This window comes from Lentzea sp. NPDC051213 (assembly GCF_044455585.1).
Taxonomy (GTDB): domain Bacteria; phylum Actinomycetota; class Actinomycetes; order Mycobacteriales; family Pseudonocardiaceae; genus Lentzea.
This window is the reverse complement of record NZ_JBITEX010000002.1, coordinates 145941-373887: the sequence shown is the minus strand read 5'-3', so window position 1 is coordinate 373887 and position 227947 is coordinate 145941. Positions and strand designations below refer to the sequence as shown.

General features: G+C 69.3%; 211 protein-coding genes and 2 pseudogenes (1 of these 213 running past the window's edge). 104 read left to right on the top strand and 109 right to left on the bottom strand.

The features are described 5' to 3' along the window. The 3 genes in view from ACIA8G_RS08560 to ACIA8G_RS08550 are tightly spaced (each overlapping or abutting the next) and all read left to right on the top strand, a layout consistent with a single transcriptional unit that may run on beyond the window. On the top strand, positions 1 to 414 hold the 3' portion of the coding sequence (locus ACIA8G_RS08560) for a hypothetical protein (RefSeq protein ID WP_396417710.1). 336 nt of this gene lie to the left of the window's left edge; 414 of the gene's 750 nt are visible here — the last part of the coding sequence; its start codon lies beyond the left edge, outside the window; its stop codon occupies positions 412 to 414. Further along, positions 414 to 2159, top strand: coding sequence for a dynamin family protein (locus ACIA8G_RS08555; RefSeq protein WP_396417709.1), 1746 nt, complete (start codon positions 414 to 416; stop codon positions 2157 to 2159). Before ACIA8G_RS08560 ends, ACIA8G_RS08555 begins: the two co-directional genes overlap by 1 nt. After that, on the top strand, positions 2156 to 3922 hold the full coding sequence (locus ACIA8G_RS08550) for an Hsp70 family protein (protein WP_396417708.1): 1767 nt from the start codon (positions 2156 to 2158) through the stop codon (positions 3920 to 3922). Before ACIA8G_RS08555 ends, ACIA8G_RS08550 begins: the two co-directional genes overlap by 4 nt. A gap of 4 nt (positions 3923 to 3926) precedes the next feature. Here the strand turns inward: ACIA8G_RS08550 and ACIA8G_RS08545 are convergent, their stop codons facing one another. The 5 genes from ACIA8G_RS08545 to ACIA8G_RS08525 all read right to left on the bottom strand — a co-directional run bounded on the left by ACIA8G_RS08545 (position 3927) and on the right by ACIA8G_RS08525 (position 8736). After that, on the bottom strand, positions 3927 to 4613 hold the full coding sequence (locus tag ACIA8G_RS08545) for a phytanoyl-CoA dioxygenase family protein (RefSeq protein ID WP_396417707.1): 687 nt from the start codon (positions 4611 to 4613) through the stop codon (positions 3927 to 3929). Between the two features lie 4 nt (positions 4614 to 4617). Then, a complete protein-coding gene (locus ACIA8G_RS08540; RefSeq protein WP_396417706.1) occupies positions 4618 to 5568 on the bottom strand; it encodes an ABC transporter ATP-binding protein in 951 nt (316 codons plus the stop codon). Positions 5569 to 5600: 32 nt separating this feature from the next. Then, the gene (locus ACIA8G_RS08535; RefSeq protein WP_396417705.1) at positions 5601 to 6422 is read right to left on the bottom strand and encodes a carbohydrate ABC transporter permease; all 822 of its coding nucleotides are present in this window, start codon (positions 6420 to 6422) and stop codon (positions 5601 to 5603) included. After that, entirely contained in the window at positions 6419 to 7285 is an 867-nt protein-coding gene (locus ACIA8G_RS08530; RefSeq protein ID WP_396417704.1) for a carbohydrate ABC transporter permease, read from the bottom strand. Before ACIA8G_RS08530 ends, ACIA8G_RS08535 begins: the two co-directional genes overlap by 4 nt. Before the next feature lie 71 nt (positions 7286 to 7356). Then, entirely contained in the window at positions 7357 to 8736 is a 1380-nt protein-coding gene (locus ACIA8G_RS08525; RefSeq protein WP_396417703.1) for an extracellular solute-binding protein, read from the bottom strand. A 294-nt stretch (positions 8737 to 9030) separates the two neighbouring features. On the opposite strand from ACIA8G_RS08525, the gene ACIA8G_RS08520 reads away from it, so the two are divergent. The 4 genes from ACIA8G_RS08520 to ACIA8G_RS08505 all read left to right on the top strand — a co-directional run bounded on the left by ACIA8G_RS08520 (position 9031) and on the right by ACIA8G_RS08505 (position 18343). Then, positions 9031 to 10002 (top strand): alpha/beta hydrolase family protein, encoded by a 972-nt coding sequence (locus ACIA8G_RS08520; protein ID WP_396417702.1) that lies wholly within the window; start codon positions 9031 to 9033, stop codon positions 10000 to 10002. A gap of 49 nt (positions 10003 to 10051) precedes the next feature. Further along, the gene (locus tag ACIA8G_RS08515) at positions 10052 to 13576 is read left to right on the top strand and encodes a BTAD domain-containing putative transcriptional regulator (RefSeq protein ID WP_396417701.1); all 3525 of its coding nucleotides are present in this window, start codon (positions 10052 to 10054) and stop codon (positions 13574 to 13576) included. 9 nt (positions 13577 to 13585) lie between these two features. Then, on the top strand, positions 13586 to 14266 hold the full coding sequence (locus ACIA8G_RS08510) for a GntR family transcriptional regulator (RefSeq protein WP_396417700.1): 681 nt from the start codon (positions 13586 to 13588) through the stop codon (positions 14264 to 14266). A 150-nt stretch (positions 14267 to 14416) separates the two neighbouring features. Further along, positions 14417 to 18343 (top strand): amino acid adenylation domain-containing protein, encoded by a 3927-nt coding sequence (locus ACIA8G_RS08505; protein ID WP_396417699.1) that lies wholly within the window; start codon positions 14417 to 14419, stop codon positions 18341 to 18343. A 4-nt stretch (positions 18344 to 18347) separates the two neighbouring features. Here the strand turns inward: ACIA8G_RS08505 and ACIA8G_RS08500 are convergent, their stop codons facing one another. Both ACIA8G_RS08500 and ACIA8G_RS08495 read right to left on the bottom strand, forming a co-directional pair. Then, the gene (locus tag ACIA8G_RS08500) at positions 18348 to 18749 is read right to left on the bottom strand and encodes an ATP-binding protein (protein WP_396417698.1); all 402 of its coding nucleotides are present in this window, start codon (positions 18747 to 18749) and stop codon (positions 18348 to 18350) included. A gap of 83 nt (positions 18750 to 18832) precedes the next feature. Beyond that, positions 18833 to 19228 (bottom strand): ATP-binding protein, encoded by a 396-nt coding sequence (locus tag ACIA8G_RS08495; protein ID WP_396417697.1) that lies wholly within the window; start codon positions 19226 to 19228, stop codon positions 18833 to 18835. Between the two features lie 271 nt (positions 19229 to 19499). Here ACIA8G_RS08495 and ACIA8G_RS08490 point away from each other — a divergent pair, with 271 nt between their 5' ends. Further along, a complete protein-coding gene (locus tag ACIA8G_RS08490; RefSeq protein ID WP_396417696.1) occupies positions 19500 to 20000 on the top strand; it encodes a 2'-5' RNA ligase family protein in 501 nt (166 codons plus the stop codon). Here the strand turns inward: ACIA8G_RS08490 and ACIA8G_RS08485 are convergent. Beyond that, on the bottom strand, positions 19968 to 20450 hold the full coding sequence (locus tag ACIA8G_RS08485) for a sigma-70 family RNA polymerase sigma factor (protein WP_396417695.1): 483 nt from the start codon (positions 20448 to 20450) through the stop codon (positions 19968 to 19970). The genes ACIA8G_RS08490 and ACIA8G_RS08485 overlap by 33 nt on opposite strands. Positions 20451 to 20545: 95 nt before the next feature. Here ACIA8G_RS08485 and ACIA8G_RS08480 point away from each other — a divergent pair, with 95 nt between their 5' ends. Further along, positions 20546 to 21100: a copper resistance protein CopC gene (locus ACIA8G_RS08480; RefSeq protein ID WP_396417694.1), complete on the top strand. Its 555-nt coding sequence runs from the start codon at positions 20546 to 20548 to the stop codon at positions 21098 to 21100. Here the strand turns inward: ACIA8G_RS08480 and ACIA8G_RS08475 are convergent. Both ACIA8G_RS08475 and ACIA8G_RS08470 read right to left on the bottom strand, forming a co-directional pair. After that, a complete protein-coding gene (locus tag ACIA8G_RS08475) occupies positions 21044 to 22234 on the bottom strand; it encodes an RNA polymerase sigma factor (RefSeq protein ID WP_396417693.1) in 1191 nt (396 codons plus the stop codon). The genes ACIA8G_RS08480 and ACIA8G_RS08475 overlap by 57 nt on opposite strands. Continuing rightward, the gene (locus ACIA8G_RS08470) at positions 22234 to 22581 is read right to left on the bottom strand and encodes a YciI family protein (protein ID WP_396417692.1); all 348 of its coding nucleotides are present in this window, start codon (positions 22579 to 22581) and stop codon (positions 22234 to 22236) included. The genes ACIA8G_RS08475 and ACIA8G_RS08470 overlap by 1 nt, the downstream gene beginning before the upstream one ends. Before the next feature lie 61 nt (positions 22582 to 22642). Here ACIA8G_RS08470 and ACIA8G_RS08465 point away from each other — a divergent pair, with 61 nt between their 5' ends. Then, positions 22643 to 24871 carry a PEP/pyruvate-binding domain-containing protein gene (locus tag ACIA8G_RS08465; protein WP_396417691.1) on the top strand — a complete coding sequence of 743 codons (2229 nt, stop codon included), beginning with the start codon at positions 22643 to 22645 and terminating at the stop codon, positions 24869 to 24871. A gap of 46 nt (positions 24872 to 24917) precedes the next feature. On the opposite strand, the gene ACIA8G_RS08460 is transcribed toward ACIA8G_RS08465, so the two are convergent. From ACIA8G_RS08460 to ACIA8G_RS08450, 3 genes are all read right to left on the bottom strand, one after another. Then, a complete protein-coding gene (locus ACIA8G_RS08460; RefSeq protein ID WP_396417690.1) occupies positions 24918 to 25211 on the bottom strand; it encodes an HPF/RaiA family ribosome-associated protein in 294 nt (97 codons plus the stop codon). A gap of 137 nt (positions 25212 to 25348) precedes the next feature. After that, positions 25349 to 25825: a redoxin domain-containing protein gene (locus ACIA8G_RS08455; RefSeq protein WP_396417689.1), complete on the bottom strand. Its 477-nt coding sequence runs from the start codon at positions 25823 to 25825 to the stop codon at positions 25349 to 25351. A gap of 7 nt (positions 25826 to 25832) precedes the next feature. Further along, the gene (locus tag ACIA8G_RS08450; protein WP_396417688.1) at positions 25833 to 26624 is read right to left on the bottom strand and encodes a cytochrome c biogenesis CcdA family protein; all 792 of its coding nucleotides are present in this window, start codon (positions 26622 to 26624) and stop codon (positions 25833 to 25835) included. 23 nt (positions 26625 to 26647) lie between these two features. Here ACIA8G_RS08450 and ACIA8G_RS08445 point away from each other — a divergent pair, with 23 nt between their 5' ends. Then, positions 26648 to 27292, top strand: a complete 645-nt coding sequence (locus tag ACIA8G_RS08445) for a DedA family protein (RefSeq protein WP_396417687.1) — start codon at positions 26648 to 26650, stop codon at positions 27290 to 27292. Here ACIA8G_RS08445 and ACIA8G_RS08440 read toward each other — a convergent pair. Both ACIA8G_RS08440 and ACIA8G_RS08435 read right to left on the bottom strand, forming a co-directional pair. Next, positions 27279 to 28577, bottom strand: coding sequence for a LuxR C-terminal-related transcriptional regulator (locus ACIA8G_RS08440; protein WP_396417686.1), 1299 nt, complete (start codon positions 28575 to 28577; stop codon positions 27279 to 27281). The two genes, ACIA8G_RS08445 and ACIA8G_RS08440, sit on opposite strands and share 14 nt — an antisense overlap. Positions 28578 to 28597: 20 nt before the next feature. Continuing rightward, complete coding sequence (locus ACIA8G_RS08435; protein ID WP_396417685.1) at positions 28598 to 30640, bottom strand: ATP-binding protein; 2043 nt, start codon at positions 30638 to 30640, stop codon at positions 28598 to 28600. A gap of 568 nt (positions 30641 to 31208) precedes the next feature. Here ACIA8G_RS08435 and ACIA8G_RS08430 point away from each other — a divergent pair. Further along, positions 31209 to 31724, top strand: coding sequence for a lytic polysaccharide monooxygenase auxiliary activity family 9 protein (locus ACIA8G_RS08430; RefSeq protein WP_396417684.1), 516 nt, complete (start codon positions 31209 to 31211; stop codon positions 31722 to 31724). Positions 31725 to 31734: 10 nt separating this feature from the next. On the opposite strand, the gene ACIA8G_RS08425 is transcribed toward ACIA8G_RS08430, so the two are convergent. From ACIA8G_RS08425 to ACIA8G_RS08395, 7 genes and pseudogenes are all read right to left on the bottom strand, one after another. Further along, a complete protein-coding gene (locus ACIA8G_RS08425) occupies positions 31735 to 32139 on the bottom strand; it encodes a DUF1992 domain-containing protein (RefSeq protein ID WP_396417683.1) in 405 nt (134 codons plus the stop codon). Further along, positions 32136 to 32354, bottom strand: a complete 219-nt coding sequence (locus tag ACIA8G_RS08420; RefSeq protein ID WP_396418708.1) for a hypothetical protein — start codon at positions 32352 to 32354, stop codon at positions 32136 to 32138. The genes ACIA8G_RS08425 and ACIA8G_RS08420 overlap by 4 nt, the downstream gene beginning before the upstream one ends. Beyond that, positions 32354 to 32604 (bottom strand): annotated as a pseudogene (locus ACIA8G_RS08415) (alpha/beta fold hydrolase); the annotation flags it as partial. The gene ACIA8G_RS08420 and the pseudogene ACIA8G_RS08415, both read right to left, overlap by 1 nt. A gap of 47 nt (positions 32605 to 32651) precedes the next feature. After that, the gene (locus tag ACIA8G_RS08410) at positions 32652 to 33764 is read right to left on the bottom strand and encodes a glycosyltransferase (protein ID WP_396418672.1); all 1113 of its coding nucleotides are present in this window, start codon (positions 33762 to 33764) and stop codon (positions 32652 to 32654) included. Positions 33765 to 33994: 230 nt separating this feature from the next. Next, positions 33995 to 34999 (bottom strand): hypothetical protein, encoded by a 1005-nt coding sequence (locus tag ACIA8G_RS08405; protein ID WP_396417682.1) that lies wholly within the window; start codon positions 34997 to 34999, stop codon positions 33995 to 33997. 12 nt (positions 35000 to 35011) lie between these two features. Then, complete coding sequence (locus tag ACIA8G_RS08400) at positions 35012 to 36211, bottom strand: MFS transporter (protein WP_396417681.1); 1200 nt, start codon at positions 36209 to 36211, stop codon at positions 35012 to 35014. A gap of 4 nt (positions 36212 to 36215) precedes the next feature. After that, positions 36216 to 37205 (bottom strand): ABC transporter substrate-binding protein, encoded by a 990-nt coding sequence (locus tag ACIA8G_RS08395; protein WP_396417680.1) that lies wholly within the window; start codon positions 37203 to 37205, stop codon positions 36216 to 36218. A gap of 78 nt (positions 37206 to 37283) precedes the next feature. On the opposite strand from ACIA8G_RS08395, the gene ACIA8G_RS08390 reads away from it, so the two are divergent. From ACIA8G_RS08390 to ACIA8G_RS08365, 6 genes are all read left to right on the top strand, one after another. Further along, positions 37284 to 37631, top strand: coding sequence for a hypothetical protein (locus ACIA8G_RS08390; RefSeq protein WP_396417679.1), 348 nt, complete (start codon positions 37284 to 37286; stop codon positions 37629 to 37631). Between the two features lie 103 nt (positions 37632 to 37734). Further along, positions 37735 to 38802: a PLP-dependent cysteine synthase family protein gene (locus ACIA8G_RS08385; RefSeq protein WP_396417678.1), complete on the top strand. Its 1068-nt coding sequence runs from the start codon at positions 37735 to 37737 to the stop codon at positions 38800 to 38802. Further along, positions 38799 to 39986, top strand: a complete 1188-nt coding sequence (locus tag ACIA8G_RS08380) for an MFS transporter (RefSeq protein WP_396417677.1) — start codon at positions 38799 to 38801, stop codon at positions 39984 to 39986. The genes ACIA8G_RS08385 and ACIA8G_RS08380 overlap by 4 nt, the downstream gene beginning before the upstream one ends. Positions 39987 to 40011: 25 nt before the next feature. After that, complete coding sequence (locus tag ACIA8G_RS08375; RefSeq protein WP_396417676.1) at positions 40012 to 40329, top strand: hypothetical protein; 318 nt, start codon at positions 40012 to 40014, stop codon at positions 40327 to 40329. Positions 40330 to 40401: 72 nt separating this feature from the next. After that, complete coding sequence (locus ACIA8G_RS08370) at positions 40402 to 41370, top strand: C40 family peptidase (RefSeq protein WP_396417675.1); 969 nt, start codon at positions 40402 to 40404, stop codon at positions 41368 to 41370. A gap of 221 nt (positions 41371 to 41591) precedes the next feature. Beyond that, positions 41592 to 42578, top strand: coding sequence for a C40 family peptidase (locus ACIA8G_RS08365; RefSeq protein WP_396417674.1), 987 nt, complete (start codon positions 41592 to 41594; stop codon positions 42576 to 42578). A 345-nt stretch (positions 42579 to 42923) separates the two neighbouring features. On the opposite strand, the gene ACIA8G_RS08360 is transcribed toward ACIA8G_RS08365, so the two are convergent. The 3 genes from ACIA8G_RS08360 to ACIA8G_RS08350 form a co-directional block, all read right to left on the bottom strand. After that, positions 42924 to 43217, bottom strand: a complete 294-nt coding sequence (locus tag ACIA8G_RS08360; RefSeq protein ID WP_396417673.1) for an iron-sulfur cluster biosynthesis protein — start codon at positions 43215 to 43217, stop codon at positions 42924 to 42926. Between the two features lie 109 nt (positions 43218 to 43326). Beyond that, positions 43327 to 43977 (bottom strand): hypothetical protein, encoded by a 651-nt coding sequence (locus ACIA8G_RS08355; protein WP_396417672.1) that lies wholly within the window; start codon positions 43975 to 43977, stop codon positions 43327 to 43329. A gap of 93 nt (positions 43978 to 44070) precedes the next feature. Next, positions 44071 to 45027, bottom strand: a complete 957-nt coding sequence (locus tag ACIA8G_RS08350) for a zinc-binding alcohol dehydrogenase family protein (protein WP_396417671.1) — start codon at positions 45025 to 45027, stop codon at positions 44071 to 44073. A gap of 23 nt (positions 45028 to 45050) precedes the next feature. Here ACIA8G_RS08350 and ACIA8G_RS08345 point away from each other — a divergent pair, with 23 nt between their 5' ends. Genes ACIA8G_RS08345 through ACIA8G_RS08330 form a run of 4 tightly spaced genes read left to right on the top strand, consistent with a single transcriptional unit; the run spans position 45051 to position 49023 of the window. After that, positions 45051 to 45752, top strand: coding sequence for a VIT family protein (locus ACIA8G_RS08345; RefSeq protein WP_396417670.1), 702 nt, complete (start codon positions 45051 to 45053; stop codon positions 45750 to 45752). 25 nt (positions 45753 to 45777) lie between these two features. Beyond that, a complete protein-coding gene (locus tag ACIA8G_RS08340) occupies positions 45778 to 46023 on the top strand; it encodes a hypothetical protein (protein ID WP_396417669.1) in 246 nt (81 codons plus the stop codon). Positions 46024 to 46030: 7 nt separating this feature from the next. Further along, a complete protein-coding gene (locus tag ACIA8G_RS08335; RefSeq protein ID WP_396417668.1) occupies positions 46031 to 46708 on the top strand; it encodes an HAD family hydrolase in 678 nt (225 codons plus the stop codon). Further along, a complete protein-coding gene (locus tag ACIA8G_RS08330) occupies positions 46705 to 49023 on the top strand; it encodes a glycoside hydrolase family 65 protein (RefSeq protein ID WP_396417667.1) in 2319 nt (772 codons plus the stop codon). Before ACIA8G_RS08335 ends, ACIA8G_RS08330 begins: the two co-directional genes overlap by 4 nt. Here ACIA8G_RS08330 and ACIA8G_RS08325 read toward each other — a convergent pair. The 3 genes from ACIA8G_RS08325 to ACIA8G_RS08315 form a co-directional block, all read right to left on the bottom strand. Then, complete coding sequence (locus tag ACIA8G_RS08325; RefSeq protein ID WP_396417666.1) at positions 49020 to 49352, bottom strand: YybH family protein; 333 nt, start codon at positions 49350 to 49352, stop codon at positions 49020 to 49022. The genes ACIA8G_RS08330 and ACIA8G_RS08325 overlap by 4 nt on opposite strands. 2 nt (positions 49353 to 49354) lie before the next feature. Further along, complete coding sequence (locus ACIA8G_RS08320; RefSeq protein WP_396417665.1) at positions 49355 to 50056, bottom strand: SDR family NAD(P)-dependent oxidoreductase; 702 nt, start codon at positions 50054 to 50056, stop codon at positions 49355 to 49357. A 107-nt stretch (positions 50057 to 50163) separates the two neighbouring features. Continuing rightward, complete coding sequence (locus ACIA8G_RS08315; RefSeq protein WP_396417664.1) at positions 50164 to 51096, bottom strand: LysR family transcriptional regulator; 933 nt, start codon at positions 51094 to 51096, stop codon at positions 50164 to 50166. Between the two features lie 76 nt (positions 51097 to 51172). Here ACIA8G_RS08315 and ACIA8G_RS08310 point away from each other — a divergent pair, with 76 nt between their 5' ends. Then, positions 51173 to 51469, top strand: a complete 297-nt coding sequence (locus tag ACIA8G_RS08310) for a muconolactone Delta-isomerase family protein (protein ID WP_396417663.1) — start codon at positions 51173 to 51175, stop codon at positions 51467 to 51469. A 10-nt stretch (positions 51470 to 51479) separates the two neighbouring features. Here the strand turns inward: ACIA8G_RS08310 and ACIA8G_RS08305 are convergent, their stop codons facing one another. Then, positions 51480 to 52451, bottom strand: a complete 972-nt coding sequence (locus ACIA8G_RS08305; RefSeq protein WP_396417662.1) for an alcohol dehydrogenase catalytic domain-containing protein — start codon at positions 52449 to 52451, stop codon at positions 51480 to 51482. An 84-nt stretch (positions 52452 to 52535) separates the two neighbouring features. Here ACIA8G_RS08305 and ACIA8G_RS08300 point away from each other — a divergent pair, with 84 nt between their 5' ends. The 4 genes from ACIA8G_RS08300 to ACIA8G_RS08285 all read left to right on the top strand — a co-directional run bounded on the left by ACIA8G_RS08300 (position 52536) and on the right by ACIA8G_RS08285 (position 56886). Next, positions 52536 to 53702: a beta-1,3-glucanase family protein gene (locus ACIA8G_RS08300; protein WP_396417661.1), complete on the top strand. Its 1167-nt coding sequence runs from the start codon at positions 52536 to 52538 to the stop codon at positions 53700 to 53702. Positions 53703 to 53783: 81 nt separating this feature from the next. Then, complete coding sequence (locus ACIA8G_RS08295; protein WP_396417660.1) at positions 53784 to 54455, top strand: response regulator transcription factor; 672 nt, start codon at positions 53784 to 53786, stop codon at positions 54453 to 54455. After that, positions 54452 to 55768 (top strand): ATP-binding protein, encoded by a 1317-nt coding sequence (locus ACIA8G_RS08290; protein ID WP_396417659.1) that lies wholly within the window; start codon positions 54452 to 54454, stop codon positions 55766 to 55768. Before ACIA8G_RS08295 ends, ACIA8G_RS08290 begins: the two co-directional genes overlap by 4 nt. Positions 55769 to 55845: 77 nt before the next feature. After that, a complete protein-coding gene (locus tag ACIA8G_RS08285) occupies positions 55846 to 56886 on the top strand; it encodes an NAD-dependent epimerase/dehydratase family protein (RefSeq protein ID WP_396417658.1) in 1041 nt (346 codons plus the stop codon). On the opposite strand, the gene ACIA8G_RS08280 is transcribed toward ACIA8G_RS08285, so the two are convergent. Continuing rightward, entirely contained in the window at positions 56873 to 58021 is a 1149-nt protein-coding gene (locus ACIA8G_RS08280; protein ID WP_396417657.1) for a hypothetical protein, read from the bottom strand. The two genes, ACIA8G_RS08285 and ACIA8G_RS08280, sit on opposite strands and share 14 nt — an antisense overlap. 122 nt (positions 58022 to 58143) lie before the next feature. Between ACIA8G_RS08280 and ACIA8G_RS08275 the strand changes: the two genes are divergently transcribed. The 4 genes from ACIA8G_RS08275 to ACIA8G_RS08260 all read left to right on the top strand — a co-directional run bounded on the left by ACIA8G_RS08275 (position 58144) and on the right by ACIA8G_RS08260 (position 61307). Continuing rightward, positions 58144 to 58782 (top strand): glycosyltransferase family 2 protein, encoded by a 639-nt coding sequence (locus ACIA8G_RS08275; protein ID WP_396417656.1) that lies wholly within the window; start codon positions 58144 to 58146, stop codon positions 58780 to 58782. After that, entirely contained in the window at positions 58779 to 59423 is a 645-nt protein-coding gene (locus tag ACIA8G_RS08270; protein WP_396417655.1) for a DUF2064 domain-containing protein, read from the top strand. The genes ACIA8G_RS08275 and ACIA8G_RS08270 overlap by 4 nt, the downstream gene beginning before the upstream one ends. A gap of 244 nt (positions 59424 to 59667) precedes the next feature. After that, on the top strand, positions 59668 to 60267 hold the full coding sequence (locus ACIA8G_RS08265; protein WP_396417654.1) for a class I SAM-dependent methyltransferase: 600 nt from the start codon (positions 59668 to 59670) through the stop codon (positions 60265 to 60267). After that, positions 60264 to 61307: a molybdopterin-dependent oxidoreductase gene (locus ACIA8G_RS08260; protein ID WP_396417653.1), complete on the top strand. Its 1044-nt coding sequence runs from the start codon at positions 60264 to 60266 to the stop codon at positions 61305 to 61307. The genes ACIA8G_RS08265 and ACIA8G_RS08260 overlap by 4 nt, the downstream gene beginning before the upstream one ends. Before the next feature lie 326 nt (positions 61308 to 61633). On the opposite strand, the gene ACIA8G_RS08255 is transcribed toward ACIA8G_RS08260, so the two are convergent. Continuing rightward, the gene (locus ACIA8G_RS08255; RefSeq protein WP_396417652.1) at positions 61634 to 62449 is read right to left on the bottom strand and encodes a hypothetical protein; all 816 of its coding nucleotides are present in this window, start codon (positions 62447 to 62449) and stop codon (positions 61634 to 61636) included. Further along, positions 62449 to 63309, bottom strand: coding sequence for an ABC transporter ATP-binding protein (locus ACIA8G_RS08250; protein WP_396417651.1), 861 nt, complete (start codon positions 63307 to 63309; stop codon positions 62449 to 62451). Before ACIA8G_RS08250 ends, ACIA8G_RS08255 begins: the two co-directional genes overlap by 1 nt. 99 nt (positions 63310 to 63408) lie before the next feature. On the opposite strand from ACIA8G_RS08250, the gene ACIA8G_RS08245 reads away from it, so the two are divergent. Together ACIA8G_RS08245 and ACIA8G_RS08240 are read left to right on the top strand one after the other, a co-directional pair. After that, positions 63409 to 64464, top strand: a complete 1056-nt coding sequence (locus ACIA8G_RS08245) for a sensor histidine kinase (protein ID WP_396417650.1) — start codon at positions 63409 to 63411, stop codon at positions 64462 to 64464. Then, positions 64461 to 65105, top strand: coding sequence for a response regulator (locus ACIA8G_RS08240; protein ID WP_396417649.1), 645 nt, complete (start codon positions 64461 to 64463; stop codon positions 65103 to 65105). The genes ACIA8G_RS08245 and ACIA8G_RS08240 overlap by 4 nt, the downstream gene beginning before the upstream one ends. Here the strand turns inward: ACIA8G_RS08240 and ACIA8G_RS08235 are convergent. Beyond that, positions 65098 to 66834, bottom strand: coding sequence for a collagen binding domain-containing protein (locus tag ACIA8G_RS08235; protein WP_396417648.1), 1737 nt, complete (start codon positions 66832 to 66834; stop codon positions 65098 to 65100). The genes ACIA8G_RS08240 and ACIA8G_RS08235 overlap by 8 nt on opposite strands. 178 nt (positions 66835 to 67012) lie before the next feature. Here ACIA8G_RS08235 and ACIA8G_RS08230 point away from each other — a divergent pair, with 178 nt between their 5' ends. The 5 genes from ACIA8G_RS08230 to ACIA8G_RS08210 all read left to right on the top strand — a co-directional run bounded on the left by ACIA8G_RS08230 (position 67013) and on the right by ACIA8G_RS08210 (position 69580). After that, positions 67013 to 67246 (top strand): hypothetical protein, encoded by a 234-nt coding sequence (locus tag ACIA8G_RS08230; protein ID WP_396417647.1) that lies wholly within the window; start codon positions 67013 to 67015, stop codon positions 67244 to 67246. Beyond that, positions 67243 to 67791 (top strand): DUF6879 family protein, encoded by a 549-nt coding sequence (locus tag ACIA8G_RS08225; protein WP_396418671.1) that lies wholly within the window; start codon positions 67243 to 67245, stop codon positions 67789 to 67791. Before ACIA8G_RS08230 ends, ACIA8G_RS08225 begins: the two co-directional genes overlap by 4 nt. Beyond that, complete coding sequence (locus ACIA8G_RS08220; protein ID WP_396417646.1) at positions 67721 to 68650, top strand: helix-turn-helix domain-containing protein; 930 nt, start codon at positions 67721 to 67723, stop codon at positions 68648 to 68650. Before ACIA8G_RS08225 ends, ACIA8G_RS08220 begins: the two co-directional genes overlap by 71 nt. Before the next feature lie 37 nt (positions 68651 to 68687). Further along, entirely contained in the window at positions 68688 to 69278 is a 591-nt protein-coding gene (locus ACIA8G_RS08215; RefSeq protein WP_396417645.1) for a DUF5753 domain-containing protein, read from the top strand. A 62-nt stretch (positions 69279 to 69340) separates the two neighbouring features. Beyond that, complete coding sequence (locus ACIA8G_RS08210; RefSeq protein WP_396417644.1) at positions 69341 to 69580, top strand: AMED_5909 family protein; 240 nt, start codon at positions 69341 to 69343, stop codon at positions 69578 to 69580. On the opposite strand, the gene ACIA8G_RS08205 is transcribed toward ACIA8G_RS08210, so the two are convergent. Beyond that, positions 69566 to 70186 carry a DJ-1/PfpI family protein gene (locus ACIA8G_RS08205; protein WP_396417643.1) on the bottom strand — a complete coding sequence of 207 codons (621 nt, stop codon included), beginning with the start codon at positions 70184 to 70186 and terminating at the stop codon, positions 69566 to 69568. The two genes, ACIA8G_RS08210 and ACIA8G_RS08205, sit on opposite strands and share 15 nt — an antisense overlap. Beyond that, positions 70186 to 71124: a GlxA family transcriptional regulator gene (locus ACIA8G_RS08200; RefSeq protein WP_396417642.1), complete on the bottom strand. Its 939-nt coding sequence runs from the start codon at positions 71122 to 71124 to the stop codon at positions 70186 to 70188. Before ACIA8G_RS08200 ends, ACIA8G_RS08205 begins: the two co-directional genes overlap by 1 nt. Before the next feature lie 105 nt (positions 71125 to 71229). On the opposite strand from ACIA8G_RS08200, the gene ACIA8G_RS08195 reads away from it, so the two are divergent. Continuing rightward, complete coding sequence (locus tag ACIA8G_RS08195) at positions 71230 to 72234, top strand: GDSL-type esterase/lipase family protein (RefSeq protein WP_396417641.1); 1005 nt, start codon at positions 71230 to 71232, stop codon at positions 72232 to 72234. Here the strand turns inward: ACIA8G_RS08195 and ACIA8G_RS08190 are convergent. The 4 genes from ACIA8G_RS08190 to ACIA8G_RS08175 all read right to left on the bottom strand — a co-directional run bounded on the left by ACIA8G_RS08190 (position 72218) and on the right by ACIA8G_RS08175 (position 77286). Then, positions 72218 to 73294, bottom strand: coding sequence for a carboxylesterase family protein (locus ACIA8G_RS08190; protein WP_396417640.1), 1077 nt, complete (start codon positions 73292 to 73294; stop codon positions 72218 to 72220). The genes ACIA8G_RS08195 and ACIA8G_RS08190 overlap by 17 nt on opposite strands. 397 nt (positions 73295 to 73691) lie before the next feature. Further along, positions 73692 to 75992: a hypothetical protein gene (locus ACIA8G_RS08185; RefSeq protein WP_396417639.1), complete on the bottom strand. Its 2301-nt coding sequence runs from the start codon at positions 75990 to 75992 to the stop codon at positions 73692 to 73694. A 242-nt stretch (positions 75993 to 76234) separates the two neighbouring features. After that, the gene (locus tag ACIA8G_RS08180) at positions 76235 to 76924 is read right to left on the bottom strand and encodes a hypothetical protein (RefSeq protein WP_396417638.1); all 690 of its coding nucleotides are present in this window, start codon (positions 76922 to 76924) and stop codon (positions 76235 to 76237) included. Then, a complete protein-coding gene (locus ACIA8G_RS08175) occupies positions 76921 to 77286 on the bottom strand; it encodes a YchJ family protein (protein WP_396417637.1) in 366 nt (121 codons plus the stop codon). The genes ACIA8G_RS08180 and ACIA8G_RS08175 overlap by 4 nt, the downstream gene beginning before the upstream one ends. Positions 77287 to 77382: 96 nt before the next feature. Between ACIA8G_RS08175 and ACIA8G_RS08170 the strand changes: the two genes are divergently transcribed. Continuing rightward, positions 77383 to 77934, top strand: coding sequence for a DivIVA domain-containing protein (locus ACIA8G_RS08170; RefSeq protein ID WP_396417636.1), 552 nt, complete (start codon positions 77383 to 77385; stop codon positions 77932 to 77934). Between the two features lie 135 nt (positions 77935 to 78069). On the opposite strand, the gene ACIA8G_RS08165 is transcribed toward ACIA8G_RS08170, so the two are convergent. The 4 genes from ACIA8G_RS08165 to ACIA8G_RS08150 all read right to left on the bottom strand — a co-directional run bounded on the left by ACIA8G_RS08165 (position 78070) and on the right by ACIA8G_RS08150 (position 85125). Continuing rightward, complete coding sequence (locus ACIA8G_RS08165; RefSeq protein WP_396417635.1) at positions 78070 to 78585, bottom strand: GNAT family N-acetyltransferase; 516 nt, start codon at positions 78583 to 78585, stop codon at positions 78070 to 78072. After that, on the bottom strand, positions 78586 to 81066 hold the full coding sequence (locus ACIA8G_RS08160) for a DNA topoisomerase (ATP-hydrolyzing) subunit A (RefSeq protein WP_396417634.1): 2481 nt from the start codon (positions 81064 to 81066) through the stop codon (positions 78586 to 78588). 32 nt (positions 81067 to 81098) lie between these two features. Further along, positions 81099 to 83732 (bottom strand): ATP-binding protein, encoded by a 2634-nt coding sequence (locus ACIA8G_RS08155; RefSeq protein WP_396417633.1) that lies wholly within the window; start codon positions 83730 to 83732, stop codon positions 81099 to 81101. Positions 83733 to 83808: 76 nt separating this feature from the next. Further along, complete coding sequence (locus tag ACIA8G_RS08150; protein ID WP_396417632.1) at positions 83809 to 85125, bottom strand: hypothetical protein; 1317 nt, start codon at positions 85123 to 85125, stop codon at positions 83809 to 83811. A 176-nt stretch (positions 85126 to 85301) separates the two neighbouring features. Here ACIA8G_RS08150 and ACIA8G_RS08145 point away from each other — a divergent pair, with 176 nt between their 5' ends. From ACIA8G_RS08145 to ACIA8G_RS08130, 4 genes are read left to right on the top strand one after another with little or no spacing between them, the layout of a single operon-like run. Then, positions 85302 to 86489, top strand: coding sequence for a pyridoxal phosphate-dependent aminotransferase (locus ACIA8G_RS08145; RefSeq protein ID WP_396417631.1), 1188 nt, complete (start codon positions 85302 to 85304; stop codon positions 86487 to 86489). A 46-nt stretch (positions 86490 to 86535) separates the two neighbouring features. Beyond that, entirely contained in the window at positions 86536 to 88134 is a 1599-nt protein-coding gene (locus tag ACIA8G_RS08140) for a DUF4331 domain-containing protein (protein ID WP_396417630.1), read from the top strand. Continuing rightward, positions 88131 to 89423 carry a tetratricopeptide repeat protein gene (locus ACIA8G_RS08135; RefSeq protein ID WP_396417629.1) on the top strand — a complete coding sequence of 431 codons (1293 nt, stop codon included), beginning with the start codon at positions 88131 to 88133 and terminating at the stop codon, positions 89421 to 89423. The genes ACIA8G_RS08140 and ACIA8G_RS08135 overlap by 4 nt, the downstream gene beginning before the upstream one ends. After that, positions 89420 to 90811 carry a nickel/cobalt transporter gene (locus tag ACIA8G_RS08130; RefSeq protein WP_396417628.1) on the top strand — a complete coding sequence of 464 codons (1392 nt, stop codon included), beginning with the start codon at positions 89420 to 89422 and terminating at the stop codon, positions 90809 to 90811. Before ACIA8G_RS08135 ends, ACIA8G_RS08130 begins: the two co-directional genes overlap by 4 nt. Positions 90812 to 90878: 67 nt before the next feature. On the opposite strand, the gene ACIA8G_RS08125 is transcribed toward ACIA8G_RS08130, so the two are convergent. Next, positions 90879 to 91643, bottom strand: coding sequence for an anti-sigma factor family protein (locus tag ACIA8G_RS08125; RefSeq protein ID WP_396417627.1), 765 nt, complete (start codon positions 91641 to 91643; stop codon positions 90879 to 90881). Positions 91644 to 91849: 206 nt separating this feature from the next. Continuing rightward, positions 91850 to 92602 carry a TetR/AcrR family transcriptional regulator gene (locus tag ACIA8G_RS08120; protein WP_396417626.1) on the bottom strand — a complete coding sequence of 251 codons (753 nt, stop codon included), beginning with the start codon at positions 92600 to 92602 and terminating at the stop codon, positions 91850 to 91852. Positions 92603 to 92704: 102 nt separating this feature from the next. Here ACIA8G_RS08120 and ACIA8G_RS08115 point away from each other — a divergent pair, with 102 nt between their 5' ends. Both ACIA8G_RS08115 and ACIA8G_RS08110 read left to right on the top strand, forming a co-directional pair. Continuing rightward, positions 92705 to 93646, top strand: a complete 942-nt coding sequence (locus ACIA8G_RS08115; protein ID WP_396417625.1) for an ATP-binding cassette domain-containing protein — start codon at positions 92705 to 92707, stop codon at positions 93644 to 93646. Then, positions 93643 to 94431, top strand: a complete 789-nt coding sequence (locus ACIA8G_RS08110; RefSeq protein WP_396417624.1) for an ABC transporter permease — start codon at positions 93643 to 93645, stop codon at positions 94429 to 94431. Before ACIA8G_RS08115 ends, ACIA8G_RS08110 begins: the two co-directional genes overlap by 4 nt. On the opposite strand, the gene ACIA8G_RS08105 is transcribed toward ACIA8G_RS08110, so the two are convergent. After that, entirely contained in the window at positions 94345 to 95088 is a 744-nt protein-coding gene (locus ACIA8G_RS08105; RefSeq protein WP_396417623.1) for a lipopolysaccharide kinase InaA family protein, read from the bottom strand. The two genes, ACIA8G_RS08110 and ACIA8G_RS08105, sit on opposite strands and share 87 nt — an antisense overlap. Before the next feature lie 164 nt (positions 95089 to 95252). Here ACIA8G_RS08105 and ACIA8G_RS08100 point away from each other — a divergent pair, with 164 nt between their 5' ends. Then, a complete protein-coding gene (locus ACIA8G_RS08100; protein ID WP_396417622.1) occupies positions 95253 to 96704 on the top strand; it encodes a M20/M25/M40 family metallo-hydrolase in 1452 nt (483 codons plus the stop codon). Here the strand turns inward: ACIA8G_RS08100 and ACIA8G_RS08095 are convergent. Next, on the bottom strand, positions 96693 to 98060 hold the full coding sequence (locus tag ACIA8G_RS08095) for a carboxylesterase/lipase family protein (RefSeq protein ID WP_396417621.1): 1368 nt from the start codon (positions 98058 to 98060) through the stop codon (positions 96693 to 96695). The genes ACIA8G_RS08100 and ACIA8G_RS08095 overlap by 12 nt on opposite strands. Before the next feature lie 114 nt (positions 98061 to 98174). Continuing rightward, positions 98175 to 99029 (bottom strand): bile acid:sodium symporter family protein, encoded by an 855-nt coding sequence (locus tag ACIA8G_RS08090; protein WP_396417620.1) that lies wholly within the window; start codon positions 99027 to 99029, stop codon positions 98175 to 98177. 85 nt (positions 99030 to 99114) lie between these two features. Between ACIA8G_RS08090 and ACIA8G_RS08085 the strand changes: the two genes are divergently transcribed. The 4 genes from ACIA8G_RS08085 (at position 99115) to ACIA8G_RS08070 (ending at position 102514) form a co-directional block, all read left to right on the top strand. After that, on the top strand, positions 99115 to 99435 hold the full coding sequence (locus ACIA8G_RS08085; protein ID WP_396417619.1) for a hypothetical protein: 321 nt from the start codon (positions 99115 to 99117) through the stop codon (positions 99433 to 99435). A 106-nt stretch (positions 99436 to 99541) separates the two neighbouring features. After that, complete coding sequence (locus ACIA8G_RS08080) at positions 99542 to 100918, top strand: MFS transporter (protein ID WP_396418670.1); 1377 nt, start codon at positions 99542 to 99544, stop codon at positions 100916 to 100918. A gap of 4 nt (positions 100919 to 100922) precedes the next feature. Next, positions 100923 to 101570 carry an LLM class flavin-dependent oxidoreductase gene (locus ACIA8G_RS08075; protein ID WP_396417618.1) on the top strand — a complete coding sequence of 216 codons (648 nt, stop codon included), beginning with the start codon at positions 100923 to 100925 and terminating at the stop codon, positions 101568 to 101570. Positions 101571 to 101890: 320 nt separating this feature from the next. Continuing rightward, positions 101891 to 102514: a DUF1152 domain-containing protein gene (locus ACIA8G_RS08070; protein WP_396417617.1), complete on the top strand. Its 624-nt coding sequence runs from the start codon at positions 101891 to 101893 to the stop codon at positions 102512 to 102514. Here the strand turns inward: ACIA8G_RS08070 and ACIA8G_RS08065 are convergent. From ACIA8G_RS08065 to ACIA8G_RS08025, 9 genes are all read right to left on the bottom strand, one after another. Further along, a complete protein-coding gene (locus ACIA8G_RS08065) occupies positions 102508 to 103530 on the bottom strand; it encodes an MFS transporter (RefSeq protein ID WP_396417616.1) in 1023 nt (340 codons plus the stop codon). The genes ACIA8G_RS08070 and ACIA8G_RS08065 overlap by 7 nt on opposite strands. 164 nt (positions 103531 to 103694) lie before the next feature. Continuing rightward, positions 103695 to 105023: a cellulose binding domain-containing protein gene (locus ACIA8G_RS08060; protein ID WP_396417615.1), complete on the bottom strand. Its 1329-nt coding sequence runs from the start codon at positions 105021 to 105023 to the stop codon at positions 103695 to 103697. 128 nt (positions 105024 to 105151) lie between these two features. After that, positions 105152 to 105457, bottom strand: a complete 306-nt coding sequence (locus tag ACIA8G_RS08055) for a hypothetical protein (protein ID WP_396417614.1) — start codon at positions 105455 to 105457, stop codon at positions 105152 to 105154. A gap of 6 nt (positions 105458 to 105463) precedes the next feature. After that, positions 105464 to 106714: a choice-of-anchor P family protein gene (locus tag ACIA8G_RS08050; protein WP_396417613.1), complete on the bottom strand. Its 1251-nt coding sequence runs from the start codon at positions 106712 to 106714 to the stop codon at positions 105464 to 105466. Beyond that, positions 106711 to 107361 (bottom strand): ABC transporter ATP-binding protein, encoded by a 651-nt coding sequence (locus ACIA8G_RS08045; protein WP_396417612.1) that lies wholly within the window; start codon positions 107359 to 107361, stop codon positions 106711 to 106713. Before ACIA8G_RS08045 ends, ACIA8G_RS08050 begins: the two co-directional genes overlap by 4 nt. Next, a complete protein-coding gene (locus tag ACIA8G_RS08040) occupies positions 107358 to 108050 on the bottom strand; it encodes an ABC transporter ATP-binding protein (RefSeq protein ID WP_396417611.1) in 693 nt (230 codons plus the stop codon). Before ACIA8G_RS08040 ends, ACIA8G_RS08045 begins: the two co-directional genes overlap by 4 nt. Beyond that, positions 108047 to 109864 carry an ABC transporter permease gene (locus ACIA8G_RS08035; RefSeq protein ID WP_396417610.1) on the bottom strand — a complete coding sequence of 606 codons (1818 nt, stop codon included), beginning with the start codon at positions 109862 to 109864 and terminating at the stop codon, positions 108047 to 108049. The genes ACIA8G_RS08040 and ACIA8G_RS08035 overlap by 4 nt, the downstream gene beginning before the upstream one ends. Beyond that, entirely contained in the window at positions 109861 to 111264 is a 1404-nt protein-coding gene (locus tag ACIA8G_RS08030) for an ABC transporter substrate-binding protein (protein WP_396417609.1), read from the bottom strand. The genes ACIA8G_RS08035 and ACIA8G_RS08030 overlap by 4 nt, the downstream gene beginning before the upstream one ends. Positions 111265 to 111439: 175 nt before the next feature. After that, positions 111440 to 112198, bottom strand: a complete 759-nt coding sequence (locus tag ACIA8G_RS08025) for an SGNH/GDSL hydrolase family protein (RefSeq protein WP_396417608.1) — start codon at positions 112196 to 112198, stop codon at positions 111440 to 111442. A 127-nt stretch (positions 112199 to 112325) separates the two neighbouring features. On the opposite strand from ACIA8G_RS08025, the gene ACIA8G_RS08020 reads away from it, so the two are divergent. The 4 genes from ACIA8G_RS08020 to ilvD all read left to right on the top strand — a co-directional run bounded on the left by ACIA8G_RS08020 (position 112326) and on the right by ilvD (position 117796). Beyond that, the gene (locus ACIA8G_RS08020) at positions 112326 to 113222 is read left to right on the top strand and encodes a DUF4142 domain-containing protein (protein ID WP_396417607.1); all 897 of its coding nucleotides are present in this window, start codon (positions 112326 to 112328) and stop codon (positions 113220 to 113222) included. A gap of 87 nt (positions 113223 to 113309) precedes the next feature. Then, a complete protein-coding gene (locus tag ACIA8G_RS08015; RefSeq protein WP_396417606.1) occupies positions 113310 to 114773 on the top strand; it encodes a DUF1996 domain-containing protein in 1464 nt (487 codons plus the stop codon). A 142-nt stretch (positions 114774 to 114915) separates the two neighbouring features. Further along, on the top strand, positions 114916 to 116088 hold the full coding sequence (locus ACIA8G_RS08010) for an alginate lyase family protein (protein ID WP_396417605.1): 1173 nt from the start codon (positions 114916 to 114918) through the stop codon (positions 116086 to 116088). Between the two features lie 19 nt (positions 116089 to 116107). After that, complete coding sequence (gene ilvD, locus ACIA8G_RS08005) at positions 116108 to 117796, top strand: dihydroxy-acid dehydratase (protein ID WP_396417604.1); 1689 nt, start codon at positions 116108 to 116110, stop codon at positions 117794 to 117796. On the opposite strand, the gene ACIA8G_RS08000 is transcribed toward ilvD, so the two are convergent. Then, positions 117793 to 119391, bottom strand: a complete 1599-nt coding sequence (locus ACIA8G_RS08000; protein WP_396417603.1) for an AMP-dependent synthetase/ligase — start codon at positions 119389 to 119391, stop codon at positions 117793 to 117795. The two genes, ilvD and ACIA8G_RS08000, sit on opposite strands and share 4 nt — an antisense overlap. A 49-nt stretch (positions 119392 to 119440) precedes the next feature. Here ACIA8G_RS08000 and ACIA8G_RS07995 point away from each other — a divergent pair, with 49 nt between their 5' ends. Both ACIA8G_RS07995 and ACIA8G_RS07990 read left to right on the top strand, forming a co-directional pair. Beyond that, positions 119441 to 119980, top strand: coding sequence for a TetR/AcrR family transcriptional regulator (locus tag ACIA8G_RS07995; RefSeq protein WP_396417602.1), 540 nt, complete (start codon positions 119441 to 119443; stop codon positions 119978 to 119980). A gap of 33 nt (positions 119981 to 120013) precedes the next feature. Continuing rightward, positions 120014 to 120622 (top strand): alpha-ketoglutarate-dependent dioxygenase AlkB, encoded by a 609-nt coding sequence (locus ACIA8G_RS07990; RefSeq protein ID WP_396417601.1) that lies wholly within the window; start codon positions 120014 to 120016, stop codon positions 120620 to 120622. On the opposite strand, the gene ACIA8G_RS07985 is transcribed toward ACIA8G_RS07990, so the two are convergent. The 3 genes from ACIA8G_RS07985 to ACIA8G_RS07975 all read right to left on the bottom strand — a co-directional run bounded on the left by ACIA8G_RS07985 (position 120588) and on the right by ACIA8G_RS07975 (position 124291). Next, on the bottom strand, positions 120588 to 121160 hold the full coding sequence (locus ACIA8G_RS07985; RefSeq protein WP_396418669.1) for a TMEM175 family protein: 573 nt from the start codon (positions 121158 to 121160) through the stop codon (positions 120588 to 120590). The genes ACIA8G_RS07990 and ACIA8G_RS07985 overlap by 35 nt on opposite strands. Before the next feature lie 44 nt (positions 121161 to 121204). Continuing rightward, a complete protein-coding gene (locus tag ACIA8G_RS07980; protein ID WP_396417600.1) occupies positions 121205 to 122833 on the bottom strand; it encodes a PHP domain-containing protein in 1629 nt (542 codons plus the stop codon). 72 nt (positions 122834 to 122905) lie between these two features. After that, positions 122906 to 124291 carry a PP2C family protein-serine/threonine phosphatase gene (locus ACIA8G_RS07975; protein WP_396417599.1) on the bottom strand — a complete coding sequence of 462 codons (1386 nt, stop codon included), beginning with the start codon at positions 124289 to 124291 and terminating at the stop codon, positions 122906 to 122908. A gap of 215 nt (positions 124292 to 124506) precedes the next feature. On the opposite strand from ACIA8G_RS07975, the gene ACIA8G_RS07970 reads away from it, so the two are divergent. Next, the gene (locus tag ACIA8G_RS07970) at positions 124507 to 128601 is read left to right on the top strand and encodes a HAMP domain-containing protein (protein WP_396417598.1); all 4095 of its coding nucleotides are present in this window, start codon (positions 124507 to 124509) and stop codon (positions 128599 to 128601) included. A 69-nt stretch (positions 128602 to 128670) separates the two neighbouring features. On the opposite strand, the gene ACIA8G_RS07965 is transcribed toward ACIA8G_RS07970, so the two are convergent. Then, on the bottom strand, positions 128671 to 129039 hold the full coding sequence (locus ACIA8G_RS07965; RefSeq protein WP_396417597.1) for an STAS domain-containing protein: 369 nt from the start codon (positions 129037 to 129039) through the stop codon (positions 128671 to 128673). A 95-nt stretch (positions 129040 to 129134) separates the two neighbouring features. On the opposite strand from ACIA8G_RS07965, the gene ACIA8G_RS07960 reads away from it, so the two are divergent. Continuing rightward, positions 129135 to 129530 (top strand): ATP-binding protein, encoded by a 396-nt coding sequence (locus ACIA8G_RS07960; RefSeq protein ID WP_396417596.1) that lies wholly within the window; start codon positions 129135 to 129137, stop codon positions 129528 to 129530. Positions 129531 to 129601: 71 nt separating this feature from the next. Then, entirely contained in the window at positions 129602 to 129949 is a 348-nt protein-coding gene (locus tag ACIA8G_RS07955) for an STAS domain-containing protein (RefSeq protein WP_396417595.1), read from the top strand. Here ACIA8G_RS07955 and ACIA8G_RS07950 read toward each other — a convergent pair. Next, positions 129938 to 130822, bottom strand: coding sequence for a Ppx/GppA phosphatase family protein (locus tag ACIA8G_RS07950; protein ID WP_396417594.1), 885 nt, complete (start codon positions 130820 to 130822; stop codon positions 129938 to 129940). The two genes, ACIA8G_RS07955 and ACIA8G_RS07950, sit on opposite strands and share 12 nt — an antisense overlap. Positions 130823 to 131030: 208 nt before the next feature. Here ACIA8G_RS07950 and ACIA8G_RS07945 point away from each other — a divergent pair, with 208 nt between their 5' ends. From ACIA8G_RS07945 to ACIA8G_RS07935, 3 genes are all read left to right on the top strand, one after another. After that, positions 131031 to 131912 (top strand): alkaline phosphatase family protein, encoded by an 882-nt coding sequence (locus ACIA8G_RS07945; RefSeq protein ID WP_396417593.1) that lies wholly within the window; start codon positions 131031 to 131033, stop codon positions 131910 to 131912. Between the two features lie 105 nt (positions 131913 to 132017). After that, positions 132018 to 132956 carry a GNAT family N-acetyltransferase gene (locus ACIA8G_RS07940; protein ID WP_396417592.1) on the top strand — a complete coding sequence of 313 codons (939 nt, stop codon included), beginning with the start codon at positions 132018 to 132020 and terminating at the stop codon, positions 132954 to 132956. A gap of 251 nt (positions 132957 to 133207) precedes the next feature. Continuing rightward, positions 133208 to 134413, top strand: coding sequence for a glycoside hydrolase family 88 protein (locus ACIA8G_RS07935; protein ID WP_396417591.1), 1206 nt, complete (start codon positions 133208 to 133210; stop codon positions 134411 to 134413). 80 nt (positions 134414 to 134493) lie between these two features. Here the strand turns inward: ACIA8G_RS07935 and ACIA8G_RS07930 are convergent, their stop codons facing one another. Beyond that, positions 134494 to 135045 carry a hypothetical protein gene (locus ACIA8G_RS07930; RefSeq protein ID WP_396417590.1) on the bottom strand — a complete coding sequence of 184 codons (552 nt, stop codon included), beginning with the start codon at positions 135043 to 135045 and terminating at the stop codon, positions 134494 to 134496. 25 nt (positions 135046 to 135070) lie between these two features. Between ACIA8G_RS07930 and ACIA8G_RS07925 the strand changes: the two genes are divergently transcribed. The 5 genes from ACIA8G_RS07925 (at position 135071) to ACIA8G_RS07905 (ending at position 139815) form a co-directional block, all read left to right on the top strand. Continuing rightward, positions 135071 to 135736, top strand: a complete 666-nt coding sequence (locus tag ACIA8G_RS07925; protein WP_396417589.1) for a response regulator transcription factor — start codon at positions 135071 to 135073, stop codon at positions 135734 to 135736. After that, on the top strand, positions 135733 to 137013 hold the full coding sequence (locus tag ACIA8G_RS07920) for an ATP-binding protein (RefSeq protein ID WP_396417588.1): 1281 nt from the start codon (positions 135733 to 135735) through the stop codon (positions 137011 to 137013). The genes ACIA8G_RS07925 and ACIA8G_RS07920 overlap by 4 nt, the downstream gene beginning before the upstream one ends. Positions 137014 to 137450: 437 nt before the next feature. Continuing rightward, positions 137451 to 138074, top strand: a complete 624-nt coding sequence (locus tag ACIA8G_RS07915) for a DUF4360 domain-containing protein (RefSeq protein ID WP_396417587.1) — start codon at positions 137451 to 137453, stop codon at positions 138072 to 138074. 201 nt (positions 138075 to 138275) lie between these two features. After that, entirely contained in the window at positions 138276 to 138785 is a 510-nt protein-coding gene (locus ACIA8G_RS07910) for an ATP-binding protein (protein WP_396417586.1), read from the top strand. A gap of 400 nt (positions 138786 to 139185) precedes the next feature. Next, positions 139186 to 139815: a DUF4360 domain-containing protein gene (locus ACIA8G_RS07905; protein ID WP_396417585.1), complete on the top strand. Its 630-nt coding sequence runs from the start codon at positions 139186 to 139188 to the stop codon at positions 139813 to 139815. A 73-nt stretch (positions 139816 to 139888) separates the two neighbouring features. Here the strand turns inward: ACIA8G_RS07905 and ACIA8G_RS07900 are convergent, their stop codons facing one another. The 8 genes from ACIA8G_RS07900 to ACIA8G_RS07865 all read right to left on the bottom strand — a co-directional run bounded on the left by ACIA8G_RS07900 (position 139889) and on the right by ACIA8G_RS07865 (position 150457). After that, entirely contained in the window at positions 139889 to 140713 is an 825-nt protein-coding gene (locus ACIA8G_RS07900; RefSeq protein WP_396417584.1) for an extensin family protein, read from the bottom strand. Positions 140714 to 140843: 130 nt separating this feature from the next. After that, positions 140844 to 141746, bottom strand: coding sequence for an SRPBCC family protein (locus ACIA8G_RS07895; RefSeq protein ID WP_396417583.1), 903 nt, complete (start codon positions 141744 to 141746; stop codon positions 140844 to 140846). 33 nt (positions 141747 to 141779) lie between these two features. Beyond that, complete coding sequence (locus ACIA8G_RS07890; protein WP_396417582.1) at positions 141780 to 142286, bottom strand: helix-turn-helix domain-containing protein; 507 nt, start codon at positions 142284 to 142286, stop codon at positions 141780 to 141782. A 137-nt stretch (positions 142287 to 142423) separates the two neighbouring features. Beyond that, positions 142424 to 144445 (bottom strand): phenylacetic acid degradation bifunctional protein PaaZ, encoded by a 2022-nt coding sequence (gene paaZ / locus ACIA8G_RS07885; RefSeq protein ID WP_396417581.1) that lies wholly within the window; start codon positions 144443 to 144445, stop codon positions 142424 to 142426. 112 nt (positions 144446 to 144557) lie between these two features. After that, positions 144558 to 147242, bottom strand: a complete 2685-nt coding sequence (locus ACIA8G_RS07880; protein ID WP_396417580.1) for an alpha/beta hydrolase family protein — start codon at positions 147240 to 147242, stop codon at positions 144558 to 144560. Between the two features lie 136 nt (positions 147243 to 147378). Further along, positions 147379 to 147834: a RidA family protein gene (locus ACIA8G_RS07875; RefSeq protein WP_396417579.1), complete on the bottom strand. Its 456-nt coding sequence runs from the start codon at positions 147832 to 147834 to the stop codon at positions 147379 to 147381. Next, complete coding sequence (locus ACIA8G_RS07870) at positions 147831 to 149138, bottom strand: amidase (protein ID WP_396417578.1); 1308 nt, start codon at positions 149136 to 149138, stop codon at positions 147831 to 147833. The genes ACIA8G_RS07875 and ACIA8G_RS07870 overlap by 4 nt, the downstream gene beginning before the upstream one ends. Beyond that, positions 149135 to 150457, bottom strand: a complete 1323-nt coding sequence (locus ACIA8G_RS07865) for an MFS transporter (protein ID WP_396417577.1) — start codon at positions 150455 to 150457, stop codon at positions 149135 to 149137. The genes ACIA8G_RS07870 and ACIA8G_RS07865 overlap by 4 nt, the downstream gene beginning before the upstream one ends. 138 nt (positions 150458 to 150595) lie before the next feature. On the opposite strand from ACIA8G_RS07865, the gene ACIA8G_RS07860 reads away from it, so the two are divergent. Then, positions 150596 to 151600, top strand: a complete 1005-nt coding sequence (locus ACIA8G_RS07860) for a LacI family DNA-binding transcriptional regulator (protein ID WP_396417576.1) — start codon at positions 150596 to 150598, stop codon at positions 151598 to 151600. 15 nt (positions 151601 to 151615) lie between these two features. On the opposite strand, the gene ACIA8G_RS07855 is transcribed toward ACIA8G_RS07860, so the two are convergent. After that, complete coding sequence (locus ACIA8G_RS07855) at positions 151616 to 152524, bottom strand: LysR family transcriptional regulator (protein ID WP_396417575.1); 909 nt, start codon at positions 152522 to 152524, stop codon at positions 151616 to 151618. Between the two features lie 71 nt (positions 152525 to 152595). Here ACIA8G_RS07855 and ACIA8G_RS07850 point away from each other — a divergent pair, with 71 nt between their 5' ends. Then, positions 152596 to 153264, top strand: coding sequence for a nitroreductase family protein (locus ACIA8G_RS07850; RefSeq protein WP_396417574.1), 669 nt, complete (start codon positions 152596 to 152598; stop codon positions 153262 to 153264). Between the two features lie 28 nt (positions 153265 to 153292). Continuing rightward, the gene (locus ACIA8G_RS07845; RefSeq protein WP_396417573.1) at positions 153293 to 154153 is read left to right on the top strand and encodes an AraC family transcriptional regulator N-terminal domain-containing protein; all 861 of its coding nucleotides are present in this window, start codon (positions 153293 to 153295) and stop codon (positions 154151 to 154153) included. On the opposite strand, the gene ACIA8G_RS07840 is transcribed toward ACIA8G_RS07845, so the two are convergent. Genes ACIA8G_RS07840 through ACIA8G_RS07830 form a run of 3 tightly spaced genes read right to left on the bottom strand, consistent with a single transcriptional unit; the run spans position 154131 to position 157840 of the window. Next, on the bottom strand, positions 154131 to 155300 hold the full coding sequence (locus tag ACIA8G_RS07840) for a hypothetical protein (RefSeq protein WP_396417572.1): 1170 nt from the start codon (positions 155298 to 155300) through the stop codon (positions 154131 to 154133). The two genes, ACIA8G_RS07845 and ACIA8G_RS07840, sit on opposite strands and share 23 nt — an antisense overlap. 15 nt (positions 155301 to 155315) lie before the next feature. Then, on the bottom strand, positions 155316 to 156131 hold the full coding sequence (locus ACIA8G_RS07835) for an SDR family NAD(P)-dependent oxidoreductase (RefSeq protein ID WP_396417571.1): 816 nt from the start codon (positions 156129 to 156131) through the stop codon (positions 155316 to 155318). Between the two features lie 56 nt (positions 156132 to 156187). After that, positions 156188 to 157840, bottom strand: a complete 1653-nt coding sequence (locus tag ACIA8G_RS07830; protein ID WP_396417570.1) for an AMP-binding protein — start codon at positions 157838 to 157840, stop codon at positions 156188 to 156190. Between the two features lie 158 nt (positions 157841 to 157998). Here ACIA8G_RS07830 and ACIA8G_RS07825 point away from each other — a divergent pair, with 158 nt between their 5' ends. Both ACIA8G_RS07825 and ACIA8G_RS07820 read left to right on the top strand, forming a co-directional pair. Continuing rightward, positions 157999 to 158718, top strand: a complete 720-nt coding sequence (locus ACIA8G_RS07825; protein WP_396417569.1) for a LuxR C-terminal-related transcriptional regulator — start codon at positions 157999 to 158001, stop codon at positions 158716 to 158718. Further along, a complete protein-coding gene (locus ACIA8G_RS07820) occupies positions 158719 to 159147 on the top strand; it encodes a nitroreductase family deazaflavin-dependent oxidoreductase (RefSeq protein WP_396417568.1) in 429 nt (142 codons plus the stop codon). Here the strand turns inward: ACIA8G_RS07820 and ACIA8G_RS07815 are convergent. The 3 genes from ACIA8G_RS07815 to ACIA8G_RS07805 are packed head-to-tail and all read right to left on the bottom strand — an operon-like array spanning position 159097 to position 161408. Continuing rightward, positions 159097 to 159654: a hypothetical protein gene (locus ACIA8G_RS07815; protein ID WP_396417567.1), complete on the bottom strand. Its 558-nt coding sequence runs from the start codon at positions 159652 to 159654 to the stop codon at positions 159097 to 159099. The two genes, ACIA8G_RS07820 and ACIA8G_RS07815, sit on opposite strands and share 51 nt — an antisense overlap. Then, complete coding sequence (locus ACIA8G_RS07810) at positions 159651 to 160214, bottom strand: TetR/AcrR family transcriptional regulator (protein WP_396417566.1); 564 nt, start codon at positions 160212 to 160214, stop codon at positions 159651 to 159653. Before ACIA8G_RS07810 ends, ACIA8G_RS07815 begins: the two co-directional genes overlap by 4 nt. A 24-nt stretch (positions 160215 to 160238) precedes the next feature. Continuing rightward, positions 160239 to 161408 carry an MFS transporter gene (locus ACIA8G_RS07805; protein WP_396417565.1) on the bottom strand — a complete coding sequence of 390 codons (1170 nt, stop codon included), beginning with the start codon at positions 161406 to 161408 and terminating at the stop codon, positions 160239 to 160241. Between the two features lie 199 nt (positions 161409 to 161607). On the opposite strand from ACIA8G_RS07805, the gene ACIA8G_RS07800 reads away from it, so the two are divergent. Further along, the gene (locus tag ACIA8G_RS07800) at positions 161608 to 162828 is read left to right on the top strand and encodes an RICIN domain-containing protein (protein WP_396417564.1); all 1221 of its coding nucleotides are present in this window, start codon (positions 161608 to 161610) and stop codon (positions 162826 to 162828) included. Positions 162829 to 162915: 87 nt separating this feature from the next. On the opposite strand, the gene ACIA8G_RS07795 is transcribed toward ACIA8G_RS07800, so the two are convergent. The 3 genes from ACIA8G_RS07795 to ACIA8G_RS07785 are packed head-to-tail and all read right to left on the bottom strand — an operon-like array spanning position 162916 to position 164828. Beyond that, positions 162916 to 163773, bottom strand: coding sequence for an ornithine cyclodeaminase family protein (locus ACIA8G_RS07795; RefSeq protein ID WP_396417563.1), 858 nt, complete (start codon positions 163771 to 163773; stop codon positions 162916 to 162918). 43 nt (positions 163774 to 163816) lie between these two features. Beyond that, positions 163817 to 163987: a DUF397 domain-containing protein gene (locus tag ACIA8G_RS07790; protein ID WP_396417562.1), complete on the bottom strand. Its 171-nt coding sequence runs from the start codon at positions 163985 to 163987 to the stop codon at positions 163817 to 163819. Between the two features lie 10 nt (positions 163988 to 163997). Next, positions 163998 to 164828 (bottom strand): helix-turn-helix domain-containing protein, encoded by an 831-nt coding sequence (locus tag ACIA8G_RS07785; RefSeq protein ID WP_396417561.1) that lies wholly within the window; start codon positions 164826 to 164828, stop codon positions 163998 to 164000. A gap of 103 nt (positions 164829 to 164931) precedes the next feature. Here ACIA8G_RS07785 and ACIA8G_RS07780 point away from each other — a divergent pair, with 103 nt between their 5' ends. Both ACIA8G_RS07780 and ACIA8G_RS07775 read left to right on the top strand, forming a co-directional pair. Then, positions 164932 to 165144 (top strand): zinc finger protein, encoded by a 213-nt coding sequence (locus tag ACIA8G_RS07780; protein ID WP_396417560.1) that lies wholly within the window; start codon positions 164932 to 164934, stop codon positions 165142 to 165144. Next, complete coding sequence (locus ACIA8G_RS07775) at positions 165126 to 165374, top strand: hypothetical protein (protein ID WP_396417559.1); 249 nt, start codon at positions 165126 to 165128, stop codon at positions 165372 to 165374. Before ACIA8G_RS07780 ends, ACIA8G_RS07775 begins: the two co-directional genes overlap by 19 nt. Positions 165375 to 165390: 16 nt before the next feature. Here ACIA8G_RS07775 and ACIA8G_RS07770 read toward each other — a convergent pair whose 3' ends face one another. From ACIA8G_RS07770 to ACIA8G_RS07760, 3 genes are read right to left on the bottom strand one after another with little or no spacing between them, the layout of a single operon-like run. Beyond that, a complete protein-coding gene (locus ACIA8G_RS07770; RefSeq protein WP_396417558.1) occupies positions 165391 to 168273 on the bottom strand; it encodes a hypothetical protein in 2883 nt (960 codons plus the stop codon). An 11-nt stretch (positions 168274 to 168284) separates the two neighbouring features. Continuing rightward, positions 168285 to 171134, bottom strand: a complete 2850-nt coding sequence (locus ACIA8G_RS07765; RefSeq protein ID WP_396417557.1) for an ATP-binding protein — start codon at positions 171132 to 171134, stop codon at positions 168285 to 168287. After that, positions 171118 to 173010, bottom strand: coding sequence for a hypothetical protein (locus ACIA8G_RS07760; RefSeq protein WP_396417556.1), 1893 nt, complete (start codon positions 173008 to 173010; stop codon positions 171118 to 171120). Before ACIA8G_RS07760 ends, ACIA8G_RS07765 begins: the two co-directional genes overlap by 17 nt. Before the next feature lie 103 nt (positions 173011 to 173113). Between ACIA8G_RS07760 and ACIA8G_RS07755 the strand changes: the two genes are divergently transcribed. After that, positions 173114 to 173431, top strand: coding sequence for a DUF4190 domain-containing protein (locus tag ACIA8G_RS07755; protein ID WP_396417555.1), 318 nt, complete (start codon positions 173114 to 173116; stop codon positions 173429 to 173431). Here ACIA8G_RS07755 and ACIA8G_RS07750 read toward each other — a convergent pair. Next, positions 173421 to 174263 carry a hypothetical protein gene (locus tag ACIA8G_RS07750; RefSeq protein WP_396417554.1) on the bottom strand — a complete coding sequence of 281 codons (843 nt, stop codon included), beginning with the start codon at positions 174261 to 174263 and terminating at the stop codon, positions 173421 to 173423. The two genes, ACIA8G_RS07755 and ACIA8G_RS07750, sit on opposite strands and share 11 nt — an antisense overlap. A 23-nt stretch (positions 174264 to 174286) precedes the next feature. On the opposite strand from ACIA8G_RS07750, the gene ACIA8G_RS07745 reads away from it, so the two are divergent. The 3 genes from ACIA8G_RS07745 to ACIA8G_RS07735 all read left to right on the top strand — a co-directional run bounded on the left by ACIA8G_RS07745 (position 174287) and on the right by ACIA8G_RS07735 (position 179785). Further along, positions 174287 to 177400: a phosphodiester glycosidase family protein gene (locus ACIA8G_RS07745; RefSeq protein WP_396417553.1), complete on the top strand. Its 3114-nt coding sequence runs from the start codon at positions 174287 to 174289 to the stop codon at positions 177398 to 177400. 48 nt (positions 177401 to 177448) lie between these two features. Beyond that, positions 177449 to 179113, top strand: coding sequence for a DEAD/DEAH box helicase (locus ACIA8G_RS07740; RefSeq protein WP_396417552.1), 1665 nt, complete (start codon positions 177449 to 177451; stop codon positions 179111 to 179113). Between the two features lie 162 nt (positions 179114 to 179275). Continuing rightward, entirely contained in the window at positions 179276 to 179785 is a 510-nt protein-coding gene (locus ACIA8G_RS07735) for a hypothetical protein (protein ID WP_396417551.1), read from the top strand. A gap of 10 nt (positions 179786 to 179795) precedes the next feature. On the opposite strand, the gene ACIA8G_RS07730 is transcribed toward ACIA8G_RS07735, so the two are convergent. The 6 genes from ACIA8G_RS07730 to ACIA8G_RS07705 form a co-directional block, all read right to left on the bottom strand. Continuing rightward, positions 179796 to 180539 carry a methyltransferase domain-containing protein gene (locus ACIA8G_RS07730; protein WP_396417550.1) on the bottom strand — a complete coding sequence of 248 codons (744 nt, stop codon included), beginning with the start codon at positions 180537 to 180539 and terminating at the stop codon, positions 179796 to 179798. Between the two features lie 114 nt (positions 180540 to 180653). Then, positions 180654 to 184058: a S8 family serine peptidase gene (locus ACIA8G_RS07725; protein ID WP_396417549.1), complete on the bottom strand. Its 3405-nt coding sequence runs from the start codon at positions 184056 to 184058 to the stop codon at positions 180654 to 180656. An 84-nt stretch (positions 184059 to 184142) separates the two neighbouring features. Next, positions 184143 to 184541 carry a VOC family protein gene (locus ACIA8G_RS07720; protein ID WP_396417548.1) on the bottom strand — a complete coding sequence of 133 codons (399 nt, stop codon included), beginning with the start codon at positions 184539 to 184541 and terminating at the stop codon, positions 184143 to 184145. A gap of 17 nt (positions 184542 to 184558) precedes the next feature. Next, positions 184559 to 185338, bottom strand: a complete 780-nt coding sequence (locus ACIA8G_RS07715) for a helix-turn-helix domain-containing protein (RefSeq protein ID WP_396417547.1) — start codon at positions 185336 to 185338, stop codon at positions 184559 to 184561. A 9-nt stretch (positions 185339 to 185347) separates the two neighbouring features. After that, a complete protein-coding gene (locus ACIA8G_RS07710; protein WP_396417546.1) occupies positions 185348 to 186148 on the bottom strand; it encodes an alpha/beta fold hydrolase in 801 nt (266 codons plus the stop codon). A gap of 10 nt (positions 186149 to 186158) precedes the next feature. Further along, positions 186159 to 187130 (bottom strand): ROK family transcriptional regulator, encoded by a 972-nt coding sequence (locus ACIA8G_RS07705; protein WP_396417545.1) that lies wholly within the window; start codon positions 187128 to 187130, stop codon positions 186159 to 186161. Between the two features lie 37 nt (positions 187131 to 187167). Between ACIA8G_RS07705 and ACIA8G_RS07700 the strand changes: the two genes are divergently transcribed. The 9 genes from ACIA8G_RS07700 to ACIA8G_RS07660 all read left to right on the top strand — a co-directional run bounded on the left by ACIA8G_RS07700 (position 187168) and on the right by ACIA8G_RS07660 (position 197684). Continuing rightward, positions 187168 to 188175 (top strand): Gfo/Idh/MocA family oxidoreductase, encoded by a 1008-nt coding sequence (locus tag ACIA8G_RS07700; protein WP_396417544.1) that lies wholly within the window; start codon positions 187168 to 187170, stop codon positions 188173 to 188175. Continuing rightward, complete coding sequence (locus ACIA8G_RS07695; RefSeq protein ID WP_396417543.1) at positions 188172 to 188639, top strand: heme-degrading domain-containing protein; 468 nt, start codon at positions 188172 to 188174, stop codon at positions 188637 to 188639. The genes ACIA8G_RS07700 and ACIA8G_RS07695 overlap by 4 nt, the downstream gene beginning before the upstream one ends. A gap of 405 nt (positions 188640 to 189044) precedes the next feature. After that, a complete protein-coding gene (locus ACIA8G_RS07690; protein ID WP_396417542.1) occupies positions 189045 to 190451 on the top strand; it encodes a family 2B encapsulin nanocompartment shell protein in 1407 nt (468 codons plus the stop codon). 1 nt (position 190452) lies between these two features. After that, positions 190453 to 191535, top strand: coding sequence for a hypothetical protein (locus ACIA8G_RS07685; protein WP_396417541.1), 1083 nt, complete (start codon positions 190453 to 190455; stop codon positions 191533 to 191535). 16 nt (positions 191536 to 191551) lie between these two features. Further along, on the top strand, positions 191552 to 192538 hold the full coding sequence (locus tag ACIA8G_RS07680; protein WP_396417540.1) for a hypothetical protein: 987 nt from the start codon (positions 191552 to 191554) through the stop codon (positions 192536 to 192538). Positions 192539 to 192574: 36 nt separating this feature from the next. After that, positions 192575 to 193975, top strand: a complete 1401-nt coding sequence (locus tag ACIA8G_RS07675) for a family 2B encapsulin nanocompartment shell protein (RefSeq protein WP_396417539.1) — start codon at positions 192575 to 192577, stop codon at positions 193973 to 193975. A gap of 2 nt (positions 193976 to 193977) precedes the next feature. After that, entirely contained in the window at positions 193978 to 195036 is a 1059-nt protein-coding gene (locus tag ACIA8G_RS07670) for a family 2 encapsulin nanocompartment cargo protein polyprenyl transferase (RefSeq protein WP_396417538.1), read from the top strand. A 10-nt stretch (positions 195037 to 195046) separates the two neighbouring features. Next, positions 195047 to 195988, top strand: a complete 942-nt coding sequence (locus tag ACIA8G_RS07665; RefSeq protein ID WP_396417537.1) for a 4-hydroxy-3-methylbut-2-enyl diphosphate reductase — start codon at positions 195047 to 195049, stop codon at positions 195986 to 195988. Further along, entirely contained in the window at positions 195978 to 197684 is a 1707-nt protein-coding gene (locus ACIA8G_RS07660) for a 1-deoxy-D-xylulose-5-phosphate synthase (RefSeq protein WP_396417536.1), read from the top strand. Before ACIA8G_RS07665 ends, ACIA8G_RS07660 begins: the two co-directional genes overlap by 11 nt. Here the strand turns inward: ACIA8G_RS07660 and ACIA8G_RS07655 are convergent. Both ACIA8G_RS07655 and ACIA8G_RS07650 read right to left on the bottom strand, forming a co-directional pair. Then, positions 197647 to 198744: an acyltransferase gene (locus tag ACIA8G_RS07655; protein ID WP_396417535.1), complete on the bottom strand. Its 1098-nt coding sequence runs from the start codon at positions 198742 to 198744 to the stop codon at positions 197647 to 197649. The two genes, ACIA8G_RS07660 and ACIA8G_RS07655, sit on opposite strands and share 38 nt — an antisense overlap. 204 nt (positions 198745 to 198948) lie before the next feature. Next, the gene (locus tag ACIA8G_RS07650; RefSeq protein ID WP_396417534.1) at positions 198949 to 200070 is read right to left on the bottom strand and encodes a citrate synthase; all 1122 of its coding nucleotides are present in this window, start codon (positions 200068 to 200070) and stop codon (positions 198949 to 198951) included. Between the two features lie 42 nt (positions 200071 to 200112). Here ACIA8G_RS07650 and ACIA8G_RS07645 point away from each other — a divergent pair, with 42 nt between their 5' ends. Further along, positions 200113 to 201237: a citrate/2-methylcitrate synthase gene (locus ACIA8G_RS07645; protein ID WP_396417533.1), complete on the top strand. Its 1125-nt coding sequence runs from the start codon at positions 200113 to 200115 to the stop codon at positions 201235 to 201237. On the opposite strand, the gene ACIA8G_RS07640 is transcribed toward ACIA8G_RS07645, so the two are convergent. Beyond that, positions 201230 to 201379 (bottom strand): hypothetical protein, encoded by a 150-nt coding sequence (locus ACIA8G_RS07640; protein ID WP_396417532.1) that lies wholly within the window; start codon positions 201377 to 201379, stop codon positions 201230 to 201232. The genes ACIA8G_RS07645 and ACIA8G_RS07640 overlap by 8 nt on opposite strands. Before the next feature lie 71 nt (positions 201380 to 201450). On the opposite strand from ACIA8G_RS07640, the gene ACIA8G_RS07635 reads away from it, so the two are divergent. Further along, complete coding sequence (locus ACIA8G_RS07635) at positions 201451 to 202395, top strand: helix-turn-helix domain-containing protein (protein ID WP_396417531.1); 945 nt, start codon at positions 201451 to 201453, stop codon at positions 202393 to 202395. On the opposite strand, the gene ACIA8G_RS07630 is transcribed toward ACIA8G_RS07635, so the two are convergent. Beyond that, complete coding sequence (locus tag ACIA8G_RS07630) at positions 202300 to 202833, bottom strand: MarR family winged helix-turn-helix transcriptional regulator (RefSeq protein ID WP_396417530.1); 534 nt, start codon at positions 202831 to 202833, stop codon at positions 202300 to 202302. The genes ACIA8G_RS07635 and ACIA8G_RS07630 overlap by 96 nt on opposite strands. A gap of 97 nt (positions 202834 to 202930) precedes the next feature. Here ACIA8G_RS07630 and ACIA8G_RS07625 point away from each other — a divergent pair, with 97 nt between their 5' ends. After that, the gene (locus tag ACIA8G_RS07625; protein WP_396417529.1) at positions 202931 to 203488 is read left to right on the top strand and encodes a YceI family protein; all 558 of its coding nucleotides are present in this window, start codon (positions 202931 to 202933) and stop codon (positions 203486 to 203488) included. Here the strand turns inward: ACIA8G_RS07625 and ACIA8G_RS07620 are convergent. Then, entirely contained in the window at positions 203475 to 204278 is an 804-nt protein-coding gene (locus ACIA8G_RS07620; RefSeq protein ID WP_396417528.1) for a universal stress protein, read from the bottom strand. The two genes, ACIA8G_RS07625 and ACIA8G_RS07620, sit on opposite strands and share 14 nt — an antisense overlap. Before the next feature lie 83 nt (positions 204279 to 204361). Between ACIA8G_RS07620 and ACIA8G_RS07615 the strand changes: the two genes are divergently transcribed. Next, positions 204362 to 205006, top strand: coding sequence for a response regulator (locus ACIA8G_RS07615; protein ID WP_396417527.1), 645 nt, complete (start codon positions 204362 to 204364; stop codon positions 205004 to 205006). Here the strand turns inward: ACIA8G_RS07615 and ACIA8G_RS07610 are convergent. Further along, the gene (locus ACIA8G_RS07610) at positions 205003 to 206565 is read right to left on the bottom strand and encodes a GAF domain-containing protein (RefSeq protein ID WP_396418668.1); all 1563 of its coding nucleotides are present in this window, start codon (positions 206563 to 206565) and stop codon (positions 205003 to 205005) included. The genes ACIA8G_RS07615 and ACIA8G_RS07610 overlap by 4 nt on opposite strands. A 158-nt stretch (positions 206566 to 206723) precedes the next feature. Between ACIA8G_RS07610 and ACIA8G_RS07605 the strand changes: the two genes are divergently transcribed. Beyond that, positions 206724 to 207374, top strand: coding sequence for a hypothetical protein (locus ACIA8G_RS07605; protein WP_396417526.1), 651 nt, complete (start codon positions 206724 to 206726; stop codon positions 207372 to 207374). A 69-nt stretch (positions 207375 to 207443) separates the two neighbouring features. On the opposite strand, the gene ACIA8G_RS07600 is transcribed toward ACIA8G_RS07605, so the two are convergent. From ACIA8G_RS07600 to ACIA8G_RS07590, 3 genes are all read right to left on the bottom strand, one after another. After that, complete coding sequence (locus tag ACIA8G_RS07600) at positions 207444 to 208133, bottom strand: family 16 glycoside hydrolase (protein WP_396417525.1); 690 nt, start codon at positions 208131 to 208133, stop codon at positions 207444 to 207446. Between the two features lie 109 nt (positions 208134 to 208242). Next, positions 208243 to 209400, bottom strand: coding sequence for a hypothetical protein (locus tag ACIA8G_RS07595; protein ID WP_396417524.1), 1158 nt, complete (start codon positions 209398 to 209400; stop codon positions 208243 to 208245). Positions 209401 to 209512: 112 nt separating this feature from the next. Continuing rightward, a complete protein-coding gene (locus ACIA8G_RS07590; protein WP_396417522.1) occupies positions 209513 to 210022 on the bottom strand; it encodes a CGNR zinc finger domain-containing protein in 510 nt (169 codons plus the stop codon). Between the two features lie 124 nt (positions 210023 to 210146). Between ACIA8G_RS07590 and ACIA8G_RS07585 the strand changes: the two genes are divergently transcribed. Beyond that, on the top strand, positions 210147 to 210581 hold the full coding sequence (locus ACIA8G_RS07585; protein ID WP_396417520.1) for a nuclear transport factor 2 family protein: 435 nt from the start codon (positions 210147 to 210149) through the stop codon (positions 210579 to 210581). A gap of 4 nt (positions 210582 to 210585) precedes the next feature. After that, positions 210586 to 211266, top strand: coding sequence for an MOSC domain-containing protein (locus ACIA8G_RS07580; protein WP_396417518.1), 681 nt, complete (start codon positions 210586 to 210588; stop codon positions 211264 to 211266). Between the two features lie 7 nt (positions 211267 to 211273). Here ACIA8G_RS07580 and ACIA8G_RS07575 read toward each other — a convergent pair whose 3' ends face one another. The 3 genes from ACIA8G_RS07575 to ACIA8G_RS07565 all read right to left on the bottom strand — a co-directional run bounded on the left by ACIA8G_RS07575 (position 211274) and on the right by ACIA8G_RS07565 (position 216600). Then, positions 211274 to 211837 (bottom strand): hypothetical protein, encoded by a 564-nt coding sequence (locus ACIA8G_RS07575; protein WP_396417516.1) that lies wholly within the window; start codon positions 211835 to 211837, stop codon positions 211274 to 211276. Positions 211838 to 211991: 154 nt separating this feature from the next. Further along, positions 211992 to 215198 (bottom strand): fused isobutyryl-CoA mutase/GTPase IcmF, encoded by a 3207-nt coding sequence (icmF, locus tag ACIA8G_RS07570; RefSeq protein ID WP_396417514.1) that lies wholly within the window; start codon positions 215196 to 215198, stop codon positions 211992 to 211994. Positions 215199 to 215343: 145 nt separating this feature from the next. Beyond that, positions 215344 to 216600, bottom strand: a complete 1257-nt coding sequence (locus ACIA8G_RS07565; protein WP_396417513.1) for a LuxR C-terminal-related transcriptional regulator — start codon at positions 216598 to 216600, stop codon at positions 215344 to 215346. 137 nt (positions 216601 to 216737) lie between these two features. Between ACIA8G_RS07565 and ACIA8G_RS07560 the strand changes: the two genes are divergently transcribed. Both ACIA8G_RS07560 and ACIA8G_RS07555 read left to right on the top strand, forming a co-directional pair. Continuing rightward, positions 216738 to 217640: an NADP-dependent oxidoreductase gene (locus ACIA8G_RS07560; protein ID WP_396417511.1), complete on the top strand. Its 903-nt coding sequence runs from the start codon at positions 216738 to 216740 to the stop codon at positions 217638 to 217640. Positions 217641 to 217691: 51 nt separating this feature from the next. Continuing rightward, on the top strand, positions 217692 to 218543 hold the full coding sequence (locus ACIA8G_RS07555) for an NAD-dependent epimerase/dehydratase family protein (protein ID WP_396417509.1): 852 nt from the start codon (positions 217692 to 217694) through the stop codon (positions 218541 to 218543). Here ACIA8G_RS07555 and ACIA8G_RS07550 read toward each other — a convergent pair. After that, a complete protein-coding gene (locus ACIA8G_RS07550) occupies positions 218449 to 219465 on the bottom strand; it encodes a polyprenyl synthetase family protein (RefSeq protein WP_396417507.1) in 1017 nt (338 codons plus the stop codon). The two genes, ACIA8G_RS07555 and ACIA8G_RS07550, sit on opposite strands and share 95 nt — an antisense overlap. 178 nt (positions 219466 to 219643) lie before the next feature. Between ACIA8G_RS07550 and ACIA8G_RS07545 the strand changes: the two genes are divergently transcribed. Further along, positions 219644 to 220609: an aldo/keto reductase gene (locus tag ACIA8G_RS07545; RefSeq protein WP_396418667.1), complete on the top strand. Its 966-nt coding sequence runs from the start codon at positions 219644 to 219646 to the stop codon at positions 220607 to 220609. Here ACIA8G_RS07545 and ACIA8G_RS07540 read toward each other — a convergent pair. Both ACIA8G_RS07540 and ACIA8G_RS07535 read right to left on the bottom strand, forming a co-directional pair. Continuing rightward, on the bottom strand, positions 220606 to 221754 hold the full coding sequence (locus ACIA8G_RS07540) for an ABC transporter substrate-binding protein (RefSeq protein ID WP_396417505.1): 1149 nt from the start codon (positions 221752 to 221754) through the stop codon (positions 220606 to 220608). The genes ACIA8G_RS07545 and ACIA8G_RS07540 overlap by 4 nt on opposite strands. Positions 221755 to 221846: 92 nt before the next feature. Further along, positions 221847 to 222308, bottom strand: coding sequence for a molybdopterin-binding protein (locus ACIA8G_RS07535; protein WP_396417504.1), 462 nt, complete (start codon positions 222306 to 222308; stop codon positions 221847 to 221849). Between the two features lie 76 nt (positions 222309 to 222384). On the opposite strand from ACIA8G_RS07535, the gene ACIA8G_RS07530 reads away from it, so the two are divergent. The 5 genes from ACIA8G_RS07530 to ACIA8G_RS07510 are packed head-to-tail and all read left to right on the top strand — an operon-like array spanning position 222385 to position 226035. Next, complete coding sequence (locus ACIA8G_RS07530) at positions 222385 to 222783, top strand: molybdopterin-binding protein (RefSeq protein ID WP_396417502.1); 399 nt, start codon at positions 222385 to 222387, stop codon at positions 222781 to 222783. 1 nt (position 222784) lies between these two features. Continuing rightward, a complete protein-coding gene (gene modA / locus ACIA8G_RS07525) occupies positions 222785 to 223561 on the top strand; it encodes a molybdate ABC transporter substrate-binding protein (RefSeq protein WP_396417500.1) in 777 nt (258 codons plus the stop codon). Then, positions 223558 to 224361 (top strand): molybdate ABC transporter permease subunit, encoded by an 804-nt coding sequence (gene modB, locus ACIA8G_RS07520; protein WP_396417498.1) that lies wholly within the window; start codon positions 223558 to 223560, stop codon positions 224359 to 224361. The genes modA and modB overlap by 4 nt, the downstream gene beginning before the upstream one ends. Then, complete coding sequence (locus ACIA8G_RS07515) at positions 224358 to 225386, top strand: ABC transporter ATP-binding protein (RefSeq protein ID WP_396417496.1); 1029 nt, start codon at positions 224358 to 224360, stop codon at positions 225384 to 225386. The genes modB and ACIA8G_RS07515 overlap by 4 nt, the downstream gene beginning before the upstream one ends. Positions 225387 to 225396: 10 nt before the next feature. Beyond that, positions 225397 to 226035 (top strand): pyridoxal 5'-phosphate synthase, encoded by a 639-nt coding sequence (locus tag ACIA8G_RS07510; RefSeq protein WP_396417494.1) that lies wholly within the window; start codon positions 225397 to 225399, stop codon positions 226033 to 226035. Positions 226036 to 226038: 3 nt separating this feature from the next. On the opposite strand, the gene ACIA8G_RS07505 is transcribed toward ACIA8G_RS07510, so the two are convergent. Next, on the bottom strand, positions 226039 to 226890 hold the full coding sequence (locus ACIA8G_RS07505; RefSeq protein WP_396417492.1) for an alpha/beta fold hydrolase: 852 nt from the start codon (positions 226888 to 226890) through the stop codon (positions 226039 to 226041). A gap of 53 nt (positions 226891 to 226943) precedes the next feature. Further along, positions 226944 to 227947, bottom strand: a pseudogene (locus tag ACIA8G_RS07500) (hypothetical protein); the annotation flags it as partial.

The window sequence follows — 227947 nt, the reverse complement described above, 5'->3', positions numbered from 1 at the left end:
GCGGTACCTCGCCCATCGCCGGCGGCCGCGGTGCTGCTCGGAATCGGCGTCGCGGTGGGCGGTTGCGGTCTCGGGCTGCTCGTGAGACCCCGCCCGGCGGTTCGCCGGGTCGAGGCCGAGAACACCGGCAGGCACGACGCCGTGGTGCGCGCGGTCGCCGAGATCGTTCCGCTGGTGCCGGAAGGTGTTGCGTGGCAGCTGGAGAACGCGCTCACCGCGGGCGGCGCGCTGCCGTTCTCACCGGACGGGCAGCAGGTGACAACCGATCACCACGTCGTCGGCGTCGAGCCCACCGGTGACCTGGTGCGGGTCGCGACCGTCGCACGAACGGTCCGCCCCGGATACGCGGACCACGGCCGGGTCGTCGTGCATCCCAAGGTCGTCGCCTACGTGGCAGAGGAAGTGGTGTCGTGATGCTGGACGAACTTCGTACCGAGGTACGACGACTTGCCGCTGCGTCCGGCCGGGACGACATCCTCTCCGCGATCGACGACCACCGCGTGCCGAACGACGCGCCGGTGCGGGTGCTCGTAGCGGGTGAGACCAAACGCGGGAAGTCCACTTTGGTCAACACGCTGATCGGACGACCGTTGCTGAGCCCGGTGGGCACGGACGTGACAACCGCCTGCTGGGTGGAGTTCGCCTGGGGCCCCAAGGACGACGCGGTGGCGTTGATCGCCGATCCAGCGGCACCTGGCACGCCCCGGCGAGTGCGGTTCGACGTTCGTGAGGTCGAGCGGTACGTGTCCGTCAACCACACCACCGACGCCGTGCTGGGCGTGGAGATCCGGGTGCCGTCACCGTTGCTCGAAGGACTGGTCCTGGTCGACACACCCGGTGTCGGTGGGTTGCGGGCAGGCCACTCGGCGATCACGCTCGCCGCGCTCAGGCACGCCGATGCGCTGCTGTTCGTCTGCGACGCCACCCAGCCGGTGCTGGCTCCCGAGGTCGAGTTCCTCGCGGCCGCCGTGGTGCGGGTGCCGACGGTGGCGGTCGCGGTGACGAAGTGCGACGCGAACCCCGGCTTCGCCGACGTGGTCGAGGAGACCAGGGAACGGCTGGCCGAGCACCCCGCGCTGGCGCACGTACCGGTGTTCGCCGTAGCCGCTCCGCTGGCCGACCGGGCCGCAGAGACCGAGGACCCAGCGGTGGCGGCCAAGCTGACCGAGATCTCCGGGATCGACCAGCTCGTGCGAACGATCAAGGCGAACGCGGCGGTAGGCGGAGAGGCGCTGCGCACCGCCAACGCGGCCCGCCGGATCAGCGCGGCGGCTCAGGTGCTGGCGTGGCAGGCACGGGAGTCCACGCTGGCCGACCGCGACGGTGGCAGCGACCTGCGCGCCCGAATCGAGCAACTCTCCCGGGAACTGGCGGACGGCCAGGCGGTGTCGGACCTGATCCGCGCCCGCCTCGCCGGCCTGCGCACCGACTCGCCGCACTCGTTCCGGGTGGCCGCCCGCAAGATCCACGCCGGCTACCGGACAGAGGCGGAACGGGGCCCGGCCACGCAGCTCAGCACGCTCGCGCCGCGGATGGTCGCGGACCTCACCGCGTGCGCCACCGAAACGTTCGAGTCGGTGGCGGTCGATACCCGTGCGCTGCTGCGCGGTGTGCTGGGCGACCTCGGCGTCGACCTGCCGCCCGCCGTGCTGGACCTCGAGCTTGCCGCGCCCGATCTCACCCGCCGCGACAAGGGAGTGCAGTCCACGTACTCGGTCGAGGTGTTCAAGACCGTCGTGGGTCTGGCCGTCGCGGTGCCCGCCGTGCTGTCCGTGCTGTCCGGCGCCGGTCTGGTGGCCGCGGGCATCGTGCTCGCGGCGAGCGCGGGCTGGTGGCGACTGCGCGGCGAGACCGAGCAGCAGCGCCGCACCCAGCTCCGTACCTGGGTGGACACGGCCCTCGACGACGCTGTCGAGGGCTTCGACGCGGAGATCCACCGCCGCATCCGTTCGGTCGAAGCCCACCTCGACGCGGTGGTCCCGCACCTGCTGCGCGCCCGGCGTGACGAACTCGTCCGGCTCGAACACGAGCGGACCGACGAACACGCGGCGACCGAACGGCACCGCGTGGAGACGCAGCTGCGCCTGGAATCCACCATCGCGCAGCTCACCGGTCTAGCCGCACGAGCCGACCGCATCGCAGAAGGGGTACGACCATGACCACACCCTGGGTGCTCGCTGTCGATTTCGGCACCACCAACACCGTCGCTTCGGTCGCCGACGCCACCTCGATGCGCACGTTGACGATCAACGGCAGGCCGGTGATGCCGTCGGCCGTCCTGCTGAACCGGGACGGGTCGTGGACGGTCGGCGACGCTGCCGTCCGGTTCGCCCGAGGACAACGCGGCTGGTTCGAACCGTGCCCCAAGTACTGGGTCCGCGACGAGATGCTGTTCCTGGGTGGTAAAGACGTCCGGGTCACCGACGCGATCACCGCCCTCCTGCGGCCCATCGTCGAAGAGGCCACGCGGCAGCACGGAGACACCGCTCCCGCCGTCTTCGTGGTGACGCACCCGGCCACCTGGCTGGCGGAACGAGTCGGGCGGCTCGTCGCGGCGGCCCGCTCGGCCACCGCGCAGCTGAGCGGCTGGCCCGACCCGCTCCCGGTGGCCGAGCCCGTAGCGGCCGCGCAGCGCGTGCTCGATCTGGATTCGGTACCGGCGCAGGCCAGGATCGTGGTGCTCGACCTCGGCGGCGGCACCGTCGACGTGAGCGTGGTCGACCGTGACGGACCGCGACTGACCGTGGTCGGCCGGCCCACCGGGATCGAAGACCTCGGCGGCGAGGACTTCGACCTGCGACTCGCCAACTGGATGACCGCTGAGGCCGGATCGCCCGGCCTCTACACGCGACTCGCCGAATCGACGGACCCCGACCAGAACGAGCTGGCCAACGACATCCGCGGCCACGCCCGTGCCGTGAAGGAACAGCTGTCGCGGCAGACCGTCGTGTCCGCGCACCTGCCCAAGTCCCCGCCCGACCTGCCCGACGGCACACCCGTGCAGGTCACGAAGGCGACCCTGGAGGACCTCGTGCGCGGCGGCCCAGGCCGCGACCAGGGACTCACCGATGCCGTCGACCTGGTGGAGGCAGCACTCGCCGACGCACCTCCTGGTCCGCCGTTCGCCGGTGTCTTCCTGGCCGGTGGAGGCGCACGCTTCCCGTTGCTCGGATCACTGGTCAGCGCACGCACCGCCAAGGTTCCGCTCGACCACGGTGATCCCACGACCGCGGTCGCGGACGGCGCGGCTCAGTTCGCGTTGACCCAGATCAGCAAACAGGTCAGCGCGGTGCCGGAAGACCGGACGAAAGCCAAGAGGATCGTCGCTGTCGCGGTCCTCGTGGCAGCAGCGCTCGGCGGAACGACCTGGTATTCCCTGAGCAAGGACTCTTGTGACCCGAACGCGACCGCCGCGCAGCAGCAAAAGAAGTGTGAGCCGCCGACGTCCAGCCCCTCCAGCCCAACAACAACAACAACAACAACAACAACTCCGTCGCCTTCCCCCACTGACTTGCTGATCGCGCACATCCCGAGCGCGCTCGCCACCGGATGCACCGCGTTCACGGCGCCGGATCGGATCAACACCGGAGTCGTCGCCGCCGTCCGATGCACACCGCACGGCTCACCGACCGCCGTCTTCGTCTACGAGTACTCCACGCCGGCTGCTATGAACGCGGCGTTCGACAACTGGACGGCTCTGCCGAAGGGCAGCGACTGCACATCGCTTGGGAAAGTCAGCGGTTACCGGACCTCCACCACTGGCCCCGATGCGGGTCGGTACGCCTGTTACCCCAGCGCGACCGAGGGAGCTGCGGTCGCCTGGACCTACGATCGGCTGAACATCATGGCAGCCAGCGTGGGTGGGACGCTGACGATGGCCCAGATGGAGGATTGGTTCCTCGGTTCGACCAACTTCAGGTGAGCGGTCAGGGCACCGGCGCGTAGGTATTTCCCGCGTGGTCGGCCCCACGCGCCAGATAGATCTTGTGCGAGTCCGCCTTCAGGAACCGGACCGTCGTCGGCATGTACCGCATCGTGTAACCGCAGCGCCGCAACGTGCTGCGGTTCGGCGGGCTGCCGTGCACCAGCATGGCCGAGTGGATGCTGCACCCGCCGCGCTCCAGCTCCACGTCGACGGCGCGGGATTCGTCGACCGACGTTTCCTGGTTGAAGAACGAGTCGGCGTTGCCGTGATGAGAGACCGCGGCACGGTGGCTGCCCGGGATCACGCGCAGGCAGCCGTTCTCGACGGTCGACGGGTCGATGGCCAGCCACACGGTGATGGCGTCGCCGGCGGGCGAGATGCTGTCGCGCCAGAAGTGCGCGTCCTGGTGCCACGGCACGGGTTTGCCGTCGCCCGCGGGCTTGCAGATGAAGTGCGAGGAGAACAGGGCGATGTCCGGGCCGATCAGCGACTCGACGAGGTCCAACACGTCCGGATCCAGCAGCCACGAGAACAGCGCCGGATCGGTCAGGTGCGGCACGTCCATGTGCTCGGGGCGCTGGCCTTCCGGCAGGGCCGCGAGCTTGGCCTCGAAGTGTGCAGCCAGCGCCTCGAACTTCGCCGGGGCGAGCACGCTGGAGTGCGTCTCGTAACCGTCGGTCTGGAACATCGGGTCACCTCACGAGTAGGCCGGTCTCCTTGTCATAGCGCAGCACGCGGGCGGGCGGAGCATCCACCGTCACCACCGCACCGACGGAAGGCTCGTCGTCCTCCGGCACGATGTAGCCGATCTGGTCCTCGCCGCAGTCCAGCGTCACCAGCGACGTGACGCCGAGGTTCTCCACAATGGACACCGAGCCGGTGAACAGGCCCTCGTCCGAAGGAGACAGGTATTCCGGTCGCACACCGACGATCTCGGAACCGCGCGGCACCAGGTTCATGGGCGTCGAGCCGATGAAGTTCGCGACGAACGTGTCCGAGGGGCGCTGGAACACTTCGCGCGGTGTGCCGAGCTGCCTGATCCGGCCGGCGTCCATCACCGCGATCCGGTCGGCCAGCGCCAGCGCCTCGGCCTGGTCGTGCGTCACGAACACGGTCGTCAGTTCCAGTTCGCGCTGCAGCTTCTTCAGGAACGTGCGTGCTTCCAGTCGCAGTCGTGCGTCCAGATTGGACAGTGGCTCGTCCAGCAGCAGCACCTCGGCCGACGCCGCGACGGCGCGGGCCAGCGCCACGCGTTGCTGCTGGCCGCCCGAGAGCTGGCCGGGTCGCCTGTCCAGCAACGCTCCCAGGCTCAGGCCGCCGGCCGTCCGCACCGCGGTCTCCTGCTGCACCGCCTTCGCGACGCCGCGCACCCGCAGTGGGTAGGCGATGTTCTCCGCCACGGTCATGTGCGGGAACAACGCGTAGTCCTGGAACACCATCGCGACCTTGCGATCACCGGGCTGCAGCCGGGTGACGTCCCGCGGGCCGATCGACACGGCTCCCTCGGAGGCACCTTCCAGGCCCGCAATGGTGCGCAGCAACGTGGTCTTGCCGCAGCCCGAAGGGCCCAGCAGGGCGAACAGTTCGCCGTCGAAGATCTCCAGGTCCAGCGCGTCCACCGCCCGCACCCCGTTGGGGTACACGGTGGAGAGACTTTCGATCGAGATGCCCGCCATCAGCTCTTGATGCCTCCGTGGAATCGGAACCCGTACCGCTTGCTCACGAACAGGTACAGCACGACCACCGGGATCGAGTACAGCAAGGAGAACACCGGGATCACGGTCAGGTTGGCGCTGCCGCCCTCGTCGAACAGGGTGAGCAGCAGCACCGACGCCGGCTGCCTGCCGATGTCGCGCAGCAGCAGGAACGGCAGCAAGAAGTTGCCCCAGGCGTTGACGAACGCCCACACGAAGATCGTCGCCACGCCGGGCCGCGCGATCGGCAGCACGACGTGGCCGAGGACCTGGCGCGGCGAGGCGCCGAACACCCGCGCCGACTCCTCGTAGGAACGCGGCACGGCGTCCACGAAGTCCTTCAGGATGAAAATGGCGGCGGGCAGCATGCCGCCCGCGATCACCAGTGCCGTGCCGAAGTGCGAGTTGATCAGGCCGAGCTGCAGCATCATCACGAAGATCGGCACCATCGCCGCCGTGCCCGTCACCACGCTCGACAGCAACAGCAGCAGGTACAGCAGCACGTCGCGGCCGGGAATCCGCACCCTGGACAACGCGTACGCGGCCAGCGCCGCCAGCGCCGTCGTGACCACGGTCGCGATCACCGTGATGATGATCGAGTTCACCAGCGACGACAGCGCGTACGGGTGGCCGAAGGTCGCCGAGACGTTCCCGAGCGTCCAGTCCGGCCACCGCAGCCCGAGTCCGGGTTTGCTGTCGAACGGCGCACTGGCGAGCCACAGCATCGGTACCGCGAAGAACGCGAGCACCACGGCCACCAGCACGTAGAAGCCGATCCGGCGGATCATCCACAGAGGACTCATGCGCGCCTCCTCAGCAGCCGCAGGTACACCAGCGCGATCGCCAGGTTGCCCAGCAGCAGCAACAGCGAGATCGCGGACGCGTAGCCGAGCTGCCCGCTCTCGAGCGCCTGCCGGTAGATCAGCACCGGCAGCACCTCGGACTGGTGGTTCGGTCCGCCCGCCGTCAGCAGGAACGGCGTGAAGTCGTTCGCCGTCCACAGGCTGATCAGCAGCGTGTTCGTCAGCACGTGCCCGCGAATGTGCGGGAACACCACGTCTCGCACGGTCTGCCACCCCGACGCGCCGACCAGCCGCGCCGTTTCGAGCTGCGACGGCGGCACCGCGGCCAGCGCCGAGGTGTAGAGCAGCATCGAGAACGCCGTGCCGCGCCAGATGTTGAAGATGATCAGGCTGATCATCGGGTACTGCACCAGCCACGCCGTCTCCGGTTGCCCGAGCAGCATGCCGAGTGTGCCGGTGTCGCGGCTCAGCACGGCGTACCAGAGATACGCCACGACCGTGCCGGGCAGGATCCACGACAGCAGCACGAGTCCCTCGGCGGTCCGGCGCAGCCACGGCCGTACGGTGCGCAGCAGCCACGCCAGCGCGAACCCGAGGACGTTCTGCCCGATCACCGCCGAGAACAGCACGAACATCGCCGTCAGCCACAACGAGTTCGTGAACAACGGGTCGCGCACCGCGTTCATCAAGTTGTCCAGCCCGACGACCCGCGGGTTGGCCGCCGCGGGTCCGGTCAGCTGGTAGTTCGTGATGCCGATGTAGAGCGTCCACAGCGCGGGGAAGACCAGGAACGCCCCGATCAGCACCAGCGCCGGCGCGACGAACCCGATGGCGCGCCGGACGCCCAGCCCCGCACTATCCATCCCGCCCCCGCCTGCTGTTCGAGTGTGTACAAGTACCGCCAACAGCGAGTTGGTGGTACTTGCAGACGCCGTTAGCCAACGTTGCCCTCGCCCACGGCCTTCACCAGCGCCTCGCGATACGTGCGAGCGACCTCGTCCGGGCTCTTGCCCGACACGACGTCCGCGGTCGCCTGCTGCAGCGCCGCCGACACCTTCGGGTAGTCCGCGAGCCCCGGCCGGTACCGGGTGATCGGCAGGACCTTCTCCGCGATGAACGTCAGCATCGGGTCGCCCTCGAGCACCTCGTCGTTGACGTCCTGGCGCTGGGTCAGCTGCGCGGTGCCCGCGAGCGACTCCTTCACGGCCTCGGCGGAGTTGAGGAACTGCATGAACTCCCACGCCTGCCTGGGGTACTTGGTGTTCGGGTTGATCACCCGCACACCACCGCCGGACATGCTCACGAAGTCCTGGCCGCCCACGCCCGCGCCTGCTTGACGAGCCGGCACCAGCGCCCAGCCGACGGCGGTGTCGCGGTCGGCCATCTTCGTCACGCCGTTCTTCGGTTCCACCACGGAACGCCAGAAGTAGTCGCTCTCCAGCAGGATGCCGATCTTGTTCTCGCTGAACAGCTGGAACGACCGGTCGCGGCCCTTGGCCTCCTGCTGCAGCACGGGATCGCCGAGCCCGCCGCCGTAGACCTTCTGGTACAGCCCGAGAACGTCCTTGACCTGAGCCGAATCCCCTTGCCACTTCCCGTTCTCGTAGATCGGCTTGCCGGTGCCGACGAGCGCGGGCAGCACACCCTGCATGGTGGTGGCCTCGCCCATCGCGGAGCCCGCGTTGAGCTGGATCGGCGTCACGCCCGGCAACGCCTTCAACTTCGCGCCCGCGTCCAGCAGGTCCTGCCAGCTGCGAGGCTGCCAGTCGGCGGGCAGCCCGGCCTGCGCGAAGAGCTTCTTGTTGAAGAACAGCACGCGCCCGTCCGTCCCCATCGGGACGCCGTACCGCTTGCCGTCGAACTCGCCGAGCCCCTGCACGGCCTTGGGGATCTGGTCCCAGCCGTCCCAGTCGGTGTTGCCGACCACCTCGTCCAGCGGCTTGATCTGCCCTGCCTGCGCGAACTCGCCGAGCCAGATGCCGTCGAGCTCGAGGATGTCGCCGCCACCGCCGGTCTTGAGGTCGAGCGCGACCTTGGTCTTGAAGGCCTCGTCGCCGGTGCCGTTCTGCTCGAAGTTGATCGTCGCGGTGACGCCCTTGGCCTTCTGCAGCTCGGTGAACTTCGGGATCACCCAGTTCTGGATCCAGTTCGCCCCGCGCGCGTTCTTCCCGCCGGCCGCCGCGTTGGCGACGATCGTCAGGGTGATCTCCTTGGCGTCGGCGTTCTGCTTCTGATCACCCTCCTGCGTCTGCCCCAAACAGCCCGCGAGCAACCCGCACACCGCCAGCAGCCCGAACATCGTCGTCCGTCGCATCCGTGATCTCCCCACCCAGAGGACCAGCTGGTACGTCAGCGTTTTACTTCTGGGCCCAACATGGCACTTGATCACCCCGGCCACAAGCTCTCAGCACCCTCTCAGTGGGCTGCTGGCAGGCTGCCCCGCGGAGGGGGTAGATCAACTGTGCAACTGCTCATGGCGGCTGTCCTGGCCGCGTCAACTCTGGTGTCACCGCAGCTCACCGGGCCTTTCCCGGTCGGCACGTTCGACGCTCACCTGGTCGATTCCACGCGACCTGACCCGTTCCAACCGTCAAAGAACCGGGAATTGATGGTGACCGTCAGCTACCCGGCCCAGCGCTCGGGAGCGCGGGCGCCGTGGCTCGCTCCCGGTTTTGCGGCGGCCGCCGACCCGATCATCTCGAGCCCGGCGTTCCTCGACGTTCCCACCGGGACGGTCGACTGGGCCGGAACGCTCCGACAGGCCCGTGTGGACGCTCCGGCGGTGCCGGGCAAGTGGCCGGTCGTGCTGTTCTCGCCTGCACTCCAGGCACCGCGCGAGTTCTACACGTCGACCGCGGACGACCTGGCGAGCCGCGGCTACGTCGTGGTGACCGTGAGCCACACCTACGAGTCGCTGCTCGTGGAGTTCCCCGGCAACCGCCTCGTGCACGGCGGGATCGACGGCAGTCCGGAAACGATGAAGAAGGTCATCGACGCACGGGTCGCCGACATGCGGTTCGTGCTCGACAGGCTGCCGGGCCTGCACAGGTGGATCGACAAGAACCGCGTGGGCATCGCCGGGCACTCGTCCGGTGGCTACACGGCGGGCGAGACGATGGTGCACGACCGGCGGTTCGACGCGGGCATCAACATCGACGGCGGAATGGAACACACCGGCGACGGCGGGACCTACGCACCGGGCGAGGTCGTGACGCGGGGCCTCGACCGGCCGTTCCTGCTGTTCGGTGGTGACACGGACGAGCGCGAGCTGTCGCACGTCGACACGAGCCTCACCAGGACGTGGGCCGACTTCTGGCCGAACCAGCGCGGCTGGAAGCGGGACGTGCACCTCGACAACGGCGCGCACCTCGGGTTCAGCAGCGACCTGCAGTGGGCGGTGCCGCAGATCGCCGCGATCTCGCCGGAGCGCCGGGCCGGTCTGATCGGCACGATCGAGCCGCGGGACGCGTTGCGGGCGCAGCACGACTACGTGGCCGCGTTCTTCGATCTGCACCTGAAGCACCGGAGCACCACGCTGTTCGACCGACCGCGCCATCCGGGCATCCGTCTGGTGGACTGACCCGGCGGACACAGCGGGCTCACAGAAATCAGCGCTATGGTCCGCGCCGATGTCTGTCGAGTTCGACGTCCTCGGCCCGCTGCAGGTCCGCGTGGACGGCAGAGAGCTGCTCCTCGGTGGGTTCACCCGCCGGGCGGCCCTGGGTTTCCTGCTGCTCAACGCGGGCCGGGTGGTGTCGATCAGCGAGCTGACCGAGGCGTTGTGGGCGGACGGCCCTCCACCGACGGCGCGCGGGATCCTGCTCAACGTCGTGTCCGCGCTGCGCAAGAGCGGCATCGACCTGGTCACCCGCAAACCCGGCTACCTGCTCCGCGTGGAACCGGATCGCGTCGATCTGCACCGGTTCCGCGCGGGAATCGCCCGTGCCGCCACCGCGCCGGGCCCCGAGCAGGCCGCCGTGGCGCTGCGGGAGGCACTCTCGTTGTGGCGCGGCCCGGCGCTCGCGGATCTGGTGGCGGACGGCGTCGCGTGGCCGGCGCTGGTGGAGATCTCGCGCCTGCACGACGTGGCCGTGGAGGACCGGTTCGACGCCGAGCTGGCGTGCGGGCGGCACCGCGAGATCACCGCCGAACTGGAAGCGCTGGTGCACGACCACCCGTTGCGCGAACGAGTGCAGGGCCAGCTGATGCTCGCCCTGTACCGCTCGGGACGGCAGGCCGACGCGCTCGCGGTCTTCCGCGCGGCCCGCGACCGGTTCGACGCGGAGCTCGGCATCGATCCCGGACGCGACCTGGTGGCGCTGGAACAGGCGATCCTCACCCAGGACCCGGCCCTGGCGATGACCACCGCCCACGCACCGACGGTGCTGGAACGCAAGAAGGTCAGCGTTCTGGTGGTCCGGCTGGCGCTGCCCGGCACGGACGAGGCCGCCGACGAACGGCTCGACGCCGCGGTTCCGGTGGTGTGCCGGCAGATCGAGGACCTCGGCGGCGTGCTCGTCGCGACGCTCGGTTCGACGGTCTGCGCGGCGTTCGGCGCCCCGATCAGCCGCGAGGACGACGCGGCACGGGCGGTTCGGGCGGCGTTCGAGATCGTGGGCGAACGTCCTGCGGCAGCCGCCGTGTGCACCGGTCCGGCCCGCGTGACGTCCGGTGACCGGCTGGAGGTCGGCGGCACGGTGCTCGACGCGGGTCTGCGGCTGGTCGCGCAGGCCGCCGAGGGCGAGGTGAGGACGTGCCCGACGACCGATCGCACGCTCACGCCGGCGGGCGACGACACCCCGCTCGTCGGCCGGTCGCGCGAGATGGCGCGGCTGTGCGAGGCGTTCGACGAGGTCGTGCGGTCGAGGCGGCCGCGGGTGGTCACGCTCGTCGGCGAGCCGGGTGCGGGCAAGTCCCGGCTCCTGCGCGAGTTCGGCGCGGGCCGCCGGGTGCTGACCGGCCGCACGCCGCCGTTCGCCCGCAACGACGCCTTCGCGCCGCTGGCGGAGATCGTGCGCGGCCACGCCGGGGTGTTCGGCTCCGACCCACCCGAGGTCGTCACCGCGAAGATCCAGGCCATCAGCGACGACCCGTGGCTGGTCACGCAGCTGTGCGCGCTGGTCGGCGCCGGTCCTCGGGGCGGGGACGTGCTGATGGCGTGGCGCCGGCTCGTCGAGCACATCGCGGCGGAACCGCTCGTGGTCGTCGCGGAGGACCTGCACTGGGCCGACGACCTGCTGCTGGACTACCTGCTCGGGTTCGCCGCCACCGCCGAGGACGTGCCGTTGCTGGTGATCGTGACCGGGCGGCCGGAACTGCTGGAGCGACGCCCCGGTGCCGCGATCACGCTCGGACCGCTGTCCGATGAGGACACCACGCTGTTGCTCAAGATGCTGACGATCCGGCACGACGTGTGCGCGGACCTGCCGGCGTTGTTGCAACGCGCGGCGGGCAACCCGTTGTTCGCGGGTGAGTACGTGCGCATGCTCCGCGACGGCGCTCCGGACCAACTGCCCGACACCGTGCAGACGGTGATCGGCGCGAGGCTGGACTCGTTGCCACCGCTGGAGAAGGTCGTGCTGCAGGACGCCGCCGTGCTGGGCCGGACGGTGTGGCCGGGTGCGGTGGCCGCCGTCGCGGAACGGGACGTCGCCGAGGTCGCACGATGCCTGGAGGTGTTGCGGCAACGGGACTTCCTCACGCGCAGGACGACCAGCAACGTCGTCGGCGAGATCGAGTACGCGTTCAGCCACGTGCTGGTCCGCGACGTCGCGTACGACCGGGTGCCGCGCGCGACCAAGGCGATGAAGCACTACCACGCGGCGGAGTGGGTGCGGGCGCTGCCGCTGGAGCACGTTCCGCTGCTGGCGTACCACTTTCAGGAGGCGGTCTGGCTGGCCGAGGCCGCCGGCAAGCCGTGCGACGTGCTCGGTCGCGAGGCCCGCGAGGCGTTGACGGAGGCAGGCCGCAAGGCGACCGCGCTGGCCGCCCGCGACACCGCGGTGCGCTCGTACCGCGCGGCGTTGGAGGTGTGCCCGCCCGGCCACGAGGACCGCGCCCCGCTGCTGACGTTGCTCGGGGCGAGCCTCGCATGGCACGGCACCGGCGCGGAGGAGCTCAGCGAGGCGGTGGACCTGTTCGTGGCCCGCGGCGACTTCGCGGGCGCGGCGGAGGCCTCGCAGGCGCTGTGGCGATCGTTGCGGCACAAGGGAGATCACCGGGAGGCCGTGCGGCATCTGGACCGCACGCTGGAGTTCCTGGCGCGCACCGAGCCGGACGAGCGGGTCTGCCGAATCCAGGCGCACACCGCTCGCGCGCTGACCCTCGCCGGCCGGCTGGAGGACGCGATCACGACAGCACGGGCCGCGCTGCGCGGTGCTGTCGGGGAGGATCGGGCGGTCGCGCTGGAGACGCTGGGCATGACCAGGGCCAAGATGGGTGACGCCGCCGGGGTCGACGACATGCTCCAGGCCATCGCCGAACTGCGCGCCGCCGGCATGTCCACCGCGCTGTGCCTGTTCAACCTCGGCTCGATCCACGCGCTGCTCGGCAACGGCCCGGCACGACTGGCCGCGCGGGCCGAGGCACGCGTGGCCGCGTCGCGGCACGGCGACAGCTACACGATCGCCTGGCTCGATTCCTCGCGCTATGTCGAACTGTTCTGGGCGGGCGACTACGAACAGGCGCTGGCGAACCTCGGCGAGTCGATCGCGAAGACTCCCTGCCAGCCCTACTTCCACTCCATTCGCGCCCGCATCCTGTTGCTCACCGGCGATGTCACCGGTGCGCGTGCCGACGCGGCGAAAGCGCTCGAGCTGGCCAGGGAGAAAGGCCATCCCGGCGAGCTCCAGCACCCGCTCGTGCTGGCGGCGCGCATCGCGTTGCTGGACGGCGAACCGGCCGGCGCGGTCGTCGGCGAACTGCTCCCGCTGCTGGCGGGACAGCCCATCACCGGCCCGATCGGGGTCGGCCTGCCGATCGTGCTCGCGGCCACCGGGCACGGACCGGAGGCGATGGCCGCGGTGTCACCTTCGCGGTGGAAGGACGCCGCGATCGCCTATCTGCAGGGAAACAGGCAAGAAGCCTTCCGGATATACAGGGAGATCGGGTCGGCTCCCGACGCCGATGAGTCGCTGGTTATCGACCGGAAATAGCGTCCGGGTGTGCCCGCGATCCCGCGTTACTACCAGGCCAAGACCAAGCTGCTCGAGCTGCTCGGCGAGCTGCCGGACAACACGCCGTTCCCGCCGGAACGCGAGCTGTCCGGCCTGTTCGGCATGTCGCGCACCACGATCCGCAAGGCGCTGGACGAGCTCGTGCTCGAGGGCAAGCTCATCCGCAGAGCGGGCCGGCAGGGCACAGCCGTCGCGCCCCGCCAGCAGGTCCACCGGCTGAGCCTGGACTCGCTCGTACAGGACCTCGCCACCCGCGAATCCGTGGTGGTGCGGTCCATCGGCGCGCAGGACGTGATCAACGTCGAGTCCGTCCTCGTCCGAGGGGACGAGCCGATCGGCGTGCGATCGACGTACCTGCGCGCCTCCCAGTTCCCCGGCTTCGCCGAGCTCTACAACCGCGACACTCCGCTGCGCAGGTTCCTCGCCGACAGGTACAAGATCCGGTTCGGCGAGCTGCACCCGTGGTGCACCACCGCTCTCGCCACGCCGCGCCTCGCCGGCCTGCTCGACGTCCGTCCCGCCACACCGGTCCTGTCGATCTCGTGGATGGCCCACGACTTTCGCGGTGTGCCGATCGAACGCTCGTGGGTCGTCCTGCGGGGTGATCGTGCGCACCTCACGATGCACCTGCCGCGGGCCGATCACGTCGTGCGCCGGTCGACCGCCTGAGACAGCGGATCGGGCGGTCTGCACCGGGCATGCGATCAGCGTGCCATCCGGGACGCGGCTCGGTCGCGTGTTGGGCTAGACCAGGGAATTCGAGGGTTCCCACCAGTTTCTGCCCGCTAGCTTCGAGAGTGACTCGCAGCGGGAGGAACCGTGATCGACTACACCCGGCGCCGCATGTGGTTCCTCGATCAGCTCGACCCCGGCAACCCCGGCCATCACGTCACGCTGATCACCACCCCCGCTGCCATCACCGTGCCGGACACCCTCCTGGTCCGGTTCGACGACGACGGGCGGCCTGTCCCCGGCGGGCCGCCCGTCGCCGTGCGGTCTGCACAGGTCTCCGATGTGCGGGCCGCGGTGCGCGCGGAGATCACGCAACCGTTCGACCTGCGCACCGGGCCGCTGGTGCGGGCTCTGGAGCTCAACTCGTCGTTGCTCGTGCTGACGATGCACGGGATTCTCGGCGACATCCGGGTGCTGGAGACCGTGCTCGGCGGCGCTCCCCCTGCCGCCCCTTGCGGTTCGCCCGACCACTGGCTCGCGGAGCTGCGGGATCTTCCGGTGCTGGAGCTGCCGACCGATCGGCCGCGGCCACCGTTGCACCGCCCGGAAGCCGGCGTCGTGCCGTGGAGCACCTCGGCCGATTCCGACGCGCTGCTCGCGGCCCTGCAGGTCGTGCTCGGCCGGTACACGCGGTCGGCCGACGTGCCGATCGGTGTGGTGGTCGACGACGAACTGGTGGTGCTGCGCGGAGATCTGTCCGGCGACCCGGCGTTCGGCGAGCTGTGCGGGCTGACGGCCGAGTCGCTCGTGACCGCCGCTTCGCAGCTCGTGCCGTTCGACCAGGTCGTCGACCTGCTGGCGCCGGAACGGGACCTTTCCCGCCATCCGCTGGTGCAGGTGCAGGTCGACCTGCGGCCGCGGCGCGACCTCTACGACCCGGACATCGCGTTCACCAGCTTCGACATCGAGATCCAGAACGGGCGGGTGCTCTACAACCGGGCGTTGTTCGACCGGCCGCGGATCGCCCGGTTCCTCACCCATCTCGAACGGGTGCTGCACGCGTCCTCGGACCAGCGGCTCTCCCGGATCTCGATGATCAACCAGGACGAGGCGGTACAGCTGGCGCGGTGGAACTCGACCGCCGAGTACCTGCCGGACGTGAGCCTCCCCGACCTGTTCGCCGAGCAGGTGCTGACCACACCCGACGCGATCGCGGTCGAGCACGGTTCCGCGGCGGTGACCTATCGCGAACTGGACCGCCGGTCGAACCGGTTCGCGCATCTGTTGCGGTCACGGGACATCGGCACCGGCGACCTCGTCGGCCTGTGCCTGGACCGGGGCGTCGAGATGATCGTCGCCCTCCTGGGCGTGCTCAAGGCCGGTGCGGCCTACGTGCCGATCGACCCCGAGCACCCGCTGGACCGCATCCAGTTCGTGGTCGACGACGCCGGGCTGGCCGTGGTCGTGAGCCGGAACCGGGTCCTGTTCCACCAGCCACTGTGTCCGTCCACAGCGGACTCGTGCCCGGATTCGGCCGTGTCGCGGGTGGATCCGGCCGCTCCCGCCTACCTGATCTACACGTCCGGCTCGACCGGGCGTCCCAAGGGCGTGCTGATGCCCGGCCGCTGCGTGGTGAACCTGCTGCGGTGGCAGGAGAAGGCGCTTCCGCGTGAACCGGACAGCCGCACCGCGCAGTTCACCACCGCCACCTTCGACGTGTCGGTGCAGGAGATCTTCTCCGCGCTGCTGTTCGGCGGCACCCTGGTGATCCCGGACGACGAGGTCCGCCGCGACCCCGCCGCGTTCGCCGCCTGGCTCGACGCCGAGCAGATCACCCGGCTCTACGCGCCGGACTCCGTGTTGCGGGCGGTGCTCGACGAGCTGCCCTCGTTCACCTCGATGCGGCACCTCTCGCAGGCCGGTGAACCGCTGACGCTCGACCTGCGGCTGCGCAACTTCTGCGCCGCCCGGCCGTGGCTGCGCGTGCACAACCACTACGGCCCGGCCGAGTCGCACGTGATCACGTCCTACTCACTGCCCGCCGACGTGCTGGCGTGGCCCGCGGTCGCCCCGATCGGCCGTCCCATCGACAACACCCGCGTGCACCTGCTGGACGCCGACCTGCTGCCGGTCGCCATCGGTGTCGCCGGCCAGGTGTGCGTGTCGGGCGCCGGACTCTCCACCGGCTACCACGGCCGCCCCGCGCTCACCGCGAAGCAGTTCGTGGCGAACCCGCACGAGCCCGGCGAGTTGATGTACCTGACCGGCGACCTGGCGTCGTGGACCGACGACGGCCAACTGCTGTTCCACGGCCGCGTCGACGACCAGGTGAAGATCCGCGGCGTCCGGATCGAACCGGGCGAGGTCGAGGCGGTGCTCAACGCCCATCCCTCGGTGTCGCGGGCCGTCGTCGTGGTGAGGGACAAACAACTCATCGCCTATGTCTCCGGCAGCGCCGAGGACCTGACCTCGTACTGCGCCTCTTTGTTGCCGGTGCAGTTCGTGCCGTCGGTGTTCGTGCCGCTGACGTCGTTCCCGGTGCTAGCGAACGGCAAGATCGACCGCCGTGCCCTGCCCGCGCCGTCACCGCGCTCGTCGCACGTCCGGCCGCGCACGTCCGAGGAAGCGGCACTGTGCCAGGTGTTCGCCGACGTGCTCGGGATCGAGGACGTCGGCGCCACCGACGACTTCTTCGCGCTGGGCGGCCATTCCCTGGTCGCCACCCGCGTCATCACCCGCGTCCGCGCCGAACTCGGCGTCGAGCTGCCGTTGCCCGCGTTGTTCCACCACCGCACGCCGGAACGTCTGGCACGCGTGCTGTCCGCTGGTGAACGGTCGTGGACCAAGCCCGTGACCCCGCGCGCGCACGGCCCGGTTCCGTTGTCGATCGCGCAGAACCAGGGCAACCGGTGGTTCGGCTCGGTGCTTGCCGCGGGGTTCTGGACCGTGCCGCTGGCGCTGCGCCTGCACGGGCCGCTCGATCTCGACGGGTTGCAGGCCGCGCTCGACCGCGTGGTGCGGCGGCACGAGGCGTTGCGCACGGCGTTCGTCGAACGAGACGGCGAGGTGGTGCAGGAGGTCCGGCCCGCCACGCCGGTGCCGCTCAAGGTGGTCGACGCGCCTTCGCCGGCCGAGGCGGCCTTCATCGCCGGTGACGAGATGACCGTGCCGTTCGACCTGGCGAGCGGGATGTTGCTGCGAGCTCGCGTGCTGCGGCTGGCCCCTGAGGACCACGTGTTGCTGCTGACGATGCATCACCTGGTCAGCGACGGGTGGTCGCAGGCCCTGCTGATCGAGGAGCTCAACGGCACCGCGGCCGCGCCCACCGTGCAATACGCCGACTTCACGTTGTGGGAGCAGGAGACGCTGTCTCCCGAGCACGCGAAGTACTGGCAGCAGCACCTGGACGGGATCAGCCCGATCGAGCTGCCCGCACTGGCCGACCGGGACGTCAACCCGCTCGGTCCAGGCGAGTTGCTGCCGTGGTCCCCCTCCCCCGCGTTGCTGTCCGCGGTCGCGGTACTGGCGGGTCAGGAGGAGGCGACGACGTACGAGGTGCTGCTGGCGGCGTTCAAGGTCCTGCTGTCACGGACCACCGGCGCGGTCGACGTCGTGGTCGGCACGCCGATGGCGAACCGGGTGCGGCCGGAGCTCGAGCAGGTGATCGGGCTCTTCGCGAAGGTCGTGGCGCTGCGGACCGACCTGTCCGGCGATCCGGCCTTCCGCGAGGTGGTCCGGCGCGTGCGGACGACCACCGCCGCGGCGCACGAGCACCAGGAGGTGCCGTTCCACGAGGTGGTGGAAGGCATTCCGCTGCGACTCACGTTCCAGCTCGTGCCGCCGGTCCCAGAGTTGCGCCTGCCCGGGGTGACGGCGACCGCGTTCGAGGCTCGGCAGCGCGGGCCGGTCATCGTGAAGTCGGAGGTGACCTTCCACCTGCACGAGTCCGGCGGGCACGTCGTCTACAACTCGTTGCTGTTCTCGCGCACGCAGGCAGAAGGCCTGCTCGTGGCGTTCGAGGACGTGCTGCGAGCCGTGACAGAGGACCCTTCGCTGCGCATCTCGGAGATGTAGCTGCCTATCTCACCGCCGCCACGTCGGCCCACACCGTCTTCGTGTCGGGGTACCGGTTGTGCCCCCACACCTGCGCCAAACCGTTGACCAGCAACAATCCTCTCTGCCGCCGCCCCAGGAACCCCATGCGCCCCAGCTGCGGGAACAGTCCGGGCGTGCCGTCGTCGACCTCGACCCGCACGACCTCGCGTTCTGGCAGCCGCAGCACGCGGACGCGCCGCGGCGGAGCTCCGTGGTGGTACGCGTTGCTCACGAGCTCCGTGGCCACGACCATCACGTCGACGACGACGTTCTCGTGCATCCCCAGCAGGAGGCGACGAACCTCCGCCCGCAGGTTCGCGAGCGGCATCGTCCCCTCCGGTAGGACGAGGTCCAGGTGTTCGCTGGACCGTCCTGCAATACCCATCAGCTTCTCCCCGTGCCCTGTTAATTCAAGGCAGCAGGTTCCGTACCCAGAGGCGCAGCGACCGAAACCCACCAAAACTGGAATCACAGACTTCTCGGGAGGTCCGCCCACACGACGGTGCCGCCTTGCGCCCGGTCCACGCCCCATCTCTCGGACAGCCGCGCGACCAGGACCAGGCCGTATCCGCGTTGGGGACGGGAGACCTTCCGCAGCGGCGGACGGGCGCGGGCGTCGTGTGTGATCTCTACGCGGATCTTGTTCTCCGCCACGATGACGCGCAGGAACGAGGGTTCCGACGTGTAGCGGTACGCGTTGCTGACCAATTCGTTCACCACGAGCAACACGTCACCGACGCAGTCGGGGTCCTCCCCGGTCAGCTCCAGGCGCACCCAGCGCCGGACGGTCGCCAGTGACGGCCGCTGCCTGCCCAGTGGCAGGTGGGCCGCCGCCCCCGTCCTCGCTGTCTGGTCGTGCGCCAAACCGCTCCTCGAGTCAGTTGATCAGTTCAGGCGCGGAGTACCCAACTGCATCGGCCACCAAACCAACCGAAGAACGCGCCCTCCGCGACGGCAGCGACCGTAGGTGCGGTGAAGAACGACCACAAGGAGACGATCGGGTCATGTTTTCCACGTGTGTCTGTCCCCGCCGGGTGTGAAGACGTGCCAGGAAACGTCCACAGCAGACTGTCTGAACGCGACAGTGGACCGCTGTCACTACGAAAGTCATGCCGCGTCCGGCACTATCGGTGATGTGAGGCTGTCCGTGGCCGTCTGGCCGCCGCCGGAGATCGTCGAGGTGCTCGGTGCGCTGCACCGGGCGCCGGGCCCGCAGTGGTCCGTGCCCGCGCAGTGGCTCGTCAAGCTGCGGCCGCTCGGCACCGTGCCCGAACGTCTCGTGCCCGATCTGGTCGAGGCGCTCACCGAGGAACTCGACGGCGCTCCCGCGGCCCGCTGCCGGCTCGGCCCGAGAACGCGCTCGATCGGGCAGTGGCTCGGCGTGCCGGTGTCGGGGCTGGACGACCTGGCGGCGGCGGTGTTCGACGCGACCGCGCCGATCGTGGCGGTGACGCACCCGCAGCCGTTCCAGGCGGACGTGGTGATCGCGCGTGGCCGGGTACCCGCGTCGGCGGCCGGAGAACCGATCAGCGGTGGGTGGGTCGCCGACCGGATCGTGCTGGTCGCCGACCGCAGTGCGCCGGGCAGGCCGCGTTTCGAGGATCTAGCTGGCTTCGAGCTGGATCGCCCTGCGTAGCTCGCACAACGCGTAGTGCGTGCGGGACTTCACCGTCCCGGTCGGCACCCCGAGGCACAACGCGGCCTCCGTGTAGGTGCGCCCGTTGTAGAAGAGCTCGGTCAGCACGCGACGGTGCTCGTACGACAGAGATGCGAGCACCGCTTCCATCTCCAACGCGTCGACGACCTGCTGCGCGTGATCCGGTACCGGTTCCGGTTCGTGCTCACCGGTCTCGTGCGGCCGCGCCGTCCTGGCCCGCGCCCGGTCGATGACCACGTTGCGCGCCACCGTGATCAGCCACCCGCGGGCGGACGATCCGTCAGCGAACGATTCGGGATGCCGCCACGCCCGCAGGAAAGTCTCCTGCACGACGTCCTCCGCGGCCGCGCGGTCGCCGGTCAGCCGGGTCGCGTAGTTCAGCAGGCAGTGCTGGTGGTCCTCGTAGAGATCGCGGAGGAAGTCGAGCATGGCGGCCAGTGAATTCGACGCCCTGTTGAGAGACAACGACCCTGTCTAATCCGATAGGGAATCCCGTACAGCATCCGGGGCGTTACTCTGCGCGCGTGACGCGTTACATCAGCGCGCTCGTGCTGGCACTGCTCGCCGCGACGGCCATGGCCGTCCCCGCACAGGCCCACGCCGAGCTCAAGAGCAGCAATCCGGCGTCGGGCGCGGCCCTCGACGCACCGCCCAAGCAGATCGAGCTGACGTTCAGCGAGGCGATCGCCCTGCCCGACGGTGACGCGGTCACCATCACCGGGCCGGACGGCGCCAAGTGGCCGATCACCCAGGCCGCCGCCGTCGACAAGACGATCACGGCGCAGGTCGACGCCGCCGCGGCGAAGGCCGGGGCGCACACGCTCGCCTGGCAGGCGAAGTCCGACGACGGCGACGTCGTGTCCGGCACGTTCAGCTTCACGATGAACGTCGCGGCACCGGTCTCGTCGTCCACCGCCCCGCCGTCGACGATCACGATGAGCGCGACGGCGTCGAACGCTCCCCCGTCGACCACGACCGCCGAGTCCGGTGGCATCCCGGCCTGGGTGTGGATCGTGATCGGGCTAGTCGTGATCGTCGGCGCGATCCTGCTGTTCCGCCGCAAGGCCAAGCCGGAGTAGTCGTCGTTCCAGGAGGTCGCGCTCGGCCGGGTGCTCCGCCCGCTGCAGCGCGGCCTCCAGCGCCGCGGACGGATCTCTGCCGAGACGGTGCAGCAGGTCGGCGCGCACCGCGTGGAACAGGTGGTAGCGGTCGAGGTCGAGCGCGTCGACCTCGAGCAGAGCCGTCGCCGGCCCCTCGGTCTCGGCCACCGCGACCGCGCGGTGCAGCGCCACGACCGGGCTCGGCGCGATCGCCATCAGCTGGTCGTAGAGCGCCACGACCTGGCGCCAGTCCGTCGGCGGGTCGCTGTGCACGGCGTTGATCGCGGCCTGGATCTGGTACGGGCCCGGCCGGTTCCAGCGCAGGCAGCGGCGCACGACGTCCCGCCCCTCCGCGACCAGGGCAGCGTCCCACCGCGACCTGTCCTGATCCGCCAGCAGCACCAGTGCGCCGTCCACGACCCTGGCCTCGCGCCGGGACGCGACGAGCAGCATCAACGCCAGCAGCCCCCACACCTCGGGCTCGTCCGGCATGAGCTGAGCCAGCACGCGGCCGAGCCGGATCGCCTCCACGGCGAGGTCGGCGCGGTCGAGGTAGCCCTCGTTGAAGATCAGGTACACGACGGCGAGCACGGCCTTCAGGCGCGCGGGCAGATCGGCGTCGCGCGGCACCCGGTACGGGATGCGGGCCGCGCGGATCTTGCCCTTCGCCCGCACGATCCGTTGCGCCATCGTGGGTTCGGGCACCAGGAACGCCCTGGCGATCTCGGCCGTGGTGAGCCCGCCGAGCAGCTTCAGCGTCAGCGCGACCTGAGCCTGCGGTGCCAGTGCCGGGTGGCAGCACGTGAAGATCAGGCGCAGGCGGTCATCGGGCACGGCTCCCACCTCCTCTTCTGGTTCACCGGCGAGCAGCAACGCCTGCGCGTGCTTCTCGTGGCCCTTGGTCTCGCGGCGCAGCTTGTCGATCGCGCGGTTGCGGGCGGTCGTGATGATCCAGCCCGCGGGGGCCGGCGGGACGCCCTTCACCGGCCACTGCTCGGCGGCCGTGGTGAAGGCGTCCTGCACCGCCTCCTCGGCGAGGTCGATGTCGCCGAGGACGCGGGTCAGGACCGACACGGCGCGGCCGTACTCCGCGCGGAAGATGTCGTCGATCATCAGAACGCGATGGGCCGCACCTCGATCGACAACGGGCTGAGCACGGTCGCCAGCCGGCGTCCCCACTCCAGCGCCTCGTCGAGGTCGGCGGCCCTGATGACGGTGAAGCCACCGATGTGCTCTTTGCCCTCGGCGAACGGGCCGTCGGTGATCAGCACGTCGTCGTCCTTCGCGTTGAGCACGGTCGCGGTCGACGGCGGATGCAGGCCGACCGCGAACACCCAGGCGCCCTTGGCCTGCATCTCCTCGTTCAACGCGGTCAGGTCGGCCATGATCGGCTCGAGCACCTCGGGCGGAGGCACCTCGCCGTCGGGCTGGTAGATGCTGAGCAGGTATTGCTGGGTCATGGTGGTCTCCTTTCACCCTTTGTACGAACGCCGACGGCCGGTTTCGACAACTATGGGGAACATGATCCCGTTGATCCTTCCGCTCGACGACCCGCGAGCCGACCTGGCGGCGGTCGGCGGCAAGGGGGCCTCCCTGGCGAAGCTCACCAGGGCCGGGCTGCCGGTGCCCACCGGGTTCCACCTCACGACCCGCGCCTACCTGGAGCGGTCGATGGAGGGCGTGCTGGAGGCGTTCCGGGAGCTGGGCGGGCCGGTGGCGGTGCGGTCGTCGGCCACCGCGGAGGACCTGCCGGGCCTGTCGTTCGCCGGGCAGCACGACACCGTGCTGAACGTCGGCGAGCAGGATCTCTTCGACGCGATCCTGCGCTGCTGGGACTCGCTGCGCTCCGATCGGGCCGTCGCCTACCGGGAGCGCAACGGCATCGCGTCGGCCGAGATGGCCGTCGTCGTGCAGCGGATGGTGCCCGCGGACGTGTCCGGGGTGCTGTTCACGGCGGATCCGGTGACCGGGCGGGCCGAACCGGTGATCAACGCCGTGCGCGGGCTCGGTGAGGCGCTGGTCAGTGGTGAGGCGGACTCGGCGGAACTGCTGACACCGGCCCGGAAGGCCGAGCTGATCGCGTTCGGCGAGCGGATCGAGGCCTTGTACGCGACGCCGATGGACGTCGAGTGGGCGCTGGTCGGCGACGAGTTCCAGATCCTGCAGGCGCGGCCGATCACGTCGCTGCGGGTGGAGTGGAACGACACGCTCGACGGCGACTACCTGTGGTCCAACGGCAACGTCGGCGAGGCCATCCCCGAGGTGATGACACCGGTGACGTGGTCGCTGGTGAAGGTGCTGTCGAGCGCGGCGATCGGGCCGCACCGGATCTCCGGCAACATCGGCGGGCGCTTCTACCTCAACATCAGCACCTACACCGCCATCGGCGCGGTGATCGGCAAGGCGGAGGAGATGCGCCGCTCCGGCGAGGAGACGTTCGGGCGCATCCCGGCGGGCGTGACCGTGCCGCCGCTGCCGATGTCACGCCTGGCCGTCGTGGGTGCCGTGCTCAAAGGCGCGGGCGGGCCGATCAAGCAGCAGTTCCTCTACCGGACCCGGCTGCCCGCGCTGGTCAGGGACAACCCCGCCCGCTGCGCCGCCGCGCACAAGGCGATCGCCGGCTGCGCCACGCCCGCCGCGTTGCTCGACCTGTGGGCCGAAGATCTCGACCAGCTGCTGCGGTTCGTGTGCCCGATCCTGGACGCCGGGGCGCGCATGATCGCGGGCGGGCCGGCGGCGTTCCGGCGCAAGCTCACCGGGCTGGTCGGCGAGGACGACGCGGCCACGCTGCTGACCGGGTTCCACGACGGCGCCGGGCTCGCGAGCGTGGGACCGCTGGTCGGGCTCGCGCGGCTGCGTGCAGGGAAGATCGACCGCGACACCTTCGCGCAGACCTGGGGTCATCGGTGCGCCAACGAGTTCGAGGTGTACTCGCCGCGGCCGGCCGAGGACCCCGAATGGATCTCCCGGCAGCTCGAGACACTGGCGGATCCCGAGGCGTTGCTGTCCCGGCAGGCCTTCCTGCGGGCGGAGGCGTGGGACCGGTTGGTGGCGAGGCACGCGGAGAAGGCCGCGAAGATCCGCAAGCAGCTCGACCGGATCGGCGAGGGCGCGCGGGCGCGGGAGCAGGCCCGCTCGGAGATGGTGCGGGCGTTCTGGGTGATGCGGGCGTTCGTGCTGCGGGCGGGTGAGCTGACGGCGACCGGGGACGACCTGTTCTTCCTGCCGATCGACGACGTGCTGCGCGTGCTGGGCGGCGAGACGTCGTTGCTGGATCGGGTGTCCGGTCAGCGAACGGCGTACGAGCGTTATCGCGCGCTGCCGCCCTATCCGGCGGTGATCCGCGGGCGGTTCGACCCGGAGTCCTGGGCGGCCTCTGCGGACCGGCGGGCCGATCTCTACGACGCGACGACCGACGTGCCGATGCCGTCGGACGTCACCGGGTTCCCCGGCTCAGCGGGCGTGGTCGAAGGCCTCGCGCGGGTGCTGGAGCGGGTCGAGGACGGAGAGTCGTTGCAGCAGGGGGAGATCCTGGTGACAACGGTGACGAACATCGGCTGGACGCCGTTGTTCACCCGTGCCGCCGCGGTGGTGACGGACGTCGGGGCGCCGCTGTCGCACGCGGCGATCGTCGCGCGGGAGCTGGGAATTCCGGCGGTCGTGGGATGCGGGAACGCCACCACGCGCATCGCGACCGGAGATCGAATTCAGGTGGACGGCGCCAGGGGAACCGTGAAAAAGGTGTGGTGAACCCACCACCCGTCCGCCGCCGAGTGGTGGGTTCGGTTCACCGAGGTCAGTTGTGCACGGGCACGCAGTCGTGCATCGAGACGAGCTGACGCCGCATGCGTTCCCGCAGCAGATCGATCACCTCGGTGACCGTGTTGGCCTCCGCGTAAGCCTGGACCTCGACCCACTTCAGGTCGAGCCGGGCGTACGCGTGGATCACGGTCTTGTCCGAAGTCAGGTTGACCCATGCGAAGTCGACCCGGTCCGGTGCGTACCGGTCCAGCGAGCCGATTTCCGCCGACGCGTAGTCCCTGGCCTGCTCGGGAATGGCCTCCGCGAGCGAGACCTGGATGTAGTCCATCGACACCTGCCTCCTCAAGGCAACACGGCAACGCCGCGTGGCCAGTTCGACGATACGAATCCGATCGCAACGCCGAACCAGGCGTTGGTCCCGACAGCGCAGGGTCTTTCTACTGAGAGATGGTGCGGCTGCGGGACCTAGTGATCTCCCTGGACCAACGCGGAGACCCGCTGGTCGAGGTCTTCCGCGGTGGGTGCTCCGATGAGAAGTTCCACCGAGCCGTCATCGCGCACGAACGCGAACGTGGGCTGGGCGGTCACCCCGAAGCGCTTCCACACGGATCCGTCGAGATCGGCCAGATGCGGGAAGCCACTCATCTCGTGGTCGGACACGAACTTCTTCATCGCGTCCAGCTCGTCCTGTGCGGCGACACCGACGAACTGAATCTTGTTGTGGCGCTTGGCGGTCTCCGCGACGGTCTTCGCCTCGGCGTTGCACGACGGGCACCACGGCGTCCAGAACCACAGCACGGCGGGCTTGCCGGCGAGCATCTCGCCGCGGAACTCCGCGCCCTCCAGGGTCTTGGCGGTGAACTGGAACTTCTCGGGCGCGGGTGCCTTCTCGGCGCACCCGGCGAGCAGCAGGATCCCTAGCAGCAGTCCGAGGATGCGCATCGGCTCCTCACCTCCTGTCTGGGCGTACGGCCTTGCGCCTCCTGCGGTTCAGCCACCACGCGCCGGCGAGCGCGAGGACGACCACGAACGGCCACGGCCCCAGCGCCGCCACGATCTGCACGAGCGCGCCCTGGAACCGTCCGGCACCCTGCACGACCGGGTCGATCGCACTGCCGCCGGCCAGGAACAGGCGCAGCTCGTAGACGCCGTAGTAGGTCACGTAGGCACCGACCGCGACGAGCACGACGCCGCCGATCCGGTTGACGTGCGGCAGGAGCTTCCTGATGCGCGGCGCCAGCAGGGAGCCTGCGACGGCGAGTGCCGTGACGACGAGGCCCATGCCGAGCGCGTAGGCGAGGAACGCCGTGCCGCCGGTCTGCAGCGACGCACCGACCACCGCGAGGAACGGGCCGATCGCGCACGAGAGCGAGGCGATGGCGAACGCGATGCCGTAGCCGTACATCGACCAGAGGCTCTTCGGCGCCGCCTGGAGCTGGGGCAGCCGCAGGTAGATCGACTTCCCGGCGACCAGCAGCACACCGATGACGAGCATGCCGAGCCCGATCAGGACCGTCACGAACGGCAGGTAGCGCTTGAGCGTGCTCGCCAGCGGGGTGATGAGAAGGCCGAACAGCCCGAAAAACGTGACGAATCCGGCTGTCATCACCAAACCGGACAGAAAGGCCTTTCCGACGTGGTCGCGTGCGATGAGCGCCAAATAGGCAGGCAGCATCGCGAATCCGCACGGGTTGACCGTGGCGACCATTCCCGCGACGACCGCGAGTGCGAGCTCGTTCACGATGCCGACGGTAGTGTTGCGCCGTGCCGATCGAACAGTGGCTCGAAGCCATTCCTCCCCTGCTCGTGTACGTGATCGTCGGCCTGGTGATCGGCTTCGAGTCGCTGGGCATCCCGTTGCCCGGCGAGATCGTGCTGGTCACGGCCTCGCTGCTGGCGTCGCAGCACGACGACCTGAGCCCGTTGTGGATCGGCGTGTGGGCGAGCGCGGGCGCCATCATCGGCGACAACTTCGGCTACCTCATCGGGCGGCGCGGCGGACCGCGGTTGTTCGCGTGGATGGGCCGCAAATTCCCCAAGCACTTCGGGGAAACACAGCTCGACCACGCCCGGCGGGTGTTCCAGAAACGCGGTGCGTGGGCCGTGTTCTTCGGTCGTTTCGTTGCGCTGCTGCGCATTCTGGCCGGGCCGCTCGCCGGTTCGCTGCACATGAACTACGGCAAGTTCTTGGTGGCCAACGCTTTGGGTGGCGTCGTGTGGGCGGGCGGCACCGCGGCGGCCGTCTACTACCTCGGCGTGGTGGCCGAGAAGTGGCTGAAGGGCTTCTCCTACGCGGGTCTGGCGCTCGCCGTGGTCTTCGGCGTGGTGGGCACGATCGTGATCAAGCGCAGGCTGGCCCGTGCGGCGGAGAAGGCGGAGGAGCCTGTCGAGGAGGTCACGCCTGTGTAGCCCAGGCGGCGATCTGGGCGCGTGACCGCACACCGAGCACGGTCTTGAGGTCGCGCACGTCCGCTTCGACGGTCCGCAGCGACACGTGCAGCCCGTCCGCGATCTGCTTGTTCGTCAGGCCTTCCGCGACCATCGCCGCGACGCGCAGCAGCCGTTCCTCGCGCCACGACAGCGGGACGTCCTCCGTCTCGTCGCTCTCGTGGGTGTCGACGACGAGCCGGTCATCGTCCGGCACGAGCTTCGCGGCGTACCGGATGTTGTCGGCTTCCTCGGTTCGGAGCGGCTCCGGCAGTGCGGCCAGCACGTCCAGCAGCCGGTCGCGCACGGCGATGGAGTCGTGCTGCAGCAACATGCCAAACGCGAACAGCCGCACCGACTCCAGCATCTTCGGCCGCTCGCCCCCTTGCAGAAGTGACTGTGCCTGAAGGCGTTTCGCCATCTCCCAGCCCTGCGGCAGGAGCGCGTCGGCAAGCTCCCGCCCGATGCCACCGGGCAAGAGCGAGAACGTCCGGAACGCCGCCCGCTCGGCGTCCGTGAGCAGCGCGTGGCTGCGGTCGATCGCCGCGTGCAGCGACCGGTGGTGCGGCGAGGCGTCCCGCGGCCCGGTGGTGAGGACGGCGAACCGGTTGCCGAGCCTCGCCGCGATCTCCTCCAGCGTCAGCACCCGCACGAGGCGTGCGGCGAGTTCGAGCGCGAGCGGCAGGCGGTCGAGCCTGGCGCAGACGGTGTCGAGCAGCTCGGCGCTGTCGTCGAACTCGCTGTCGACCGCGAGTGCCCTGTCGCAGAACAACCTGACGGCGTCGTGCTGCTCCAGCGGATTCAGCCGGTACGCCTGCTCGCCCGGCACGTTGAGCAGCTCGCGGCTCGTGGCGAGCACGCGCAGCGCCGGGTGCCGTTGCACGAGCGCGGCGCAGTCGGCCAGGACGTGCTCGCAGCCGTCGAGCACCAGCAGAGCGGGCTTGGGGCCACGTGCGACGAGGTCGGTGACTCTCGTGGCGTCGGCGAGCTCGACCAGCATGACGTGCTGCCGGTGGGCGATCGCCTCCTGCACGAGCCGCGTCTTGCCGACGCCGGGCGGGCCGACGACGGTGACGATCCGGTGCCGTGCCAGGAGCTTGGTGAGGCCGGCCAGCTCGGCGGTGCGGCCGACGAACGTGTCCAGGCGCGGTGAGCCGGAGGCCGGGGTCACGTCGCGGGTGCGGCGGCGGTAGGCGCGCTGGCGGCAGGCTCCTGAGCAGTACTTGGCGGGGGCGGTGACGGGGGCGCCGCAGTTCTCACAAGCCATGGCACACGCGCCGCCCCCGCTCATCGCACACGCGCCGTCCGAGCCGCCAGCTGAGTCCGCGAGGTCAGCCCCAGCCGCGACAACATCTGCGTCACGTGCGACCGCACGGTCCCGGTCGAGATCCCCAGCCGCGCGGCGATCTCCGGATTGGTCAGCCCCTCCACCACGAGATCGGCGATCTGCTCCTGCCGCGCCGTCAACGGCTCGTCCGGCCGCTCCTCCGAGCTCACGTACTCCAGCAGCCCGGCGTGGTCGAGCCGCTCTCCCAACCGGCGCGCGCGTTCGGCTCGTCGTGGGTCCACGGAGGCCACGGCGAAGTCGTGTGCATCGGCGACCATCCGGTTCCACAGCGCTTCCCGGCGTGCGCCGCGCGTGGTGCGTGTGGCGGCCGCGGCGGCCATCAGCACCACGGTGCGTTCGGGCTGGCCTCGTCGTGCCGCCACCACGCCGAAGCCCTCCAGCACGCCGGCGAGCGCGACTGACGAGGGTGCGCCTTCCTGCAGCGCCACAGTGAAGTGCTGTTCGGCCAGGTCGATGTCGCCGCGTTCCAACGCGACCACACCGGCGGTGTGCCTGGTCGCCATCACGCGGTACCCGTCGGGGGCGTTGTCGGTGAGCGACTCCTCCACGGCTGCCGATGCTCCGCTCAGATCGCCGAGACGCAGCAGCAGCCAGGCGTAGTTGTTGAGGAACGTCCACAGCAACACGTCGTTGCCCAGCGCACGCGCGGACGCCACCGAATGCTCGTAGGCGATGCGCGCACCCGACAGGTCGTCGGTGATCGTGCGCGCGTAGCCCAGGGCGTTCCAGGCACGGGCTTCCCAGTTCGGCTGTCGCATCGCCGGGTGGGCCACCAGTGCCTCGGCCAGCCGGAGCGACTCCTGGGCGTCGCCGGTGCAGCCGGCGAGCCAGGCCGCGCGGAACAGCAGCATTTCCGAGTGCTCGGCGAGCACGCCGCAGGACAGGGTCTCCGCGGCCAGGCGCATCGCCTCGACGTAGGAGCCGCGCAGGTACCAGACGTGCACCAGCCCCGCCACCAGCCAGGTGTGCCGCGGGTCGGTGCACGGCATGCGGGCCATCGCGTGCAGCACCTGGTGTTCCTGGCCGGTGAGCCAGGTGTTCGCGGCACCGGCGATCGTCGGCGACGCCGCGACCATGCGGATGGTGCGCGTCAGCACCGTCGTGAGCCGGTCGAACGTCGCGTCCGTCTCGCTGTGCTCCTCCAGGCGGGCCAGGCCGAACAGGCGGATCGACTCGAGCATGCGGAACCGGGCGCTGGACGACGACGGTGGCGAACGGACGATGAACGACTTCGCGCGCAGCGATGCCATCAGCTGCACCATGTCCGAGCCGCACACGGCCGAGGCGAGATCGAGGTCGAAGTCGCCGGCCAGGACGGAAAGCCGGCGCAACGCCTTCTGCTCGTCCTGGTCGAGCAGGTCGTAGCTCCACCGGATCACCGCGTCCAGCGTGCGGTGGCGGGCCGGCACGTCAGGTCTGGCCGCGGCGAGTTCGATCGCCAGCGGCAGGTGGTCGAGCTGGGCGCACACCGAGGCGGCCAGTTCCGGCGCACCCGCGCAGTCCACGAACAGCTGCCGTGCGTCCGCGGGAGCGAGCGGGCCGACGTCCACGCACATCTCGCCGGCCAGATCGAGCGGTTCGCGACTCGTCACCAGCACGCGCAGACGCGGGCACCGGGCGAGCAGCACCGTGACGACCTCGGCTGCCTCGCGGATGAGGTGCTCGCAGTTGTCCAGCACCAGAAGGCGGTGCTCCGCCAACGCGCGGGCAACCGTGCCGCACAGAGGCTCGCCCGGCTCCTCCCAGACGTTCAGTGAGAACGCGACCACGTGCCACAGCAGGTCCGGCCGATGCACGGACTCCAGCTCCACCACGGCGGTACCGGGTTCGGCCGGGAACAACTCGGCGGCGAGGCGCGTCTTGCCCGCCCCGCCGGGACCGGCCAGCGTCACCAGCCGGTGCCTGCGCAGCAGCCGTCGCACGGCGGACAGCTCGCGTTCCCGCCCGACCAGACGGCTGCGCGGGCTCACCGACGACCACATGCGCCGATTCTAGGAGTGAATGCACCGCGAAGAAATGTCATGCACACACGATTGACATGGCGTTGCCACAAATGCAGCACCACTCACTAAACCGGTTTGAACAGCGCAAATGGCGTTTCTGCAACGCTCGGACACCGCAAAAGCGGGCGCGAATTGAGACGCGGCAATCACCGATCTGAATTGCTCATCAGGTCGCCCAGGCCGGTCACGCCAGTCCACCGGGCTTGGAAACTGGTCTCGACCTGTCATCCAAGTGGCTGCGAGATACCGGCACAGATCCCGGTCGTCACGGAGCGCAGCGGAGGCGGCAGAAGCCGCCGGCAACGCCACGAACGGACGCACCGCGCGCACGAAGACAGCGCGAAGTTGCGCAGAACATCCCAGAACCCAACGGGTTCACTCAAGCCCGGCCGGAATTTCGGCGGTGTACGAAGCGCATCTGCAAACGCTTACGTGACTGATCTATCGGACACATCTTGTGGCTCGCCGATTACGCGCGGTATGGTCTAGACCTTCAACCGCCGCCGCGATGTAAGGGATGTACGCACATCAAGGCAAAGGAAGTCACATGAAAATTCGACGCAGGGTCGCCACCGCTATGGCCGGCGTTCTCGCTGCACCGTTGCTCGTCGTGGCTCTCCCCACCGGCACAGCCTTCGCACATGGCTACGTGTCGTCACCGGCCAGCCGTCAGGCGCAGTGTGCCCGCGGCACCGTTTCGTGCGGGGCCATCAAGTACGAACCGCAGTCCGTCGAGGGTCCGAAGGGGCTGCAGAGCTGCCACGCCAATCTGGGCCAGTTCGCCGAACTGAGCAACGATGGCAAGGGCTGGACGGTCCACCGGACCGGCCGCTCGGTGACGTTCAACTGGACGTTCACCGCACGGCACCGCACGCGGGATTACGACTACTTCGTCGACGGGCGCAAGGTCGCCACCTTCAGTGGCAACAACCAGATGCCGCCGGCGAACGTGTCGCACACGGTCAACGTGGGCTCCGCGGGCAGGCACAAGATCCTCGCCGTGTGGAACATCGGTGACACGGCGATGGCGTTCTACTCCTGCATCGACATCAACGCGAGCTGATCCACCAGCACTAGGTGCGTGTGTTCCCCTTCCGCTCACGCACCAGCTCGTCGACGTCGAACGGCATGAGGTTCAACGGTGGGCCGGACAACGGCTTGCGCAACGCGTCGAGAATCCGTGCGTTCATCGCCTCGATGATCGCGCGGGCCTCGTCGTCGGTTCCGGCCGCCAGGGCCAGCACCCTGGCGGCCTCCGCCTCCCTGCGCAACACCAGGGAAGGGGGCAACCCTGCACTGCCCTCTTCCTCCCGCACCTTCTTCTTGAGCCACCAGTCTTCTTCGAGCGGCTCGCCGGCACCGGGCAACGGCTTGCCCGCACCCGGCAGGTCGTCGAAGTCGCCGCGTTCCTGGGCTTCGCGGATCTGCTTGTCGATCCACGACTCGAAGCCCATGCCGGGCGGTTTCCGTTGCGTCATGGGGAGAACCTCCTGACAGCGGCATGAATCGCGTCGGTGAACGCGGGGCTGCCCTTGTGGCCAGAGTCGTCCACGAGGGTCAGCTCTGCGTCCGGCCACGCCTGCGCCAGTGCGTAGGCGGTGTCCGCGGGGCAACTCAGATCACGGCGGCCGTGATCGGCGGACGCGCGGTCGCTGAAGACGGCAGGGCTGCCGAAATCCTCCAGTGACAGCACGGTGTCCTCCCACCGTAAGCCACCGCGAGCGTGCTCCCCCAGGATTCCCCGTACACCAGCCACTTCTCGATGCCGAGGTGCTCGCGCAGCTTCTCGACGTCGGCGATCAGGTGCTCGGTGGTGTTGACGCTCATGTCCGCGGCCGGGTCGCTCGCATGCGGCGCGCCCGGCCCGCCGTGCAGGTGCACGGCGGGCTTGCCCTCGGGTTGCCGACGACTTCCCAGTAGATCTGGTTGCCGACGCCGAGCATCCCGTGCTGGAAAGGCTCCACGATCTTCAGCGTACCGACGACTTCACTCAGGCGGAGCTGATCAGGAACGTGGCCAGCGCCGCCGTTCCCAGTCCGCACAGCACCGCCACACGTCGTCTGCTCATCGCGGTCAGCGCGGCTTTGTTCCCGTGCCTGCCGGTCCAGGTCGTGAGACTCACGCCGAGCAGCCATTCACGGACGAGCCACCACAGGGTGAGCAGTCCGATGAGTGTCTGCAGCGCAAGCCATGCGGGCAGGCAGCGCACCGTCGTGCGAATCCCCACCTGACCCGCCGCGACGACCATCGTCACCACCATGAACACCGCCCACAGCAGTCCCCACCAGTTCGTGAGTCCGGCCAGGCCGTTGCGCACCACGAACGGCACCAGGCTGAGCACCGCGAATCCGCTGAAGAACGCGTCCCACACCTGGGAGCCGACGACCAGGAACGAGCGGGCGTCCAGCAACGGTGCGCGGTGCTTCACCATCGACTGCGCGAAGCCCGCCGTCCACCGGTGGGTCTGGCTGAGCAGCTCGCGCAGCGATGTCGGCTCCTGCACGTACACCAGCGCATCGGGTGTGAACGCCACCCGGTGACCCGCGCGGTGCAGCGCCCAGGTGAGGTTGAAGTCCTCGGTGATGACGTCGTCGGGGTATCCGCCCATCTCCCGCAGCACGTCCGTGCGGTGCAGGTTCGCCATGCCGCTCAGCACGAGCTGCCGGCCCAGCACGTCCTGCAGCGGACGGATCCACCTGTTCGCCACCGCGTGGTACAGCGTGCGGTACCGGCTGTAGACGGTCGCGGTGTCCTTGGGCAGTGCCGCGGCACAGGTGCCGACATGGCCTGCTCGCAACGTCGCCACCATTCGCTCGGCGGCGTCCGGGGCGAGCACGGCGTCGGCGTCGAGCGCCAGCACGAACTCGCTGTCCACCAGGGGCAGCGCGAGGTTCTGGGCCGCCGCTTTCGAGCCGGCCTTTCCCTCGATCACGGTCGCGCCCGCGGCTGCCGCGAGTGCCGCCGTGTCGTCCGTGCAGTTGTCCGCGACCACGATCACCTGGTCCGCCGGCAGAGTCTGGTCCAAACAGGACCGGACGGTCTCGGCGATCGTGGCTGCCTCGTTGTGCGCGGGAACGACCGCGGTGAAGGTGCCCGTGCTCAGCGGCGTCGTCCCAGCTTGCGCATCAGCACGCCGACGCCGGTGCTCGTGAGCCCGACCAGGGTCATGACGAGGAGCCCCGCGCCGGCGCCGGTGGCCGCCAGTCCGTACATCTTGTTTCCTCCCAAATCCGACATCGGCTGGGACGCTAGCAACAGGCCACTGTGGACACCCCCGCGAGCAAACCTCGACGGCCTGAATTCATCCGAACGTGGCCGTCGTCGGCTCCGGCACTAGACCTTCACGAGCTTCCAGTTCAGCCCGGCATCGACCGATCGGTAGACCTCGGCGAACTCCTGGCCGGGCCCGCCGCGCACCAGCGTTGCGTGGCTCGAGCCGGAGAACGCCAGATCCTCGAACGGCGGCCCGCCGAGCGTGAGCAGCGTGTCCCACTTCTCGCCGGGACCGCGGTGCACGAACGACCAGTCGCGCCCGGTCGCGGCGACGAGCGCCGCCTCCGAAGACACCGCGAAGCCCGTCGTGATGCCCTCACGCGGTGGCACGCTGACGGTCTTGAACGGCCCGCCCTCGGACCTGCGCAGTTCCTTCGTCATGTTCCCGAAGCCGGGATCGAAGCTGCACAAGGCAAAACGAGAGCTGCCGACCGTGCCGAGCCGGGTCGCCGACTCCACCGTGCACGGGGCGGGTTCCTCCAGCCAGCCCGACGGCGACCGCGTCCAGTACCGGTTCTCCCGGAAGACCACCGACAGCGAGACCTGGCCGGGCGCGATGTCGCCGAACGCCTGACCCGGCACCTCGATGCCCGGCACCGGCCGCCACGAACCGAACCACAGCTCGCGGTGGAACAGCCGCGAGGACTTGCCGTCGTAGATCACCGCGAGGAACCCCGAGTCGTCGAACCCCAGCGCGCCAACGGTTCCCTTGATGCCGGACGGTTCCCAGCGGGTGCCGCCGTTGCTGGTGACGAACAGCTGCTCGCCGTCGGTCACCACGCCGGCGGCGTCGTTCGCGAAGGCCACCCGCAGCCGGCCCGTCTCCGGCACGGCCAGCGGCGGTGTCTTGACGCGCGTCCAGGACGTACCGCCGTCGAGCGTCCTGATCAGCTGCGGGCAGTTCTGGGTCTGGCACTGGGTGCCGGCACCCAGCACCCAGCCCCGGTCAGCGGACACCCACGACGTCGACGCGGGCGAGACCCCGGTGCTCGCGTGCGCGACGGCCGTCGTCGTTCCGGCCAAGAACAGTGCAACGACAACAACAGCAATGCGTTTCCCCCACATCGCCTTCTCCCCTCAAGAGGCTGATTTCCACTCAACACCCCGAAGTGGTGAAGCGGCAACCACCCATCCCGCCACGAGAACTCCGGCACCACCGGAGAGGAGGAAGGTCAGCTGGGGGCCGACGGCGTCGAGCAGCAGACCACCGCCGATGTACGAAACCGCTGCGGCGACACCGATCCCGCCGTAGAAGTTGGCGAACACGCGGCCCGTGCGCTCGCCGGGCACCAGTCGCTGGATCAACGTGCTGTGCGCGACGTCCATCGCCGCGATGCCGAGTCCCCGCACGGCCTGCAGCGCGAACGCCAGCGCCACGCCCGACGCGAGGCCGGTGAAAAGGTTGCCCGCACTGCTGATCGCGAACCCCGCCACCAGCAACACGATCATGCTCGCCTTCGCCGCTCCCCTGGCCAGCAACGCGTACCCGGTGAGCAGACCAATACCCACCGACGCGAGCAGCAGACCGACCGCGCTGTCGGACCCGTGAAAGACGTCCTTGGTCAGCATCACGATCGCCACGTCGTCGATCGCGGTGCACGCCACGACACCGCAGAACCCGAGGAAGATGATCCGCAACGCCCGGTTGCCCCAGATCTCGCCGAGGCCGACCCGTGCGTCGGCGAACAGCGACCCGCCGAACTCCGCGGGTCCGGTCAGCTTCGGCAGCTTCAGCAACAGCAGTGCCGACAGCCCGAACGAGACGGCGTCGACGAGCAGCGCGCCCCGGATGCCGACCAGCGGGATGAGCGCGGCGGCGAGCAGTGGCCCCAGCACCTCCGCGCTGTTGGTGCCGAAGCCGAGCAGGGTGTTCGCGGGCCCGAGATCCTTGTCCGCCACCAGCGAGGGCACCGCCGCCCGCGAGGCCGGGAGGAAGATCTGGCCGAGCACGGCGCGGACACCGACGAGCAGGAGCAGGATCGGCAACGGCGGCAACGTCAGCGCGATGACCGCCAGCAGGATCCCCTGCGCGATCTCGCAGGCGATCATCACGGTGCGCCGGTCGAACCTGTCGCTGATCACCCCGGTGAGCGGGCTCAGCAGCGACGGCGCGAAGTCGCCGACGAGCAGCAGGGCCGCCACCGCGATGGCCTTCCCCGCGACGGACTCGACGTACAGCATCAGCACGACCAGGCTGAGCATGTCCCCGAGAACGGAAACGACCCGTGCGGTGCTCAGCACACGCAACGGGCCGTTCTCCTTCAGCAGCGTCAGCACACGGTCATCGTGCCAACGCGGCCTCCAGCTGGTCAGCCAATTTGTTCATGATTCCCGCGTACGAGGCGTAGCTCAGCGGCGCGACGGCGTTCCACTCCACGAACCGGTCGGCCTGCACGGCGGGCAGCGCCTGGAAGACCGGGTGGCCCTCCTTCATCTTCTCCGGGCCGAGCACGTGCTGACGCGTGTCCCACATGATCACGTGCGTCTTGTACGTGCCGGAGTTCTCCCACGACAGCGACTGGAAGTAGCCGCCACCCTCGGTGTCGGGCTTGTCCGGGGTGAGCAGCGGCAGGCCGAGCTCCTTGGAGTACCAGTCGAGGTCGGGATTGCGGGCGGGCACCGCGACGTAGAAGAGCTTCGGGTCCGCGCCGACGACCTGGATCTGCTGGTTCGCGGCCTTCATCTTCGCGCCGATGGCCTTGAGGCGGTCCGCGGCCTTGGTGAACGCCTCCTCGTCGGCCTTCGCCTTGGCCGACTCGACGTCACCGCCGAGCGCCTTCGCCAGCTCGCGGAAGCGCTTGATGCCGTCCGGCAGCTGGATCTTGGACTGGCCGATGCCAACGGTCGGGGCGACCTTGAGCACCTTCTCCTCGAACTCGGCGGTCAGGTGCCAGAGCCCGGTGACCTCCGGGTAGTAGCCCGCGACCACCAGGTCGGCGTCCAGCGCGGCGAACTTCTCGAAATCGATCTCGCCGTAGCCGGGGCCGGTGATGTCGGTGACCTGGCTGGGGTCGATGCTGCCCGCCTCGGGGTCGGTGCTGCCGTCGGCGCGCTTGAGCGGGCCGAACGTGCCGACCACGTTGACCCCGAAGTCCTTGAGCGCACCCGCGGCGGACACCTGCGCGACGACGCGTTCCGGCCGCTTCGGCGCGGTGACCTCCTTACCGCGGTCGTCCTTGAACGACCACTGACCCTGCTGCTCCGTGGGAGCGTTCCCGCCACACCCGGCCACCAGGCCGAGCAGCAGAACCGCGGCGACTGTCCTGCGCAATGTCCACCTCCTGAGATTAGGCTTACCTAACCTATCAAGAGGCTTTACAAGATCGGTCAGACCGGTACGTTGGTAACCGTGCGGAATCATCTGACGATAGGGCGTCGATTCGCCGTCGTCGTCGCACTACTGGTGATCGCGGTTTTCGTGCTCCACCCGGCGTGCCCGCCGGAGCCCTCGCACCACGGCGCCTCCACCCCAGGCCTGTCCGCCGAGCTCTGCCACCACGGCGAGGTCCAGCACCTCTCCGCCGAGACGCCCGCCCTCGCCGCTGTGCAGGCCGGCACTCCCACGGCAGTCGATCTCGACGCGCCCGCGGTCGCCTGGTCGCCGGTCGTGGCCACGTCCACCTCGTGTCCGTGGCGCCCCGAGCGCGGCAGCTCCGGGCGCACATTGCTGATCGACATCGGCATCTCTCGAACTTAGGCCGTTCCCCTCGCGTGCCGTGGCAGGACTTTGTGGTCCCGCCACGTTGCCGCGCGCTCCGAATCTGGCCTTGTCTCCTTTCTTTCCAAGGGAAAAAATCCCCATGTCTGTACCTGTGCTGGACCGAAACACGCCCGCGGGCATCGTCGGCAACACGCCCGTGCTGTGGATCGACGAGTTGTCAGGCACTTCCTCGTCCGGTTTCTGGGCGAAACTCGAGAGCGCCAATCCCGGCGGCGGGATGAAGGACCGCGCCGCCCTGCACATGATCAGCCGTGCGCTGGAACGCGGTGACCTCACGCCTTCCGGCCACATCGTGGAATCGACCAGTGGCACGCTCGGACTCGGCCTGGCGCTGGCCGGGATCGTGCACGACATCCCGGTGACCCTGGTGGCCGATCCCGGCCTGGAACCGATCATCCAGCGCATGCTGCGCGCGTACGGGGCCACCGTGGACCTCGTGGACAGCCCACATCCGACCGGTGGCTGGCAGCAGGCACGGCGTGAGCGCGTGGCGGCGTTGATGGCCTCGTTGCCAGGCACCTACTGCCCTGATCAGTACAACAACCCGGACAACGTGGCCGGGTACGCGCCGCTGGCGCACGAGCTGGCCGCCCAGCTCGGTCAGGTCGACGTGCTGGTGTGCGCGGTGGGCACGGGCGGCCACTCCGCCGGGGTGGCTTCGGTGCTGCGGACGCACTTCCCGTCGTTGCGGCTGGTGGGCGTCGACACGATCGGCTCGACGATCTTCGGTCAGCCGGCGCGGACCCGGCTGATGCGCGGGCTCGGGTCGAGCATCTTCCCGCGCAACGTCGACTACCCGGCGTTCGACCAGGTGCACTGGGTGAACCCCGGCGAGGCCGTGTGGGCGTGCCGGACGCTGGCCTCGCGGCATTACGCGAGCGGCGGCTGGAGCGTCGGCGCGGTAGCCCTGGTCGCCTCCTGGCTGGCGCGGACTTCCTGTCCTGGCACACGAATCGCGGCGGTGTTCCCCGACGGGCCGCAACGGTACTTCGACACCGTGTTCAGCGACGAGTACTGCGCTGCTCATGGATTGCTGGGCGCGGTTCCGGCCGAAGAGCCGCTGGAGATCTCTTCGCTGGGAGAACGCGAAGTGCTGTCCTGGACCATGTGCCGGTCCGTTGTGGACCCGCTGGCGGTGAAGGCGTGATCACGCAGTTCCGCTCGTTCGACCGCAGCGTGCAGTTGTTGCTGCTCAACCAGTTCAGCATCAACGTGGGCTTCTACATGCTGATGCCTTACCTCGCCTCGCACCTGTCGGTCACGCTGGCACTGGCGGGATGGGCGGTCGGACTTGTGCTGGGCGTGCGGAACTTCGCGCAGCAGGGCATGTTCCTGATCGGCGGGACGCTGGCGGACCGCCTGGGCTACAAGCCGTTGATCGTGGCGGGCTGCGCGTTGCGGACCGGCGGGTTCGCCTTGCTCGGTCTGGTCGACGGGTTGCCGGCGCTCGTGATCGCGTCGGCCGCGACCGGGTTCGCCGGGGCGTTGTTCAACCCGGCGGTGCGCGCCTACGTGGCGGCCGATGCCGGGGAGCGGCGCGTCGAGGCGTTCGCGCTGTTCAACGTCTTCTACCAGACCGGAATCCTGGTCGGGCCGTTGATCGGGCTGGCGTTGACGGCGGTGGACTTCCGGCTGACGTGCCTGGTGGCGGCGTTCGTGTTCCTGGTGCTGACCGTGCTGCAGTGGCGGTCGCTGCCCGCGCGGGCCGGTGGGGCGTCGAGTGGCTCGGTGCTCGCGGACTGGCGGCTGGTCTTCTCCAACCGGCGGTTCGTGCTGTTCGCGCTGGCCATGATCGGGTCGTACGTGCTGTCGTTCCAGGTCTACCTGGCGCTGCCGCTGGCCTCGGGTTCCGCGGTGCTCACGGCCGTGCTGTTCGCCGTGTCGGGCATCTTGTCGATCGCCGGCCAGATGCGGGTCACCGCCTGGGTACGCGCCCGTTTCGGGCCGGACCGGGCGCTGGTGCTGGGCGTGGTGGTGCTGGCCGCCGCGTTCGTGCCCGCGATTCCGGGCGGCTGGGCCGGACTGGTGGCCTGCGCCGCGTTGCTCGCGCTCGGAACGATGGTGGTGTTCCCGTTCGAGATGGACAAGATCGTCGCGCTGGCCGACAACCGGCTCGTCGCCACGCACTACGGCCTCTACAACACGGTCGTGGGCGTGGGAATCCTGCTCGGCAATCTGCTCACCGGAATCGCGTTCGACACGGCCGAGCGCGCGGGTGTGCCATGGATGCCCTGGCTCGCTCTCACAGCGGTGGGCCTCGGATGTGCTTGGGCGTTGAAGAAGTTGGCGTCCCGTGTCGAACCGGAGGTCGCTCACTCGACGTATCTGTAAAGGCAGCTCGGATCGGAGGGACGTCATGATCGTCAATCTCATCGCCACGTTGGTCGAGGAAGACCTGGCGGAGGACAACGGCGCGCTGGCTCCCGACGACCGGCTGACCTGTCACGTGCACGGGCGCTGGATTTACCAGTGCGTCTCCTCGCCCGTGCACGTTAATCGGGTCACGCGACACCGTTGGTGCCGTGGTTGCGATGCCGAGCTGGGCGTCGTGATCGACGAACTCACCGGCGAGGTCGCGATGCGCTGCCCCCGCTGTGGGCGCGGGGGCAGCGCCGCCACCGCCCGGCTGATCGCCGCCTGCCGTGCGTCGATCGAGGCACGCAGGGCCGCCTGATCGGGTTGAACCCCGGCCTCCGTTCGGCCGTACGCCTCCTCAGAAGCCGATTCCGACTCCTGAGGAGGCCGCGTGCCCGGCCGTGCAGCAAGGACCACCGCTCTGGCCGCCGTGATCGCCGCAACGGTGGTGTCAATGCCGCAGGCTCACGCTCAGCCGGCCGATGACGCTCTCAAGACGTACAACGACCTGACGCGCGAGGCCGAGAAGCTCAGCCAGGACCACCTCAAGGCCCAGAGCGACCTGTCCAGGGCGAACGCGATCGTGGCCGCCGCCACCGAGGCGGAGAAGAAGGCCCTGGCCGAGTCCGAGCAGTACCGCGGGCAGGTCGACGTGCTGACCACGGCGTCGTTCGAGGGTGCCCGGCTGAACGACCTGTCGGCGTTCCTCACGTCGACGTCCCAGCAGGACTTCCTGGAGCGGATGCAGGCGATGAACATCATCGCCGCCGACCAGAACGCCGCTGTGACCCAGATGAACGCCACCCTGACCGCGGCGCAGAAAGCGCGCACCGACGCCACCAAAGCGGCCACCGCCGCGGACAAGTTCGCCGCCGACGTGTCCACGCGCAAGGTCGCCATGGACCAGCAGGTGTCGACCGCGCGCACCAAGTACCAGTCGTTGACGGCGCCGCAGAAGCAGACGCTGGCGGCTCCCGGCCCCACCGTGACCGTGAACGCGCCCGCCGGCGCGGCGGGCGCGGCGCTGACCTTCGCGATGAGCCAGCAGGGCAAGCCGTACGTGTTCGGCTCGAACGGGCCCAACTCGTGGGACTGCTCGTCGCTGATGCAGGCCTCGTACCGGGCCGCCGGCGTGAGCATCCCCCGCGTCACCTACGACCAGGCGAAGATCGGCCGCGGAGTGGGCCGCGGCGAGGTCCAGCCGGGCGATCTGATCATCTACTACTCGGGTCAGTCGCACGTGGCCATGGCCGTGGACAGCGTCCGCGCGGTGCACGCGTCCACCGAGGGCGTGCCGGTGAAGGTGGCGAACATCGACTCGATCGGTCCTATTTCGGTGATCCGCCGGGTAGTCGGGTGACGATTCTCTCCCACCCCGCGATAAAGCGACGTAGACGACTGTGAGAGCGTGCTGTCCGGTGAACTGTTGAGGACCCGAGGTAGACGGGGACATGGTCATTCCGTAACCTGTCCGAGACCTTCGGCCCAGCAGTTAACCCACTCGGGGCACACGCCAAGGTTGCCGCCTTACGCGCAGTAGTTCTCGCGGGGCGGCTGCCAGGAAAAAGGAGGAACCGCGACGTGACGTCGCAACCCTCGCGCCGCACCGTGCGCGGAGCACTCGTGGCGACCGCAGCGGTCGTAGCAGCAGCGCTCCCCACCACCCCGGCCACCGCACAGCCTTCGGCCGCTGACGCGCTCAAGCAGTACAACGAGCTGTCCGAGAAGGCATCGCAGCTCAACCAGGACCACCTGAAGGCCCAGGACGACCTCAAGGCCAAGCAGGCGCAACTGGACAAGGCCAAGGGCGACCTCACCACGGCCCAGCAGGCCGAGGAGTCGCTCCGCGGCCACGTCGACCAGCTGACCACGTCGTCGTTCCAAGGCGCGCGCTTCAACCAGATCTCCGCGCTGCTCGTGAGCGACTCTCAGCAGGACTTCCTCAACCGCATGTCGGCCCTCAACATCCTCGCGGCCGACAACGCGGAGGCGCTGAAGAAGCTCACGGACGCCGTAGAGGCCGCGGACTCCGCGACCAAGTCGGCGAACGAGGCCACCGAGACGTCGAAGAAGCTGCTCGGCGAGATCGAGCAGAAGAAGACCGACCTGGCCAAGCAGCTGGAGACGGTCCGCGCTCAGTACAACCAGCTGAACACGGCCACCCAGAACGCGCTGAAGAACAACGGCGACATGTCGACCATCCTGGTCCCGCCCGGCACCGCCGGTAAGGCCCTGGAGTTCGCCCTCGCCCAGCGCGGCAAGATGTACTCCTACGGCTCCAACGGGCCGAACACCTGGGACTGCTCCTCGCTGATCCAGGCCGCCTACCGCTCGGCGGGCGTCACGATCGGCCGCACCAGCTACGCCCAGGCGGCCGCGGGCCGCCCGGTCAGCCGCGGTGAGGTCAAGGCCGGCGACATCCTCGTGTACTACTCCAGCCAGTCCCACGTGGCCATGGCTGTGGACAACGTTCGCGCTGTCCACGCCTCCACCGAGGGGCAGCCGGTGAAGATCGCCGACATCAACTCGATCGGTCCGATCAGCGGCATCCGCCGCATCGAGGGCTGACGAGCTCGGCTTTCCAGTTTTGAGTTTGGGTGAAACGCCCCCTGCCTCGCCTTTTGGTCCGGTAGGGGGCGTTTCGCTGTGTCCGGGCGCTGGTGTGGCGCGGCGTGGCCGGGTCCGCCGCCTGGCCCTCTGACCTGGGACGAGGGGGTTCGCTCCGCCGAGGGCGCCGCCAGCGGCGCGGCCACAGTGGCATGGCTGGACCCGGTCACCCTCCCCGGCCTTCAGACCTGGGACGGGCGTTTCACCCCGCCCAGGCGCCGCCAGCAGCGTGCCGCAGCCAGGCCGATTGCCCTCCGGGCCCTCTGACCTGGGACGAGGCGTTTCGCCCCGTCGAGCGTGCCGCAGCTAGGCCGGTTGCCCCTCCTGCCCCTCCTGGCGAGCGATCGCGAACGCCGGATTGCCCTCGTCGTCCTGACGCACGTCCAGGACCTTGTCGTCGAGGAACTGGGCGGCAGCGGGCTCCATGATGACCTTGGCGCCTGCGGGCGCGGCCACCACCTCGTCGCCGTCGACCGGCTCGCTCAGGGACAACTCCAGCGCGGACTGGCTGTTGTTGTCGGCGGCTAGAGCGAAGCGCAGGCCGATGTCGTCGGTGGCGGTGGACTGTCCCGTCAGCTCGTTGATGACTTCGGCAGCCATCGGCGTCACTTCGAGCATGTCGGCCCTTCCGTTCGGAAACTACGAACGCTCCGTGTTCCCGACCTGGCCCGACTTCAATCACCTCCGAACGAAAACGCAGGTAGAAGGCCTAAGAAGCGACCCTGTGGGCAGTGGGACGGGCCACCTCGCTGCGCACGTGGCCGCACGCCGAGCACACGCGCTGCACCGGGATCAGCTCGGCGACCAGGCGCCACGAGTCCGCGAACGACGGCGACTCCTGGCCGGGGACCAGCAGGCTGTCCAGCACCTCCTGACGGCGGCGGCCCTTCTCGCGGCTGCGCTCCACCGGGTCGCGGCGGTGGGCCAGGGCGCGCGACTCCGCCCGTGCGCGCTCGCCTTCCGAGGTCAGGCCCGCGCCTCGGCGCGGGGCGTGCAGGGCGGCGTTGCGGCGGTTCACCCGGAACCACTCGCCCAGCGACATGCCGGGTAAGGGTGGCCGGGCCAGGCGCACGCCGTCCGTTGTCCAGGTGCGCAGGCGGGCGCGCAGGAACTCGTGCGCCACCTGCGCGCGCGAGCGAGGGCGGCCCTGGCGTGTGCCGTCCGGGCGGGTGTCCACGGCCACCAGCACGGCGTCGACGCTCCACCCCGCGGCGAACCACGGTTCCAGGAGGCGGCGTACCCACCGGCGGTCGGCGTCCGGCCAGGATGCGCGCGCACACAGCGACTCGACCGCGGTGTCGACGTCGGCGTCGGTCATCGGGACCACTCGGCCAGGCCAGCGGCGAGGATCGATCTGCATCAGGACCTCCTATAGCACACACGAACACCTGTTCGACATGCTGCCACGGGGGTCTGACAAAAACTGAAGACCAGACCTCTGACCAGGCAATATCTACGGCACGAGGACGGCGGCGCCGGTCACCCGGCCTGCCCGGAGGTCCGAGAGGGCGAGGTTCGCCTCGCGCAACGCGTAGGGCTGCACCGCCACGGACAACCGGTGCGAGGAGCAGAACGACAGGAACTCGGCGGCGTCGGCCCGCGTGTTCGCCGTGACCGACCGGACCTGCCGCTCCTGGAACAGGTGCCGGGAGTACGACAGGACCGGCACGTCGGACAGGTGGATCCCGGCGATCGCCAGCGTCCCGCCCCGGTCCAGCGCCTCCAGCGCCACCGGCACCAGCGACCCGACCGGCGCGAACAACACAGCCGAGTCCAGCGGCACGGGCGCGGCGTCCGCGGCCGACGCCGCCCCCAGCGACAACGCCAGCTCACGAGCCGACTCCGACCTGGTCACCACGTGCACCTCGTAGCCGCGGGCGACGGCGACCTGCAGAGCCAGATGAGCCGACCCGCCGAACCCGTAGATCCCCAACCGCCCGCCGTCTGGCACGGACGCACGCTTCAACGCCCGATACCCGATGATCCCGGCGCACAGCAACGGCGCCACCGACTCGGACGAATATCCCACGGGCAGCCGCAACGCATATGCCGCCGGCACGACCGCATAGGACGCATAACCGCCGTCAACGTCCCACCCGGTGTACAGCGACGACGGGCAAAGGTTCTCGTCACCGCGCAAACAGAACCGGCACGACCCGCACGTGTGCCGCAACCAGGCGATGCCGACGCGCTCCCCCACCCGGAACTCCCCGGCGGCGACCACGACCTCACCCACGACCTGATGCCCCGGCACGACCGACGGCCGATGCACGGGCAGATCCCCGTCCACGACGTGCAGATCGGTGCGGCACACCCCGCAGGCGAGCACCCGCACGAGCAACTCCCCCGGAGCGGGTGAAGGCACCGGCACGTCCGCCAAACGCAGCGGCGTGGTCAGCCACGAAAGCATGATCCCCAGGTTAGCCTGCGAAAATGACCCACCACGAGCCCCACGACGAGGTCACCGGCGACCGGATGAACTGGTTGCGCGCGGGCGTTCTCGGCGCGAACGACGGCATCGTGTCGACCGCCAGCCTCGTCGTGGGTGTCGCGGGCGCCACGACCGACAAGGCCCAGATCCTCGTCGCGGGCCTGGCCGGTCTCTTCGCGGGCGCGATGTCCATGGCATCGGGCGAGTACGTGTCGGTCAGCAGCCAGCGCGACGCCGAGCGCGCCCTGCTCGCGCAGGAACGCCGCGAGCTCAGGGACATGCCGGAGGAAGAACTCGAGGAGCTCACGGAGATCTACGAGGAGAAGGGCCTCGACCCCGAAACCGCGGCAGAGGTCGCCAAGCAGCTCACCAAGCACGACGCGCTGGCCGCCCACGCCGAGGCCGAGCTCAAGATCGACCCGGACGAGCTCACCAACCCGTGGGGCGCCGCCATCGCGAGCTTCGTGTCGTTCACCATCGGCGCCCTGCTCCCCCTCGCCGCGATCATCCTGAGCCCCACCAGCCTCCGCGTCCCGGTCACGGTCGTCGCCGCCGTCCTCACCCTGGCCCTGACCGGTTTCATCAGCGCCAAGCTCAGCGGAGCCCACCGGCAGCGCGCGGTCATCCGCAACGTCGTGGGTGGACTGATCGCGATGGGCGTCACCTACGCCATCGGCTCCCTCGTCGGCCAAAGCATCGGATAGCCCCGAACCGGGTACCTGCGAGGACATGACAGAAGAACGCGGTGCATACGTCCCCCAGGACACCGAGGACTTCGAGGGCCTGGACGAGGACAACCTCAGGAAGGACCCGCTGGAGGCGGGCATGGATCCGCCGGAACGCTGGGCGGAGTCCGACAAGTACGGGATGACCGAATACGAGCAGGCCCACCCCCGCCCGCTCGACGAACGCCTCGCGGAGGAGCGCCCGGAAGTCGCGGCGGAACGCGGCGAGGACGACGAGACGGGTGCATGATCGAAGGATGAGCCTCGGCATCCCGGAGAAGATCACGGCGTTGCTGTTCGACCTCGACGGCGTGCTGACCAGCACGGCTGTCCTGCACCGCAAGGCGTGGCGGCAGACGTTCGAGAACATGGGGCAGCCGTTCAGCGAGCAGGACTACCTGACCTATGTCGACGGCAAACCGCGCTACGACGGTGTCCGGAGCTTCCTCGCCTCGCGCGGCCTCACGCCACCCGAAGAGGAGATCCGCCGCGTCGGCGACCTGAAGAACGACCTGGTCAACCGGATCATCGACGAGGAGGGCATCACGCCCTACCCCGCCTCGGTGCGCTACCTCCAGGCCGCGCGCGAAGCCGGACTCCCGATCGGCGTGGTCACCAGTTCCGCCAACGCCACCAAGGTGCTCAAAGCGGGCGACCTCACCGAGTTCGTCGACGCGCTGGTGGACGGCAACGTGATCACCGAGCAGCATCTGAACGGCAAACCCGCACCCGACTCGTTCCTCGAAGGCGCGCGAAGGCTCGGCATCCCACCGGAGCACGCCGCCGTCTTCGAGGACGCGCTCTCGGGCGTCGCGGCGGGACACGCGGGCGGGTTCGGGCACGTCGTCGGCGTCGACCGCGGCAACCAACGTGAAGCCCTCAAAGCGAATGGCGCCGACGTGGTCGTCGACGAGCTCGACGAGTTGCTGTCATGAGCTACACGACCGAACCGTGGAACCTGCGCTGGCAGGGCCTCGCCGTGAACCAGCTCAACCGGACCGAGTCGACGTTCGCCCTGGCCAACGGTCACATCGGCCTGCGCGGCACCCTCGACGAGGGCGAGCCGCGCGGCCTGCCCGGCACGTACCTCAACGGCTTCTACGAGCAACACCAGCTGCCGTACGGGGAAGCGGGCTACGGCTATCCCGAGGCCGGGCAGACCATCGTGAACGTGACCGACGGCAAGATCGTCCGGCTGCTGGTCGAGGACGAGCCGCTGGACATGCGCTACGGCAACGCGATCGAGCACGAACGCGTGCTCGACTTCCGTTCCGGCACGCTGCGCCGCCGCACGCTGTGGGAGTCGCCGACCGGCCGGCGCGTGATCGTGCGCAGTGAGCGGCTCGTGTCGTTCACCCAGCGCGCGGTCGCCGCGATCCGGTACGAGGTCGAGCCGATGGACGACGTGCAGCTCGTCGTCCAGTCCGACCTGCTGGCCAACGAGCCGACCGTCAGCCGCAGCAACGATCCCCGCGTCGCCGCCGCGCTGGACTCCCCGCTGGTCAACGACTTCACGATGGCCGAGAAGACACGCGCCGTGCTGTGCCACCACACCAAGGTGTCCGGTCTGCGCATGGCCGCCGCGATGGACCACGAGATCGAGATCGCGGGCGGCGTCGACGTGCGCACCGACATCCGCGCCGAGGCCGACCTCGCCCGGTTCACCGCCGCCGTCGACGTCGCGGCGGGAAGCTGCCTGAAACTCACGAAGTACCTCGGCTACGGCTGGTCCGCCCAGCGCTCCACCCCCGCGCTGCGCGCCCAGGTCGAGGCCGCGCTGGCCGGTGCGCTGCAGACCGGCTGGAACGGTCTCGTCAACGAGCAGCGGGAATTCCTGGACGACTTCTGGCAGGTCGCGGACATCGAGATCGAGGGCGACGACGAGCTGCAGCAGGCGATCAGGTTCGCCCTGTTCCACGTTCTGCAGGCCGGTGCCCGCGGTGAGTCCCGCGCCATTCCGGGGAAGGGTCTCACCGGCCCCGGCTACGACGGGCACGCCTTCTGGGACACCGAGATGTTCGTGCTGCCGGTGCTCACGTACACGGTGCCCGACGCCGCCCGCGACGCGCTGCGGTGGCGTCACTCCACATTGGACAAGGCTCGCGACCGCGCGAAGGTGCTGGGGCTCAAGGGTGCCGCATTCCCATGGCGGTCGATCAACGGCGCCGAGTGCAGTGCGTATTGGCCGGCGGGCACGGCGGCGTTCCACGTCTCCGGTGACGTCGCCTATGCCACCCAGCAGTACCTCAACGCCACCGGTGACGAGGACTTCGAACGCGACGAGGCGACCGAACTTCTCGTGGAAACCGCACGGCTGTGGTGCTCGCTCGGGCACCACGACCGGCACGACGGGTTCCGCATCGACGGTGTCACCGGCCCCGACGAGTACTCGGCGATCGTCGACAACAACGTCTACACCAACCTGATCGCCCAGCAGAACCTGCGCGCCGCCGCCAACGCCGCCGAACGGAACCCCGGCGCGGCAACGGAAGACGAGATCGAGGCCTGGCGGCGGGCGGCCGACGCGATGGCCATCCCGTACGACGAGATGCTCCAGGTGCACCCGCAGGCGGACAACTTCACCAAGCACGCGGAGTGGGACTTCGAGAACACACCGCAGGAGAAGTACCCGCTGCTGCTGAACTACCCGTACTTCGACCTGTACCGCCGGCAGGTCGTGAAGCAGGCGGACCTCGTGCTTGCGATGCACGTGCGCGGCGACGCGTTCACCGACGACGAGAAGGCCCGCAACTTCGCCTACTACGAGGCACGCACCGTGCGCGACTCGTCGTTGTCTGCGGGCACGCAGGCGGTGCTGGCCGCCGAGGTCGGTCACCTCGACCTGGCCTTCGACTACCTCGTCGAGGCCGCGTTCACCGACCTGCACGACCTGCACGACAACGTCACGAACGGCCTGCACATGGCCTCGCTCGCGGGTGCGTGGACGGCGCTGGTGGCCGGGTTCGGCGGCATGCGCGACCACGGCGGCCGGCTGACGTTCGCGCCACGCCTGCCGGCCGCGCTGACCCGCTACTCGTTCCGGATGTCCTTCCAGGGCAGCAGGATCGCCGTGGACGTGAGCGCGACCGAGGCCACCTACCGGCTCGTCGACGGCCCCGAACTGGCGACCACGCACCACGGCGAGCCGATCGCGATCACGGCGGATCAGCCGGTGACCCTGCCGATCCCGAAGGCTCCCGACCTCGAACGGCCGCAGGGGCCGGCGGGCCGGGAGCCGAGAAGGCGTTAGCCGAGCCGGGAGACCTGGTAGTGCGCGATCAGGTCTCCCTGCACGAGCACGCTCAGGTGGACGTTGATCGCCGGCCGGTCGACGAACGAGAAATCGACGTCGAGATGTGCGAGAACCAGATCACCGGCGAGTTCACGCGTTTCCAGAATCTTGTAGTCGGCCTTCAGCCCGAGCGGCTGGGAATCGTAGTAGGCGGCAATCGCCTCCCGCCCGACCCCGTACGGCTTGAAGCCCTGGAAAATGGCGTCCTCGGTGAAATTGGCGGCGACCTGCTCCGGGTCGTGCGCGTCCACGGCGTCCTTCCACCGGTCCATGACGGTTTTGATCATGGTCAGTGCCCCGCGCTCTGGCCGCCGTCGACGTGCAGGATCTCGCCCGTCACGAAGCCGGCCTGTTCGAGGAACGTGATCGCGTCGACGACGTCGGAGATCTCGCCGATGCGCCCGATCGGGTGCAGCCCGGCCAGCGTCTCGTGGGTCTCCGGGGCGTGCATCGGCGTGCGGATGATGCCGAGTGCGACCGTGTTGAAGCGGATGTCACGGGTCGCGTACTCGATCGCCAGCGACTTCGTGACGGCGTTCAGACCGCCCTTGGTCAGCGACGCGAGTGCCGACGGGACCGCGGACAACGCGTGGTCGACCAGGGTCGTGGACACGTTCACCACGTGACCGCCGTTCTCCTGCATCTGGGCCACCGCGCTGCGCGTGATGTCGAAGAACCCGATGAGGTTCGTGCCGGTGACGGCGGCGAAGTCCTCGTCGGTGTACTCGGTGAACGGCTTGGCCACGAAGATGCCCGCGTTGTTCACGAGGCTGTCGACCCGGCCGAACCGCGCCAGCGCTTCCCGGACGACCCGCGCGCCCTCACCCGGCACCGCCAGGTCCGCCCGGATCGCCAGCACCTCCGGGTCGCCGGAGTCCTCGATCGACCGCGAGACCGCGACAACCGAATAGCCGAGCTTCCGATAAGCGGGCACAAGAGCCGCACCGATTCCCTGTGACGCACCCGTGACGACTGCGACCTTGTTGGTCATTTCCAGCTCGCTTTCGAAGGAGAAGAAGTGGAACTGACAGCCACAACGGCCCGCACCCGCGATTTCATTTCGCGAAATTGCGACCCGTTTCCTCCAACGTGTGAGGCTCAGCCTCCCAGCGCACGATAGGGGTCGTCCGCAGGCAGCCAGACGCCGTCACGGCGCAGCCCGAGGTCGCCCACCTCCCGCACGATCGCCTCGGCGGCGGCGATCACGTCCGCGCGTTCCTCGTCCTCCCGGCGCACCAGCGACCAGGTCCACCACACCTCGGGGCTGACCACAGGCCGCTGCACGAGATCCGGCGGCAACGGCGTCGTCTGCCCCTTCGGCGAGTTGAGCACCGGCGTCGTGCACACCCGCACGTGGTCGAAGAACGCCGGCCCGGTGATGGCGCCGTTGTGGATGCGCCGGACGCGGGCGCCGGTGTCCTTGGCGAACTCCTCGGCGTAGTCGTTCCAGGACTGCCACGATGTGACGTCGTCGTCCACCAGCACGGCGATGTCCTCGGCCCGCACCGGGCTCGTGTCCGTGCCCACGGCCACCGCGTAGAGCCGGTCGGCGCCGAGCAGCCGCGCGTTCAGCCCCAGTTGAGCGGCCTCGGCCTTCCGGATCCAGCACACGGCCAGGTCGAGGCTGCCGTCGGCCACCCGCGCCGCCTGCTGGTGCGAGGGCACGACCCACGCGTCCATGTAGATCTGCGCGACCCCGGCCGTGCGGGCGGTCAGGTCCGGCGGGAGCCAGTTCACGTACCCGATCCGCACCGGCCGCGACCCGGACAGCTGACGCGCGTGCCGTTGCAGCTCGTCGGCCCGCTCCAGCAACGCCCGCACTTCCGGGACCAGCGCGGCACCGGCGGCGGTGAGGGCGACGGTGCGGCGATCACGGGCGAACAGCGGCACGCCGAGGTCGCGTTCGAGCGCCTTGATCTGCTGCGACAACGACGGGCCGGCGATCAGCAGGCGGGCCGCCGCCCGGCCGAAGTGCAGCTCGTCCGCGACCGCGAGGAAGTACCGGAGTTGACGCAGTTCCACGTTCCGCATCCTAGGAGGCTGCGCCTCTCACGCAGGAGAAAGCCGGTCGTGGCGCCGCCCGCGCACCCGGTCGCACGATGGATCCATGACCACCAGCGAGTTCATCGTGGAGATCACCACCACGATCCCCGACGGCACGAGCCAGTCCGAAGTGGACGAGCGGCGGGCCGCGGAAGCCGTGCGTGCCAAGGAGTTGACGGCGAGCGGCAACCTCGTCCGGCTGTGGCGGCCGATCGGCGAGATGCGCAGCGTCGGCCTGTGGCGGGCCGACGACGAGCAAGACCTCCTCACGAACGTCCTCGGCACCCTGCCGTTGAGCCCGTGGATGACGTTCGACGTCACGGCCGTGCAGCCTCACCCCAACGACCCCGGCCGTTCGTGACCGCACACGATCACAGCTCCAGCACCACCTTCACGTCGTCCGCCCGGTGCTCGAAGGCCTCGGCGAACTCGTCGAGCGGAACCCGTCGGGTGATCATCGAGGACAGCCAGGCGTCGTCCGCGCGATCCAGCACCTCCGCCGCCTCCCGGTAGTGCCGCACGTTCGAGTTGACGGTCCCGAACATGATCCCGTTGTGCAGCACCAGATCCCGGTTCGCCTGCCCGAGGTCCACCGGCAGCACCTCGGTCGACGGCACCCCGGTGAGGCACACCAGTTGCCGCCCGAGCAGCTGCGCGACCAGCTGCGGTGCCCCGGTCGCCTCGATCACGACCTCATGCGGAGGCAGCGTGCGGTGGTAGGTCGCGCCCAGCGACTCCACCAGCGCGGGCTTCGGACCGTCAGCCGCGAGGTCGAACACGTGCACGTCCAGCCCGCGCTGCACCCCGATCAACGCCGCCAGCAGCCCGATCGGCCCGGCACCGGTGACCAGCACGCTGTCGAACGGGAACAACGCCAGCCGATCCAGCCGTTCCCACGCCTTGACCACCACCGAGGCCGGTTCGACGAGCACTCCCGTCGAGGAGCTGACACCGACGGCGTAGGACGCGGGCACCGTCCAGAGCGTCGAGCCGTAGCCGTCGAGCCCGGTGATTCCGCGCTCGGTGTACTGGCCGTTCAGGCAGTTGTCGAACTCCCCGCGCGCACAGGCCCCGCACGGCACCGGATCGGGCCGCCGCACGACCCCGGCGACCAGCGATCCCGGCGTGAACCCCGGTCCGCTGACCACCCTGCCCAGGGATTCGTGCCCGATCACCAATCTTCTGCCGACGCCGAACTCGCCGCGCACGATCTCGCGGTCCGTCCCGCAGATTCCGATGGCCAGGCCCTCGACCAGCAGTTCGTCCGGTCCCGGCTCCGGATCCGGTAGTTCGGTCAACGACAAAGAACCGGCTCGTGCAAGATCCACCGTCAACGCGCGCATGGGAACCATTCTTGACATATCAACACGATCACGCTGACCATGGGAGCGCTCTCACGCAACCCTGTCTCAGTGAGGAGATAGTCGATGCGCAAGCTTCTGTTGCTGGCGACATCGGCCCTACTAGGGCTGACAACGATGTCCGCACCTGCTCAAGCAGCTCCACCGAACCTGCTCCCCATGACCGTCACGAACAACTCGGGCCGCGGCGACGCCGTCCACCTGTACGTGTTCGGCGAGATGGGCGGCCGGCTCGGGTACGTGAACGCGAACGGCCAGTTCACAGCCTGGTCCGGCGGTGGCATCCCGCCCACCCCCGCGCCGGACGTCTCGATCCCCGGTCCGGGCAACGGCGGTAGCCGGACCCTGCAGATCCCGATCAACCTCGCGGGCGGCCGGCTCTACATGTCCTTCCGCGACAAGCTGAAGTTCTCCCTGGTGCCGAACGGCCTGGTGCAACCGGCGCCGTGGGCCGCGGGCGACCCGAACCGCGACATCCTGTTCGACTGGAGCGAGTTCACCTACAACGGCGGCGGGTTGTGGTTGAACAGCTCCCAGGTCGACATGTTCAGCGTCCCGCACGCGGTCGAGGCGACCTCCCAGGCCGGCGCGACCAAGCGCACCGGTCAGCTGGTCTCCAACGGCCGCAACCGCATCTTCGACCAGCACCAGCAGCTCGGCGGCGACTGGGCACGGCTGGCCTACACCCGTTCTGACGGGACCCGGCTGCGCGTGCTCAACCCGAGCAAGGGCCTCGACGCGGGCGTGTTCTCCGGCTCGTACTACGCGGGCTACGTCAGCAGCACCTGGGCGACGTATCAGAACACGCCGCTGACCGTGGTGCCGTACCAGAACGAGCCGAACCGCAGGTTCACCGGCCGCACCAGCGGCGGGGTCCTCAACTTCACCAACACGTCCGGCCAGCAGGTCGCGTCGTTCCAGCAGCCGTCGACGCGGGACGTCTTCAACTGCGACGGCCGGCTCGCGGCGCCGAACAACGACATCGGCGCCATCTCCAGGTCGCTCTGCGCGGCGCTCAACCGGTCGACGCTCGGGTTCATCCACACCCAGCCGACGTACACCGCGAGCCAGTTCTACACCCGCTCGATCACGAACCACTTCTCGAGGATCGTGCACGCGAACATGGCGGACGGGAAGGCGTACGGGTTCGCGTTCGATGACGTCGGCGCGTTCGAGTCGCTTGTTCACGAACCGAACCCGCGTTCGGCCAGGATTGTTCTGACTGCATTCTGATCCGAAACAATCTTGCTTTTGATCGACTTTCACTCCACTGTGTGAGGGCCGTCGCCGCGGCTCTCACACAGTGGAGTCGTTGTGTGCGTAGGGGTCTTGCTGGTCGAAGACGACGAGCGAATCCGGCAGGCGTTGAGCCTCGCCTTGTCCGACGAGGGTTTCACCGTTGACGAGACCGCGTCGGGTGAAGCGGCTTTGGAGCGTTTGGCGGCCGAGTCCTTCGACGTCGTGCTGGTCGATCTGACGTTGCCCGGCGTCGACGGCCTGGAAGTCGTGCGGACCCTGAGATCCCGTGGTGACCTGCCGATTATCGTCGTCACAGCCAGGACGGACGCTCGCGATGTGATCGCCGGACTCGAGGCGGGCGCGGACGACTACGTCACAAAACCGTTGATGGCAAGTGTTCTCGCCGCGCGAATCCGCGCGTTGCTCCGCAGACGCGGACCCGGCCGGGAAGCCGTCCGGATCGGCGATCTGGAAATCCGTCCGCAGGAAGGACTGGTGCACCGAGCGGGTGAACGCGTTCATCTGACCCGGACGGAATTCCGGCTGCTGCTGGAACTCGCTGGTGCGGGCGGCCGAATCGTCACCAGGGAGCAGTTGCTGCAAAAGGTTTGGGGATATGACTACTTTGGTGACACTCGTCTACTCGATGTGCACATAAGAAGGCTCCGCCGCAAGATAGAGGCGAACCCGGATGACCCAGCGCTGGTACTCACCGTGCGCGGTACCGGGTACCGGATCCGGTCATGAAGCTCTCGCTGCACTGGCGGCTGACGCTGGCGTTCGGCTTCGGCCTGCTGGTCGTCACCAGCGCGCTGGCGTTCGCGACGTGGAACCTCGCCTCCGGCTACATGCTGCGCCAACGGGAGGCGAGCGCGCTGCGGCAGGCCGAGGTGAACGTGCGGCTGGTCGAGAGGTCCCTGTCCTCGCCGGGTCTCGACGAGCTGCTGACCGGCCTCACCACCGGCCCCGACTCGTCGATCGTGGTGTTCAGCCCGGACGGCCTGGTGGCTGCGGGCCGGGCCGTCGATCCCGCCGCTCTCCCCTCTGCACTGGTCGAGCGTCCGCCGGGGCGCGCCCGGATCACCGTGGACGGCCTGCCGGTGCTCGCGGTGGCCCGGCCGGTCGCCGGTCACTCCGTCTACGTCGAGCTGTTCCCGTTGCAGCAGCTCAACCGCACGTTCGCGTTCCTCGGCGCGGTGCTGTCCGGTGGCGCGATCGCGGCCGCGCTGCTCGGGGCGGCGCTGGGGTCGTGGGCGTCGAAACGGGCGCTGAAACCGCTGGCGGAGCTGAACTCCGCCGCCGGGAGGATCGCCGGCGGCGACCTCCGGGCCCGCCTGCCCGACCAGGACGATCCCGACCTGGCCGCGCTGGCGGCGAAGTTCAACTCGACGGCCAGCGCGCTCGAGCAACGGGCACTGCGGGACGCCCGCTTCGCCTCGGACGTGTCGCACGAACTGCGGTCGCCGTTGACGACGATGGTCAACGCCGGGGCGGTGCTGCGGCGCCGTCGCGAGCATCTGAACGGCACCGCCGACACCGCCCTGGAGCTGCTCACCTCGGAGGTGGACAGGTTCGCCAGGATGGTGGTGGACCTGCTGGAGATCTCGCGGGCCGACCAGACCGACGACCCGCCGCTGGAGGAGATCGCGCTCGACGCGCTGGTGCGCAACGTGGTCGCGACTCGCGAGGAGGTGCCGCTCGACCTCGAACCGGCGGTGGTGCTGGGCGATCGGCGGCGGCTGGACCGGGTGCTGACGAACCTGCTCGACAACGCGGACCGGCACGCCGGCGGGGCCGTGCTGGTCTCGGTGCGCAGGATCGGTGAGCACGTGCGGCTGGCCGTGGAGGACGCCGGGCCCGGCGTGCCGGAGTCGTTGCGGGAGGAGATCTTCGAGCGTTTCGCCCGCGGCGTCATGGCGGGGAGCCGTGGCGACGACATGGGCAGTGGGCTGGGACTCGCTCTGGTCCGCGAGCACGTGCACCGGCACGGCGGGCAGGTGTGGGTGGAGAACCGCGCGCCGGCCGGGTCGCGCTTCGTGGTGGAGCTACCGTCGGGCTAGGGCACGAGTGCTTACGAAGTTCTGACGGCACCTCCTTCGGCCGCGCCACGCGGGTACCGCGGTCCTACGGTCGGTTCATGCGAGTACTGATCACCGGCGGTGCCGGGTTCATCGGGTCCCACGTCGCCGACGAACTGGCCGCGCAGGGCCACGAGTGCGTCCTGCTCGACGCCCTGCTGCCCGAGGCGCACGGGGCCGTTCCGTTGCTGGACCACGAACTTGTCGTCGGTGACGTCACCGACGGTGCCGTGTTGCGGCCACTGCTGTCCACAGTGGACGCGGTCTGCCACCAGGCGGCGATGGTCGGGCACGGCGTGGATCCGTTCGACGCGCCTTCCTACGCCCGGCACAACGATCTTGGCACGGCGGTGTTGCTGGCCGAGATGCACCGGACCGGGGTGTCGCGGCTGGTGCTGGCGTCGTCGATGGTCGTGTACGGCGAGGGGCGGTACCGCTGCCTGACGCACGGGATCGTGCGGGCCGAGCGGTCTGCTTCCGACCTCGCCGCGGGTCTGTTCGAGCCGCGCTGCTTCTGCGGCGACTTCGTCGTGCCCGAACTGGTGCCCGAGGACGCCTTGCTGGAGCCGCGCAGTACTTACGCGGCCACGAAACTCGCTCAAGAACACCTCGCCTCGGCGTGGGCCCGGCAGACCGGCGGGAGCGTGTGGGCGTTGCGGTACCACAACGTCTACGGCCCGCGGATGCCGCGCGACACCCCGTACGCCGGAGTGGCGTCGATCTTCCGGTCCGCGCTGCAGAACGGCGTCGCTCCGCGTGTGCTGGAGGACGGCCGGCAGCGCCGTGACTTCGTGCACGTCACCGATGTGGCGCGGGCCAACGTGCTGGCGCTGTCGTCGCCCAGGCCCGGTTTCGAGGCCGTGAACATCTGCTCCGGCACCCCGCACACGATCGGCGACCTGGCGTTCGCGCTGGCCGATGCGTGCGACGGACCGGCACCGAAGATCGTGGGCGGGGCGCGCGCGGGAGATGTGCGGCACGTCGTCGCCTCGCCCGCGAAAGCGTTGGACGTGCTGGGGTTCGAGGCTCAGGTCGGATTCGTCGAGGGCGTGCGGGAGTTCGCTTTCGCGTCTCAGCGGGAGCCCGTCACCAGTTCGTGAGCACGAGGTGGTTCACCGCCAGGGCCGTGATCGCCTGGGCGGTGAGCCACCTCTTGTCGAGTTTCGCCGTGCCGGCGAGGAGCCAGATCGCGAACGGCAGCCAGATCCGTTCGGTCTCGGCCTTGCTCAGGCCGGACAGGTCGGCCGCCAGGATCGCGATCGCGGCCGCGAGGACCCACCTGTCCTTGCGCAGCCCCCAGATCGCGGCCGGGCCGATGACGAGCGCGAGGGCCGCCAGGTTCGCCCAGGCCCAGTACCAGTACGGCCTGACGTCGCCGATGCCCTGGTAGTAGCGGAGTTTCACGAGCTCATAGCCCTCGTACCACCAGAAACCGGCGAGGGCGAACGCCGCGACGACCGCTCCTGCGCCGACGACGGCCCAACCCACCCGTCTGCGGGCAGCGACAAGCGCCAGCGGGGCCAGGAGCACCAGGCCGTACGACAGGAAGATGCACCAGCCCAGCACGATGCCGCCGAGCAGCGGCCACCGGGTGAGCAGGTAGATCCCGACGGCCGCGACGCCCATGAACATGCCGTCCGCCGACGCCCCGACCCACACCGCCCCGGGGAACAGCACCAGGAACGGCAGCACGGCGTTGTTGTTGATGGCTTTGGGAATCGCGACTGTCGCGAGTGCCCCGGCCAGGACGCAGAAGATCGACGCCGCGGCCCCTCCCCCAAGCCCGATGCGGTCCAGCGCGACGAACGTGAGCAGCGCGCCCGGCGGGTGACCCGCGACGTGCGTGGTCCACGAGTCGGGCTGGAAGTCCGGGATGCGGGCGGCGAAGGTGGTGAGGTCGATGAAGCCCGGCACCTCGTGCAGGTACTCGTCCTCGGTGGTGAGCCGGGTGACGAACCGGCCCCAGCCATCGATCATCGCCAGCGAGAACGTCCAAGCCACCGAGGCGACGTAGGCGATCAGCAGCGCTCGTCGGTGCTGTGCGAGCTCGGGCCCCTTGGCGACGACCAGGGACGCGATGAGGATCGCCGCGGGCGTGCCCGGCCCGACGTGCGGCTGCCAGTCACCGAACAACGGCGCCGCCGCGGCGAAGAGAACGTTCGGGTCGTGGGCGTTGACGATCAGCCCGACGATGACGGCGGCAGCGACGAGCAGTCCGGCGAGGAGTAGACGCACCGCGCCCAACCTAGGGCGTGCCGCGGGTGGCCGCAGGGCTCGCAAGACAATCGTAAGAACTCTTTCGAGCGTCACAATTCCGTAAGCACCGCAACACTTTCCGGCAGTCCAGGATGGACTCCATGGATGTCGTGTTGCCCTGCCTGGACGAGGCCGCCGCACTGCCCGCGGTACTCGGTTCCCTGCCTCCTGGATACCGCGCGATCGTCGTGGACAACGGGTCTGCCGACGGTTCCCCCGCGGTCGCCGCCGCTCATGGCGCACTGGTCGTGCACGAGCCACGCCGTGGCTACGGCGCCGCGGTGCACACCGGCCTGCTCGCCGCCACGTCCGGCTTGGTCGCGTTCGCCGACGCGGACGGCTCGCTGGACCTGGGCTCGTTGCCCGCCATGGCCGGACTTCTGGCCGACTCCGACCTCGTGGTGGGCCGCCGGGTACCGGTGCGCTCGGGCGTGTGGCCGTGGCACGCCCGAGCCGGGAACTTCGTGATCGCAAGCCTGTTGCGCCGCCGAGGCCTGGACGTGCACGACATCGCGCCGCTGCGGGTGTGCCGCCGCGAAGCGTTGCTGGCGCTGGACATCCGCGATCGCGCCTTCGGCTACCCCCTGGAACTGCTGGTGCGCGCGGCCGCCGCGGGCTGGCGAGTGCGCGAGGTGGACGTCGCCTACGGACCACGTGCGGCGGGCACCCGGTCCAAGGTGTCCGGCTCGCTGCGCGGCACGATGCGCGCGGCCCGTGACATGGCGGGAGTGCTGCGATGAGGTTCTGCCTGCTGATCATGGCCAAGTCGCCGGTGCCCGGCCAGGTGAAGACCCGGCTGTGCCCGCCGCTGTCCGCTGAGGAAGCCGCTGAGGTGGCGGCGGCTTCTCTGCTCGACACCCTGGAAGCCGCTCTGTCCACGCCCGGCGCGGTGCCGGTGGTGGCGCTGGCCGGGGTGGTGCGGCGCGATGACGTGCGGGACGCGCTGGCGGAGTGCGTGGTGATTCCGCAACGCGGCTTGACCTTCGCGGATCGGCTGGCTCACGCTCATCTGGATGTCGCCCAGTTCGGGATGCCGGTGCTGCAGATCGGGATGGACACGCCCCAGGTGACGCCGGCACTGCTGGAGTCGTGCGCGGAGTTCGACGAGGCGGCGCTCGGGTTCGCGCTGGACGGCGGGTGGTGGGCGCTGGGGCTGCGGGATCCTCGGCACGCCGGGGTGTTGCGGAAGGTGCCGATGTCGCGGGCCGACACCGGGGCGTGCACCTTGGAGGCGCTACAGGGGCTACAGGGGCTACCGGTCAGGACGCTGCCGATGCTGTCCGATGTGGACACGATCGTCGACGCTCGCGCGGTGGCGGCTCAGGTGCCGCGCAGCCGGTTCGCCGCCGCGCTGGCCGAGACTGGGGCGGTGGCCCGATGAGGCGCGGTCGGCAGGCTCGCGCAGGGGTCCCCTCCAGAGGGGTCCCCTGGTTCTATTCTCCCAGACGGCACCGACAATTCCCGGCGACCGCCCGCACGACCCACCCCACCCCGGCAGCCGCCCGCACGGCCCACCCCACCCCGGCGGCCGCCCGCACAGCCCACCCCACCCCGGCGGCCGCCCGCACGACCCACCCCACCCCGGCGGCCGCCCGCACAGCCCACCCCACCCCGGCGGTGGCCCGATGATGTTCGACCAGACCCTCCAGGGTCACGCCGGCTGGCTCGACCTGCCAGGAACCGCCCCGCGCGAACTGTCCGTCGCCCGCTGGCACGCCAACGCCGGCGGCGGCGACTCCGTCCTGCTCGACGCCTGCACCGGCCCCACCCTCGACGTCGGCTGCGGCCCCGGCCGCCTCGTCGCGGCGCTGCTCGATCGCGGCGTCCAAGCCCTCGGCGTCGACGTGTCGCCGGTCGCGGTCCGGCGCACGACAGCGCGCGGCGGCATCGCGATCCGGCGCGACGTGTTCGACCTGCTGCCCGGCGAAGGACGGTGGCACCACGTGTTGCTCGCCGACGGCAACATCGGCATCGGCGGCGATCCGGCCAGACTCCTCCGCCGGATCAGAGAACTGTTGCGGCCCAGCGGGACCGTCATCGTGGAGGTCGAGCAGCCGGGGTCCGGGCTCGCGGAGGGCCAGGCGCGGGCGCGGACAGAGGGCTCGCTCGGGCAATGGTTCCCCTGGGCGTGGAGCGACGCGGAGTCGGTACCGGCGGACGGGTTCTTCCTGCTGTGGCAGACCGAACGCGCCGGACGCTGGTTCGCTTGCTGGGAGCGGCTGTGAAACCCCCTAAGTTCCGCGCCCCCGCCCACCACACCGGGGTGACCAGCCGGGTCGGCACGTGGCTCGGCATCACGTTCGGGCTGTGCTTCGTCACCGGGCTGCTCAGCCACGGCGTGCAGCACGACTGGCCGTGGCCGACCCGGCCGGTCGACCTGTACCGGGTCACGCAAGGGGTGCACGTGATCTCCGGGGTCGCGTCGATTCCATTGCTGCTGGCCAAGTTGTGGAGCGTCTACCCGAAGCTGTTCGAACGTCCCCTGATCAAGTCGGTGCCGCACGCGCTCGAGCGCGGCTCGATCTTCGTGCTGATCGCGGCGTCGTTCTTCGAGCTGGTCACCGGGCTGTTCAACGCGGCGCAGAACTACCCCTGGTCGTTCTACTTCCCCACCGCCCACTACGCGGTCGCATGGATCACGATCGGCGCGTTGCTCGTGCACATCGCGGTGAAGATCCCGGTCGTCCGCCGCTCCCTGGAACCGGCCGCCCAAGAGCGCACCATCCTGTCCCGCAGGGCTTTCCTCCGCACGACCGCCCTCACGACCGGTGTCGCGGTGGTCGCGACGGCAGGTGTCACGGTGCCGTGGCTGCGCAAGATCTCGGTGCTGGCCTGGCGGTCTGACGGCGACCTGCCGGTGAACCGGACGGCAGCGGCGGCCCGGATCGAGGTGCCGGCGGACTGGCGTCTGAGAGTCGGCCGGCAGAGCTACTCGCTGGCCGAGCTCAACGCCCTGCCCCAGGTGACCGTCGACCTGCCCATAGCCTGTGTCGAGGGCTGGAGCCAGAACGCGACCTGGACCGGCGTGCGGATCGCCGATCTGGTCGGCAAGGGCGACATCCGGGTCGAGTCGCTGGAGAAGGACGGCCTCTACAAGGCAAGCACGCTGCCGGAAGCCTTCGCGCAGGACCCTCTGACGTTGCTTGCGCTCCAACTCAACGGCGAAGAGCTCAGTCCGGACCACGGACATCCCTGCCGGCTCATCGCGCCGAACCGGCCGGGTGTGCTGCAAACGAAGTGGGTCACGTCGTTGGAGGTGCTGTGAGGATCTTGCTGGGCGCCGTAGGCGTGGCACTCGGAGCGTGGGGTGCGTGGCTGCTCCTCCCCCAGGTCACCATCGAGCTGCTCGCGTGGCTCGGCGGAGGCGTCGTTCTCCACGATTTCCTGATCGCCCCGCTCGTCGGAGCGTCCGGATTCCTCGTCAAACGATCCAGCACCGGCGTCGGGCTCGTCGTGTCCGGAACCGTCGCGATCATCGCGGTTCCGTTGCTGTGGCGGGAGTACAGCGGGCCGGTCAACCCAGGCCTGCACGACCGCGACTACCCCACGGGAGTCGCGGTCGTGCTCGGCGTGACCTGGGCCGCGGTGGCCCTATACGAGATCGCGACGCACCTTCAGAAGCGTCGCCGCCCCGACAAAAACCACCACGTACCCGACGAGGAACAGCGCGGCGGTGGTGCCGCTCAGGTCGGTGAGCACGCCGGGCGCACCCGATCCGCCGACGGCACCGGCCAGGTTGCCGGCCGAACCGCCGGGCAGGACCTCGGTGAGCGACTCGACCGGTCCGAGCAGGGAACCGACGCCCCGCAACAGGTTCTCCGTGACGATCGCCCACATCAGCCCGAGTCCGACCGCGAGCGCCGGTCCCTTGGTGACCACGCCGAGGAACACGCCGAACCCCGTCCACATGGCGGCGATCAGCAGTGACGCGCCCACCGCCTCCAGTGCGGCGACACCGGGCAGACTCCAGTCCCAGCCCTCGATCGAGGCCACCGCGATGGCCGCGCCCAGATCGACCACGAACGTCAACGCCACCAGGATCACCACGATGATCGCGAGCGCGCCCAACGTGCCGCCCAGAGCCGAAATACGGCGCGGACCGGCCGTGAACGTGGTCTTCCAGGTGCCCCAGCCGTAGCCGCTGCCGACCGCCAGCGCGGCGAGCACCAGGATGATCGCGCCGCCGAACATCGGCAGGCCGCGCACGACGGCCGCGCCCACGTTCTCCGGCTGCATCGCACTGATCAGCTGCTGCTGCGAGAGGTCACGCGTGTTGGTGCCGCCGTTCAGGGCGAGGTAGTTGAACAGGTAGCCGAACGTCAGCGTCATCACCAGCCAGACGCCGATCAGCACCCACGTCGCCGGCCACTTCCACAGTCGCAGCAGCTCCGCTTTGACGCTGCCCATCACGCCGCTCCCGTCATCTCGAAGAAGACCTCTTCCAACGTCCGGCGCAACGGCCGGACTTCCTGCACATCCACGTCGGCGTGCACCAGCGTGCGCACCAACGAACCCGCGTCGGACTCACGCACGTGCAGCACGTCGCCGCGCAGTTCACTGCCCTCGATCAGGACGTGCGCCTTCTCGATCGGGTCCGCCTTGATCAGCAGCACCGTGTCGCCGCGCAGCTGCTCGACCGTGCTCTCGGCGACGAGCTTGCCGTTCGAGATCACGCCGACCCGGTCGCAGATCTCCTCGACCTCGCCGAGCAGGTGGCTCGACAGCAGCACCGTCTGGCCCTGCGCCGCCAGCGCCCGCACCAGGTCGCGCATGTCGGCCATGCCCGCCGGGTCGAGGCCGTTGGTCGGCTCGTCCAGGATCAGCAGCTCCGGCCGGCCGAGCAGCGCCGCCGCCACGCCGAGCCGTTGCTTCATGCCGAGCGAGTACCGGCGGAACTTCTCGTTCGCCGCCCCGACCAGGTCGACCTGCTCCAGCGCGGCCTCCACCTGCGTCTTGCCCACGCCGCGGCGGTGGGCGTGCACGCGCAGGTTGTCGCGGCCGGACAGGTACGGGTAGAAACCGGGTCCCTCGATCAGGGAACCGACCTTCAGCAAGGCCTTCGGGGTGCCCGGCGCCTCGCCGAGCACGGTCGCGGTGCCGCTCGTGGGCCGCACGAGGCCCAGCAGCATGCGGATCGTGGTCGTCTTGCCCGCGCCGTTGGGACCGAGGAACCCGTAGACCTCGCCCCGCCGCACGGACAGACTGACCCCGTCCACCACGGCGCGGTCGCCGTAGCGCTTCGTCAGCTTCTCCGTCGTCACGATCATGCCGACAATCGTGTTCCGCCGAGGGCGTGAGGTCGTCAGCCGCGGAGCGTCATGAAGATACGCACATCTGCGTACGTCGTCGGTCGTATCGTCGGCACCATGCAGTTCAGGATCAGATGGCAGGACGTGGCGCTGACGGTGGCGCTGCTGTTCTTCGGCCTCGGGGGCACGCGGTTCGCCGCGCGGCTGCAGGGCGCGACATCTCTCGACGTCCTCGCCTACGTGCTCATCGCGCTGGCGGCCGCGGGACTGCTGTTCCGCTCGGTCCGTCCGCTGTGGACGTTCGTGCTGACCGCCGGCACCATCGCCGTCTACCTGGCGCTGGCCTACCCGTTCGGGCCGATCCTGATCAGCGGCGTCGCGGCGATGTACGCGGTGGCGATGTACGCGCGCATCGAGTACGCCGCGGGCTGCGCTCTGGTGTACGCGCTGGCGATTCTGCCCTGGTGGAACGAATCGATCACGTCGTGGATCACCTGGTCGGCCGGCTGGATCGTGCTGCCCGCCGCCGCCGGTGTGCTGATGCGGCTGCGCCGGCGGTCCGCTGTGGACGTTCGGGAGCGTGCCGTGATCTCCGAACGGCTGCGGCTCGCCCAGGAGGTCCACGACGTCGTCGGCCACGGGCTCTCGGTGATCGCGATGCAGGCCGGGGTCGCGTTGTACGTGCTGGACAAGGATCCCGCGAAGGCCCGCGCCTCGTTGCAGGCGATCCGCGACACCAGCAAGGAGGCGCTCGACGGCCTCCGGTCCGAATTGGACACCCTGCGCGGCTCGGCTCCGTTGCGGCCGACGATCTCGCTCGCCGACATCCCCGCGCTGGCGACGCGGATGCGCGAGGCAGGGCTCGAGGTCTCGGTCGAGGTGGACGAGGTCGAACTGCCGGACAACTACCAGCTCGCCGTCTACCGGATCGTGCAGGAATCGCTGACGAACGTGCTGCGCCACTCCTCCCCCGGCGTGACGGCGGCGGTCCACGTGTACGAGGTGCGTGGCGACCTGGTGGTGGAGGTCGCCGACACCGGCGCGCCCGGCCCGTTCACCGAGGGGCACGGCATCACCGGCATGCGCTCACGCGCCGAAGCGCTGGGAGGCACGCTCGAAGTCGGCGTATCGCACGGTTTCGCGGTGATCGCCCGGATACCGTTGCCGTCATGATTCGCGTGGTGGTGGCCGACGACCAGCCGCTGGTCCGGATGGGACTGCGGACGTTGATCGAGACCGAGGACGGCGTGCAGCTCGCCGGCGAGGCCGCCGACGGACGCGAAGCGCTCTCGCTGATCAGCTCGGTGAAGCCGGACGTGGTGTTCCTCGACATCCGGATGCCGCTGATGGACGGCCTGGAAGTGCTGCGCCGAGTGTCTGCCGATCCGGCGCTGAGCGAGGTCAAGATCGTCATGCTGACCACGTTCGACCTCGATGAATACGTGTTCGAGGCACTGCGGACCGGCGCGTCCGGGTTCCTGGTGAAGGACTCCGACCCGACCGACCTGCTGCGGGCAGTGCACGTGGTGGCCGACGGCGGATCGCTGCTGTCGCCGTCCGTCACGCGCCGGGTCATCGACCGGTTCGCCTCAGGCGCTTCGGCAAGGCCCGTGCCGCACCTGGACAAGCTCACCGAACGCGAACGCGAGATCATGCGGCACGTCGCGTCCGGCGCCTCCAACGACGAGATCGCCGCCGTGCTGGTGATCTCGCCCGCGACGGTGCGCACGCACGTGTCGCGGGCGATGGTGAAGCTGGGCGCGCGTGACCGCGCCCAGCTCGTGGTGTTCGCCGTTCAGTCAGGCCTCACCTGACCTGCAGGTTCACCCCGGTCGTCTCCTGCCCGGCCTCGACGTGGACGAGGTCGGGGTGGGTCTGGAACTCCTCCTCGAAGTTCCCGTGGAAGAGCAGCCGCACGTCCTGCGTGCCGTACCCCGTCATCGAGTACTCGTACTGGGCGTTGCGGGACGCCTCACGCCCGGCGTAGTCACCGGTAACAGCGTTCACCGCGAGCACGGTCGTGTACTGGAACGGCCGCGTGGCGTTGACGAGCCGTCCACTGATCTTGCCGGGCTTCTTCAACCGCGCGTCGGCCGTGGCGGTGCCACCAGCAGTGACCTGGACCGGCGTAGCGCTGAAACGGTCCGCCGCGCCGCCCGACCACTGCCAGGCGTACTCGCCGTAGGAGGACGGGAACTGCACGCGCCACGCGTACGGGCCCAGACCGCTGATCGAGTAGGTGCCCTCGGTGTAGGTGCAGCGGACGTTCCGGCCCTGACTCGGGTCGTAGCTGGACGGCGTCACCGAGGGGCACAACCCCGCTACCGGCGCGCCGGTAGCGTCGTCGACAACCGAGCCGCTGATCGTGCCGGCGCCGTCGAACTTCACCTGCACGGACGTGGTCTGCCCGCTGACGGTGTCGAACCACTTGGCCTGCTCGACGTCACCCGTGCCACCGTTCTCGCCCACCCACTGGCTGCCGTGAGCGGCGGACGTGCGCGGGAAGGCGAACAACCGCTGACGCCCAGGCCAGAACCCGTCCACGCGGAGCTTGCCGGTGCCGTCGGTGCTGCAGCGCTCATGTCCGGTGGAAACAACGTTGTTCTGGCGCGCCTCCACGGTGACGTAACAACCGTCGACGGCCGCACCCGTGGCCGCGTCCACGAACGTCAGGTCGAGCACGGCCTCGCGGTCCAGCGTGCCGGCCGCGACCGTCGTCTCGTCCGCGTTCACCTGGACGTCCTCGATCGTGTTGTACAGGTAGCCCTTCGGCTGCGAGAGCAGGAAGCGCCACTTGCCGGTGAGCAGGTCCGTGAACCGCGCCTTGCCCTCCGCGTCGGTGTTGACCGTGTACCCGGCCCCGAGCTCGATCGGCAGCGTGGCCTGAACCGGCACGTTCGCCATCGGCTCACCGGTAGCACTGTCCCGGATGGTGACCTCGGCACCACCCATCGGCCGCGCGAGCTGCTCGACGACGGTCTCCTGGCCGGCCTGCACGGTGATCGGGTTCCCGTTGTCGTACCAGTGATCCGTCTGCTGCGGGAAGTAGAAGCGAACCTTGCGCTGCCCCGTCCGCACGTGGTCGAACCGGAACGTGCCGTCGGCGGCGGTGGCCACGCGCTCCGCGACGTCGTTGCCGTTCACGTCGGTCAGCCGCACCCCCACGCCCGCCAATGGCTGGCCGGGCTTGCGCAGGTACGTGCCGCGCACCGACCCGTAGGTGAACGGCTTGAGCTCGATCGACACCGTGCCTGGCGCGGTCACCGGCTCGGTCAGCGCCTCCTCGTGCTCGCTGGCGTGCGCGTAGATCCGGTACTGCTTGTTCGCCGCGAGCGGGATGTCGAACTTGCCGTTGGCGTCGGTGAACGCGTCGCGCACCCAGCTGCCGTCGGGTGTCTTCGCGATTACCTGGATGCCCTTCATCGGCGCTCCGGTGCCTGCGGACGTGACTACGCCGTCGATGCCAGTTGGGCTGGCTGAGGCCGGCGTGGCGCCGATGAGCAGGCTGAAGATGGCCGCGCAGGCGGCCAGGATTCTCAACATCTATCCCCCTGGATGGACGGCTCCCCCTGAGCCGTCTGCCTCAGGTTAGGGGGCGATGCACGTGTCTGGGTAGCGGTGACTGTGGGTCTTTGGGTTCCGCTGGGGCTCACCTGACCGGGTCATTGACCGTTCCGGTCCAAACCTGCCACCGCTGCTAGCAAGTTCTAGAAATGGAGGCATGATGCGCGCTACTTTCCTCGGTAAAGACCCGCAGTCTGGGAGGGTCGGGTCGCCCACGCTGTTCGCGTCCGATCGGGCGGACCGCAAGACCTACTTCGCCCAGGGCTGGATCGTGACCGATCCGCAGGCCCTCGCGGACATCGGGCCGATCCCCGACGGAGAAGCGGTGGTCGAGGTACCCGAGGAGGTACTGAGCCTCTACCTCAAGAGGGCAACGGAGGAGGACCGCTGAGCACGTTCCCCTACCCCAGCAAGGAGTTCGAAGAACTCTTCAAGACCTTCGAGCACACAGCCTTCCGCCTCGAAGTTCGCGAACGATACAACGAACCGGACGAGCAGGAGGAGATCGCCGCCTTCCTCGCCGGAAACCGGGTCATCGAGGAATGGGACGGCTGGTGGTTGCCGAACATCCGGAAGGCGACCGCGGAAGGCCGCCGGTTCGAGAGGGTGCGGGTAGTGAGCATCCCTCCGAGCGACTACACCCGCTACGGCCTGTGGAGTTCACGTCAGACGGTGGGTGCTGGTGAGGACATCCGCTACCTGGTCCGCACGAAAGCCGACGAGGCGGGACTGCCCGACCACGACTACTGGCTGTTCGATTCGCGCACACTGGCTCGGATGCACTTCGATGGCACCGATGATCGTCTGATCAGCATCGAGATCGTCGAGGACGACCCGGCACAGATCGTCCAGCACAACTACTGGCGTGACGCAGCTTGGCATCACGCTGTGCGACGGGAGGACTTTGCCGCGGAAAACGACATCCGAGGCGTCTGAGGTACACGAGGCCCGAGTCGCGCTCGGCAGACGACTCCGCGAACTGCGTCGACAGGCTGGCCTGTCAGGCAAGCAGCTCGCGGAGTCGTTGACATGGGTGGCGTCGAAGATCTCCAAGCTGGAGAACGGGAAGCAAACGCCTACCAACGACGACATCCGGGCATGGACGAACGCGACGAACAGCGAAGACGAGGCGGCGAGCCTCCTCGCGTCCCTTCACACTCTGGAGGAACGGCACGCGGAATGGCGGAGGCTGCTCAGCGGCGGCATGCGACACAAGCAGCACCAGCTGCTGAACCAGGAAGCCGAGGTCCGATTCTTCCGGCTCTTCGAGCCTGATGTGATCTCAGGACTGCTCCAGGTGCCCGCATACGCGCGCGCGTGTCTACGGCAGGGCGAGATGACTGTTGGCGCGGTCAACGACCTCGACGACGCCGTCCACGCACGCTTGCTGCGTCAGCGGATCCTCTATGACGGAGACAAGCGATTCCACTTCGTCCTCACCGAGGCCTCACTGCGCTACCGGTTCTGTGCACCGGCGGACATGCTGGCTCAGCTCGACCGTCTGGTCTCGCTCTCCACCCTGCCCAACGTGAAGCTGGGCATCATCGGCTTCGAGACGACGTACCCGAGAATTGGGCCGTGGCATGGCTTCTGGATCCAGGATGAGGACTGCGTGGTGATCGAGACGTTTTCCGCGGAGCTCAACCTCGCCCAGCCCCAGGAGATCGAGCTCTACGGGAGGATCTTCGAGTCGCTGGCCGGCATCGCCAGCTACGGCCGAGCTGCCCGCCAGATCATCATGCGAGTGATTGACGACCTTTCGCCGGAGACCGAAGAGGAGCCGACCGGTGCCTGATACCCATGCCGAGTGGCAGCACCTGCTGAAGGACGGCATGCGGCACGTCCAGCACAGAATCGCGCAAGAGGAAGCCGGGGTCCGATCGTTCCGCGTCTTCCAGACGATGATCATCCCAGGGCTTGTGCAGACTCCCGAATACGCCAAGGTCTGTCTGAGCCACAGCGAACCCTTGTTCGGCCCTCGCAAGGATGTCGACGAGGCGGTGCGGATCCGCATGCAACGCCAGGACGTCCTGCATCAGCCTGATCGCCGGTTCCACTTCGTCATCACGGAGGCAGCTCTCCGGTTCCGCCTGTGCGAGCCGGATGTCATGCTCAGCCAACTACGCCATCTGAACTCACTCTCCGCACTGCCGACCGTGAAGCTCGGAGTCATCGGTTTCGATGCGGTGTACGGGGCAGCCTTCCCCAAACACGGCTTCTCACTTTTGGACGAGGACCACGTCAACGTGGAGACGTTCTCGGCCGAGCTCACCATCACGCAACCACAGGAGATCGAGCTGTACGGCAAGATCTTCGACTCGCTCGCCGGCATCGCCAGCTACGGCGACGAAGCCCACCGCATCATCAACCGGGCAATCGACGACCTTTCCACTGAAGTCGACGAAGATCCTCCGACCGGGTAGTCCCGAAGAAATTGCGAGAAACCGACTGGCCTCAAACCAGCCGCCCCTCGTACAAACACCCCATGAACTGGAACAAGGCAGCAGACAACGCTCAGACCCTCATGCAGGCACACGAGGCCCTGAGCCGCCTGATGCCACGCCCGGACGCCAGCCCGAAGGCCCACGCCGAGTACCACCGCCGCAGCGCCGCCGTCTATGCACGAGTAGCCGAGATAGACCGCGGCCACTTCCACGAGACGATGTTCTGGGCGACCCGCGAACGCGAGAAGGCCGAAGCGATCGAGCAGTCAGCCCTGGCGTGACTCGAACGCGGCCTTGAGGCCCTCCGCCACCGAGTCGGGAATCGAGTCGTACGAGCGCGGCGGCTGCGGGTCGTACTCGATGCCGACCTGCACGGCCTGCGCCACCAGCTCCCCGAACTCGGCCTCGACCAACCGCAGCGCCATGTCGATGCCCGCGGACACGCCGGCCCCGCTGACGACCTTGCCGTCGAACACCACCCGGTCGGTCGAAACCTCAACGCCACGAACGGAAAGGTCCTCGCGCGCAGCCCAGTGCGTCGTCGCCTTGGACACCAGTCCGGCCTCCGCGAGCAACGTCGACCCGGTGCACACCGACGTCGTCCACTTCGTCGTCGGGTGCACCTCCTGCAGCCACTCGACGACCCCGCCGGAGTCCTTCAGCAGCTCCCGCCAGTGCCCGGATCCGGGTACCACGACGATGTCGGTCGACTTGAGCGTGTCGAACGTGTCGGTCGGCATCACGACGAGCCCGTTGTCGGACTTCACGGGCTCCAAAGACGCGGCGACGAACCGGGTGGTGACGATCGGCACGGAGCCGAGCACCTCGAACGGGCCGACGAAGTCGAGCGCGGTCATGTTCGGGTAGAGCACGAACGTGGCTTCCATCAGGCAACCCCAGTTGTCCGGAAACGGGCGCGGTAGCTGCCCGGCGAGACGCCGAGCACGCGCAGGAAGGCCCGGCGCAGGGTCTCGGCCGAGCCGAAACCGCAGGCGCGGGCGACGAGGTCGAGCGAGTCGCCGGAGCTCGCCAGCCGGTCGGCGGCGGCCTCGACGCGGGCTCGTTCGACGTACTGCGCGGGCGAGATGCCCACGCTGCGAGAGAAGACGCGGGCGAAGTGCCGCACGCTCATCATCGCCTTGCGGGCCATCACCGGCACGGTCCAGTCGCGGGTCGGATCGGCGTGGATGTCGTCGAGCAACGCCCGCAGCGAGTCGTCCGACACCGGGCGCGTGCGGGTGTGCACGCTGAACTGCGACTGGCCGCCCGAGCGCTGCAGGAAGACCACGAGGTACTGCGCGATCCTGCGGGCCAGGCCGGGGCCGTGGTCCTGCTCGACCATCGCCAGCGCCAGGTCGATGCCCGCCGTCACCCCGGCCGACGTGGACACCTGCCCGTCGCACACGAAGATCGCGTCCGGCTCCACGTCGACACCGCGCTGAGCGAGCTCGCCGGTGAACGCCCAGTGCGTGGTCGCCCTCTTGCCCTCCAGCAGGCCCGCGCCGGCCAGCACGACGGCTCCCGTGCACACGCCCGCGACCCGGCGTGACCTCAGTGCCAGCCGCCGCAGGTTCGTGGTGAGCACCGGATCGCTCGCGGCCGTGTCGTAGCCCCAGCCGCCGACGACGAGCAGCGTGTCGATCGGCCGGTCGAACGTGCGCAGGTCCGCCCCCGCCTCGATCCGCACCCCCGCGGTCGCGGTGAACGGGACGCCCCCGAGCGTCGCCACGGTCACCCGGTACCGCTGCTCCCCGTGATTCGCTGCTTGGAACACCTCTATCGGTCCCGCCAGATCCAGCAGCGCCGTGTGGTCGTAGCCGACCACGACAATCTCCCTCAGATTCCCCACACCTCCACTTTCCTCATCACGGCCTGAGGCGGCAACGCCATATCTCCCTCGCATTCGGCCACCTGGGTAAGCTGGGCCGCGATGCGGAGAGCCCTTCCCCTCGCGATGATCGGCCTGCTCACGATCGTGCTGGTCGTGAGCGACCACCCGTTTCCCCCGCCCTCGGATCCCGACCGCGAGTCGCGGACGGCGGTCGTCGCACTCGGCGACAGCACGATGTCCGGCGAGGGCGCGGGAGCCTACGAGCCGGGAACCGACGGCGAGGACGGCGGCAACTGGTGCCACCGGTCGCGTGACGCGTCGATCATGAAAACGCAGATCGAGGCCGACCAGAAGATCAACCTGGCGTGCTCCGGCACGAACTCCGACAAGCTGCGGCACGAGCAGCTGCCGCGGTTGCGGGAGATCGCCGGAGCCAACCGGGTCGTCGCGATCGTCGTGGCCGTCGGCGCGAACGACGACCCGCGCTTCTCCGAGATCCTCAACGCCTGCGTACAGGCCTGGGGCAAGCGCAGCGACTGCACGTCGTCCGTCGCTCCTGAGTGGACCAAACGCGTGCGGCGGATGATCCCCAAGGTCGAGAACACGCTCAGCGCCATCCGCCAGACCATGCGCGACTCCGGCTACCTCGACTCGTCGTACCAGCTGATCGCGCAGTCCTACGCGGCACCGGTCTCGGCGAAGATGCCGCAGTCACTGCAGAACCTCTCCGGCTGCCCGCTGCGCTCCGCCGACATGGAGTGGGTCGTCGAGGAGGGCGTGCCGGAGCTGTCGAACGGCCTGCGCACCGCCGCGGACAAGGTCAACGCCCGGTTCCTGGACCTCTCCCGCGCCGGCGAGGGCCACGAGGCGTGTGTGGGCGGGTCCAAAGCGGACACCGAGTGGTTCACCCGGCTGACCGTCGACTGGGCGGGCCTGAAAAACGAGAAGCGCTCATCGCACGTGCTGCAGGAGTCGTTCCACCCCAACGCCCGCGGTCACGAGCAGATCGGCCGCTGCCTCACCGAGTTCCTGGCGAGCAGCAAGCGGGACGGCGCGTGCGTGCCGCGGCTGGACGGCTCGCTCGGCCTCACCACGGAAAGCTGACGAACCTCGTCGTGCGGGCCTCGTCCCAGGACAGGATCGCCAGGTAGACGCCGTCGGGCCAGGACTGCACGCGCCCCTCGGGACCCCACCACCTGACCTCCTCGCGCGGCCAGCCGGGCGAGCCGGTCGTCGCGAACCTGGCCCACGCCTCGGCGATGTCGCCGCGCAAAGCGTCCGGGATGTCGGCGCCGTGGTGCGCGGGCGGGCGGGAGTAGATCGAGCGGAAGGCGTTGGCCCGGTTCGCCAGGTGCGTGGTCGCCCGGCGGAAGACCTCGGCGTCCTCGTCGATCGTGTGGCACACCAGCAGATCCACGTCGAACGGGCCGTTCAGCGGCACGGCCGGCAGCGTGTCGCCGTCCACGATCGGCTGATACAGCACGACATCCGGCTGCGGGTTCGCCGCGACCTCGAAAGCGAAGTCCTGGCTGAAGAACCGGCCTGGCACGCTGTGCGCGATCGCCCGGTGGAACAGGCCTTTCGCCGCGGGCATCACCATCAGGCAGGCGACGGCCTGCGCGCCCGAGGACTGGCCGGCGATCGTGACGTTGCCGGGGTCACCGCCGTACCGCGCGATGTTGCGCTGGATCCAGCGCAACGCCGACACGATGTCGAGCAGCCCGCGGTTGTGCGGAAACCCTTCCACCGCACCGAATCCGTCGACGCCGAGCCGGAAGTTGCAGCTGACGAACACCACGCCGTGGCCCGCGATGACGTCACCGGCGTACTCGGGCTGGGCGGACGAGCCGACGGTGTTCGCGCCGCCGTGGATCCACAGCAACACCGGCGCCGGGGCGTCCACTGTGGACCAGACGTTGAGGGTGAGGACGTCCTCGGCGGCCGGATCATCGGCGCGGGGGCCGAACTCGCCGCGCGGCTCGCCGTCGCAGTCCACCGGCGGGTGGAAGCGCAGCGGGCCGAACGGGGGTTCGGCGTACCGGATGCCGAGATGTGCGGTCAGCTTTGCGCCCCTTACAGAATCGATCTCGCCTCGCCCCTTCGCGCCCTCACCGATTCGATCCCGCCACGCTCTTTCGCGCCCTCGCGGAATCGATCCCGCCACGCCCTTTCGCGCCCTCGCGGAATCGATCCCGCCACGCCCTTTCGCGCCCTCACCGATTCGATCCCGCGACGCCCTTTCGCGCCCGCTCCGATTCGATCCCACCACGATCCTTCGGGGCCCTCACGGAATCGACCCCGCCACGACCCTCCGCGCCCTCACGGAATCGATCCCGCATCGACCCCCTCCGGGGGAGTCGAGGGCCCCCACTCACATCATCTCAAGCAGGTCTGACACTTTCGCCGCGTCAGGCCTGCGGCGACGTCAGGCCTGCACCACGCCAGGCCTGCACCACGCCAGGCCTGCACCACGCCAGGCCTGTACCGACGTCACGCCTGCGCCGACGCCAGGCCAGCACCACGCCAGGCCAGGCCAGCACCACGCCAGGCCAGCACCGACGTCAGGCCTGCACCGACACCTGGATCGCGGGCAGCACGCGCAAGTTCGCCCCCGCCCGTTCCAACTGCGACAGCACACTCGGCCGCATAGCCGCGATCTCCTGATCGGCCGCCGCCCCCGCGATCTCCTGCATCAGCACCTGCTGCGGGTGCTCACCCTCAGCCTCGGCCACCGCGAGCACGCGGAAAGCCGTGCCAGGCGGGAAGACAACGCGTTCCTCGGTGGCCACGGCGACCCGGTCGGCCACCTCGACGCGCCGGCCGGTGACGGACCAGAGCAGGTACTCGGTCACGCCCTCGATCCGCTGCGCCGGGTTCGCGACCGCGTCCAGCAGGCCGTGCTCGACCAGCACGTCGCCGGAGCGGTAGCGGCGCGGGCCCGTTGGGCCGCTCTGGCCCCACACCGTCGCCACGCCGTTGTGCACGGGCAGGCGGTTCAGGCCCGAGACGATGCACGCGACGTACGGGCGCAGGCGGCCGAGACGTCCCATGCGGAGCGTGTCGACGACCATCTCCTCGTCCTGCGACACGCACGCCAGCAACGCCGTCAGGTCGGTGACCATGGCCTCGAACGCCGTGGGGTCCTCCTCGGCGTCGGGGCGCTGGGCCAGCAGGCGGCAGACCGTCGCCGCGTGCACGCCGTAGCGCTCGCCGAGAGCGCGGCGGACCGCGTCGCGTTCGACGTCCGAGCTGGCGTGGTCGCCGTGCACGGTCTCGCGCTCACCGTTGTTCTGCGCCGGCACCTCCCACGAGGCCAGCGGCTGCGTGGGCAGCGGGCCGTCCACCCGGAACCGCACGGCCGCCGCGTCCGGGTCGGACGACGGGAACGCGGCCTCGTCGGGGTCATCCAGCGCGTGCGAGGGCACGGCCGGACCGGGCTCGATGCCCGCGTAGGCGGGACGCTCCGGCTCGGGCTCGGCCGGCGTGACCGCGGCGAAGAAGCCGGTGCCGTTGTCGGCGACATCGCGCACCGACAGGGCCTGCGCGGCCGCACCCAGTGCCGCCGCGATCGGCACGGGGCTCCCCGAGGAAGACGGACCGCCGAACCCAGGCTCAGCCGCGGCGTGAGCGGGTGCCGCGTGCTGAGGCACGGGCGGAGGCGGTGCGGACACCTTGGCGTCGCAGAAGACGACGCGCAGCAGTTTGCGCACCTCAGGCTCGAGGCGTTCGACGAGAGCAGCACCGTGCACCGCGACCGCACCAGGCGTGGTGCGCCCAGGCGTGCCCACGGTCAGACGTGCCCACTCCGGGTCAACGGGCTGAGAACGCACCTCCGCCGCGTTGTACGGCTCGTCGCTCTCCCGCACCCACAGCCCGGACGGCACGACCTCCAGCACGACGCCGTCGCCGAGGCCGAACACACCGGGCGACACCTCGGCCAGGCCCTGCACCGGCGCCCGGTAGCCGGAGACCGCCGGCACGCTCTCGTGCGGTGAGCACTGCACCTCGGTCACGAACGGGCGCCACGTCTGCTGCCCGCGCGGGTCGACCGCGATCACCGCGGGACCGCCGGTGCGCAGGTTGCCCACGGGCAGGCCGGTGAACATCGCGATCGGCTCGTTGAGCTGGTCCGAGACCAGCTGCCCGAGCGCCGTGTCGATGCCGTACGGAACGAGCCGCACGCGTGACCGGGCCGCCTGGGGCAGCGCCGTCAGCAGGCGGCACACCTCGTCGGTCGGGATCGCCGACTGGCCGGGGCCACCGACGACGACGGTCAGCACGTTGTCGCGGCACGGCAGCGCCACGATCGGGCGCGAGTCCTGGGCGGACGGGTCGAACGGCGGCTGCTGCGCACGCAGCCAGAGACCTGCGGGAATGGGTTCGGAGATGCCGATCTCGCCGGTCGGCCACGGCGAGTTCGGGTCCATCGCCTCCCACTGCGGCACCGGGAAGCGGCGGCCGAACGGCATCGGCGACGCGTTCGGCTGGAACCGCACCCAGCTGCCGTAGCCCTGGGTGCCCACGACGAACGCGGCGCCCGGCACGGTGGTCAGCACCCCGTCCGGGGCCACCACCTCGGCCTGGACCTGCTCTGCCAGCCACTGCGCGGGCGCGGTCGGCCGCATCGTGCCCGCGTGCGACACCGCGAGCCGGATGGGCCCGCGACCGGCGAGCGCGGTGACGACGTGTGGCCAGAAAGTGCTCTGGTCGCCGCCGGGGAAGTCGACCACGACCACCGTCCGGCCACGATCGACCGGCAGCGTGCGGGCAAGTCCGGTAGCCGCCTGAGAGGGACCCTCAGGAGCGGATACGACAAGCGTGGCGCCCACGAAGTTCGCCGCGAACGGCGTTCGTTGCGGCACTGGCTCCGGCTGCGGCGGCGCTGCTGCAGGGGGCTGTTCGACGGGTTGCAGCGCAGAGTCCCGGGTCAGTCCCGAACTCTGGGTCTGCGATTGCTGGTCGCCGTGGGCGGCACGTCGGCCCATCAAGCGCCTGATCACCTCCGTGCCATCCCGTTCACTCGCCCTTTCGGCTCAATCGGGCAACGGTCGTGCACGCTATCAAGACACAGCGCACTCGTGTCACCCAGCTGGGTTATTTGACGTCATCCGATCGATACCCACACGGCGCGCGCTCGTCCGCACACACCGTGAGGGCCGATGATTGCGGACGCGGAGTACGCCTTGCGTCCATCCCGGCCAAGTTCCCACGCAATGAGCAGGTGGTCCACGCCCAGTTCCACCGGCTGCTCCACTTGCGCGACGAAAGTGCCCAGCACGAACGCCGGTCCCCCGTCCGGAGCCACCGGCTGAGCCGACGGGCAGTCGAGCGCGGCCCAGACGATCTCCGGAAGCACGTGCGCGCCGTCGTGGGGCAGCACGTCCGTCGGCCGCCACACGCCGGCCCACTCCGGGCGGCCGTCGAGCGGGCCGAGCAGGGCCGCGATGCCGTCTTCCCGGCCAGGACCGCACCCGAAGCACGTCGGGAACGGGTGCTTCTCCCGCCACGGCACCTTCGCGGCGGCTTTGCGCGCCTCGTCGTGCGTCGGAGCAGCGGGAACGTCGAGGTCGAGGACGGCGGGCTCGGCGGACGCGATCACGGCGTCACCGTCGAGCAACTGGCCGTCGCGGACCACCATCTCCCGGTCGAGCGGCACCGGCTTGCGCAGCCGGACGCTGACGGCGTTGAACTCCGGGGACGGCGCGACGTGCGCCGCGAGCAGCCCCGCCGAGTAGCCGCCGTTGCCCATCCCGGGCGGGCCGTTGAACCTGCTCGCGACCTTCACCGTGCTCACAGCCCCTCCACGTAGACCCACTGGCCGTTCTCCCTGACGAACCGGCTCCGCTCGTGCACGACACCCCCTGCGTAGTGCGCGCGGAACTCGACCGTGCCCTCGTTCTGGAGCAAACCGCCATTTTCTTTTGCCAGTATTTCCAGCTTCAGCCAGCGGTCGGCAGCATCGATTCCGGCGCTCGCGGGGCGGTGTTCCGAGTGCCACGTGCGCAGCAGGTAGTCCTCATCGGACACCGCGAAAGCGCTGTAGCGAGAACGCATCAGCTGCTCCGCGGTGGCCGCGGTGCGGGCGCCGGAGTGCAGCGCACCGCAACAGTCCACATAGGACTGACCGGTACCACAGGGGCACAGTTTGTTGTTCACGCCGACATTGTGCCTGGTAAACCCGTTAGAACCGATGCCGCACCCCGTACGTACACCCAGTCAAGACTGACTCGCGGGAGGCAGAGGAGGCAGAACGTGAGCGTCGAGAGCAGGACTGAGCTCGTACCGCTGCGCACGTGGTTCGGATTGCGCTGGCGCGGTTACGACCGCGAGGAGGTGGATGACTACGTCGCCGAGCTGGAGGCCGAGCTGCGCCTGGTCGCCGCCGACCGCGACGCGTCGGAGGCCCGTGCTGAAGCGCTGGCCAGCAGGTTGATCTCGGTCCAGGAGGAGAACGCCGCCCTGCAGGACGGTCTGCACCGCATCTGCCTGACGCCGATCGACCCGAAAGGCCTGCCAGAACGGCTGGCCAGGATGGTCGCACTGGCCGAGGAAGAGCGCCGCGAGGTGATCAGGGACGCCCAACTCAAGGCGTTGATGATCGTCGGCGAGGCGGAGCAGCGTGCCCGCAGGCTCGACGAGGAGGCCGCCAGCAAGCGCGAGGGAATCCGCGAGGACTTCCGGCTCGCCATGTCGGCCCGTCGCGCCGAAGCCATGCGCGCGCTCGCGGAACTGCGCAACGTCGCCCGGGACGAAGCGGAACGCATCATCGCGGAAGCGAAGGTGCACGGGGCAAGAATCGACTGATCAGTCACCTACTTTTGGCGCGAAAAGCACGTTGGTGCCGATAGACGGCCCGAACGTGCTTTTCGCGCCATAGGGAAGCCGCGTCGGCTGGGGAGCTGCGGCGTGGATTCGAGTCGGAGTCCCCGCCCGGCGTTCTCACAGCTCGTCGTGGAAGTCCGGCACCGTCGTGTCACCGGTCTGCCAGTCGTGGCGCAGGATCGCGTACCCGACCGAATCGTGCCGATGGCCGGACGCGTCCGGCCACGCCTTCCGGTAGTGCGCTTCCTTGACGTACCCGCAGCGCCGGAACACGCGTCGCATCGCCACGTTGTCCCGCCTCGTCGTGCCCTCAATGCGCTCGACGTGCGGCAACTCGCCGAACAACCGGTCCGTCAGCCACCGCACGGCGGCCCGCCCCAGGCCCTTCCCGCGGTGCCGCTCGCTGATCCGCAGGTCGAACATCGGCGTCTCGTCCTCGAGATCGAACAACCGGACGATCCCGGCCCGTTCACCGTCGGCCACGATCCAGTACGTCTCTGCGTAGAAACCCTGCTCAACGCGTTTCAGCACATCCTCGCGCCGGACCGGTCCGCCGGTGTGGAACGGCCAAGGCTCACCGGCGAGGAAGTCGGCTAGTGCGTCCCCCTCGCCGGAGTCGAACCTGACGAACAACTAATCCCTCTCGATCAGGTGCCCGATGACGTCCGGACCAGGATGCGCGTGCCCGGAACCATCGCGCCGCGGATCGACATCGGGCAGCTCGACCGGCGACCCCTTGTCGTCCGCACCCGCCGGCCTGCTGCCGATCCACGCCAGCACCAGGTGCGACTCACCCTTGAGGAACCGCTGCGACCGCACACCACCCGTCGCGCGCCCCTTCGCCGGGTACTCGCTGAACGGCGTCACCTTCACGCTCTGCCCCGACGACGTGACGACCATCGGCTCACCGTGCTCGTCGTCGTCCGTGCGAATAGCAGCGAAGAACACCACGTGCGCGTCACCGCTGAGGTTGATCCCGGCCATACCGCCGCCCTTGAGGCCCTGCGGCCGCACCAGCTTCGCGTCGTAGCGCAGCAACGACGAGTCAGAACTGACGAACGCGAGCGTCTCACTGCCGTCCGTCAGCCAGGTGGCACCGACGATTTCGTCGCCGTCCTTGAGCGTGATGACCTCGAACTCGTCCGACCGCACCGGCCACTCCGGCTGGCACACCTTGACCGTGCCGAACTTCGTGCCGAGCGCGATCCCCGGCGAGTCCTTCGGGTCGTGCGGCGCGATCCCGACGACCTTCTCGCCCTTCTCCAGCGGCACCAGCTCACTCGCCGCCATGCCGCCCCGCAGACTCACCGTCCCGCTCTGCTCCGGCAACACCGGCAGCGGCAGCACGTCCGTCTTGAAGGCGCGGCCGAGGTTCGTGATCAAAATGATCTGCCCCCGCGCCGTGGAATGCGCAACCGCGGACACCGCGTCGTGCTTGACGCGACCAGCCCGGCGCTTGCCCTCGGACACCTCCTCCGACTCGGCCGCGGTACGCGCGACGAGCCCGGTGGCACTGAGAACGACCTGGCACGGATCGTCCGCGACCTCCAGCGGCCCAGCGGGCTTGGACGCCGCCAGCACCTCCTTGAGGTCACCGTCGATGAGACTCGTCCGACGCTCGCCGCCGAGCTCCTTGGCCACCTCCGCCAACTCGGACGAGACGAGCTTCTTCAGCACACCCTCGTCGTCGAGGATGGCGGACAGCTCCGCGATCTCCTTGCGGAGCTTGTCCTGCTCGTTCTCGAGCTCGAGCTTGTCGTATTTGGTGAGGCGGCGCAGCGGCGTGTCGAGGATGTAGGACGCCTGGATCTCCGACAGCTTGAACTGCTTCATCAGGCCGTCCTTGGCGGCAGCCGCGTTCTCGCTGCCCCGGATCAGCTTGATGACCTTGTCGATGTCCAGCAGCGCCAGCAGCAGACCCTCGACCAGGTGCAGCCGCTCCTCGCGCTTGCGGCGGCGGAACTTCGTGCGCCGCGTGACGACCTCGTAGCGGTGCTTGAGGAAGACCTCCAGCAACTGCTTCAGCCCGAGCGTCTGCGGCTGCCCGTCAACGAGCACCAGGTTGTTGATGCCGAACGACTGCTCCATCGGCGTGAGCCGGTAGAGATCCGCGAGCAGCGCCTGCGGGTTCACACCCACCTTGCACTCGATGACGAGCCGGATGCCGTTCTCGCGGTCGGTGAGGTCCTTGACGTCCGCGATGCCGGTGAGACGCTTGGACTTGTTGACCTCGTCGGTGATCTTCTCGACGATCCGCTCGGCGCCGACGCCGTACGGCAACTCGGTGACCGTGATGGCCTGCCGGCCCCTGGAGCCCTCCAGCAGCCCGATCTCGACCTTGGCGCGCATCCTGACGACGCCGCGGCCGGTCTCGTAGGCCTTCCTGACCTCGTCGAGGCCGAGCAGGATGCCGCCGGTCGGCAGGTCGGGGCCTGGCACGAACTCCATCAGCTTGTCGAGGTCCGCGGCCGGGTGGTTGATCAGCCACCTCGCCGCCCCGACGATCTCGCGCAGGTTGTGCGGGATCATGTTCGTGGCCATGCCGACCGCGATGCCGGAGGTGCCGTTGACCAGCAGGTTCGGGAAGGCGGCCGGGAGGACGGTCGGCTCTTGCAGAGAGCCGTCGTAGTTGGGGCGGAAGTCGACCGTTTCCTCGTTGAGCTCGGAGACGAGCTGCATCGCCACCGGGGACATGCGGCACTCGGTGTATCGGCTCGCGGCCGGTCCATCGTCTGGGCTACCGAAGTTGCCGTGCCCGTCGATCAACGGCTCGTTCAGGGAGAAGTCCTGCGCAAGGCGGACCAACGCGTCGTAGATCGCCGTGTCGCCGTGAGGATGGTATTTGCCCATGCAGTCGCCTACGACGCGCGACGACTTCACGTACGCGTGCGTCGGCCGGTACCCGTTCTCGTGCATCGAGTAGAGGATGCGGCGGTGCACCGGCTTGAGGCCGTCCCGCGCGTCCGGCAAAGCCCGCGAGTGGATGACCGAGTACGCGTACTCCAAGTAGGAGTCCTCGATCTCGGTCTTCAGCGGGTTGTCGAGCACCTGGGCGCCGGCCCGGTCGAACGCGGCGGGGTCGACCTTGGTCGTGGGTCCCTTGCGGCGTGCCATGACTTCGTAACTCCGTCTGTCTCAGGAAAGGCTTAGAGGTCGATGGCCGACTGGTCGACCCGTGCGGCGGACTCGACGAGCCAGTTGCGGCGCGGCTCGACCTTCTCGCCCATCAGCAGTTCCAGCGCCTCTTCGGCGGCCTCGGCGTCGTCCATGGTGATGCGCCGGACGCTGCGGCCCGCGGGGTTCATCGTGGTCTCCCACAACTCGTCCGCGTCCATCTCGCCCAGACCCTTGAACCGCGGCACCGGCGTGACGACCTGCTTGCCCGCCTTCTCCAGCTTCGCGACGGTCTGTTCCATCTGGCGCTGGGTGAAGGTGAAGTGCGTCTCGGCGTTGCGGCCGCGGGTCATCACCTTGTGCAACGGGGGCATCGCGGCGTACAGGCGGCCGTCCTCGATCACCGGGCGCATGTACTTGGCGAACAACGTGATCAGCAACGTCCGGATGTGGCTGCCGTCGACGTCCGCGTCGGCCATCAGGATCACCCGGCCGTACCGCATCTGCGTGATGTCGAAGGTGCGGCCGGTGCCGGCGCCCAGGACCTGGACGATGGAGGCGATCTCGGCGTTCCTCAACGTGTCGGCCAGCGAGGCCTTCTGGACGTTGAGAATCTTGCCGCGCAAGGGAAGTAGCGCCTGGTACTCGGAGACGCGCGCCATGCGGGCGCTGTTGTGCACGAACACACCGGCTTCGAGCGCGAAGTTGTGGTAGCCGTCCACGGTCAGGTCGTAGACGTCCTCCCGCTCCGGCAGCGCTTCGACCGATGCCACCGTGTGGTTGACCATCGACGCCACTTCCCGCAGCCGTGCGGAGTCGTCGTAGTGCGCGACGAACCCTCCGAACCCGGCCGCGAGGTGGTGTGTGTAGACCCACTCTTGCCTGTCGTTCATCCACACGAGCTCTTGACCATCGAACTGGTCCCCGGCCGACTCAGCGGACACGGACCGGTACAGCGGCATCAGCGAGTTACCGGGCTGCAGCGCGTCGGCACGGCGGTAGGCGCCATCACGCAACTGGAACAGGTGGTCAGGCGTGCAGCGCACCGACTCGCCGTTGTCGAGGGTCACCCGGACCAGCGGAGCGTCCTCCTTCGTCACCCGCGGCTCGACCAACGGCACCACGACGACTCGGCCGGCCTTGTTGGTCGCGTAGCCGAAGTGCGTGACGCCACGCTGCCAGTCAGCCGCGAGCTCCCCGAACGACAACGACTTGCCGGACGCGAGCGCGACCTGTGTTTCGGAACTAAAGCACCCGAGGGCGCTGTCGCCTTCCACGAGGAACAGCTCAGAACGAGCCACCCCCGTGGTCCGGCAGTCGACGAGCTTCGCCGGCATCGCCGCGCCCTCGAGCGCCGTCTTGCGCCGAGCCGCGTCCTTCTGCTGCTTCTGCGTGAGCCGCACGCGCGAGGCGTCGACCACCTTCTGCAGCACGGTCTTGGCCTCGACCTTGGTCTTGCGGTCCTCGGTCCACGCCCGCACCTGCTGGTCGACGATGCCCTGCAGCACCTTGGTGATGCCGGCGGTGGACAGCTCGTCCTTGGTCTGCGAGGTGAACTGCGGCTCGGGGATGCGGACGTGGACGACGGCGGTCATGCCCTCCAGCACGTCGTCCAGGGTCGGCGGGTCTTCCTTGGGCTTGAGCAGGCCGCGCGTTTTGGAGATCGCGTCCTGCACCGACTTCAGGACCGCGCGGTCGAAGCCGCGGCGGTGGGTGCCGCCGTGCACGTTGCGGATGGTGTTGGTGAAGCACTCGACGATGCGCTCGTAGCCGGTGCCCCAGCGCAGTGCGACCTCGATCTCGGCCTGACGCTCCACTTTGGACCGCATCACGCCGTTCTCGTCGGCGGCGTTCTCGAAGTAGGTGCCGGAACCGGTGATCACCAGGGTGCCCGAGACGGCGCGGTCGCCGGACGGGGCCAGGAACTCGACCATGTCCGTCAGGCCGTGCGGGTAGTGGAAGACCTCTTCGGAGATCGCGTCTTCCAGCGCTGACTTCAGGACGTACGTCACGCCGGGCACCAGGAACGCGGTGTTGCGCATCTTCGTGCGGACTGACTCGACGTCCAGCGACGCGCCGTTCTCGAAGTAGCGGGCGTCGTACCAGTAGCGGATCGACGTGCCGGTCGACTCGTTCCGCTTCATCTTGCCGGTGACCTGGAGGCCGTTCTGGCGGGTGAACTTGGCCTTCGGGCCGATGCCGTCGAAGACGCCGGGAACGCCGTGGGCGAACGACATCTCGTGCACCTTGCCGCCGCGCCGCACCGTGACGTCGAAGCGGTGGGAGAGGGCGTTGACGGCCGAGGCGCCGACGCCGTGCAGGCCGCCGGAGGTCTTGTAGCCGGAGCCGCCGAACTTGCCGCCGGCGTGCAGCTTCGTGAGCACCAGTTCCACACCGGACAGACCGGACTTCGCGTGCACGTCGGTCGGGATGCCGCGACCGTCGTCGTCGACCTGGACGCTGCCGTCGGCGTGCAGCGTGACCACGACCTTCTTGGCGTGCCCTGCCACGCCCTCGTCGGTCGAGTTGTCGACGATCTCGCTGAAGAGGTGGTTGATGCCACGGCTGTCGGTCGACCCGATGTACATGCCGGGCCGCTTGCGGACGGCCTCCAGACCCTCGAGATGCGTAAGGTCGTCGGCCCCGTACAGGGTCTCTGCGGTCACGGGTATTTCTCCCAGGTTGTGTGCGGACTGCCAGCAGGGTATCCGCACGGACTGACAAATTTCCGCAGGACGCCCGTCACGGGCGTGGGAGCGGCCCTGCCTCATGTGTGACGAAGCCCGGCGCCACGGTCTCCTCGCGGGGTGGAGTCGTGGTCCAGTCCTGGAGTACCCGCATCTCAGCGGGGTAATGACCGGTCGCCGCATTGAGCACGGCCGGCGCCACGACAGGCCACGTCCCAAACGAGATCCTGTCTTCCAGAACACGCAGCGCCACCAGTTCCTCGGCCGCCGTGTGCATGCAGTGGCCGGCGCGGTTGACGAAGAGTTGGCGTACGTCACGTCCGCGGTACGCGCCCGCGTGTTCCACCGACGTCGGGTCGCCAAGGGCGTGCAGCGTCACCACCGGAGCCTTCGGGCGACCGGTCGGGTCGCCGTACGAGTGCAGCCACCGGACCGCGGCGCCGTCCGCCGGAACCCGAGGCGCCGACGCCAGCGCCGCGAGGTCCGCGTCCAGCGACACCCCGGCCTCACGGTAGGCCGCCAGCACCAGGTCCTTCCCGGAGGACCGTTCCAGCAGCACCCGGTAGTCCACCCCCGTGTTCCAGCTCGGGTTGCCGCCGGATCGCGTCTCGATGTCCACCCGGCCGCTCCCCCAGGCCAGCGAGCGCGCCAGCGTCCGGTCGTGCACGGCGGCCTGCGTCACGGCCTCCACGACGTCCACCGGCCGCGGTTCGTGCACCCGTGACCAGGCCGGGATGCCCGCGACCGCGTTCGCCAGCGCCAGCCGGGCCCGGCCGTGCGCCGTCCCCAGGGCCGCGTCGACGGCCGCGACGGCCCGCTGCTCGTTCGCCGCGGCATCGGAGATCCGGACGACCTCCAGCGCCGGATCCAGCAGGGCCTGAACCACGAACCCCAGGTCAAGCAGCTGGTTGGACCGCGTCACGGCCCCGCCCAGCGCCCCGCACATCGCCAGCACCCCGTCGAACCGCGACCGCTCCCCCAGCATCACCGAGGTGAGCCCGCCCAGCGACGAACCCCAGGCGATCACCCGCCGCGGTTTCGCGACCTCCTGGGAGAACCACGACACCAGCGCGGGCTGGTCGCGCAGGGCGTCGGGGATCGTGTGCCCGTGCGGTACCCGGTATCGGGAGGCCGCGAGGGCGTAGCCGCGGGCCAGCAGTCCGGACCGGGCCGCCGGACGTGAGGCCAGCTCGATCGGCGGGGTGTAGCCGGCCGGGTAGGTGCCGTGGCTGTAGAGCAAAAGCGTGCCGTTCCAACGGGAAGGCACCTCGACGCGGTATTCGGCTCCGTCGATCTGTCCGGTGTGGACAGTCAGGGACGAGGGCTCGACCGGCATCAGCAGCGTCATCGCGAGCATCAGTTTTCCGAACATGGGACGAGCCTCGCGATCACCGGGGGCGGCCGCGTCCGCTCAGCCGAGGATTCGGAGTACGCGAGGTTGCGTACGAGACCAAGCCGAGACCTTCCTGACACTCACCCGTGAACCGCGATGAACAACGGCACGTATGCCCCGGTGTCAAGGAACTGACCGAGGGACGGAGTGATCGCGTGCGGCATGGTGTGGACTCGGGTCTCTTCCAGCAGACCGCGCACAGCCCGTCCTATTTCGAGCTGACCCGCAAAGGCGCCGGTGAGCTCGTCGACTTCTGCATCCCGTGCAATCCGTACTTCCCGACGCCGGAGATGTTCGAGGAGCTGTCGAAGAACCTGGAATCGGTGCTGAAGTTCTACCCGAGCGATTCCAGCCAGATCGCTGACCAGCTCTCCAAGGTGCTGGGGCTGAACCCGGCCACCCTCGCGATGTCGAACGGGTCGACCGAGCTCATCACGTGGATGGACCACCTGTGGATCCACGAGAGCGTCGCGATCCCGATCCCGACGTTCGGCCGGTGGACCGACCAGCCGATGGAGAGCAACAAGCGCGTCGACATGTTCCTGCTCCAGGAGAGCAACAACTTCGAGCTCGACATCGACGAGTACATCAAGTTCATCCGCACGCGGGGCAGCAGGGTCGCGGTCATCTGCAACCCGAACAATCCCGACGGCGGCTACCTGCCGCGCCGGGAGATCATCCGGTTCATGGACGAGCTCTCCGACCTCGACCTGATCGTGATCGACGAGTCGTTCATCGACTTCGTCGAGGTGGAGCGCAATCCGTCCGTCGCGGCCGAGGCGTCCATCCGGCCCAACGTGGTCGTGCTGAAGAGCCTCGGCAAGAACTTCGGCCTGCACGGCATCCGGTTCGGTTACCTGGTCGCGAATCCGGGTCTCGCCGGCAAGATGCGCAAGACGCTGCCGAAGTGGAACCTCAACTCCCTCGCGGAAACCGTCGTGTTCATGCTGGCCGAGCACGAGGCGGAATACGCCGAGAGCCTGCGGCTGCTGAGTCGCGACCGCTACCGCATGGGTATGGAGCTGTCGCGCATTCCCGACCTGACGGTCTACTCGTCGCAGGCGAACTTCCTGTTCGTGAAGCTCGGCGGCGGTATGGACGGTCGCGAACTGCGCGACCACCTGCTGTCCCGGCACCAGGTCTTCATCCGCGAGTGCGGCAACAAGCTGGGTATGACCAGCAAGTTCGCGCGACTGGTTGTCAGGCCCGAGCAGGACGTGGAACGGCTCGTCGAAGGCATCCGCGACTTCACCCAAGCGAGGTGGACCGAACGCCCCAGCCATTCAAGCCACCACCACTCCAACCACAGCGGCGAACCGTCGCTGCTGATGCACAGTGCTTGATCATTTTTTGAGAGCCTTCGAAAGCTCACACCGAAAGGTACCCACGATGTCATCACCGCACGTCCTCAGCGGTCGGCGCGGCCAGGTGGCTGCGGCCGCGCTGGTGGCCGCCACACTGCTCAACGCGGCCATGTTCGGCGGTACCAGCGCCACCGCGTCGTCGCACCGCGAGGCTCCGCTCATCGCGGGTGACCCGGCGGTCGACAACACGGACCTGTACGCCTTCGTCAGCCCGGACCACAAGGACACGGTCACGCTGGTCGGCAACTGGTTCCCGTTCCAGGAACCCAACGGTGGCCCCAACTTCTTCCCGTGGGCCCAGGACGCGCAGTACGACTTCAACATCGACAACGATGGTGACGCCAAGGCCGACGTGATCCTGCGCTGGCAGTTCCACAACGACGACCGGCGCAAGAACGACACGTTCCTGTACACCAACGGCGCCGTCGAGTCGCTCGACGACGAGAACCTGCTGTTCCGCCAGCGCTACGACCTCGAGGCGATCTACGAGAACGGCCAGAAGGTCAAGCTCGTCAACAACGCCCAGGTCGCGCCGTCGCCCAACGGGCCCGCGTCGATGCCGGACTTCAAGAAGCTGCGCGACCAGGCGACCGTGCAGATCCCCGGCGGCGGCAAGGTCTACGTCGGACCGTCCGAGGACGCGTTCTTCGCGGACCTGCGCGTGTTCGACCTGCTCTACGGCGGCAACCTGAGCGAGGTCGGCCAGGACACGCTGCGCGGCTACAACGTCAACACCATCGCGATCCAGCTGCCGAAGCACGCGCTGGCGTTGAAGAACGACGCCGGCCGCAACCCGAACATCGGCATCTGGAGCACCACCCAGAAGCGCTCGCTCAAGCTCTCGCCGGGCAAGGCGGAGCCGCAGGGCGACTTCGTGCAGGTCTCCCGGCTGGGCAACCCGCTGGTGAACGAGGTCGTGGCGCCCGCGGGCCTCAAGGACGCGTTCAACGGCCTGCGGCCCGACCAGGACGCCGGCGTGAAGGAGCTGGTGGACCGGGTGGTCAACCCGGAGCTGCCGAAGCTGGTCGAGGCGATCTACAAGATCCCGGCGCCCCAGGGGCAGCGCGACGACCTGGCCGAGATCTTCCTGACCGGCATCAGCACCAAGATCGGCGCGCAGATCAACGCCGACCTGAACTCGCAGATCAACAACGCCGACGTGGACAAGAACAGGTTCCGCCCGTCGGAGATGCTGCGGCTGAACATGTCGATCAACCCCAACGCGAACCCGAACCGTCTCGGCCTGCTCGCCGGTGACACGCAGGGCTTCCCGAACGGCCGCCGGCTCACCGACGACGTGATCGACATCGGTGTTCAGGCGTTCGAGGGCGCCGCGGCGTCCGGCAAGATCGTGGACGCGCTCGCCACCGGCGACAAGGTCGACCAGAACGACCAGCCGTTCGAGGCGACGTTCCCGTACGTGGCTCTGCCTCGCAACGGCACCGCCGTCAACGCCTCCGGCACCAGTGCCGAGGTCGCGGTGAACCCGGTCGGCAAGATCGGCAACCTGGACCCGATGGCGATGACCACCGCGGTCGGCTCTGCGTTCGTTTTCGGCGCGGGCTTCTGGTTGTTCCGCAAGCGTCAGCAGCAGATCCGCAAGTACGGGTCGCACTCGAAGTGAAGTACCAGCAACGGCAGGCCGTCGCGGTGGTTCTCCTGGTCACCGCGGCGCTTGCCTACCTCGCCGCCTCCGGTCCTGCCGACAGCAGGGCCGGGGGCGCGCCCCCTGTTCCGGCCGTGGCGCAGCAGAACCAGATGCACCGCGTGGTTCACCAGCTGCAGCAACGACTGCACCGGTTGCCCGACGACAAGACCTCGTGGGCACAGCTCGGTGCGTCCTATGTAGAACTCGCGCGCGTCACGGCCGATCCCGCGTACTACGCGAAGGCCGAGGGCGCGCTGAAGAACGCGGGTGACACCGGCCTGGCCGCGATCGGCATGGGCACGCTCGCCAACGCCCGCCACGACTTCCCCGCCGCCCGTGACTGGGCCGGGAAGGCACTGGCCGCGCTCCCGGCCTCCGCGGAGGCGTACGGCGTGCTGGCCGACGCGTTGACGCAGCTCGGCGACGACGCGGGCGCCCAGGACGCGGTGCAGAAGATGCTCGACGTCAAGCCCAACACGGCGTCGTTCGCCCGTGCTTCCTTCCACTTCGAGCTCCACGGCGACGTCGACGGCGCCCGCGACGCGATGACGCGCGCGCTGACCGCGGCCGCGACGCCCGAGGAGATCGCGTTCTGCCGTTACCGGCTCGGTGAACTCGCGTTCGACCACAACCGGCTCGACGAAGCCGCCCATCACTACGAGCAGGGACTGGCGGCGAGAGGAGACGACATGACTCTCACACAGGGCAAGGCCAAGGTCGCGGCGGCACGGGGTGAGGCCCCGGTGGCGCTGGAGTCCTACCGCAGGCTGGTGGCGCGCGCTCCCCTGCCGCAGTACCTGCAGGAGTACGCGGAGCTGCTGGACGCCAACGGCCGCACGGCGGAGGCCGAGCAGCAGTACGCCGTGCTGTCCGAGCAGCAGCGGCTGATGGAGTCGCAGGGCGCCTCGGACGACCTGGCGGCCGCGCTCGTCGCCGCGGACCGCGGTGACGGCATGCAGGCGCTGCGCCGGGCCGAGGCCGAGTGGAGCAAGCGGCAGAGCGTGTTCGTCGCCGACGCGATGGCGTGGGCGCTGCACGTGAACGGCCGTGACGCCGAAGCGCTCACCTACTCCGACCAGGCCGCCGCACTCGGCTGGCAGAACGCCACGTTCTCCTACCACCGCGGCATGATCCTCGCCGCGCTCGGCCGGGTCGCCGAGGCGCAGGACGCGCTCGTGCAGGCGTTGCGGCTCAACCCGAACTTCTCCCCGTTGCAGGCGCTGAAGGCCGGCCGCAAACTCGCCGAGCTGCGAGGCAACCGGTGACCTTGTCCGGTTGGGTCGTGCGGCCGATCCTGGTCGCCGCCCTGCTCCTGGCTGGCATCTTCTTCGTCAACGGCGAAGCGTTCGGCCACCCGCTGGGCAACTTCAGCGTCAACCACTACCACGGTCTGCACCTGCACCCGGACCGCGTCGACCTCAGATCCGTGGTCGACGTGGCCGAGATCCCCACGTTGCAGGAGAACCTGAAGACCCGCGACGCCAGGCAGTGGTGCGACGAGGTGTCCCGCACCGACCAGTCCACAGTGGACGGCAGGCGGATCACGTGGACGCTCTCCAGCGCCACCAAGGAACACCCGGTCGGCCAGGCCGACCTGATCACCACTCGGCTGGTCTGCGAGTTCACCGCGAAGGTGGATCTCGGCAGGCCGGCCCAGCTGGCGTTCCGGGACGAGTCGAACGTCGACCGGGTCGGCTGGCGCGAGATCACCGCCGCCGGCAGCGGCGTGAAGCTCACCGGCTCCTCCGTGCCGACCGAGAGCATCAGCAACGAGCTCCGGGCGTACCCGGAGGACCTGCTCAGCAACCCGGTCGACGTCCGGGCCGTCACGTTCACCGCGGCACCGGGCAGCGGATCCGAGCCGAAGCAGGCCTCGGGCTCCCCCATCCAGTCGTTGAGCGTCACGGCGTCCGCCCTGAACGACATCCTGGGCAGCGACGACCTCACGCCGTGGCTCGGGTTCCTCGCACTGTTGCTGTCGTTGCTGCTCGGCGCGTCGCACGCAGCGTTGCCCGGTCACGGCAAGACGCTGATCGCCGCCTACCTGGCCGGCCGTCAGGGCACACCGAAGGACGCGTTCATCGTCGGCGCCTCGGTCACGGCCACGCACACCGGTGGTGTGCTGGTCCTCGGCCTGGTCATCAGCGCCTCGTCGGCACTGGCCGGCGAGCAGGTGCTGCGCTGGCTCGGGCTGGTCAGCGGTCTGCTGATCGCGGCGATCGGCGTGATGCTGCTGCGGTCGGCGCTGACGCGCGAATCAGCGCTTGTGGGAGCCGGAGTCGGCCATGGGCATGGACACGGCCACGGACATGGGCACGGTCATGGCCACGGGCACGGTCATGGTTACAGCCGCGCGAGCCTGATCGGCATGGGCGCGGCCAACGGCCTGGTCCCGTCCCCCTCCGCGCTCGTCGTCCTGCTCGGGGCGATGGCGCTGGGCCGGACGTGGTTCGGTGTCCTGCTGGTCCTCGGTTACGGATTCGGCATGGCCGCCACGCTCACCGGGGTCGGACTGCTGCTCGTGAAGGCGCGTGAACGCGTGGAGAAAATCCTGGACGGCCGTGCCACCCGCCTGCTCTCGCATTACGCACCTGTCGGCACAGCCGCCATGGTGATCGTGGTCGGAGCCTGGCTCACATTGCAGGCCGTCTAATCACATCAATGTAAGTACTAGGGCCCGCATTCCCCGAGAGGAATGCGGGCCCTGGTCGTTTCTGCCCTTACTTCTGCAAGTCCGCCGCTACGAACGTCTTGCCATCTGCGTTCTCGACCGCGATCGACTTCACCTTGTCCGGGGACACGCTGACCATGCCCCGCACCGTGCCGCCGTCGACCCTGGCCTTCTCGGTCGAGGTCCACGCGTGGGCCTCGGTCTTGCTGCCGTCCGTGCCGACCACGACCAGCTTGCACTTCTGCGCGGCCGGCAGGCCGTTGATCTTCGCCACGACCATGTAGCGGTCCTGCGACGACGGCCCTATCTCCGCCTCCAGCTTGATGCCTCCCGCGGTACCTACGCCCGTGGCCGAGGCAGCAGTGTTGGCTCCCGGTGTCTGGTCCTGCATGAACACCGCTCCGGCACCGAACGCGACCACCGCGGCGACAGCCGCGGCGGCGAGGTAGCCCGGCCAGCGCCGGGGCTTGGCGTGCTGCGGTTCGGGAAGCTCCTCCTCCACCGCCGCCGGACTGGCTCTGGGACGTGGATCGGACACCCGCGGCTGCGGGATGACCGACTCGTTCCGGATCTGCCGCAGCGCACGCTGCAGCACCAGGTCCGAAGGCTTCGGCAGGTCGACTTCTCGCTCGTGCAGAAATGCCTCACGGGGCACGTCGTCGAGCACCATGCGGATCCGGTGGAAGTCGGCGACCTGCGCACGGCAGGCCGGACAGCCCCTCAGGTGCTGCTCCACGCCATGACTCTCATGCGCGTCCAGAACGCCGAGCGCGTAGCAGCCAAGAGTGACCGCGTCGTGCGCGCCAGCTGTCATACGACCTCCTCGTCGTCCCGATTCGACCCCCGCGGCGAAACGGTGTCACAAGGAAAACGGGCAGATAGGAGTGGTTGGTTCAGCCTGCGAACGAGTTCATTCCGATTGGTTACAGAAATGGCGCCGAGTGACCGCACAACTACGCTTCATAGGCCGGGTGAGCTGCGCATTTCACCTGATCGGCCGACTCAAGGTGTCTCGTATGGCTACAGGCACGTCTCTCGACGAACTGCCGGTCGTTCCTCGGACTCGATGAACACCGCGAGGCCGTCCAGCACCCTCGCGAGACCGAACTCGAACTCGTCCAGCGGCCGTTCGAACCCGCCCGAGTTCCAGATGTGGGTCATCATCGGCAGGCGGTCCGGGGTGAAGTGCTCCCAGAGCGCGTCCCGGCCGGCCCACCAGTCCGCCTCGGACACGCCGGTCTCCCGTTCGGCCTGGACGCGGTCCGCCATCGTCTTGCCGACGCCGTCGACGAACTGGGCGACCGAGGTCACCACCGCCACGATCTCCTCGGACCGCAGGCCCAGCTCGGAGACGACGGCGTAGGCCGCGTCCTGCCTGGTCATGGCGTGCGGGCCGGGCATCCGCCGCGAGGTCGTGAGGTGCAGCATCCACGGGTGCGCGCGGTGCATCGCCCAGATCTGCCGCGCGAAGAACTCCAGTCCCTCGCGCCACGGCCCCGGCGGGGTGCTCTCGGTCTCGCCCCACACCGCGTCGACCATCAGGTCGAGCAGCTCGGACTTACCCGGCACGTGCCGGTACAGCGACATCGTCGTGAAGCCCAGCGTCTCGGCGACGCGGCGCATGGTGAGCGCGTCGACCCCTTCGGCGTCGGCCACCTTGATGGCCGCCTCGACGACGCGCGACTGGCTCAGCACGGCCTTCGGTCCCCTGGTCGGCTCGGCCGGCGGCTCCCACAACAGGCGCACGCTGCGGTCCCGGTCGCTCTGCTTCACCCAGCCCCCTCGTTCACAACTCGGCTTGCATGTGAATCCTAAAACCGTGTACAACGTACACCTAGTCTACAACGTACACAGTTAAGCCATGGGGGTGAAGACGTGGGACACGCGGTGCTCGCGGAAGGCCTGCGGAAGAGTTTCGACAAGAAGGCGGCGCTGGACGGGTTCGACCTGGCGGTGCCCGCCGGAACGGTGTGCGGGCTGCTCGGCCCGAACGGCGCGGGCAAGACGACGGCGGTGCGCATCCTGGCGACGTTGCTGCGCCTGGACGGCGGCCGCGCGGAGGTGGCGGGCTTCGACGTGACGCGGGAGGCGCCTCAGGTGCGTCGCCAGGTGGCGTTGAACGGCCAGCAGTCCACCGTGGACGACGTGCTGACCGGCCGGGAGAACCTGGTCATGTGGGGACGGCTCTACCACCTGTCCAAGCGTCAGGCCGAGGCGCGGGCCGACGAGCTGCTGGAGCAGTTCGGGCTCGCCGACGCGGCCGGCAAGCGCGCGAAGCAGTATTCCGGCGGCATGCGCAGGCGGCTCGACCTGGCGTCGAGCTTCATCACGCGGCCCTCGGTGCTGTTCCTGGACGAGCCGACCACCGGCCTCGACCCGCGCAACCGCGGCGAGGTGTGGCGGGAGGTGAAGCGGGTCGTCGCCGAGGGGACGACGGTGCTGCTCACCACCCAGTACCTGGACGAGGCCGACCAGCTGGCGGACCAGATCGTCGTGCTGGACACCGGTCGCGTGGCCGCGCAGGGCACGCCGGACCAGCTCAAGTCCAAGCTCGGCGGTGACCGGATCGAGGTCGTGGTCCGCAACGCCGAGGACCTGCCGGTGGTGCGCGACGTGCTCGGGCCGGCCGCTGAGGTGGACCCGGACGCGTTCCGGGTGAGCGCGGCGGTGGTGGACCGGGTGGCCGAACTGACGCGGGTGACGTCGGCGCTGGCGGCCAAGGGGGTGGAGGCCGAGGACGTCGCGTTGCGGCGGCCCACGCTGGACGAGGTCTTCCTGGCGATCACCGGACACAAGGCAGTGGAGGTGCGGGCATGAGCGCGGTCAGGTACGCGGCGGTCGACTCGTGGATCGTCGCCAAGCGGGACCTCATCCACTGGCTGCGCGAACCGGTCAGGGTGTTCGCGAACCTCGCCTACCCGGTCATCTCGGTGCTGATCTTCGGGCTGGTGTTCGGCAGCGCGATGAACGTGTTCGGCGGCGGGAACTACATCGAGTTCCTGATGCCCGGCATGTTCGGCCAGACCATCGCGTTCGGCGTCGGCACCACGCTGATGATGGTGTCGATGGACGCCGACCGGGGCGTGACGGACCGGTTCCGCGCCTCGCCGATGTCGCAGACCGGTGTGGTGGGCGGCCGCAGCATCGCCGACCTGGTGAACTCCTCGCTGGAGCTGCTGGTGCTGGCGGCGTGCGGCCTGGTGATCGGCTGGTCGTTCCACGACGGGCTGCTCAACGCGCTGCTGGCGTTCGCGCTGTTCCTGTGGCTGCGGTTCGCGCTGGTGTGGATCGGCATCTACCTCGGCCTGATGGTGAAGCCGGAGGCGGCGCAGGCGTCGTGGATGTTCCTGTTCCCGCTGACGATGTTCGCGAACACGTTCGTCTCCCCGGAGCTGATGCCGGGGTGGCTGCGGGCCGTGTCCGAGTGGAACCCGCTGTCGTCCACGGTGGCGGCGGCACGTGAGCTGTTCGGCAACCCCGGTGTCGGCGGCGACTCGTGGGCGGCGCAGCACTCCCTACTGCTGGCTGTGCTGTGGCCTGCGGTGTTCGTGGCGATCTTCTGGCCGCTCTCGGTGCTCAAGTACCGCAACCTCAGCCGTTAGAAGATCGGTCCGGAGCTGGTCGGCGAGCCACTTCGCCAGCAGCCGCCGCCAGTTCCGGACCCTCGCCAGCATCCTCGGCGGCAGGGACCTGTCGTTCTCCCACCGCCGCCAGTCCTCGCTGGCGAGCCAGGCGATGCAGCCCGCGATCCGGTGGGAGCGCAGCAGCGTCGGGTCGGGCGCGGTGCCGTAGCCGGCCCAGAACGCCTGGGGCAGCTCGGTTCCGTGCAGGTAGAGGTGCTCCTCGAAGGCGGCCAGCTCGTCGAGCGGGTTGCCCTGGCCGGGGTTGTCCCAGTCGATCAACGTCGCCCGGCGCTCGTCGACGATGATGTTGTAGAGGTTCACGTCGTTGTGCAGCAGGCCGACCCGGTGGATTCGGCGGAACGCCCAGCCGATGCTCCGCCAGACCTCACCGGACACCGGCAGCGCGTCCGCGAGCGTGCGGCCCTCGACGTACTCGACGAGCACGTCACCGCGGCCGTTGTGCGCGAGGACCGCGGGTGCGCCGGGCACCACGAACTTCGGCAGGTCCCGCGCCACCTTCGGCTGCCGCAGCACGGCTTTGCGCCCGTCGGCGAGGGTCACCAGGTGCAGCACGTTGGTGAGCCCTTCTCCTTCCAGCGGTTCGACGCGGACGGCGGTCTCGAGCAACGGGAACAAACACCCACCTCCAGTAGCAATGGTGTAACACACCACTTCGGACGGCGAAGAACCTCGGGGGATGCATTCGGCGGCGATGAGCACGCTTTGGAGGCAGACCGATGGTTCGACCTTCCCGGCGCCTTGCGCTTCTCTCTGCGGTGGCGCTGGTGCTACCACTCACAGTGACTGGGCCGGCACTGGCTGATCCCAACAACAACACTCCGGCCAAACTCACGAAGGCCGTGACGCTCGGCGGGGTGTTGCGGCACCTGGACGCGTTGCAGGCCATCGCGACGACGCACGGCGACCGCGCGGCCGGGCGTCCCGGCTACCAGGCGTCGGTGAACTACGTGGTCGGGCAACTGAACGCGGCCGGCTACTCGCCCACCGTGCAGGCGTTCGACTTCCCGTACGTCGAGGACAACTCACGGCTCGACCGGATCGCGCCGGCCCCGCGCGTGTTCCAGCGGGACGCGGAGTTCAACCGGAACGGCTTCGTCCCGACTGCCGAGGGTGACGTCACCGGCATCATCCAGCCGGTCGACGTGATCGTGCCGCCCGCTCCCGTTCCCAACACGAGCAGCAGCGGCTGCGAGGCCGCCGACTTCGCCGGGTTCGCGGCCGGCCGCATCGCGATGCTGCAGCGCGGCACGTGCGGGTTCAGCGTGAAGGCGCTGAACGCGCAGGCCGCCGGTGCGTCGGCGGTCATCCTGTTCAACGAGGGCCAGCCCGGCCGCACCGGCCTGGTCACGCCGATCGGTGACACGCCGGGTCTCGCGATTCCCGTGGTGTTCGCGACCTACGCCGTCGCCGAGGACCTCATCGTGTTCACTCCCGGCGCCACGGTCCGGGTGAAGGTCGACTTCACCGAGGAGACGCGGCAGGCCTGGAACGTGTTCGCCGAGTCCCGCGAGGGCAACGCGAACAACGTCGTCATGGCGGGCGCCCACCTCGACAGCGTCCAGGACGGCCCCGGCATCAACGACAACGGCAGCGGCTCGGCGGCGTTGCTGGAGACCGCGATCCAGATGAAGAAGGTCAAGACCAACGCGAAGGTCCGCTTCGCCTGGTGGGGTGCCGAGGAGGAGGGCCTGCTCGGGTCCGAGCACTACGTCGCCACGCTCCCGCAGGCCGATCAGGACAAGATCGCGCTCTACCTGAACTTCGACATGGTCGGCTCGCCGAACCACTTCTTCGGCGTCTACGACGGTGACGACTCGAGCGGCACCGCCCCGGTCCCGATCCCGCCGGGGTCGGCCCAGATCGAGGACGTCTTCGAGAAGTTCTACGCGGACCGGGGTCTTCCGTCCGAGGACACCGAGTTCTCCGGTCGTTCGGACTACGGGCCGTTCATCGCGGTCAACATCCCCGCCGGTGGCCTCTTCACCGGCGCGGAGGGCGTGAAGACGGCCGCGCAGGCCGCTTTGTACGGCGGTACCGCGGGCGTGGCTTACGACCCGTGCTACCACCAGCCGTGCGACAACCGGTCGAACCTGAACCTGACCGCCCTGGACGTCAACGCCGACGCCATCGCCACCGCGGTGATCACGTTCGCGTTCGACACGTCCACCGTGAACGGCGTGCGCGCGCCCGGCAAGTCGCACGGGCGCGCACCGCAAGGGTCAAGCTCCTAGTTGGGACCACAGGTCGCACCGGTGATCCGCCGGTGCGACCTTCTCACTGGCCAGCACCTCGACCTGGTTCCTCGGCCAGCCGGGGTGCCCGGTCGCCGCGAACCGCGTCCACGCCTTGCTCATCCGGCCTGCCAGCTGCTGCTGCGGAGCGGTCAGCGTGACGTCACCGAACTTCATCGTGAACGGCAGGTCCGAGGCGTGGTAGGCGCCGTACGGGAAGGGCGGGAGACCGGGGAAGATCATCGGCGGGTCCGGCTCCGCGAACTCGTACCCGAAGCCCCGCGTCTGCCGCTGGAGCTCGTTCGTCGTGCACACCGCGGTGTAGTCCGTGAGCGCGGCCGCGAGCTGCACCCTGGCGTCACCGTGCGGCGGGTACCGCTCGATGATCTTCTTGGCTTTGGTAGCCCCGAAGTACGCGGTGAGAGCCTCTTCGTAGCCCTTGGCGTCGAGTGGCGGATGGAGCATCGCCACGTACAGGGTCAGTTCGTCGCGCGTGTGGCCGACGAGCGTGGGCACGTGGTGGAAGCGCCCGGCCTGGAGCTCGGTGATCGGGTTGCGCGGCAACGCATCCGTGTCGTACGCGGGCGAGGAGAACGCCGGCGTCAGCGCCTTGACCTGCGCCACGCTGAGGTTGCGAAGGCACGCGACGTCCGCACAGCCGTGCGGGGCCGTCCTGCCCTTGTCCTCCACCTGGGTGCGCGGGAGCCACGTGTACTGGACCTGCCCCTCCCCGGCCGGGATGCCGAGCTGGCACGGTCCACTCTGGACGATCGCCCGGTGGAACAGCCCGGCCGTCTTCGGCGTGGTCAGCTGCGCACACGTCGACAGCGCACCGGCCGACTCACCGAACAACGTGACGTTGCGCGGGTTGCCGCCGAACTGCCGGATGTTGCGCTGCACCCACCTGAGCGCGGCCTGCTGGTCCTTGAGGCCGAACGCGCCGGAACCCTCGAGTCCCGGGTAGCCGAAGAACCCGAACGCACCGACCCGGTAGTTGAACGTGACGGCGACAACGCCGTTGCGCACCAACGGTTCGACGCCGTAGTCCGACCCGGCCCCGCTGGTGAACGCGCCGCCGTGGATGTAGACCATGACCGGCAGGTTGGCGGCTTTGAGCGGTGCCGTGACGTTGAGGTAGAGGCAGTCCTCGCTGTCGCTGGCCGGGCTGCCGAGCCCTTCGTCCTGCGCGCACCGGGGACCGGGAGCGGTCGCCTGGCGGACGCCCTGCCACGGCTGGGCAGGCCGCGGGTCGCGCCAGCGGTTCTCGCCCGTGGGCGGCGCGGCGAACGGGATGCCCTGGTAGGAGCGCTGGTTCTCGACGACAGCACCCGACACGAGACCGGTGTCGGTGCGCACGATGTTGCCTGCGGCGTGAGCCGGGGCCGTAAGAGTGGTTGCGGCGAACGCCGCTGCGAGAATGACGGTAGTTGATCGCATGTACAGATCAACATAGCGGCGCGCGCAACCCCCTTAAACCGCGGCCTTCTTCCGCGACAACAACCGCGCCGCGACCGCCGCCGGCAGGTACATCAGCACGCCGTAGACAGCAGGCGGGATCGCCATCGTCTCGTCGTTGAGGACCGTGAGCGCGAGCGTGATGGCGATCGTGGCGTTGTGGATGCCGATCTCCATCGCCGACGCGATCGACTCCTTCTGGTTCACCTTGAACGCCCGCGGCACGTAATACCCGACGAGCAGGCTGAGGATGGACAGCAGGAGTGCCACCGGCCCGAGCGTGCCGATGTTGTCGAGCAACTGCTGGAACGCCGACGCGATCGCCGCCAGGATCACCAGCACAAGCACGACGACGCTCGCGATCCGCACGGGCCGCTCCATCTTCAGCGCCCACGCCTCGTACTTCTTGCGCACCCACATCCCGATCGCGACCGGTACCAGCACGATCGCGAACACCTGCACGAACTTCGCCGGCTGCAACCCGACCTCGGCCTGGTCTCCCATGAAGTGCGCCATCGACAGCCCGACCACGACCGGCAACGTGAACACCGCCAGCACGGAGTTGATCGCCGTCAGCGTGACGTTGAGCGCCACGTCCCCACCGGCGAGGTGGCTGAAGAGGTTCGCCGACGTCCCACCGGGCGAGGCGACCAGCAACATCATGCCGACGGCCAGCACGCCTTTCAGCCCGAACGCCAGCACGAGGCCCAGGCAGATCGCCGGCAGGACGATGACCTGGCAGACCAGGGCGATCACCGCGGCCTTCGGGTACTTCGCGACCCTGGCGAAGTCCGCCACTGTCAGCGTCAGGCCTAGGCCGAACATGACCAGGGCCAATGCCACTGGCAGGAAGATCTGGGCGACGAGCACTGCGGCCTCCGTGTATGTCCGGCTTGTGCGGTTTGATCTGTCGCGCAGATCCTGGCGTTACTCCGGCGGCGGTGGAATCGGCCAGGTGGTCGCACCGGGGCGGGTGGTGGTGCTGGGGCAGGTGGTGGTGCTGGGGCAGGTCGTCGCGCTGGGGCAGGTCGTCGCGCTGGGGTGGGTGGTGATCCTGGGGCAGGAGGTGGCGCCGGGACGGGTCGTCGCACCAGGGGCGGGTCGTCGCACCAGGGCGAGTGGCCGCACCAGGGGCGGGTCGTCGCACCAGGGCGAGTGGCCGCACCAGGGCGAGTGGCCGCACCAGGGCGAGTGGCCGCACCAGGGCGAGTGGCCGCACCAGGGCGAGTGGCCGCACCAGGGCGAGTGGACGAACAGTGTCAGACCCCGTGCGTAGGTTGGGATGCGGGGGTTCCCAGGTCAGGGGGTACGCCTGCGCGAGCCTGCCTGCCCAGGCGCTGAACAGCCCATGAGCACGCCCGCGCCCGCCCGACGTTCGCACCATCCGGCGGCCGACCGCACCCCTGCCCCCCAACTCGCGCACTCCGCCGCCCAGGTTCCCCCGCCACCCCCGCCATCCAGCGGCCGAGCGCATCCCTGCCACCCGCCAGCGCCCAATCCACCACCCGAGCGCACCCCGCCACCCAAGCGCAGCCCGGCCACCCCACCAGCTCGCCCAACCCGCGACCAAACCCCACCCCCGCCGCCCCCAGCGCGCGAAACCCGCCACCCAAGCGCACCCTGTGGCGATGGCGCGCCTCCTAACCCCGCGCTTCGCCCTACTCACAGCCGCTGACCTGGGCTACTTCACCGCGATGGGAATCGCGGTCTACGCCCTGCCCCTGTACGTGACCGGCCCACTGCGATCCTCCGAGGGAGCCGCAGGCCTGGCGTTCGGCGCCTTCGCCATCTCCGCGCTCCTGCTCCGCCCGTTCGCCGGCCGCCTCACCGACCGCATCGGCCGACGACCCCTGCTGGTGGGCGGCACCGCGCTGGCCGCCGTGAGCCTCGCCCTCACCGCGCTCGCCACCGACCTGCCCACGATCATCGCCCTGCGGCTCCTGCTCGGCGTGGCCGAGGCCGCGTTCTTCGTGGCCGGATTCGCCGCGCTGGCCGACATCGCCCCGCCCGACCGCCTCGGCGAAGCCCTCAGCCTCAACTCCCTCGGCCTCTACCTGGGCCTCGCCTTCGGGCCGCCGCTCGGCGAAGTCCTCGCCCAACGTTCGTTCCCCACCGCCTGGCTCACCGCCGCGGCACTGTGCGCGGCGGGCACCGTCGCGGTCGTACTGCTCGGCGAAACCAGCGAAACCAGCGAAACCGGCACGCCGTCCGACACCAAGAAGCCACAGCTGATCCACCGCGCCTCCATCCGGCCCGCCATCGGGCTATGCGCCGCGCTGGCCGCGTCCGGCGGCTTCCTGGCGTTCGCCGCTCTGCGCGCGCAGGAGTCGGGCTTCGAGAACACCAGCCTCCCGCTGTTCCTCTACGGCGCCACCGTCGTCGCCTGCCGGGCGGTGTTCGCCAAGGTCCCGGACCGGGTGCCGCCCCTGACGCTCGGCGCCGCCGCACTGGCCGTCATCGCGACCGGACTGGTCCTCACCGCCACCCCGCACGCGCTCATCGCGGGCAGTGTGGTGCTCGCCGTCGGCGTCACGTTCAGCACGCCCGCGTTCTTCGCCGCCGTGTTCGCCACCGCCGAACCTCACCAGCGCGGCGCCGCGGCCGGCACCGCCAGCGCGTTCATCGACATCGGGCTCGGCGGTGGGCCGATGCTGCTCGGTCTCGTCGCGAACGTCAGCATCCCGGCTGCCCTCGCGACCGCGGGCGGGCTCGCCGCCCTGGGCTGCTTGTGGACGTTGAACCTCCGCCGCGCACACTGAAACCGTGCAGATCGGCGTCTTCACCGCGGGCGAGAACTCCCCCGCCGAGATCGTGGAACTCGCCGTGCACGCCGAAGCGGCCGGATTCGACGTCTTCGCGGTCGGGGAGCACCACAACCCGCCCTACAACTCGTCCTCCCCCGCGACGCTGCTCGCCCACATCGCCGCGCGGACCACGCGCATCCTGCTCTCCACCGCCACCACGCTGATCACCACCAACGACCCGGCCCGGCTCGCCGCCGAGTACGCGACGCTGCACCACCTCGCGCCCGGACGGCTCGACGTGGTGCTCGGGCGCGGCAACACGGCGAAGGTGTTCGGGTGGTTCGGCAAGGAGATCGAGTACAGCCTGCCGCTGACCATCGAGCACTACCGGACGCTCAAGTCCTTGTGGGACAACAGGCCGTTCATCTGGCACGCCTGCACCCGCTCGCCGGAGATCGCCGACCTCGCGGCCGAGCACGACGACGGCCTGTTCGTGTTCGCCGACCAGACCGCGCACGTCGAGCGGTACCGCTCCCAAGCCGCCAACCCGCGACTCGGTGTCCTCACCCACGACCTCGACCGCGGCGCGGAACTCGGCCCGGACCGGCTGCTGGTCCACGTGCGCACACCCGCGGACATCGACGAACTGGCCAGTCGCACCAGCTAACCTGCGGCACGTGTTCACCCTCGCCCAGCCGCCGCTGTTCACCAGGCTCCGCGACGCTGGCACCGTGCTGATCGCCGGCGCCGGCGGCGGCTTCGACGTCTTCGCGGGCCTGCCGCTCGGTGTCGCGTTGCGCAACGAGGGCAAGCGCGTGCACTACGCCAGCCTCAGCTTCAGCGATCTCGACCGCCTCGACCTCGACGCGTGGCTGCGCCCCGGCCTCGCCGCCGTCGACCAGGACACCGACACCGGAGCCGAGTACTTCCCCGAACGCGAGCTCGCGGCGTTCCTCGGCGACACCGTCTACGCGTTCCCGCGCGCCGGTGTGCGCCGCCTACCGCGACCTGGTCAAGCGGCTCGGTGTCGACGCCGTCGTACTGGTCGACGGCGGCACGGACATCCTGCTGCGCGGCGACGAACAGCACCTCGGCACGCCGCACGAGGACATGACGAGCCTCGCCGCGGTCGCCGGGCTCAGCGGCCTCACCAAGATCGTGGTCAGCCTCGGTTTCGGCATCGACGCCCACCACGGCGTGTCCCATGCGCACGTGCTGGAGAACCTGGCCGCGCTCGACCGCGACGGCGCGTACCTCGGCGCACTGTCGATCCCGCGCGACTCGGCGGAAGCCCGTGCCTACACGGAGGCCGTGCGGACCGCGCAGGAAGCCACGCCGCTGGCGCCGAGCATCGTCAACGGGCAGATCGCGGCGGCGTTGCGCGGCGAGTTCGGCGACGTGCAGTTCACCAGCCGCACCAAGGACAGCGAGCTGTTCGTGAACCCGTTGATGGGCGTGTACTTCAGCGTCGACCTCGACGGCCTCGCCCGCAGCGTGCACTACCTGCCGAAGCTGGAGGGCACGCGGACGGCGTTCGACGTGGCGCTCGCGATCGAGGAGTACCGCGAGGACAACGAGGGGCGGCGCCCGAGCCGCACCCTCCCTCACTGAGGCCGCCAGATCACCAGCGCGATGACCAGGACCAGCACGCCGACCGCCACCGCCCCGCCGAGCACCCACGCTCCGTAGACGGCGAACGCCACGACCTCCGACCCGATCGCCGCGACCGAGGTGACCGTGGCACGGGCCTCGGTGTCGGCGTCGATCCGGTGCTGCAGAGCGGTTTCCACGTGCACCAGCACGAAGCGGTACAGCCCGTAGTACACGCCCACCAGCACGAGCGCGAGCGGCACGGCCAGCACCGCGGCGGCGATCAGCACCAGGCCAGCCAGGAACAGGACCCAGCCGCGCCACCGCAACCGGCCGGCCAGCGACGCCCCGGCCGCACCCAGGAGTGGCAGGCCGATCGTCGCCATCGGCACCCAGAGGGTCGGCACGTGCCAGTCCTGCGCCAGCAGCGTGAAGTACTCCTCGAACGCGTCGATGGCGTACACCAGCGCCACCGCGATCACCGCGCGCCTGATCGGGATGGCCTCACGCAGACCGGTCAGCAACGTCGCGAAGTACCCGGCGTGCTCGTCGCCAGAGCCGCGCGGAGGTTCGGGGAACCGCAGCGCGACCACCGACGAGGCCAGGCACATGGCCACGCTCACCCAGCCGGCCAGCGGGTAGCCGCCCCAGGAGAACAACGCCGTGGCCACCACGGCCACCGGCACCTGCGCGATCAGCTCAACCGTGTCGACGCGGGCGTTCAGCGCGACGTACTGGTCCTCGTCGCCGTTGGCCGCCAGGCAGTCGTACACCAGCGCCTCGAACGCACCGGACTCGAGCGCGCCACCGAGGCCCCACAGCACGAAGCCCAGCGCGAAGCCCCAGAACGACGGGAACACCACCCACGCCGCGTACGCGAAAGCCTGCAGCACACCGGAAGCGACCAGGCAGCCACGCCGGGAGAACCGGTCAGCGATCGCACCGGAGGGCACCTCGGCGACCACGGCGGTGGTCGACCAGATGGCGAGCAGCACCGTGATCTGGGCGTCGGACAGCCCGGAGTCGGCGAAGAGCAACGCGTACAGCGCGTAGATCGGGATGAGGTGAGAGCACCACGCCCACGCCGTCGCGGTTCTGGACAGATCAGTTGAAGATCAATGTCGTCGTCGCATGTCCAAAGAGTACGCCGCCAGCACCACCGAATTGGTGGCGCTGACGGCGTGTACTCACCCGAACACTCTTAGAAGCCGGCGGTGATCTTCGTGAACGCCAGCTCCTGCTGCGGGATACCGGAGCAGCTGCCCGAGACCTGGCCGTCGCAGCCACCGCGGTCGCGGTTCACCGACCAGAACGAGAACCGGCCGAGCGCGTTGGACTTCGCCCAGTCGCGGATCGCCGTCCAGGTTTCGGTGGAGGTCATCTCGCGCTGGTCGGACAGGCCGTTCATGCCCGAGATGCCGACGTGCTTGAACGCCTCGGCGTCACTCCAGCCGAAGGTCGACTTCAGCTTGTTCTTCAGCCCCGTCGCCGCGCCGATGGTGTCGGTCTGGATGTTGGAGCTGCCGAAGTCGAACGGCATGATCGTGAAGATGTCGATGTTCGCGCCCAGAGCCTTGGACTGGTCGATCAGCCGGGCACCGTAGAAGTTCGGGCCGGCGACGCCGGTGCCGAACGTGACGATCGTCTGGATGCCCGGGTTGTTCTGCTTGACGATCTTCAACGCCGTGATGATCCGGTCCTGGACCATCGTGTTCTCGAACTCGTCGGAGTTCTCGATGTCGATGTCGATCGCCTTCAGCCCGTAGGCGTTGATCACCTGCTGGTAGGCGGCCGCCAGAGCCTCCGGCGTCGAGCAGTTCGGGCCGAGCTTGTTGCCGCTCCAGCCACCGAACGACGGCACGATGTCGCCACCGGCCGCGCGCACCGAGTTGATGAGCTGCTGGTCCGAGCCGCCGGTCAGCGGGCGGTTGCCGTTCCACGCGGGGTTGCAGCCGCCACTGGAGAGCACGAACGCGAGCGTGAACCACTTGATGCCGGTCAAGCTCATGACCTGCGTCGCGTTCGGGATGTTGCCGTCCAGGTAGATGTACGGAGCGGCACGGCCGGAGCCGGGCACCGGCGGGTTCGACGAGGTGGTCGTCGTCGTGGTCGTGGTGGTCGGCGGGTTGCCGGTGCCGTCACACGTCCCGCCGTTGACCTTGCAGTTCGACGGGTTCGCACCCGATCCGCGCACGGTGAAGCCGAAGCTCGCCGAGGCGCCGACGCCGATGCTGCCGTTCCAGGTGTTCTTGACCGTGATGTTCTGGCCGCTCGCGGTGTAGGTACCGTCCCAGAGCGACGCGATCGACTGCCCGCCCGGGAGCGTGAACTCGACCGTCCACGACGTCAACGCGGACGAACCGCCGTTGGTGATCGTGTACTTGGCCTCGTACCCGCTGCTCCACTCCGACGTCTTGGTGAACGCAGCCGTCACGCCCGTCGCGCCGCTCGCCGGGGCGGCGAGAACGCCTCCGACCATCGCGGCGACCGCCAGACCGATGGTCAAAAATTGCCAGCGGAATTTCTTCATGGTGCTCCTTCACGTGCAGGGGGACGTGATGCGAGGCACCCTAACTGGTCTGGACCAATGGTTCAAGACTGTGAACAAACTTGTCGGACTCGGCCATGGGAACGCTCCCACGGTCCCATTTGTCCTAATTAGTACTGTTCGATCCGCTCCGCCCGCTCCTCCAACAGCACCCGCAACGCCTGCGCGGTCTGCCGCTGCTCCTCCACCAGCCTGGTCAGCCACGACCCGAAGTAGAGGAACCCGCCGACCGCGATCAGCCCGAGCCCCAGCATCCCGCCGGACACCACGTACGGAATCTGCTCCCACACGTACCCGGTGTGCGCGACACCCCACCACGCGAACAGGATCGCCGCAATACCGGCCGTCATCAGCATCGTGCCGACGAGACCCAGGCCGCCGCGCATCCGGGCGCGGCGCCGATCTTGAAGAGTCATCCGGGATCACCCGTTGCGCAGGTCGGGGACACCGGTCGGGTGTCCGGACGGACAGGGGGCGCCGCCGAGCAGGAACGCGCCGAACGAGCGGAAGCCGAAGGCCGAGGCCGCGGCGACACCGAGGCCGGCGACGACCAGCAGTGCGGGCACGCCGGGGAAGTCGAGCAACGAACGGGATTTCGGACGGGCATTGGCCACCGGCGTCACGCCCCTGGGCGGGGCGACCCCGGCCACCGGTGGCGTACCAGGCAGAGCGGGCGGCGCACCGACCGCGGGCGGCGGCACCAGCGGCGCCTGCGGGGCCGGCGCGTCGGGCGGGGTCAGCGGCGCGGCGGCGGACGCGTTGGCGGCGGCCTCGGTGTCGCCGACGATGACCACCATCTTGCGCAACGGGTTGAGCAGCGGCACCAGTTCCTTGGGCAGCAACGGTGCCAGCACGCCGTCCAGGATGCCGCCGAGGCCGAGCTTGGTGCGCAACGCGAGCACGTCGACGGTGAGCGTCAGGCCGCGCGAGGTAGACGTCGCCGCGGTCCCCTCCAGCTTCGTCGCGGACGTCGGCCACGCCACCGTGATTCCCAGTGGCTCCAACGCCTTCAGCAACCCGTCCGGTGGCGCCGCCGGTGACTTGACCGGGAACTTCTGGCCCAGCACGGTGAACTCCGCGATCGAGAACGTGCTCGTTCCGCTCCCCTTCGCGCCGTCGCTCACCGCCACGGACTCGAAGCGGACCCCGGACAGCACGACCAGCCCGGCCAGCAGCGAGATCGACGAAGCGGACGTCACGGCCACCGAACGTGCCTCGGAAGCCGCCACCGAACTGGTGCTCGTCGAGGCCAGCCCGTCCGTCGTGAGCAGGAACGGCACCTCCTGTTTAGCGCCGGCGAACGACTCGGCCTTCGCGGCACCCGCCACGGCCCGCATGCCCGACTTCGACTCGTCCGCGGGACCGCCGGGGTGCGCGGCGTTGGCCTGCACCGGATAGGCGAAGCCGAGCAGCTGCGGCAATCCGGTCCCGACCGCCGCACCCGGCCACACCGAGCTCGCCAACGATCGGCCGATCGGGCCGGAACCCAGCTCGGTCTGCGTGTACGACAGGTGCACCTCGCCCTGCGGTTCCGCGGGCACCGGAAGCAGATCGGTGTGCAGCAGCACGGAAACAGGTGCCGAGCGGGCCGTCAGCGTGAAGCCGCCGATGTCGGCGGCGCGCGCGGGCACCGGGGACAGCAGGAGCAGCAGCACGACGAGCGCGTACCTCACGATGTCCCTCCAAAGTAGACGGAAGCCAGGTCGCCCGACGCGATCTCGCCGTGCGCCATCACCACGACGTCGTCGGCCACCGCCGAGGCGGTCTCGGCGAACTGTTCGACGATCAGCATCGTGACGCCGGACGCCGCCAGTTCCCGGACGACCTCGTACAGTTCGGCGACGATCACCGGCGCGAGTCCCATCGACAGCTCGTCGATCACCAGCACCACCGGGTCCGTGATCAACGCACGGGAGAACGCCAGCATCTGCTGCTCACCGCCGGACATCGAGCCGGCGAGCTGCCGGTGGCGGATCCGCAGCTTCGGGAACCGTTCGTAGACCAGGGAAGGATCGCCGCGCATGAGCCGCAGGTTCTCCGCGACGGTCAGATTCGGGAAGATCGCGCGGCCTTCCGGGATCGTGCACAGCCCGGCCCGCGCGAGGTCGTCCGGCGACTCGTCGTTGACGTGCACCCCGCCCAGGTGCACGTGGCCGGACGTCGCCCTCAACTGTCCACTGAGGACCTTCACCAGGGTGGACTTGCCCGCGCCGTTCGGGCCGAGCAACGCGGTCACGGTGCCGCGCGGCACGGTCAGCGAGACCCCGCGCAACACCTCGATCCGGCCGTAGCCGGCGTGGACGTCCGTCAGCTCGATCATCCGAGATACGCCTCCCGGACACCCTCGTGTGCGCGGATCTCGTCCGGAGTCCCGGACACCAGCAGGCTGCCGAGGGTGAGCACGTGCAGGACGTCGCAGTAGCCCATCACGAGGTCCATGTCGTGCTCGACCAGCACGACCGCACGTCCCTCCTGAGTCAGCTCGCGCAGCAACGCGCCGAACGCGTCGGTCTCCGCCCGGTCCAGCCCGGACGACGGTTCGTCGAGCAGCAGCACGGACGGGTCGGTGGCCAGCGCGCGGGCCAGCTCCAGCAGGCGTGCGGCACCGGTCGGCACGGTGTCGGCCTGCACCGAGGCGAACTCGGCGATCCCCACCCGCTCCAGCAAGCCCTGAGCCAGCCGCGCCGACCGACGCCGGCTTTCCAGCGCCACCACGACGTTCTCCCAGACGGTCAGCGAGCCGAACACCTCGAGCCGCTGGAACGTCCGCGCCACCCCGAGCCGCGACCGCTGGTGCGGCCCCTTCCCGGTGATGTCGGCGCCGTCGAGCAGCACCCGGCCGGCGGACGGCCTGCGCAGCCCGGAGATCACGTCGAACAACGTCGTCTTGCCCGCGCCGTTGGGCCCGATCAGCCCGGTGATGCCGACGTCGACGGTCAGCGTCACGTCGTTGACCGCGACCACCTCGCCGAAGCGGACCGTCACGCCATCCACCCGCAGCGTGCTCATGCACGCCGCCAGGTCCAGGCCCGGAAGAACCAGCTGACCAGCCCGTTCGGATCACGCGCGAGCCCGGCAGCCGCGACGCCGAGCAGCACGACCGCCACCCCCGCGAACGCCGGGAACCCGCTCTGCAGCACGGGAAGCAGCATGAGCAGCACCCCGCCGAGCAACGCGCCGGACACCGACGTCACCCCGGCGATCACCGCGAACAGCAGCAGCGGCAGGTTGTTGAACAGCTGGAAGTCGCTCGCCGCAACGGTTTCCCGCAGCTGCGCGAACAACCCGCCCGCGAGCCCGGCGATGGCCGCCGACAGCGAGAACACCCAGACCCGGATCCAGCGCACGTTGAGACCCAGCGTGGCGCAGGCCGCCGGACTGTCCTTGACCGCGATCATGCGGCGCCCGAGCCGGCCACGCCGCACCGCCAGCACACCCGCGCCGATCAGCACGAACACCACTGCCGCAAGCACGAGCTGCGCCGTCGCGGACTCGACCAGCCTCGGCACCTGCAGACTGCCCCGCACCCCGAACGCGATCGGCGACTGCAGGACGAGCTTGTCCATCAGCTGCGCGAACCCCAGCGTGGCCAGCGCGAGGTAGAGCCCGCTCACCCGCAACGCCGTCAACGCGATCAGCGCTCCAACAAGAGCCGCGACCGCCGCCCCTGCCAGCAACGCCCACAACGACGGGGACCCGAGCCGCGCCACCGTCACCGCGCCCACACCGACGAACGTGAACTGCCCCAGCGACACCACCCCGCCGTACCCGGTGAGCAGCACCATCGACAGCAGCACGATCCCGAACACCAGCGCCAGCGCGAGCTGCCCCGCCACCACCGAGTCCACCAGCAGCGCCAGGACGACGACCACGCCCAGGAACAACCCCGCACCCACGCCCGTGGTCAGCGAGTTGGGCACCGCCACCCCGCGCGACCCCCGCACGCCACCGATCCGCAACGGCGACTGCGGCATCGCCAGCAGCACCACGAACAGCAGCAACGCCGGAATCGCCGCGCGGAACGCGATCCAGAACGGCGAGGACGGCAGGTACGCGACCGCGTAGGACTGCACGAGCCCCAGACCGAGGGCACCGGCGAACGTCCACGGCAGACTCCGCAGCCGCCCGACCAGCGCCGCGGTGTACGCGGTGATCACGAGCAGCGTCATCGTCACGTAGTCGAGCTGCACGACCGGCGTGAGCAGGATGCCGCCCAGCGCGGCCAGCGCCGACCCGATCGCCCAGCTCAACGCGGACAACCGGTCGGGACGCGTGCCGTACAGCGCCGCGAGGGGTGGATCGTCCACGCACGCCCGCATCGCGAGCCCGGTCCGCGTCCGGTTCAGCAGCACGTACAGCCCGCCCGCGACCAGCACCGCGCAGGCCAGCGTCACCAGGTCGTGCCCGCTGACGTACGACTGCCCGATGTGGATGCCGATGGAGTCGAGGAACGGCCGCACGGGCCTGGCCTGCGGCGGCCAGATCACCTGGGCCGCGCCGATCAGCCCGACCAGCACGCCGACCCCCGCGACCAGCGTGATGCCGACCGGCGCGCCCGCGAGCCTGCGCATCACGAACCGCTCGATCACCAGCCCGAACAGCGGCGCGCACCCGCCGACGACGATCAGCAGCGCGAGCCACTGCGGCAGCCCGCGGTTCTCGGCGAGCTCCCAGTACAGGAACGCCATGACCATGCCGATCGCGCCGTGCCCGACGTTGAACACCTTGGAGGTGCTGTAGGTCAGCACGAGACCGCCGGCGACCACGGCGTAGGCGCCGCCGGTGACCAGGCCGAAGACGGTGTACGCCAGGAGCGCGGTCATCCGCCGACCCCGGTGTCGAGCAACGCGCCGCACGAGTACCCGGAGGCCGGAGCCAGACGCGACCACGTCGTTCCCCGCAGCCGCACCAGCGACATGCAGGCCGAGGTCCGCTTCCCGCCGACGTCCTGCGGCGCCACCATCCCCTCCGCGGTGAAGTCGTGCACACCGCGGATCGCGTCGAGCATCGCCTTGCGCGTCAGCTGCGGCCCGATCTTGGCCGCGAGCACGACGAACAGCCGCGCGGCGGCCCAGGCGAACATCCCGAAGTACGACGGCGCCGCGCCGGGCGCCACCCGGCCGAGCCACTGCTTGTACAGCGCTACCTGGGCGTTGGACTCCTCGAACAACGCGCCGTTGGTGTAGACGACCGTCCCGTCGACGGCCGCGCCTCCCTGCCGCACGTACTGCGGGTCGTAGGCGCTCGGGTCGGTGATGAACGCCTCGGGCGTGTAGCCCTGCTGCCGCATGGCCTGCTGCAGCCGGACCGCGTACTGCGCGGAGCCCATCCAGTAGACGATCTTGGCGCCGGTCTCCTTGAGCTTCGCCACGTACGGCGCGTAGTTGACGTCCGCGATGTCGATGGCCTGGGTGTAGACGAACTTGATCCCGCGCTGCTCGGCCGCCTTCTGCATGCTGCGAGCGTTCTGCGAGCTCGCGTCCACGTTCAGGTAGAGGAAGGCCGCGTTGTTCACGGCGCCGGGGAAGCTCGACTTGACCAGGTCCGGGTAGGCGGAGGACACCAGGTTCACGACGTTCGACGCGACACCGAAGCTCACGGGCGTGCGCTGCCGTTGCACCGTGACGGTGGAGGCGCGCAGGTCCGGGATGCCGCAGCCGCTCGCGGCCGGCCCGCCGCCCTGGTCGAACGCGGACATCGACCCGACCAGCGCGAACGCCTGCTCGCACCCCTGCGCGGTGGCCTGCTGGTCACCGCCGCTGTCGGTGCGCGAGTCGAACGAGACGAGCTTCAGCTTCCGACCGCAGATCGCGCCCTGGGTGGCGTTGAAGTACTCCACGAACGCCTTCGTCCCCTGCTGCGCCGCCTGGAACAGGCCGGGCACCGGGCCGCTGATGTCCGAGATGTTGGCGATGGTGATCTCGCCGGCGGTGACGCCCTTGTCCGTGGCGCCGCCGGTGCCCTGGCACCCGCCCGCGATGCTCCCGGGAGGGTTCGGCTGTTGCCCACCCGGCTGCTGGGGGTTGTTCGCGCCCGGTTGCCCCGCGGTGCCGTCGCTGCCGGGCACCGTGCCGTCCTCGCCGGCCGCGGTGCCCTGCCCTGCCTCGGTTCCGCCGCCTTGGGGCACGACGAGTGCTGCGCGTTGCTCGTGGGTGAGTCTGCTGCCGCAGCCCGCGATCAACGCACAGGTCACTAACGCGATCAGCGCAGTCCTGCATCGCATGCGGACGCACGCTAGGACTCTGCATCAATCCAGATCGGCGCTCCGACCTGCGATTTCACCCAGGTGGCGGACACAAAATTTAGAACAGGTTCTATTGGCCAACGATCGCGCTGAAAGCCGTCACCAAAGCGGTGTTACGTCGTTTGACCGGACCGCTCCGAGGAACATGTTCTAGTCAGGACGGCGGCAGCAGCTCCGGCCGGCGCGGCCGGACCACGTCACCGGACGACGCCCCGCGCAGCCGCCGCACCACCCACGGCACCACGTGCTCGCGCGCCCACTTGAGGTCCTCCGACCGGCGCACCCGGCGATCCACCAGCGGGGCGACGCCGAGCACGGTCCGCTGCAGCGAATGCGCGACCCCGAGCCCGTCCAGCACCGAGATGGCGACCTCGGCGTGCCCCAGCGCGTTGAGGTGCAGCCGGTCGTCCGACCACATCCGGCGGTCCCGCAGCTGCCGCATCCCCCACATGTCGACCAGCACGCACGAGTACTCGGCCGCGATCGCGCGCACGTGCTCGTTGTAGATGGCCACCCGGCCCCGCATCTTGCGGAACACCGGGTCGTCCGCGCCGTCGACGCCGGTGAACAGGATGACCCGCGCGCCTGCCTTCACCGCGCGAGCCACGGCCGCGCGGTACCGGCGCATCAGCGCGTCGATGTTCACCTTCGGCCGCATGAGGTCGTTCCCGCCCGCGTAGAGGGAGACGAGGTCCGGCTTCATCGTGAGGGCGCGTTCGAACTGCTCGTCCAGCACCTGCGGCAGCAGCCGGCCGCGCACGGCCAGGTTGGCGTAGGTGAACTCCGGGTCGGCGGTCCCCAGCACCTCGGCGACGCGGTCCGCCCACCCGCGCACACCGTTCGGACGACTGGCGTCGTTGTCGCCCACTCCCTCGGTGAACGAGTCCCCCAACGCCACAAAACGCTTGCTCATGCTCACGACTTTAGGTCTCGCCTTCGGCCCTCGGTTGCGCGGGGTTCGATAACGGTTCGGTAACGCCGGGGTCTCGAACTGAGGCGGGCTCCCATTGCTGGCCGTACTCCAGTTCGTGCGACTCCCCATGAACTTGGCAACGCCGACGCGACTCATCGTCGCGTTGGCCGGCTGTGCGCTGGCCATGCTGCTCAACACCGGGAGCGCGATCGGCCAGCCCAGCACCACGCCTTCGACCCCCATCTCGACCCCGCCGCCAGGTAGTGGCGGGACCGGCGACGAGGTCGTGCAGACGCAGTGGGGGCCGCTCGGACCCGCAGACCGGGATTTCATGAACCGGGTCAAGCAGGCCGGGCTGTGGGAAAAGCCCGCAGGCGACAAGGGCAAGGCCAAGAGGGCCGACCAGCCCAAGATCCAGGAAGCCTGCAAGCACCTCATCGAGGGCCACACGCTGCTCGACAACGTGGTGAACAGGGCGGGCGTACTGCTCGGCCACACGTTGCCGACAGAGGCCACCGATGAGCAGAAGGGCTGGCTCGCCGAAATGGACGCGGCGAACGGCGACGAGTTCGACGCCGTCTTCGCCAACCGGCTCCGCACGGCACACGGCAAGGTCTACGCCTACGCCGCGCAGATCCGGGCAGGCACCAAGAACGAGCTCATTCGCATCCTCTCCACGCAAGCGATGATCACGGTCTTCGATCACATGAAGGTGCTCGAGGAGACCGGGCGCGTCGACTTCGCCGGACTGGAGTCACCGCAGCCGCTCGCACCCCCCACCAACAGCACCGGGGCACCGGATGCCAGTGGGGACCAGCAGGCGGACGCGTCGGCCAACCCGACCGACGGCGTGATCCCGACCGTGCCGGAGGGCACCAAGTTCACCCGCACCGCCGAACAGGGCGTGTTCGGGGACAACAACGGTGTCTTCTTCGGAGCGATAGCGGTGCTCGCGCTCGCGTTGGTCGGAATGCGATTCATCTCTCGATCGAAGAAGACAAGACGGAAATCTCGTTCGTTCTAAAACCGCTCACCCAGGTTCAACCCGAAGACAACGGCCTCCCGCCGTCAGCTTCACCATGCCGTTTTATCGGACTACACGAGGTGGCAAATGGCTTTTCACCGTAGGAAATCAACGATCTGGCTGACCGCCGCCGCAGCGGCGATGGCGCTGGTCGCTGGCGGTGCCGCGGTGGTGGCGATCGGTTCATCCGACGGCGCCGCGCTCGCCGACGGACCGGACAAATCCTTGTTTGTCGACATCACCAAGGTGAAGCAGAACGTCAAGAAACCAAAGCCGGAGAACGACGCCACCACAGGTACGTTCACCGTCAACTGCGGCAAGAACGAGAACGGGCACTTCAACCCGGACAACTTCATCGCCCAGCCCGGTGTCCGCAACGGCGCGCAGCACCTGCACGACTACGTCGGCAACCTCTCCACCAACGCGGACTCGAACAACAAGTCGTTGCAGAAGGCCGGCACGACCTGCAAGAACGGCGACAAGTCCGCCTACTTCTGGCCCGTCGTGCGCATCGTCGACGAGGAAGCCGAAGAGGCCGACCAGGCTGAGCAGGCCCCGCCGAAGAAGGACGACAAGGCACAGCAGGACAAGGACAAGGCCGACAAGGCCGCTGCCCGCCTCGAGTGCCCCGACGTCGCCTCCCTGCTCCCCGAGGACGTGCCGGACGGTGCGCAGGCCGAGGTCGACAAGGGACTCGCGGACGTCGAGAAGGTGACGGAAGAGGCCGAGAAGAAGGTCGACGCCACCAAGGCCCAGGATCGCGACGCCGCCATCGTCGGCCCGGTGCGCGAGAAGCGCGCAGCCATCCTGAACAAGATGATGCAGGCGTTCAGCAAGCAGGGCAAGCAGGCTCCCGACCTGAACGCGGCCGCCGCCTGTGAGATCAAGGAAGCGGGCGAGGCCGCCGCTCTCGACAACGGCGCCGAGAACAACGACGCCGCTCAGGCCGAGGGTGTCGAGAACAAGAAGAACCAGAACAACCCCGAGGAGAACGCGCAGAACGAGCTCGAGGGCAACGAGGGCGAGATCCAGCGCCCCGCCGTCGTCGACCTGCAGTTCCGCGGCAGCCCGACCGGCAAGGTCGTCGCGATGCCGAAGTTCCTCCGTGTCCTGTACGGCGACGCCAAGGCCGGCCAGAACGGCCCGAAGAACGCCAAGGCCTCGTGGACCTGCACCGGCTTCGAGGACAAGGTGCTGATGGACAAGTACCCGATCTGTCCTCAGGGTGCGAAGGTCAAGCGCGTGCACGACTTCCCGAGCTGCTGGGACGGCAAGAACATCGACTCGGCGAACCACCGGGACCACATCTCCTTCCCGGACGCGAACGGCAAGTGCAAGAAGGGCACCAAGGCTGTCCCCCAGCTGCGGATCTCCCTGACGTACAACATCCCGCTGAACGTCCAGAAGGAAGGCCGCTACCTGGTCGACTCCTTCCCGGAGGAAGAGCACAACCCGCTCACCGACCACGACGACTTCGCGAACGTGATGTCGCAGCAGATCATGAACCGCCTGGTCAACTGCGTGAACACGGGCAAGAAGTGCCGTGAGTGACGCTGCCTGACCGAGTGAACGAAAATCCCCGGTGCCCCTCCCGCGCACCGGGGATTTTCGTTGTGCGGCCAGGATTGTTCACCACCGTGAATCTTGTACCGGAATGATTGACCAAAAGGTATAGACCACTAACACTGAGCGAATGGTCACCCGTTCCTGCGCGGTGCTGATCGCACTGCTGGCAACGCTGCTAGTACCGGTCACCGGCCCTGCCGCCACGGCGGCACCGGCGACGTTCGTCCACCCGGGAGTTCTCGTTTCCCGGCCACAGCTGGACTTCATGCGCGCCAAGGTCCAGGCCGGCGCCCAGCCGTGGAAACTCGCCTACGACCGCATGATGGCGTCGAAGTACGCCGACCTGAACCGCGTCCCGAAGCCGCGCGCCGTCGTGGAGTGCGGTCCCTACACCAACCCGAACTACGGCTGCACCGACGAGCGCGAAGACGCCCTGGCCGCCTACACGCTGTCCCTCGCCTGGTACGTGACGCGGGACAACAGGTACGCGACCAAGGCCATCCAGCTCATGGACGCCTGGTCCGCGACGATCCGCGACCACACCAACTCCAACGCCAAGCTCCAGACCGCGTGGTCCGCTTCGAGCTGGCCCAAGGCAGCGGAGATCATCAAGCACGTCTACGGGAACTGGCCCAACAGCGCCCGCTTCGGCACCATGCTGCGGACCGTCTACCTGCCGGAGATCCAGAACGGCCTCGCGAACACCAACGGCAACTGGGAACTCAGCATGATGGAGGCCTCGCTGGGCATCGCGGTGTTCCTGGAGGACCGGGCGGCCTACGACAAGGCGGTCGGCATCTTCCGCACGCGCATCCAGGCGTTCATCTACCTGACCACCGACGGCGCGCTGCCCAGGACACCGCCGGGCAGCGGGATCGACACGCGGGCGGAGATCGTCTCCTACTGGCACAACCAGTCCACGTTCGTCGACGGGCTCGCCCAGGAGACCTGCCGCGACTTCGCCCACACCGGCTACGGGCTCGCCGCCGCGGCGCACTTCGCCGAGACCGCGCGGCACCAGGGCCAGGACATCTGGGGCGAGATCCGGGAACGCATGCGCCACGCGTGGGGCCTGCACACCCGGTACCAGAACGGCGAGCCGGTGCCGTCGTGGCTCTGCGGCGGTGCGTACAGCCGCGAGCTCGGACCGACGTCCGAGGTCAGCTTCAACGCCCTGAGCACCCGGCTGGGCATCGCGATGGCGAACACCCAGCGCTACACCGAAGGCCAGCGTCCACAGGGGACGGACAACCTGTTCATCGCCTGGGAGACGCTGACTCACGCGGCGAATCCATCCTGACAGGTACTAACGTGCGCTCATGACCGAGACACCGGACATCAAGCCACGCAGCCGCGACGTGACCGACGGCCTGGAGCGCACCGCCGCGCGCGGCATGCTCCGGGCCGTCGGCATGGGTGACGAGGACTGGGTGAAGCCGCAGATCGGCGTCGCCTCGTCGTGGAACGAGATCACGCCGTGCAACCTGTCGCTGGACCGCCTCGCCAAAGCGTCGAAGGACGGCGTGCACGCGGCGGGTGGCTATCCGCTGGAGTTCGGCACGATCTCGGTGTCGGACGGCATCTCGATGGGCCACGAGGGCATGCACTTCTCCCTGGTGTCGCGCGAGGTGATCGCCGACAGCGTCGAGACGGTGATGCAGGCCGAGCGGCTCGACGGCTCGGTGCTGCTGGCCGGCTGCGACAAGTCGTTGCCGGGCATGCTGATGGCCGCCGCGCGACTCGACCTGGCGAGCGTGTTCCTCTACGCGGGGTCGATCCTGCCGGGCCGGGTCACGCTGACCGACGGCACCGAGAAGGAAGTCACGATCATCGACGCGTTCGAGGCCGTCGGGGCCTGCGCGCGGGGCCTGATGAGCCGCGAGGACGTCGACCTGATCGAACGCGCGATCTGCCCCGGTGAGGGCGCGTGCGGCGGCATGTACACGGCGAACACCATGGCCAGCGCGGCCGAGGCACTGGGCATGTCGTTGCCCGGCAGTGCCGCTCCCCCGGCCACCGACCGGCGCCGCGACGGGTTCGCGCGCAGGTCTGGGCAGGCCGTGGTCGAGATGCTCCGCAAAGGCATCACCGCGCGGCAGATCATGACGCGCGAGGCATTCGAGAACGCGATCGCCGTGGTCATGGCGTTCGGCGGCTCGACGAACGCGGTGCTGCACCTGCTCGCGATCGCGCACGAGGCCGGCGTCGAGCTGACCCTGGACGACTTCAGCCGCGTCGGCGCTCGGGTACCGCACCTCGCGGACGTGAAGCCGTTCGGGCGGCACGTGATGACGGACGTCGACCGCATCGGCGGCGTGCCCGTGGTGATGAAGGCGCTGCTGGACGCCGGTCTGCTGCACGGCGACTGCCTCACCGTCACCGGCCGCACGGTCGCCGAGAACCTCGCCGACATCGCACCGCCCGACCCGGACGGCACCGTGCTGAGGGCCATGGAGAAGCCGATCCACCGCACCGGCGGCATCACGATCCTGCGCGGCTCACTCGCCCCGGACGGCGCCGTGGTGAAGTCCGCGGGCTTCGACTCGGACGTCTTCACCGGCACCGCGCGGGTGTTCGACCGCGAGCGAGCCGCGATGGACGCGCTGGAGGACGGCACGATCACCGCCGGCGACGTCGTGGTGATCCGCTACGAGGGCCCCAAGGGCGGGCCGGGCATGCGCGAGATGCTCGCCATCACCGCGGCGATCAAGGGCGCGGGCCTCGGCAAGGACGTGCTCCTGCTCACCGACGGCCGGTTCTCCGGCGGCACCACGGGCCTGTGCGTCGGCCACGTGGCACCGGAAGCGGTCGACGGCGGGCCCATCGCGTTCGTGCGTGACGGCGACCAGATCACGTTGAACGTCGCTTCCGGCACCTTGGACGTGGACGCGGACCTGGACAGCCGTCGCGAGGGCTGGGCACCGCTGCCTCCGCGCTACGAACGCGGCGTGCTGGCCAAGTACGCCAAGCTCGTCGGTTCGGCGTCACGCGGCGCGGTCTGCGACTAGTACAGACTGTCCAGAGTTTCCGCGTAGCGCTTCTCGATCTCGCGGCGGCGCGGCTTCAGCGACGTGGTCAGCAACCCGTCCTCGACGCTGAAGTCGTGCTCCAGCACGGCGAACCGCTTGATCGTCTCGTGCCGCGCCAGCTGCGCGTTGACCGTCTTGATCGCGTGCTCGACCTCGGACTCCGCGTCCGTGATGCCTTTCGCGGTGTCCGGGTCGAGCGTCACGAGCGCCACGCAGTACTTGCGGCGGTCGCCGTGCACGATCACGTTGCTGATGTACGGCGAGGCCGCGTTGATCATGCTCTCGATCCGCGTGGGCGCCACGTACTTGCCGCCCGAGGTCTTGATCAGTTCCTTCTTGCGGTCGGTGATCTTCAACCGGCCCGCGTCGTCGAGCTCGCCGATGTCACCGGTGTGCAGCCAGCCGTCGACGATCGACTCGGCGGTGGCGTCCGGCCGGTTGTGGTAGCCGCGCATGACGCCGGGTCCCCTGAGCAGCACCTCGCCGTCCTCGGCGATCTTGACCTCCATACCGGGGATCGGCGGCCCGACCGTGCCGATCTTGATCATGCCCGGCCGGTTGAAGAACGATCCCGCGGACGACTCGGTGAGCCCGTAGCCCTCCAGGATCGTGATGCCGGACCTCTCGAAGAACTCCGCGATCTCCGGCGCGAGGGGCGCCGAACCCGAGACGAAGTACCGGATCCGCCCACCCATTCGTTCGCGAAGTTTGCTGTACACCAGGCGATCCGCGAGCCAGCGCGTCGCCGGGCCGTGATCGCGGCCGGCCCACCGGAAGATCTTCTCGGTCAGCCCGCCCTTCTCCCGCGCCCCCGCGACGATCCGCCCGTGGATCTTCTCGAAGATGCGCGGCGCGGCGGCGACGATGGACGGCCGCAACTCACCGAGGTTGTCGACGATCCGCTCGACACTGCCGTCGACGGCGGTCGGCACGCCCGCGGCGATCATCGCCATCGTCAGCACCTTGCCGAACGCGTGCGACAGCGGCAGCCACAGGAAGTGCAGATCCGTCGGCTGCAAAATGCCAAGGGACGCAATGGCTTCCGCCGTCGTCAGCCAGTTGTCGTGGGTCAGCTCGACACCCTTGGGCGTCCCAGTGGTGCCCGAGGTGTAGATCAACGTCGCCAGGTCGTCGGCTTTCAGCTCGTCGATCAACGCGTCGTAGTCGCCGTCAGCCGTCGGAATCGCACCGAACCGCAGCACCTCGACGCCCTCCGGCATGAGGCTCGCGTGCTCGTCCGTCTCCACGACCACCAGACGGCTGCCGGAATCGCTGACGATGTGCCCGACTTCGGCTTTCGTGCTGTTCGGGTAGATCGTCGTGGTGGCGCCACCGGCGGCGAGCACGGCGAGGTCGGTGATGATCCACTCGATCCTGGTGGACCCCATGAGCGCGACCCGGTCGCCCTTCCCGAGGCCTTTGGCACGCAACCCGAACGCCTCTGCGGCGACGCGTTTCTGCAGCTCAGCCCACGTAAGCGAGGTCCAGCCGCCGTCGGTCCGGTACCGCATCGCCTCGACATCGGGCGTGCGAGCGACCCGGTCGCGCAGCAGGTCGGGAATCGACAGCGCCATTGCTCTCCCCTTCTCTGGAGCGTTGCTCCAGAGCGGTACTCTAGCCCGCATGGCTGACCGAAGACAGTCCCTCCTCGACGCGGCGCTCGAGCTGGTCGAAGAAGGCGGCCTCGACGCCGTCACGATCGCAGCACTAACCGAGCGATCCGGCATGTCGAACGGCAGCATCTACCACCACTTCGGCAGCCGCGCGGGCGTGTTCGCACAGCTCTACGCCGACAGCTACGGCCGTTGCGTCGCGGCGATGCTGCCCGCCCTGGACTCCCGCCCGGCCCCTCTCGCCGTGCGCGACCTCGCGTTGAACTACCTCGACTGGGTCATGGCGAACCCCAGCCGCGCCCGTTTCCTGTACGCAGCGCCGGACCACGCCGACCCGTCGACCAAGCAGGCCGAGTTCGCCCCCGTGCTGGAGTGGTTCCTCGACCGCATGGCCACCGGCGAGCTGCGTTCCGTGCCGCCGTGGGCACTGGAACCGGTCGTGATGGGGCCGGCGCACGAGTCGGTGCGCCGGTTCCTGCTCGGGGTCTTCGATCTGGGTGAGGCCCGCTTGCTCATCGCGGACGCCGTGTGCGCCGTCCTCAAGCCCTAGCCGTAGAACACCTGTTCGATTATCCTGCGGTCCATGCGCCAGGGATCACTGTTCGACCTGGAGGCGGAGCCCGCACTGGCCCCGCTTGCCCCGCGCCGCACCGAGCTCGGCGACGGCGCGTGGATCGACGTCCAGCCGGCCTGGCTCGCCGGTGCCGACGCCCTGTTCGACGAGCTCGTCTCCGCGGTGCCGTGGCGGGCCGAGCGGCGCCAGATGTACGACAACGTGGTCGACGTGCCACGCCTGCTCTGCTTCTACTCCGGCGCGCTGCCGTTCGACGTGCTGACCACGGCCCGCTCGGCGCTGTCGGCGTACTACCTGCCCGAGCTGCGCGAGCCGTTCACCACCGCCGGGCTCTGCTACTACCGCGACGGGCGGGACAGCGTGGCGTGGCACGGCGACACGATCGGGCGGGGGCAGACCGAGGACACCATGGTCGCGATCCTCTCGGTCGGTGCGCCTCGGGCTTTGTTGCTGCGGCCTCGCGGGGGCGGGGAGACGCACAAGTACGCGTTGGGGCACGGGGATCTGCTAGTGATGGGTGGCTCGTGCCAGCGGACGTGGGAGCACGCCATCCCGAAGACTTCCAAGGTTGTGGGGCCGCGGATCAGCGTGCAGTTCCGCCCTCACGGGGTCCGATGAACCGCGAGATCACCTGCCCGAACAGCAACAACAGCAGGCCGTAGTAGTTGACCAGCGGCACCAGCAGCAGGGCGATCAACAACAAGACGGTCGGCGTGATCGAAGCCAAGACCATGCGCGGCGAGAGCTCGTCCTTGTGCGCCAGCAACGTCATCCCGGACAACAAGACGCTGCTGACCAGAATCGTGCCGACGTAGAAGAGCTGCGTGAACAGATCATCACCGAACGAGCCGACCAGCTCGGTCGGGAACGGCAGCACCACGATCGTCAGCACCCACAGCATGTTCAGCCCCATGAGCGGCCGGGTGTAGGCACGAACGTTCTCGAAGATCCGGTGATGCGTCATCCACAGCTGCGCGATCACCGCGAAGCTCAGCAGGAAACTCAGGATCTGCGGCCAGTGGTGGGAGATCAGCTCGGCCGGGCGGAGATCGCCAGGAACCGAGGCGATCTCCACCAGCGGCAGCACCAGCAGCGTGATCGCGATGGCGACCACGGCATCGGTGAAGAGGACCATGCGGTCGGGCTCGCGCTTCATGGACACCCGACCAGCATAGTCCTCAATGGACACATAAAGTGGAGTCAGATCACGTCCACGAACACCGGATTCGCGTAGAACCACAGGTCCGACCACGGCTCGGAGTTCCCGACCTCGTCGATCACCGGGTCACCAGACGAGGTGAGCTGGTTGCCGTCACTACCCCGCAGCCGCAGGTAGAACGACCGCTCGACGTTCTTGAAGGTGTGCGTGAACCGGATCTTGCCCCGGCGCGGCACCTCGAACGTCTTCGTCACCGACGTCTCCGGGGCCAGGAAGAGATCCCGGTCCGGAGAAGGACCGGTCACCGGACCGGAGATCAGGTCGACCTTGGTGAGCACGGGCACCGCGCCCGACCAGTTGGGGGCGGAAGCGCGGTCGATCTCGATCGTCACCTCGACGTCCCCGCCGCGGCGGATGAACGTCCGGCCGCCCAGCGTCACGCCGCGCAGGTCGTCGCGGGTGCGCACGCGCAGTTCCAGGCCGTCGATCAGCTTGCCGTGCACCGCGATCACCTTGCCGGACTGCAGGCCGCGCATGACGTCCACATAGGACTTCGAACGCGCTCCCACGACGGTCGCGCCGTACTGGCCGGGGAAGAAGTCGCTGTACGCGGTCTGTTTCACCCCGGAGTCGATCGGCGCGCCGCGGCTGCCGGTCTGGTGGTAGTCCTGGGTGCCGGGGGTCAGCGTGTCGTTGAAGACCTGGTGCACGTCCGAGTTCGACGTGACCCACCACGGCCTGCCCTCGGCGAGCATCGCGTCCCACAGGCCGCCGACGCGGGCGGTCATCCAGTCGAAGCCCCCGTGCGTGCGGTAGGACTCTTTCGGGTAGCCGGGCCACGAGTCGGCCAGCGGTTCGTTGAGGTCGTAGAAGCCGCGCGCACGGCCGGGGCCGCCCGCCGACTTCGCGATGCCCGCGGCCTGGTGACCGGGAGCGCCCTCCATGCCGACCGCGACGCCGGGCGCCGCGTCGCGCCAGCCGCGCAGCTCGTGCGGGCTGTCGAGGCCACGTCGCGCCGGGTGGTTCGCGAACATGAGTGCGATCTCGGTCCGTCCGGAGAGGACCTGCGCCTCCAGGTACCGCAGCGCGGCCAGCGCGAGCGGCTCGCCGTTGCCGGCGATGCGGCTGTCGTAGGCGAACTCGAAGGCTTTCAGGATGTCGGCGGTGTGCTTGCCGGGCGGCAGGAACACCGTGGCGTGCTCGGCGCTCGGGATGTTCCACTCGAGCCCCTGGTAGATCAGCACGTCGCGATGCACCTTGCGGGCGCGTTCGATGTCCGGCGTGACCAGGTCGACGGAGAACTTCTGGTGCGCGGGACCACCGTGGTCGGTGATGACGGCCCAGTCGAGGCCGAACTCGCGCCCCTTCCGGATGTGGTGCTCGATCTCGTAGAGGCCGTCGTCGGAGTACTGCGTGTGGATGTGGTGGTCGCCCGCGTACCAGCGCTCACCGCCGCCCCACGGGTTCACCGGGACGTGGGCTGCCGCCGTGCCGGTGCCGGCCACGACGGCGCCGACGGCACCGGCCGCGATGCCCAGGCCGGCGAGGAACTTGCGGCGCTCGACCGACGAGGGCCGGTCGTCCTCCGAGTCGAGCCAGCTGCCTTCGACCGGCTCTACCTCGTGGTGATGCGTGTGATCACCGTGGGAGTGATCGTGTGAGTGGGACATGCGCAAGATCTCAACCGGTCGATCTGTCCTGGCCAATGAACGGCCAGCGAACTCTTGTACCGGGAAATTCACTCACACGGCCTGAACGGCCAGCAGCGCGAGATCATCGTGGTCGTCGGTGTCCAGCCACTTGAGGACGGCGTCCTCACAACGCCGCGCGATGTCCTCTGCGGACAGACCCTTGCACTCCTGCAGCACGGCTCGCAGTCGCTGCTCGCCGAAGAGCTCGGAGCGGTCGTTGTGCGCGCGGGCCTCGGTGAAACCGTCGCTGTAGAGCACGAGCGTGTCGCCGGGCGTCAGCGTGATCTGCTCGCCGTGGAACCGGACATCGGACAGGATGCCGACGATCGCCCCTGGCGCGCTCACGTCCTGCACGCTTCCGTCGCCACGCAGCACGAGCGGCGCCGGGTGCCCGCCGGACGCCAGCGAGAGCCGCGCTCCCCCGGCCGCCAGCGGCACGAGCTCGCCCACGACGATCGTGGTGAAGAGCTTCGAGCCGGTCGCGCGCAGCGAGGTGTTCAGCAGGTGCAGCAGCCGCACCGGGTTCGTCTCGACGAGCGACAGCGCCTGCAACGACTGGCGCACCCGTCCACTGTGTACCGCGGCCTCCAGGCCGTGGCCGCAGACGTCGCCCAGCGCGAACGTCGCCGAGCCGTCCGTGCGCGGATGCACGTCGTAGAAGTCGCCGCCCACCAGCGTGCGCTGGTGCGCCGGGATGAACACCGAGGCCAGCGACACGCCCCGCACGTCGGGCAGCGGCAACGGCAGCAGCGCCGAGCGCAGCACGTCGATCATCCGCTGTTGCTCGGTCAGCCGGGACGCGGATTCCAGCGCCACGGCGGCGTGCTTGCCGAACAGCCGCACGCGCTCGACGTCGTTCGGCGCGAAGTCGCCCTGCCGCAGCACGACGAGCGCGCCACCGAGGCCCAGCGGCACCGCCAGCCCGCAGCCGAAGTCCTCCGGCACGCCCCAACTGCCTTCACCCAAAGAGGTGATCCTTGTGAGCGTCGAAGTGCCGGTCAGCACCTCGGTGAGCACCGAGGCACGCCGGGGTGTGCGGGCCGTCGTGGGTTCTCCGCCCCCGCAGCGCCACCACTCCAGGCGATCACGCGTGGCGGGCACGACGGCGACGCAGTGCTCCCCCAGCAGTTCCGAGGCGAGCTGCACGATGGTCTTCAGCGTCGCTTCCCGCGACGTGCCGCCGGCGAGCCGCAGGTGCGCGTGATCGAGTGCGGAGTCCGTGAAGTACCAGGCACTCCAGCCCTCGCCGATGTCGTGCTGACGGCCCGCGACGTGCACGTCGAAGCGCTCGCCGAGGCACAGCCGGGGGAACCGGTCGGCGGCCGCGGCGTTGCGCACGCGCACCACGCCGGCCGGGTCCACGACGAGAACGGCTTCGCGCAGCCCGTCCACCAGGCGCTGCCAGCCGTCCAGATCGATGCCCACGGCGCTGCTCATCCGCTGCCGCCCGGCCCGGAGTCGTGCCCGGTGTCCTGCGCATTCGGCCGGATCATCACGGCCTCCTGCGGGTCGTTGGAGTGCATCGCGGCATCAAGTTACCTCGCTCCCAACCTAACGTGGCAGGCTTGGCTGCGACCACCGAGGCACGGAGGCTTGGAGTGACCACGGCCAACGAAGAGACGGACGCGACCCTCGAAAGGGTTCTCTCGGCGATGAGAGACCTGCGTGACGGCAACTTCCGCCGCAGGCTGGTCGTGCCGGGGAACGGGGCCTTGTCGGCGCTCGCGGACGTGTTCAACGAGATCGCGGACCGCAACCAGTGGCTGGCCGGTGAGCTGGGCCGGGTGCGGCAGGCCGTCGGCCAGGAGGGCAGGCTGACCGAACGGGTGGCGCCCGCCGGTGCCGCCGGTGGCTGGTCGGTGATCGCGGATTCGGTGAACGGCCTGGTCGAGGACCTGATGCGGCCGACGTCGGAGCTCAGCCGGGTGCTCGCGGCCGTCGCCGAGGGCGACCTGACCAAGCGGATGTCGGACCAGACGCTGCGCGGTGAGTTCGCCACGCTCGGTTCGACGGTGAACGGCCTGGTCGACCAGCTCTCGAGCTTCGCCGACGAGGTCACCCGCGTGGCCCGCGAGGTCGGTACGGACGGCCGCCTGGGCGGTCAGGCGAAGGTCCCCGGCGTGGCCGGCACCTGGCGCGACCTGACCGACAACGTCAACTCGATGGCGAACAACCTGACCATCCAGGTCCGCAACATCGCCCAGGTCGCGACCGCGGTGGCGAACGGCGACCTGACCCAGAAGATCACGGTGGACGTCTCCGGCGAGATGCTGGAGCTGAAGAACACGCTGAACACGATGGTCGACCAGCTCTCGAGCTTCGCGGACGAGGTCACCCGTGTCGCCCGCGAGGTCGGCACCGACGGCAAGCTCGGCGGCCAGGCGAAGGTGCCCGGCGTCGGCGGCACCTGGCGCGACCTGACCGACAACGTGAACTACATGGCGGAGAACCTGACCACCCAGGTCCGCAACATCGCCCAGGTCACGACCGCGGTCGCGCTGGGCGACCTGACCCAGAAGATCACCGTCGACGCCCGTGGCGAGATCCTCGAGCTCAAGTCCACGATCAACACGATGGTCGACCAGCTCTCGAGCTTCGCCGACGAGGTCACGCGTGTCGCCCGCGAGGTCGGCTCGGACGGCCGGCTGGGCGGTCAGGCGCAGGTCCCCGGCGTCGCCGGCACGTGGCGCGACCTCACCGAGTCGGTGAACGTCATGGCGAACAACCTGACGACCCAGGTCCGCAACATCGCCCAGGTCACCACCGCCATCGCCCGCGGCGACCTGACCCAGAAGATCACCATCGACGCCCGCGGCGAGATCCTCGAACTCAAGACCACCATCAACACGATGGTCGACCAGCTCTCGAGCTTCGCCGACGAGGCGACGCGCGTCGCCCGCGAGGTCGGCACCGAGGGCCGGCTGGGCGGTCAGGCGACGGTGCCCGGCGTCGCCGGTACCTGGCGCGACCTGACCGACAACGTCAACTTCATGGCGAACAACCTGACCAACCAGGTCCGCAACATCGCGCACGTCGCCACGGCGGTCGCGAACGGCGACCTGTCGAAGAAGATCACCGTCGACGCGCGCGGCGAGATCCTCGAGCTGAAGTCCACTCTGAACACGATGGTCGACCAGCTGTCCTCGTTCGCCGAGGAGGTCACCCGTGTCGCCCGTGAGGTCGGTACGGACGGCCGCCTGGGCGGTCAGGCCCGCGTGCAGGGCGTCGCCGGTACCTGGAAGGACCTCACCGACAACGTCAACCTGATGGCGGACAACCTGACCAACCAGGTCCGCAACATCGCCGCCGTCGCCACCGCGGTCGCGAACGGCGACCTCTCGAAGAAGATCACCGTCGACGCGTCCGGTGAGGTCGCGGCCCTCGCCGAGACCCTCAACGGCATGGTCGACACGCTCCGCGCGTTCGGCGACGAGGTCACGCGTGTCGCCCGCGAGGTCGGCACCGAGGGCATCCTCGGTGGTCAGGCGCGGGTGTCCGGCGTGGCCGGCACCTGGAAGGACCTCACCGACTCGGTGAACTTCATGGCGGACAACCTGACCAACCAGGTCCGCAACATCGCCCAGGTCACCACCGCGGTGGCGCAGGGCGACCTGTCGAAGAAGATCGACGTCTCGGCCCGCGGCGAGATCCTCGAGCTCAAGACCACGATCAACACGATGGTCGACCAGCTCAGCTCGTTCGCCGACGAGGTCACGCGTGTCGCCCGCGAGGTCGGCACCGAGGGCAAGCTCGGCGGCCAGGCCGAGGTCGACGGCGTCGCCGGCACCTGGTCGAAGCTGACCGACAACGTGAACCAGCTGGCGTCGAACCTCACCACCCAGGTCCGCGCGATCGCCGCGGTCGTCACCTCCGTGGCCGCGGGCGACCTGACCAGGCAGATCACCGTCGCCGCGAAGGGCGAGCTCGCCGAGCTCAAGAACAACGTCAACCAGATGATCGCGAACCTGAAGGAAACGACCCGCGCCAACCGCGAGCAGTACTGGCTCAAGACCAACCTGGCCCGCCTGTCCGGTCTGATGCAGGGCCACCGCGATCTGCGCGCCCTGGCCTCGTTGATCATGAGCGAGCTGACGCCGCTGGTCAGCGCCCATCACGGCGCGTTCTTCCAGATCCAGGAGGACGACGACACCAAGCAGACCCTGGAGCTCACGGCCTCCTACGGGTTCCGCCTGGACGCCGCCCGCGCGACCAAGGTGGCGCTCGGCGAGACGCTCGTCGGCCAGTCCGCGCTGGAGAAGAAGACGATCCTGGTCACGAAGGTCCCCGGCGACTACCTGACCGTGTCCTCGGCGCTGGGCGAGGCCGCGCCGGTCAACCTGGTGATCCTGCCGATCCTGTTCCAGGGCGAGACCCTGGGCGTGATCGAGCTGGCGTCGCTGAACGAGTTCACCGACGTCCACCTCGACCTGCTGGACCAGCTCAAAGAGGCCATCGGCGTCAACGTGAACACGATGCTCGCCAACTCGCGCACGGACGCGCTGCTGGTCGAGTCGCAGCGCCTGACCACCGAGCTGCGCGCCGGTTCCGAGGAACTCGAGGACCGCGCCCGCCAGCTGCAGACGGCCTCGAAGTACAAGTCCGAGTTCATGGCGAACATGTCGCACGAGCTGCGCACGCCGCTGAACTCGTTGCTGATCCTGGCCAAGCTGCTCGCCGACAACCTCGACGGCAACCTCAACGCCAAGCAGGTCGAGTTCGCCCGCACGATCCACTCGTCCGGCTCCGACCTGCTGCAGCTCATCAACGACATCCTCGACCTCACCAAGGTCGAGGCCGGCCACATGACGCTGCACGAGGACCCGGTCCGCCTCGACGAGCTGGTCCGCTACGTCGAGACCCTGTGCCTGCCGCTGACCGCGGAGAAGAACCTCGAGTTCTCCGTCCGCGTCGACCCGACCGTGCCGGAAACGCTGCGCACCGACGAGCACCGCCTGCAGCAGATCCTGCGCAACCTGCTGTCCAACGCCGTGAAGTTCACCCACGACGGCGGCATCCGCCTGCACGTGCGGATGGACGACCCGTCCACGGTGGCGTTCGACGTGCACGACACCGGTATCGGCATCCCGGCCGAGAAACTCGCCGTCATCTTCGAGGCGTTCCAGCAGGCGGACGGCACCACGTCCCGCAAGTACGGCGGCACGGGCCTGGGCCTGTCCATCAGCCGTGAGCTGGCCCAACTGCTCAACGGCGCCCTGCGAGTCCGCTCCGAGCCGGGCATCGGCTCGACGTTCACGCTCTGCCTGCCGCTGGTCAAGGAGGTCACGGACGCCGTCGTGGTGCCGGAGCCGATCCCGATCGTCACCCCGGCGCCCGTCCTGGCCGGGTCCGGCGCCATCCGCTTCCACGGCGAGAAGGTGCTGGTCGTCGACGACGACCTGCGCAACGTGTTCGCCCTGACGAGCGTGCTGGAGCTGCACGGCCTGGAGGCGATCTTCGCCGACAACGGCATCACGGGCGTGCGAGCGCTGGAGCAGTACGACGACGTGGCCATCGTCCTGATGGACATCATGATGCCGGAGCTGGACGGCAACGCCACGATCTCCGCCATCCGCGCGATGGAGCGCTACGCGGACCTGCCGGTGATCGCCGTGACCGCCAAGGCGATGAAGGGCGACCGCGAGAAGTCACTGGCGTCCGGCGCGACCGACTACGTGACCAAGCCGGTGGACACCGAGCACCTGATCAGGCTGATCGCCTACTACCTGGGCGTGTCCGCCGAAGCCTGACGCTGAACGCACGCGGGGACCTTTCGTACGCATCTGGTGTACGAAAGGTCCCCGCGTGCATTGCAACGGCTAATGGGGCGTGTCTGCCCCGGCCTGCACGGCCTCGTCGACCGTCCTGTGCAGACTGAGCACCGAAGCCACGTCCGCCAGCTCGAACAACCGCTGCACCGGCGCCTGCGTGCCCGCGATCCGCAACTGCCCACCGGCCTCCGCCAGCCGCCGGTGCCAGTCCAGCACCAGCGCCAGGCCGGTGGAGTCCATGAACTGCAGCCCCGACAGGTCCAGCACGGCCTGCTTGCCCGTCACGTCCGCGTCAAGCCGTGCGGACAACACGGGGACGGTGTCGATGTCCAGCTCACCGGTGACGGCGAGCACACGCCATCCCCGCTGGACCTCGCTGCCGACGTTGAGCTCCATCGTCGCCGTTCCTTCCGCCACGCCCGACTCGTGCGACCCAAATCGTGCAGCACGGCGTCGAACCATGCGACCACCGGGGGGCTGAAAGATCCGAACGACCCGCCCGATGTGCGACGATGCGCCTTGTGTTGAACGACCCACTGGCAGAGGTGCGGGTGACGCTGACCGCTGAAGGCGGGTCGTGCGCTCGTGCACGTCAGGTGGTGCGTGACGCCGCTGCCTCGTGGGGGTTGTCCGAGGATCTCGCCGACGACGCGCAGCTCGTCGTGACCGAGCTCGTGTCGAACGGGATCGACCACGGTGAGGGACCGATCACACTCACCGTGAGCAGGAAGTCGGACGGCATGCTCGTCGAGGTGCACGACGAGTCGTCGAAGCAGCCTCAGCTCAGACCGGTCGACCCGAGCTCGGCCCGTGGCCGGGGAATGCAGCTGGTCCAGGCGTTGAGCGTGCGCTGGGGCACGACACTGCACGACCCCGGCAAAGTGGTGTGGGCCGAGCTGACGTCCTGACCTCCCGAAACCACGCTCGGGTTGTGAGCGTCACCGGACGACGCGTACGGTCGGCCCGGACGGGAGTCCACATGAACCAGCTTCGACAGCGAACGACCTATGTCCAGTCCATCCCGATCGTCGCCATCACCGGTGAGATCGACATGGTGTCCTCCGCGCCGGTGAGCAGCAGACTTGCCGAGCTGCTCGACCGCAATCCGCCCGCACTGGTCGTCGACCTGCGAGAGGTGCGGTTCTTCGGATCCGACGGGATCCGGGCGCTCGTGGAGACCAAGGCCCAGGCCGATGAGCTCGGCATCAAGTTCGGCGTCGTCAGCGACTCGAGAGTCGTGTTGCGTCCCCTGGAAATGACCGCCGTCGACCAGCTGCTGCACCTCTTCGCGGACGTCGACGACGCGGTGACGGCCCTAGGCGGCTGACTCGCGCCGGCCGCGCGAGCGTTCCACCAGATCCAGCAGCAGACCTTCCTTGGTGGACCACGGCGAGATGTCCACGACGTCGTGTCCGGTGACGCGCATCAGCGCCTCGGCCACCACCGCGCCCGCCAGCGACTGCCGGGCCCGGTGCCGGGAGATCCCCGGCAGCGCGGCACGTTCCCGCACCGACAGCTTCGCCAGGCGCGGGATCCACTTCTCCAGGTCCTTGGCTCTCAGCTGCCGCGGCGCGTGCGCGCCGGCGCGTGCTCCGGCCAGGCGGGCGAGTTGTTCGAACACCTTGGAACAGCCGATCGCGCGATCAGCCTCATCGCGCGGGAACACCTCGGCGATCCGGTCCAGGACCTCCGCGCGCATGTCCTGCACGCTCAGCCCGGATCGCGTCAAAGTCCTTGCCCCCAAAGGCAATGACACCACGAGCTCCGGCTCGGTCCCCGAACCCGCCGCGAGCTCCACGGTGCCGCCGCCGACGTCCAGCACGACCATCTCGCCGGCACCGAAGCCGAACCAGTGCCGTGCCGCCGTGTACGAGTAGCGCGCTTCTTCCTTGCCGGACAACACTTTCAGCTCGACGCCGGTGCGTCTCTTGACCTTGCGCATCACTTCGTCGACGTTCGCGCTGTCGCGCACCGAAGAAGTCGCGAACGGCAGGAAGGGCACGTCGCCCGCCTTCTTCCGCGCCGCCAGCACGGCCGAGCACAACGACTCGATCCCGTCCCGGCTGATGACTCCCTCGGAGTCGAGCTCCCGGTCCAGCCGCAGCCGGACCTTGTGCGACACCAGCGGACGCGTCAGATCTCGTTCCACGACCACCAGGTGTGCGCTGAAGCACCCGACGTCCAGAACACCGACCGACATCCGCCACCTTCCTTCTACCAAGTACTCTTTACCTCATCATCGCCTGTCATTGCCGCACAATTAGCATGCGAACGGCCAATCTCACCCTGATGAGATGCGTTACAGTGCCCCGATGTCACTGGCAGAGGTACCTGCACGGCTCGAAGATGCCCTGAAAGCAGCAAGCCGGGGTGTAATCGTCTTGGCCGTAGACGGTCTCTCTTCAGATGTGGCCAAACAATCCTGGCTGTCCGCCTCCATTTCCACGCTTTCCTCGACGGTGCCGTCCACGTCCGCGACGGCCTGGCTGACCGCGCTGACCGGCATGCCGGTCGATGTCCACCGCGTGCCGGGAACGGTGTACCGCAACGGTTCCGGCCTCGTTCATGCCATCAACGGCACGCCCGCGATCCCGAACCTGCCGACCGTCCTGGAACGGCACGGCGCCACCGCGCTGGGCCGGGAGCTCGACCTGATGGAAGGCACCTGGGCTCAGGCTCTGCTGCGTGGGTGCAATCGGATACCCGCGCCCGCAAGCCACAAACTCGCCGCCCAGGCGGAAGACCCTCCGCTGCTCGTCGCGAACGTCGTGGCCGACCTGGACAAGGTGCTGCCGGACCACGACTTCCTGTGGACCTACGTCAACATCGACGACCACGTGCACGGGCACGGCTACGACGAATCGGTGCACGAGGCCATGCTGCGTCTGGACGCACACGCTTCCCGTTGGGCCGCACAGGGTTGGACCGTCGTCGCGCACTCCGACCACGGCCAGGTGCCGGTCGACCCCGATCCGGACCTCGTCGAGGGCTGGGACGCGATCGTGCGCGAGGAGTGCGTGATCCCGTCGGGCGGTGCGGGCCGGATGCGGTGGCTCTACCCGAAGCCGGACCGGCTGGAGGCCGTTTTCGACCGCGTGGCAACGACTCTGGGCGCCGCGGCGACCGTGCACCACGCCACCGATCTGGGTCTGCCGCAGCCGGAGGCCGGTCCGGTCGTCGCCGTGGCGGCCTCGCCGACGTTCCCGGTGCCGGATCCGTCCGCGCGCTACGAGCACGGTGGCCTGAGCCGCGACGAGCTCGACGTCCCCTTCGCGGTCTGGCGCAACTGACATACCAACAGGTCGTACAGTGTGTGGGTGGCCCACCCCGCGTCGGCGTTGCGTGTCGAGTTTTCCCGCTCCATAAGGGAAATCAATGCTGCCGATTGGGATGAGGTGGTCCGCAGCAGCGGCGCGCCGGTGTTCTACGAACACGCGTACGTGAGCGCGTACGAGCAGGCGCCGCTGACGGACGTCGACTCGTTCGCGTATTTCGTGGTGCGCCAAGGAGACCGGCCGGTCGCGGTGGCGCCCGCGTACCTCCAGTCGGCGGCGGATCCGTTGCGCCGCCTGCACGGCGCCTATCCCGAGGCACGCGACCAACCGGCCCTGCTCAGCCACGCCTGGCACTGCTACGACGCGCACGTACCGGCCACGGTCAGCGTCCTGCCGAGACTGCTGGACGCGATGATCCGCACGGCGTCGATCTTCGGCGCGCGCTGGTGCGGGTTCGTGAACGTCCAGCGCGGCAGCGCTCTTTCCAAGGAGCTGCGGGCGAACGGCCTGCCCGCGCGGCACCTGACCGACAGATGGGCGGCCGACCTCACCGCAGCGCAGTCCTACGACCACTACCTCGCCCGGCTGAGCCAGCGAGCGCGAGCGAACCTGCGCCGCACCGAGCGAAGATCCAATGAAGCGGGCGTCACGACCGAGGTCCTGCCGGTCGAGCACGCGGCACTCGACGAGATCACGCTGCTGTGCACCAAGACGGCGATCCGCTTCGACAACAACGGTTTCTACCCCGCGAGCACCTTCACGAGGTTCGTCAGGGCGCTGGGCGACCTCGCGCACGTGATCGAGGTGCGCCAGCACGGCAGACTGGTCGCGGTCGGCATCTGCCTCACCGATGCCACCCGCTTCCACACCTGGACCTGCGGCGTGGACTACGCGGTCGACGGGAACTACAGCCCGTACGGCGTGCTGTTCGCCGAGTCGATCAAGCTCGCGATCAGCCTGCGCAAGCCCGTTCTCGAAGGCGGCCGGAGCAACGCGGCCTTCAAACGGCGGCACGGCCTGAGCCCCCGCCCTCTCGACGCCGTGCTGATCCGGACCTGATCCGGCATTCGAATTGTTCACCCTTGTGAATTCCCGGCTCTTACAACGTGGTAATCCAGGTTGTTCATATATCTGACCCGCCGGCAACGCGCTCGCGACGGCGATCGGCGCAGGTCAAGCCTGCAATCGGCGGTAAGAATCGCCTTTTCACACCGGCAATACCGCGAATTGCTGCGCGGGCTTGTCAGACGTTCATCCGATCTGGCAGGGTGACGCCGGGCGCAAGGACATGAAAGGGACTGGACGGTCTCGTGAATCTGTCTCGACGCACCCTTCTGGCGTCTGCCGCGGCCACCCCTCTGCTCACCGGAGCCGGGGTCGCGCTCGGCGCGGGAGAGGCCGCTGCCTCCCCCGCCAAGCTCCGCGGCGCGCTCGACTACGGTCTCGCCAAGCTGAAGGCGGTCGCACCGGGCATCACGTCGTTCCCGGAGATCACCCGGTTCGAGAAGTGGACCTACGTCGCCGACGGCGGCTGGATCGGCGGTTTCTGGCCCGGCACGCTGTGGCTCGCGCACCTCGACAGCGGCGACGCCCAGTTCCGCGCGCTGGCCGAGGCCGCGAACGACAGGCTGGCGCCGCGCCGGCTGGAGCCCCGCGACCACGACCTGGGATTCCTCTTCTACCCGTCCTGGGTAACCGCTTACCGGCTCACCGGCGACACCAAGTGGCGTGACGGCGCGATCGACGCCGCCAACACGTTGATCCAGCGCTGGAACCCGGTCGGCAAGTACATCCGCGCGTGGGGCAGGCTCGGCACCCCCGGCAACGCGGGCCGGGTCATCATCGACACGATGATGAACCTGGACCTGCTCGCGTTCGCCACCGAGCAGACCGGCGACCGCAAGTTCATCGACATCGCGATCGCCCACGCCAGAACCACTCAGACGCACTTCGTGCGCGCGGACGGCTCGACCCCGCACGTGTTCGACTTCAACCCGGACACCGGCGCGGCGATCGGCCAGAACACCGTGCAGGGCTACAGCCCGACCTCGTGCTGGGCACGCGGCCAGTCGTGGGGCATCTACGGCTTCACGACGATGTACCGCCGCACCGGTCTGCGCGAGTTCCGCGACACCGCCCGCAAGATGGCGGACTTCGCGCTGAGCGCCCTCACGCCGGACAACGTGCCGGTGTGGGACTACCGCTCCCCGTTGGGCGCCAACGACATCAAGGACTCGTCGGCGGGTGCGATCCTCGCCTGCGGTCTGCTCGACCTGGCCAAGGCCACCGGCTCCGACCGCTACCGCGAGCGGGCGCTGAAGATCCTCGACGGCCTCACCGGCACGTGCCTCACCACGAAGTCCACCCGCGCCGAGGCGATCATGGCGCGGGGCACCCGCAACCGGCCGTCCGAGGACGGCGTCGAGATCTCTCTGCCGTACGGCGACTACTACCTGATCGAGGCGATCCTGCGGGTGCTCAAGCCCGCGCAGATCGCCAAGGCCATCGGCCTGTAACTCTGCTTCCGAAGTGCACGCGGGGAGCTTTCGTACACTCTGAGCGCACGAAGGCGCCCCGCGTGCGCCAGCAGCAGACGCTACTTCTCGATCACGCGCGCCGTGGGGCCGTTGTTCCAGGTGGCTTCCAGCCTGGACAACCGCCCCTCGGCGTTGCGGAAGTTCACCACCAACGGCCCGCCGGGCTGCTCCACGGCCACCGACCACCCGTCCGCGGGTGTGGCCGACAACGCCTCCACCCCCGTTGGGCGGTACCGCGCGACCACATCGCCACCTCGCAGGTGGAAGGCGTGCACGTAGGACCCGTCCGCCTGCCATTCCCCCTCCGGAAGTTGAGCCGAGGTGGGACGCGCATCCGTACTACTGGGAGGAGCCGGAACAGACGAGCTGACCGCAGGAGGCTTGGTGGACGAGGGCGTAGCAGACGGCACGCTGGCAGTGGTGGTGGTCGTCGGCACGGGAACGGTGAGCGACGTCATCGTCGGCATCGGCAGAACACCCGCTCCCAGGGTGGCGTCGACCGCGGCCACGGGTGCCGGTTGCATCGCCGAGCGGATGCCGAACCACGACAGTCCTACGGCGACCGCGGTCACCACCGCCCAGGCGACCAGGTATCCGATGGACCGTCTCACTGCGACTACCCTTCCGTAGCGGCTCATGGCATCAGTGCTGCTCGTCGAAGACGACCCGGTGGTGCGAGCGGCGATCACGCGCGCTCTCACCGGCCAGGGCCACATCGTGCACGGTGTCGCGCTCGCGATCGAGGCTTTGCGCGAAGTCACCGCCAACAACTACGACGTCGTGGTGCTCGACCTCGGGCTTCCCGATCTCGACGGCGGGGACGCGCTGCGGATGATCCGGGGCGTCACGAACACACCCGTGGTGATCGCGACCGCCCGCGACAACGAGGCGGAGATCATCCGCCTGCTCAACGCGGGCGCGGACGACTACCTCGTCAAACCCTTCTCCAGCGAGCACCTCGGCGCCCGCGTGCAGGCCGTGCTCCGGCGCGCGAGAGACAGCAAGCAACTCGTCATCGGTGGCCTGGAGGTCGACCTGGACCACCGCAGGGCCACTGTGGACGGCCAGGAGCTCTCGTTGACGCACAAGGAGTTCGAACTGCTCGCCTACCTGGCCGCACGGCAGGGCGAGGTGGTGCCGCGCGCCGAGATCCTGGCCAACCTGTGGCCGTCGACCCGCGAGGACCAGACGCTGGACGTGCACCTGTCGTGGCTGCGCCGCAAGCTCGGCGAACGGGCCGCGCAGCCGCGCTACCTGCACACGGTGCGAGGGGTCGGCGTGCGTCTGGTCGCACCGAGATGAGGCGGTCACTGGTGCTGGTCGCTCTCGCGGCGACCAGCATGGTGGCGCTGGCGTTCCTCATCCCGCTCGCGATCGTGGTCAAGAACGCCGCCTACGACCGCGCGCTCAACGAGGCCGAGAAGCAGGCCAACGCGCTCACGCCGGCGCTCGTGATCACCACGAAGGCGCAGGAGATCCGCCAGGCCATCAGGAGCACCCGCTACGGCGGTCAGCAACGGCTCGCCGTGCACATCAGCACACCGGCCGGCACCTACGGCACCTCGCACATCAACGCGGCCAACCTGGACGAGGCGCGGAAGCTGGCGACGGCGTCCACGATCGAACGGCCGGACGGCGTCGCGTACCTGCAGCCGCTGGCCACCAGCGCCAACGGGATCGCGATCATCGAGGCGTTCGTCCCGCACGAGCAGCTCACCCACGGCGTCATCGGCACGTGGTGGGCACTGGCGGGGGTCGCGATCGGGCTCGTCGCCGGCTCGGTGTTCGTCGCGGACCGGCTCGGCGCACGGGCCGTCAAAGCCGCCTGGGCGTTGTCCGACGGCGCGCGCAGAATGGGCCAGGGCGACCTGTCCGTCCGGGTGCCGACCAAGGGCCCGCCGGAGTTCGCGGAGGTCGGCAAGGCGTTCAACACCATGGCCGAACGCGTCCGGCACCTGCTCGCCGCCGAGCGAGAGGTGGTCGCCGATCTCTCGCACCGTCTCAGAACGCCCCTCACCGCGCTGCTGCTGGACGCGGACACCCTCGGGCAGGGCAGCGGCGCGGATCGCATCCGTCAGGCCGTGCAGGGGCTTGAGAGAGAAGTCGACGAAATCATCAAAGCGGCCCGCTCCGGTCTCGAGCCCGACAACACCGGCGTCGACGCGGCGAGCGTCGTCCTGGACCGGCTGGTGTTCTGGTCGGCGCTCGCCGACGACCAGGACCGGCCGTGGACGATCCGCGGCGCCGACAAGCCCGCGCACGTGCCGCTCGCCCGCACCGACCTCACCGCCGCGCTGGACGCGTTGCTCGGCAACGTTTTCCGGTACACGCCCGAGGGCACGCGCTTCGCCGTGACGCTGGTGCACCAGGCCGATCTGGTGGCGCTCGTCGTCGAGGACGGCGGGCCGGGCATCGCGGACGCCGAACGCGCGCTGCGACGCGGCGCCAGCGGTGGTGGATCCACCGGTCTGGGGCTCGACATCGCCCGGCGCGCCGCGGAAAGCACGGGTGGTTCTCTCCACGTCGACCGCGGGCCGCTGGGGGGCGCACGCGTGCAATTGAGGCTCCGGAGGCTCTAGGGCCCGGAAGGAGAAGGGCCGGAAGTAAGAACACCGCCGGCGGCGTGCGGACCGTGGGACGGGTCCGCCGCCGCCGGCGGGCACCGGCCGGCTGCGCTGGCACCGCTGCCGCACCGCCGGGTTCCGAGCAGGAGGGTGGAACCCGACGAGCAGTGCGCGCTTGCCTTCCCACACCGGTGTAAGAGGTGGATCAGCCGGGGCTCTCGGCGCCTGGTGTGGGGACCGGCGTATTCAGGTGGTCAATTGATCACTTCGATGATCTCTTCGGTGATCTGACACGAAGTTAGCCGACCCCACGCGGTCGCCAATCCACCGTTCAGCCGATTAATCCGTTTTAAATATATTTAAGTTCGCCCGGTCGGCTCTCCGCGCCTTAAGTCTATTTAAGATAACGTCCCTGTCACGCCGCCATCATCCCCCGAAATGAAAGGCGCCTCATGCTCAGTGCGATGGCAGCTACGGGTTTGGCACTCTCTCTCCTCGTCGCCCCGGAGGCGCCGGGTACCGCCGATGTGGTTCCTCCCGGCAAAATCACGGTCGACGTCGTCACGGTGAACGGTTCCGGCTGCCCCGCCGGAACGGCCGCGGTCGCGGTCTCGGACGACAACACCGCATTCACGGTCACCTACAGCGACTACACCGCGCAGGCCGGAGCCGGTTCGACACCGACGCAGTTCCGCAAGAACTGCCAGTTGAACCTGCGCGTGCACTACCCGCAGGGCTTCACCTTCGGGATCGCGAAGGCCGACTACCGCGGGTTCGCGCACTTACCCAGAGGAGCGCGCGGCATGCAACGCGCCAGCTACTACTTCTCGGGTCAGTCCTCGACGACCACGAGCACGCACAACATCCCCGGCCCCAAGAGCGACAACTGGCAGTTCACCGACCAGACCGACGTAGCGGAGATCGTCTTCGCGCCCTGCGGGATGGTGCGCCACCTCAACGTCAACACCGAGGTGCGCGCGTTCTCGAACCCGACGAACCAGGCGTCCTTCGTGTCCATGGACTCGACCGACGGCAGCGTCAACACCCGCTACCAGTTCGCCTGGAAGCGATGCTGAGGCGAAGTTGATCACGGAGTGCACCCGGCGTTCTACTCACAGTGAGCGCCGGGGCCTCTGGGCGTGACCCGGACGTGACTTTTGACGGGTGAGTCAACCAGGCCATTGCTTCCCGCGTATACCCATGTAGATTCCCGCACACCGCGACGGCCATTCGGGTGACTGTCGCTGGATCGCGCGCCGCACGCGAACGGAGGCAGCATGCAGGTGAACGCCCAGACCGCCCAGGTCGATGACCTGACACTCATCGCGCTTCCCACAGCGGTGAACTGCGCGGATCTGTTCGTCCGGTTCACCCTGGGCGAGTGGCGCCTGCGCAACATGGTTGATGACTGCTCCGCCGTCGCTTGCGCGCTGGTCGAGGCAGCCATCGAATCCGCTGATCCCAAGACCAGCCGGCTCATCACGCTGCGACTGCGACTCAGCGGCGACTACCTCGTCGTCGAGCTCGAGGCCGCCAGGTTCACGATGCCGCCCACCTCCCCAGACCTGCGCACCGGCGAGCTTCAGCTCGGTGGCGGCGTGAAGCTCATCTGGTGCGAACTCCAGCTGCCGACCGGCGTGAACGCCAACGCCGTGCCGCTGCCCAGGCGCGAAAAGCGCCGCTCCCCCGCGGCCGAGGCCCTGGGCGACGAGCCGGACGTCGATCCCGAGCTCATCCAGCGCATCCTCTTCGGGCTCGGCGGCTCGATGGGCAACGGCCAGCGGTAACCGCTTCCTCCCCAGTTTCACCCACAAGGGCGCATCCATCGGTGGATGCGCCCTTGCCGGGTCTGCGGGTTCACATGTGTGGACACTTCACGAATTGAGTTCCGGTACCCAGACAGCCATTACTCCGTTCGAGGCCTGTTACATTCGGGGCAACGCCAGGAGCTTCAGGTTCCTGAATCGCGTTCTGGCAGTACGGGTGGCAATTACCCGACAGCCGTCCGGACTCGGCCATTAGTGCAGTGACCGATCGACCACTAAAGGTCACAAATAGTCGGTTCGCATTGACCGGAGCTAACGCAGCGCAATGTTGCTCTGGTTGGCGGACGTTCGTTAACACCCTTTCCGATACGGTCTCGTACCACGCCGCCCGACATGTCCTGCACATTCGGAAAGGTGTCCCATGATTAGCACGTTGGCTGCGGCCGGCTTGGCTCTGTCCACCATCGTCATTCCCCCGGTCGCGGATCCGCCCCCGACGGGCCAGATCACCATCGACGTCGTCACGGTCAACGGCTCCGGCTGTCGCCTCGGCACGGCCGCCATCGCCGTCTCCCCGGACAACAAGGCTTTCACGGTCACCTACAGCGACTACATGGCCCAGGTCGGCCCGGCCTCGAGGCCGACCGATTTCCGGAAGAACTGCCAGCTGAACCTCAGGGTCAACGTGCCGGGCGGATTCACCTACGGCATCGCCCAAGCCGATTACAGAGGCTTCGCCCACCTGGAAAGGGGTGCGAAGGGTACGCAGAAGGCGAGCTACTACTTCCAGGGAATGTCGGACAACGACCAGCGGTCGAAGACCTGGAACGGCGCGCTGAGCGACGACTGGCAGGTGACGCACAAGACCGACGTCGCCTCCATCGTCTACCACCCCTGCGGCGCGAAGCGGAACTTCAACATCAACACCGAGCTGCGCGTGGACAAGGGCACCTCTGACCCGGCGAAGACGAGCTTCATGGCGATGGACTCGACGGACGGCTCCATCGAGACCATCTACCACTTCGCGTGGAAGAAGTGCCCGAAGATGTAGCCAGAACCGTTGCACGGCAAGCAGAAGGCCGGAGCCTCGGGAGTGTGGCTCCGGCCTTCCGCATCACCGGGGGTCAGATGTTCTGGTTCGCGAAGCCCTTGGTCGCGATCTTCGACAACATGCCCTGCCAGACCGACGCGCTGGAGTGCGGGTCGCCCGTCACGCCGAGCGCCGACTTGAGGCCGTTGAACGCGTTCTGCGTGTTCGTGCCCCAGATGCCGTCGATCACCAGGCCGGAGCCGCGGAAGTTGTTGCACACGGCCTGAACGAACTTGGTGTCGGACTCGGAGTCCTTGGCCGCGCGGACCGGCAGGCCACCGAAGTCGGAGTGGATGTGGTCGGCGTGGTCGGCGTTGTACCAGCCGTCGAGCACGTAACGGAACCGGCGGCGGCACACGGCCTCCGTCGCGAGGTAGCGCTTGCGGATCGAGGCGGTGCCCGACGCGTGGTGCTGGTCGAGCGGCGAGGTGGTGTTGCCGCCGGACCACCTGACGTGGTCGAGGTCCATCGCCGTGCCGGCGCCGTGCTGGCCGGGCTTGTTGACGTAGAACCCGGCCGAGACGATGTAGCTGATCGAGCCGTAGCTCGACGACAGCGACCGCAGGTCGCGGATCCACGCGACGAGCGCGTTGTAGAACGCGTCGGTGGCCTGCCAGTTGCGCGCGGTGGTGTTGCCGCGGTTGGAGCGCCAGTAGTAGACGGGCGTGCCGTCGATCTTCTGGAACGTCATCATCGCCAGCGCGCCGACCTCGGGCGCGAACTCGGCTTCGGTGTGCTGGTCAGCGAGCTTCGGGTCGGCGCCCGCCAGCCCGGGAGCGATGGTGGACAGGCCGGCGAGACCGGCGACGGCCGCCGCACCCGTGACGAAGCCGCGCCGCGTGACGTTGTTCTCGAACACCCCAGTTCTCCCTCTGTGTTCTGGCCGGTGCGAACAGGAGGAAGGGCCTGTCTCACCACCCGGCGCGAGGGAGTCTAGGGATCACGCCAGAACTGGGGAATCCGGCCTGACCTGCGGTTTTCCTTCGCCTTTACCGCGCGTCGCCGAGTACGCGGACCAGGTTGCGCTCGGTGTCGTTGCCGAGCTTCTCCAGTGCCAGCTTCGCGACCGGCGCCCCGAACCGCGCCAGCCCGCGGAACTCGAGGTGGGCGTGGTAGCCGATCCTGGTCGTGCCGGGAGAGGCGCCCGCGGTGATCGAGATGTCGTCCGTGGAGGTGGCGGTGTCGTTGGTGCCGACGAACTGCAGCCCGTCCGGCTCGTCGCGGGTCAGCTCGTAGACCAGCTCGGTCTTCCTGCCGAGGAACGTCGACACGTTGCGCCAGCGCGAGCCGACCTCGACCGGTCCGTCGTCGAGGCGCGTGCAGGTCACCGTGCCCGGATCCCACTGCTCGGCGCGGGCGAAGTCGCGCAGGTAGTCCACGACACCTTCGGGCGTGGAGGCCACGGTGAAGGTCCGCTCGACGTCGACACCGGACGGGATCGCCGCGGTGAAAGCCTTGGGCGCGAGGTGGAGGCGGTACTGGTCGACGAGCACGGCCTGGCTCTCGGCGCGCTGCAGCAGGCGGTCCATCCGCTCGGCGTCGATGCCGGGCAACGACTGCAACGTCCGCCACATCGCGGCCTTGCCCTCGATGCCCATGCGCATCGTCTCGAGTTCCAGCACATCGCTCAGCGGCGACCGGCCGAGCAGTCTGCCGTTGAACTTGAGCCTGCCCGCCTTCTCGGTCAGCCAGCCGATCGCCGCCTTGTGCTGGCGCGGCTCGACGCCGGACGCCTGCATGACGGCGAGCAGCTCCTTGCGGTCCGCCTCCACGTCATCCGCGAGGATGCGCAGTTCGGGGTGGGTCCGGCTGATGCGACGGGCGAGCTCGGTGCCCGCGATCGCGCCGGCCAGGTGGTCGTTGAGGTAGATGCCCAGGAGTTCTGTGTTCACGCCGGGCGGTTACCCCGCGCCTCCTGGGCGCAATCAGGGACCGGCGGGCCCCAGCTGATATCCCTGGTTCCACAGCGTTTTGATCACCAGTCCGAGCGGGGCGATCCGCCGCCGCAACCGCATGATGTGCAGGTGCAGGGCGTTGCTCGTGTCGCCGTCCTTGGTCGGCAGGCAGAGCAGCAGGTCCTCGCGTGTGGTCAGCGACCGGAAGCGCCGCAGCAGCGACGCCACCAGTGCGCGTTCCGTCGGCGAGAGCACCACCGATCTCGCCCGGAAGCGCAGGATGCCGGCGTTGTCCAGCTCCGGCACGGCGTACCGGGCCGCACGGGCGCGCAGCATCGCGATGCGCACGGCGAGGTCCTGGTGTGGCACCGGAGCGCGCACCCAGTCCTCGCGCATGTCGGTCAGGACGGGCGCGGGCACGTTCTTCTCCAGCACCAGCAGGCACAACGTCCCGCTGCGCTGACACGCCTCACGTGTCGCCGCGTCGAGCGGCCACCGCACGACCTCGACGGGCAAATGGTTCACCTGGTTCGACATACGTCCACTTCCGCTTGTCCACCACGGAGAGCACCGACCCAGCCTTCGGCTTTCGTGGACGGTAGAGGTGACCGCTATTTCCGCACCATTGCGCGGTGACCCCGGGAGGTCACCGCGCGGTAAGCGAACGCCCAGTGTCAGTTCTTGGCGACCAGCGTCAGCACGTCGTACCGGGCGACCGACTCGCCCTTCTGGTTGACCACGTCCGCGTCCCACCGCACCTCGCCGTACTCCTGGTCCTCGCGAGGCGTGATCTGCTTGGCCGTCAGCGTCACGGTCAACGCGTCACCGGGGAAGGTGGGCGTGACGAAGCGCAGGTTCTCCAGCCCGTAGTTGGCCAGCACGGGCCCCGGCTCGGGCGAGACGAACAACCCGGCCGCGAACGACACCACCAGGTAGCCGTGCGCGACCCGCCCGCCGAAGAACGGGTTCGCCGCTGCGGCCTCCTCGTCCATGTGCGCGTAGAACGTGTCGCCGGTGAACGACGCGAAGTGCTCGATGTCCTCCATCGTCACCTCGCGCGGCCCGGCGACGACCGTGTCGCCCAACCGGAGCTCGGCCAACGACTTGCGGAACGGGTGCACCGCGTCCTCGTTGCGGGGCGCGCCGGCCACCCACCGGTTCGTGACAGCGGCCAACGCGCGCGGGCTGCCCTGGATCGCGGTGCGCTGCATGTGGTGCAGCACGCCACGCATGCCGCCCATCTCCTCGCCGCCACCGGCGCGGCCAGGTCCGCCGTGCACCAGCATCGGCAGCGGCGACCCGTGCCCGGTGGACTCGCCGGCGTCCTCGCGGTCGAGCACCAGCAACCGGCCGTGCCACGGCGCCACGCCGATCACGACGTCACGAACGAATTCGGTGTCCGCCGACACCACCGAGCCGACCAGCGACCCGGCCCCGCGAGCCGCCAGCGCGATGGCGTCGTCGACCGAGGAGTACGGCATCAGGGTCGACACCGGCCCGAAGGCCTCGACCTCGTGCGGCTGCTGGGCGTCGGCGGCCGCACGCAGCAGCATCGGCGACATGAACGCGCCGCGCTCAGCGTCGGCGTCCACAAGGGACAGAGCACCGTCGCCGTAGACCACCGAAGCGCTCTCCTGCAACGCCTTCAGCGACCGGCGGACCTCCTCGCGCTGCTCGAGTCCGGCCAGCGCGCCCATCTTCACCGACTTGTCGGCCGGGTTGCCGATCACCACCTCGGCCAGCCGAGCGGCCACGGCCTCTCCCACCGCGTCGATCGAGGAAGCAGGCACGAGGGCACGCCGGATCGCGGTGCACTTCTGGCCGGCCTTCGTCGTCATCTCGGCCACCAGCTGGGAGACGAACAGGTCGAACTCGGGCGTGCCGGCGACGGCGTCCGGGCCGAGGATCGAGCAGTTCAGCGAGTCGGCCTCGGCGTTGAAACGCACGGAGGAGCGGATCACAGCCTGGTGCGTGCGCAGGTGCTGGGCGGTCGACGCGGACCCGGTGAAGCCGACGAGGTCCTGCTCGGTCAGGTGGTCCAGCAGGTCACCCGCGGAACCGCAGACGAGCTGCAGCGAGCCCTCCGGCAGCAGGCCGGAGGCGAGCATCAGCTCGACCATCTTCTCGGTCACGTACGCGGTCTGGGACGCTGGCTTGATCAACGACGGCACGCCGGCGATGAACGCGGGCGCGAACTTCTCGAGCGGGCCCCACATGGGGAAGTTGAAGGCGTTGATCTGCACGGCGACCCCGCGCAACGGCGTGCAGATGTGCTGCCCGACGAACGTGCCGCCGCGCCCCAGCGGCTCCACCGGTCCTTCGACGTAGACCTTGTCGTTCGGCAGCTCGCGCTTGGCCTTCGAGGCGTACCCGAGGAGCACGCCGAAGCCGCCGTCGATGTCGATCCACGAATCGGAGCGGGTGGCACCCGTGCGCGCGGACAGCGCGTACAGCTCGGCCTTGTGCTCCTTGAGGTAGAGCCCGAGGGCCTTCAGCAGCTGCGCGCGCTGGTGGAACGTGAGTTCGCGCAACGCGGGCCCGCCGACCTCACGGCCGTACCGCAGCGCCGTACCCATGTCGACGCCCGCGGAGGAGATCCGGGCGATCTCCTCCCCCGTCACGGCGTCGTGCAACGGAGCGCCCTCCGCGGAAGACGTGTGCCATCCACCCGACACGTAACTGCGCAGCAAGCCCATCGAGCCAACCCTCCCGTAGCGAGGGCCGATGGATCCGCATCGACCCGTCTACCGGCAACGTATCAGCCGATGGCCGATGAACCACTCGGCGACGAGCGAGCGGTCCGGTCGCCTAGGTGGCAGCATCAGCGACGGTGGCGCTGACCTCGAACGCATTGCTTTCGGGGAAAAACATCTCGAAGCGCAGCCGGACCTGTTCCTCCGGCTCGGTCTCCGCGTCGGCCGAGGTCGGCACCTGGAAGTCCGCACTGGTCTGGCCGGCGGGAATCATGACGGTCGACCAGATGCGCACCGAGGACAGCGGCCGCGACGGCAACGGCTCCTCGCCGGACACGGTCTTGAGCCAGCCCGGATCGACGTCGGTCGTAGACAGTTCTGGTGCGCCTGTCACCGCCAGCGGCTGCCAGTTCAGATAGACGCTGATGTCGGCCGGTGACGAGAGGGTCACCTTCCAGGCGAGCGTGCCGCCCTCGGTGACGCGGTCGGCTACCGGACTCGCCGTGGCGGTCGGTGCCGGATCGTCGTTGCGGACGAGCAGACCACCTTCGGATGCGCCCGCGACCACGCCCCGCACCGGCTGCACTGACACACCGCGCGACACGTCCCAGCTGAACCGGGTGTTGCCGGTGATGGGTATCGGCACGTCGATCCGGCGCTGGCCGGGCTTGATCGTGACGAGGCTGGTGATGTGGTTCATGCCCGTCTCGTCGGCGACGTAGACCCGCACGGTGCCGCCGCCGTTCCCGGTGACGGTGATCGGGAACTGGAGGTTGTTGGTGCCCGACTGACCCTCCTCGACCGTCATCTCGCCCACGTCCAGGCGAGGCAGCGCGCGCGGCAGCACCACGGGAAGTCCGTCGCCCCACCCGTAGGCGTCCATCAGCCACGCCTGCCCGGAAGGACTCTCAGGCGTGAGCTCCAGCGAGACGACACGGCCGACGCCCGAGGCCGGCAACGGAACCCGCACCTCCTGCGCCCACAGTCCCCGCAGCCTGCTCGTCGCGGGCAGGCCGGTCACCGAGACCGAGCCCAGTCGCATGCGCTGTCCATTGTGGTCGGTGACGGCCACGCCGAAACCGGTGGCGGGGCTGTTCGGCGGCACGATCAGCCGCAGCGCCAGCGCCCGTGCTCCGGTGAGCGACACGGGTCCGGCCGGGCGAACGGTCGCGAGCTCGCCCTGCGCCGACCACTGCAGCGCGACCGCGAGGCGGTCAGGCTCCTCGGAGAGCCCGCTGAACCCGACGAAGTGCGGCTGCTCCGGCCCACCAGGAGCCAGGCATGCGGCTGTGGTGTCGGACGTGCGCTGGGCGCAGATCCGGGCGCTGCCCTCGGCCCGTGTCGCGGCGTCCGGCACGACGAGAGCCTTCCGGTCCGCACCGACCGCGTGGCTCAGCACACGCGCGGGTCCGGCCGACGGCGCGCGCACGCCGGTACCGTCGAGCAATGGCAGTACCTTGGCGTCCCGCGCGAGGAACAGCCGCGCGGCGGCCGCGGTGTAGGTCGCGCCCACAGCCTGCTGCTGGTTCGCGGTGAGCCGCGTCGGGGCCTGCGGCGAGCACACGGCGTCCGAATCCGCGTCGCGGAAGTCGTCGGTCGAGGGTGCCTCCGACTGACCCGGCGTCCACTCGCTGTTGAAGTAGTTGTGGTTCGCGCCGACGATGTACAGGGCGCTGTGCAGTGCGGTGCCCTGGCCGACACCACGGGTCTTGTCCACGTACATCTGCCCCGACAGATCGGCCACGTCCCCGTCACAGCCGGGCAGGAACGTCACCGACGGCACGTCCGGTGCCGGGTTGTGCCCGAAGATCGTCGGGCCGATCAGCACGGTGCCCTTGATCATCCAGCGCACCGGGCCGCCGAAACCGGTGTCACCGGGCGGCGGGGTGAGGCTGTCCGTCGCGGCGCGGTTGACACCCTCACCACCGCGGGAATGCCCGGCCAGCATCACCTTCGACATGTCGGCGGCGGGTGCGTCCTTGACGATCCCGGGCGCGGAACCCCGCCCTGCTCCGGCCCAGTCCGCCCACTTCGCCAGATGCGTCCTCACCAACGACGACCGCGCCTGCGCACCGCTGTCGCTCTGCAGGGCGTCCTGCGCGTTGATGCCGTTGGCGGAGATCGACACCGTCACGTAGCCCTGTGAGGCGAGCAGTTGTTGTGTCTTCAGGTAACCGCGATAGCTCGGCGCCGGGGTCAGGCCCGCCGGGCACGGCCAGTGCGCGGTGGTGTTGGCCGGGTCGGACTTGCTGTAGCACGTGAGGTGCCTGCCGTGCAGGAACAACACCAGCGGGCGCTTCCCCGGCGCGCCCTTCGGCGCGACGACGACGGCCTGCATCTCGATCGGCGTCACGTAGCCCGGCAACCGGATCGAGTCCAGGGTGTACTCGCCGGTGCCCGTGGCGAACGGCCCCGGGGTGCCGGGGTCCGTGGAGGCGTCCGGCAGCAGCGGCGGCAGCGAAGCGGGCGCCATCTGCGCTGTGGGAAGTTCGGGCGGTGTCACGTCCAGCCTGCGGCCGGACGCACGCACCTCCAGCGCACCGGCGCCCCGCCGGTGCGCTTTCAGAACGAAGGTGCGCATGTCCGGTGACGAGCTCGGACGGCCGAGCAAACGGTTGCCTTCCCAGAACTCGACGCCCGCGTCCGTGAGCGGCACCGGGGCGGGCGAGGTCCACGCGACCACGTCGCCGTCGACGGTCCAGCCCGGCGCCGCCGGCGGCGGGTCAGCCGACGCGGGCGCCGCCGGCAGAACCGGTGCGAGCAACAACATCGGTAGCAACAGCGTGACAACGCGCCGCATGTGTCGAGTCCACCCTCCAGGCCCCCGCTGCCGGTCCACAGCGGACAGTCGGCGCGGATCCACCTACCTCGCCGACGGACGCTATCCAGGCGCCGCTGAAGGACCGATGAAGAACCTGTCGGCAAACCGTGGAGCCTTACGCCACCGTGACGATCACCTCGAGCTCGACCGGAGCGCCCATCGGCAGCTCAGCCATGCCCACGGCCGACCGGGCGTGCTTGCCCGCGACGCCGAAGACCTCCTCGAGCAGCTCCGAGGCACCGTTGACGACCACGGGCTGGTCCGTGAAGCCCTCGGCGGACGCGACGAAGCCGAGCACCTTGACGACCTCCACCACGGAGTCGATGCCGACTTCGGCGTCGATGACCGCCAGCGCGTTGATGGCACAGGCACGGGCGAGCTCGCGCGCCCGTGCCACGTCCACCTCGCCGCCGACCTTGCCGGTGGTGCGCAGCGTGCCGTCCTCGTACGGCATCTGCCCGGAGGTGAACACCAGGTTCCCCACCCTCTTCGCCGGCACGTACACGGCGGTCGGCGGCACGACCGCCGGTAGCTCGATGCCCAACTCAGCCAGTCGACGGCTCGCGCTCATTGGTGTCCCTCTCGGTTGTTGATGATCCGATCGACCCATTCCGCCACCGCGAACAGGCGGTGGTCGTCGGCGGCGATCAGTTGCAGACCCGCCGGTCGGCCCGGTGTGGGCATCGGCAGGCTCAGCGCCGGGTGCCCGGTCACGTTCGCCATGCGGTTGTTGCGCAGCAGCAGGTCCCGCACCGAATGCCGGCCGCTCGCGACCTCGGCGTGCACCGCGCCGAGCAACGGAGCCGTGATCGGCACCGTCGGCAGCACCACGGCGTCCACAGTGGACAGAACCTGGTCCGTCTCCGCGGTGAGCGCCGCGGCCAACTGGGAAGCCAGCACGTAACGCCAGCCGGGCACCTCCGCGGCCGCCAGCAACCGCTCCCGGACGTCCGGCTGGTAGTCGTCGGCCAGCAGCGGGAACGTCTCGGCGTGCGCGGCGGCGGCCTCCGGGCCCTGCAGGTCCAGCGAGGCCGTGGTGAACCGGGCCCACTCCGGCAACCGCACCCCGACCGTCGTCGCACCGGCCGCGATCAGCCGCTCGACGGTCTGCTCGTAGACGACGGCCACGTCTGCGGCGTTGTCGTGCGGTTCCGGGTTGGTCAGCACGCCCAGCCGGGGCGGTCCGATCCGCCCGGTCCGGCGACCGCCGGAGAGCGCCTCGACCGCGTACCGCGCGTCGGCCACCGAGCCGGCGAGCACACCGACGTGGTCGAGACTCGTGGACAACGGGAAGACACCGCCGCGGGGCAGCGTTTCCCTGGCGGGTTTGACACCCACGACACCACACAGTGCGGCCGGGATTCGCACCGAGCCTGCCGTGTCCGTGCCCAGCGCCAACGGCACGATGCCCGCCGCGACGGCGGCAGCCGAGCCCGAGCTCGACCCACCCGTCATCCTCGACGGGTCACGAGGATTGCGGCACGGTCCCTCCACATTGGACGTTCCGGTGCAGCCGTACGCGAACTCGTGCGTGTGGCTCAGGCCGATGACCACCGCACCGGCCGCCCGCGCCCGCTGCACCACCTCGGCGTCGGTATCGGCGATCCGGCCGGCGAACACCCGCGAGCCGCAGCGGTGCGGCATGCCCGCGACCTCGATGATCTCCTTGACCAGCAAGGGAACCCCGGCCAGCGCACCCTGCCGCGACCGCGCCACGTCCCGCGCACTCCGGAGGGCGTACGAGGCGTCCAGGTGCACCACGCAGCCGAGTGCCGCGGCCTCCTCTGCCCGGCGTAGCGCGTGTTCGGCCAGCTCGACCGGATCGAGCCGGCCTTCACGCACCCCGCGCGCGACGGCCTCGATCGTCTCCGTCACGCCGGCGTCACCACCGCGACCGGGCGGCCGAAGTCGACCTTCTTCTGCGGGTTCACGAAGACCATCGCGACCATGCCCAGCGCGCAGGCGACACCGGCACCCACGAACATCGCGCCGTACCCGAGGTCCGCGACCAGCACGCCGGTGAGCGTGGGCGCGAGAATCGTCGCGATGTTGGCGAAGAAGTGCATGATGCCGCTGAACGTGCCCGCCCGTGCGGCGGCGACGTCGACCACGACAGCCCAGTAGACCGTGTCCGGCAGGAAGTTCAGCGCGTTGCCCACCGCGATCATGACCAGCACCGCCACCGGGCTGTCGACCAGCGGGATGCACAGGAACACCACCCCGGTCAGCCCCAGGCTGACGACGGCGAGCCAGGACCGGGCGATCCGCAGGCTGCCGGTGCGCTGGGCGAGCCAGTCCGAGAGCCGGCCGCCGAGCAGGACGGTCGCACACGCCCCGATCCACGGCACCATGCCGAGGTACCACAGCGACGACAGGCTGAAGCCGAACTCGTCGGCGAGGTACTTGGGCGTCCAGGTCAGCAGCAGGAAGTTGACGTACAGGAACGCGAAGAACCCGACGGTGTTGGCGATGAGCGTGCGGCTGCCGAAGAAGAGCTTCCACGACCGCAGGCCGAGCTGGTTGCCCTTGGGTGCGCTGGAAACCGCCGCGCCGGTCGCGAGCAGCGCGCGTTCCTCCGCGCCGACCCTCGGGTTGTCCTGCGGCCGGTCGGTGAACACCCGCATCCACACCAGGACCCACACCAGGCCCAGCACTCCCAGCACCACGAACATGACGCGCCAGTTGGCGATCGACAGCAGGCCCACCGCGATCGGCGCGGTGAGCAACGCGCCCAGCGGAGTGCCGAGCAGGCCGAGTCCGGTGGCGATGCCGCGTTCACGGGGCGCGGCCCACACGGCCAGCGAGCGGTTGATCGTCGCGAACGCGGGCCCTTCCGCGAGGCCGAAGAGGACCCGGAACACCGCGAACCCCAGCAGCGCGGTGCCGCCCAGCACCGCCACACCGAACTGACCGGCGAAGATCATGCCGATCTCGAGCACCGACCACGCCGTGCCCGACACCACCCACATCCACTTCGGCCCCTTGGCGTCGGCCAGCGCGCCACCGAGCAGCGCGCCGACCATGTAGCCGTAGCCGAAGTAGCCGAGCACAGCGCCCCACGCCGCCTTGTCGAGGCCGAACTCGCTGATGATCGGGCCGGCCGCGTACGAGATGGCGCCGCGGTCGACGTAGTTGATGATCGCCATCAACGCCATCAGGCCCATCACGACGAACCTGTAGTTGCGAACCTCCACCGGTGTACCTCCCGGGATCGTCGCTCGACTGCGGCAACCAACCGCCTGGCTGCAATCGATTGCGCGCAATCGATTGCGCAGACCATAGGCGGGCGGGCCTGCTCGGTCAAGGCCCCCGAGATCACTACGATGACGGGCGTGAAGGGCACCAGCGGCCGGCGGGTCACGCTCGACGACGTCGCGCGGCACGCGGGCGTGCACAAGTCCACGGTGTCCCGCGCGTTGCGGTCGACCAGCTCCGACCCGCGCGTGATCAGGATCCGCGAGGTCGCCGACGAGCTGGGCTGGACCCCCGACCTGATCGCGGCCGGCCTGCGCAACAAGCAGATGCAGTCGATCGGCGTGCTGGTCCCCCGCCTCACCGACGTCGTCCTCGCGACGATCTTCGAAGGCATCGACGACACGTTGTCGCGACTGGGCTGGCAGGCCGTCGTGGTGAGCACCTGGGACGAACCCGACGTGCAACGCAGGCGGGCCCAGCTGCTGCTCGGCCACCGGGTGGACGGCCTGATCGTCGCCGACGCCCGCGCCGACGCGCCCTACATGGTCGACATCGCCGACCGCGGCGTGCCGGTGCTGCTGGTCAACCGCTCCTATCCGGGATTCGTCTCGGTGACCTGTGACGACGAGCTGGGCGGGCGTCTGGCCGCCGACCACCTGCTGGATCTGGGACACCGGCGGTTCGGCATCGTCGCGGGCATGCCGTACGCGGTGAGCCTCGCCAACCGCGTGCACGGCTTCCGCGCCGCCGCACGGGACCGGGGCATCGAGATCGGCGACGACATGGTCGTGGAGTCGACGATCTACCCGTCGGCCGGGCGCGAGGCCGGAGCGCTGCTGCTGGACCGGCCCGATCCGCCGACCGCCTTCTTCGTCGTCAACGACGCCGCCGCGATCGGACTCATGGGCCTGCTGCGGGAGCGGGGACTCACGATCGGCGAGAACGTCAGCGTGGTCGGGTTCAACGACATTCCCGAAGCGGCCGAGCTGCACGTGCCGTTGACGACGGTGCGCAATCCCATGCGGGAGATGGGTGCGCTCGCCGCTACGGAGGCGCTGCGGTTGATCGACGGGCAGCAGGTGACCAGCCAGACCCTGCGGCCCGAACTGGTGGTGCGGTCGAGCACCGGCCCGCTGCGCTGATCTCAGGGGCTGACTTCAGTTCGGTGTGAAGAGGGTGGCGCAGTGCGAAGCGAACGCTTGCGCCCGGCGCGTCAACGGCCCGCCACCGGCCCACCCCAGCACGACCGGAGTGGTGGGCACGGCGTCGCGCAACGGCAGCGCGATCACCTCCAAGCCTTCGTAGGACGACGTCACGACCGGCTGCTGGACCGTGATCGAGTAGCCGATGCCACGTGCTACCAACGACCGAGCGAGCTCGAAGCTGCGAGCCCGATGCGTCACCACCATCTCGACACCCGCGGCCGCGAACACAGACCGGAAGTAGCGCTCGCTAGGCGGAACATCCAAAAGCACGAACGGATCGCCCACGAGCTCGCGCAACGCAATCGCACGCCGCCGCCGCAATCGGTGCCCGGCCGGCAGCAACACCTTCGGCGCCTGGTCGTACAAGGGCGTGGTCGCGATGCCGGGCACCAGGTCCTGGTCGTACAGGAACGCGATCTCGCACCGTCCGGCGATCAGGTCCTCCTGGATCTCCGGCAGGCTCCCCTCGACGAACCGCACGGACACCGAAGGGTGTGCGCGTTCGAAAGTGGCGATCGCCGCGGGCAGGTGGAACGGCGCGATCGGCGCGTAGCAGCCCACGGTCAGCACGCCGCTGACGTCGCGGCTCAGTCCGCGCGCCTCGACGCCGAGATCGCCCATCGCACCGACCACGCGGCGGGCGTCCGCGAGCACCTGCGTGCCCGCCGCTGTCAGCGCGGCGCCCCGGCGTGGCGAGCGGACGACCAGCCGGAGGTCCAGCGCGCGTTCCAGTTCGCTGAGCGCCAACGAGATCGCTGCCTGGGAGACGTGGCCACGAGCGGCGGCGGTCGTCAACGTGCCGGTCTCGGCCACCGCGATCAGGTACTCGAGCTGCCGCAGCGTCACGTTCGGCAGATTCATCAGCCGATCTTATAACTGGAACAAGAAACTTCAGCTGTTCATATGAGTCGCGGCGGGGCATCGTCGGAAACGTGAACCGACCGCACAGCCACCCCTTCGTCCTGTACACGCCGCCACGGTTGCCGATCGAGGAGGGACTCGAGCGCGGCAGGGCCTTCCACCGGCTGCTCGACGGGCGCCGGTCCGTGCGCTGGTTCTCGCCAGAACCCGTTCCCGCAGAAGCGGTCGAGCTGGCGGTCCGTGCCGCGAACACCGCCCCGAGCGGTGCGCACCAGCAGCCGTGGCGGTTCGTCGCCACCCAGGACCCCGGGCTCAAACGCCGCGTTCGTGAGGCAGCGGAAGAGGAAGAGCGCCGCTTCTACCACGAGCGCGAGCTCCCGGAGTGGCACGCGGCATTGGCGCGGCTGGAAACCGACGCGAACAAAGAGTTCCTGCAAACAGCGCCGTGGCTGGTGGTCGCGTTCGCGCAGAAGCAGCAGGACGGCAAGAAGACCTACTACACCAACGAAAGCGTCGGCATCGCGTGCGGGTTCTTCATCGCCGCACTGCATTCGATGGGCCTGGCGACGCTGACGCACACGCCGAACCCGATGACGTTCCTGAGCGACCTGCTCGGACGCCCTGGCGAACGGCCGTACATCCTGTTCCCGATCGGCTACCCGGCCGACGACTGCGAGGTGCCGGACCTGCGCCGCAAACCGCTGTCCGAGGCACTCACGTTCGTGGACGGGCTTGCCTGATCGTCCCACTACCAGCAGCATCGACCCGGTGGACGAACTACGTGCGCTGATCACCCGGCACGCCCGGCCGGACCTGACCACGCCGCTGGAAGACGTCCTCCTGTCCAAGGTCGCCACGAGCCGGCCGGGCTCCTCGATGACCGGCACGATCCTCGCGTTCGTCGCGCAGGGCCGGAAACGCATCGCGCTGGGCGACCGCGTCTACGACTACCGGGCCGGCCAGTACCTCGTGGCCTCGATCGACATGCCGATCACCGGCGACTACGTGGGCATCAGCCCGGAGCAGCCCGCCCTCGGCCTCGGCCTGGTCCTGCGGCCGGAACAGGTCGCCGGCCTGCTCGTGGACAGCGACCTCCCCCGAGAGCACGGCACCCCGGAAGGCCTGGCCGTCAGCGACGCCACCCCGGAGCTCACCGACGCCGTCACCCGGCTCGCCCGGCTGCTCGACCACCCGCGGGACGCCAAGGCTCTCCTTCCGCTGATCAAGCAGGAGATTCTCTGGCGGGTCATGACGAGCGAGCAGGGTGCGGTCGTCCGCCAGCTCGGCGTCCGGGACAGCAGCCTCAGCCACATCGCCAGGGCCGTCCGGTGGATCCGGGAGAACTACGCCGAGTCGTTCAAGGTCGAGAACGTCGCGCGGATCGCGGGCATGAGCGAGTCGGCGTTCTACCGCAACTTCCAGGCCGTCACGGCGATGAGCCCGATCCAGTTCCAGAAGCAGATCCGGCTCCAGGAGGCCCGGCTCCTGCTCGCGACGACCAGGGACGTGACCGGTGTCAGCCACCGGGTCGGCTACGACAGCCCGTCGCAGTTCAGCCGCGAGTACCGCCGCCAGTTCGGGGCGCCGCCCAGCCGCGACGCGGTGCTCAGGCCACAGCCCGTTCTCTGACGTCCAGGTACACCGCGCGGACCTCCAAAGCCCGCTCGACCTTCTCGATGATGGGCGCGAAGAACTGGCGCCGGTGCTCGGCGTCGCTCATCGAGGTCACCGAGAAGTACATGCTGCCGAACGCCGCGAACAACGTGGCGTTGCGCAACATCGCCAACGGCACACCGAGCCTCTCCGACATGTCCGGCGGTTCCCCGATCCACAGCGTGGCGATCGCGGGCGTGACGACGATCAGGCCGAGCACCACGAAGAACGCGAACAGCCCCAGCCCGACCACCGCCGCCTGCACCAGCTGCCGGATCGCGAGCATCACCAGCAGGTTGCGCTGCTGCCGTCCGTTCAACCTCTTGGGCGGCAACGGTTCGGCGATCTCGACCCCGGCCAGCGGGGTGCCCTTGCACGCGACGGTCAGGATCTCCGGCCGCAGGTCCTGCTCGACCCTGCCGATCTCGTCGCGCAGGCGGGCGGCCGAGGCCAGCACGGTGATCGAGGCGAACAGCAGCACGATCAGGCTGACCCGCGCCCACGGCAGCAGGTTCATCGCCTGCCACAGCTCACCGGTGAAGAACAGGAACAGCGTGACGAACAGCAACGGCGGCAGCGCCCGGCCGAGCAGGTGCACGCTGTTGCGCAGGTCCGCGATCGTGTGCCGGATGGCGGCCTTCAGCAGCGCGCCCAGCCCGTAGGTGGTGGCCACCATCATCGCCACGAAAGCGACCCCGAAGAAGGCGATGAACCACAGCGCGTTGATCCACAGCAAGGACTGGGAGTTCTCGGTTCCCGGCGTGATGATCTGGTCGTAGACCACGTACTGCAGCGTGGGCACGATGATCGGCATCGCCGCGTACCCGATCAACAGCAGCACGGTCGTGCGGCGCGAGAAACTCGGCAGCCGCCGCACGAACAGCGAGAGCAGGATCCACGCGGACACCATCACCGCGACGATCACCCCGAGCAGCACCCACTTCGACAGCCCGGTGGACTTGAGCAGCACGAGCCACGCGAAGCTGCCGACCGCGACGAACGTGAGCGAGGGCAGCATCCTCGGCAGCACGTGCGAGCGGAAGCCGTAGCCCTCGATCATGGTCGGCGCGCCCTGCCGCACGAACCACTGCTCGGTCCGCAGCACCAGTGTCGAGGAAGGCATGGCGAAGATCTTCCCTCACCGGTCGAAGAGCCGCGCCATGACGTTGTAGTAGCTGGTCGGGGCGATCCTGGCGAGCGCGTCGAACACGTAGGCGTCGGGCCCGACCAGGATCCGCGCCTTACCCCGTTCGACGCCGCGGTGGATGATCTCGGCGGCCTTGTCCGGGGTGGTCAGCGCGATCTTGTCGAAGTCCGCCGCCATCTGCTCCAGCGACCTGTCCTGGCCGTCGGGATCGGTGTGGATGCGCGCGTTGCGGATGATGTTGGTCTTGATGCCGCCGGGGTGCACGGTGACCGCGGAGACACCCGTGCCGCGCAGCTCCTGCCGCAACGAGTCGGTGAACCCGCGGACGGCGAACTTGGCGGCGCAGTAGGCGCTGTTCTTCGGCATTCCGACCAGCCCGTACACGCTGGAGGTGTTCACGATGACGCCGTAGTTCCGCTCGACCAGCTGCGGCAGGAACGCCCGCGTCCCGTTCACCACGCCCCAGTAGTTGATGTCGAACAGCCAGGAGTCGTCGTCCGGCACCGAGTTCAGCACGGTCGTGGACGTGGCGACGCCCGCGTTGTTGAACACCGCCGCGAGCGGCATGTCCAGCCACTGCTGAACCTCCTTGGCGAACCGGTGCACGTCCTCCGCGTCCCGCACGTCGAGGACGCGGCTGAGCACCGGGCCGCGCAACGAGGCGGCGGTCTCCGCCAGCCCCTCGGCGTTCACGTCGGCGATGACCACCGGTGAGCCGTGCCCGGACAGCCGCTGCGCGAGGCTGCGGCCGATGCCGGAGGCGGCTCCGGTGATCACCGCGGGGCGACCGGCGATCTTGCGCACCATGTGTGCTCCTGTCGTCGTGGGCGGGCACCCACGTTAGCGGCTGACGTGAGGAATTTTCAGGTCCGCAGCTCGGGGAAATCCTCGTCGCGCCACTCCCCTGCCGAGGCGCCGGACTCTTCTCGTGTGCGGAGGTCGACCCTGCGGATCTTGCCGGACACCGTCTTGGGCAGCTCGGCGAACTCCAGCCGCCGGATCCGCTGGTACGGCGCCAGGTTCGCGCGGGCGTGCCGCAGGATCCGCAGGGCAGTGTCCCGGTTCGGCTCCCAGCCGGCGCTCAGCGCGACGTACGCCTTGGGCACGGCGAGCCGCACCGGATCGGGCGCGGGCACGACCGCGGCCTCCGTCACCGCCGGATGCTCGATCAGCACGCTCTCCAGCTCGAACGGCGAGATCTTGTAGTCCGACGCCTTGAACACGTCGTCCGTCCGCCCGATGTAGAAGAGGTAGCCGTCCTCGTCGCGGCTCGCGATGTCGCCGGTGTGGTAGTAGCCGCCGGCCATCGCTTCGGCGTTGCGTTCCTGATCACCGTGGTAGCCGGTCATCAGGCTCATCGGCCGTTGCTCCAGGTCGATGCAGATCTCGCCCTCGTCGGAGAGCTCGCCGCTGATCGGGTCGACCAGCACGACCGGCACCCCGGCGAGGGGCCGTCCCATCGAGCCGGGCTTCACGACGCCGCCGGGCACGTTGCCGATCGACAGCGTGGTCTCGGTCTGCCCGAAACCGTCCCGCAGCGTGAGTCCCCACTGCTGCCGGACCTGCTCGATCACCTCGGGGTTCAACGGCTCCCCCGCGGCCACGACCTCCCGCAGCGTTCCCGGCCCGCCGCTGAGATCCGCCTTGATCAGCATCCGCCACACGGTCGGCGGGGCGCAGAACGTGGTCACGTGCTTGGCCCGGATCTGCCCGAGCAGCGCGGCGGCGTCGAACCGGGCGTAGTTGTAGACGAAGATCGTCGCCTCGGCGATCCACGGTGCGAAGAAACAGCTCCAGGCGTGCTTGGCCCAGCCGGGCGAGCTGATGTTGAGGTGCACGTCGCCCGGTCTGATCCCGATCCAGCGCATGGTCGTGAGGTGCCCGACCGGGTACGAGGCCTGGGTGTGCTCGACGAGCTTCGGCTTGCTGGTCGTGCCGGAGGTGAAGTACCGCAGCAGGCGGTCGTCCGCGCGGGTCTTCGGGTGCGGCAACGGCCCGTCCGGGGCTTCCCGCGTCTCGGCGAAGTCGAGCCAGCCCGGCTCGGCGCCACCGACCGCGATCAGGACCGGGCCGTCCTCGAACTTGTCGGTGTCCTCGGTCCGCGCGATGACGTGCCGCACGGCACCTCGGCGCAGCCGATCGGCGAGATCGGCGGGGCCCAGGGCGGTGGTGGTCGGCATGATCACCGCGCCGAGCTTCATCACCGCGAGCATCGACTCCCACAGCTCGGCCTGGTTGCCGAGCATGATCATCACGGTGTCGCCCCTGCCGACGCCGTGCCACGCGAGCCACCGCGCGACCCGGTTCGACCGGCGGCGCAGCTCGTCGTAGGAGTAGGCGCGTTCCGACCCGTCCTCTTCGACGATGTGCAACGCCGTCGCGTCGTTGCCCTCGGCGATGTGGTCGAACCAGTCGTGCGCCCAGTTGAAACTGCCGGGGAAGCTGGGCCAGCGGAACGCCTCCGGGTCGGTGAGCATCAGGTCGCGGGCCGCGCGGTAGGTCTCGTGACTGGACATCGGTGGCCTCCTTCACTGGTCCCAGAGGGTGGTGAGACTCAGGGGTGCCGGGATACCCCCGTCCGGGGGTGTACCCCTTTTCGAGGGTGCGTCCGTGGGCAAAACTGCGGGGCGTGCTGCCAGACCGTTTTCAGACGCTGCTGCCGCAACGTCTGGACATGCTCCGCCGAGCCACCGGGCTGCCCGTGGTGTTCGGTGGTGCCGTCGCGCCCGGCAGGGACCTCGTGCTCAGCCACTTCTTCGGCATGAACGGCACGTCGTTGCACGGCCTGCGGGTCGGCACCGGCCGCGGCCTGGGCGGCACGGCGATCGCGATGGGCACCGCGGTGCGCGTCAACGACTACGCCTCGACCCGCGCGATCACCCACGAGTTCGACCCGATGGTCGTCGGCGAGGAACGCCTGACCTCGATGTTCGCCTATCCGGTGGCGGTGCGCGGAAGCGTGCACGGCGTGCTCTACGGAGCCGTGCGCGGCACAACGACAGTCGGTGACCGGGCGATCAGGATGGCCGGCGCCATCGCGCAAGGCTTCGCACAGGACCTGGACATGCCCTCACTTCACACGCAAGCCGCCCTGCGCGAACTCGCCGAGGTCGCCCGGCTCGTCGGCGATCCGGCGTTGCGCGACCGCCTGCGCAAGGTCCACCAGGACCTCGGCGGCGCGGCGGCGGCCGCCGGTGTCCCCACGTCTCTCACGCCACGCGAACTCGATACGCTCCGCCTGGCCGCGGTGGGTGCGTCGAACCGGGAGATTGCCGCCGAGCTCGGGTTGAGCACCGAAACCGTCAAGGCCTACCTCCGGGGTGCGATGCGCAAACTGGGGGTGCACAACAGAACCGCCGCGGTCCACGCGGCGAGGTCGACGGGAGCGCTCTGAATGTCGTGGCTCGAGAAGGCCGTGATCGGCACCGACCGCCTGTTGTACCGGCTGACCGGCGGCAAGGTCATGACCGTCTCGTTCAGCAAGCAGACCGGCCTGACACTGCTCACCGTGGGCGCGAAGTCCGGTGAGCCGCGCGAGAACCAGGTGCAGTACGTGGCCGACGGGGCCGGCATGCTGGTCGTCGGCTCGAACTGGGGCAAGCCCCACCACCCGGCGTGGACCGCGAACCTGATCAAGACCCCGGACGCCGCCGTGAACGTCCGGGGGAAGATCAGCACCGTGCACGCGACGTTGCTCGAAGGAGCCGAGCGCGAGACCGCCTGGCGCAAGATGGTGGCGGCCTGGCCGGCGTTCGAGGACTACCTCGCCCGCTCAGGAGGCCGCGAGCTGCGGGTCTTCCGCCTTCTGCCGGTCGAGCGCTAGCCACGCGCAGCCGATCAGCACGAGCACCCCGTGCGCGATCCGCACCGCGGGCGGGGTGAAGAACTGCGGCAGGAACAGCGCGAACCCGGCCGCGAACAGGATCGCCGCCGTCGTGCGGAGCCTGGCCGCGACCATGATCGCCGCGACGGCCATCGTGATGAGCCCGAGCGTGAAAGTCGTGACGGCGACCGGGTTGTAGCGCACCGCCTCGGCCAGTTCGAGGACGTTCGGCTGCGCGGCGATCTCGTGCAGACCGAAGTCCTCCGCGCCGTAGTAGGGCAGCGTCAGCCCGGCGCCGACCCAGAACGTGATCGCGGCGGTGCGGTGGATCTCCAGCAACGCGATCGGCACCAGGATGAACCCGATCATCGCGAACAGGTGCGACCACACCCACGCCTGGGATCCCATCGCGGCGGCGGCACCCGCCGCGGTCGTCTCGTCCTCCCACGGGCGGAATGCCGGGTACAGCAGGAAAAGCAGGCCGGCTGCGGCTAACGGAATTCTCATGACTGTCCCCTGAGGTCGTTGAGGTACATGCGGACGAGCTGGTCGTAGGTGTCGTCGAGGCCTTCCGGCAGGCCGAACCCGCCGCTCGACTCGATCGACGCGAAGCCGTGCACGATCACCCGCAGCCGCCGCGTCGCGTGGATCGCGGCCGAGCCCTCCAGGCCGTACCCGCGCAGCGTCGCGAGCATGACCTCCATGAGCTTCATCCCGGCGGCCTGCTGCAGCGGGTCGTGCAGCGGATCCATCGGCAGGGCCGCGTAGCGCTTCGGGTGTTCGGTGACGTACGCGCGGTAGGCCCACATGAGCGCCGTGACGGCGTCGTCGCCCGCCAGGCCGAGCACCGCCTGCGTGAAGCGGCCGGTCATCTCCTCCATCAGCCGCACACCCACGAGGCCTCGCAGTTCCCCGAGGTTCGCGACGTGCTTGTACAGCGACGGCGTGGCGACACCGGTGCGGGCCGCGACGGCGGCGAGCGTCAGTCCTTCGACGCCGTGCTCGTCGACCAGCGCGAGCGCGGCGGCCACGACCGAGTCGGTGGTGAGACGTGGGCGAACAGCCATAGCTCTAAAGCTAATGCCATTAGCCTAGCTCGTCAAGCTCCTCCGGAAAGTGACGTGACGTGCGAGAGCCACCACCGCCATCAGCACTACGAGCCCGCACACACCACGCCAGCCGAACTGGACGTATGCCCGCACTCCCAGCCACGACCCGACGGCGCCGCCGATGTACGCACACGTCATGTAGGCGGTGTTGAGGCGTCCTCGATGAGTGTCGCTCAGGGCGTACATGCGGATGGAGTTCGCCACCATCCCGCACTGCATCGCCACGTCGAGCACGAGCGTGCCGAGAACCAGCGCGACGAGCCCGCCGACCCCGCCCGCGGCACCGAACGTGAGCACGGCCGCGGCACCGATCACCGCGAGCATGCAGACGAGGTTCACCGGATCCGACCCGCGGCGGTCCACGATCCGCCCCGCGACCGGAGTCGCGGCCATCGTGGCGGCGTTGACCAGGGCCAGCAGCCCCACCGCCTGCGCGCCGTAGCCGTAGACCGGCCCGGTCAGCAGCAACGCGACGCTCCCCCACACCGCGCTGAACGCCCCGAAGATCATGGCCTGGTAGAGACAGGACCGCCGCAGCTCCGGTTCCGCCCGCAGCAACCGCAGGGGTTCCAGCAACAGGTCCGGATAGGACTGCCGGGTGTGCGGTTCGGACGGTGGCAACGCCCGCCACAACGCCACCGCCATCACGAACGCCAGCCCCGACGCCATCAGGTAGGGCGCCCGCCAGTCCAGCCACTCCCCGACACCCCCGCTGAACGTCCGCGCGAGCAGCATCCCGCCGATCGAGCCGGCGAGCATGGTGCCGCTCGCGGCACCGCGACGTGACGGCGCCACCATCCCGGCCACCATCGGCCCGATGATCGGCGCGATCACCGTCGCCACCCCGACCGCGACCCCGGCGGCGAACAGCGGCCCGAACGACGGCGCGAATCCGGCGGTCGCGAGCCCCAGCCCGGTCACCGTGAACAGCGTGGCGATCAGCGGCCGGTACGGCACCCGGTCCCCCAGCGGCACCAGCAGGAAGATCCCGCACGCGTACCCGACCTGAGCTGCGGTGACGACGAGCGCGGCCCGGTCAGGGGGTATGCGCAGCCCCTCGGCCACGAGCGGCGTGATCGCCTGCGGGAAGTAGACGTTGCCGACCGCCACACCGCAGGCGACAGCCAGCAGCCAGAGCATCCCCCGAGTCATGGTCCGAACCTGTCTCCACCCGCCGGAGCCCGCAACAGGTTTTCACCGAAAAACATCACCGCAGGTCGCGATGTGGATCAGTTGAGAGCGCTCCCATCTGATGAAAACATGAAAACGTTTACGCGTTGACCGATGGTCACGCCGTGACAACACTTCCGAACCACTGGGCGCACAACTAAACACCGGAAAGGTCGGTTCGATGCAGCGACGCATCGGGACGGCCCTCGCTGCCGCCCTCTTGGTGGCCGCGGGGATCGCCGTCGCCACCACCACCCAAGCTCCCCCTGCCAATGCGGCGGTGACCTGGGCCGACGAGTTCAACGCTCCCGCCGGCTCAGGTGTCGACGGTGGTAAGTGGCAAATGGAAGTTGGCAACAACGGCGGCAACAACAAAGAAAATCAGTGGTACCAGGCGGGCAACGCCAACGCGGCGCACGATGGCGCCGGCAATCTCGTGATCACCGCCAAGCGCGAGAACGTCGGTCAACGGTGCTGGCACGGTGGCATTTGCGAGTACACCAGCGCCCGCATCAACACCGCTGGGAAGTTCACCCAGACCTACGGCCGGTTCGAAGCGCGCATGAAGATGCCACGTGGCAAGGGCATGTGGCCGGCCTTCTGGATGCTGGGTGCGGACATCAACAGCGGTAACCCGTGGCCCGGCTCGGGCGAGATCGACATCATGGAGTTCCTGGGACACCAGCTGAACACCACGTACGGCACGATCCACGGCCCCGGTTACAGCGGTTCTGGCGGCCTGGCCCACCAGTACAACGGCCCGAACTTCGCGGACGGCTTCCACAACTTCGCGATCGACTGGCGACCGGGCGAGATCGTGTGGTCGGTGGACGGCAACGTCTACGGCCGCAAGACGCCCGCCGACCTCGGTGGCAGGCAATGGGTGTTCAACAAGCCGTTCTTCATCATCATCAACCTCGCGGTCGGTGGTGAGTGGCCGGGCTACCCGGACGGCAGCACGACGTTCCCGCAGCAGCTCGTGATCGACTGGGTCCGCGTCTCCAACGACAGCCCGCCGCCCGGCGGTGGCTCGGAGATCCGCGGCATCGGCGGCAAGTGCGTCGACGTGGCCGGGGCGAGCACCGCCAACGGCACGCCCATCCAGATCACCGACTGCAACGGCAACAACGCCCAGAAGTGGAGCCGTCCCGGTGACGGCACCATCCGCGCGCTGGGCAAGTGCATGGACGTCAACGGTGGTGGCACGGCGAACGGCACGGTGGTTCAGCTCTGGGACTGCAACGGTTCCGGTGCCCAGAACTGGGCCGTCAGCGGCGCTCAGGACATCGTGAACCCGCAAGCCAACAAGTGCCTGGACGCCACGGGGAACTCCTCCGCCAACGGCACAAGACTCCAGATCTGGGAGTGCGGCGGCGGGGCCAACCAGAAGTGGCAGGTATGAGGTTTCTTCCGGCCGGATAGTGCCTGACCGGCCGGCGCGTTGGACGCGAACCCTTGCGGCGGAAGGGTTTGCGTCCAACGCTTTTTTTCATGCCAGCAGCCGCGCCACCGCCCAGTCCTGCACGGCGACGCCGACCGACTTGAACACGGTCCGCCCCTGCCTGAGGGGCGGATTCCCCAGCGCCGCACCGAGTTCGACGAGCGACTCCAGCCGCAACACACCGGACCGCACCGCCCGGATGATCTCCCCCGCCTCGCTGAGCGCGGCCTCGACCTGGTCCACCACCACGACTTCGGCTGTAGCGAGCAACTCCTCGGGCAGTTCCCGCATCACCGGCCGGTACGAGCCGATCGCGTTGACGTGCACCCGTTCCTTGAGCGCGCCCATACCGAACAACGGCACCGTCGAGGCCGTCGCGCAACACACCACATCGGCGTTGTGGACGGCTTCCTCCGCACTGTCCGCGATGTCCATGACGGTGTCCGGCAACTCGTCCTTCAGCCCGTCCAGCAACGCCTCGGCCTTCTTGGCGTTGCGGTTGAACACGACGAGCTTCTTCAACGGCCGCACCGCGTGCACCGCCCGAACCTGGTCCGCGGCCTGCGCCCCGGCCCCGAGCAACGCGAGGTGCGACGCGTCCTCGTCCGCGAGCAGATCCGTTGCCACACCGACGACAGCGCCCGTGCGCAACGTGGTCAGCGGCACCGCGTCGGTGGCGAACTGCCCGTCCGGATGCGAGTAGACGACCGTCCCGGTGATCACCGGGTCACGTTCCAGCTCGATGCTGATGATCTTCACCGCCGTCGACGTCGTCGGCCGGTGGTGCACCGACATCACCAGCGACCGGCTGTCGCTGAACGCCTGGCGGTGCGGTAGGTCGAACTCCCCCGCGGTGAGCCCGATGAACGCTGCACGGACGGCGTCGATGGCTGCGGGCATGCTCATGGTTCGGATGGTAACGACCAGGCTGGGCCCCCGGAGTGTGGCCCTACATCGGGTGAGGATCGCCTGTGACGGCGCCGATGAAGGCGTTCCAGGCCGCGGCGCCGACTTCGATGTGGTTGGCGGGGGCCTTGCTGTCCCGGATGCCGATGCCGGCGGCGACCTCCACACAGGCACTGGCGTTGGCGCTGGCGGTGCTCTTGTGCCACTCGACCATCGGTGTCTCCTCATGTCAGCAGCTTCTTGATCAGCTCCCTCGATTGTTCCGCATCCAAGGCCACCACTTCGAGGCCGTCCACGATGGCGTCATAAGCCTTGACCGACTCCGGCGACTCGATGATCAGACTGGAGTTCTCGCTCTCCAGGAACACGACCGTCTCGTACTTGTCGAACGTCAACATGTCGAACGACCCGCTCATGCCGGCGTGCGCCCCAACGGTGAGCGGCACGATCCGAATGGCGATGCTCGGCCGGGCCGCCAGTTTCTCCAGGTGAAGCAGCTGCTCCCGCATCACCTCGGGTCCGCCGACCGGGTTCAGCAAGACCGCTTCCGGGACGAAGAAGACCGCCTTCAGCCCGCCTCCGAAGACTTTCTGCCGCAGGGTCCGCGCCGCGACCCGCGCCTCCAGCTCGTCCACAGGCACGTTCGCGCACGCCGTGATCACCGCGCGCATGTAACCGGGGACCTGCAACATGCCGTGCAGCAACATCGTCTGCCAGCTGAACAGCTTCCTCGCGAGCTTCTCGTGCTCGGCCAGCGTCCGAGGCCGGATCGGGGCACACGCGCCGTAGTCCTGCCACCAGCCCTTGATGTTCGTGCCGCTGAACAGCGAGAGCAGGTGGTCGCGCTCCTCGTGCCGTGTCCGGCAGACGCCGAGCAACAGCGCGAGCTCCAGTTCGGTCGAGCCGCCCTTGCCGTTGACGAGGTCGGAGAGCTTGGCTTCGTCCCAGTCGAGGAGTTCGGCGACCGCGCGTGAGGTCATACCGGTGCCGGCGATGGCCGCACGGAGGCCGTCACCGAACTCACGACCTCTCACAGTGGAGAATCTTTTCGGCATGGCGAGGACCGTAGACCCATTAACAACCATTCCGAATCGTTTGACCGCAACACAACCCAAAAGGGCGTTAGCTTGGAGGCCTTCCAAGCGGCAGAATAATTCTGTGAAGTTCCGATGGATGCCCCACGAGGGGCTGCGTCACGCCATCCCCGACGAGCTGACCAGGGGGCAGCTCGTCGAGACACTGTGCGGCAATCCATTCGTGCCGCAGCAGTTCAGCCTATGGCGCGACAAGAACACATGGCCGACCTGCTGGGACTGCGACGGCGTCTGGCGAGAGAACGAGGGGATCCTGCCGTGGCCGCGGAAATCCTGACCGAAGACCTGCTGCGCGTATCGCTGCAACGTCTTTCACGAGAAGTGGTGAAGACTTATCCACAGTTCGGTGAGCTACTCGCACAGAATATGTTGCGCACGTGTGGGCTGATTCCCGACCTCGAGCGCGCGGAGCACTATCGCGAGCTCGGAACGCTTCTCATCGACCTCGGCCGCCTGTACCTGGCCGAGGCCGACGTGCTCAGCACGGTCGACCTCCCACCACCCTGACGGCGCCGCCGCCGCACTACTTCTTGGTCTCGTCGCCATCATCAGCGCCACCATCAGCGCCATCGCCGCCGCCCCGGCCGAGCTTCCGTTCCACCTTCGCGATCGCCGCCTGGATCTGGATCTTGTAGTGCTCGCGGTCCTGAACCAGCTTTCCCACAATCGGTGCGGCTGCGCTGATGGCGTCGTTGTCGACCCCGGTGCCGAAGGCGTCGGTGGCACTCTCGGCGCTCTTGCCCTGGTTCTCTTCCCTCACCTGCTCCTCGGCGTCGTCGCCGTCCTCGTCATCGCCGGCGCCGTCACCCTCGTCATCGCCGCCAGCATCGCCGTCGTCGTCGCCCGAGGAATCACCCTCGTCCTCGCCGGAGGTACTCGGCGGGTCACCACCGTTCTCACCTGGTGGCTCGCTGCCTTCGTCTGGCTGTGCAGCCGGCGTTTCGGGCTTCTGCTGGTCGCCGCCGGTGTCGCCTGACCCGGTGTCGTCCCCGGCCTCTGCCTTGAACTCCTCGCCCTGACGTTCGACCTCGGCAGCCTGAGTTTCGGCCCGTTCCTTGAACTCGTCGCCCTGCCGCCCGACCCGGTCGTCCATCTCCTGGGACCGCTGCTTGAACTGGTCGCTCGGTCCACCGGGCTTCTCCTTGTCCGCGATGCCCTTCTTCAGCCCGTCGAGGTAGCCCCCGACGATGGCCTTCGTCGGTTCCCAGCCGTCCCGGCGGAAGGCCTGCACTGCTTGGATCAAGGGGCCCGACGCCCCGCTGTCACCGAGTTCTCCCACGGCCGAGACATCATCGGAGAGGGCCTCTTCGGCGATCCCCGCGCTGTACTCGATGTACGCCTCGTCCTCGGCTTGGTCGCGCTCCTTGTCTTCGTCGCTTCGGTGGTCCGTGTGGTCCTTGTCGACCGGGCTCTTGTACTTCTCGCCCTGGCGTTCGATCTCGTCGGCCCGGCTTTCGCCACGCTCCTTGAACTCGTCGCCCTGGCGCTTGACCTCGCCGGCCTGGTCCTGCATCCGCTTCTTGAAGTCGTCGCCCTGCGACTTCACGTCGGCCGGGTGATTCGCACCCTCACCACCGGTCTCCGCCGATCCGGAGGACGGTTCCGAGCCGCTGTCCGCTGGCGGATCGGACTGGTCCGCCGAGGCTTCCATCGGCCGGTCCGCGGGGTCGGGCGTCGCGACGTCCGGGTTGTCCTGGTGGAGTTCCTCGGGAATGTCGTCGCCCGGGTTCAGCGGCGGAACGTCGTCGAGGGGCTGGTTCTCGATCTCCGATTCGGACGGGTCCGGGGTGTTCTCGCCCGGCTCCTTCAGCACCTCGTCGCCGGGATTGAGCGGTGGGACGTCGTCGACCGGCTGGTTCCCGATCTCCGACTCGGACGGGTCAGGCGAGGGCACGTCCGTCTTCGGGTTCAGCTCGCCTGGCACCGCATCGCCGGGGTTCAGCGGTGGGAGGTCGTGGACCGGCTTGCTTTCGACTCCCGCGCCGGACCGCTCTGGCGTGGACGGAATCGTGTCCGGGGTCTTGGACATCTCGGGCGAGCCGGTCGCCATCGCGCGGGTGCCGGTTCCGTCCGCCGAGGCGGCGACGGCTTTGCCCGAGGTGGCATCCACGTTGTAGGCGCCCTTGGTGAGGCTTTGGGTGTCGGCCGCCTGCTGCGACAGTCCCAGGGAGTCGGTCGCCTTCAGCGAAAGGCTCTGAGTGTCGGTTGCCTTCAGCGACAGGCCCTGAGTATCGGTTGCCGCCAACGGGATCGCGCTCAGCGACTGCCGGTCGACCGCGACCTGCTGCTGCGACCAGTCGCCGTCCCAGCGCGGATCGTCCAGCTTGAGCTCGAGCTCGCGCTCGGTGTCGTTCGGATTCTCGGGCGCCTCGTCGGCAGGCTGAGTGTCGTCCTTGGTCTCGGTGTCGTCCTTGGTCTCGGTGTCGTCCTTGGTCTCGGCGTCATCCTTGGTCTCGGCGTTGTCGTCCCGTGGTGTCTGGTCCTCGGGACGGTCTTCGGTCGTGGTGTTGTCCCCGTCGGCACGGTCTTCGGCGGCGTCGTCCGCATCGGCGCGCTCCTGCTCGGCAGCGTTCTGCTGATCGTCGGCCTCGTCGCGGTCGTCCGCTTCGGCGCGTTCCTGCTCGGCAGCGCTCCGCTGATCGTCGGCCTCGTCGCGGTCGTCCGCTTCGGCGCGATCTTCCTCAGCCTTCTGCTCTTCGGCGTCGGCACGGTCAGCGTCAGCCTGTTCCTCAGCCGCCGCGTCGTCACGGTCGTCCTGCGCTTCTTCGGCCGCCGCATCGTCGGCGTCATCGCGGCTGTCGTCCTGAGCCGCAGCCTCGTCGTCAGCCTTGTCGTCGGCCGTCTGCTGGTCGTCGACAGGCTCGTCGGGCTCCTTGGTCTCCTCGGCGCGCGGCGGCTCCTCGTCCGCCGGCTCGTCGGGTGGCGGTTCGTCGTCGACCGGATCGTCGTGTTCCTCGGCGGCCGGTTCGGCAGGCTCGTCGGCGTCGTCCACGGGATCGTCAGCCGAGTCGTCCGGCGCATCCTCTGCCGGAGCCTCGGCAGAATCGTCCGCCGAATCGTCCGGCGCGTCCTCAGCCGGAGGCTCGTCATCCACCGGATCATCCGGCTCGTCATCAGCCGGCGGCTCATCGTCGACCGGATCATCCGGCTCATCATCCGGTGCGTCGTCTGGCGCGTCGTCAGCCGGAGGCTCGTCGTCCACCGGATCGTCAGGCTCATCGGCGGGCGCGTCATCTGCCGGTGCGGACTCGGCGTCAGCAGAGTCCGAGCCGGAGTCCGAGCCGGAGTCCGAGCCGGAGTCCGAGGGCGAGTCGTCAACCGGGTCCTCAGGCGCGGCATCGCTCGTCTCCGGCGGGGCCGGCGGTTCCTCCGGCGCCTCAGACCCGCTGTCACTCGTCTCGCCCACGAACGAACACCTCAGCCCTTCTGGTCCAGCCGCAGCACCTCGGCCGCGCGCCAGGTCAGGTTCAGGAATCCGGTCGCCGCCCTGAACCGCTCCACCCGGTCGGGCTTGTTGCTGAGCCTGGCGATCGCGGTCTCCACCAAGGTCGGCAGCAGCGAACCGAGCACCGTCTTGTCGCCGTCGCGCCAGTGGTCCGGGTGGGCGCGCAACGCGGTGAGTTGCTCGGCGGTGGTCGTGCCCTCCAGGTCCAGGCCGCGGGCACGCCACGCCGCCGTGTCCGGGTGCGGGGTGGGGAGGTCGGTGCGCTTCAGCGCCTGGAACACGTCGAACCAGCGGTAGCGGCCCGCCTGCCAGCGCACGTCCGGCACCGCGCAGCCGTGCGGCTGGCCGTTGAGCGTGCGAGTCGCGCTCTCGAGGACGTGCTGGATGAACTCGTCGGCGGCGTTGTGCTGGGTGATGCCCGCGTATCGGACGTCCACGGCGGACTGGATGCGATGCGCGAGCGCACATTCCAATGAGCGCAAAGAGAAGCGCGACCGAAGCGAGGCCAGCCACGCGGGATCCGGGTCCGGGGCCGGGCGGCCGGTGAGGTGCGCGACCGTGAGCAGTTCGATCCACAGCACGAGTCGATCGTCGAGATCAGCCTGGTGCACCGCGCCGACGAGCTCGCCCAGAGTGCACGGCGTTTCCACACACGAGGAACCGCACGCGGCACTGCGGCGGCCATCAACGGCCGGCGCGCGCGAGACGCGGGCGGCGGATTCGTGCGACTCGTTCAGCGGCATCAGCAGACGCAGCGGGCGGTCCATGCCGTCCGTGAAGACCGCGGCCTTGCCTGGCGGCAGGGTCACGACGTGGCGGGACTGGGCCTCGCTGAGGTTCATGGTGGCGCCGACGCTCTGCCGGTCGTCGTCGGCGGGCAGGCGGTGCAGGATCTTGCACGCGGTGTTCTTCACGACGTCCGGCACGATCTTGCCCGGGATCTGCTCGGCGACGATGATGCCCTCGCCGTACGCGCGGATCTCGGCCAGCAGCGACGTGAACAGCTCCACGGCGTGTGCGGCCGGGCTGCCCGGCTCCACCCGCTTCAGCAGCCGGTGCGCCTCTTCCAGGACCAGCACGTGCTTCAGTCCCCGCGCGCCCGGCTCGTGGTTCACGCGGAGGTGCTCGAAGATCCGGATCAGCACCGCGCCGATGAAGAACGCCTTGTCCGCGTCCGACCCGATGTCCTCGATCTCCAGCACCACGTTGCCCTGCAACAGCTTCTCGACGTTCAGCGGGTGGCCGCCCTCGAAGAAGCGGCCGGGCGTGCCCAGGCGCAGCGAGCCGATCCGGACGTCGACGAACCCGCGGACGTTGTCGGCGACCTCCTTGCCGTAGCCGATGCCCTTGACGACCTCCTTCGCGGTCGTCTGCAGGTCGCCGAGGCTCGGGTACCGCACGACGCCGACCCGGCCGCGCACCTCGCCGGTGACCGGGTCCCAGCCCTGGTCGGTGTAGCAGCGGGTCAGCGCCTGCGCGAGCACCTGGGGGAACGGCTCGTCGGCCTCGAAGGCCGCCAGGAACAGCGCCCGCACGTAGTCCATGTGCGTCTGCAGCGGGAAACCGGCCACCGGTTCCAACGGGTTCAGCCCCGCCGGATACGTGTCGGGGTCGCCGGGCCGAATGACGGTCACCGAGCCCTTGTCGCCCAGCCTGCCCGCCATCGCGGCGTACTCCGCCTTGGCCGGTTCGATCACCAGCCAGGGCACGCCCGCGGCGTTCAGTCCCTCCAGCAGAGTCCGGACGGTCTGCGACTTGCCGGAACCGGTGGCTCCCGCGACGAACGTGTGCCGGTTCAGGGTGTCCAGCGCGATCCGGAACTCGCCGACGGGCTGATCGGCGTCGTCGATCACCATGCCCAGCGGCACTTCCCCGGCGATCTCCGGGGTGACGTCGAACAACGGTGGCTCGATCACGCGGATGCCCGGCAGCTCACGGCGTGGCGGACGGGCGAGGGCCGCGACCAGTTCGGCGGTGGCGGAGAAGGGTGAGCTCAGGTCGCCCTTGCCGCGGTCCTGCCACGCGTCGAGGAAGCTCGGGTAGGAGCTTCCCGGCGTCAGGACGTACGGCAGGGTGTCCAGATCGCTTGCGCCGCAAAGCAATGCGGCCGCGGTCTGCGCACTCACCTCGTCGGCGCCGCCGACCAGCACGTGCACCGCCCACATCCCGACGGCCTGGGCGCGGGACAGCTCTCGGTAACGGGCCTCGGCTCGCAGCAACGCGACCCGGTCGGGTTCCGAGTTCTCGCGCTGCCGCAAGCGAGGCATCGTCGTTTCCAATGCCAGCAGCTCGCGTTCGACGGTTTCGGCGGAGAGCGGCTCCGCGACGACCAGCCAGACGAAGTCGCCGTGCAGGTGCGTGACGTAGTCGTCGAAGCCGCCCCGTCCCGGTGCGGCGGAACCGGCCTGCGGTGTCCACAGTGGATCGGGGCCGCCGAGGCACCGGGTCCACGAGCCCAGCTCGGCCCAGCGCGCGCCGATCTCCTCGGTCGGCACGACCTCGCCGAGGCTGCCCGGCGGGTAGAGCAGCGGCACGCCGGTCTCGGCGCTCGAGCGGGCGACCGGTGAGTGCGGGCGTCCGCCGACGAGGATTCGCAGGCTGCGACCTCCTGGCTGGCGTTCCCAGGCCACCGCGAAGGCCGCGTCAGGCTGGCCGCGCAGGCCCGCGTGCGCCGCGGTCAGTGCCGCGAACAGCTGGGCCGGCGCGCGTCCGCCTGCCTCGTCCGGCCGGTCCGTGACCGTCGCCAGGTCGTCGCCGCGAGGGACGACGGCCATGCGGTGGAAGACGAAACCGTCGAGCACCGGGTCAGGACTGCCGTGCATGGAGGGCCACCCGGTCGAGCAGCACGATGCCGGGGTTGCAGTCGCCCATCACGACCCTGCGCCCGCCGGGCCCGGTCTCCACCATCACGAACGCCGTGGGCGCCATGGCCTGCAGCGTCGTCGGCTCGACCGCGAACTCGTACACGCGAGCCTCGGTGCGGCCGAGGGTCTCCGAGTGCGCTTCCGACTCGCTGCGCGTGTTCGCCCAGTTCGTCTCCCTGGTCGTGGCCGTGCCACTGGTGCGGGACCACGAGCTGCCCGACGACGAGCTGCCGTGCCCGTCGCCGGACCAGGAAGTGCTGGCACTGCCTCCGGACGTCGTGCTCCGGCTGGTCGTGGAACTGTCGGAACCGCCGTCGGTCCTCGACGAGCCCTCGGTGAAGGTCTTGCCGATCTGCTCGGTCAGCTGCGACAGCACGAACTTGTGCCCGCGGCCGATGAACTCCGCCGCGGCCGCCGCTTCCTCGCCGTTGCCCAGCTGCATCAGCAACGTGACGGTGCCACCGGCGCCGAGGAGCTTGCGCAGGTCGTCACGCAGGTGCTGGATCAGGAAGATCAGCCGCACGCCCGAGCGCCTGGCCTGCCTGGCCATCGCCTCGAGGGCTTCGAGGCCGATCTGGTCCGCCCCGGCGACGACGAGCGTCTCGCGGCCGGTCACCTGCCGCGAGTGCAGTTCCTGCAACGCCCGGTGGAACACCACGTGGTCGAGGAACCGCCGGTGCCGGCCGGTCTTGGCCCTGGTCACGATCACGGAGAACCCGCGCACCGGCCAGACGTCCCGGAAATCAGCGGAGCCGGCCTGCTCCGCGTCCTGTTCGGCACGCGCCAGGGAACGCAACTCGCCTTCCAGCGACTGGAGTTCGTTGCGGACCTGGTCGGTGTTGCCGACCGTGTCGACGTACGAGTTCAGCTTGCGCAGTTCGTCCGCCGCGAGCGTCTCGTCCGACCCGGCGTCGTAGACGCGGCGCAGCACCTGCAGCCCGGCGACAAGCTTCGCGAAGCTGACCGGGGCGGTCAGCCGGTCGGCGACCGCCGTCAGCAGGTCGATGTGCAGGCCGCGCAGGTCCGATGCCAGCGCCGAGCGGTTGAGGTTGTGCATGGACTCGGCCAGCACCTCGGCCACTTCCGCCGAGTCGAGGCCGGCGAGCAGGCCCAGCCGGGCGATGTCGCGCGGCGCCTCGTGCGCGTGGACGGTGTAGCCCTGGGCCCTGGCCGCGTACTCGAGGTTCTCGCCGATCGTCATGTCGGTGAAGTCCAGCAGCAGCATCGACGATCCGGACGCGAGCTGCGCAGCGCCGATGGTGGTGAGCAGGCTGGCCCAGCCGTCCTCGGTGCCGCCGAAGATGTCGACGCGGCTCGGCCGGGACGTGAGCTGCAACGGGTGCCACAGCATCGCGGTCACGAACCGCTCCGCCTCGCGGCGGTTGTGCTCCTCGATCCGGCTCCGCCAGGCCTCGTACGCCTCGTTGTACCGCTTGACCGCGTCGTTGTACTGGCCGTCGTAGGTCCGCTTCATCACGCTGAACCGGCGCCTGGTGCGGAAGAACGTGAACACCGAGAGCACCACACCCACGCCCAGCACGATGGACGTCGCCCATTCGACGAGACCGGGCACGTTCGCCTCGGCCGGTTTGAGCACCGACCCCGTCAACGCCACCGCGAAGAACGTCACCACGAGCCAGCCGATCAGCGCCAGCCAGGCCTTCTTGCTGCGTTTCTGCTGGAGCAGGAAGTCGTGCGGCGCGTAGACCTGCTCGGCGACCGGCTCGTGCGCGGCGTCCGGACTGACCGCGGGCAGCGCGGGGGCCGTGAACTCCCAGCCCCACCGCTCCTGGCCGCTGAACAGCCGCTGCCACATCTGATTCGTCCCGGCCACGACGACTTCCTGCCCTTGCACAAGCCCTCCCCAGTGCGCTCTGAAGATCGAGCATCACTGATTGTGCCGGATGGAGTATCGCGCTGTGACACAATCGCGAACTGTGTCGGTCAATTCATCGGGGGAACCGCCGCGAGGACCCAACCCACCTGCGTACCTGCAACTGGCGCAGGCCCCGCCGCACCAGCAGGCAGGGCCGGGCCGCAACGGGTGGGCCGTCGCCTGCTTCCTCTGCGGACTCATGGGGATTCTGGGCATCCCCATCCTGCTGTGCTGGGTCTTCGGCTATTTGGCGCTGTTCCAGATCGCCAGGAGCGGCCAGACCGGCCGGTTGCTGGTGCACCTCGGGTTCTCCGCGTCCGGGATCTGGATCCTGGTCATCGTGGTCAAAGCCGCGAACATGATGCCGCCTACGACATGACGACTGCACGGCCGTTGGTGTCGAACTCGTGCGCCAGGGTCGTCAGCGGCTGACCACCCGCGGCCCACGCAGCCGTCCAGGTCAGGCACTCGGCCGCACCGTTGCCGCCGCGCTCGACCAGGTCGGTGCCGATCTCGTCGAGCCACTCCCACGACGTGCCACCGACGCCGGCCAGGAAGGCCTCGTCCCACGTGCGCACCAGCTCGCGGATCGTGCCCTCGCGGTGCGCGGCCTCGTTGACCGACTTGATCCACACCTGGCGCTCCTCCTCCGTGAGCACCGCACCGGTCTCGGGCTCGCGGAAGCCCGGCAGGTCGTGCGCCAGCCCGCCGGATCCGACGTACAGAACGCGCCGGTCCGCCAGGAACTCGCCGACGCGACGCCCCAGCGCCGCCGCGCGGCGGAAGGACGCGTGCGGCGGGCTTGCGCAGTTGACGAAGACGGGCAGCACCGGCTTGGCGTTGATCTCCCCGAGCAGGTCGCGGGCGGTGTGGCCGAACGCGTGGTCCAGCGCCGCGTGATAGGCCGTCGCGATGTCGAAGTCGTGCGCGATCAGGTCCGCGACGACCTCACGCCCCAGATCGGCCGGCACGTCGTAGGCGCCGGTCGGGCCGGCGACGTCGCCCTGGGCTGTCGCTTCGAGCACGACGGCGAACGTGGGCACGACCTCGCGGAAGGCGCGGCGGTGGTCGGTGCCGAACATGACGACGAGGTCGGGATCGAAGGCCTCGACGGCCTTGCGGGCCGTGCCGACCGCCTCCCGGACCGGGCCGTGGGGAGCGCTGGGCAGGGTGATCAGGTGCGAGGCGCAGACCGTTAGGCGATTCTTCACCGCCCCAGTCTAGGTTCCGCCGCGTGACGAGACGTGCACTTGCGGTGATCATCACCGCTGCCCTGCTTGCGCCCGTTTCCCCTGCTCACGCTGATATCAGCAGACGCGTCGAGACCGAGCGGACCGAGAGACCGGTCGCTCCCGGCGTCACCCTGAGCTCCTTCGACTGGTACGAGCCCGGCGGGTCGGGCGGCTGGATCCGCGGCGACGCGCTCTCCGTCGACCTCACCCAGGGCACGCGGGTCGGGTACGTCGATCCCGGCACCGTCTCCCAGGCCGCTCCCCTGTCCCGGCAGGCACCGCGGGCCGTCGCGGCGATCAACGGCGACTTCTTCGACATCAACAACTCCAACGCCCCCGAAGGCGTCGGCGTCCGCGACGGGCAGCTGGTCAAGTCCGGCACCGGCCGCGCGGCCGGCATCGACGCCGCGGGCATCGGCCGGGTCATGGAGACGTTCTTCGAGGGAACGCTCAACGGCACGCACAGGCTCACCCAGCTCAACAGCGCGCGGATCGACGTCGACGGGATCGGTGTGTTCAACCCCTTGTGGGGCACCTACAGCAGGGCGCGCGCGGTGCAGGGTGCCGCCGACGCGGCCGAGGTGATCGTGCGTGATGACGTCGTCGAATCGGTGGGTCGGCCGAGCGCCGACCCCATCCCTGGTTACGCGCTGGTGGGCCGGGACAAGGGCGCGGACGTGCTCAGGACGCTCAAGCCCGGCGACCGCGTGGAGGTCAGCTACCGCAACCGCACGAGCGACGGCAGCGAGCCCGTCACGGCGGTCGGCGGCCGCCAGCTGCTCGTCAAGGACGGCAAGAACGTCGCACCCGCCGACCCGCTGCATCCGCGCACCGCCGTCGGGTTCTCCCAGGACGGCAAGAAGATGGTGATGCTGACCGTCGACGGACGGCAGGGCGCCTACCTGCTCGGCCTCAACCTCAGGGACCTCGCCGACGCCATGATCGAACTCGGCGCCCACAACGCCCTGAACCTCGACGGCGGCGGCTCGTCGACCATGCTCGCCCGCGAACCCGGCACGACCGAGCTGAAGGTGGTCAACACCCCGTCGGACGGCGGCGAGCGTCCGATCCCGAACGCGCTCGCGCTCTACGCCCCCGGCGGGACGGGCAGGCTGGTCGGGTTCGACGTGCAGGCCTCGGACAAGCGCGTGTTCCCCGGCATGACCAGGAGACTCGCCGTGCGCGGCCACGACGAGACGTTCGGACCGGCCACCGACAACGCGCACGTCACGCGCGCAACGGGCGGCTGGGCGATCGGCGACACCTTCCACGCGGCACCGCACTCGGGCCCCTCCTCTTTCACGGCGTTCCGCGGACCGGTGTCCAAAACGGCCAAGCTGACCGTGCTCGGCAAGCTCACCCGGCTGGCACCCGCGGCGCCCCGGATCAGCGTGGGCATCGGCGAGCGAAAGCCGTTGCAGATCAACGGTTTCGACGCGCGCGGCTTCAGCGCCCCGATCGAGCGGGCCGACCTCGATCTGAGCTACGACCGGTCGATCATCGAGGTCACGCCCGACCTGCAGATCGTCGCGCGCCAGACGGGCGCGACAACGATCAGGGCACGGGCGCAGGGCGAGGAGACCCAGGTCGCGGTGACCGTCGGCGTCCGCGACGAGCTGATCGCCGGCTTCGACGACGCTCCACAGTGGACCTTCGGCTCCGCCCGCGCGACCGGCTCGGTGACACCGGAACCCGGCGGCCACACCGGCGGCGGCCTGAAGCTGAGCTACGACTTCAGCCAGTCGACCGGCACGCGCACCGCGTACGCCGTGCCGCCGAAGGCGTTGCAGGTCAACGGCCAGCCGCTCGCGCTGGCGGCGTGGGTGCACGGCAGCGGCAGGGGTGAGTGGACGGCGTTCACCGTCACGGACTCGACCGGCCAGTCGCGGTCGCTCTACGGCCCGTACATCACCTGGCACGGCTGGCGGCAGCTCGAGGTCGCCGTCCCCGCCGAACTCAAGTTCCCCATCCAGGTCAACCGCTTCTACACGATCGAGACCAAGGCCGACCGCTCCTACCAAGGCGAGGTGATCGTCGACGACATCGTGGCCCGCGTGCCACCCGCGGTCACCCTGCCGCCGACACCCGCCCTGCGCGAGGACGTGATCGGGCCGGCCGAGGGCTGGAAGTTCGCGGTCATGTCGGACGCCCAGTTCGTCGCCCGCAACCCCGACAGCGACCTCGTCCGGTCCGCGCGGCGCACGCTGCGCGAGATCAGGGCGTCCGGCGCCGAGTTCGTCGTGATCAACGGCGACTTCGTCGACGAGGCGTCCCCTGCCGACCTGGCGCTGGCCCGGCGCGTGCTGACCGAGGAGCTCGGCGACTTCCCCTGGTACTACGTGCCGGGCAACCACGAGATCATGGGGCCGGGCACGATCGACAACTTCCGCCGCGAGTTCGGCGTCACGAACCGGACCTTCGACCACAAGGGCACGAGGTTCGTGCTCCTGGACTCGTCGACCGGAACGCTGCGCGGCGGCGGCTTCGACCAGCTGACGATGCTCCGCGACGCCCTGGCGTCCGCGCCTGGTCAGGCCGTCGTGATGATGCACCACCCGCCGGACGACCCCACGCCCGCGCGCACGAGCCAGCTCTCCGACCGGATGGAGGCGGCCTACTTCGAGAAGTTGCTCACAGCCCGGCAGCGGCCGACGACGTTCATCGGCGGGCACGTGGGCGGCTTTTTCGCGTCCACAGTGGACGGTGTGCCGCACGTGATCAACGGCAACTCCGGCAAGGCGCCGGCCGAGGCGGGCGGGTTCACCGGCTGGACGCTGGCCGGCGTTTCCGACCGCGGTCTCAGGGCCGAGATCCGCCCGCACGTCGATTCCCTGACCGTGCAGGCACCGTCCACAGTGCGCCTGGGCAGCCCGGAAACCGTGGCAGCGACGGTGAAGCAGGGTTCGCGGTCGCTGCCGGTGGCCTATCCGATGGGCGCGATCTGGAAAGGATCGTCCGGACTGCACGTCGGCGGACCGTCCGGCCTGCGGCCGTGGCACGTGGCGTGGCTCGATCCGGGCACCGGAACGCTCACCGCGATCAGGCCGGGACACGTGCGGATCGAGGTCACCGTGAACGGCGTGACGGCGCACCGGGAGGTCTCGACGACCGGCTGACCTGGTCTGAGTGAGTGTGATGTGGAGGGGTGGGGGAAGATACTCCCCATGACCTCCGCCGACAACGGTTTCGCTGACCTGGGGCTGCGGCCCGACATCCTCACCGCGCTCACCACGCTGGGCTACGAGGAGCCGACGCCGATCCAGAGTGAAGCGATCCCGCCGCTGCTCGCGGGCAGCGACCTGCTCGGCCAGGCTGCCACGGGCACAGGAAAGACGGCGGCGTTCGCGTTGCCGCTGCTCGAACGCATCGCCGACAAGATCGGAAAGGGAGAGAAGCCGCTGGCCCTCGTCCTCGCGCCGACCCGTGAGCTGGCCGTGCAGGTGTCCGAAGCGGTCCACCGCTACGGCCGCCAGATGGGCGCGCGCGTGCTGCCGATCTACGGCGGCCAGCCGATCGGCCGCCAGCTGCGCGAGCTGTCCCGCGGCGTCGACGTCGTGGTCGCGACCCCCGGCCGCGCGATCGACCACCTCCAACGCGGCACCCTGCAGCTCGGCGAGTTGCAGATCGTCGTGCTCGACGAGGCCGACGAGATGCTCGACATGGGCTTCGCGGAGGACATCGACGCGATCCTCTCCGAGACCCCCGCCGACCGGCAGACCGTGCTGTTCTCCGCAACGATGCCGCCGCGCATCGACCGCATGGCGAAGAGCCACCTGCGCGAGCCGGTGCTGATCCAGATCGAGCGCGAGAAGACCGAGCCGGGCGAGGCCCCGCGCGTCCGGCAGACCGCGTACCTGGTGCGCCGCGAGCACAAGCCCGCCGCCCTGGGCCGCGTGCTGGACGTCGAAGCACCGACCGCCGCCGTCGTGTTCTGCCGCACCCGTGACGAGGTCGACCAGCTCACCGAGACGTTGAACGGCCGCGGCTACCGCGCCGAGTCGCTGCACGGCGGCATCAGCCAGGAGCAGCGCGACCGCGTGATGTCGCGCCTGCGTTCCGGGACCGCCGACCTGCTGGTGGCGACCGACGTCGCCGCCCGCGGCCTCGACATCGAGCAGCTGACCCATGTCGTGAACTACAACGTGCCGTCCGCCCCCGAGGCGTACACGCACCGAATCGGCCGAGTCGGCCGCGCCGGCCGTGAAGGCGTCGCGATCACCCTGGTCGAGCCGCGCGAGAACTCGATGCTCAAGACCATCGAGCGCGTCACCAAGACCAAGATCCCGGTCGAGAAGGTCCCCACGGTCGCCGACCTGAGGGCCCGCCAGCTCGAACTGACCAGGTCCTCCCTGCACGAGTCGCTGCTGGAAGACGACCTCTCGCGCTTCCGCGTCGTCGTCGAGACCCTGGCCGACGAGTTCGACGTGATGGAGATCGCCCTCGCCGCCGTGAAGCTCGCCCACGAGGCCTCCGGCGCCGCGGCCGACGAGGAGGAGATCCCCGAGGTCCGCCCCCGCGAGGACCGCCCGCGCCGCGAAGGCCCGGGAGGAGCAGCTCCGCGCCGCGAGCGCCGCGGCCCGTCCGAGGGCATGACCAGGCTGTTCCTGGGCGCCGGCCGCTCGTCCGGCATCCGCCCGCAGGACATCGTCGGTGCCATCACCGGCGAGACGCAGCTCAAGGGCCGCGACATCGGCGCGATCGAGATCGCGGACCGGTTCTCGCTGGTCGAGGTGCCCGGTCCGGCGGCGAACGACGTGATCACGCAGCTGCGGGACGCGACGATCAAGGGCAAGCGGATCACGATCCGGCGGGAGCGCCAGCCGCGCTAGCTTTGCCGAAACGGCTCCCTCCTGGTGTTCCGGAGGGAGCCGTTTCGTGTCTCCGGATCAGGCGACGAAGCTGGCGTCGACCGCTACCCCAGGGCGCGGACAGCAACCGCGCGTTGGGGCGTCAACGTCCCAGAGCACATCGTCGTCTCGAACGAGGTCCGTATGAACCGGCAGTACCAGTACTACGCGGTCGTGAACGAGCGTCATCCGGACGAGGAAGATCCGGTCGGCGTTCTGCGTCGCTGGGTCGACCAGGACGGCCAGGCGCACGACGAGAGATACTCACCAGACCTCGTCTGGATTCCCACGGATGACCTAGTGATGCTGGAATCCGGCCGGTCGCGTGCGCAAGCACGCCCGATCAGCGAGGAAGCCGCCCAGCGATTCGAGGCGATCCAGTTCAGCCGGTTCCACGGCGACGAACCAGCGGACGGCAAGTACGACTATCTCGTGTGGGTGGACGCTGACCATCCAGCCGACAATCCGCTGGGCTTGATCCGCACCTGGATCATGCCCAGCGGAAGTGACCGAGAGCAGATCTACGTCCCCCGCTTCGACAGCTGGAGGCACAGCTTTGTCCGGGACGACATCGGCAGAGGACACGTGGACGGCACCCTGGTGTCCATCACCGAGGAAGCCGCAGAACTGATCCGGCAGTCCGCGACTGAGTGACAGCGGAGCCTCACGGCTTGCGGGCCTCGATCAGGAACCGCTGCGAGGTAGAGACGAACTCCCCGTGCTCCTGGATGTGCGCGTGCATGTCCAGGAGCCGGTCCCAATACCCCTCAACGGTGAACCCAGGCACGGTCCACAACACCTTGCGCAGAAAGTGCACGACCGCACCGACGTCGAAGAACGCGACCCGCAACGCCGCAGGCTCGAGCCGCAACACCTCAAGACCAGCCTTCTCAGCCTCGAAGCGGGCGCGGTGAGTGCTGCGATCCTCGCCGTCGCCGACCGTCCGGGGTCCCATCATGAAGTCGGTGAGCTCGCGGTTCGTGCCGGCCCCGATCTGCTGCGAGAAGAAGGTGCCACCGGGCTTGAGCACCCGCGCGATCTCAGCCCACGGCGTCGCGAACGGGTGCCGGCTGATCACCAGGTCGAACCGCGACGACCGGAACGGCAACGGCCCCTCGTTCGGCGCCCGCACGACGAAGGGCAGGTTGCGCGACGCCACCAGGGCGTTCGGCGGCCAGGATTCGACCGCCGCCATCAGTGGCGGCAGCACCGGCGCGGTCGCGGTCACCTCGCCGCCGCAGGTTTGCAGGTCCAGCGCGGACTCCACGGTGGCGAGCCTGGACGCGATCGAACGGGCGTAGCCCCACGGTGGGCGTTCCTCGGTGCCTCGGCCCTCGAACCACGAGAAGTCCCAGCCGTCCAGCGGTACCGCGGCCCCCTCGGCCACCAGTTCCTCAAAAGTCCCCATGGGGCGGAATGATCGCAGCACCTGCCCTGGGCGGCGAGACGCCGCGTCCTTCTTCGTCTCGCCCACACCAGAGCAGGTGCCGCAGGGGGTTACAACGACCGAACGGCCGCGCGGTTACGCCCTAAGGCGGTATGCCCGCAGGACCGTTTGGTCGACCGAGTTACCGGCCGCATCCGTCGCCACCACGCGTAGCGACACGAACCCGCCCGGCTTCCCGCCAGGGGGAACGAGGGACTTCACCGGCACCCAGTTGACGCCGTCGTCGAACGACGCGTAAGCGCGAAGTTCACGAACGGTGCCCGCTTGACGCGACGCGGTGAACTTCACCGGCATCGGGGCTCCTGCCCGCCAGCTGTTGCGCAGGTCGACCGGCAGCGAGTAGTCGACCTCCAGCAGCGGCAGCTTGCCGTCGGCGGCACCCGAGAACTCCCACGCCGTGTGCACCTGCGTCGACAGCGCCGACGTGTCACGGGCCGCGTCCAGCGTCAGCTTGTAGCGACCGTCCCGCGCGGGTGCGTGGAACGAGCCCTGCCGGACGTCCGCCCAGCCCAGCGACGTGTCGTTGTGCCGGAGCTCCGCCGACCCGTAGCCGCTGTAGATCCAGTTCTCCACCCAGCCGGACCCGCCGAACGGCGAGACCCGCATGGTGATCTGATCGCCGGCCCGCTCGACGCCGCCGCCCTGCGACCAGCTGACCACGGACGGACGCCCGAGGCGTGGCGATGACACGGCACGAAGGTTCGAGCGTGAGTACGTGCGGCCCGGCGCGTAAGCAACCGGCTGCAGATCCGCCCACGTCGTGACGGTCGGATCGTCGCCGGCGCCGGAGCCTCGGCCGTCGAAGCCCTCCTGGAACCAGCTGCCGGCCGAGTAGTACTCGGTGCGCTGCATGGGCGCCGCGAGTGGCTCGTCCAGCACGACGTTGAAGTTCACCGCGCCACCGAGCACCGGGTAGTTCCGTTGGCGCACATAGCCATCCGCGCCGGACGTGTAGTAACGCGCCTTCACCTCGGCCAGGTCCGACCGGCGAACGTGCCGCGTACCGGACGGCAGCGCGCCCTTGTCCTGGTGGAAGAGGGTGTACGACACCGGCGAACCGGCCAGCGCCCGCACCGTCAGGCGAGCAGGCGTCGTCACGACGTGGTGCTCCGCCACCGTGATCACCGGGATTGCGGTCTGCTCGGGGTACCCGAACGGCACCGGGCCGGCGAAAAGCACGGCGACGGCACCGGCCGCCTGCATCTCGGTGGCGACCGTGTACGGATCCTCGCCCGCGGTCCGCACCAGCGCGAGCTTGCCGCGCACGTCGGAGCCCCGCTCGGCCACCTCGAACCTGTGGTCACCGGGCGGCAGGAACTTGCTGCCGTCGTAGTACTTCACCGGGAAGCCCCCGATGACCGAAACGACCGGCTGCCCGCCCTTGAGACCGGAGTCGTAGGTCAGCTGCGGCAACGGCGGGCCGAACGAGACGCCGTACAGCGGCACGCGGCCGTCCATGATGCTGCCGACACCACTGATCTTGCCGGGCTTGAACGGCACCCTCAGGTCGGCCTCGCGATGCCAGACGACCGCGGTCGGGTCGGGCAGGGACACGCTGATCTGCTTGCCCTGACGAGCATCCACGTGCACTGACGCGTCGGCCGCGAGCGAGACGCGACCGGCCACCTCCGTCGCGGAGACCGGCGTGTACCAGGCGTCGTTGGGAGTGCGCTCCTCGATCCGGCCCAGCACCGCGTAGTCGGCCACCGGCAAGCGAGCCGAACCGGCACCGGAGGCATCCACCACAAGAACAGAGGCCTCTTCGGTAGTCAGGTTGACCACCACCACGAACTCATCGGCTGCGGGCTTGCCGTCCCGGCCGGTCAGCCGCAACGACAACGTGTGCCGCTCCTCCTGCACGTACGCGCCGACCGCGGTGGTCAGCGAGACACCGTCTGCGACAGCCTTGACGTGTCCGAAGAACGTGCCGAGTCCCTTGCGCGGGTCCAGCACGACGTCGACCGAGGCCGACCCGGACGCGGGCACCACGACCGAGGCTGGAACGGTGAAGTCCGCGCCGAGGTTGTGCTGCAGGGCAAGGGAAACGGGCGACGCCCCGTCGTTGCGATAGGTGATCGTCTTCGTGAACGTCCTGGTGTGCGGCCATTCCAGCACCCCGAACGACAGGCTGCCGGTCGACGAACGCACCTGCTGCGACACGGCACGGGAGACGTCGAGCAGGCCTGCGCCGACGTTCGCGGGCGTGTCGGCGATGGGCTTCACCGTCGACATCAGGTGCGCCTTGAGCTCGGCGGCGGTCCACGCCGGGTTGCGCTGCGCCAGCACCGCTGCCGCGCCTGCCACGTGCGGTGCCGCCATCGACGTGCCCGTCAGCCGCGCGTGCAGGTCGCCCACGGCCTGGTCCGGCAGGGTGCCGGCGGCACGCGCGGCCACGATGTCGGTGCCCGGTGCCGCGATGTCCGGCTTGACCGCGAAGTCGGTCAGCCGCGGGCCGCGCGACGACCATTCGTTGATCTCACCGGCCTTGGTCAGGTTCGCCACGGCCAGCGCGGCGTCGGCGGCGGCCGGCGAGGAGACCTTGCGGCGCTCGCCCGCGTTGCCCGCCGCGACGACGAACAGGGTGCCCGTCTCGGCGGTCAGCTCGTTCACCTTCTGCGACAACGGATCCGTGCCGTCGGACTGGTCGCCGCCCAGCGACAGGTTGACGACCTCGGCCTTGACCTCGCGCGCGGCCCACTCCATGCCGGCCACGATCGCGCTGTCGAGGCACCACTCGGCCTCGCAGACCCGCCCGACGGCGAGCGAGGCCCCGCGGGCCACACCGGTGTACTTGCCGCCGCGCCCGGCGATGGTGGACGCGACGTGCGTGCCGTGGCCGATGTCGTCCTGGATGCCGGCCGGCGTGAAGTCCTTCGCCACCGACACGACGTCCTTGAGCTCCGGGTGCTGCTGGTCGTAGCCCGTGTCGAGCACGGCGACCGTGACGCCCTTGCCGTCGAACCCGGCCTGCCACGCACCGGGCGCGCCGACCATCGGCACGCTCTGGTCGAGCGTGATGCGCGACTTGCCGTTCAGCCACAGCTTCCCGGCACCGCGGGCGTTGACCCGCTGCCCCCACCGCTGGGCCGCTTCCTTCTTCGACACCGCGGCGGCAGCGCGGAACCCGTTGTCGAGCAACGGAATGCTGTCCACCTGATCATCGGTGTAGCCGAACGAGTGCAGCGCCGTGACGTCGAAGAAGCGCTTGTCGATGCGATCCTGCCCTACCGCATCGACGGCGTCCGCCGGCACCACGTACTGGTGGTCGTTCTGCACGTACTTGGCGAACGACATACCGGGCCGGCCCTCGACGCGGACGAGCCCGCCACGCTCGTCCACGACCACCTTGTCACCGGTGATCAGCGTGATGGTCCTGGTCGGTCCCGCAACAGCAACAGTTCTCGCTGGTTCCGCCTGTGCCACCGGGCTGATCAGCCCGGCAGCGAGCACGGCGGCCACCAAACAGCGTGCTAGGTGCACCTGTCCTCCCCTGGGTGTGAACCTCTCACCCAGGACACTGCGAAGGAGGGCTAAATGGTTGCCTCCTTCACAGGTTGGTCATATTCACGCTCCGCGGTAGGTGCCGAAACTCCACCGGTTGCCCTCGGCGTCGGCGACCGTGAAGCCCCGCGACCCGTAGTCCTCGTCGCGCAGCCCGCGGATCTCCACCGCCCCGTGCGCGAGCGACTTCGCGTGGATCTCGTCCGGCCGGTCGGTCACCACGTAGACGGATCCGGCGCCGGCCGCGGTCGCCTCTACCTCGCCGACCGAGCGCACGGCGGACCCCAGCATCACGCCGCCACCCTCGGGCCAGACCAGCTCGCAGTGGACGACCTCGCCCTCGGCCTCGCCGGGCACGACGAGGTGTTCCTGGAACCCGAACGCCTCCACCAGGAAACGGATCGCGGCGGGAGCGTCCCGATAGGACAACGTGGGCCAACAGGTAGGTGCAGGTGTAGTCATAGGAACAACTCTGCGCCCTAGGCCAGCTCGCTGCCTTGTACGAATGGAAGCTCGGCCGCCATCCATTCGGTCGGGGTCGCCCCGCACAACGCCCGCCAGTCCCGGTTGAAGTGCGCCTGGTCGGTGTAGCCGCAGGCAGCGGCCACCTCGGTCAACGTGGGCCGGCGCTCGCCGCGCAGCATCCGGTTGGCGCGCTCGAACCGCATCACCCGGCCCATGATCTTGGGCGTCAGGCCGTACTCCGCCGCGAACCGCGCGCTCAGGTGCTGCCTGCTCCACCCGACCTCGGCGGCGATCTCGGCCACCGGCGCCCCCGCCGCGAGCCGCTGCCACGCCCACGCCACCTCGACCTGCTGTTTCACCGGCCGCACCAACCGGCCCAGCACGTCGTCCATGCGCGCGAACCGGTCCGTCCACGTCGTGGCTTCCTGCAGTCGTTCGCGCAGCTCGGCCGCCGGGGCGTCCAGCGAGTCGAGCCCCACGGTGGTCGCCGCGAGCTCGCCGGCGGGCAGGCCGAAGAACGCCCGCATCCCCAAGGGTGTGAGGTCGCACTGGACCCCGTGCTGGAACCCGTCGTGGGTGATGATCACGGCCTCGTCGTGCAGGCCGCCGCACAGCGTGGCGAACCGGCCCTCTGCGAGATCGACGGTGCCGTCCATCGTCACGACCAGCGTCAGCGAGCGCGACGGCAGGCCGCGGTGCACACCGGGCTCGGTCACCATCCGATACCCCGAGTACCGCGTCACGAAGGGCCGCAGCCGCGGGTGCGGCAGGCCGACGACGTGCTCGACGTCCACGTCCGGAGGCTAACCCAAGAACTCCCTGACCGCGGCGATGTACTCGGCAGGCCGGGTGAGCAGCAGCGAATGGCCACCGTCCGGGAAGCTCCGCACCTCGCAGCCGGGGTGCAGATCGAGCAGCCGCCGCTGGTGCGCGGCGGTGACCAACGGGTCGTCGTCGTCGGCGGCCAGCAAGAGGACCGGGCCCTGCCATCCCGGCCGCAGATCGCCGGACGTGCGGGCGAGGTCGAGGAGATAGGCGTAGGAGTTCACGACCCCGTCCCGGCCACCGCGCCGGTAGGCGGCCTCGACCTGGGCGATCCAGAAGTCGGCGTCGGCCGACCCCGGCCAGGCCGCGCGCAACGTCGGCCGCGCGGTGTCCAGCACCTCCTCCAGCGGCGTGGTCCGGAGCGCGGCGAGCTTGCCCGCGAGCCGGTCGACGTCCTCGGGCCCGTACAGCCCGGTACCGCTGAACACCAGCGAGGCAACGCGATCGGGAGCCTGATCGACGAGCACCTGGGCGACCATGCCGCCCGCCGACTGGCCCACGACGTGCACGCGGTCGACTCCTTCCGCCTCGAGCACCGCGAGAAGACCGTCCACGAGCTCGCTCATCGTGGTGGCGAAAGGCGGGTAGTCGACGGTGATCGTCCGGTGGTCGTCGTGCAGCGCGAGTGCGAGGTCGAGCCAGCCGATGCCGATGCCCACACCGCCGGGCAGGAGCAGCACGACGTCCTCACCCTTGCCCGCGCTGTAGTACGTCCAGCCGTTCAGCTCCTCCCGCGCGAAGACCCTGCCGAACTCCGCCGCCCGCTCCTCGATCGTCACGCCGTCCCCCTCAGAACAACTCCCCCAGCACCAGCAACGCCGCTCCCACAGGTACCAGATCCGGGCCGTACGAGGTGATGCTCACGTCCACCTCGGGCATCGCCGCCAGGTACTCCTCCGGCGCCTCCAGCACCGACCGTCCACTCAGGACTACCTGGTCCAGGTCCAGCAGCTGCACGAGGTTCGCCACCGCCGCACCGAGCACCCGCGGCGCATCCGCCCCGGCTCCAGCGTGCACCGCCTCGACACACCCTCGCCGCCCGCACACGCAAATCGGTCCATCGAGCTGGATCGTGGTGTGCCCGAACTCCCCCGCACCGGACCGCGCACCGCGATGAATCTCGCCGCCCAGCAGCAGCCCCGCGCCCAGACCCGTGCCCGCGAACACCACCGCCGCATCCCGCATCGGCCGCAGCCACGCCTCGGCGAGCACCGCCACGTTCGTGTCCTTGTCGAGCACGACCGGCAGCCCCAGCCGTTGTTCGGCCAGCGCCCGCAACGGCACGCCCGCCCAGCCCGGCAGCGCGTTCGGTGACACGACACCGTCGCGGAAGTCGAGCGGACCAGCACTCCCGATGCCGAGCCCCAGCACCCGTTCGCCCGGCTCCACCAGCCGCTCCAGCGCGTCTAGAACGTCGTCCGGCGTGAACCCGGCGGCCAGCGGCACGATCGACGACGACTTGACCTCGCCCGTCAGGTCGAGCAGCACGACCCGCAGCTCATCGCGGTCCACGTGCGCACCCCACGCGTAGGCGCCGTCCGCGACCACCTGGAGGGCCGTCCTGGGCTTGCCCCTGCCCCCGTCGCGGACCGTTCCGGTCTCTTCCAACAGCCCCTCGGCCATGAGCCGCGCCACGATCTTCGAGACCGCCTGCGGGGTGAGCCCGGCGGCGGCAGCGATGTCCGCCCTGGTCAGAGCCCCGGACCTGACCAGTCCGAGCACGGTCCGGTTGTTGTGCGAACGCAGTGAGGTGAGGTCCACGTAGCGATTATGCAACAGCGTTGCTTTAATCGTGGGCATGACACGTGTGGGACTGCTGGGCTACGGCATCGCGGGACGGGTCTTCCACGCCCCGCTCATCTCCTCGACCGAGGGCATGGACCTCGTCGCGATCGTCACGGCGAACCCGGAGCGGCAGGCGCAGGCCCGCGCCGCCTACCCGGACGCGGCGATCGTCACCGCCGACGAACTGTTCGCGCTGGACCTCGACCTCATCGTCGTCGGCACACCGAACAAGACGCACGTCGAGTACGCGAAGCGCGCGATCGACAAGGGCGTCGCGGTCGTCGTCGACAAGCCGTTCGCGCCGAGCAGTGCCGAGGCGAAGGACCTCGTGGCCTCAGCCCGAGCGAAGGGCGTGCCACTGACGGTCTTCCAGAACCGCCGCTGGGACAGCGATTTCCTCACCGTGCGCAAGATCATCGGCCAATTGGGGGACATTCGGCGGTTCGAGTCTCGATACGAGCGCTGGGTGCCCGAGATCTGGGACAACTGGCGTGAGTTCGGCTCGCCCGAGGAGGCCGGCGGCCTGCTGTACGACCTCGGCGCGCACCTCGTCGACCAGGCCCTGCAGCTCTTCGGCCCGGTCAGGAGCGTCTACGCGGAGCTGGATCTGCGCCGTCCCGGCGTCCAGGTCGACGACGACGTGTTCGTGGCGCTCACGCACGAGAACGGCGTCCGCTCCCACCTGTGGGCGAGCGCGCACGCCGCCCACCACGGGCCGCGGTTCCGGGTGCTCGGCAGCGAGGGCGCGTTCGTGATCAGCGGCATGGACGAGCAGGAGGACGCGCTCGACGCCGGTCGCCGTCCGACCGATGCCGGCTGGGGTCACGAGGACCGGGCCGGTGAGCTGGGCGTACTCGACAAGACCACCGAGGTGCCCGTCGAACGCGGCGCCTACCAGACCTTCTACGCCGAACTGCAGGCCGGCCGCGTTCCCGTCGACCCCGCGGGCGCCGTGCACGCGCTCGAGGTCATCGAGGCCGCCTTCACGTCCGCGCGCGAGAACCGGGTGGTGCAGCTGTGACCACCAGCGAAGAGCTGCTCGCCCAGGAGGAGCGCCTCCAGTTCGAGAGCTTCGGCAACGACACCGCGATCGAGCTCGGCCTGCACCTGCTCAAGGCCGCCCGTGAGCAGGGCCTCAGCATCGCGATCTCGGTGCAGCGCAACGGACATCGGCTCTTCCACGCCGCTCTGCCCGGCACGGCGCCGAACAACGACAGGTGGCTGGAACGCAAGGCCCGCGTGGTCGAGTTGTTCGGCAACAGTTCGTTCTACGTCGGCACGACGTTCCGCGAAAAGGGCACGACGTTCGAGGTGGAGTCACGCCTCGACCCGGACCTGTACGCGGCGCACGGAGGCGTCTTCCCGGTCATCGTGCGGGGCACCGGACCGGTCGGCACCGTCGGCGTGTCCGGACTGCCGCAGGCCGAGGACCACGCGTTCGTCGTGACTCAGTTGGAATCGTTCCTGAACGATCAGGTGGCGTAATAGCACGAATAGTCGTGGGTACAAAATCCAGACTTTCGCCGCACGTCGCATCTAAGGACGCACCTGCGCATTGATACACACCACTTCGAGTAGCTTTCAGCCCACTCGGAGTGGTGTCGTATAGCAGCCGAGCATCCCTCACCAATGCGCACAAAAGGGTGATCCTACTGGGCCAAACGAGTGGCCTATTCCACACTTGCGCGAATAGACAAAGGTCACTCCCCTGCGGGTGCGGAAGTAGTTGCGTAGGGCATCAGTTGTACGCTCGGTAGCATCCACAGGCGTAAGCCACCCACCCGAATGTCGCCTTCTTGGCCCCTTCCCAGGGCTCAATCGCGAGAACTAACGTCCGTTCCGGCTTATCGGATTGGTCCATTAGCGCATTGAGATAGGTGGGTGTGGGTTGTGACTGTGACGGATTCTGACCTCAATGAGGGCCGTCAGCAGCTGAGTTTGGGCACGGCCGCCGCGCGAAATCTGGCCACGACCACCAAGTCCGTCCCGCAGATGCAGGGAATCACTTCCCGCTGGCTGCTCAAGGTGCTGCCCTGGGTCCAAGCCGCGGGTGGTGCTTACCGCGTTAACCGCCGTCTCACCTACACGTTGGGCGATGGCCGCGTCTCGTTCACCAACATCGGCGCCGACATCCGCGTCGTGCCCCAGGAACTGACCGAGCTGTCGCTGCTGAAGGGCTTCGACGACGAGGCCGTGCTGGCCGCGCTGGCCGGCCGCTTCCGGCAGCAGGAGTTCGGCATCGGCGACCTGATCGTCGAGAAGGGCCGTCCGAAGGACACCGTCGTGCTGATCGCGCACGGCAAGGTCGACAAGGTCGGCACCGGCGAGTACGGCGGCGACACCGTCCTGGGCAACCTCGCCGACGGCGAGTACTTCGGCGAGACCGTGCTGGCCGGCCCGCAGGGCGACTGGGAGTACTCCGCCAAGGCGGTCACCCCGGTCACCGTGCTCACGTTGTCATGGCAGGACTTCCAGGCGCTCAACGGCGAAGCCGGGGGCCTGCGCGCGCACATCCAGCAGGCCTTCAACAGCCGCAGCAAGCCGCAGAACGACTTCGGCGAGGCCGAGATCGGCATGTCGGCCGGTCACGACGGCGAGCCCGTGCTGCCCGGCACGTTCGTCGACTACGAGCTCTCGCCACGCGAGTACGAGCTGAGCGTCGCGCAGACCGTGCTGCAGGTCCACACGCGGGTCGCGGACCTCTACAACCAGCCGATGGACCAGGTCGAGCAGCAGTTGCGGCTCACGATCGAAGCCCTGCGCGAGCGCCAGGAGCACGAGATCGTCAACAACCGGTCGTTCGGCCTGCTGCACAACGCGGACCTCAAGCAGCGCATCCACACCCGCTCCGGCCCGCCCACCCCGGACGACTTCGACGAGCTGCTCTCGGTGGTGTGGAAGGACCCCGGTTACTTCCTCGCCCACCCGCGCACGATCGCGGCGTTCGGCCGGGAGCTGAACAAGCGCGGCATCTACCCGCAGCACATCGACTTCAACGGCCAGTCCGTCCCGGCGTGGCGCGGCATCCCGGTGCTGCCCTGCAACAAGATCCCGATCTCGGACACCCGCACCTCGTCGGTCATGCTGATCCGCACCGGCGAGCAGAACCAGGGCGTCATCGGCCTGCACCAGACCGGAATCCCGGACGAGTACCAGCCGGGCCTGTCGGTGCGGTTCATGGGCATCAACGACCAGGCGATCATCAACTACCTGGTCAGCGCCTACTACTCGGCCGCCATCATGGTGCCGGACGCGATCGGCGTCCTGGAGCACGTCGAGCTCGGCCGCGAGGGCTGAGTTGACAGCCTTCACCATGCCGGAGTTCTACGTGCCGCACCCGGCACGGATGAACCCGCACCTCGAGCGCGCCCGCGTCCACTCGACACAGTGGGCGCGGGACATGGGCATGCTCGGCACCGGGGTGTGGACAGAGGAGATCCTCGCGGGCGACGACTACGGGTTCATGTGCGCGTGGACCCACCCCGACGCCCCCGCGGAGATCCTCGACCTCATCACGGACTGGTACGTCTGGGTGTTCTACTTCGACGACGAGTTCTTCGCGGAGTTCAAGCAGAGCAAGGACATCGCGGGTGCGAAGGCGTATCTGGACCGGTTGCCGGCGTTCATGCCGATCAACGGCACGGACCCGTCACCGGAGCCGGCGAACCCGACCGAACGCGGCCTCGTCGACCTCTGGCAGCGGACGATCCCGCTGATGTCGCAGGACTGGCGGCGCCGGTTCACCACGAGCACCCACAACCTGCTGCTCGAGTGCATGTGGGAGATCAAGAACATGGCGTCCGGCACGGTCGCCAACCCCATCGAGTACATCGAGATGCGCCGCAAGGTCGGCGGCGCACCGTGGTCGGCGAACCTGGTGGAGGTCTCCGAAGCAGCCGAGGTGCCCGCGTCCATCGCGGGCACCCGGCCGCTGCGGGTCCTCTCCGACACGTTCTCCGACGCGATCCACCTGCGCAACGACATCTTCTCGTACGAGCGGGAAGTGCAGCGCGAAGGCGAGAACTCCAACGGGGTGCTCGTGTTCGAGAAGTTCTTCGGCCACGACACGCAGACCGCGGTCGAGGCCGTGAACACGCTGCTGACCTCCCGGCTGCACCAGTTCGAGAACACCGTGTTCACCGAACTGCCTCTGCTCTTCACCGAGAGCGGCATCGACCCGGTGGAGCAGGCTCGCGTGCTCAAGTACGTGAAGGGTCTGCAGGACTGGCAGTCCGGCGGGCACGAGTGGCACCTGCACGCCGGCCGCTACACCAAGGTCGAGGGCGGGGGTGCGGGCAACTCGGCGTTCTTCCGCACGATCCTGCGCGGGCCGACCGGCCTGGGCACGTCCGGCGCGTGGCTGGGGGTGGCTCGTGGTTGAGGCTCCGTCATTCGGCATGCCTTTCGCGGCAAGGCTTTCACCGCACGTCGACCGGGTGCGCCAGCACACCAGGACCTGGGTGCGGGACATGGGGATGCTGAACGGGCTGCCGTGGACCGAGGCGTTCTACGACGCCGCGGACTACGGCGGCTTCGCGCCGCTCACCCACCCCACAGCATCGCTGGACGACCTGAAGCACATCAGCGACTGGCACACGTGGGGTTTCTACCTGCACGACGCGTTCCGGGAGGGCTTCCTCCGGCCGCGCAACGTGGCCGGCGGCAAGGAGTTCATCGCGCGGCTCAAGGCGATCCTGGCGGACTCCTCGGTGCCACCGATGATCCCGGCCGAGAAGGGCCTGTCGAACCTTGTCTCACGGTCCACTTTGGACGACGAGGACCGGGCAGGCGTCACGGACCTGCTGGACGGCCTGTTGTGGGAGCTGCACAACACGGCTCAGGGCCGGGTGCCCGACCCGATCGACCTCGTGGAGATGCGCCGCAAGACCAACGCCGCCGACCTGTCCGCGAAGCTCGCGCGGGCATCGGTCGGCGCCGACCTGCCCGCGGAGTTGTTGCGCAACTCCACGATGCGCGCGCTGGTCGACTCGTTCGGCGACGTTCCCGGTCTGCGCCAGGAGATTCTCGGGTTCGACGCCGTGTACGGCACCGGTGCCAGCACGACCAGTGCGGTGCTCGCGGTGCAGCAGTTCTTCGAATGCGAGGCGCAGCAGGCCGTCGACGTCGTCGGTGACCTGGTCGCGGCTCGGTTGAGGCAGATCGGCGCGATCATCGCCGAGCTGCCGTCGATCGCGGACGAGTACGCCCTCGACGAGGCCGCGCGTGCCGGGCTGCACCGGTACGTCGAGGCGCTCAAGTCGTGGCTCGCCGGTGAGCTGCTGTGGACGCAGCGGTCCGGCCGGTTCAGCTTCTCCCCCACCCCCGCCAGAAGGTCGTTCCACGCGCCTTCGGGACTCGGCACAGCCGCAGTTCTTGTCCGCTAGTTCCATCACCGCACCAACAGATTGGCAGGACCAGCAGTGACTGTTACCGATCCGGGTCTTGGGGTCGAGGACCAGCCGATGAGCCTGTCGCGGGCCGCTGCTCGCAACCTCGCTACGACCACCAAGTCCGCACCCCAGATGCAGGGGATCTCGCCGCGGTGGCTGCTGCGCTCGCTGCCGTGGGTGGAGGCCAAGGGGGGCGCCTTCCGGGTCAACCGGAGGCTCAGCTTCGCGATCGGTGACGGCCGCGTCACGTTCACCAGCGTCGGTTCCGAGGTGCGGCCGGTACCGCAGGAGCTCGCGGAGTTCCCGCTGCTGCGCGGTTTCGAGGACGAGGACGCCCTCACCGCGCTCGCCAGCCGGTTCCAGCAGCGCGAGTACCAGCCGGGCGAGGTGATCGCGGAACGCGGTGGCCCCGCGGACCAGATCGTCGTCATCGCGCACGGCAAGGTGGCCAAGACCGGTCTCGGCGAGTACGGGGACGAGGTGTCGCTCGGCACGGTCGCCGACGGCGAGCACTTCGGTGACCAGGAGGTGCTGTCCGGCACCGAGGCGTCCTGGCAGTTCACCGCGCGTGCGTTGACGCCGACCACCGTCGTGGTGCTGTCGCGGTCGACGTTCCAGCAGCTCAACGGCCAGATCGAGCTGCTGCGCGAGCACATCGCGCAGCAGCTGGCGAACCCGTCGAACGCGCAGAACAAGCACGGCGAGGCCGAGATCGACATCTCGTCGGGACACGACGGCGAGCCGACGCTGCCCGGCACGTTCGTCGACTACGAACTGCGCCCGCGGGAGTACGAGCTCTCGGTGGCGCAGACGATCCTGCGCGTCCACACGCGCGTGGCCGACCTCTACAGCCAGCCGATGGACCAGGTCGAGCACCAGTTGCGGCTGACGATCGAGGCTCTGCGTGAGCGGCAGGAGTTCGAGCTCATCAACAACAAGGAGTTCGGCCTGCTCGCCAACGCCGACCTCAAGCAGCGGGTCAGCACCCAGTCCGGCCCGGTCACGCCGGACGACATGGACGAGCTGATCTCCCGCCGCCGCAACACCAAGCTGATCCTGGCGCACCCCAAGGCGATCGCGGCGTTCGGCCGGCAGCTGTCCGCGCGCGGCCTGTACGCGCCGACGGTGGAGGTCGAGGGCAAGCCGCTGCAGTCGTGGCGGGGCATCCCGATCGCGCCGTGCGACAAGATCCCGGTCAACAAGAACGGCACCACGTCGATCCTCGCGATGCGGCTCGGCGAGGAGAAGCAGGGCGTCATCGGCCTGCGCCAGACCGGCATTCCGGACGAGTACGAGCCGGGCCTGAACGTGCGGTTCATGGGCATCGACGAGCACGCGATGCTCAAGTACCTGGTGTCGACGTACTACTCGGCCGCCGTCCTGGTTCCGGACGCGCTGGGCGTGCTGGAGAACGTGGAGATCGGTCTCTAGTCATGACCGCCGAGATGTCCTCTGGAATGACCGAAGCACTCGCCGCGGGGAGATCCGCCGGCGAGGTGCTCGCGTGGAGCCGGAGCCTGGTGGCCCCGGCTCTGCGCAGGGCCGTGGGCCAGCTGCCGGAGTCGATGCGCACGATCGCGGAGTACCACTTCGGGTGGCGCGACGAGCACGGCAACCCGGTGCTGGAGAACGGCGGCAAGGCGATCCGTCCCGCGATGGTGCTGCTGGCGGCCGAGGCCGTCGGTGGCACCGCCGCCGCGGCGATCCCCGCTGCCGTGGCGGTGGAGCTGATCCACAACTTCTCGTTGCTGCACGACGACGTGATGGACCACGACGAGACGCGTCGCCACCGCGCAACCGCGTGGACGGTGTTCGGCGTGAACGCGGCGATCCTGGCCGGCGACGCGTTGCAGGCATTGGCCGTGGACGTGCTTGCGGCGTCGGGGCATCCCCGCGCGTTGGAGGCCGTCCGGACGTTGGGTGACGCCGTCGTAGCGTTGCTCGACGGGCAGGCCTACGACCTCGACTTCGAGGTGCGCACCGACGTGAAGGTCGACGAGGTCATCACGATGGCGCTGGGCAAGACCGGCGCTCTGCTCGGTGCCTCAACGGCTTTGGGCGCGTTATACGGCGGCGGCACCGACAGGCAGGTCGAGTCGTTGCGCGGGTACGGCACGCAGCTGGGGCTCGCGTTCCAGCACGTGGACGACCTGCTCGGCATCTGGGGCGACCCCTCGGTCACGGGCAAGGCCGCGCACATGGATCTGCACAACCGCAAGAAGTCGCTGCCGGTGGTGTGGGCGCTGACGTCCGGCAGTGCGGCCTCGGCCGAGCTGGCGTCGCTCTACTTCCGGGACGCGGAGCTGTGGCCGGCCGATCTGGCGCGGGCCGCCGCGCTGGTGGAGGCCGCGGGTGGCCGGGCGTGGAGCCAGACGCAGGCAGACGAGCTGCACACGCAGGCGCTGGTGCATCTCGGCGACGCTTCCCCGACCGCGCGTGCGGCGGTGGAGCTCGGCACGCTCGCCGAACTGGTCACCCATCGAGACCACTGAAAGGCCCCCGATGACGGAAGATCCGCCGCGCTCCGTGCTGCTCGCTTCACCCCGGTCGTTCTGCGCCGGGGTGGAGCGTGCCATCGAGATCGTGGAACGGCTGCTCGACCAGCGCGGCGGCCCCATCTACGTGCGCAAGCAGATCGTGCACAACGTCCACGTGGTCCGGAATCTGGAGGAACGCGGCGCCGTCTTCGTGGACGAGCTCGACGAGGTGCCGCCCGGTGCCACCGTCGTGTTCTCCGCGCACGGCGTCTCCCCCGCCGTGCGCACCGAGGCCGTGTCACGGACGTTGGACGTGCTGGACGCGACGTGTCCTCTGGTGACGAAGGTGCACGCCGAGGCGCGGCGGTTCGCCGAACGCGGTGACACGATCATCCTGATCGGGCACGCCGGGCACGAGGAAGTCGAAGGGACAGTGGGGGAAGCGCCGGACCGCATGGTGCTGGTCGAGACCGTCGAGGACGTTGAGGCGCTGGAGATCTCGGGTCCGGTGTCGTACCTGACGCAGACGACGCTGGCCCTGGACGAGACGGCCGAGGTGATCGAGGCCCTGCAGCGGAAGTTCCCGCAGCTGCGCGGGCCTGGCACCGACGACATCTGCTACGCGACCACGAACCGGCAGATCGCCGTCAAGGCCGTGGCCGAACAGGCCGACCTCGTGCTGGTCGTAGGCTCGAAGAACTCGTCGAACTCGGTGCGGATGGTCGAGCTGGCCGCGCGCGGTGGCACGCCCGCCTACCTGATCGACGACGCCTCGGAGATCGACCCCGCCTGGCTCGAGGGTGTGTCGGCGGTCGGGCTGTCGGCCGGTGCGTCTGCTCCTCCCGAGCTGGTGGACGAGGTCGTGGAGGCCTTGCGGGCACTGGGTTCCGTCTCCGTCTCGACGCACACGACGGCGACCGAGACGATCGCCTTCACGCTGCCGCTGGCGGTGCGCCGTGCTGGCTGACATCGCCTCGCCGGCCGACGTCCGGGCGTTGTCCTCCTCCGCGCTTTCCGGTCTGGCCGCCGAGATCCGGGCGTTCCTGATCTCCAAGGTGCACCGCACCGGCGGCCACCTGGGCCCGAACCTGGGCGCGGTCGAGCTGACCATCGCGGTGCACCGGGTCTTCGCCTCACCGGCCGACGTGGTGCTGTTCGACACCGGGCACCAGTCGTACGTGCACAAGATGCTGACCGGCCGGTGCACCGACTTCGACTCGCTGCGCCAGGCCGGCGGCATGTCCGGTTATCCGTCCGCCGCCGAGTCCGCACACGACGTCGTCGAGAACTCGCACGCCTCCACCGCACTGTCCTATGCGGACGGTCTGGCGAAGGCGTTCGAACTGGCCGGCACCGATCGCCGGGTGGTCGCGATCGTCGGCGACGGCGCGCTGACCGGCGGGATGTGCTGGGAGGCGTTGAACAACATCGGCGGGTCGACGCGCCCGGTCGTCGTTCTGCTGAACGACAACGGCCGTTCCTACGACCCGACCGCGGGCGGCTTCGCGGCGTCGTTGCTCAACGGCTCGGCCCGGCATCTCTTCGAGGCGCTGGGGCTCGCGTACATCGGCGAGGTCGACGGCCACGACGTGCACGCGGTCGAGAACGCGCTGTGGGAGGCGAAAACGCTCGGCCGCCCGGTCGTGGTGCACTGCAAGACCGTGAAGGGCAAGGGTTACGCCGCCGCCGAGACCGACGAGTCCGATCGCATGCACGCTGTCGGGGCCTCCGGGGCCGCGCCGGGGCGGACGTGGACCGACGCGTTCTCCGACGAGATCCTGGCGATCGGCGCGGAACGCCCCGACATCGTCTGCCTGACCGCGGCGATGCTGGAACCGGTGGGGCTGCGGCCGTTCGCCCAGCGGTTCCCCTCCCGGGTCTTCGACGTCGGTATCGCCGAGCAGCACGCCGTGACGTCCGCGGCGGGCATGGCGATGGGCGGGCTGCACCCGGTCGTCGCCATCTACGCGACCTTCCTGTCCCGTGCGTTCGACCAGCTGCTGATGGACGTGGCGCTGCACCGGTTGCCGGTGACGTTCGTGCTCGACCGCGCCGGGGTGACCGGCCCGGACGGCGCGTCGCACCACGGCATGTGGGACGCCTCGGTGCTTCCCGTCGTGCCCGGCCTGCGCCTGGCGGCTCCGCGCGATCCGGCAACGCTCGCCGAGTTGCTGCGCGAGGCCGTCGCGGTGCCGGACGGGCCGACGGTCCTGCGGTATCCCAAGGCGGCGGTCGGACCGGACGTGCCCGCGCTGCGCCGCGTGAGCCACTTCGACGTGCTGCGCGAGGTTCCGGACGCCGAGGTGCTGCTGATCGCGGTCGGCCCGCTGGCCGGTCCGTGCCTGGCGGCGGCCGAAGAGCTTGCGGCACATGATGTCCGCGTCAACGTGGTCGATCCGCGCTGGACCGCACCGCTGGATCCGCACCTCGTCAAGTACAGCGGCCGGCACCGCCTGGTGCTGGCGGTGGAGGACACGACGGCGACGGGCGCGTTGGGCGCACGGCTCGGTCAGGCGCTGACGGGCACACCGACGTGCGTCGCGACGTTCGCACTACCGCCCCGTTTCCTGCCGCACGACTCACGGGCGCGCATCCTGCGTGCGCACGGCCTGGACGCGGCGGGCATCACGACGAGCGTGCTGAAGCGGCTCGCCGGGAAGTGACGTACCAGCCGATCGCGAACGACACCACGATCGCCCCGGCACCGACGAGCGGAGCTTTGAGCTCGGCCGGCAGGTCGAGGGGCCGCAACGCGGTCGCGAGGCACAGCAGGATCGGCCCCTGCACGACGAACGCGACGTAGGCGGACCGCGCCAGCCCCTCGGTGAAGGGCCCCTGGCCGGTCAGCCTGCGTTGCGCGAGGCCGATGAGCCACAGACTGCCCGCGACGACCAGGATTCCCTCGATCGCGGCGAGCACGAACGCCTGCCATCTCCATCCGCCCAGGAACGGGTCGGCGTTCTTCGAGAGGTCGAGCACGCCGAGGAGCACCGCGGCTACCGGCAGCACCGCGATCGTGGCGACGACGACGTTGCGCGTGGCCTTGTAGATCTCGTCCGGCACCCGTTCGGCGAGCTTGCGGCCACCGATCGCGCCGAGCAGGAACATGCCCAGGCACTGCGGCCACCACCACAGGTGCAGATCGCCGACCTGACCGCTTCTGGCCGGGAAGACCAGGCGGGTCAGGAACGTCGCCCCGGCCACGACCATCGTCATGCCCACGACGTGTTTGGTCGTGATGACGCGTTCCTTGATGGGCGGCCCGAACGCCACGGCGATGCTGAAGATCAGCAGCACGCCGACGAACCAGAGCGATCCGCTGTCCAGGAACGGATCCCGGTGCGTGAAGGCGTGCCACCACGAGACGTTCTGCCCGGCACCGTTGTAGGCGATCCACACGAAGGTGGGCCAGACGAGGACCGCGCTGACGATCCACGGCGTGCCGAGCCGGATCAGCCGGTCGGTGATGAAGCGCGCCCGGCCTTTGCGCTCGATCGAGCCGGGCGTGAAGATGCCGGCCATGAAGTAGAAGGTGCCCATGAAGAACAGCCCCGACGGCCCGATCAGCGCGGCCAGCGCGGTCTCCACGCCGGGGTCGAACGTGACCTCGTTGACCTCGTCGTACGGCCAGCCGCCGACCGCGGCGTAGCCCAGCAGCGCGTGGCCGCCGATGACCCACGCCACGAGGATCACCTTCAGGTTGTCCACAGCGGACAATCTCACGGATTCCATGGTCCGCTTCCGGGGCCTGGAAAGCCACCGCCAAGGAGCCGTGCCGTGGCTAGGCCGTCGCCGGGCCGTGTCCTGTGAGTCCGTTCGATGGGAGTCACGGCCGAGAGGGCTTCTGGTGCCGCCGCGGATCCGTAGACTGGGCCGTCAGGAGCCCCCGCGGGCACGGCCGTCGCGGCGAGACCTGCCGGACACGGCTCAGGGCCGGTCGCCCGTGTAGACGCCGAGTGCCCGGAACCGCAGACCGGGCTCCGTGTACTCCTCCACCGCGTGCGCGATCCACCCCACGATGCGGGCGATCGCGAAGATGGCCTCGCCGGCGTCCGGCGGCATCTTGAACATCAGACCGAGCTGGGCCAGCGCGAGGTCGACGTTCGGGAACGACTGCGGCTGGGCGGCGATGATCTTGTCCGCCACCAGGTCGCCGTGGCTCCTCAGCAGCGCGAGCAGGTGGTCGGCGCGCGGGTCGCGATTGACGTAGACGCGGTGGCCGAAGCCGGGGACGGGCTGGCCCGCGCGCAGGTGCTCGGCGACGGCGCCCATCGGGTCCGACTCGGCCTGGGCCAGGAACCGGTGCGCGATGGTCGTGGCGGTGCCGTGCTTCTGGCCCTCCATCGCGCCCAGACCGGCCGACACCACGGCGTACGGATGGGCGCGGGCGGAGGCGGCGACGCGGGCGGCCATCGTCGAGACGGCGAGGTCGTGGTCGGCCAGCAGGATCAGGGCTGCGTTCAGCACGTCCGGCGCCGGGGGCAGCGGGGACAGGCGGGCCCACAGGCGGTCGGCGATGTCGGTGCCCTTGGGCGGCGCCACCAGCGGCAGCGACTCGACCACGTCGGCGATCATGGCTTTGGCCGTGGTGATGGAACGGTCGAGGTCGAACCGCAGCGGGTCGCCCGCGCTGGCCAGCGCCACGGCCACCCGGATGCGGTCGGTCAGCGTCGCGCTCTCCGGGAGGGCCATCCAGATCTCCTGGCCCTCCGGGAACTGCAGGCCGGCCGAGTCGATCTCGGTCCACAGCCAGTGCGCCACGTCCTCGAAGCGCTTGGTGCCGGAGAGCTCGGGCACGGAGCGGCCGCGGTAGTAGAGGCGATCGTTCTCCAGCAACGAGATGCGCGTGCGGATGCGATCGGTCACAGCGGCCACTGCTCCACGCGCACCAGTGCGGTGCGCCAGGGTCTCCACCTCGGCCACGTCGAACATGCTCTGGCGGTTGACCTTCGTGCTGGTCAGGAGGCCGCGGCTGACGTACGCGTAGACCGTCGCCGGTTTCACGCCCAGGCGACGGGCAGCTTGATTCGTCGTCAACATTGATTCCATCAACGTTGACTGTACATGACATGTTGACGGAGCCTGTTGTACATGTTGATTGATGCACCCAAAGGGCTTAAAGACGTCGTCGTCACCACGACCCTGATCGGGGACGTGAACGGTGCCGCGGGCTACTACCACTACCGCGAGCACGACGCGATCGAGCTGGCCAGGACCCGGTCGTTCGAGGACGTGTGGTTCCTCTTCGTCGAGGGCCGGCTGCCGGCGCCGGACGAGAGCGCGCTGTTCAGGGCGCAGACCGCGGCCTTGCGCGAGCTTCCTGCCAGCATCAACGAGGTGTTGCCCGCCATCGCGCGGTCGGGCTGCACCGCACTCGCCGGGCTGCGGACGGCGCTGTCGATGCTGCCGTCGCAGCCGATGTGGGACGCGCCGATGGCGTCACGCAAGGCCGACGCGCTTCGGGTGTCGGCGATGACGCCGACCATCCTGGCCGCACTGCACCGGCTCAAGCTCGGACTTGACCCGGTCAACCCCAGGGTTGATTTGTCAACGTCGGCGAACTGGTTGTACATGTTGACCGCACTGGAGCCGTCAACGTGGACGAGCCGTGCAGTCGAGCAGTACTTGATCGCGACGATCGACCACGGGTTCAACGCGTCAACGTTCACGGCACGCGTGGTCGCGAGCGCCGGCGCGGACGTCGTGTCCGCGGTGACGGCGGCGATCGGGACCTTCTCCGGGCCGCTGCACGGTGGCGCACCGGACCGGGCGCTGGAGTCGCTGGACCTCATCGGGACGCCGGGCAACATCGACGCCTGGGTCAGGGAGCGCATCGAGCAGGGCGACCGGATCATGGGCTTCGGCCACGCCGTCTACAAGACGGAGGACCCGCGGGCGCGCCTGCTCAAGGAGATCGCGCTCGAGAACCCCACCCCGCTGACCGAGTTCGCGGTGACCGTCGAACGCCGCGTCACCGAGCTCCTGGAAGAGCTGAAGCCCGGCCGGCAGCTGTACGCGAACGTGGAGTTCTACGCCGGCGTGGTGATGGAGCAGTGCGGCATCCCGCGGGAGATGTTCACGCCGACCTTCGCGTGCAGCCGGGTGATCGGGTGGTGTGCCAACGCGCTCGAACAGTCCGAGGACACGAAGATCATCCGCCCGGTCGCCCGGTACACGGGTCCCCCGCCGAAAATCGCACAGTCCCGAATCAAGTGAGGTAGCGCAGTTCGTTGCCCACTCGGGCACGGTCGCGGTCGACGACGTCGGAGGAGCCTGCCAGGCCGGCGTTGCGGTCGCGGTGCCGGTCGAGCCAGACGGAGATACCTGCCAGAACCAGAACAATCGCTGCAAGAGTCATGGCACTAAGTTTGCGACCATCCAGATCCCGCCAACAGTGGCAGATCCGACGTGGTGCGCTAATATTCTGCCATGCTCCGGTCAGTGGCGGTTCCTCTCATCGACGGCGTCGCGCCGTTCGAGTTCGGCCTGCTCTGCGAGGTGTTCGGCATCGACCGGACCGAGGAGGGCGTGCCGCTGGTCGACTTCCGCGTGTGCGGCGAGCTCCCGAACCAGCCGGTGCCCACGGGCATCCGCGGCGTGAGCATCACCCCCGAGTACGGCTTCGACGCGCTGCTGGACGCCGACCTGGTCGCTCTCCCCGCCGCGAGCGTCCGCGACACCTACCCGGAGAAGCTGGTCAAGGCACTGCAGGAGACGGAAGCGACGCTGCTCAGCGTGTGCAGCGGGGCGTTCATCCTCGGCGCTGCCGGGCTGCTCGACGACCGGCACTGCACCACGCACTGGCGGGAGGCGCGGCAGTTCAGGGAGCGCTTCCCGAAGGCTCATCTGGACCCGGACGTGCTCTACGTCGACGACGGCAACATCATCACCAGCGCCGGCACCGCCGCGGGCATCGACGCCTGCCTGCACCTGGTCCGGCGTGAGCTCGGCACCAAGGTCGCCAACATCATCGCGCGCCGGATGGTCGTGGCACCGCAGCGCGACGGCGGTCAGCGGCAGTTCGTGGAGCTCCCGATCCCCGAGTGCAGCACCGACAGCCTCGAACCGGTGCTGGAGCAGGTGCTCGCCACGATCGCGGACAACCACACGGTGGCGTCCATGGCGAAGCTCGCCGTCACGTCCGAGCGGACGTTCGCGCGCAGGTTCGTCGCGGAGACCGGCACGACCCCGAACAAGTGGCTCTCACTCCAACGGGTACTTCACGCGCGCAGGCTGCTCGAGGAGACCGACCTGGACGTCGACGCCGTCGCGACCAGGTCAGGCTTCGGCACCGCCGCACTCCTCCGGCACCACTTCCATCGCGTCGTCGGCGTCGCACCGAGCGATTACCGCCGCACATTCGCCTGTCGATAGCCGCGCGAAGATCTTCTCCGAGATCTCCCGCAACGACTCGACCTCGTCCTCGCTGAGCTGGTCGAACACCAGCGCGCGCACGATCTCGGCATGCGAGGGCGCGGCGTCCTCGATCGCGGTCCGGCCGAGGTTCGTCAGCACGACGAACGACCCGCGCCCGTCACTGCCGCAGTTCTCCCTGCGCACCAGGCCGCGCTTCTCCATCCGCGCCACGTGATGTGAGATGCGGCTCTTCTCCCAGTGCAACAGCCGTGCGAGCTCAAGCACGCGTACGCGCCCGTCAGACGTGTCGGTGAGCTGCACCAACACCGCGAAGTCGGCCATCGAGATGTCCGAGTCGACCGACATTTGCCTGCTCAGGTGCGCATTGAGCTCCCCCTGCATGCGGACGTACGCACGCCACGCCCGCTGCTGTTCAGCTTCCAACCATCGTGTCACCCGCTCAGCATACGGGAATAGTTGACACATCATCCAGGTTGGTGCAGGGTAGATGACAGATCAACCAATCGGACGCAGCAACCTGAAGGGCACTCCCATGACCACGGCCACCAACCTCTCCGCTCTGACCGGCGACTACGTCATCGACGGCTCGCACTCCCGCATCGGCTTCGTCGCCCGTCACGCGATGGTCACGAAGGTTCGTGGTGCGTTCAACGAGTTCGACGGCAAGATCAAGATCGACGGTGACAAGCCGGAGAACACCACCGCCGAGGTGACCCTGAAGGTCGCCAGCATCGACACCCGCAACGCGCAGCGCGACGGTCACCTGACCACCAACGACTTCCTCGAGGCCGAGACCTACCCGGAGATCACGTTCGTCTCGACCTCCGCGAAGCAGATCGACGACGACAACTTCGAGATCACCGGCGACCTCACCATCAAGGGCGTCACCAAGAGCATCTCGATCCCGTTCGCCTTCGAGGGCGTGGCCGTCGACCCGTACGGCCAGACCCGCGTGGGCTTCGAGGGCTCGCACACCATCAACCGCAAGGACTACGGCGTCACCTGGAACGCCGCGCTCGAGACCGGCGGCGTCCTGGTCAGCGAGAAGGTCGTCCTCGAGTTCGAGATCTCCGCGGTCAAGCAGGCCTGACCACGGCCACCGGGCACGGGGCGTGGTAGATCAGGGCCTGCGAGGTAGACCCGAGCAGCATCCCGGCGAATCCGCCACGCCCCCGTGAACCCACCACCAGCAGTCCGGCGCGTTCCCCCAGCTCCAGCAGCAGGGGGATCGGCCGCTCCCCCACCACGAGCTGCTCGACCGGCACGTCCGGGTACTTCTCCAGCCACCCCGACAGCCGCGCCGCGAGCAACGACGACTGTTCGTCGATGTGCGCCATCGCCGCCACGAGCGGCACACCGGACGCCGCCGCCTCCTCGAACCCGAAGCCCAGCGCCGGGTCCGACCCAGGCGAGAGGTCGACGCCCACCACCACGGGCCCGTCGTGCCGTTCTCCGCGCACCACCACTACGGGACACTCCCCGTGCACGGACAGCGCCACGGCCGTTGAACCCACCAAGGCCCCGGTGAACCCGCCCAGCCCGTGCGACCCCACCACGATCTGACGCGCGCGTGCAGACTCCGCGAGCAACACGGGCGTGGGGTGTTCCATCCGCAGGTCGTGCTCCACGGGTACGTCCGGTGCTTCCGCCTGTGCGACGGCAACGGCCTGAGAGAGCCACATCCGCCCCTGGTCGTACATGGCCGAACGCAGCTCACGGGCCGATGAGATGACCTCCGGGTAGCCGCGCGTCGGCAGCGTGTACGCGTGCACCAGCCGCAACGGCGCCGAGTGCACCGCGCACGACCGCGCGGCCCACGCCACCGCGGCCAGCGCGGACGAGGAACCGTCGACTCCGACGACAACGGGAAGACCGCTCATGATCCCAAAGTAGGCCCCGACGGCGTAACGGGCCGCGTGCCGATGGTCCCCTCCTGTCAGGGACTTTGGGCTACCGTGAGGCAATGGCGACGCGCGTTTTCCTCGTCGACGACCACGAGATCGTCCGCCGCGGCATCGCGGACCTGCTCGGCGAGGAGTCCGATCTGGAAGTGGTCGGTGACGCCGCATCGGTCACGGAGGCGCTGGCCAAGGTGCCCTCCGCGCAGGCCGATGTGGCGGTGCTCGACATCCGGCTGCCCGACGGCAACGGCATCGAACTGTGCCGCGAGCTCCGCAGCCGGATTCCCGGCCTGCAGTGCCTCATGCTGACGAGCTTCGCGGACGACGAGGCCCTGTTCGACGCGATCATGGCGGGCGCGTCCGGGTTCGTGCTCAAGCAGATCCTGGGCGCCGACCTGGTCAACGCGGTCCGCACGGTCGCCGCCGGCCAGTCGCTGCTCGACGCCCGCACCACGTCCGCGCTGCTCAACCGCATCCGCCGGGAACGCGAGGAGGGCGACCCGCTGCGCATGCTCAGCGAGCAGGAGCGCACGGTGCTCGACCTCATCGGCGAGGGCCTGACGAACCGGCAGATCGCCGAGCGGATGTTCCTCGCGGAGAAGACCGTCAAGAACTACGTCTCGCACCTGCTCGCGAAGCTCGGCATGCAGCGCCGCACCCAGGCGGCCGTGTTCGCGTCGCAGTTCCGCAAGGACGAGAAGCGTTAGAGCGGCACCCGCCACACGACGCAGGCCCCGCCACCCTCAGGCTTCTCCACGGCGAGCGTGCCACCGAACTGCGCGGCGCGGTGGGCGAGGTTGCGCAACCCGCTGCGCGCGACGTCCGGTGCGAGGCCGATCCCGTTGTCCTGCACCGTGATCACCACCTCGGTGCCCGCGTCGATCAGCACCGTCAGCTCCGTCGCCTCGGCGTGCCGCACCGCGTTCGTGACGGCCTCGCGCACCACCGCCTCGACGTGTTCGGCGAGCTCGGGCGGCACCGAGTTGTCGACCGTGCCGGACATCCGCACGGCCGGGGACAGGGAGGTCGCCTCGGTCAGGCCGGCCACCAGGTCGAGCAGCCTGCGCCGCAACGAGGTGTTGTCCGCCGAGTGCAGATCGAAGATCGACGTGCGGATCTCGCGGACGGTCTCGTCTAGCTGTTCCACGGCCGTGTGGAGCCGTGCGGCGACCTCGGGATCGGTGACCCGCCGCGTGGTCGCCTGCAGGGTCAGGCCGGTGACGAACAGCCGCTGGATGACGTGGTCGTGCAGGTCGCGGGCGATCCGGTCGCGGTCCTCCAGCACGTCCAGCAGGCGCTGCGAGCGTTGCTGCTCGGCGAACTCCAGGGCGACCGCCGCCTGGTCGGCGAACGAGGCCAGCACCGGCACCTGGTCCGGCAGGAACCGGGTCTCTCCGCCCTTGCGCAGCACGACCAGCGCGCCCGTGACGCCGGGGCCCGAGCGCAGCGGCACCGCCAGCGCGGGACCGAACGCCGAGCCCAGATCGTCCACCAGCAGCGGGATGCCGGAGCGGATCACCTCGTCGACCGCGTAGTCGGAGGCGTTGAAGTCGTCGATCTTCACGCCCGCGCTCGCCGCCACCGTCAACGGGGCGTCCCCGCCGTCGCCCAGGACGACCAGCGCCGAGTCGGCACCGGCGAGCTCGACGGTCCGCTGGGTGATCAGGCGCAGCGCGTACTCGCCGGACGCGCCGCCGAGGAGCTCCGAGTTGACCTCGCCGATCGCCTCCAGCCACCGCTCGCGCATCCGGGACTTCTCGAACAGCCTGGCGTTCTCGATCGCGATGCCCGCGGCCGCCGCCAGCGCCTGCAGCACGGCCTCGTCGTCCGCGGTGAACTCGGCGGCCTCGATCTTCTCGGTCATGTAGAGGTTGCCGAACACCTCGTCGCGCACGCGCACCGGCACGCCGAGGAAGCTGTGCATCGGCGGGTGGTTCGGCGGGAAGCCGACCGACATGTCGTGCTGGGAGAGGTCGTGCAGCCGCAGCGGCGTCGGATCCTTGATCAGCAGCCCGAGCAGGCCCTTGCCCTCCGGCAGGTGACCCATCGTCGCGCGCGTCTCGGCGTCCACGCCGACGTAGACGAACTCGGACAGGTCGTCACGGGTGCCGAGCACGCCGAGCGCGCCGTAACGGGCGCCGACGAGGTCGACCGCGGCCTGCACGATGCGCTGCAGCGTCGAGTCGAGCTCCAGCCCGGACGCGACCGCGAGCACCGCGCCCAGCAACTCCTGCATGTGGTCACGGGTGGTGACGATCTCGTCCATGCGGTCCCGCACCTCGTCGAGCAGCTCGTCGAGGCCTCGGCGACCAGGCTCATCAGGCACGCAGACTAGATTCGCACACTTTCGCGCATCACACGGCCCTAGTAAGTGAGGACCTTCGACTGTGGCCTGCCTGCCACCGGCGGCCTGACAGTGTGAGCATGACCATCGCCGTGCCCGACTCACTCGGACTTGCGGGTGAGGACGTACACGGCGTCCTCGCGCTCGCGAGAGCCTCGGCCCCCGGTATGCGGTTCGAGGTGCGTCCCGAGCAGATCGAGCTGCACACGACCACACCGCACTCCAGGGAGACCCGGATCGCGTGCGGTGTCGCGTTGCTCAACCTGCGGTTGGCGTTGCAGGGCCACGGAATCCAGCCTCTGGTGACGCTGCTGCCCGGCCCCAGCGCGGCGAGCGCGGCCGCGGCTGTGCGGCTCGGCGGGTACCAGGAACCGAACCCGGACGTGCTGGCGCTGCTGCACGCGTTGCGCACGAACCGTCGCACGTGGACGACATTCCCCGACCTGACCTCCTGGCGCGGGCTGCTGTGCCGCGCGGCCGAGGTGGAACGGGCGTGGCTGCACGTGCGCAGCGGCACCGAGATGGTGCTCTGCACCTTCAACCAGGGGGCAGCGGCGGAAATCCGTGCGGGACAAGCGACACAGCGCGTCGTCCTCACCGCGGGGACGGTCGGTTTCGCCGTCACGGCCGCACACGATCCGGCGAGCCTGTCCGCGCTGCGCGCGGACCTGCGCCCGTGCCTCGGCAACACGCTGGTGCCGCAGATGGTCCTGCGGCTCGGCACGGGATGACCGTGCCCGTCCCACGCCGTGCGGGGGTATGACTGACGGCGCGGGACGGGCCACGGTCCTATTTGTCCGCTACGTGGTGATGAACTTCGTCGGGTCCGCCACCGGTGACTCGACGACGAGGTCCTTGTACTCGTCCTCGATGCCCTTGTTGTGAATCTGGATCGCCAGCGGCGCCACGCGGCCGGCGGGTTCCTTCTTGTCCTCGAACTTCAGGACCTCCTGCGCCTTGCACTTGGTCGCGCCGTCGGGCAGCGGGCAGCACGCCATGCGCGCGATTCCGGTGTCACCGTTGGCGAGCAGCTCGCACTGCGCCCACTTCTTGACGTCCCAGCTCGGGTGCGGGTACTTCGTGAAGAGACCCTTGCCGCCGTTGTTGTGGCCCGGCCGGTAGTCCCACGCGCCGCCGTTGGGCGGCTGGAACTGGATGGCGCCCAGACCGTTCAGCGGAGGTGTCTGGATCTTGCCCCAGATCAGCACGGTCGGCTTGTGGTCACCGGAGACCTGGCGCAGCTTGAAGATCCACCGGAAGCTCTTGTACTGCTGCTTGTTGTAGTAGATCCAGCCGCGCGAGGCGGTCTTCTGGCTGTGGATCGCGCCGTTCTTCACGACGAACGCGTCCTTGGCGTGCGCGGTCCACCCGTCGAGTGTCTTGCCGTCGAACATGGGCACCAGCACGGGATCAGCGGCCCGTGCCGGGGTCATGCCCGCGACGAGCGCCAGCACGAAGGCAGCGACTATCCACAATGGACGACGAAACATCAGTTACCGTCCTCGGCTCCGAGGTTTTCGGCAGCGACGGTGCATCCCACGTTAGGGCTCAGTCATCGGAGCAGTCAACGGAAACCTGTGTTTCTGAAAACGGACAAAGCTACCTGGCAAGCACCGCCTTCCACAGCAACCGCGCCAATTCCGCGTGACAGATGTCGTTGTGAGCGCCCGCAATTCCGTCGATTCGGCGGATCACCGACGAACAGTCGACGTTGTGCACCTGTCCCCTGGTCAGTTCGCCAGGAGATCCGATGTTATGGCCGTGCGCGTACGTGCCCTGCACGCCGTGCGAACCGAGGCCGCCGTACTTCGGGTACTCGTCCAGGTCGACCTGGCGGCCCGAGCGCGCGGCCAGCGGGTAGAACCGGCCGATCGCGTGGTCGTGCGCGGACGTGGTGACGATGATCGGGCCGGGCACCCGGCCGAGCACGCCGCGGAAGTAGCCGGAGCCAGGCTCGCCCGGCAGCCGTTCCGCGAACGACCACAACGACATCGCGCCCTGCACCAGGGTCAGCGTGGCCGCCGGCACGACGTTCGCCATCGCGGTCGCGGTGATGCAGCCGAAGCTGTGGCCCATCAGGTGGATCCGCGCCTGCGGTGCGGCCTGGGCGACGTCACGGGCGAGCCGCGCCGCGCCGCTCTCACCGAACACCTTGGCGCGCCGCTTCATCTTCCAGAACGTCAGGATCCGCAACGGCGACAGGATCCCGCCCAGCGCGGGGTCCTCCAGGCACGCCCGGTAGAGCTGCTCGGCGTCGAACGCCATGCCGTCCTCGCCGGGCAGGTCGGGAACCGAGCTCTCCAGGTAGTCGTAGGCCTGCCTGACCGCGGCCGACATCCGGCACGGGTGTTCGCGCGCGGCCTGGACGATCGTGCGCACCGCGGCGGTGCGGCCGGCGCCTCCCCCGAGGCGATCCGACTGCGCCCTGATGAACTCGTCGGATCGGACGTCCTCGTCGCCCCACGCCTTCGACGGCCAGTGCAGGCCGACGAGCAACGACTTGAAGCCGCCGGGAAGCCGGTGCGCCGCTTCACGTTCGGCGCGGCAGTCGGCCATCGTTTTGACCCACTGCCCGTACTGCAGGCGGGCGGCCGGCACGTCGCCGTTCCACCCGTGGATGAAGAAGAACACGTCGGTGACACCTCGGCGGGCGTCGTACACGACGTCCGCGCTCTCGCGCCCCCGCTCGTTGCCGGTCTCGTCGAAGCAGACGAGGTGATAGCTGATGTCGTGACCTGGCACGGATTCTCGGGACATCGCGGATCACCACCACACACAAAAGCGCCTTCTGTTACCGGGTTATCGGAACCGGAGCGGCTCATGTGTAGCCCGTGCGATCAGGAAAACCCGTTCGGACCAGGGGATTCGCTCACTCGCCAGCCCGGTTGCGCCGGTAGTGCCGCGCCGCGCGGACCCTGTTGCCACACACTGGCGAACACCACTCCCGGCGCGGATGATCTTTGACGAAGTAGAGCACACACCCTGGCGCATAACAGGCGCGCAACAACACACTGCTCTCGCCGGTGAACAGCTCCACCGCCTCGGCCGCGATCGACGCGAGCGCCTGCGTCGCCGGTGCGCCTTCACTTTCGTTGTGCCGCACCAGTTTTCCATCGTTTTCCACGACCAGCCGCGGCCACTCCCGCGCCCGCTTCGCCGCCAGGTTCACCTCGGTCACGGCGCGATGAAGATCGCGTTCCTGCGCGACCGCACGCGTGTCCCCGGTCAGCACGCCCGCGAGGTCCCGCAACGCCTGCCGCAGTGCCCGGAAGGCCGCCAGGTCGGCCTCGTCCGCGGGAAGACCCAGGAAATCCGCGAGGCCACCGACGGTGGTCAGGTCGTCATTCACCCGTGACCTGCTCGCCCAGATGGTGTTCATCAGCAGGACCGGACGGGGTTCGTCAGGGGTGAGCAGCACAACTAACGGTAACACGCCCTTGCTTCCGTTAGTCACACGTTCTAACGTTTGAAACGTCGCTCAACCGTTGGAAGGAAGCTTCGACGTGAACCTCGTGCCCCCGTTCGACGCCGACACCGCCCGGCTCGAGGTGCGGGCCGCCCAGGACGCCTGGAACACCAGGGACCCGCAGCGCGTCGCCGCGGCCTACACGCCGGATTCGGTGTGGCGCAACAGGTCCGAGTTCGTCCGCGGCACCGGCGAGATCGTCGCGTTCCTGACGAAGAAGTGGGAGCGCGAGCACGAGTACGTGCTGCGCAAGTCGCTCTGGGCTCACGGCGAGAACCGCATCGCGGTGCGCTTCCAGTACGAGTGGCGCGACGACGAGGGCCAGTGGTGGCGCAGCTACGGCAACGAGAACTGGGAGTTCGCGCCGTCCGGCCTGATGAGCCGGCGCGAGGCGAGCATCAACGACGTCCGGATCGCCGAGTCCGAGCGGCGCATCGACCCGAGTTCGACCGACGACATCCCAACGGAGTAACGCGATGCATGTCGAAGCGTTGTGGCGCTATCCGGTGAAGTCACTGGGCGGAGAACCACTGCAGGAGGCCACCTTCACCGACGACGGGGTGGCAGGCGACCGGCTCGTGCACGTGCAGGGGCCGCGCGGAGTTCTGACCGGACGCACCCGGTACGGCCTGCTCACCATCCCGGCCTCCACCGGACCGGACGGCCCGTTGGTGGACGGACATCCGTGGGACAGCTGGGAGGCGCACGCGCTGGTGCTCCCGCACGGCGGACGGTTGACCCGCTACACCGGGCCTGAGCGCTTCGACGTGCTCAACGTCCTCGTGGCCACGGACGGCCAGGTCGAGGCGGCCGGTGTCGACGTGCGGCGACTGCGGCCCAACATCCTGATCGGCGGCGTCGAGCCGGGCGAGGAGGACGGCTGGCCTGGGCACGCACTGGTCGTCGGTGACCTCATGATCGGCGTGTTCAAGCAGCGGGCACGGTGCGTCGTCACGACGATCGATCCCGACACCGGCGCGCAGGACCTCGACGTGCACCGGCGGATCCGGCACGAGTTCGGTGGCGTGCTGTGCCTGGACAGCTGGGTGATCCGGCCTGGTGTGGTGCGGGTCGGTGACGCGGTGGAGGTGGTGCCGACCGACGAGCTGCCCGGCCACATCGGCGGGTGGATCGTCGGCCGGCCTTATGCCGTCTAGAGGCGGGCTACGAGTCGATGTCCTCGGTGTGCACCCAGCCGACCAGGTTCCTGTTCACGTTGTCGTGGTCGAGGACCAGGTACCAGTCGAAGCCCTCGCGCCACGGGCCGGGAGCGAGCCCCGCGATGTCATGACCGGGCGGCGACACTCCGTACCCGCAGGCCATCGCCGGACAGCTGTGCAGCCACAAATCGGTCTTCATCGGGAACAGCTTCCTGCCCGCGTTGCTGCAGGACTGGAATTCGTGGGGCCTGTTGACAGCCCTCACATCCAGGTGGCCCGCGAGGTAGCTCGACTTCGTCACCGCGATGTTCCAGTCGATGCCGACGTTGCTCGAGTAGCAGAAGACGGTGATGGCCGTGCCGGCGGGAAGAACGTGATAGCCGCAGCTCAGGCTTGCGCACTGGCGCAGCCAGGCCACTTGGTTCGTGGTGGTGTCGTAGGGCGCCGCGGCGATCGCCGCCTGCTCTTCCGCAGCGCTGCCGAGTGACGCGCTGCCCGCGGGCACCGCCAAGGCCCCGATGGCCAGGATGATCGCGATCAGGCTGAAAACACGTCTGATTCCGTGCATGTGCCCCCCAAGGCATTCAATGCGCGCGTTGGCAACCCCTCGCTGCCAGCCGTCGCAAGGGTGCCGGAGCGCCTTGCCGGATGTCAATACAGGTTTAACGACATGAGCGCTCATCAACCGAGGTTGATGAGCGCTCATGTCGTCGTTGGCAGGCCTAGATGTTGCGGCGGTACTGCCCGCCCACCTCGAAGAACGCCTCGGTGATCTGGCCGAGCGTGCACACGCGGGCGGCGTCCATCAGCACGGCGAACACGTTCTCGTCCGTCTGCGCCACGTCGCGCAGGCGGGCCAGCGCCTTCTGGGCCTCGTCGCGGTGCGCGGCCTGGTAGGCGCGGGTCCGGTCGACCTGCGACTCCTTCTCCTCCTCGGTGGCGCGGGCGAGCTCGATCTTCACGATCTCCCGCTCGCCGCCCTCCGGCAGGAAGGTGTTGACGCCGATCAACGGCAGCGAGCCGTCGTGCTTGCGCTGTTCGTAGAGCATCGACTCGTCCTGGATTCGGCCGCGCTGGTAGCCCGTCTCCATCGCACCGAGCACGCCGCCGCGTTCGGAGATGCGGTCGAACTCCAGCAGCACCGCTTCCTCGACGAGGTCGGTCAGCTCGTCGATGACGAACGAGCCCTGCAACGGGTTCTCGTTCGCGGACAGGCCCCACTCCTTGTTGATGATCATCTGGATGGCCATCGCGCGGCGGACCGAGGACTCGGTCGGAGTGGTGATCGCCTCGTCGTAAGCGTTGGTGTGCAAGGAGTTGCAGTTGTCGTACAGCGCGCACAACGCCTGCAGCGTGGTGCGGATGTCGTTGAAGTCCATCTCCTGCGCGTGCAGCGAACGGCCCGAGGTCTGCACGTGGTACTTGAACTTCTGCGAACGCTCGGCGGCGCCGTAGCGGTCGCGCATGGCCACGGCCCAGATCCGGCGCGCGACCCGGCCGATGACGCTGTACTCGGCGTCCATGCCGTTGGAGAAGAAGAACGACAGGTTCGGCGCGAAGTCGTCGATGTTCATGCCGCGCGCCAGGTACGACTCGACGTAGGTGAAACCGTTGGCGAGCGTGAAGGCGAGCTGGCTGATGGGGTTCGCCCCGGCCTCGGCGATGTGGTAGCCGGAGATCGACACCGAGTAGAAGTTGCGGACCTGCTGACCGATGAACCACTCCTGGATGTCCGCCATCATGCGCAGCGAGAACTCCGTGGAGAAGATGCAGGTGTTCTGGCCCTGGTCCTCCTTGAGGATGTCGGCCTGCACCGTGCCGCGGACGTTGGCCAGCGCGAACCTGCGCAGCTGCTCGTACTCCTCGGCGGAGGGCTCGCGGTCGTGCTCGTCGCGGAACTTCGTGACCTGCTGGTCGATCACGGTGTTCAGGAAGTACGCGAGGATCGTCGGCGCCGGGCCGTTGATCGTCATCGACACCGACGTGGTGGGCGCGACGAGGTCGAAGCCGTCGTAGAGCGCCTTCATGTCGTCCAGCGACGCGATCGAAACGCCGGACGTGCCGATCTTGCCGTAGACGTCCGGCGGGGTGTCGGGGTCGCGGCCGTACAGCGTCACCGAGTCGAACGCGGTCGACAGGCGGGTGGCCGGGTTGCCCTTCGACAGGTACTTGAAGCGGCGGTTGGTGCGGAACGCGTCGCCCTCGCCGGCGAACATGCGCGCCGGGTCCTCGCCCTCGCGCTTGAACGGGAAAACGCCTGCCGTGTAGGGGAAGAAGCCCGGCAGGTTCTCCTTGCGCAGGAACCGCAGCAGCGAGCCCTCGTCGTCGTAGCGCGGCAGGCTGACCCGGCGGACCTGGTTGCCGGACAACGTCTCCCGCGTCAGGCTGGTGTGGATCTCCTTGTCCCGCACCTTGAACACGAGCTCGTCGCCGGAGTACTGCTCGCGGGTCGCGGGCCACTGCTCGAGCAGGTCCGCGGTGCCGCGGTCGACCTTGCGCTCGGCGGCGTCCGCCAGTTCGGCGATGTCGCTGATGTTCTTGTCCGCCGCTTCGAGAGCCTTCTGCGCGGCGGTGAGCTGGAGGTGCGTGCGGACCGCCTCGACCTGCTCGTCGGTCTTGCGGTGGTAGCCGCGCACGGTGTCGGCGATGTCGGAGAGGTAGCGCGCGCGGGAGGCGGGCACGACCGTGGACGCCGACGTGGACGTCTTGCCGTTGACGGTCGTGAGAGCGCCGTCCTCCACGGCCAGACCGTGCTCCACGAGGCCGTCGCGCAGGAACTGGTAGAGCGCGGTGACGCCGTCGTCGTTGAACGTCGCGGCGGACGTGCCGTAGACCGGCATGTCCTCCCACTTCACGCCGAACGCCTCGCGGTTGCGGACCATCTGCCGCGCCACGTCCCGGCGCGCGTCCTCGGCACCGCGGCGCTCGAACTTGTTGATCGCCACGGCATCCGCGTAGTCGAGCATGTCGATCTTCTCGAGCTGCGACGCGGCACCGAACTCCGGCGTCATCACGTACAGCGAGAAGTCCACGAACGGCACGATCGCCGCGTCGCCCTGACCGATACCGGGCGTCTCCACGATGACCAGGTCGGCACCGGACGCCTTGCACGCCTTGATCGCCTGCTCCAGGCCGTCCGGGATCTCGCTGCCCGCACGACGCGTGGCCAGGCTTCGGAAGAACACCCGGTCACCGTCGAGGCAGTTCATCCGGATCCGGTCACCGAGCAGCGCGCCACCGCCGCGGCGCCGGGTCGGGTCGACCGCGAGGACCGCGATGCGCAGCTTGTCCTGCTGGTCGAGCCGGAACCGGCGCACCAGCTCGTCGGTGAGCGACGACTTGCCCGAGCCACCGGTGCCGGTGATGCCGAGCACCGGGACCTTGCGGGCGCTGTCGACATCGACCGGCTGACCGGCCTCGATGTGCGTGATCGCGCGCGCGAGCGCCTCGTCCGCGCCGGTGAGCAGCGCGTCGTGGCTGAACGGCTCGGTGAGCGCGTGGTCGCACTCCTCGATCATCATGTTGATCATCTTGGCGAGGCCGAGCGTCTGCCCGTCGTGCGGCGAGAAGATCCGCGCGACACCACGGGAGTGCAGCAGCTCGATCTCTTCGGGGACGATGACGCCGCCACCGCCGCCGTAGACCCTGATGTGCCCGGCACCGCGCTCGTTGAGCAGCTCGACCAGGTACGAGAAGTACTCGACGTGCCCGCCCTGGTAGGCGCTGATGGCGACGCCCTGCACGTCCTCCTGGATCGCCGCGTCGACGACCTCCGCGACCGACCGGTTGTGGCCGAGGTGGATGACCTCCGCACCCTGCGACTGCAGGATCCGACGCATGATGTTGATCGCCGCGTCGTGGCCGTCGAACAGGCTGGACGCGGTCACAAAGCGCACCGGGTTCGCCGGCTTGTGCAGAGGGATCGCCATGAGAATAGTTTGACTTCCTACTATCGGACGTGCAACTGAGGGTGGTCCAGGTCTCTGTATCGAGCAGGAACCGAGCAGTAAGGCATCGTCCCGGCACTGGCCACAGACACGCTCGCGAAGCGCTACGAGTGAGCGCCGTCGAGCCCTAGCGCGCTGCGGCGCCCCACTCGTGCGCCAGCGCGGCCGCCTCACCGCGTGACCCGACGCCCAGCTTCTCCAGGATCTTCGCCACGTGGAACTTCACCGTGGACTCGCTGATGTGCAGCTCCTGAGCGATGTCGCGGTTGCGCCGGCCGCGCGCGAGCTGACCCAGCACCTCCAGCTCCCGCGCGCCCAGCACGGTCAGCGGGTCCTCGCGCGGGTTCTCCGGCGGCCCGATCGGGACCTCGACGGTCACGGTGCTGCCCCACCCCGGCACCGCGTCCACCTCCACCCGTCCGCCGAGCGGGCCCAGGCGTTCGGCGACGCGGCGCGCGTCGAGGCTGCCGCAGGACAGCGTGCCGGGGCCGTCGTCCCGCACGGTCGCCTTCAGCACGGTCGCGACGACCTTCCACCCGATGTGGACGCGGCTGACGTTGCGCTGGTCGTCCATCATCGCGTGCACGGCGGACCTGACCACCGCGCTGGCCGTGGCGGCGACCTCGGTCGGCAGGACGCGGTCCGCACCTTCCTCCGCGCCGGGCGTGCCCAGGTCCAGTCGCACGCCGCGGCCGCGCAGCACCCGCCGCAGCGAGTCGGCCAGCCGGTCGAAGGCGTCGCCTGCCCGTTCCTCGGTCAGCGCCTGCTCCAGCTCGGCCCGCGAGCGCAGCTCCACCAGCGCGGTCACGGCGAGGTCGGCGGCACGGGTGCGGGCGGTCGCGTCGTCCACGGTGCGGTCGCGCAGCACGCTGAGCAGTGCGGTCAGCGCGGTTCCGTACGCGTCACCGAGATCGGAGATGGTCACGGCACGCGCCGCCGCGGCCGCCCGTGACACCGCGAGCGTCGCGGGCACCGCCTCGTTCCGCAGGCCCTCCATGTGCGCGGTCACCAGGTCCCACAACGCCTGGGCGGGGGCCAGGACCTCGTCCGGCACAGGGGTGTCCTCGACCCGCAGGAACACCAGCAGCGCGCCCGGTTCGGTGACGTCGCTCGCCAGGACCACCACGGGGATCTCCACGCCCGCCATGACCGCTCGCCCCTGCCAGGCTCCCCTCCCCGGCACCAGCGGGCGCAACGCGGCGAGATCGGCGATGCCGGCCGACGGCCCCGGCGACTCGCCGCGGAACTTGAACGGCGCGAACGAGCAGTTGGACAGCTCGGCCACCGCCCGGTGGGGAATGGTCGCGGAGAACGCCTCGGACAGCCGCGGCAACGTCTCGCCCAGCGGCGCCTGGATCACGTCGACGGCCGTCATCAGGTCCATGAGCTCGAGCGTAGTCGTCGGCGCCCGATCGCAGCCGTCCTTTCGGCTAGCGCGAACTAGCCGAAGGAGTAGGTCAGCGGTCGCCGAGCCGCGCTAGGGTTGACACATCAACTAAAGGCGAACACGGGAGCGAACCCATGAAGGCGATCACCTACGGCGAGCACGGCGGCCCGGAAGTACTGCGCCTGGACGAGGCCGCGGAGCCGCACGCCGGACCAGGACAGGTGCGACTGAAGGTCGTGGCAGCCGCGGTCAACCCGATCGACTACAAGATCCGCAACGGGTGGATGCCGCCACAGATGACGCCTGCCTTGCCGACCATCCCCGGACTGGAGGCGGCCGGCGTCGTCGACGAGGTCGGCGAGGGCGTCACCGGGGTCTCGGTGGGCGGCGAGGTCCTGGCCTGGACCGTGACCGGCGCCTACGCCGAGTACGCCCTGGCCACCGAGTTCGCCCCCAAGCCGGCGGGCCTCGACTGGGACACGGCCGCCGCGCTGCCCGTGGCCGTCGAGACGTCGAACCGCGTGCTCGACGCCCTCGAGGTCGGGGCGAACGAGACGGTGCTCGTGCACGGGGCCGCGGGTGTGGTCGGCGCTGTCGGCGTCCAGCTCGCGGTGGCCCGCGGGGCCACGGTCATCGGCACCGCGTCGCCGGGCAACCACGACTACCTGCGCTCCCTCGGCGCCATCCCGGTCGCCTACGGTGACGGCGTCGCCGACCGGGTCCGCGCCGCCGCACCGCACGGCGTCGACGCCGTGTTCGACGCGGCCGGGCAGGGTGACCTGGAGGTGTCGATCGAGCTGCGCGGCAGCACCGATCGGATCGTCACCATCGCCGATCCCCGCGCCGCCGAGCTGGGCGTCACGTTCTCCGCCGGCGGTGGCCCGTTCGGCGCTCAACTCGCCGAGTACGCCCGCCTCGCCGCCGACGGCAAGCTCGGTGTGCGGGTCGCGCGGAGCCTTCCGCTGGCCGACGCCGCCCAGGCCCAGGAGCTGGTCGCGACCGGTCACGCCGGCGGCAAGGTCGTCCTGCGCCCCTAGGACCGTCTCGATGGGCTGGCAACGCTGTCATCAGCTGGCAATATTTGACTCATGACTCAACGCGTTGCGGTGACCGGAGGCAGCGGCAAGCTCGGGCGGGCCGTCGTGGCCGACCTGATCGAGCACGGCCGGGAGGTCCACAACCTCGACCAGGCCGCTCCCCCGGCGCCCCAGGGGTGCGAGTTCACGCGCGTCGACCTGACCGACTACGGCCAGGTCGTCGAGGCGATCGGCGGGATCGACGACAGGTACGACGGACTGGACGCGGTGGTGCACCTCGCCGCGATTCCGGGGCCGGGCGTGGCGCCCAACGCCCGCACGTTCCACAACAACGTGACCAGCACGTACAACGTGTTCGCCGCCGCACGGCTGGCCGGTGTGCACAACGTCGTGTGGGCGTCGAGCGAGACAGTGTTGGGCCTGCCGTTCGACACTCCCCCGCCGTACATCCCGATCGACGAGGAGTACGCAGGGCGGCCGGAGACGTCATACTCGCTGGGCAAGCTGGTCGACGAGACGCTCGCGCAGCAGTTCTGCCGGTGGGAGCCGGCGATGAAGATCATCGGCTTGCGGTTCTCGAACGTCATGGAGCCGCACGACTACGAGCGCTTCCCGTTCGACGCCGATCCGCTGGCGCGCAAGTGGAATCTCTGGTCGTACATCGACGCGCGGGACGGCGCCCAGGCCGTGCGCAAGGCGCTGGCCCACGACGCCGCCGGGTTCGACGTGTTCATCATCGCGAACGCCGACACGTGCATGACGACGCCGAACGACGAGCTGGTCGCGAAGGTCTACCCCGGTGTGCCGATCAGGAGGGCGTTCGGTCCTCACGAGACGCTGCTGTCGATTGAGAAGGCACGCCGGGTGCTGGGGTTCGAGCCTGAGCACTCCTGGCGGTCGTGATCTCCCTGGCGAGCCCGAACAGCTCGTCCGCCGCCCGTGCCCTCGGCCGGCACTGACGCAGGTGGTTGAGGGCACGGGCGAGCAGCAGTTCGGCCTGCTGCTCGCACCACTTCCGGCCGCCGGCCTGCTCGACCAGATCGGCCACCGCGCGGGGATCCGTCTCGGCGTACACGTCGGCGCCCGCGTCGATCGCGGCCACGACCGGGAGCGTGCGGCGCCCGTGCGCGAGGTCGTCGTACAGCGGCTTGCCGCTGATGGCCGGGCCGCCCCAGATGGCCAGCACGTCGTCCACGTGCTTGCGCGCCAGGCCGATGTCGTCGCCGAACTCCCGGAGGTGGTCGGCCTGGCTGCGGCTCGCCCCCGCGGCGAGCGCGCCGAGCTCGCACGCGCACGCCGGCAGCGCCGCGTGCTTCGCCGCCGCCACCCCCAGGTGTTCCGCGATGTCGATGTCGTCGCGCTCGTCCAGCTCGATCTCCTGGACGTAACCGTCCACAACGGACAGAAGTGCGGCGTTGAGGACCATGACCTCGGACTTGGTGAGCTGCGCGAAGGCCAGCGACAGAAGGGCTTCGGCGGCCGAGACGACCCGGTCGTCGCCGAACTCCACCCACGCGGCCGGCAGATGACCGCGGCTGACCGCGCGGGTCATCAGGTCCGCGTGCAGCTGTTCGTGCTGGGTTGCGAGCTCCAGCGCGACCGCCACCCGGACCGCCCCGCCCCCGTCACCGACCGTCTCCGCCGCCAGCAGCGCCAGGGCCGCCGCGGTGAAGTCCTGCTGCCGCAGGTTGTACTCGACGACCTCGCGAGTCTCGTCCGGGAGGTCCGCGATGACGGCCCGCAGCGGCGCGTCGACCGTGGCGCGGCTCCACTCCAGCACGCTCTGCGAGTCTCGCGGCGGTGCGACCACGTCCGTGCTCGTCATGCGAACTTCCTCTCAGACCCCGGGAAACGACGCTAAACCCGCAGGTAGCACCGGGCACACGGTTTCCACAGACGTGTTAAAGAGGGGCACGATCCGGCGAGCCGGACTACGTTGATGTTGAACGGGTTGTCGTCACCATCACCCGACCGTGATCGTCGTTTTTCCTGAGGGGCTGACCATGCGCTACACCAAGCTCGCCGGCATGGACGTGTCGGAGATCTGTCTCGGCATGATGAGCTACGGAGATCCATCGCAGGGCAACCACGCCTGGTCGTTGCCGGAGGAGCAGTCCCGGCCGTTCATCCAGGCCGCCCTCGAGGCCGGCATCAACTTCTTCGACACCGCGAACGTCTACTCCGACGGGTCCTCGGAGGAGATCACCGGGCGCGCGCTGAAGGACTTCGCCCGCCGCGAGGAGATCGTGCTCGCCACCAAGGTGCACGGCCGGATGCGCCCCGGCCCGAACGGATCGGGGCAGTCCCGCAAGGCGATCTTCGCCGAGATCGACAACTCGTTGCGCCGCCTCGGCACCGACTACGTGGACCTGTACCAGATCCACCGCTTCGACCCCGCCGTTCCGCTCGAGGAGACGCTGGAAGCGCTGCACGACGTGGTGAAGTCCGGCAAGGCCCGCTACATCGGCGCGTCGTCGATGTACGCGTGGCAGTTCACCAAGGCGTTGTTCACGCAGCAGCTCAACGGCTGGACGAAGTTCGTGTCGATGCAGAACCACTACAACCTCCTCTACCGCGAGGAGGAGCGCGAGATGCTGCCGTTGTGCGCGGACCAGGGCATCGCCGTGATCCCGTGGAGCCCGCTGGCCCGCGGCCGCCTGACCCGTGACTGGGACGCCGTCACCGCCCGCACCGAGACCGACGAGTTCGGGTCGAGTCTGTACGTCTCCTCCGACCAGGCGACCGTGGAACGCGTGGCCTCGGTGGCGTCGGCGCGGGGCGTCTCGCGGGCGCAGGTGGCGCTGGCGTGGCTGCTGCGCAACCCGGTCGTGACGGCTCCGATCGTCGGCGTCACCAAGCCGGGGCACCTGGACGACGCGGTGGCGTCGCTGGAGTTCCAGCTGACCGACGACGAGGTGAAGCTCCTGGAAGAGGCCTACGAGCCTCACCGCATCGCCGGTCACTCCTAACCCAGCTTCGCGACCTCGATGAAGTCGGGGATCTGGGCCTTGAGCGCCCCGTTCGGCTGGAACCGGTAGAACAGCACCGCGGTGCTGCACGCCGAGTTGCCGAACCAGGCGTGGTCGCAGGTGATCTGCGGGCCGAGGAAGCTGTCGAGGTTCTTCACGGCCCGCAACGCCCGCTCCGGCGTACCGTCCGAAGTGGACAGCACCCGCGCGAGCGTCATGATGTCCGCGAACGACACCACCGCTCCCGCAACGGGTTCGTCGTGGCCCGCCTCCTTCATGGCCTGGCGGTACTCCTCGATCTCGTCCTGGTTGGCCGGTGGTGCGGACAGCGGGTCCGTCGGGTGCCAGAAGTCGGCCGACAGCTCGACGCCGATCGACTGGTTCCCCACGGACCTGGGCAGTCCCGTGCACGACGCCGCGAGGATGCGCCCGTCGTAGTTGGCTTCGCGGAGTGCTTTGACGATGTGCGTGCACTGCTCCTCGGTGGCGGCGATGCTGCCCGACGCCTCCGCGGTCTGCACGGTCTGGGCCAGGTCGTCCCAGCCGGGGTTGTCCGCGGGGTAGTAGACCGAGCGGTAGTCGAGCCCGAACCGCTTGGCCGCCGGGGTCAGCACGGTGTCGGTGAAGGCGCGGGTGGTCGGCGACTCGGGCAGCAGCCACGCCACCGACTTCACGTCCTGGTCGGCGTAGTACTTCAACGCCGCGGTGCCGTAGGCGACGGCGGCGGCACCGAAGAAGAACGCGTTCTTGTGGTTCATCAGGCCGGGCGTGAACTGCACGTGCCCGACCAGCGGGATGGCGGCGTCGGCGAGCGTGGGCATCACGGCGTCGGCGCCGGTGTCCACGCCCTGCACGACCACCGCGGCCTTCTCGCTGACGAACTTCCCTGCGCAGGCCTGCGACTGCGCCGGCGTGCCGTCCGTGGGACAGGTGATGAGCTCGAGGGGACGGTTGCGGACCCCGCCCTTGCGGTTGAGGTGGGCGACGGCGACCTCGGCGCCGATCTGCAGTTCCGGCACCGCGAACGCGCCGGAGGAGTTGTTGAGGTATCCGATCTTGATGGGTTCGCCGCGGGGACCTCTCTCCGGCTCGGCGGAACATCCGGCGACCAGCAGGAGGACAGCGGCTACGACCCTGACGTGCATGACTGACGGCGCTCCTAGTGGCATCGGCGGTGATGCGAAGCGCTGATGGTCACGAGATGAGACGCCACCGATAAGTCGGGTTCCCCCGACAACTAGTGGCGGGACAGCCGCACCTGGCACACGTCCCGCACGTACCGGCTGGCCCGGCCGTCCCGTGGCACCACCAGGGTCGGGCGGGCCAGGCGCCGGCCGTTGTAGCGGGTGGCGAGCAGCGCGGCGCACGCACCGAACTCCGGGTCGACCTCCGCCCACGACAGCAGCGCGCGGTACCCGTCGGCGGACTCCACGAGCACGACGAAGCTGAGGTGGTCCATCTTGTGCCCGGTGTCGGTGCGCAACTGCACGCGCGTCAGCAGTGAGTGCAGCTGCACGCCCTGGACGTGGTGCACCTCGCGGCGCCGGCGGGTCACGTAGGGGACGTCGACACCCGCGCCCGCGTGGGCGTCGAGGTCGGTGGTCGAGATGACCCACTCGCTGCTGATGTCACCGGTGACGAGCACCTGGTCGGCACCGAGCGGTGGCCGGGGCACGGGGATCCGGGTCGCGGGCTCCATGACGACGATGGTAAAGCCGCAGAAGCACGCCCACCATCCTTGAATACTCCGCATCCGCGTATCTACACTCCCGTTCGTGCCGAATCTGCGGATAAGCGAAGCCGCCGCCCTGCTCGGGGTCAGTGATGACACCCTGAGGCGGTGGATCGACCAGGGACGCCTGCAGTCGGTGCTCCTCGACAACGGGCGCAAGGGCGTCAGCGGCACTGAGCTCGCGGCGTTCGCGCAGCAGATGACCGAGGCGGCCGAGCCCGGCGCCACCGTTGCCGCGTCGGCGCGCAACCGGATGAAGGGCATCGTCACCCGCGTCATCAAGGACGGCGTCATGGCGCAGGTCGACATGCAGGCCGGTCCGTTCCGCATCACGTCGCTGATGAGCCGCGAGTCCGCGGACGAGCTCGGCCTCGAGGTGGGCAGTGTCGCCGTCGCCTCCATCAAGTCCACCCACGTCGTCGTCGAGATCCCGGAGGCCTGAAGTGAAGAGAGTCCTTGCAGTCGTGGCGGCGCTGGCGCTGGCGGGCTGCGGCTCCGGGCAGCCGGGCACGTCCACGCCGACGCCCACCAGCGCAGCGGGTGTCACCGGGGAGATCACGGTGTTCGCGGCGGCGTCGCTCACCGAGTCGTTCACCAAGCTGGGCAAGGAGTTCGAGGCCGCGAACCCCGGCGCGAAGGTCAAGTTCAACTTCGCCGGCAGCTCGGCGCTGGCGCAGCAGCTCAACCAGGGCGCGCCCGCGGACGTGTTCGCGTCGGCGGCGCCGGCGAACATGAAGCAGGTGACCGACACCGGGACGATCACCGCGACGCCGACGACGTTCGTGAAGAACACGCTGCAGATCGCGGTGCCGAAGGGCAATCCCGGCAAGGTCTCCGGCCTCGCCGACTTCGCCAACGCGGAGCTGAAGATCGCGCTGTGCGCGGAGCAGGTGCCGTGCGGCGCGGCGTCGAAGAAGGTGTTCGAGGCGGCCAAGGTCACCGCCGCGCCGGACACGCTGGAGCAGGACGTCAAGGCCGTGCTCACCAAGGTGTCACTGGGTGAGGTCGACGCGGCGCTGGTCTACCGCACGGACGTGAAGGCGGCCGGCGACAAGGTCGAGGGCAAGGACTTCACCGAGGCCGACAAGGCGGTCAACGACTACCCGATCGCGCCGCTGGCCAAGGCGCCCAACGCGGCCGCCGCCAAGGCGTTCGTCGACTACGTGCTGTCGGGCAAGGGCCGCACGGTCCTCACCGAGGCCGGTTTCGCGGCTCCGTGACGACCAGGCACCGCGCACGAGGACGGCTCCCCGTCGTCCTCGTGCTGCCCGCGGTGATCGGGCTGGCCTTCCTGCTCGTGCCGCTGGCCGGCCTGCTCGTCAAGGCACCGTGGGCGACGCTGCCCGCGCAGCTCTTCAGCCCCGAGGTCGGCGAGGCGCTGAGGCTCTCGCTGATCTGCGCCTCGCTCGCCACGATCGTCTGCCTGCTGCTGGGAGTCCCGCTCGCGTGGCTGCTCGCCCGCAGCGACCTCCCTGGGCGCGGCATCCTCCGCGCGCTCGTGACCGTGCCCCTGGTGCTGCCACCTGTCGTGGGCGGTGTGGCGCTGCTGCTCGTGCTGGGGCGGCGCGGACTGGTCGGCCAGTACCTCGACCAGTGGTTCGGGGTCTCGTTGCCGTTCACCACAACGGGAGTCGTGCTCGCCGAGGCGTTCGTGGCGATGCCGTTCCTGGTCATCTCGGTGGAGGGTGCCCTGCGGGCAGCCGATCCGCGCTTCGAGGAGGCCGCGGCCACGCTGGGCGCCTCGCGCTGGCTCACGTTCCGCCGGGTGACCCTGCCGGGAATCATGCCGGGCGTGGTCGCGGGAACCGTGCTGTGCTGGGCCCGCGCGCTCGGCGAGTTCGGCGCGACCATCACGTTCGCGGGCAACTTCCCCGGCAAGACGACGACCATGCCCCTGGCCGTCTACCTGGCGCTGGAGACCGATCCGGACGCCGCGATCGTGCTGAGCATGGTGCTGCTGCTCGTCTCCGTCGCCGTGCTCGCGGGCCTGCGCGACAAGTGGATCAGTGGTCCGTCATGACCCTGCACGCCGAACTCCGCGTCACGCGCCCGGATTTCTCGCTCGACGTCGACCTCACCATCGAACCGGGCGAGGTGGTCGCCCTGCTCGGCCCCAACGGTGCAGGCAAGACCACCGCGCTGCGCGCCCTCGCCGGTCTCACCGCCGGCAGCAGCATCAGCCACAACGGGTCCACCTGGGACGGTCTGCCCGCCGAGCAACGGCCGATCGGCGTGGTGTTCCAGGACTACCTGCTCTTCGCGCACATGAGCGCGCTCGACAACGTCGCGTTCGGTCTGCGCGCCCGCGGCACCCGCAAGGCCGACGCCAACGCGGCCGCACTGCGCTGGCTGACCCAGGTCGGGCTCGCCGAGTTCGCGAAGGCCAGGCCCCGCACGCTCTCCGGCGGCCAGGCCCAGCGCGTCGCACTGGCCCGCGCCCTCGCCACGTCCCCCGAACTGCTGCTGCTCGACGAGCCCCTGGCCGCGCTGGACGCCGGCACCCGCCTGCGCGTGCGGTCCGAACTGGGCAAGCACCTGCGCGACTACCCCGGCCACACCCTGCTGGTCACCCACGACCCGCTCGACGCCATGGTGCTAGCCGACCGGCTCGTCATCCTGGAGCACGGCCGCGTGGTGCAACAGGGCACCCCGCGCGAGGTCGTCCGGCAGCCGCACACCGACTACGTCGCCCACCTGGTCGGCCTCAACTTCTACCGCGGCGCCGCCGACGGCACCGAGGTCCGCCTCGACGACGGCGGCACCCTCACCATCGCGTCACCGGCGGACGGGCTGGTGCACGTGGTGTTCCCGCCGTCCGCCGTCAGCCTGTACACCGAGAAACCGTCAGGCAGCCCGCGCAACACCTGGCCCGCCGTGGTTTCCGGCATCGAGCAGCACGCGCACACCACCCGCGTGGATCTGACCGGCACGCCGTCCGTGCTCGCCGACATCACCACGGCGACCGTCGCGGAGCTGCGGCTGCAACCCGGTGATCTGCTCTGGGTCTCCTTGAAAGCCACCGAGATCCACACCTATCCCCGTTAGCATCGTGGTCGTGATCTCCGACCTGCTCCGCGGCCTCCCGTCGCTCGCCGGCCCGCTGCCCGCGTTCGACCCGGCCGGCGCGCCGGCCGATCCGGACCGGCTGTTCGCCGCGTGGCTGTCGGACGCGATCGCCGCGGGCGTGACCGAGCCGCACGCACTGACGCTGTCCACTGTGGACCCTTCCGGCAAGCCTTCAGCCCGCGTGCTGATTCTCAAGGACCTCCGCGACGGCGTGTGGCATTTCGCGTCCAGTGCGGTGAGCCGCAAGGGCAAAGAGCTCGCGAACACACCTTGGGCCGCACTCACGTTCTACTGGCCCGCTCTCGGCCGCCAGGTGCGGGTGCGCGGTGCGGTCAGCGTCGCCAACGCCGAGGACAGCGCCCAGGACTTCCTCGCCCGCTCCCCCAGCGCCCGCGCGAACGCGTTGCTGGGCAGGCAGAGCGACGTGCTGGGCAGCCGCCACGAGCTGGAGGAGGCGCTGCGAGCCTCCGTCGAACAGGCTCCCGACGCCGTGGCTCCCGCGTGGACGCTGTACCACGTCACGGCGGACGAGGTCGAGTTCTGGCAAGGCGATACGGGCCGCAAGCACGTGCGTGTGCAGTACACGCGCGATCGTGCCGAATGGACCCGCACGCTGCTCTGGCCCTGACCGCTAGCAGGTCATCGTCAGCACGGCGTCCGCGAAGTCGTACGGCTGCTCGATGTGTCCGAAGTGGCCACTGCCGTCGAGAATCCGCAGCCGGGACGCGGGCAGTTCGCGGTGCAGATCGCGAGCCCACCTGGGCGGGCAGATGAAGTCGAACGCACCGGCGATGACGAGCGCCGGCAGGGAGATCTTCCCGAGCTTGCCGCGCACGTCCCACCGCGAGGGCTGCCGGGCGGGGTCGAACGTGACGTCGATCGGGAGGATCCCGGCCTCCCCCACGGTCCGGCGGTAGTCGGCGAAGTACAGCGGCAGCACGCCTTTCAGGTAGCCGAGGAACGACTCGCGGTCGGTGATCGCCGGGCCGTCGGGCCGCTTGTACTCCCAGAAGGTGTGGCCGGCGTGCTCGATCTCGGGACGGCCCGGCCAGCGCGCTACGGAGGCGTTGACCTGCCGGCCCGCTTCCTCGAACAGCTCAGGACCGTAGACCGGCGCCGAGTCGTAGATGACCATGCCGCCGAGCACCTCCGGCGTTTCCAGGGCCAGTTGCAGGCCGACGAAGCCGCCGTGCGAGTGCCCCAGGAAGTACGGGCGGTGCAGGCCGAAGTGCGCGATGAGCCGACGGGTGAAGTGCGCGTAGCGCTCCACGCGGTAGTCGCCGTCCGGCAGCAGGCCGCTGTGGCGGGTGCCGACCGGGTCGACGTAGAGCATGGTGAGGCGTTCCTCCAGCAACGGCATCCGCAGGTAGTCGGAGTGGATGCCGGGACCGCCGGAGTGCACCAGGCACACGGGTCCCTTGCCACGCACCTCGAACGCCTGCGTGACACCGTCGATCTCCACGCTGTACTCGCCAGGTTCCATGCCGGGTTCCATGCCAGTACAGACAGAGCCGGGGCCGCCGTTGTGACAGCGGCTCACACCTTCCTGAGCACGAACTCGTCGCTGCGCCCGCCACCGAGCAACACGTCGAGCCGGCCCGCGACCGCGTACGCACCGCACGGGGTCTTGGTCAACGTGGTCGGCGCCTTGTCCGGCCACTTGGTCTCGCCGGCGATCTCCACGGTCTGCCAGCGGTCCGTGGTGCGCACTTCGACGACTCGGTTCGCCGCCGTGTTGTCCACGAGCAGCAACCGGTCGCGGCCCAGCACGAGCAGGCCGTCCGGTGCGCCGATCGGTGCGGTGATCGTGGTGACGCTGCTCGGGTTGCCGAGCGGGATGACGGCGAGCTTGCGAGCGCCGGAGAGCGCGGCGACGAGTTTGTCGCCCAGGTGCGCGATGCCGTTCAGGCCCCAGCCACCGGTCGTCGGCTGCGCGAGGTCGGGGTGCGTGACGAGCGTGGTGGCGCGGCCGGACGGGGAGACGCGGAAGACGGTGCCCGCGATGGAGTCGGTGACGTAGGCGGTGCCGTCCGGGCCGAGCGCCACGTCGTTCGCGAAGTGGCCGGGACCGGTCGCGAGCGTGATGCGGTGCAGCGCCCGCCCGGTGCGCAGGTCGTAGATGCCGAGCCCGGCGAACGCCCTGGTGGTCTCCGGCTTGCTGCGGTCGGCGAGGCCGAGGTCGGCGTTGGCGACGAGCAGGCGGCCGCGGCGCGCGTCGACCGCGAGGCCCATGGAGGTGATCAGCCACGGGTCGTCGACGAGCGGGCGGGCCTGGCCGCCGGGGTCGACCCGGGACACCGTGCCGTGCGTGACCGAGCCGACCAGGAAGCGGTGCCGGATCGGGTCGTAGGTGACGCCCTCCGGGTGCAGGGATGGGCCGTTGCCCATGATGACGGGCTCGCACCGGGGGGAGGTGGGCGCGGCTTGCGCGGCGGGCGCGGCAGGCGCGGCAGGCGCGGCAGGCGCGGCAGGCGCGGCAGGCGCGGCAGGCGCGGCAGGCGCGGCAGGCGCGGCAGGCGCGGCAGGCGCGGCAGGCGCGG

What these genes read in the sequence shown, in the direction of transcription:
- ACIA8G_RS08555 (WP_396417709.1), top strand. Translation starts at nt 414, where the DNA reads ATGCTGGACGAACTTCGTACCGAGGTACGACGACTTGCCGCTGCGTCC.
- ACIA8G_RS08550 (WP_396417708.1), top strand. Translation starts at nt 2,156, where the DNA reads ATGACCACACCCTGGGTGCTCGCTGTCGATTTCGGCACCACCAACACC.
- ACIA8G_RS08545 (WP_396417707.1), bottom strand. Translation starts at nt 4,613, where the DNA reads ATGTTCCAGACCGACGGTTACGAGACGCACTCCAGCGTGCTCGCCCCG.
- ACIA8G_RS08535 (WP_396417705.1), bottom strand. Translation starts at nt 6,422, where the DNA reads ATGAGTCCTCTGTGGATGATCCGCCGGATCGGCTTCTACGTGCTGGTG.
- ACIA8G_RS08530 (WP_396417704.1), bottom strand. Translation starts at nt 7,285, where the DNA reads ATGGATAGTGCGGGGCTGGGCGTCCGGCGCGCCATCGGGTTCGTCGCG.
- ACIA8G_RS08525 (WP_396417703.1), bottom strand. Translation starts at nt 8,736, where the DNA reads ATGCGACGGACGACGATGTTCGGGCTGCTGGCGGTGTGCGGGTTGCTC.
- ACIA8G_RS08520 (WP_396417702.1), top strand. Translation starts at nt 9,031, where the DNA reads ATGGTGACCGTCAGCTACCCGGCCCAGCGCTCGGGAGCGCGGGCGCCG.
- ACIA8G_RS08515 (WP_396417701.1), top strand. Translation starts at nt 10,052, where the DNA reads ATGTCTGTCGAGTTCGACGTCCTCGGCCCGCTGCAGGTCCGCGTGGAC.
- ACIA8G_RS08500 (WP_396417698.1), bottom strand. Translation starts at nt 18,749, where the DNA reads ATGGGTATTGCAGGACGGTCCAGCGAACACCTGGACCTCGTCCTACCG.
- ACIA8G_RS08485 (WP_396417695.1), bottom strand. Translation starts at nt 20,450, where the DNA reads ATGCTCGACTTCCTCCGCGATCTCTACGAGGACCACCAGCACTGCCTG.
- ACIA8G_RS08475 (WP_396417693.1), bottom strand. Translation starts at nt 22,234, where the DNA reads ATGATCGACGACATCTTCCGCGCGGAGTACGGCCGCGCCGTGTCGGTC.
- ACIA8G_RS08470 (WP_396417692.1), bottom strand. Translation starts at nt 22,581, where the DNA reads ATGACCCAGCAATACCTGCTCAGCATCTACCAGCCCGACGGCGAGGTG.
- ACIA8G_RS08465 (WP_396417691.1), top strand. Translation starts at nt 22,643, where the DNA reads ATGATCCCGTTGATCCTTCCGCTCGACGACCCGCGAGCCGACCTGGCG.
- ACIA8G_RS08460 (WP_396417690.1), bottom strand. Translation starts at nt 25,211, where the DNA reads ATGGACTACATCCAGGTCTCGCTCGCGGAGGCCATTCCCGAGCAGGCC.
- ACIA8G_RS08455 (WP_396417689.1), bottom strand. Translation starts at nt 25,825, where the DNA reads ATGCGCATCCTCGGACTGCTGCTAGGGATCCTGCTGCTCGCCGGGTGC.
- ACIA8G_RS08440 (WP_396417686.1), bottom strand. Translation starts at nt 28,577, where the DNA reads ATGGCTTGTGAGAACTGCGGCGCCCCCGTCACCGCCCCCGCCAAGTAC.
- ACIA8G_RS08435 (WP_396417685.1), bottom strand. Translation starts at nt 30,640, where the DNA reads ATGTGGTCGTCGGTGAGCCCGCGCAGCCGTCTGGTCGGGCGGGAACGC.
- ACIA8G_RS08430 (WP_396417684.1), top strand. Translation starts at nt 31,209, where the DNA reads ATGAAAATTCGACGCAGGGTCGCCACCGCTATGGCCGGCGTTCTCGCT.
- ACIA8G_RS08425 (WP_396417683.1), bottom strand. Translation starts at nt 32,139, where the DNA reads ATGACGCAACGGAAACCGCCCGGCATGGGCTTCGAGTCGTGGATCGAC.
- ACIA8G_RS08405 (WP_396417682.1), bottom strand. Translation starts at nt 34,999, where the DNA reads ATGTGGGGGAAACGCATTGCTGTTGTTGTCGTTGCACTGTTCTTGGCC.
- ACIA8G_RS08385 (WP_396417678.1), top strand. Translation starts at nt 37,735, where the DNA reads ATGTCTGTACCTGTGCTGGACCGAAACACGCCCGCGGGCATCGTCGGC.
- ACIA8G_RS08375 (WP_396417676.1), top strand. Translation starts at nt 40,012, where the DNA reads ATGATCGTCAATCTCATCGCCACGTTGGTCGAGGAAGACCTGGCGGAG.
- ACIA8G_RS08360 (WP_396417673.1), bottom strand. Translation starts at nt 43,217, where the DNA reads ATGGCTGCCGAAGTCATCAACGAGCTGACGGGACAGTCCACCGCCACC.
- ACIA8G_RS08355 (WP_396417672.1), bottom strand. Translation starts at nt 43,977, where the DNA reads ATGCAGATCGATCCTCGCCGCTGGCCTGGCCGAGTGGTCCCGATGACC.
- ACIA8G_RS08350 (WP_396417671.1), bottom strand. Translation starts at nt 45,027, where the DNA reads ATGCTTTCGTGGCTGACCACGCCGCTGCGTTTGGCGGACGTGCCGGTG.
- ACIA8G_RS08345 (WP_396417670.1), top strand. Translation starts at nt 45,051, where the DNA reads ATGACCCACCACGAGCCCCACGACGAGGTCACCGGCGACCGGATGAAC.
- ACIA8G_RS08340 (WP_396417669.1), top strand. Translation starts at nt 45,778, where the DNA reads ATGACAGAAGAACGCGGTGCATACGTCCCCCAGGACACCGAGGACTTC.
- ACIA8G_RS08335 (WP_396417668.1), top strand. Translation starts at nt 46,031, where the DNA reads ATGAGCCTCGGCATCCCGGAGAAGATCACGGCGTTGCTGTTCGACCTC.
- ACIA8G_RS08330 (WP_396417667.1), top strand. Translation starts at nt 46,705, where the DNA reads ATGAGCTACACGACCGAACCGTGGAACCTGCGCTGGCAGGGCCTCGCC.
- ACIA8G_RS08325 (WP_396417666.1), bottom strand. Translation starts at nt 49,352, where the DNA reads ATGATCAAAACCGTCATGGACCGGTGGAAGGACGCCGTGGACGCGCAC.
- ACIA8G_RS08320 (WP_396417665.1), bottom strand. Translation starts at nt 50,056, where the DNA reads ATGACCAACAAGGTCGCAGTCGTCACGGGTGCGTCACAGGGAATCGGT.
- ACIA8G_RS08315 (WP_396417664.1), bottom strand. Translation starts at nt 51,096, where the DNA reads ATGCGGAACGTGGAACTGCGTCAACTCCGGTACTTCCTCGCGGTCGCG.
- ACIA8G_RS08310 (WP_396417663.1), top strand. Translation starts at nt 51,173, where the DNA reads ATGACCACCAGCGAGTTCATCGTGGAGATCACCACCACGATCCCCGAC.
- ACIA8G_RS08305 (WP_396417662.1), bottom strand. Translation starts at nt 52,451, where the DNA reads ATGCGCGCGTTGACGGTGGATCTTGCACGAGCCGGTTCTTTGTCGTTG.
- ACIA8G_RS08300 (WP_396417661.1), top strand. Translation starts at nt 52,536, where the DNA reads ATGCGCAAGCTTCTGTTGCTGGCGACATCGGCCCTACTAGGGCTGACA.
- ACIA8G_RS08290 (WP_396417659.1), top strand. Translation starts at nt 54,452, where the DNA reads ATGAAGCTCTCGCTGCACTGGCGGCTGACGCTGGCGTTCGGCTTCGGC.
- ACIA8G_RS08285 (WP_396417658.1), top strand. Translation starts at nt 55,846, where the DNA reads ATGCGAGTACTGATCACCGGCGGTGCCGGGTTCATCGGGTCCCACGTC.
- ACIA8G_RS08275 (WP_396417656.1), top strand. Translation starts at nt 58,144, where the DNA reads ATGGATGTCGTGTTGCCCTGCCTGGACGAGGCCGCCGCACTGCCCGCG.
- ACIA8G_RS08270 (WP_396417655.1), top strand. Translation starts at nt 58,779, where the DNA reads ATGAGGTTCTGCCTGCTGATCATGGCCAAGTCGCCGGTGCCCGGCCAG.
- ACIA8G_RS08265 (WP_396417654.1), top strand. Translation starts at nt 59,668, where the DNA reads ATGATGTTCGACCAGACCCTCCAGGGTCACGCCGGCTGGCTCGACCTG.
- ACIA8G_RS08255 (WP_396417652.1), bottom strand. Translation starts at nt 62,449, where the DNA reads ATGGGCAGCGTCAAAGCGGAGCTGCTGCGACTGTGGAAGTGGCCGGCG.
- ACIA8G_RS08250 (WP_396417651.1), bottom strand. Translation starts at nt 63,309, where the DNA reads ATGATCGTGACGACGGAGAAGCTGACGAAGCGCTACGGCGACCGCGCC.
- ACIA8G_RS08245 (WP_396417650.1), top strand. Translation starts at nt 63,409, where the DNA reads ATGCAGTTCAGGATCAGATGGCAGGACGTGGCGCTGACGGTGGCGCTG.
- ACIA8G_RS08240 (WP_396417649.1), top strand. Translation starts at nt 64,461, where the DNA reads ATGATTCGCGTGGTGGTGGCCGACGACCAGCCGCTGGTCCGGATGGGA.
- ACIA8G_RS08235 (WP_396417648.1), bottom strand. Translation starts at nt 66,834, where the DNA reads ATGTTGAGAATCCTGGCCGCCTGCGCGGCCATCTTCAGCCTGCTCATC.
- ACIA8G_RS08230 (WP_396417647.1), top strand. Translation starts at nt 67,013, where the DNA reads ATGATGCGCGCTACTTTCCTCGGTAAAGACCCGCAGTCTGGGAGGGTC.
- ACIA8G_RS08215 (WP_396417645.1), top strand. Translation starts at nt 68,688, where the DNA reads ATGCGGCACGTCCAGCACAGAATCGCGCAAGAGGAAGCCGGGGTCCGA.
- ACIA8G_RS08210 (WP_396417644.1), top strand. Translation starts at nt 69,341, where the DNA reads ATGAACTGGAACAAGGCAGCAGACAACGCTCAGACCCTCATGCAGGCA.
- ACIA8G_RS08205 (WP_396417643.1), bottom strand. Translation starts at nt 70,186, where the DNA reads ATGGAAGCCACGTTCGTGCTCTACCCGAACATGACCGCGCTCGACTTC.
- ACIA8G_RS08195 (WP_396417641.1), top strand. Translation starts at nt 71,230, where the DNA reads ATGCGGAGAGCCCTTCCCCTCGCGATGATCGGCCTGCTCACGATCGTG.
- ACIA8G_RS08160 (WP_396417634.1), bottom strand. Translation starts at nt 81,066, where the DNA reads ATGGCACGCCGCAAGGGACCCACGACCAAGGTCGACCCCGCCGCGTTC.
- ACIA8G_RS08150 (WP_396417632.1), bottom strand. Translation starts at nt 85,125, where the DNA reads ATGTTCGGAAAACTGATGCTCGCGATGACGCTGCTGATGCCGGTCGAG.
- ACIA8G_RS08140 (WP_396417630.1), top strand. Translation starts at nt 86,536, where the DNA reads ATGTCATCACCGCACGTCCTCAGCGGTCGGCGCGGCCAGGTGGCTGCG.
- ACIA8G_RS08125 (WP_396417627.1), bottom strand. Translation starts at nt 91,643, where the DNA reads ATGACAGCTGGCGCGCACGACGCGGTCACTCTTGGCTGCTACGCGCTC.
- ACIA8G_RS08110 (WP_396417624.1), top strand. Translation starts at nt 93,643, where the DNA reads ATGAGCGCGGTCAGGTACGCGGCGGTCGACTCGTGGATCGTCGCCAAG.
- ACIA8G_RS08060 (WP_396417615.1), bottom strand. Translation starts at nt 105,023, where the DNA reads ATGAAGAAATTCCGCTGGCAATTTTTGACCATCGGTCTGGCGGTCGCC.
- ACIA8G_RS08055 (WP_396417614.1), bottom strand. Translation starts at nt 105,457, where the DNA reads ATGACTCTTCAAGATCGGCGCCGCGCCCGGATGCGCGGCGGCCTGGGT.
- ACIA8G_RS08045 (WP_396417612.1), bottom strand. Translation starts at nt 107,361, where the DNA reads ATGATCGAGCTGACGGACGTCCACGCCGGCTACGGCCGGATCGAGGTG.
- ACIA8G_RS08040 (WP_396417611.1), bottom strand. Translation starts at nt 108,050, where the DNA reads ATGAGCACGCTGCGGGTGGATGGCGTGACGGTCCGCTTCGGCGAGGTG.
- ACIA8G_RS08035 (WP_396417610.1), bottom strand. Translation starts at nt 109,864, where the DNA reads ATGACCGCGCTCCTGGCGTACACCGTCTTCGGCCTGGTCACCGGCGGC.
- ACIA8G_RS08030 (WP_396417609.1), bottom strand. Translation starts at nt 111,264, where the DNA reads ATGCGATGCAGGACTGCGCTGATCGCGTTAGTGACCTGTGCGTTGATC.
- ACIA8G_RS08025 (WP_396417608.1), bottom strand. Translation starts at nt 112,198, where the DNA reads ATGAGCAAGCGTTTTGTGGCGTTGGGGGACTCGTTCACCGAGGGAGTG.
- ACIA8G_RS08020 (WP_396417607.1), top strand. Translation starts at nt 112,326, where the DNA reads ATGAACTTGGCAACGCCGACGCGACTCATCGTCGCGTTGGCCGGCTGT.
- ACIA8G_RS08015 (WP_396417606.1), top strand. Translation starts at nt 113,310, where the DNA reads ATGGCTTTTCACCGTAGGAAATCAACGATCTGGCTGACCGCCGCCGCA.
- ACIA8G_RS08010 (WP_396417605.1), top strand. Translation starts at nt 114,916, where the DNA reads ATGGTCACCCGTTCCTGCGCGGTGCTGATCGCACTGCTGGCAACGCTG.
- ilvD (WP_396417604.1), top strand. Translation starts at nt 116,108, where the DNA reads ATGACCGAGACACCGGACATCAAGCCACGCAGCCGCGACGTGACCGAC.
- ACIA8G_RS08000 (WP_396417603.1), bottom strand. Translation starts at nt 119,391, where the DNA reads ATGGCGCTGTCGATTCCCGACCTGCTGCGCGACCGGGTCGCTCGCACG.
- ACIA8G_RS07995 (WP_396417602.1), top strand. Translation starts at nt 119,441, where the DNA reads ATGGCTGACCGAAGACAGTCCCTCCTCGACGCGGCGCTCGAGCTGGTC.
- ACIA8G_RS07990 (WP_396417601.1), top strand. Translation starts at nt 120,014, where the DNA reads ATGCGCCAGGGATCACTGTTCGACCTGGAGGCGGAGCCCGCACTGGCC.
- ACIA8G_RS07985 (WP_396418669.1), bottom strand. Translation starts at nt 121,160, where the DNA reads ATGAAGCGCGAGCCCGACCGCATGGTCCTCTTCACCGATGCCGTGGTC.
- ACIA8G_RS07980 (WP_396417600.1), bottom strand. Translation starts at nt 122,833, where the DNA reads ATGTCCCACTCACACGATCACTCCCACGGTGATCACACGCATCACCAC.
- ACIA8G_RS07975 (WP_396417599.1), bottom strand. Translation starts at nt 124,291, where the DNA reads ATGAGCAGCGCCGTGGGCATCGATCTGGACGGCTGGCAGCGCCTGGTG.
- ACIA8G_RS07970 (WP_396417598.1), top strand. Translation starts at nt 124,507, where the DNA reads ATGAGAGACCTGCGTGACGGCAACTTCCGCCGCAGGCTGGTCGTGCCG.
- ACIA8G_RS07960 (WP_396417596.1), top strand. Translation starts at nt 129,135, where the DNA reads ATGCGCCTTGTGTTGAACGACCCACTGGCAGAGGTGCGGGTGACGCTG.
- ACIA8G_RS07955 (WP_396417595.1), top strand. Translation starts at nt 129,602, where the DNA reads ATGAACCAGCTTCGACAGCGAACGACCTATGTCCAGTCCATCCCGATC.
- ACIA8G_RS07950 (WP_396417594.1), bottom strand. Translation starts at nt 130,822, where the DNA reads ATGTCGGTCGGTGTTCTGGACGTCGGGTGCTTCAGCGCACACCTGGTG.
- ACIA8G_RS07925 (WP_396417589.1), top strand. Translation starts at nt 135,071, where the DNA reads ATGGCATCAGTGCTGCTCGTCGAAGACGACCCGGTGGTGCGAGCGGCG.
- ACIA8G_RS07920 (WP_396417588.1), top strand. Translation starts at nt 135,733, where the DNA reads ATGAGGCGGTCACTGGTGCTGGTCGCTCTCGCGGCGACCAGCATGGTG.
- ACIA8G_RS07915 (WP_396417587.1), top strand. Translation starts at nt 137,451, where the DNA reads ATGCTCAGTGCGATGGCAGCTACGGGTTTGGCACTCTCTCTCCTCGTC.
- ACIA8G_RS07910 (WP_396417586.1), top strand. Translation starts at nt 138,276, where the DNA reads ATGCAGGTGAACGCCCAGACCGCCCAGGTCGATGACCTGACACTCATC.
- ACIA8G_RS07905 (WP_396417585.1), top strand. Translation starts at nt 139,186, where the DNA reads ATGATTAGCACGTTGGCTGCGGCCGGCTTGGCTCTGTCCACCATCGTC.
- ACIA8G_RS07890 (WP_396417582.1), bottom strand. Translation starts at nt 142,286, where the DNA reads ATGTCGAACCAGGTGAACCATTTGCCCGTCGAGGTCGTGCGGTGGCCG.
- paaZ (WP_396417581.1), bottom strand. Translation starts at nt 144,445, where the DNA reads ATGGGCTTGCTGCGCAGTTACGTGTCGGGTGGATGGCACACGTCTTCC.
- ACIA8G_RS07880 (WP_396417580.1), bottom strand. Translation starts at nt 147,242, where the DNA reads ATGCGGCGCGTTGTCACGCTGTTGCTACCGATGTTGTTGCTCGCACCG.
- ACIA8G_RS07875 (WP_396417579.1), bottom strand. Translation starts at nt 147,834, where the DNA reads ATGAGCGCGAGCCGTCGACTGGCTGAGTTGGGCATCGAGCTACCGGCG.
- ACIA8G_RS07855 (WP_396417575.1), bottom strand. Translation starts at nt 152,524, where the DNA reads ATGAATCTGCCGAACGTGACGCTGCGGCAGCTCGAGTACCTGATCGCG.
- ACIA8G_RS07840 (WP_396417572.1), bottom strand. Translation starts at nt 155,300, where the DNA reads ATGCCTTCCTCGACACTGGTGCTGCGGACCGAGCAGTGGTTCGTGCGG.
- ACIA8G_RS07835 (WP_396417571.1), bottom strand. Translation starts at nt 156,131, where the DNA reads ATGGTGCGCAAGATCGCCGGTCGCCCCGCGGTGATCACCGGAGCCGCC.
- ACIA8G_RS07830 (WP_396417570.1), bottom strand. Translation starts at nt 157,840, where the DNA reads ATGTCCAGTCACGAGACCTACCGCGCGGCCCGCGACCTGATGCTCACC.
- ACIA8G_RS07825 (WP_396417569.1), top strand. Translation starts at nt 157,999, where the DNA reads ATGCTCCGCCGAGCCACCGGGCTGCCCGTGGTGTTCGGTGGTGCCGTC.
- ACIA8G_RS07820 (WP_396417568.1), top strand. Translation starts at nt 158,719, where the DNA reads ATGTCGTGGCTCGAGAAGGCCGTGATCGGCACCGACCGCCTGTTGTAC.
- ACIA8G_RS07815 (WP_396417567.1), bottom strand. Translation starts at nt 159,654, where the DNA reads ATGAGAATTCCGTTAGCCGCAGCCGGCCTGCTTTTCCTGCTGTACCCG.
- ACIA8G_RS07810 (WP_396417566.1), bottom strand. Translation starts at nt 160,214, where the DNA reads ATGGCTGTTCGCCCACGTCTCACCACCGACTCGGTCGTGGCCGCCGCG.
- ACIA8G_RS07805 (WP_396417565.1), bottom strand. Translation starts at nt 161,408, where the DNA reads ATGACTCGGGGGATGCTCTGGCTGCTGGCTGTCGCCTGCGGTGTGGCG.
- ACIA8G_RS07800 (WP_396417564.1), top strand. Translation starts at nt 161,608, where the DNA reads ATGCAGCGACGCATCGGGACGGCCCTCGCTGCCGCCCTCTTGGTGGCC.
- ACIA8G_RS07795 (WP_396417563.1), bottom strand. Translation starts at nt 163,773, where the DNA reads ATGAGCATGCCCGCAGCCATCGACGCCGTCCGTGCAGCGTTCATCGGG.
- ACIA8G_RS07790 (WP_396417562.1), bottom strand. Translation starts at nt 163,987, where the DNA reads ATGGTCGAGTGGCACAAGAGCACCGCCAGCGCCAACGCCAGTGCCTGT.
- ACIA8G_RS07785 (WP_396417561.1), bottom strand. Translation starts at nt 164,828, where the DNA reads ATGCCGAAAAGATTCTCCACTGTGAGAGGTCGTGAGTTCGGTGACGGC.
- ACIA8G_RS07765 (WP_396417557.1), bottom strand. Translation starts at nt 171,134, where the DNA reads ATGCACGGCAGTCCTGACCCGGTGCTCGACGGTTTCGTCTTCCACCGC.
- ACIA8G_RS07740 (WP_396417552.1), top strand. Translation starts at nt 177,449, where the DNA reads ATGACCTCCGCCGACAACGGTTTCGCTGACCTGGGGCTGCGGCCCGAC.
- ACIA8G_RS07735 (WP_396417551.1), top strand. Translation starts at nt 179,276, where the DNA reads ATGAACCGGCAGTACCAGTACTACGCGGTCGTGAACGAGCGTCATCCG.
- ACIA8G_RS07730 (WP_396417550.1), bottom strand. Translation starts at nt 180,539, where the DNA reads ATGGGGACTTTTGAGGAACTGGTGGCCGAGGGGGCCGCGGTACCGCTG.
- ACIA8G_RS07720 (WP_396417548.1), bottom strand. Translation starts at nt 184,541, where the DNA reads ATGACTACACCTGCACCTACCTGTTGGCCCACGTTGTCCTATCGGGAC.
- ACIA8G_RS07700 (WP_396417544.1), top strand. Translation starts at nt 187,168, where the DNA reads ATGACACGTGTGGGACTGCTGGGCTACGGCATCGCGGGACGGGTCTTC.
- ACIA8G_RS07680 (WP_396417540.1), top strand. Translation starts at nt 191,552, where the DNA reads ATGCCTTTCGCGGCAAGGCTTTCACCGCACGTCGACCGGGTGCGCCAG.
- ACIA8G_RS07670 (WP_396417538.1), top strand. Translation starts at nt 193,978, where the DNA reads ATGACCGCCGAGATGTCCTCTGGAATGACCGAAGCACTCGCCGCGGGG.
- ACIA8G_RS07665 (WP_396417537.1), top strand. Translation starts at nt 195,047, where the DNA reads ATGACGGAAGATCCGCCGCGCTCCGTGCTGCTCGCTTCACCCCGGTCG.
- ACIA8G_RS07650 (WP_396417534.1), bottom strand. Translation starts at nt 200,070, where the DNA reads ATGGAATCAATGTTGACGACGAATCAAGCTGCCCGTCGCCTGGGCGTG.
- ACIA8G_RS07645 (WP_396417533.1), top strand. Translation starts at nt 200,113, where the DNA reads ATGTTGATTGATGCACCCAAAGGGCTTAAAGACGTCGTCGTCACCACG.
- ACIA8G_RS07640 (WP_396417532.1), bottom strand. Translation starts at nt 201,379, where the DNA reads ATGACTCTTGCAGCGATTGTTCTGGTTCTGGCAGGTATCTCCGTCTGG.
- ACIA8G_RS07635 (WP_396417531.1), top strand. Translation starts at nt 201,451, where the DNA reads ATGCTCCGGTCAGTGGCGGTTCCTCTCATCGACGGCGTCGCGCCGTTC.
- ACIA8G_RS07625 (WP_396417529.1), top strand. Translation starts at nt 202,931, where the DNA reads ATGACCACGGCCACCAACCTCTCCGCTCTGACCGGCGACTACGTCATC.
- ACIA8G_RS07620 (WP_396417528.1), bottom strand. Translation starts at nt 204,278, where the DNA reads ATGAGCGGTCTTCCCGTTGTCGTCGGAGTCGACGGTTCCTCGTCCGCG.
- ACIA8G_RS07615 (WP_396417527.1), top strand. Translation starts at nt 204,362, where the DNA reads ATGGCGACGCGCGTTTTCCTCGTCGACGACCACGAGATCGTCCGCCGC.
- ACIA8G_RS07610 (WP_396418668.1), bottom strand. Translation starts at nt 206,565, where the DNA reads ATGGACGAGATCGTCACCACCCGTGACCACATGCAGGAGTTGCTGGGC.
- ACIA8G_RS07605 (WP_396417526.1), top strand. Translation starts at nt 206,724, where the DNA reads ATGACCATCGCCGTGCCCGACTCACTCGGACTTGCGGGTGAGGACGTA.
- ACIA8G_RS07600 (WP_396417525.1), bottom strand. Translation starts at nt 208,133, where the DNA reads ATGTTTCGTCGTCCATTGTGGATAGTCGCTGCCTTCGTGCTGGCGCTC.
- ACIA8G_RS07595 (WP_396417524.1), bottom strand. Translation starts at nt 209,400, where the DNA reads ATGTCCCGAGAATCCGTGCCAGGTCACGACATCAGCTATCACCTCGTC.
- ACIA8G_RS07590 (WP_396417522.1), bottom strand. Translation starts at nt 210,022, where the DNA reads ATGAACACCATCTGGGCGAGCAGGTCACGGGTGAATGACGACCTGACC.
- ACIA8G_RS07580 (WP_396417518.1), top strand. Translation starts at nt 210,586, where the DNA reads ATGCATGTCGAAGCGTTGTGGCGCTATCCGGTGAAGTCACTGGGCGGA.
- ACIA8G_RS07575 (WP_396417516.1), bottom strand. Translation starts at nt 211,837, where the DNA reads ATGCACGGAATCAGACGTGTTTTCAGCCTGATCGCGATCATCCTGGCC.
- icmF (WP_396417514.1), bottom strand. Translation starts at nt 215,198, where the DNA reads ATGGCGATCCCTCTGCACAAGCCGGCGAACCCGGTGCGCTTTGTGACC.
- ACIA8G_RS07565 (WP_396417513.1), bottom strand. Translation starts at nt 216,600, where the DNA reads ATGGACCTGATGACGGCCGTCGACGTGATCCAGGCGCCGCTGGGCGAG.
- ACIA8G_RS07560 (WP_396417511.1), top strand. Translation starts at nt 216,738, where the DNA reads ATGAAGGCGATCACCTACGGCGAGCACGGCGGCCCGGAAGTACTGCGC.
- ACIA8G_RS07555 (WP_396417509.1), top strand. Translation starts at nt 217,692, where the DNA reads ATGACTCAACGCGTTGCGGTGACCGGAGGCAGCGGCAAGCTCGGGCGG.
- ACIA8G_RS07550 (WP_396417507.1), bottom strand. Translation starts at nt 219,465, where the DNA reads ATGACGAGCACGGACGTGGTCGCACCGCCGCGAGACTCGCAGAGCGTG.
- ACIA8G_RS07545 (WP_396418667.1), top strand. Translation starts at nt 219,644, where the DNA reads ATGCGCTACACCAAGCTCGCCGGCATGGACGTGTCGGAGATCTGTCTC.
- ACIA8G_RS07540 (WP_396417505.1), bottom strand. Translation starts at nt 221,754, where the DNA reads ATGCACGTCAGGGTCGTAGCCGCTGTCCTCCTGCTGGTCGCCGGATGT.
- ACIA8G_RS07535 (WP_396417504.1), bottom strand. Translation starts at nt 222,308, where the DNA reads ATGGAGCCCGCGACCCGGATCCCCGTGCCCCGGCCACCGCTCGGTGCC.
- ACIA8G_RS07515 (WP_396417496.1), top strand. Translation starts at nt 224,358, where the DNA reads ATGACCCTGCACGCCGAACTCCGCGTCACGCGCCCGGATTTCTCGCTC.
- ACIA8G_RS07505 (WP_396417492.1), bottom strand. Translation starts at nt 226,890, where the DNA reads ATGGAACCTGGCGAGTACAGCGTGGAGATCGACGGTGTCACGCAGGCG.